The organism is Mycoplana sp. 10N416 (assembly GCF_056394765.1).
The window spans coordinates 56,958-287,643 of record NZ_JBFTIM010000003.1; the positions used below are offsets into that span (position 1 = coordinate 56,958).

Below are 230,686 nucleotides of genomic sequence, written 5' to 3' on the forward strand. Positions count from 1 at the left end.
GCGGGGTGCCGCGAAACACCATGCTGTAATATTTCGCAAAGCCAGACAGGAAGCGGTTCTCCGACAACCGCATCAGCGCCAGCCCAAGCCCCAGGTGGAAGCCGATGAGAACGGAGACAGCCGACAGGAAGGCGGTGACCGACAGCCCTTTAAGCAGGACCGGAACCGCGCGTTGGATGAGTTCGAGTTCCATCGGTTACTTCCTTGAACGGACCTTGAGGAGGCGCTCGGCCCGATCGAAACCCGCCTGGCTGACGAGCGTGATCATCAGATAAACGACTGCCGCGATGAGATAGAAGATGAAGGGGTGCCGTGTGGATCCGGCTCCGATGAAGGCGGCGCGCATCAGTTCCTGCAGCCCGACGACCGAGACGAGCGCGGTATCCTTGATGGTGACCTGCCAGACGTTGTTCATGCCCGGAACCGCGATCCGCAGCATCTGCGGCATGATGATCCGGCGGAAGATGCGCCAACCGGAAAGCCCGAGCGCCCGGGCCGCCTCGATGTGGCCATTGGGAATTGCCGCCAATGCGCCACGAACCACTTCGGTCGAATAGGCGCCTGAGATCGCGCCGATGGCGATCACTGCGATGATGAAGGCATAGCCGCTGTCGGCGAGCCCCGCGTAGCCGAAAGCGGTCGCGACCCTGGTGACGAACTCCACCGAGGAGAAGAACAGCAGATAGATGATCAGCAGTTCCGGCACGCCGCGCACCACCGAGGTATAGGCGTCGACGATAAAGTTGAGCGGGAAGACCCGCCCCCATTTGATGAGGCCGCAGGCGATGCCGACCACCAGGCCGGCCAGCATGGCGGCCGTGCCCACGGCGATCGTGATTGCCGCGCCTCGCAGGATGGCGCCGACCCAGCCGCCTTCCCAAACTTGCCAAAGACCGAATTCCATCAGATCGCCTACGCCTGCTTCATGCCCGGAAAAATCAAGGTGACGGCCCCGCGCGACCCGCCGGCGGCACACCCGGTTGGGCGTGCGCCTTGAACGCGCGGGACCAGTCGCAGTCGCTTACTTGCAGGGACGGGAGATGTCCGTCTTGAACCAGGTCTCGCTGGCCTTGCCGATCGAGCCGTCGTTGACCAGTTCGCACAGCGCCTGGTCGATTTTCGCCTTCAGCTCGGTGTTTTCCTGGGCGATGCCGACGCCGATACCTTCGCCGAGCGTCGCATCGGAGGAACTGGCAATCTTGACGTCGACCAGCTGGAAGTCCTTGCCGTCGGGCTTGGCGAGGAAATCTTCCAGCGCCGAAGCGTCCGAGAACGCGGTTTCGATACGGCCGCTGGCCAGGTCGATCTGCATCTGGTCGAGCGTTTCGTAGGTCTTCAGATCGGCGGTCGGGGCGTTCTTCTCGAGGTAGTGGGCGTGGGTCGTACCGGCCTGGACGCCGACCTTCTTGCCGTCGAGCGCCTTGATCAGCGTGTCGAAATCATGGATGCCGGCGAGGTCGGAATTCTTCGGCGCGACGAACACGTTGGCCAGTTCCGCGTAACCGTTGGAGAAGCTGATCTCCTTCTTGCGGTCCTCGGTGATCGACATGCCCGAGATGATGATGTCGAAGCGCTTGGCCTTCAGCGCCGGGATGAGGCCGTCGAAAGCCTGGACGACGAAGTGGCACTTCATCTCCAGCTTCGCGCAGAGCAGGTTGCCGACATCGGCGTCGAAGCCAGTGACGTTGCCGTTTGCGTCGGCCATGCTCCACGGCGGATAGGCGCCTTCGGTGCCGATCGACAGTTCCCCTTCGGCTGCGTACGCGCTGCCCATGCCTGCGGCAAGGAACGCGACCAGCGACAAGACTTTCAGTTTCATGTACTCACTCCCCTTTTGAAAACTCATGCCTTCACATTAACCGGGCTCCTCACCCGGATGCTTGAAAGCGCGCCGACCTCAGAGCGTACGGGCCAGAAACTGGCGCAGACGCTCCGACCGCGGATTGGCGAACAATTCCGCCGGCGGACCTTCTTCCTCCACCTTTCCCTGGTGGAGAAATAGAATCTTGTGGGACACCTCACGCGCAAACTGCATCTCGTGCGTGACGAGGATCATGGTGTTGCCCTCTTCCGCCAGTTGGCGAATAACGCGCAGCACTTCGCCGACCAGTTCCGGGTCCAGCGCCGAGGTCGGCTCGTCGAGCAGGATGACCTTGGGACGCATGGCGAGCGTGCGGGCGATGGCCGCACGCTGCTGCTGGCCGCCGGACAATTGGCCGGGATACTGGGCGTGCTTGTCGGACAAACCGACCTTCTTCAGCAGCGCGTGGGCATGTTCGATCGCGTCGGCTCGGCTTTCCTTCAGAACATGCAGCGGCGCCTCGATAATATTTTCGACCACGGTCATGTGCGGCCAGAGATTGAAGTTCTGGAACACCATGCCGACGCGGGCGCGGATACGTTCGACCTGCCGCATGTCGGTGGGCACCGCGCCCCCGTCGGCGGTCTTCTTCATCTTGATTTCTTCGCCATCGATGATGATGCGGCCGTCGTTCGGCTGCTCGAGCAGGTTGATGCAGCGCAGGAAGGTGCTCTTGCCGGAGCCGGACGAGCCGATCATCGACACGACCTCACCGGGTTGCGCCGAGACGCTAACGCCGTTCAGAACTGTAAGCGGGCCGAAGCGCTTGCGGATATCGTGCACCTCGACCGCAGGCCTCTCGCCGGCCTTCGGCTCGGCAGGAGCCGGGTGCGCGACGGTGGCGGCAACAGCGGCAACGGCGACGACCAGCTTCTCTTCGCCTGCGCCGCCGACCCGCTTCAGGTCGGCAAAGGCGCGATCGAAATAGCCAAGGCTTGCGCTCAGACAGTTGCGCTGCCAGTCCGGGTCTTCCGGGATGAAGCCCGATCGCAGCGTCGCCTTGATCTTCTGGCCGAGCGGACTGTCGACCTTGCCGAACAGGTGCAACCAGTTGTCGGCCTGCACCGCATCCGACATCACTTTGCCTTCCAGCGTCCCGCATTCGACGACGAGCGGCAGAACCCGGGCCTTCGGCATCGCCTTGCGGACGGCTGCGGAGACATATCCAGTCGCCGTCGCGGCAATGCCGGTATCGGTGGTGGCGTTTTCGCCGGTGACGACGACGGACAGCGCCGGGCCAAAGATGCCACTGCCCCATGCCAGGCCGGCATGATCGTTCTCGGCCACCGACAGCAGCGCCGGATAGCCATAAGGGCCGGCGCCGGTGTGCAGGTCGAAGACCACGACGTCCGACGCCTGCTGGGCGAAGGTCGCCAGAATGTCGTTCAGCGTGCGGTTCGACCAGACCGGGCCGTTGCCACCATAGAACAGGCCGTCAGGGAATTCGTACTGACCGGCCTCGATGATCGGCGCGAGGCCGGCATAGCCGCCATTCGCCTTCATCGCCGCGGCGAGCGCCTCGTCGGCCTTGTTGCGATCCGGCCCTTCCCACTCGTGGCAGACGAGCGCGGAGTGGAGGTCGACATAGCGGGCGTTCTTGGGAGGACCAGCCTGCCAGTCAATGAAATTGCGATTGAGGTCGACATTGTCTTCGTTGACGCGGCGCGACCAGGCCGTACCCCAGGGGTTGATCAGGTGGATGACGAGGACCGCCGTGTCGTCGGGAAGACGCCACGGACAGTTTTCGGCAAGCCAGGTCGACTGGCAGGCCGAGCCGAACTGGCCTTCCACGCCATGAGTACCCGAAATGAGCACCATCAGTTTCGACGCGTCGCGGCGGCCGAGAAAAGCGACGTCGGTGGCCAGATGCTCGCCACCCGGGCCATTCAATGGATGGCAGTACTCGTGAAGCTCAGCACCGGCCTTCTGTGCAGCGGCGAGGAAGCGCGCGCGCAGGGTCGTATAGTCAACCGAGTAAGTCGTCACGGGGGGCATTTGATGCATGCGAAGCTGTCCCAAGTTAAAAAGCTGAACAGGCATTTTTGCCTTGTTTAGGAGTTCCCGTTTTTTTAATGGTTATAGGAGCTCCCCATATATGTCTATACATTTTTGGCGGCGACCCGTAAAATCTATGGGGAGGGCGGTTTCTCCGGGACTACAAGCGATCAACTACCGGGCGCCCCGCAAGCTGCGGCGCTTTTTCCATCCGGAAGGTGTAGGATCGTTCTCCTGTCGTCGACCGGCACCTCACCAGGGTCGGCCAATACGGTGCTGCCGCGGGCGCGTATTCAGTCAATCCTTTTGGACGTCACGGAAGCTTTCGATCTCCTCTGGCTCCTTCTCGTCCATGTGCGTGATTTCATCCCGCGCCTTGCCCTGCGCGAGCAGCAGTTCATCAAGCTTTGCGTGAATGGCCTGTGTGTCTCGGTGCTCAGCGCGCTGGATCAACAGCGTCATCGACCACGTGGCGAGCGTGGCAACGCCATACCACCTCAGCGTCTCAGGGCTGAAGACCAGCCATCCGAACGTATAAATGGTAACGATCACGAAAGCCGATGGACGAGTTGTCCAAGTGCCCAATTGCGTCAAAAGGGATTGCCACTGCATCGCGCCCTCCATCCATTGTGGAGCCGCAATCCGTACCAAGCATTCTAGTTCCACCTGATTGCCTGGAATACGGATAGGCGCGGAGGTCTGCAGGTACGTTCCCTCTGCAGGTCGAAACTTTTCCGCGGATCGGAAGTTTTTCCGGCATTGTCCATGGAGAATGACGATGCAGGGCCTCCGCCACCTATTCACCACCTTCGCAAACCACGTCTCCGAGGTCTGCGGTAGACCCGGCACCTTCATGCTCGCGCTCACGAGCGTCGTGGTGTGGGCGGTCACGGGACCGTTGTTCGGTTACTCGGACACCTGGCAGCTCGTGATAAACACCTCTACCACCATCATCACTTTCCTGATGGTCTTCATTTTGCAGAACTCGCAGAACCGAGATGGCAAGGCGATGCAGGCCAAACTGGACGAATTGATACTCACGAGCAAGGCCGCAGAGAACCGTTTCGTCGGCGTCGAGCGCCTGGAGGAAAACGAGCTCCGCAATCTCAGCCGCGCGCTCGCCGACCGCGCGGAGCGAATGGAAGCGGGTGAGGACGTCGAACCAATCGACATCCCCGAAGCGCTTAAGGATAGGCCAGAGCCGCCGCCTGAAGATGCAGGAAAAGCGAATGCGCGGATAAACGAGGGCTGATGACCAGTTCCCCTAATGCCGCAACATCATGCCGGGCTTTCGTGCCGCCATGCGGTCCCTCGACGGGAGGCCCGAATGTGGGTCGAAATTGAATGCAATTCAACGACCCAGTGGCTTTTGGCAGCGCGGACCGCTGCGACCAATCAGTCAGTCATCGAGGCAATCCACACGATGCGGAAACGACAGGTGAGATACAATTCAGCGCCACCCCTCGCCGAGCGGTTCGCCGTTTGGATACGGGGCTACGCAACGACGCTCTTCATATGCCGCCAATGAGGCTGGCGGCGGCGCGAAGATGCGCTACCAGCGCTTCCCGATTGTTCTGCATGCGGTAAACGGGGCCGGCAACCGCAAGCCCGAAGCGGCGCCCCCCGGTCTCAACGGGGACACCAAGCCCCATCACGTCGGGCGTAGATTCCGCAATATCCTCGCACCAACCGCGAACGATCGACGCATCAAGTTCCGCGGCCAGTTGGCCTTCGTCCTTGGTCAACTGCTGATCGGGAAAATAGCGCAATCCTTGCAGGATCCCGGCCCGTTCCGACGGTCCGTAGCTGATGAGGATAGCCTTACCGCTTGAGGTCATGTGGATCGGCCGTCGCTCGCCGACCTTGGCGAAATAGCGAATCGGGGCGGTGGACTCCACTACGTCGACGTAGACGACGTCATTCTGCTCGCGCGCCGACAGCACGGTCGTCTCGCCCGTCGCCGCTGCGAGCGCCTGCAACTGGCCGTGGATGCGCGCCGTCAGCGGATCTCCGTCCATCGTCGCGCGGGCTAGCGCGAGCAGTCGTTGCGTTGGGTAGTAGCCGCCCCTCGGTTTCGTCTCGTAGAGGAAGCCCCGGCTCACCAGCGTCTCGATGATATTGAAGGTGCTGGACTTTGGTATGCCCAGCGCCTGGGACAATGCCGTGAGCGTCAGCGGCGACCGCTCCCGTGCATAGATCTCGAACAAGTCGAGGACATTGTCGATCTGTCTGACGCGCATGGAACCTCCGCGGGAACGGCGCTCTATGACACTTTTGTTTCGACGGTGCAATAGTTCAAGCATGTGAACTATTGCACCTGATACTGAATTTGTTTGACACCGGCAGCATCGCCCCATAGCGTTGGCATACAAGGGCGCAAGACCCTGGAGGGGAAAATCGGGAGGATGCATGGCCGAAGACATAATCCTGTCTTCCAGTGGTCTGACGAAGGAATTCAAAGGCTTCATCGCAGTAGACGGCGTGGACATAAAAGTCCGGCGGGGCACGATCCATGCCCTGATCGGGCCGAATGGCGCGGGCAAGACCACCTGCTTCAACCTGCTGACCAAGTTTCTAAACCCGACCCGCGGAACGATCACCTACAACGGCCAGGACATAACCCGTCGGAAGCCCGCCGACATCGCCCGGCTCGGCCTGATACGCTCGTTTCAGATTTCGGCCGTCTTCCCCCGCATGAGCGTGCTTGAAAACGTCCGCATCGCCCTGCAGCGGGGACGGCGGGATTCCTTCGCGTTCTGGCGATCTGAACGGGTGCTGGACAGCCTGAACCACCGCGCCAGTGAGTTGGTCGAAACCGTGGGGTTGGCCGATTTCACAGGCACGATGGCCGGCGAACTGTCCTACGGTCGCAAACGCGCGCTGGAGATCGCCACCACATTGGCGCTCGACCCGGAAATGATGCTGCTCGACGAGCCGATGGCCGGCATGGCCGCAGACGATGTCGATCGGATCACTCAGGTGATCCGTCGCGTCTCGCAGGACCGGACCGTGCTGATGGTCGAGCACAACCTGTCGGTCGTCTCGACCCTGTCCGATTTCATCACGGTGCTCGCCCGCGGCAAGGTCCTCGCGGAGGGTACCTACGCGACCGTTTCGAAGGATCCGCGCGTTCTCGAAGCCTATATCGGTGCCGGCCATGCATAGCGCTGCTGCAACCCAACCTGCCTCGGCAGCCACGGACACACTGCTCGCCGTTCGCGACCTCAACGCCTGGTACAGCGAGTCGCATGTGCTCCACGGCATGGCGTTCGACGTACGCGCCGGCGAGGTGGTCACCTTGCTCGGCCGCAACGGCGCGGGAAAGACGACCACGCTCAAGGCGATCATGGGCGTAATCGAGAAACGCCGGGGCTCCATCCGCTTCAGGGACAGCGAGCTCGTCGGCCTCGCATCACGCCACATCGCCAAGAAGGGGATTGCCTGGTGCCCGGAGGAACGCGGCATTTTCTCCACTCTCGATGTCAAGGAGAACCTGATGCTGCCGCCGGTCGTGGCGCCAGGCGGCTTCACGCTCGATCAGATCTTCGAACTCTTTCCGAACCTGAAGGAACGGCTGCACAGCCAGGGTACAAAGCTTTCGGGCGGCGAACAGCAGATGCTGGCGATTGGCCGCATCCTGCGCACCGGCGCACGCCTGCTGCTTCTGGACGAGCCGACAGAGGGCCTTGCGCCCGTCATCGTCCAGCAGATCGGCCGCATGATCCAGAAACTGAAGTCGATGGGCTTCACCATCATCCTGGTCGAGCAGAATTTCCATGCCGCCGCAACCGTTGCCGATCGCCATTACATCGTCGAGCAGGGACGCGTCGTCGACGAGATCGCCAATGCCCAGTTGGAGGCCAACATGGGCAAGCTTCATCGCTATCTTGGCGTCTGAAATCTTCGTTTAACACAGGGAGTGAGGAAAAATGAAGATCGGAAAACTAATCCTGGCCGCAGCCGCGGCGGCTTTGATGTCTGGAAGCGCGCTCGCCCAGGACAAGATCGACGTGAAGCTCGGCGTGCTGAACGACCGCTCCGGCACCTATGCCGACCTTTCGGGCGAGGGCTCGGTCGTCGCCGCGAAGATGGCGGTCGAGGATTTCAAGGCGGCGGACAAGGGCATCAATGTCGAGGTGATCTCCGCCGATCACCAGAACAAGCCGGACATCGGCTCGAGCATCGCCCGCCAGTGGTATGACCAGGATGGCGTCGACGTCATCCTCGACGTCCCGACGTCGTCGGTGGCGCTTGCGGTCGCCGAGATCACCAAGGAAAAGAACAAGATCTTCATGAACTCCGGCGCGGGATCGTCCGACCTCACCGGCAAGGCCTGTTCGCCCAACACCGTCCACTGGACCTATGACACCTGGGCCCTGGCCAACGGCACCGGCAGCGCCATGGTCAAGGCGGGCGGCGATTCCTGGTTCTTCCTGACCGCCGACTATGCCTTCGGTCATGCGCTCGAGCGTGACACCGGCGCAGTGGTCGAGAAATCCGGCGGCAAGGTGCTCGGCAACGTCCGCCACCCATTCCCGGGGCAGGACTTCTCGTCCTTCCTGCTGCAGGCGCAAGGCTCGGGCGCCAAGGTCATCGGCCTGGCAAATGCCGGAGCCGACACCACCAACGCCATCAAGCAGGCGGCCGAATTCGGCATCGTCCAGGGCGGTCAGAAGCTCGCTGGCCTGCTGACCTTCGTCACCGACGTCAAGGCACTCGGGCTGAGCACGGCCCAGGGCCTGGTTCTGACAGAAGCCTTCTATTGGGACCAGAACGACGGCACGCGGGAGTTTTCCAAGCGCTTCGCCGAGCGGCACGGCGGCGCCATGCCGACCATGGTACATGCCGGCGTCTACGCCTCGGTCCTGCACTACCTGAAGGCGGTCGAGGCAACCAAGGGCAAGGATACCGCTGCCGTCATGGCCAAGATGAAGGAGACCCCGTCCGAGGATCCCCTGTTCGGCAAGGGTGAAGTTCGTGCCGACGGCCGCCATGTCCACGACATGTATCTGTTCGAGGTCAAGACGCCAGAAGAATCCACTTCCGACTGGGACCTCTACAAGACGGTCGCTACCATCCCGGCGGCGGAAGCCTTCCGCCCGCTGGCCGACGGCGGCTGCAGCCTCGTCCAGTAACGTCGAGAACCCCTGCCCGGGGGCATCCGCTCCCGGGCCCTACTCTTTCCGGAACACGATCCGATGGCTGAAATTTTCGGTATTCCGTCCGCTGCACTCTACGGTCAGTTGCTGCTCGGCTTCATCAATGGTGCGTTCTACGCAACCCTGAGCCTCGGCCTCGCCGTCATCTTCGGACTTCTCAACATCATCAATTTCACCCACGGCGCCCAATACATGATGGGCGCGTTCGTCGGCTGGATGCTGCTCACCTACCTCGGCATCGGTTACTGGCCGGCCCTGGTCTTGGCGCCGCTGATCGTCGGGGCCATCGGCATGGTCATCGAACGGACAATGATTTCCCGGCTCTACAAGCTCGACCATCTTTATGGGCTGCTTTTGACCTTCGGCCTCGCTCTCATAATCGAGGGCTTGTTCCGCAACGGCTACGGAGTGTCGGGTCTGGCTTACGCCATCCCGCCGCAACTTTCGGGCGGCGTCAATCTCGGCTTCATGTTCCTGCCGCTCTACCGGGGCTGGGTCGTCGTTGCCTCGCTCGTCGTCTGCCTCGCCACCTGGTTCATAATTGAAAAGACCAGACTCGGCGCCTATCTCCGCGCCGCTACGGAAAATCCGACACTCGTGCAGGCGTTCGGCATCAACGTGCCGCTGCTCGTCACGCTCACCTACGGATTCGGCGTCGCACTCGCAGGCTTTGCCGGGGTGCTGGCGGCACCCATCTACGCCGTCAATCCGATGATGGGCTCGAACCTCATCATCGTCGTCTTCGCGGTCGTCGTCATTGGCGGCATGGGCTCCATCCTCGGCGCCATCGTCACCGGCTTTGCGCTCGGCCTCATCGAAGGCCTGACCAAGGTTTTCTATCCGGAGGCCGCCGCAACGGTCATCTTCGTCATCATGGCTATCGTGCTGCTCGTGAAGCCGGCCGGGTTGTTCGGAAAGGAGGCCTGACATGAACGCCAAGGCAGAATCCGTGCGTGCCGACGCCATCCTTGTCGGTCGACCCACCGGCGACAAGCGCCTGCACGTGATGATCTTTCTCGCTCTCGCGGGCCTGCTTCTGGTCGCGCCGAGCCTGCTTTATCCGTTCTTCCTGATGAAGCTTCTCTGCTTTGCGTTGTTTGCTTCCGCCTTCAACCTGCTTTTGGGCTATGGTGGCCTCCTGTCGTTTGGCCACGCCGCCTATTTCGGCATGGCCAGCTATGTCTCGGCCCACGCCGCCAAGGTCTGGGGCCTTTCGCCGGAACTCGCCATCCTGGCGGGAGTGGCGACCGCGGCCGGCCTCGGTCTAGTTTTTGGCGCTCTCGCCATCCGCCGCCAGGGCATCTACTTTGCGATGGTCACGCTGGCCTTCGCCCAGATGACCTATTTCTTCGCGCTGCAGGCTCCCTTCACCGGCGGCGAAGACGGTATCCAGGCGGTGCCGCAGGGATATCTGTTCGGCTTCCTGGATCTATCCGACACGATGACGCTCTATTATGTCGTGGCCGCAATTTTCCTGCTCGGCGTGCTTCTGATCTATCGCATCGTCCACTCGCCCTTCGGGCAGGTGTTGAAGGCTATCCGCGACAACGAGTCCAGGGCCGTGTCGCTCGGTTACCGTGCCGATCACTACAAGCTGGCGGTCTTCGTGCTGTCGGCAACCTTGGCTGGCCTCGCGGGCGCTACCAAGGCAATCGTCGTCCAGTTGGCATCGCTTACGGATGTCTACTGGGGGATGTCGGGCGAGGTCGTGCTCATGACGCTGCTCGGTGGCATGGGCACCATATTCGGGCCGATGGTCGGTGCCGCGATCATAATCACGATGCAGAACTATCTGGCCAGCCTCGGTGCCTGGGTCACGGTGGTGCAAGGTGTCGTCTTTGTCATAGCCGTGCTGCTATTCCGCGAAGGCATTGTCGGTGTCTTGTCCAAATGGATCAAGAAGCCGCTTTAAGGCGGCACTCCAGTCCACCCGGTCCCGCTCGAACGACACGACGCTTCGTCGGTGCCGGCCTCGATCCTTCAGGCATAGGCGCCACGGCGCAAGCCTTCCACCCAGTTGCGGCAAATCTGGACGCCCTCCTCGGGTTTGAAGGAAGAGGGGTTCAAGCACCATGCGAGCCAGAGGCCATCGAGCAGCGCGGTGAAAGCGACGGCCGTCAGCCGGATGTCGCCGATCGCGAAACCTTCGGATGCCGCCAGGTCGCCGAGCAGCCTTTGGATGGCGGCAACATAGTCGGAGTATTCGCCCTGCTGCGAGGCGCTCATCCGCGGCGAATGAAGGATCAGTCCCCAGAAGACCACCCAAACGCCGAGCACGTCGCGGTCGAACAGCATGGGTGAGAACGACGCCTCGATAAACGCGTCCAGCCGCTTCTGCGGGGTTGGTTCCGCCTCGTCGACGGCCGACAGGAGCGCCTGCAGAAGCCCGGCCGACATGATGTCGAAGGCATAAGCGACCAATTCGTTGATCTCGCCGAAATGGTGGGTGATCAGCCCTTGCGTGACGCCTGCCTCGGCGGCGATCTGGCGCACCGAGACGCCGGCATTGCCGTGCTTGACAATGCAGCGAAGGGCCGCCTCGCCGAGCTGCCGGCGGCGGTCCTCGGGCGTTTCCCGACGATAACGCGCCCTGCCCTTCGTCTGTTCGCGGCGTGCCAATCGCGTGTACCTCTGTGCCTGCTGCTCTTGCTTGGTCTGACCGCCCTTTGCCAAGACGTCACCGCCGAATTTTTCGCGTTCGTTTCGCGGCAGGCGCTCATGACGGTTAGATTAAATACATGGAAATGAACGCTTTTCAAGAGATGTTATACGATCTTATAATTTCGGTTGCGAAATCCAATGTTCCATGCCTATCCTTGCCTTCAATGACCTGCTGGAAAAATGGCAGGCGGGGAACGAGGACTGAAACATGGCGCGGGATTCTCGCTACGATGTGCTGTTCGAACCTGTTCGGATCGGCCCGGTAACGGCGCCGAACCGCTTCTACCAAGTGCCGCACGCAAGCGGCATGACCAATGCGCTGCCGAGGGTGCGCGCAGCCTTCCGTGAGACCAAGGCCGAAGGCGGCTGGGGCGTTGTCTGCACCGGCGCCTGTTCCATCGATCCGAGCTCCGACGACGCGCCGCTGCCGATGGCGACGATGTGGGACAGAAACGACATCCGCGCGCATGCGCTGATGACCGAGGCCGTGCATCGACACGGTGCGCTCGCCGGGGTCGAGCTGTGGCACGGCGGCGCATCGGTGATGAACCGGGCCAGCCGCCTGCCGCCATTGTCGCCGTCCGGCATCCCCTGGATGGCGACCCATGTCGGCTTCATGGGCAATCTTCGCCCGCGCAGCATGGACAAGGCCGACATCAGGGCCGTGCTGGATTGGCAGGCAGAAGGCGCCCGAAAGGCGCGCACCGCCGGCTTCGACATCATCTACGTCTACGCCGGCATGGGCTATCTCGGCTACGAGTTCCTGCTGCCGGAGTACAATCATCGCACCGACGAATACGGTGGCAGCATCGAGAACCGCGTCCGCTTCGTCCGCGAAATGCTGGAGGTTACCCGCGATGCCGTCGGCAGGGATTGCGGCGTCGCCCTGCGCGTCAGCCTCGAGGAACTGCGCGGCCGTCCGGGCACCCACGAACAATCCGAGGCGCACGAACTCGTCCGCCTGCTGTCCGACCACACCGATCTCTTCGACGTAAAGATGGATTCGAGCCCAACGGACTGTTCCGCCTCCAGGTTCACCGGCGAGGGCAGCCACGAGCCGGTGATCGACTTCGTCAAGGCGATGACCGACAAGCCGGTGGTCGGCGTCGGCCGCTTCACCTCACCCGACACCATGGTGTCGCAAGTCCGCCGCGGCGTGCTCGATTTCATCGGTGGCGCACGCCCCTCGATCGCCGACCCCTTCCTGCCCGCCAAGATCCGCGAGGGCCGGATCGAGGAAATCCGCGAGTGCATCGGCTGCAATATCTGCATCTCCAGCTGGCACGACGGCGTTCCGGTGCGCTGCACGCAGAACCCCACCGCCGGCGAGGAATGGCGCCGCGGCTGGCATCCGGAACGGGTTGCGCCGGCTCAACGGCACGAGAAGGTACTGATCGTCGGGGGCGGTCCTGCCGGCCTCGAATGCGCCCTGACCGCAGCCCGACAGGGCCACGACGTGACGCTCGCCGATGCCGGCTCCAGCTGGGGCGGCAGGCTCACCTTTGAGAAGACCCTGCCCGGCCTTGCCGCCTGGAACCGCGTCGTCGACTATCGCCTCGGGCGGCTGAACGAGATGCCGAACGTCTCGATGTACCTCGAAAGCCGGCTCGGCGTGGACGAGATCATCGACCTCGCCCCCGATCACCTTGTGCTTGCGACCGGCGCCCGTTGGACCCGGATGCTCTATTCCTCGATGGAGATCCCGGTCGGTCGATTGGAGCACCCGGAGGTCTACACGCCCGACGACATCGCGGCCGGCCGGCGGCCGCAGGGACCGACGCTCGTCTTCGACTTCGACAACTACTACTGTGGCGGTGTCCTGACCGAGCACCTCGCCGCCAGGGGGATCGACGTCGCCTACGTTACGCCGGCGGGCCAGGCCTCGGCCTGGACGATCATGACGAACGAGCTGCCGCTGGTGCACCGGGCACTCTCGCGCCGCAACGTCCCGGTCACGACACTACAGACGCTGAAGGACTTCGACGGCGAGACCGCAACGCTGGTCCACCTCTTCACCGGCGAGGAGACGAGGGTGCAGTGTCGCTCCGTCCTGATCGTCGGACTGCGCACGCCGCGCAACGAGCTGCAGGAAGCAATCGAGGTCCGACGCGCGGATCTGGACGCCGCCGGCATCAGGAGCATCACCATAATCGGCGATGCGCTCGCGCCCGGAGCGATCACCCATGCGGTGCACAGCGGCCACAAGGCCGCGCGCGAACTGGGGCAGAACGGCAGCCGCCGACCCTATCTGCGCGATACGCCGATCACCGATTGCGAACTGGCCGAGGCGGCCGAATAGGAGCATCCATGACCGTGGCCGCCGCCGGCATGTCGAGCTTCTCCATCGCTTCGATGGTCTACGAATGGACGCCGCACGACGAGGCGGAAGCCGACGAGCCTGGGCGTGAGACCGGAAAGGGTGTCCCATGACCAGGATCGTCGACACGTTCCCCCGCCGCGTCCGCACCCTCGATCCGGTCTTCATCACCATGAGGGACGGGACGCGTCTTGCCGCCACCATCTGGCTGCCGCGGGACGCAGAGGAGCGACCGGTTCCGGCGATCCTGGAACTCATCCCCTATCGCCGCCGCGACGGGACCGTGTTCCGCGACATGAAGATGCACCCCTATGTTGCCGGCCACGGCTTCGCCTGCTGTCGCGTTGACATCCGCGGATCTGGAGACTCGGAAGGGGTGCTGACCGACGAATACACCGAACAGGAGCAGGACGACGCCTGCGAGATCATCGCCTGGCTCGCGCGCCAGCCCTGGTGCACCGGCGCGGTCGGCATGACGGGCATATCCTGGGGCGGATTCAATGCATTGCAGGTTGCCGCGCGCCGACCGCCCGCCTTGAAGGCCATCATCGCACTGTGCTGCTCCGACGATCGCTATGCCGACGACGTGCACTACCTCGGCGGCAATCTTCTGACCGAGGATGGCATGTGGTCGTCCTTCATCCTCGGCCTCGGCGCCCTGCCGCCGGACCCGCAAATCGTCGGCGAACGCTGGCGATCGATGTGGCGGGAGCGGCTGGAGGCGACAAGCTGCTGGTCCTCCGTCTGGCTGCGTCACCAGCGCCGCGACGCCTACTGGAAGCGCGGTTCTGTCTGCGAGGACTTTTCCAAGATCGACATCCCCGTCTATGCCATCAGCGGCTGGGACGACACCTATTTCAATGCCGTGCCCCGGCTGATGGAGGGGCTTTCCGGCCCTCGCAAGGGGCTGATCGGGCCCTGGACCCATGCCTATCCCTTCCTTGGGGAGCCCGGCCCGGCGATCGGCTACCTTGGCGAAGCGATCCGCTGGTGGCGGCATTGGCTCGAGGGCGTCGACACCGGCATCATGGACGAGCCCGCCTACACGACCTACCTGAAAGATCCGCACCGGCCTGCACATGTCTATCCCGATCATCCGGGCCGCTGGGTGCGCGATCCGTCCTGGCCCTCGCCCAATGTCACAGCGCAGGTTCTCTTCCTCAACAGCGGCCGGCTCGACGCTGCGCCCGCGGTCGGCGACACGATGCGGCTGCGCTCGCCGGTCACGGCCGGGCGTGACTGCGGCCGCTATGGCGGCTATGGCGGGGAAGTGCCGGATATGGCCGGCGACCAGCGTCGCGAGGACGGACTTGGTCTGTGCTTTGATAGCGCGGCACTTGCCGAGGACCTGGACTTGCTCGGCGCGCCGGTGCTGGAGTTCACGCTTGCCTCCGACCTGCCCTTCGGCACGCTCACCGCCCGACTTTGCGAGGTGCTGCCGGACGGGACATCGACCCTCGTGAGCTGGGGGGCACTCAACCTGGCCCAGCGCGACAACCGCGAGCATCCGCTACCGATCAGGGCGGCGCACCCGGTCACGGCACGTCTCGAGCTTAACCATTGCGGCCGTCGCTTCGGTAAAGGCAACCGCCTGCGCCTTGCCTTGTCGAACCAACATTGGCCGGTACTCTGGCCGCAGCCGGGCCTGCCGACATTTTCGTTCGAGCCCGGCGCCTGTCGGCTCGTCCTTCCGGTGCGTGCGCCACAACCGGGAGACGGCGGCGAGATCTTTGACGAGGCGGAGATCTCGCCGCCCGTGCCGATGGACGTCTTGGAGGGCGAGTCCCATGCGCGGCTGCTTGCGGTTGATGCCGGCAAGCGCAGGGAAACGCTGACGCTCTCCAGCAACCACGGCCGGCAATTGCTGACCGACCGCGCCAACGAAACCTGGGCCAGGGTCGTCGACGAAATGTCGATCACGGAGGACGATCCCCTTTCCGCGCGCCTGGATACCGGCTGGGTGCTGGGCTACCGCAGCGCAGATGCGGACGCGGAAGCAAGGTCGCGGGTCGTCGTTACATCGACGGCCACGCAATTCCGGCTGGAATGGCGGCTCGAGGTGCATGAGCGGGGCCAACTCATCTTCGAACGGGAGGGAGACGAATGGATCGATCGCGACCATTTGTAATGCCTGCCGGCGCAAGTGCGCATGACGCGGGCCAGACCCGACCGCCCGGCCGGCGCCATCGGCTGTTGATGACGGTCGCCAACTGCCGAGGCGGGTCGCGATGATCACCTTCCTGCTCCGCCGCACAGGCCTTGCGTTCGTCATCCTGCTGATCGTTGCGATCCTGTTGTTCTCGATGATGCACATGATCCCGGGCGACCCGACGGTGGTGGCACTGGGGCCGCGCTCGACGCCCGAGATGCGGGAGGCTTTCCGGGAGCTGATGGGCCTCGACCGACCGGTCCTGGAACAGCTCGCCATGTTCCTGGGGCGTCTTGCGCATGGAGATCTTGGACAGGACGTCTGGAGCCGCCGCCCCGTTCTCACCATGATCCTCGAAGTGCTGCCCTATACGGTGATGCTGGCGTTTGCGAGTTTCATCTGGGCGGTAGCATTCGGCATCCTTCTCGGCTGTGTTGCCGTCGTCCATCACGGCAAATGGGGCGACTGGTTGATCGGCCTCGTCTCGATTGCCTTCGTCGCCGTGCCTTCCTTCGTCGTCGCGCTTTATTCGCTTCTGGTCTTTGCCGTCTGGCTCAATTGGCTCCCCGCTATCGGAGCCGGCGAGCCGGGCGACATTGGCGCTCAAGCGCGCTCCCTCATCCTGCCCTCCTTTGCGGTCGGATTGGGATGGGTCGGCTACGTCTCGCGGCTCGTGCGGGCGGCAATGATCGAGGCGATGGGCGAGGACTACGTGCGCACACTGCGCTCCTACGGCGTCCCGGAAACCCGCATCATCTATGCTTATGCGCTGAAACAGGCGCTGCTGGCCATTCTGTCCGTCATCGCCATCGGATTCGGCGGTCTTTTGACCGGCTCCGTCTTCGCCGAGATTGTCTTCACCAGGCCCGGACTCGGCAAGATGACCTACGATGCCGTCATGTCGCGCAACTTTCCGCTTGTGATGGGAACCGTGCTGTTCACTTCGGGTCTCTACGTGACCTGCATGATCCTCGCCGATGCCGTCACCGCATGGCTTGATCCCCGTGTCAGGAGCGGTTTGTGACATGGCGACCGTCGCGAGTGCAACGCCGAACGAGACTGTCTCGCCCGAACCAGGCGCACTGAGGAGCGTCGGGCACACGATCGCGCATGTCATGTCGACGCCGCTTGGCGCGATTGGCGTGATCCTGGTTGTGCTGATCGTGGGCACGGCGATCCTTGCGCCCTACGTCGTCCCCTACAATCCCACGGCGATCAATGTGAAGGCGCGGCTGGCCGACCCGTCGCTGGCCCATCTCCTCGGCACAGACCAACTCGGCCGCGACCTCCTCTCGCGCGTGATCGTCGGCACGCGCACGGCGATGACGGTCGCGCTGACATCGCTTTCGGTGGCAATCGCGCTCGCCCTGCCGCTCGGCATGATCGCTGGTTATGGTCCGCGCTGGCTGGACGGTCTCCTGATCCTCGTCTTCGACAGCATCAGCTCACTGCCAATGATCATGTTGGGGCTCGCCATCGTCGTGTTGCTCGGCCCCGGCGTTTCCACCGTCATTCTCGTCATCGTGCTCTATTCGGTCCCCTCCTATGCGCGGCTCGTGCGTGCGCAGACGCTCAGCCTGAAAACCCGCGACTTCATCAAGGCCGAGCAGGCGATGAACGCCGGGACGCCGCGCATCCTGTTCCGCCACCTGCTGCCTAACGTCATCGGGCCGTTGCTCATCCTTGCCTGTCTCGACATCTCGACGGTCATCACGCTGGAAGCGGGACTTTCCTTCCTCGGCCTTGGCGTGAAGCCGCAGATCCCGAGCTGGGGCAACATTCTGAGCGACGGCTTCGCCGTCATCCGCAACAGCGCCGTGCCGGTAGTTGCCGGCGGCGTCCCGCTTATCCTGGCGACGATCGGCTTCACATTCTTTGGCGAGGCGCTGCGCGACGCGCTCGACCCGAAGCTCAATCCGGAGCGCAAGCCATGAGCGCTCCGGTTCTCGAAATACACAACGTTTCGGTGAGCTATGGGGACATGATTCCGGCCGTGGTCGGTGTCGACCTGACAGTCGGGCCGGGCGAGATCGTCGGTATCATTGGCGAAAGCGGCTCCGGCAAGTCCACGCTGGCGCATTCCATCCTCGGTCTGTTGCCGAAAGCCGCACGTGTGCGCGGCGACCGGTTCGTCCTTGCCGGCAACACCATTCTGGATGCCGACCGCACGACGCTTTCCGCGCTTCGCGGCCCGTCAGCGGCGATGATCTTCCAGAACCCGATGGCAGCGTTCAGCCCGATCCACATGCTCGGAAAGCAACTCGTCGACCTGCTATGGCGCGACCGTGACCAGACAGTCGCCACCAAGCGGGAACGCATCATCGCGGCCTTGAAGCAGGTCGGCATTCCCGACCCGATGGGCAAGCTCGACGCCTATCCCTTTCAGCTTTCCGGCGGCATGCTCCAGCGGGTGGCGATTGCCGCTGCGCTTTTGATGAGGCCGGCGCTCCTGGTTGCCGACGAGCCTACGACCGCTCTCGACGTGACGATGGAAGCCCAGATCCTCCATCTGATGAGCTCGCTCAGAAAGACCGCTGGCGTCTCGATACTGATCATCTCGCATCATCTGGGTGTGATCGCGGAAATCTGCGATCGCGTCGCGGTGATGTATGCGGGCCAGATCGTCGAGGAAGGCGCGGTAGAAACGATCTTCAGTGACCCTCGCCATCCCTACACCCAGGCGCTCTTTGCCTGCGAGCCGGCCCTGATCCCAACCGGTGTCGGCAGACTGCCGGTCATCGCCGGCGAGGTGCCTCGCCCGGGCGGGACAGGCTGCGATTTTGCCGGGCGTTGCCGCTTCACCGAAGAGCGATGCCTGACGCTCTCACCGCCATGGGTCAGCGCGTCAGTTGATCCCCGGCACCATGCCCGCTGCCACAGGAGCACGCCATGAGTGCAACGCCGGCCCTGATCGAAGCCACCAAGCTCTCGGTTGACGTGCCGGCGAAATGGCTGCCGTTCGCACGCGTCAAGCCTCTGTCAATTCTGCTCGACGTATCGCTTGCCATACGGCCGGGCGAGATCGTCTGCATGGTCGGCGAGAGTGGCTCGGGAAAGACGACTTTCGGCCGCGCGCTTCTCGGTCTGGTCAAGCCTTCGTCCGGCAGAATCACGCTCGAAGGCGCCGCGCTTGCGGATTTTTCCGTGCAAAGCTTCCGTGCGGTGCGCCGCCAGGCGGCCCTGCTCTTCCAGGACCCGCTGAGTTCGTTCAATCCGCGGCAACGGATCGGCGCCATGATCGCCGAGCCACGCCGCATCGCCCGCTCGGGCTCCACCCGCATGGAGGACCTTGTCGCGCTTGCGCAGCAGGTGGGTCTGTCCGAACGCTTCCTTTCGCGCTTCCCCCACGCGCTCAGTGGCGGGCAGGCACGCCGTGCCGCGGTGGCGCGCGCACTCTCGGTGATCCCCAAGCTGATCGTCGCGGACGAGCCGACCGCCGGCCTCGACGTCTCGGTCCAGGGCGGGGTGCTCAATCTCTTCCTCGAACTTCGCGAGCAGCACCGCACTGCTTTCCTGGTTATCACCCACAACCTTTCGGTCGCTCGCCATATCGCCGATCGCATCGTCATCCTCTATTTGGGCCGCGTCGTGGAAAGCGGTCCGGCATCCGAAATCTTTCGTGCGCCGAAGCATCCCTACACGAGGGCTCTCCTCGATTCCGAGCCGGTGCCGGATCCGGCGAAGCGGCGGACGGAGCCGCCTGTGCTCGGCGAGGTTCCCGGTATCGCGGCACGGCCGGAAGGCTGCGAGTTCCACACGCGATGCCCCTTCGCCCAGGCGCGTTGCCGCGTGGAGGCACCCACACTCGCCGATCAGCCAGGCCATCGTCAGGTCGCCTGCCATTTTCCGCTGCCAGTGGCGTCCGCAGCGGCAGCACGCGGCCTTCACGCCGTATCCAGGTAGCAGGTCCAAGAACGAGTAAAACAACAAACCAGAGGGAAGACGATCATGAATGGGATTTCGATCAACAGACGGCATTTTCTGGCCGGCGCCGCTGCCGGCGCCGCGGCAATCGCCATGCGCCCGGGCCTTTCCTATGCGGTCGAGGGCGACACGCTCGTCATCCGCGGTGCATCCGACATCGAGGTGTTGGACCCAGCCTTCCAGAATGGCCTTCTCGAGGAGGAAATCGGCCGTTGCCTGTTTGTCTCGCTTAACAGGCTGGACGACGTCCGCGAGGGCGTGAAGTGGCAACCCCATGCAGCGAGCGAGCTGAAGCAGAAATCTCCCACTGAGATCGAATTCAAGCTGCACGACTGGCTCGTGTGGACCGGCGATTACGGTCCGGTCACTGCCGAAGACGTGAAGTACTCATTCGAACGGGTCGCCAATCCGGACAATGCCTCGGCGTGGGCCTATGCGTTCGACGCACTGAAGGAGGTCGAGGTGACGGGCGAGAGGTCGGGCGTCATCCATCTCAAATCGCCCTCTGCTCCCTTCTGGGTGACCACCCTGCCCTATTACATGGGGCACATTGTCTGCAAGAAGGCCGTCGAGGCCGCCGGCGGCAAGTTCACGACCGAAGTCCCTGCCAGTGCAGGCCCTTACCTGATCGACAAGTGGGTGCCTAAGCAAAGCCTGTCGCTGAAGCTCAACCCGGCCTGGAAGGGCGCACCCCCGGCCTTCCCGAAAGTGCAGTTCCAGATCATCACCGACGACGAGGCCGCAGCACTCGCCTATGAATCCAAAGCGATCGACTACTCGAAGACCAGCCTCAACACGCTTGCGACCTACAAGGACAAACTGCCGGAAAAGACGTCACTGATTCAGATGGACGGCAACCGTCTTTCCTGGCTTGCGATCAATGTCAACAATCCGAAATTCGCCGAGGAGAAAGTTCGTCGTGCGATCCAATATGCGATCGATGTCAGCCAGATCATGGAGGGCTCCTATTCCGGGCTCGCCGCACCTGCGACCGGAGTTGTCCCGCCGGCGATGACTGGCCACCGAGAAGCGATCCTCTACCCTGCCGATACCGCCAAGGCGCAGGCCCTGCTCGATGAGGCGGGCGTATCCGGCCTCACCATCGAGCTGGCCGCCCAGAACGACAAAACCAGCCAGTTGACCTGCCAGATCATCCAGGCGTTGCTCGGCGCCGTCGGCATTACCGTCGAAATCAAATCCTACGACGATGGCGTGTACTGGACGCTTGGGGACAAGAGCTCGGGCGACACCTGGAAGACCCTCGAACTGGTCTTGATGAACTTCGCCGGTGGTGTCGATCCCTCTGAAAACCTGACCTGGTTCCGGCCGTCGCAGATCGGGGTCTACAACTGGTCGCAGTTCGATAGCCCGGAATTCGAGACGCTCTATCAGGAAGGCATGGCCGAAACCGACCAGGAAAAACGCGGTGCCATCTATCGCAAGATGCAGGACCTGATGGAGGAATCGGGCGGTTTCGTCTTCATCACGCACGAAACCTTTGCGGCTGTTGCCCGCGATGGGCTGAAGCCCTGCATCCTGGCTGACGGCTATCTCGACGTGACCCGGTTCGCCAAAGCCTGACGATCAGACGCTCTTCCCGCGTCGCGCGTATCTTCGGACGCGGGAAGGGCTATCCAACGTGACGAATGACAAGGAATACGATCATGGCACGCAGTTCGGTGAACAGGCGCGAACGGCGCCTGGCTGCAGGTTCGAGCGTCAGGCAGTTGCCCTTCGCCAACGTGGCAAACCGTTACCCGCCGATCCAGGTGATGAGCGCCGATGAAGTCGAGGCGATCCATCTCGCATCGCTCGCGCTGTTGCGCGATACGGGCATGGAGATCATGCACGACGAAAGCAGGCGGCTCCTGAAGGACGCGGGTGCGGTTGTGGATGAAGCGACCCACCGTGTCCGCTTCGATCCCGCCATGATCGAGGAGACGATCCGAACCGCACCATCAACGTTCACCTTGCAGGCGCGAAATCCCGCGAAAAACCTGAGGGTGGGAGATGGCAGTCTGATCTTCGCGGCCACCGGTGGCCCCGCCTTTGTCAGCGACATCGATCGCGGCCGCCGCGCCGGCAACTACGCCGATATGTGCGACTACATCCGGCTGGTCCATAGCCTCAATGTCATTCACCAGGAGGGGGGCTGCCCCTGCGAGCCGACCGACCTGCCACCGGAGAGCCGCCACCTCGATTTCTATCTCGCCGCAATCCGGCTAACCGACAAGAACTGGCAATGCTGGGCGCTTGGCGGCTACCGTGTCGAGGACGCGATCGACATGCTCTCGATCACGCTTCGGCAATCCCGCGAAGAGCTGAAGAAAAGCCCGGCGGCGCTGACGATCATCAACTCCAACTCGCCACTCAGGCTCGATATTCCGATGGGGGAAGGTCTGGTCGCCATGGCGCGCGCAGGCCAGCCGATCGCGCTGACCCCTTTCACGCTTTCCGGTGCGATGAGCCCGGTGACGATAGCGGGCGCTCTCACTCAGCAAAACGCCGAGGCACTTGCACTGATCGCGCTTGCTCAGATCGTCAATCCAGGCACACCGGTGCTGTATGGCGGTTTCACCTCAAACGTGGACATGCGAACTGGCTCACCAGCTTTCGGAACGCCCGAATATGCCAAGGCGCAGATCGCCTCGGGTCAACTGGCACGCCGCTACGGCGTACCGTTCCGCTCTTCCAACGTGACGGCATCGAATGCGGTCGACGTTCAGGCGGCCTATGAAAGCGGCATGTCTCTGTGGAGTACCATCATGGGCGGCGTTCACCTGATCGAGCATGCGGCGGGCTGGCTTGAAGGTGGATTGACCGCTTCCTTCGAAAAGCTCGTGCTCGATGCGGAGATGTTGCAGATGATGCGCAGCTTTCTTGATCCCATTGCTGTCGATGAGGGCAGTCTCGCGATCGACACCATCAGTGAGGTCGGCCCCGGCGGTCACTTCTTTGGAACCAGCCACACCCTGGCGCGGTTCGAGAATGCCTTTTACGAGCCGATGCTTTCGGATTGGCGCAATTTCGAGAACTGGTCCGAAAGCGGCGCGCGCACCGGCACCGAACGCGCCAACGCGGTCTGGAAAGAACTGCTGCGAACCTACGAGCAGCCGCCGCTCGACCCGGCCATCGACGAGGAGCTGGAGGCGTTCGTTGCCATGCGCAAGGAGCAAATCGAACGTTAGCGCACAGCGGCAGCAAGGCAGGGGCTGCACGCGTTTGCGCCCCTCAGATGGAGCTAAGCCGCGCCTCGCGCTTTCGTATTGCAGGAGCGGGCTCGGAGCCAGCTCCCACATGATGTGAAACGCGGGCCTCGTAGGCCCTACTCAGCGGGACCGATAGCGAGCCTGACTTCGTCAAGCCCGTCGACACCGCCGCGCAGCGTCTGGCCGGCAACGACGGCACCCACCCCGGCCGGCGTACCGGTGTAGATCACATCGCCAGGCTGGAGATGATAGTAGTTGGAGAGGTCGGCAAGAAGCTCAGGCACCTTCCACACCAGATCGGCAAGCGATGCCTTCTGCCGCACCTGGCCATCGACCTCGAGCCAGATCGACTGGTCGCCGATCGCGCCGAACGCGTCCGCGCGGGTGATCGCGGAGAGGACGGCAGAGTTTTCGAAGTCCTTGCCGAAGTCCCATGGGCGCCCCTTCTCGCGCGCCTTCAGCTGCAGATCGCGGCGGGTCATGTCGAGCCCGGTTGCGTAGCCGAAGATAGCGTTCAAGGCCTCTTCCCTGGAGGCCTTGAACAGCGGCTTGCCGATGGCGACCACGAATTCCATCTCGTGATGGTAGTTCCCGGTGCCGGGGGGATAGGGGATCGACGCGCCGTTCGGAACCAGGGAAAGCGGATGCTTGAGGAAGTAGAACGGAGCCTCCCGGTCCACCTCGACACCCATTTCCTTGGCGTGCTCGACGTAATTGCGGCCAACGCAGAAGATGCGGTGCACCGGGTAGAGATTATCTTCACCCACGACCGGAACGGCCGGAAACTGGGGATCGGCAAACAGACGCTGTGACATAGTGTTGGTATCCAATTCTGTATTATTCACTCGACTGGCGACGTTGCCAGAAGACGATTTTGCGTTCCGCCAGCATCACCGCGCCATACATCGTCAGGCCGACGAAGCTGAGATAGATGATCAGCGCGAAGACGCGGGCGGTGTCGAGTTGGGAGGCCGCAACGCGGATCAGCTCGCCAAAGCCCTTGCCGCCGCCTAGGAACTCCGCGGTGATCGCGCCGGCCATGACGCTGAGCGCTGCGATCTTAAGGCCCGTGAAGATCTGCGGCAGGCCGAACGGGAACTTCATCTTCAGCAAGGACTGGAGGCGTGAGGCTCCCATGGTGCGGAAGAGCATATGGGCGTTCTCTTCGGCGGCCTGCAGGCCGGAAGCGGTGCCGACGATGATCGGGAACACCGACACGAAGGTCGCCAAAGCGATCTTGCTCTCCAGCCCGAAACCCAGCCATGCGACGAACAGCGGCGCGAAGGCGATCTTGGGCATGGTGTCGATTGCAACGAGGTACGGCATGACGGCCCGGGCGCCGAATTTGGTCTCACCGACCAGGGTGCCGAGCGCGATGCCCAGAACGGCGGCGATGACGAAGCCGATCAGCACTTCCTGCGCCGTGATCCACAGGGCAGCAAGCATGTAGCCGCCCGTCGCCAGGTTGAGGCCGACAGTCGCAATCTGTGTCCACACCATCGCGGGCGTCGGCAGAATGATGGCGTTGATCACGCCGGACATGGTCACAAAGTGCCAGATGGCGACAATGGCCAGCCCGAGACCGACGATAGCGACCGGCCGCGGGATGCGATCGATGAGAGAATCCTCCTCCCTCCAGACGGTCGAGGGGAACTCTTCTGCCGGCGTGACCGATGCCGGCGCGTGGGTAACCTCAATTGCCATGGTTCACCCCCAGGTCAAGACGGTTGCGGATGTAGGCAACGAGCTCGGCGAAGCGCGGTTCCAGCATCATGTCGAGGGTGCGCGGGCGCGGAAGGTCGATCTTGACCTCCTCGAGGATGCGGCCCGGCCGCGAGCCCATCACAAAGACGGTATCGGAGAGCAGCACCGCCTCGGCGATCGAGTGGGTGATTAGGAACGCTGTCGCTTGCCGTGCCAGGCAGATGCGCTGCAGCTCCATGTTCATGTGCTCGCGCACCAGCTCGTCGAGCGCCGAGAAGGGCTCGTCGAGGAGCAGGATTTCCGGCTCCGTGATGAGCATGCGGCAAATGGAGGCGCGCTGCTGCATGCCGCCGGAAAGTTCCGATGGATAGGCGCCCTCGAACCCCTTGAGACCGACCAGGTCCATGAGAGCTTCGGCATCGGCTCGCTTGGCCTTCGCCGCCGATTTGCCCTGCTGGATTTCGATCGGCATCAGGATGTTTTCGATGGTGGTCTTCCAGGGCAGGAGCACTGCGTGCTGGAACATCATGCCGATATCCGACCGGGTGCCGAGCACCGGTTTGCCCGCGAGCATGACCGAGCCTTCGGATGGCGACACCAAACCCGCCATGATCTTCAGAAGGGTGGACTTGCCGCATCCGGATGCGCCAATCACAGCCGTAAAGCTGCCGCGCGGCAGGTCAAAGCTCGTATTCTCGAGGGCAGTGACGCTGTGGCGGGCGAAGGTCTTGCGGAGATTGCGGACTCTGTAGACTGCGGGGGCCGAAGCCCCCGCACCTTTGTCCAGACTTTCCGCCGGACGGGGATTGATCATTTGCCGTTCCAGAAATTTATGAAGTCGTTGGTGTAGACCGCCGACAGGTCATCAAGCGGTTTTGCGAGTTCGCCGGAGGCGACGAGGCTGTCCTGCCACGCAACCCAGGCTTCATGATCCTGGTAGCCATGCCCCTTTGCCGGATCGAACGGCGTCTGACGAATGATGATCTGGTCGATCAGGGCATTGGCAAACGCCTTGTCTTCGACCTCCTGCGGGTTCTCGGCACCGATATGCGCCAGGAGAGCATCGCGGTTTGCAGGGTCGGCCGCCCACTTGGCGCCTTTCACCACCGCACGCCCGAAGCCTTCGACATCCTTGCGATTCTCCCCAAGGTAGCTGTTCATTGCAGCCAGCGCGTTGCCGAAGAAGGTCTTGTACTTTGCAGGCGTGATATTTTCGAGCTTGACGCCGCGAGCGTTGAGGATCGCCGCGTCGTTGGTCGCGGCCGCATAGGCATCGATGTCGCCGCGCAGGAAGCCCGCGGCAGCCTGACCGCCATCACCAACGACGAGGAAGGTATAGTCGGTGCCTTCCTGCAGGCCGGCCTCGTTCAGGATCGAGCGGGCGAATGCCGTCTCGGAGCCGTCAGCGGTACCAACCCCGATGGTCTTGCCGCGCAAGCCTTCGGCCGACGCGATCCCGGCGCCTTCCGGCACCACGATGGCGAACGAGCTAAGCGGGTTGAGCCGGTAGATGTTGGTGATCTCGACACCGCGGTCACGCGCCAGCAGGAGCGGGCCGGCGCCGGGGTTGCCGATTTGCGCCTGGCCCGAGGCGAGAGCCTGAATGACCGCCCCCGAACCGTTCAGCGCTTCGATCGAGACGTTGACGCCTTCCTCGGCAAAGTATCCCTCACCCTGGGCAGCCACGATCGGCAGCAGCAGGATCGCGGAGGGATTCGGAACCGCGACGACGATATCTCCAGCATAGGCCACATGGCCCGCCATCACGCTGAGCAAAGCTCCTGCCACCCAACGCTTAGAACAATCCATGATTTTTCCTCCTCACCAAATGATGGATTTTTTGTTCGAAGCGGAGTAAAATTCCATATTGCCCGGAATGTCAACCGTGCGCTATGCGTGTCATGGGCTAGGAAACGAGAATGCGGAAATCCAAGGACGACGAGTTCCACAAGCTGACGGCGGCCAGCCAGATCGCGCTCGAACTGCGCAAGGACATCCTGCAAGGCTCGCTACCCCCGGGAAGCAGGCTGCGCATCGAGCAACTGCGGCAGCGGTTCACGACCGCCATCAATCCCGTCCGGGAGGCACTGAACCGCCTGGTGGCCGAGGGGCTGGTCCACCTGGAGGACCACAGGGGGTTTTCGGTCTCGCAGATTTCTCTGGATGTGTGGACCGACCTTCTCGAAGCGCGCTGCATGATCGAAATCGAGGCGCTGCGGCGCTCGATCGCCAATGGCACCGAGGAGTGGCGCGACGAGATCGTCGTTAGCCTGCACAGGCTGCTTCGCATCCCCCGGTTTCACGACGAGGCTCGCACCCTCAGGAACGCGGAATGGGAGGTCTACCACCATCGCTTTCACCGTGCCCTGATCTCGCGTTGCGGCTCGCCGAAGATCCTGGCGATCTGCGACGATCTGCGCGAGCAGTCGGATCGATACCGGGCGGTCGCGGCCACGTCACGCAACGCCCGCACAGACTACAATCGCGAACATGAGGCGATCGCCAAGGCCGCCATGGAGGGTGACGCAGCCGAGGCGACATCCCTCCTCGACGCTCACTACCGAAAGACGATGCGGGTGGTGGAGCAGTACTTCCACGGGCTCGCGGCGTCGCCACACTCCGCCTGAATGGAGTGTCCTCGGTCGCCGCCGAGGTGCATCTTCAAAGGGAGACGGTGGCCGCATTGAGCGGAAGGTGCGCGAAGGAGGCGCCGCCAAGCCGGCCGAAGGAATGGGCTGAGTCCCACGGCTGGGGGCGTCGCTTTTCACCCTGGGGTCCGCCTCCGTCGGGTATCTTTTTCGAGCAGTCGTAGGCTCGCCTCACCCCGGTGAGCCGGGCCTTCCGCGTCGGTGTTTGGCGGGCATATTCGGAGCGGTTCCGGAAAACTGAGGTGTGTAGAATTACAGTTTACCGAATCCGCTCCGAATAGCCGAACAGGCACTGGCAGAAGCCATTCTTCTAGCGGTTCAAATTCCCGGTCATGACTTGTACCGGTAGCCGCCCTTGCCTGAGCGGCGCACCACCAGAGTGGTGACCAATGCGTAGACACCTCCGGCAACAATGGCGGTTGGCAACGACGCGGTCACATACTCATACGGCCAACGGCTGGCATAGGTGATCGGGTTGAGCAGGTAGAGATAGGTCAGGATCCCGGCACCCATCGCGATGATCGAAGCTGGATTGAACCCGCCCCAGAAGCGATAGACACTGTGTGGTCCGCTTTCCATCAGTCCCCGCACGTCGATACTGCGCTTCCTCAGGAAGTAGTAGTCGGTGATCTGGATGCCACAGAGGGGCGCAAAGCCGAGCCCGATAAAGGCCAGAAACGTGCCGAAATTGGCGAAGAACAGGTCCGGGATCAACAGTCCGACGATTCCGACCGGCGCGATCGAGATCAACAGCAGTGCCGGCCAGCGAAGGTTCTGAAGCGCCGGAAAATGCCGAAGCCCGATCGACGACGAGTAGACGCCGGCCACCGCAGTTCCGAGATTGGCCGCAGCCACGAACAGCAGCGCGATCACCCCGTAGACCGGTCCTCCGACCGTCCGCATCCATTCGGCGGGATCCGAAACCTGAAGAACCAGGATCCCTGCAATGCCGATTGCAGAAAGGAGAGGAACCGGTGCACCCATGCCGACCATGATCGGCAGCGCCGCCTTGCGACCATTCGGAACCATTCGTACCATCGCACCGATATAGGGCCACCACGACAGCAGCGAAACGATGCCGATCTCAACCCCGGTGGTGTAGTTCCACAGCGGCTGGTCGGAGGCATAAGCCGGAGTTGCCGCCTGAAGATCGTCCCAGCGTTGGGTCAGCAGGATGTAGAGCATCCAGAACCCGACAAAAACATGCGCCACGAGGATCTTGGCCACTTTCTCGACCCCAGACGAACCCTTGAGCAGGAAGAGGAACACCAGCGCCGAAGCCAGCAGCACCGTCGCCGACACGAGGAAGCTGCCGGAGCCATCGCTGGCCAATCCCAGCGCGAGCAGAAGCTGCTTGGTCGATTTGGCGAAGAAGATCAGCAGGAGTGAATTCCATCCGACGATCGAGACGAATTGCATGGCCGCGGGGATGACCCAGCCGCGCGAACCGAACTGCGGTTTCGACGAGGCGATGGAGTCCACGCCGAACCGGATGCTGACCGGCACGGCGGCCAGCGCCACGATCAGCATGCCGATCATGCTGCCGGCGAAAAGGGTGAAGAAGCCCTCGCGGAATTTCAGGTAGTAGCCGACATACTCGCCAATAATGTAGCACCACGTCGCGGCGGCGGCCGTGGCCAGAGAGATGCCCAGTTGCCAGGCGCTCCAGGTGCGTTCACCCGGCAGCAACGGCCAGGCGCTCTTGTCCGCCTCGATCAGGACGGCTTCGGTCGTGTTGCTCATCGCCCTTACCTCGCCAGCCAGAGCGCGATGATCGGCAGCACGATCCCCAGCCCAATCAGGGCAAGCCAGGCCGAGCCATCATAGTCGTCCCCCTGGTTCTGCTCGCTCTCCAGCAGGGCCAGTCGTCTTTCCACCTCCGGGTGGAGTCTTTCCTGCGCCATTTCCTTCCCTCCCATTTGTCCCTCGTTTTGTTTGCTCCCGATTCAGCAAGCCGGGAGATAGGCGAAAATTGGTCAGCCGCGCAGCCTGTCCCCGCTCGGGTCGTACCAGGGGCGCAGTTGCAGCCGGACCGGGTAGCGCTTCCAGGCGATCTCCACCTGCCAATGACCGGTGTCGAGCCACTCGGCGTCGATGCCGCCCGCTCGGGTGACATATCCCATCCCAAGCGAGGCCCCGATCCGGTGACCATAGGCGCCCGACGTTACCGAGCCGACGATCTCACCATCCCGCAGGATCGGCTCATTGTGGTAGAGATGCGGGGGAATGCCCTCGCTCTCGAGTCGGAGTTGGACCAGTCGCCGCTCCACCGGCCCCCTTTGACGCTGGCGCAGCAGCGCCTCCCGCCCGATAAAACCGCCCGGCTTGTCGAAGGCCACGGCAAAGCCGAGACCGGCCTGCAACGGCGTATCCTCCTCGCCGATGTCGTGGCCCCAGTGGCGATAGCCCTTTTCCATGCGCAGCGAGTTGATGGCAAAGAAGCCGCCCATCTTCAGGCCCAGCCCATCGCCGGCCTCGACCAGCTTCTCGAAGACATGGCCGGCGAATTCGGCGGGCATGTAAAGCTCCCAGCCGAGTTCGCCGACGTAGGTCAATCGGCTCGCCCGGACGCGGGCATAACCGAGGTCGATCTCGCGGCTGGCTCCGAAGGGAAAGACCGCGTCCGACAAGTCGGCGGGCGTCAGCTTCTCCAGCAGTGCCCGTGATTTTGGCCCCATCAGCGCCAGCATCGGCATGCCGGAGGTCACGTCCTGCACGAAAACCTGGGCATCGGCGGGCATTTGTCGCTTCAACCAGGCCATGTCGCGACGCTGGGACACGGCGATGGTGACCACCAGGAACGCGCTTTCCGACAGCCGAGTGACCGTCACGTCGGCCTCGATCCCGCCGACCTCGTTTAGCCACTGGGTATAGACGACGCGGCCCGGCGGAACGTCGATGTCATTGGCGCAGATGCGGTTCAAGGCTCGCTGCGCATCGCGCCCTTCAATCAGATACTTGATGAAGCAGCTGTGATCGAACAGCGTCACGTTCTCTGCCGTGTTGCGGCATTCCTCGCCGCAGGTGTCGAACCAGCTCTGCCGGCCATAGGAATAGCCGATGCTCGGCACCGTGCCCGGCGCGCCGAAGAAACCGGGGCGCTCCCAGCCCGCCGCCTCGGTCATGAAGGCGCCCATCGCGGCGAGCCGATCGTGAAACGGGCTGCGCCGCACGCCCCGCGCCGTCTCGAACTGGCGGTTCGGCCAATGCATGTCGAAGAGCAGGCCGAGGGTCTCGGTCGTCCGGTCTTCCAGATACTTCCGGTTGGACTGGAAGGCCTGCATCCGGCGCACGTCGACATCCATCAGCTCCATCGGCGGTCGACGGTCGCGGATCCAGTCCGCCAGCGCCTTGCCGACCCCGCCCGAGGAAAGGATGCCGATGGAGTTGAAGCCCGTCGCGCAGAACAGGCCCGGCACCTCCGGTGTCTCGCCCAGCAGGTAGCGGTCATCGGGAGTGAAGCTCTCGGGGCCGTTGAAAAACAGCTGGATGCCAGTGCGTTCCAGCACCGGCACACGTCGCGTCGCCGTCTCGAGATAGGGGGCGATGTGCTCGATATCTTCGGGCACGGTGCCGAAGCTGAAATCCTCAGGGATGCCCTTTTGGCCCCACGGCTTGGCGTTCGGCTCGAAGAAGCCGACGAGCAGCTTGCCCGCATCCTCCTTGTAGTAGGTCCACTCGTCGCCCAGGAAGAGCACCGGCAGGTTGCGCGGCAACCCCGCGACGGGCTCGGTGACGATGTAGAAGTGCTCAGCCGCATGCAGGGGAATGGTGACGCCCGCCTCGGCGGCCAGGTCGCGCGACCACATCCCGCCGCACAGGACGACAGTGTTTGCGCGGATCGGCCCCTTGGCGGTCATCACACCCGCAGCCTTGCCGTTCTCGACCAGAATTTTCGTAACGCCGGTGTTTTCGAAGATCCGTGCCCCGCGCATCCGCGCGCCGCGGGCATAGGCCTGGGTGACATCGGCGGGGTTCACTTGCCCGTCATGAGGAAACCAAAAGCCTCCGACGATGCCCTCGGTGCTGATGGGGTCCCAACGTTCCTTGATGTCTCCCGGCGTCACCGCCTCCACCGGCAGGCCGAAATTCCGGCCCATCGATGCGCCGCGGGCCAATTCCTCGTAGCGCGCGGGCGTGTTGGCGACGCGGAGCGAGCCGTTTCGCTTGAACCCGGTCGCCTGCCCCGTTTCGGCTTCCAACTCGCCGAACAGTTCGCCCGTGTACTTGGCGAGTTCCGTCATGCGGCGCGTGGCACGCAGTTGGGTCACAAGACCCGCTGCGTGCCAGGTGGTGCCGCTCGTCAGTTGCTTGCGCTCACAAAGCACCACATCGGTGATGCCGAGCTTTGTCAGGTGGTAGGCGACCGAACAGCCGGCCACCCCTCCGCCGACGATCACCACCTCGGTACGATCCGGGAATTCCGCCGCCATCGCGCGCTCCTTAGCTCAGTGTGCCCGGATAGCTTTCCGCGCGGGCATAGGGAAACCACCAGAAGTCCTGTTTGCTTGCGCTCGGATCGATCATCACGAACTTGGTGTTCTGGAACTGGCTCAGCCCTTCTGGGCCAAGCTGCCGGCCGTTGCCAGAGAGTTTCCGGCCTCCGAAGGGTAGCGCGTCATTGTCGAGGAGTGGTGCATTGATCCAGAGGATGCCCGACTGGATCTCCCGGACCGCCCGGAAGGTCTCGTCGGTATCGCAACTGTAGAGGTTGGCGCCCAGGCCGTAGTCCGAGCGGTTGGCCAGTTCGATCGCCTCGTCGAAGCTCTTCACCCGGCAGATTGGCGCGACCGGGCCGAAGGATTCCTCCTGCAGGATCGACATATCGGGCGTGACCTCGGTCAGCACAGACGGTTCCACGAACCAGCCCTTGTTCTGGCCGGCCGGACGCCCGCCGCCCGTCGCGATTTTCGCCCCCTGTTTGCGGGCATTGGCCATCAGCGCCTCGAAACGCTCCCGCTGGCGACGGGTGGCCATCGGCCCCATGTCGACCTCTTCCAGCCCATTGCCAATGCGCAGTTTCCTCGCCTCCTGCACCAGAAGTTCGACGAACTGATCATGGACCGCCTCATGCACATAGAACCGCTCGGCCGAAGTGCAGACCTGCCCACAATTGAGATAGGCCGCGAACGCCGCTCCCCGCGCCGCGATCTCCAGCGGCGCCGAGGGCATGACGATGAAAGGGTCGTTGCCCGAGGCCTCGATCAGACAGGGCTTGAAGGTTTCCGCGCAGGTCCGTGCCACGGCCTGCCCCACAGAGACGGAACCGGTATAGGCCACGCCATGCGTCTTCCGGCTGGCGACCAGCCGCTGCGCCACGCGCGGACCGCCTGTCACGCATTGCATCAGCCCCGCCGGCAGCGGGCCGAACAGCTCCATGAATTTCAGCGTGGTAATGCTGGTTTGCTCATGCGGCTTCACGATCACCGCATTGCCCGCGGCCAGCGCGGCCGCCGCCTCCCAGCAAAGAAGCACCAGAGGATAGTTGAACGGCAGGATGATGACGACGGTGCCAAGCGGTTCCTTCACCGCAAAATGAAACTGGCCGGGAACCGTCGTGCCTGCGATGCGGCCGGCCTCATGACGCGCGACTTCGGCATAATAGTCCATCGCGGTCGCACACCACGACACTTCGTCTAGGGCTTCCTTGTAGGGCTTCCCCTCTTCCCGTGTCAGGTATTCCGCATAGAGCCCCTTGTCGCGCCTCATCACGGCAGCGATCTCGTGCATGACCACGGCGCGGCTGCGCATGTCGATCGCATTCCAGTCTTTTCCGGCGACCAACGCCGCTTCCATCGCAGCATCCACCTCGGCATCGGTCGCATCCGCAATTTCGGCGATGCGGTCTTCGGTGGCCGGGTCGATCACGTCGAGCCGCTCGCTGGCGGCGCTCGCCACGAACTGGCCGCCGAGGAAAAGCTTGCCTGAAAGCTTGCCTAAGGTTTCAATGGCGCTCAAAGGTCCCTCCCAGATATAGTGTTTGATTTTTTTACAAACATGTCACGAAATTTTGAACAGTCAAGCGCCGACATGCGTGCCGTTGCCATTGACGCGCCCGGTTGCATTGCGCATATCGCCTTCAACACCATTCCGCGGTGGGCGTTGCATGCAGGAGAGTGGCAGGATGGGGCGGAGACCAGCTTTGGCAAAGGATGAGGCGAGCGCTGGCAACGCTGTTGATGCCAGCGATCTTGATATTGGCGCGAGGTTGCGCGCGGTGCGCAAGCGCGCGGGTCTGTCGCAGCGGGAACTGGCAAAGCGGGCGGGCGTCACGAACTCGACGATCTCGCTGATCGAGCAGGAGGCACACTCCCCTTCGCTCGCTTCGCTGCACCGGATTCTCTCGGCCGTGCCGATCTCGATGGCCGATTTCTTTACCCTGCCCTCGTCACAGCAGAACGTGTTGTTCTACGACCATGACGATCTGGCGGTGGTTGCGCGCGGCGAGGCTGACCTGCGGGTGCTGGCCGCCGAGCGGCGCGACAAGAACCTTCAGATGTTCATCGAGCGCTACCAGCCGGGGGCGGGAACCGGTGACGAGCCCATCGCCCATGACGGCGAGACGGCAGCGGTCGTGCTGACCGGAACGATCGAAGTCACGGTTGGCGACGTGACGCGCGTGCTGCGGCGCGGGGGAGGCTATCAGCTGATCGGACGCCAGCCCTACACCCTGCGCAATATCGGCCGCACCGTCGCGGTCGTCGCCTGCGCCTGCACACCACCCATGCTTTGACTGGCAACTTGCTTTCCGGCGACTTCTCGCTTCGGTGTCCACGCATGCATGCCGCTCAATGGCTGTTCATGCGCTCGAACATCGCCTCGCCCTGCTTGCGGGTATTGACCGACGTGCCAACCAGCACTTCGTCCTTGTCTGCTTCCAGTTGGCGGAGGACTTCTGCGGCGAAATCATCAGCGGACATCATATATTGCTGTGCGGCTCGGGCGCTACGCCTGCCGCCACCGAGGTCCGTGTCGACAATGGGAGGGACAATCTCTACGACCTTGATGCCGCTTTCCTTCAATTGATGACGCAGGGAGAGCGTCAAGGAGTGAAGAGCGGCTTTGGTGGCGCTGTAAACGGGTAGTTCAGCGATTGGTACGAATGCCAGCCCCGAGCTGACGCTGGCGATTACGGCGTGTCGCTGTCGGTGTAAGAGCGGCAGAAGCTCGCTGATCAAGTGGATCGGAGCCGTGAAGTTGATGGCAACCTCTTGATCGAGACTGGCGAATGCGCCGCTCTCCCAAAACGAGCGGCGATGCTGAACGCCGGCATTGTTGATCAACACATTAAGGGTGGGCTGATGGCTGTTCAGCCACTTCACCATAGCCTGCCTGCTTCCAGAATCAGCGACGTCGCAGACCTGCGTCACCAATGCAGGCACGGCCGCCTGCGCCTTTGCAAGGGCCGCCTGGCGCCGCCCGCAAATAATGACCCGGTTGCCGCGCTGTGAAAGCCTTTTGGCCAGAGCGAAACCAATTCCGCTCGCGCCACCGGTGATCAGGATGGTGTTGTCCGTCAAGTTCATCGTCGCACATCCTGTATTAGAATAGACGAGCGCGGACGAAAATCCGAGTCCCGGCGCTATTCCATCAGGCTTTTTGAGCACTATGACACAGGGGCGGTGGTGCCGTTCTCCAGTCCTGCCGTTCCTTGTTGCACCGGAAAGCGGCTGTCCTCGGTGATTGCCGCTTGGCGGGAAATCGGTCAGCTGCGATTCGACCGTCGTTTCAAAAACCCTGGCTTGAGCCCTCGCAGCAGATTGTCCGCCGCGCGGATGAAGCTTGTCAGCGATATCAGCTTGTCGACTTCACTGTCGGTGTTGGAGAGCCGTTCCGACAGCACTTCGGACGCGGTGAGTGCAATTTCTGCCGGAGAGATCTCAGGAAATCGCTCGGCGAGCGAGCGATAGGCGTTGACGCCCACACCACCATGGATGGCAATTCGGTCAAGCCGCGCCATCAGGCGAAGAAAGACCTGCTCGAAGGTCCAGTCGTGGACGGACACGACCCGCCACTGCTCGGTCCGTCTGGCCGAAAAGCCGGCCAGTGTGATGATGGAGGCCAGCCTCAGTTCGCTCAACCACACGGTGACAGCAAAGCCGCTCGTCGGCGTCTTGCCCGCGGTATAAAAATCATCGAAGTGCCCGAGCAGGTCCAGATGGCCGGTCGGGGCGTTCTTGAAGTCCGCCGCCGTATTGAGCCTCTCCTCCGCATTGAGCCTGATGTTCATGATGCCGAGAAAATCAGCCGTTTCGAAGAAGGACAGGACCTCCTCCACTTCACCGCGGTAGACGATATTCGCCCCGCGCGGTTGCCCTCGCGAAACAAGCAGGGCGTGTCCGCGGAAAGGCTGATCCAACACCTTGAACACCCGGTTGAAGAACACGAACAGAGCCGTGGGCGGATACTGGGTGCGCAGTGCCGCGACGTCCACAGCAGCGCTGTTGGCGACAAGGACGATATGGGTGTAGGAGGAAAAGAGCTGGCTCCATTCTTCCGGCCGCGTCCGTCCCGCGGCCGCCCCCGGCGGAGGCAGGCCCTGGTCCGCGGGCTGGCCCGGCGTTTCCACGACGGCGATCCCGGCTACTTCTGCTGCACCGAAACGACGCGATCGCGCATCGCAAACCATTCCGGCGCATAGTCGTCGTTACGGTACTCGTCGAAATAGGGGCCGCCATCGGTGAAATGGACGAGGTTGGCGTCCTCGCGGTACTCGTACTCGTTGACCAGATAGTTCCAAACGACCGGGATTGCGCCGATCTGCTCATCGTTTGCGAGCCACTTGAACTGGTGCAACTGGAGCCCGGTGGCGGTGTTGACGTAGTCCCGGGTCAACGCCTCGCATCTGGCGTTGTTGAACAGGATCATGCTCGACCAGTTCTTCTTTTCATATTTCGTTTGCGTCTGGCCGAGAAACTTCGTCTCGACCTTCGGGACGTAGTCATGCTTGACGCACATCGCAGCATATCTGTCATCCCGAAGGGACCAGAGCTTGGCGATATCCGCACGGGCAAGCATGTCGCAATCCATGAAGATGCTCCAGCCCTCGTAGTTGCTAAGGTATGGCACAAGAAACCGGGAAAAGGAAAATTCCGTCGACTGCAACGGATTGCGTTCGCGGTTGAAAATCCCGCCGAGATTGTTGAGGACGATCGGAAAAAACGCCACTGGGGCGCTGGAATGTTCAACTATGCTTTGACAAAGGACGTGATAAGCGACAATTTCTTTGGAATCGAAGCCGATAAAAATGCGTATAAGGTCGTCTTTCATGCCGATACCTTCCGCTTTCTTCCGCCTGTGGCGCTTCACTTAGTTCATCTACTGCCCTTAATTCGAATTCCGATACTGTAGCCGCTTTTAGGTGTGCATGAGGACTGGAGTGATGTCAATGCGAAGCGGCCGCGTGGATGAAGGCGCGGGCGGCACTAGGTCTGGCCCGGAGGTCTGCCGGGCCGTATAGTACCGACCTCGCCCGTGTGCGCGCTGGCCTATGGAGGCAAAATGCGCTGGTTTGGCAGAAACAGAAGCGGCATCAAGGCACTTTCCATTACACCGCCGGCGCCCGATCCCGGACGAAGGGGAATTGCCATTGCCGTCTGCATCAAGAACGAGGGGCACTACATCGAAGAATGGGTCCGCTTCCACAGGGCCGTCGGTGTTTGCCATTTCATTGTCTATGACAATGAATCAACGGATGAGACCTGTGACATTCTCCACCGCATCCTGAAGCCTCAGGAGTTGACCATCGTGCCCTGGGCCGGCCGGATCGTGTCGGGCAAGACGGACCAACTCATCGATGGGCAGGTGCACGCCTTCGCCCATGCCATTCTCAACTTCGGCTGCCGCTTTCGCCGGATGGCGTTTATCGACGCCGACGAGTTCCTGTTGCCGCGAAAGGGGGCGACGATCGAAGACGCTCTCGTCGCGACCGGCGATTTCCCCAACGTCTCGCTCCCCTGGCACATGTTCGGAACCAGCGGGCACAAGACCAGGCCCGCCGGACCTGTCGTCAAAAACTACACGAGACGGTGCGCCGATCCGCTCGCACGTCAGGAACACTCGAGCAACTTCAAATGCATTGTGGATCCCTGCGAGGTCGTGGAGGTGACGATCCATCAGTTCAAGACGCGCCAGTTCGGCGACCTGACGATGAACGATGCAGGCTTTCGGACCAGCCGACGCGGGCGCAAGGAACGGCAGTTTTATTCCAACGCCTACCTCCAGCTCAATCACTACTACAGCAAGTCCGAGGAGGAGTTGGCCGCAAAGATGGCGCGTGGCTCCAATTATGTTGTTTCCGCAGAACGGTTTGCGGAAAAGATCAGGGTCACGATGCAGAACATCCAGCAGTCCGAGGTGGAGGATCGCGCCATGGTCGATTTCATCGCCGCCCATGGTATTAAACTGCACGACGATGAGCTCGCCGGTTGGGAAAGCGCGGTGCAGCAATAAGGAGGACGCCAAGCGATCCGGTGGCCGACTGTCAGCCCTCTCCGTTCCAAAGCGGTATTCCGCTTAATTCGGCGACATCCGGGTCGGCGGTAAAGATGGGGTAGCGGCGGTCACGGAGGGCCTGGAGAGCCTTCTGATCCATATCCTTGTGGAAGCGCGGCAAATTTTCCTGATTATAGACATGGCCGTTCGCTTGCGGGCTGATGCCGGTCAGGATCACCGCCCGCGCGCCGTTATAGAGGGCGAACAGGGCTGCATAGATGCCGTTCGAGCACTTGTCTTCCCGATCCAGTTCGCCGCTCGTCAGACCGCACATGCGATCGAGAAGGGCCATGCGCTGATAGCGGTCGATAAGGCGCAGGTCGTCATACTGGTAGTCGAAGGCTTGCAGTCCCTCCCGCAAGGAAGGCAGCCCCTCGCGCCAGAGCAGGACATAGAGCGCGCCGGTGCGCTGGCCCTTCAGAACGCGCCTGACCTCCAGCGCATTCGTGTTGTCTCCGCGAACCTGGTTGAACATCATGAAGGTGATGTCGGGCTTTTCCATCCCCCACTTTGCCGTCACCATCTGGGATCCATTGACGGTGATCACCCGAAAACGCTCGTCGAAACCGGCCGGTCTGTTCGAAGTGGGCGCGGACCCGACCACGACCACTGGGCCATCGAAGGGCGCAGATGCCAGCGGCGGGCGCGGCCGAAGCAGGTTGTACTTGATCCGGCGATAGAGCCGGGTCTTGATGTCCGTGAACGTCACGCTGATCCACCCATCCGTAATCCGCCCGGCTAAAATTAATCCCGCATTGCGTGCCACTGTCAATGTGCGTGCATGGGGCCGGCGAACACATGTGCCATGGGAATTGCAGCGGGAAAGCCGAAAGCGAACTCGGAAAAGAATCTCTTGACCTTGACATCATGGGAAGGTGCACGATCTGGGCAAAGAAAGGAGCGTGCATCATGCTCACAGTCAACGAGCCGGAGGACCGGCAGACGATCAAGCTCTCCATCGAGGACATGACATGTGCCTCGTGTGTCCGCCGGGTCGAGAAGGCAATCGAAAACGTGCCGGGCGTTGCGGGGGCGGCGGTCAATCTCGCGAACGAGAAGGCCGACGTGACGTTCACCGGCAGGCCGGATGTGTCGGCCGTCGCCGAAGCGGTCCGTGCGGCGGGCTATGGCATTGCCGAGGAGACGCTGGAGTTTCCGGTCGAGGGGATGACCTGCGCGTCCTGCATCGGTCGGGTCGAGAAGGCGTTGAAAGCCGTGCCCGGCGTGATCGACGCCAGCGCAAATCTTGCGAACGAGCACGCCCGGGTTCGCTTCCTTCGCGGTGCCGTAACCTTCGACGATCTGGCGCTGGCAATCGAGAAGACGGGTTATCGGGCCGTGCGCGAGGCCGCCACGACCGATACACCTTCCGACGAGGACCGCCGCGCCGGCGAGATCGCTGCACTCCGCCGCGCGCTGATCGTCGCTGCCGTGCTGACCACCCCCCTCTTCGTCATCGAGATGGGTGCGCATGCGGTGCCGGCCTTCGGGCACTACATCCATGAAACACTCGGCATGCAGACGAGCCGCGTGATCCAGTTCGTCCTGGCGACGCTCGTGCTGGCGGGACCGGGTTTGCGCTTCTTCAAGAAGGGGGTTCCGAGCCTCCTGCGGGGCGCGCCGGACATGAATGCGCTGGTGGTGATCGGCACCGCAGCCGCCTGGAGCTTTTCCACCGTCGCGACCTTCGCGCCCGGCCTGCTTCCGGGCGGCGCGGCCAACGTCTATTTCGAGGCGGCGGCCGTCATCGTCACGCTGATCCTCGCGGGGCGTTACCTGGAAGCGCGCGCCAAGGGGCGCACCGGCGAAGCGATCCGCCACCTGGCCGGCCTTCGCGCCACATCCGCCCGAATCCTGAAGGACGGACAGCCGGTGGACGTTCCGCTCGAGGCCGTCATTCCAGGCGACATCGTGCTGGTGCGTCCGGGCGAGAAGGTCGCGGTCGATGGCGAGGTGACGGAGGGCCGTTCCTACGTCGACGAATCAATGATCACCGGCGAGCCGATGCCGGTCGAGCGCAAGGCGGGCGACCTCGTCACCGGCGGCACGATGAACACGACCGGATCGTTTTCCTTCCGCGCCACCCGCGTCGGCGCCGATACGGTGCTGTCGCAGATCATCCGTATGGTCGAGGACGCGCAAGCGGCGAAATTGCCGATCCAGGCGCTGGTTGACCGTGTCACCGGATGGTTCGTACCGGTGATCATCGTGGTCGCAGTCGCCACCTTCGGTCTCTGGTATGCGTTGGGCCCGAGCCCGGCGCTGGCGCATGCGTTGGTCGCAGCCGTCGCCGTCCTGATCATCGCCTGCCCCTGCGCGATGGGGCTTGCGACGCCGACCTCGATCATCACCGGCACCGGCCGCGCGGCCGAGCTCGGCGTGCTGTTCCGCCAGGGCACGGCGCTGCAGACGCTGGAATCGACCAATGTCGTCGCCGTCGACAAGACTGGCACGCTGACACTGGGTCGGCCTGAACTGACGGAGATCATCCCCAACGGCGGCTTCAATCGCAACGAAGTGCTTTCGCTGGTCGCCGCCGCGGAGGTCCGTTCCGAGCATCCGATTGCGCTCGCGATCCATGAGGCGGCGAAGGCGGAAGGGCTGGACATCCCGGCCGCGGAAGCCTTCGAGGCAAATTCCGGCCGAGGCATCTCGGCAATCGTCGCCGGCCACAAGGTCGACGCCGGCTCGGTTGGGTTCATGGCGATGCTCGGGCTGGACGTCACGCCGTTCGCAAGGGATGCGGAGCGGCTGGCCGCGCAGGGCGCCTCGCCGCTCTATGCGGCCATCGACGGCAACCTTGCCGCCCTCTTCGCCGTCACCGATCCGGTCAAGCCGACGACGAAGGAGGCGATCGCACAATTGAAGGCGCTGGACGTCGAGGTGGCGATGATCACCGGCGACAACCGTCGCACGGCCGAGGCCGTCGCCGCCATGCTCGGCATCGACAAGGTGATGGCCGAGGTTCTGCCGGACGGAAAGGTCGCCGCGGTGAAGTCTCTCTCTGAAGGCGGCAGGAAGAAGGTCGCGTTCGTCGGCGACGGCATCAACGACGCCCCGGCGCTTGCCGCAGCCGACACCGGCATTGCCATCGGCACCGGCACCGACGTCGCGATCGAAAGCGCCGACATCGTGCTGATGGCCGGCGACATGCGCGGGGTTGCCACCGGCATTGCCCTGTCCAGGGCGACGATGCGCAACATCCGCCAGAACCTGTTCTGGGCCTTCGGCTACAACGTTGCGCTAATCCCGGTCGCCGCCGGTGTGCTCTATCCAGCCTTCGGCATCCTGTTGTCGCCGGCGATCGCGGCAGGCGCGATGGCGCTGTCCAGCGTCTTCGTCGTCAGCAATGCACTCCGGTTGAAGCGGTTCCGTCCGGCCGGGAACGCCGGCAAGACCAAGGAGAGTTTGGCATGAACATCGGCGAAGCGGCTGCGGCCACTGGCGTGACCGCAAAGATGATCCGCCACTATGAAGCGATCGGCCTCATCAACGAGGCCGGTCGAACCGGCTCGGGCTATCGCACCTACGGGCCAAAGGATCTCGCTACCCTCACCTTCATCCGCCGCGCCCGCGACCTGGGCTTTTCCATTGCCCAGATCCGCGATCTGCTGGCGCTCTGGCAGGATCGCGGCCGCGCATCGGCGGACGTCAAGCGCATCGCCGCCACGCATATCGACGAGTTGACCGCGAAGATGCGCCAGTTGCAGGAGATGGTGATGACGCTGCAGCATCTTTCAGCCCATTGCCAGGGGGATGACCGGCCGGACTGCCCCATCCTCGATCGATTGGCGACGGGTGAGGACGGCAGGGCCTGCCACTAGACGTCAACATTGATTGACAGTTCATTCAATCCGGATGAGATTTATCTTTGGATTTCAGCTTGTTCGCCATGACATGTCTGCTGGGGAGGTAAACAATGAACGAAATCAGTGGGCTACTGCCCGAGTCCCCTCTCCTTGATCGCTGCCCGCCCTCTCTTCCCGCGCGCGCCTATTTCGATCCGGGCTGGTACGCAGCCGAAGAGAAGGCGATCTGGCGCCGGCACTGGATCTATGTCGGGCGGGACAACGACCTGCCGCCGATGACGATGCGGCGGCTCGCCGTCGGCGGGCAGAACCTCATTCTCGTCAAGGACCGCGACGGCAACCTCACCGCCTTCCACAACACCTGCCGGCATCGTGGCGCCGAGCTTTGTTCGACGGACGAAAAGAGCCTGAAGTCGAAGCTCATCGCCTGCCCCTATCATCAATGGAGCTACAGTTTGTCGGGCGACCTGGTGCGCACGCCCTTCGTGTCCGCCACGTCCGACTTCAGAAAAGAGGATCACGGCCTCTTCCGGGTGCATGTCCGCGAATGGAACGGCTTCCTCTTCCTCTGTCTGGCCGACGACCCGCCGGATTTCGCAGCGGCTCCCGATCTCGGCCCGGACGCGCTCGACAACTGGCCGATGCGGAACCTCGTCACCGGCCACACCTGGATCAAGGAACTTGCCTGCAACTGGAAGATTTTCTGGGAGAATTACAACGAGTGCCTGCACTGCCCGGGCATCCATCCGGAGTTGTCGGAGATGGTGCCGATCTACTCCAAGGGCTACATGGCGCCGAACGAGGCTCCGGACTGGCGACCCGAGACCGATCGGCACGATCCGGTTCTGAAGGCGGGCGCGAAAAGCTGGACGACGGACGGCCGGCCTTGCGGTCCTGAATTTGCAGGTCTCACCGACGCTGAGCGCGACGCCGGGCAGACGTTCGTCACCCTGGTGCCGACGATGTTCATCGTGGCTCACGTCGACTATGTCCGGGTCGTCTCGCTGCGCCCGCTCGGACCGGAACGGACGGAGCTGAAGGCTGAATGGCTCTTCCTGCCCGACACGCTTGCTGCACCGGGGTTCAACCTGGAAAACGTCGTGAACTTTGCCAGCCTGGTCATGCGTCAGGACGGAGAAGCCTGCGAAATGAACCAGCGCGGACTGAAGAGCGAGAAATTCAAGCGCGGCACCCTGATGCCGCAGGAATTCGAGGTCCACCGCTTCCAGCAATGGGTGCAGGGAGCAATGGAAGGGGAGTAGCGGCGCAGTTCCGAGTGTCTCCGCCGATTTCGTCGCGCCGGTCAGGATGGGAGGTCCGCGCCGCAATCAATTTGTATTGAGTTCCGATAGGCCGTCGCCGTCCCTAGACTGATGCGGCATTGGGAGACGAGCGAAAGGAGCCCGGCTTTGCGTTTTCAATCTCTCGTGGCGGTCATCGCCCTGCTTTTTCTTGCCGTCCCCTCACCCCTGCAGGCAAAGGATCGAGGCGACGACCAAAGCCAGGAGCAGGACAGCGGACTCATGAGTCTGCTGCCCGCCGACGCCGTCACTAGGCATGTATTGAAGCTTTCGAGCGGTGAAATTGCCTATACGGCCACCGCGGGGACGCTCGAACTGCGCAATCAGGACGGCAAGACAACCGCCAAGATCTTCTATACTGCCTACCTGGCAGAGGCCGCAGCGGCAGAGCGTCCGATCACCTTTGGCTTCAACGGCGGCCCCGGTGCGGCGTCCGCCTACCTCCATCTCGGGCTGGTCGGTCCGCGGCTCCTCGAGTTCGATGCACACAATCGCGACGGCACGCAGCCGCGGCTGACCGACAATCCGGACAGTTGGCTCGCTTTCACAGACCTCGTGCTGATCGATCCGGTGGGTACGGGCTGGAGCCGCGCAGCCGGAAAGGACGCGGAACCAGCCTATTACGGCGTGCGTCAGGACGCCGAGAGCCTGGCAAAAGCCATAGCGCTCTACATTCAGCAAAACGGCCGTATCGCTTCGCCGAAATTTCTCCTGGGCGAAAGCTATGGCGGCCTCCGCGCGGCCAAGGTGGCAACCGCGCTGAAGGACGAACAGGGGATCGTCGTCTCGGGGATCGTCATGGTCTCGCCGCTGATCGATGGCCGGTTTGTCCTGGGTCCGTCCGACGATCCGTTGGGTGCGGCCCTGCAATTTCCCTCGTTGGTCGCGGCGGAGCTGGAACGCAAGGCTGCGTTCAGTGAACAGGCGATAGCCGAGGCGGAAAGGTTCGCGATGGGCGACTATCTCGTGTCGCTTGCCGGTCCCGCCCCCACGGGAGAGACCGGCGACCGCTTCTACGCACGCATCGCGCAACTGACCGGCATCAAACAGGAGGCCGTCGCCCGGTCCAGGGGATTTGTCGGCGACATCTACACGAAGAACCTCGCCGCAGCGGAGGGCAGGTTCGTGAGCCCCTATGATGCCGGCCTCTTCATTGCCGATCCCTATCCGGAAACGCCGGTCGACCGCGGGGCGGATCCTATTCTGGATGGCTATACGCGAGCGTATGGCGCGGCCTTCGCGAGTTACGCCCATGACGAACTACGCTTTTCGACCGAGCTGTCCTATCGCCTTCTCAACAAGGACGTGAACCGGCGCTGGGACTGGGATGGCGCGCGTTCAGACGTCAGCGCCGTGCGGGATCTACGCAACCTGTTGTCGGTGGTTCCGTCGTTTCGGCTCCTCGTGGCGCACGGCTACAGTGACACGCTAACCCCTTATGGCGCCAGCCGCTATGTCATCGATCACCTGCCGCCTTCGCTCTCCTCCGGACGCGCGGACCTCAAGGTCTATCGCGGCGGCCACATGTTCTACACCGAGCCCGACGAGCGGCAGAAATTCACCGCCGATGTGCGGAACTTCTACGCCGGGTCTGGCAAGGACTGATCGAAAACCCATCACACTTTGAATAATGTGATCAAATTAATTTCCGCCGAGCTATTGCTCTTTGTCGCGGAGAAGTCGACAGTCGCGCGGACTCGCCAACCGGCTCGGTGGGGCGAAATTCGGAATAAATGCGACGGGAGGAAAACATGCTCGACAAGCGCAAGTTCTACATCGACGGCAAGTGGGTCGATCCGCTGAAGGCCAACGATCTTGAGGTCATCAATCCGGCGACGGAGAAGCCGATCGCCTGGATTTCGATGGGCACGGCAGCCGATATCGATCGCGCAGTCGCTGCGGCCAAGAAGGCCTTCGCTACCTACAGCCAGACGAGCGTGGACGATCGCATCGCGCTTCTGGAGAAGCTGCTTTCGATCTACAAGCGCCGCTACGACGAGATGGCCCGCACGATCACGCTTGAGCTTGGCGCACCGATCACCATGAGCACCGAGCAGCAGGCGGACGTCGGCGTCGGTCACCTGCAGGGCTTCATCGATGCGCTGAAGGGACTGAAGAGCCGTGACGTGCTTCCGAACGGCGACGTGGTTCGGCGCGAGCCGATCGGTGTCTGCGGCCTGATCACGCCCTGGAACTGGCCGATCAACCAGATCGCGCTGAAGGTTGTCCCGGCGCTAGCGACCGGCTGCACCTGCGTGCTCAAGCCCTCCGAGTTCACGCCGCTGAATGCCCTGCTCTATGCCGAGATGGTCCATGAAGCCGGATTCCCGGCCGGCACCTTCAACTTGGTCAACGGCGACGGCATCGAATGCGGCGCGGCCCTTTCCAAGCACAAGGACATCGACATGATGTCGTTCACCGGCTCCACCCGCGCCGGCATTGCCGTGAGCAAGGATGCGGCCGAGACCGTCAAGCGCGTGACGCTCGAACTCGGCGGCAAGTCGCCGAACCTGGTGTTCGAGGATGCCGACCTGGAAGATCGCGTCGCCGGCAGCGTGGCCGAGTGCTTCAACAACTCCGGCCAGTCCTGCGACGCGCCGACCCGGATGCTGGTGCAGCGTTCGGTGTACGACAAGGCCGTCGCGATCGCGGAGAAAGCAGGCAAGGCCGCCACGGTCGGCAACCCTGAGAACGAAGGCAGCCACATCGGGCCGCTCGTCTCGCACATCCAGTTCGGCCGCGTTCAGGCGCTGATCGAGGCGGGTGTTGCCGAAGGCGCGCGCGTGCTGGTTGGCGGCCCGGGCAAGCCGCAAGGCTTCGAGACCGGCTACTTCGTCAAGCCGACGATCTTCGCCGACGTCAACAACAACATGCGCATCGCGCGTGAAGAGGTGTTCGGTCCGGTCCTGGCAATCATCCCCTTCGATACCGAAGAGGAAGCGATCGCGATCGCCAACGATACGAACTATGGCCTTGCCGCCTATGTCCAGACAGGCGATCCGGATCGCGCCGAGCGTGTCGCCGCGCGCCTTCGCGCCGGCATGGTCCACATCAATGGCGGGCCGCACCGCTACGGCAGCCCCTTCGGCGGCTTCAAGCAGTCGGGCAACGGCCGCGAAGGCGGCATGTTCGGGCTCGAGGACTTCCTTGAGGTCAAGACGGTGCATCGCCCGGATGCATGATTGACATCGTCCGCCGCTTCGACACCGAGGCGGCGGACACCATTCAGTTCACTCCACGCCTTGACTGCCCCTATGGCGATCGGCGCGGTGGACTACCACGGATCAAGCCGTGGCAAGCCCCTCAATCCTCGTCATCTGCAATCTCCATGGACGGCACGCTGTCGCGGTTGCCGTTCAGGATTTCGCGCTTGCCCACGTGGTTCGCCGCGCCGACCAGACCATCACGCTCCATCCGTTCGACCAGCGAAGCGGCGCGGTTGTAGCCGATCGAGAGGCGGCGCTGGATATAGGAGGTCGAGCACTTGCGGTCGCGCAGCACGACCTTGACGGCCTTGTCGTAGAGGTCGTTGCCGTCCTCCTCGCCCATCGCCGACTTGTCGAACACCGCAGTCTCTTCCGGCTCGGCTGCTTCGTCCTCGTCTGCGTCCTCGGTAACGGTGCCGAGATATTCCGGCCGTCCCTGCGTCTTCAGATGGGCGACCACGGCCTCGACCTCGGCGTCAGAGACGAAAGGGCCGTGCACGCGGGCAATGCGCCCGCCGCCGATCATGTGCAGCATGTCGCCCTGTCCCAGCAGATGCTCGGCGCCCTGCTCTCCAAGAATCGTGCGGCTGTCGATCTTCGACGTGACCTGGAAGGAGATACGGGTCGGGAAGTTGGCCTTGATCGTGCCGGTGATGACGTCGACCGAGGGGCGCTGCGTCGCCATGATCAGGTGAATGCCGGCGGCGCGTGCCATCTGCGCCAGCCGCTGGATCGCACCCTCGATCTCCTTGCCGGCAACCATCATCAGGTCGGCCATCTCGTCGACGATGACGACGATGTAGGGCATCGGCGTTAGATCCATCTCCTCCTGCTCGTAGGTCGGTTCGCCGGTCGAGCGGTCGAAGCCCTTCGGCACGTCGCACATCACCGTTTCGCCATTGGCACGGGCGGTGGCGGCGCGGGCGTTGAAGCCGTCGATGTTGCGCACGCCGAGGCGCGACATCTTGCGATAACGGTCCTCCATCTCGCGCACGGCCCATTTCAGCGCCATCACGGCCTTCTTCGGATCGGTGACGACGGGGGTCAGAAGGTGCGGGATGCCGTCATAGACGGAAAGCTCGAGCATCTTCGGGTCGACCATGATGAGCCGGCATTCCTCCGGCCTCAGCCGGTAGAGCAAGGACAGGATCATCGTGTTGATCGCCACCGACTTGCCCGAACCGGTGGTGCCGGCGACGAGCAGATGCGGCATCTTGGCGAGTTCGGCGATGACCGGCTCGCCGCCGATCGTCTTGCCCAGGCACACCGCCAGCTTGAACTTCGTTTCCCAGTAGCTCTCGCACTCGATCAGTTCACGGAAATAGACGGTTTCGCGCACGGCGTTCGGAAGTTCGATGCCGATGACGTTGCGGCCGGGGACGACGGCGACGCGCGCCGAGAGTGCCGACATCGAGCGGGCGATATCGTCGGACAGTCCGATGACGCGCGAGGATTTGACGCCGGGTGCCGGCTCGAATTCGTAGAGGGTGACGACCGGGCCTGGGCGCACATCGATGATCTCGCCCTTGACGCCGAAGTCCTCGAGGATGCTTTCGAGCAGGCCGGCGCTCTGCTCCAGCGCTTCCTGCGTCATGGTGTGCGCCTGCTCGCCTGCCGGCTGCTGCAAGAGGTCGACGGGCGGGAATTCGTAGTCGGGATTGCTGTCGACCGCAAAGAACAGGCCGGAGCGGGCGAGCGAACGGGAGGGCGTGAGCGCCGGTCTGGCAACCGGAGCCGCAGCAGCCGGCGTGACCGCGCTGCCGTGTTCAGCCGCCGGCGGCTCGACCTCTTCAACAGCAGGTACGGTCGCCGGGACTTCGTCCGGCAAAGCGGCGAAGGCGGACAGCAACGGGGGCATTTGCCACACACCGGCCGTGGTCGTCACGTTGATTGTCGAAGCCTGGAAGGCCGCCAATGACGGCAGCGCCGAGTATGACGCATAGCTTGCGGCAACCTCGATCTGCGTGACTGCCGCAGCCGCCTCGGGCGCCGTCTCGGTCGTGTGCAGACGGGAGCCCGGCTGGACGGAGGCGCGCGAGGCGACCGCTGACGCCGAAGTCTGTGGGGCGGGCGCCTTCGCCGCCGTCAAGCTTGCGAGGAGATTTGGCCGCACGGCATGGCTTGCGACACTCGCGGAGGGACGCGCTGCGGACGCGGCAGCGGGAACTATCGATCGTGGCATCGCGCGAGTGCTGGCAGGTTTGGCCTGAACCGCATCGGCCTGCGTCGCCCGAGTGGCTGGTACAGCATCGATCGGGGCAGCGGCACCTGTCTTGCAATTCCTGAGCACCACCTCGCGATAGAGCGAAGCGGGCGATTCAGGACTTGCACTGAAATGGGGCAGCGTCACGCGATCGGCCGGCGCGAGGTTTGCGAGGTCGACACCCGGGTTCATGATTTCCCAGAGGGCGTAGTCTGAAATGCATAGTCCGAATGCCCCAGCCGGCGGGACCTCGGCGGCGGCTGCGCTGGACTTCGTCGCGTGCGGGTCTTTCGGCGCCGCTTCGCGAACGGCCGGATGCGGTCCCTGGGGAGCAGCCTGCCGCACTTCGCGACTGGCCTCCGTCATCTCGCGCTTGAGGCGCAGGTAGAGAGCCAAGGCGCCGTTGTCGCCTTCGACGCTCTGTGCAGCGGTGGCCTCCGGCAGGGCACTGCGCGGCTCGGTCGACGGCGCGCGCGCATGCCCGCTTTCGATATTGCGCATGACCGTGCTGTCCAGATTTTCGGAAGCCGCATTCGGCACCGGCGCAGGAGTGACTTCCTGCGCGACCGCGAGTTCGTCGACGGCGGCATCGACAGCCTCTTCGGGCTTTGCCGGCTCGATCGCCGGGCCAGGCTTGCGCGCATATGCGCTTTCCGGCGTTCGCGTGAAGCGGACGTTCGGCCCGAGAATGAACGCGCTCTGCCAGGCTGGCAAATCTGCGCCGGCCTTCACTTCCCCGGTGACGGTCATGCCGGGGAGCGTCACTTCGGCTTCTGGCAGGGCTTGGACCGCGCTGACACTACGGGTCGCGGAGACGTCTTGAGCGGTGGACAAACTTGTACGGGAAGGACGCATGGAAACCTGCAACGCTGGAACTACCGGAAGGCATGAAACCCCTTCCCCCGGAATAGAAAATAAAGGTTAACAGCCCCTTTCCAACGGGCCCCTGAAGCCTGCCGGGCAAGGCGCCAAATCGGCCGGGCGCGTGTTAATAAATTTTCAAAATCAGGCACTTGAGCCGACGGCGCATGGAGGCTTGTGAAATTTTCGTGCGCTTCGGGCTGGACCACAGCCGGTTCGGCCGGGTTCACAAAAGTAGCAGTTTCTTGACGAGCGAAAGCACGTCGTCGAAAGGGATCTGGGTGATGCCGACAATGGCAAACGGCAACAGCGCCATGGCCGAAAGCGGCAGGACGGCGCCGCGGGACAGGAGCCCCGGAGAAAGCTTCCGGGCGCTTTCATAGAGCTTGCCCGGATCGGGTATCTCAGCGTCGACCGCAGGTTCCTCCGTGCCGTCTGCGACAATGTTGCGCGACAGCGTCTTGCGCTCGTCCTGGCGCAGACGTTGCGTGGCCTGGGTCGCCGCTACCAGCATTGTCGCCTCGCGCAGCCGCTGCAATGGCGCCCTGAAGGCCGACAGCGGATAGGCAAAGAAACCGAGCACCAGCGCGAGCCAGCCCCCCATGATCGTGGTCAGCGTCCTTATCGAAAGTGCTTCTGCCGCGATGTGCTTGGCGAAGGCGGCTGCTATGGCACAACTGAGACCGAACATGAACGTCCGATAGGCATTCGGATAGTCTGCCAGAAAGGCAAGACCACCTTTGCCGTCGGGATGGTTTGCCACCAGGCGCAGTTCGAGCGAAGCGATTGCGCGCAACAATCGCGACCAGACGTAATGCCGCCAGAATCCGCGCAGCAATAGGAACCAGAAGAGCGGGAGACTTACGAGCAGCGCCCACCAGCCGGCGAGCGTAACGTGGCCGGCAGTCCCCGCCCATGGAAGTCCGCCCCCCTCCAGATGATGCGTGACTGCCCAGAGCGCTGCGAGGTATCCAAGCGCAAGGCAGACGGTTTCGGCAAGACGCGAACTGCGCAGCCGAAGTGCATCGCTTACGGCTGTGGCCGCAGCCGGCATTGCTTCTGGCGCGATCAACGGCGCAGCCGCGAAATGGCGCAGCTTCACCCGCAGACGGTCCTCCACCTGCTGCTCCGCAAGCACAAGTGCGCCGATTGCCAGCACGAACCGCCCCCACGGGCTCACATCGGTGAGGTAGGTTTGGCCAAAAGGCTGAAGGCGCAGGCTGTCGGGCAAGGCAAGGATCAAGGGGACGAGCCAGGCTATGGCGATGTAGATCAGCGCGCGTCGGGGTGCGTTGAGGGCGTCCTTTTTCAGAAGCCCCATCCGTTCCTGCAGCTCGAAGAACGGCCCTCCCTGATAGGCGGGATAGTCGGCAAGCTGGACGCTTTCGCGCGGAGCATGCTTGGCCATCATGTCCTCCCCGTGACAGCGGATTCCGCGGGGCCTCCGGCAGGAGGCGGGCTCAATGCTACCTCATTGCTTTAAAAATCGGAATCGGTATTCAGGACGAGTCGGGAGACCGGGCACAGGTTGACCGCCAGAGAGCGAATGGACCGCGCCCGCACGCCCTTTGTGGTTACAGAGGTCCGAGCCCGTCGTTCACAAGGTCGACGACCAACTGGCGGACGTTGCCTCCGCTCTTCAGTTCGGTACGGTCAAAGTCGCTGTCGCGCTTGCCTTTCGCTTTCGAGATTGGGCCGAGTCGCCGCGTGAGTTCCTTCCTGATCTTTCTGCAATTGGGATCGTCGGCCACGGTCAAGCCAACAGAAACTTCCTCGATCTGGCGCACCATGTCCTTGATGAAGTCGCCGTGCACACGTTCATGGGCCTCAACTCCTGCAAAGAACGTCTCCCATTTGGCCCGAACCGGCGTCGGCAGTTTCTTGGCGGGTTTCGGCAGCATGTAGGTGATGACCAGGTTGGGACGCGCGGAGGCGAGCACGCAGCCGCCGTTCCTCGGTTCATACTTGCGTGACCAGGTCAGCTTGAAATCGGTGAACGCGATGGCCCGACTGCCTCTGACCTCCGGCCCCCGCTCGCCGATCGAGTGGTAGAGTTCCATGCCGGTCGTTCCGTTGATCGCGTAGGTCCGGACTTGTTCGACCGCCTGCCATTCCGCGCGTGCAACCGCAGGCATTGAAAGCAAAAGAGAAATCAGGACGCGCACAACAGCAGAATTCAAGGGGACCCCCAAGGACAAACAATCATTCGCGCGGAAACTACCCACCAGCCGCGCCGCGTTCAAGCACTGCGACAGGGATCATCATGAACGCTGAACTGCCTGCGACTGGGTTTCGTGCTGCCGAGGCGCTGAAGCTGCCTGGCACCGTCTGCCTGCTGACACACGACAGAGGGAAGGCACGAACCGACTGAACCTTGATCGACAACGCCCTCCTGGGGCCAACCCGAGGAAGGCGTTGCAGGTCCCACCGGGGACTCCGACCTTAGACCGAACGTGTCAACCCGCCGTCGACCCGAATGTTCTGTCCGGTGATGTAACCGGCGCCTTCCGAGGCCAGGAATGCGACGGTGGCGGCGATCTCGTCGCTGCGGCCATAGCGCTGCATGGGAACGCCGGCGCGGCGCTCTTCGGTTGCCGGCAGACTGTCGATCCAACCCGGCAGCACGTTGTTCATGCGAATGTTTTCGGCAGCATAGGTGTCGGCGAAAATCTTGCTGTAGGAGGCAAGCCCGGCCCGGAAGACGGCCGAGGTCGGAAACATCGCCGCAGGCTCGAACGCCCAGGCGGTGGAAATGTTGATGATCGCGCCACCCTGCTGGGCCTGCATGATCGGCGTCACGAGGCGCGTGGCCCGGACGACGTTCATGAGATAGACGTCGAGCCCCTTGTGCCAATCCTCATCGGTGATCTCGATGATGGGCGCGCGCGGCCCGTGACCGGCGCTGTTGACCAGGACGTCTATCCGCCCCCAGGCCTGCATCGCCAGATCGACCAGGCGCTTCAGATCGTCGTTCGACTGGTTGGAGCCTGTAACCCCCACGCCGTTCAGTTCCTTTGCGAGCGCTTCGCCCTTGCCCGATGAGGATAGGATCGCAACGCGGAACCCGTCGGCCGCAAGGCGCCGGGCGGTCGCAGCACCCATGCCACTGCCGCCCGCCGTTACAAGAGCCACCTTTTCTACCGCCATAGGCCTCACCTTCCCTGTGATCGGCACGCAGACGCGCGTGCAAGTTCCTGCTTTCCGGCAATGATACCATTCTCGAACCTAAGGTCGAGCCGGGTTCGCAGGCAATTGACATGACAAATGCATTGGATGGCCGCCATCGTTCGCCGTTTGCGTTTGCCTGGTCGTCCAGGCAAACGTCTGGCTGTTCAGCGTCCCCCGTCTTGGGTATTACAACTATCAATTGCAGTTGGTTGTGTTTATCCGCATTGATTGCATTCTAAAGAATTCATGGTAGTCTGAACTACGCCGCATATGCGGCAAGAAACACAGGCGGAAAAGCCGGTCTGTTGTCAGTCCTTCCTGGAAATCATGGAGGCAACTTTGACTACATTCACCATGAAACTCGTTCGTTCCAGAATGACCGTTTATCTGTCCCTGACAGAAGGGACACCCAAGGGAACCTGGAGGAAGACCGACGGTGTATCCCTTCGAGCGGACGCGGGCCTATGGGAGAACTGGACTCTCGGCACCCCGGGCGGATCCGCGAACATCAGACTGTATGACAGCAGCGACAAGGCAGTTCTGCTGAAAAATGTCCTGTCAGGGATTGCCAGCGGTGATGGAGAAATTCTGCTGCGCGGCTTCGGCGGCGCTTTCGGCGACGAGCCGTTTCAGTGGAGCCGCATCTAACGCCTGCTTCTATGCCGCGAGGGAGAAGCGACAATCTGAGTTGAAGGAAGAGCCAGTCGGGTGATCGCGCCGACGGCGCGGACAAGCGCGTCCCGGCGACGGACATTGACGGCCAGGTAGGGGGGCACGATGGCAGACGCGATCAAGCTCGCAATGCGACTCTACACCATCAGCAAGGGCAAAAAGACCCTTGCACTCGAGGTGGGTCAGGACGCCGAAAACAACATCGTGCTGTCGAAGACAATCACGAAACTGTCGTTCAACTATATCGAATTGTATGACGGCAGCGAAGAGAGGCTGCGGCTGAGCCTTCGGGCCCGACCCGGCCGTTTCTTCTACCCGAAGGGAGGTGCGCCAGAGTTGCGTATAGGCCTCCCATTTCCATTGGCGCACTACGCTGATGGTGCTGATCGTCTTGATCTTTCCTCAGTGGTCTTCGCAACTTTCCAGATGAACATGCTTGCCGCCAAGATGTTCGCCAAGGATGGTTCCCTGAAGCTTAACCTGAAATCTGGACCAGCGCACGCTCACGGCGCACCCGGCCCCAGCAAATCGATACCCGGGGTAACGCTCCACGCACTCTCGAACCCGTCCGATCCGCACGAGTTCGAGCGCCGCCTCTTCGCGACGAGTGCGCCGGTCACGATAAAGGAGCGGGACTTTCCGCTGTTGACCCGTCTGCTGCGGAGCCCGGTGGGTGTCGTCGTCAGCGACATAGTCCCAATCCCGGCCGACCCAAAGAACTTCCCAAACTTCCCCCTTCCTCGCTCGATAGTGGTTCGCCCGGTCGGCATCCGGCGCGCGAAACCGAAAACGGAGGCCTGCGATTTTCTTGCGTTCGGCGCCCGTATCAGGGTGGGGCGGGAAAAGGCCGACGTGCCGGGCACGGCAACGCTCGTTCTCGATGAGGCCGACGACTGGCTCGATATTCCTATTCGTGTCGACGAGGATATCTATCTGGACCTCGTCCCGGACGTCTTCCAGCAGCCGGACATAACGAAGGGCGAGACGACGGCGGTCACGGCGTATTTTTCCTACTTGCGCGTCCGCCCGTTGCCGCCACAGCTGTTCGTGAAGCTGTGGAACGAGGCGATCGCCCCGCCCTATCTCGCCGCGTTGCGGACCATTGACGACGCAGCCGACCTGTCCTTCGTGCCGGTGCTCAAGAATATCACTCCGGTTTCGGCTGGAAGCGCAGCTTTCGAGGCGCTTTATGACATCGTGCAGCCGGATGTCGGAAAAGACGATCAGATTGCCGAGATAGCCATTGCCGCGATCCGTCCGGTGCGGCAGAGCGCCACCTTTTTCGCCGACGCAGTCTTCCCCGGCCTGATCACCCACAAGGGCGAGAAGGTCGTCCGCCGCGTCAAGGTAACCGTCGAAAAGCAAAGCATCGAAGACACGTATGAATGGTTCGATGCGTGGCCGATTGGATCGGCGAAGCCCGAGATCAACGTCAGGATCGAGGCGAGAGCGAACGGCGCGGCGGGCGTCGGCGGCCTTGTGCGGATCGGCGCCTTCGACCTTGACGTGCCGAGCGCCGCCACCGCGACGACGGGTGGGCTTCGCCTCCACTACGCAATCACCTTCGACCCGCTCGATCCAAGCCGGGCTCGCTATGCCGCCGCAGGCGACGTGAAGGGCCGAGACGGCCGGGCCAGGCTGCCGCGCGCTGGCGAAGCGGTGCCGCGGATTCGCACCCAGATCGAGCGCTTCGATCTGCACGACGTCCGCCCCGGAGCACAGGACCCCGTTCCCGATTCCGGCCGTGCCTTCGATGCGGTCGTCGAAGACTTCGCCTCGCGGGACGTGGAGGGGAGCGACCCTGACCATTCCCGCGTCGTGCGGGAGAAGCGGATTGCACGCAATCTTTCACGCGCTGCGTCGGTGGTGGTCGTCGACGGTGCCGGCAAGAAAACACCTCAGGCCACGCCGTTCTTTCTCCGCGGCAGGGAGATGACGGCTTCGAAGAAGAACCGACAATTTACCCTCACCTTGCACCGGGTGCCGGAGCCGCAATCCGGCCAGGACCAGCAGCCCGATCCGGCCTTGGAAACCGCTCGTCGCAAGAGGGCCATCGTAGTCGATTGCGAGCCGTTCGCCGTTGCCATGGTCGATGTGCCGCCGCTGGGCGCCGACAGTGCTGCGGCACAGGCGAACGACGGTGAGTTCGCCAACTGGGAGTTATCGGAAGCGGGCGGGGCAAAATGGGAAATCGCGGGGATCACAGAAGGATTCGATCTGTATTTTCCGCCGCAGGCAACTGGGGAGGCTCTCGAGAAGGGCAGCCCCTGGACACCGATTTCGGCAACCGGGGCTGAAACGACGATCGACTACAGGCTCGGCACCGTGGCACGTCTGGAACTGCAGTCATCCTACTACCGGCAGCGTTATGCGGAGGCGCCTTGGAACCTTCGCCGCGTGCTGGGCTTTGCCGGCGATCGGGCTCCGGGCGCCGCCCTGAAGACTGCCCGCTTCGAGTATCTCTATGGCCTCGGCGGACGCCTGAGCGCGCCGGGATTACGGCTCGCCGAACAGGGAGCACGGATCGGTGGCATCCGCGATCCATTGCCGGCGCGCCCCTATGGGCTGACACGTGCGCTTCCCGAGGATGAGACCTCACGCCAGCCGCTCGTCGAGGCGGAACTCTACGACCGGTTCCGGGATGTCTCCGCCTCGTTTGCCAAGGTTTATGGAACAAGGCTTGCGCACTTCGAGCCCTATCGTGAAGGTAGCGACGATCCACTGTCGATCGAGGAGAAGGTGGCATTCGAACTGCGTCTGGGGCCGGAAGCGGGCATGGACATGGAGCCATGGAAGCCGACCGCTTCCCCTGTGGGCTTTGGGGGTGGCGCAACCCGAGGATTTGAATCCAAGGCGATCTACGAGGAGGTCGTCAGCAAACCAACCAGCACGCGCGGACAGATCATCACTCCGGGTTTTTCCGCACTTGGCGGTTCGGGTTTCGTCCGTGCCTTCTTCGCGAATGGCAAGACACGGATCGTTTCCGACACGAGCATCGGCCGCACCCATACCTACGCCATCGAGCGCATCGGGCGCATCGGTGTGTTCTGGAACATCGCCAAGCACGTGATCGTCTACGAACGCACTGTGCTGCCGCACGATCAGTTCCATGACCAGCAGGCCGGCCAGCATTTTGGACGCCCCGTCGTTCGTAAGGCGCGCGAATATGTCGACATCATCGAACCGGAGCGGGCCTATCCTGAAAAGGGCGCCGCTCCGCGGTCGCGCGGCTTCGTGGAGGCCTGCCTGTTTCGCACCCGGCGCATTCCGGTCGACAGCCGATGGGGCCATGACGTCGACGACGGCTGGATCGTGCCGCTGTGGCGCCAGGACGCCGACACCGACCTCTATCCGAAACCAGACGTTCGCCTTCAGCTTGCGAGCGCGCATGCAGACGCCGCTGCAGCGACACTGTCGCGCCTCAAGGACCCCAGCCAGCTGGTATTTTTCACCTCGACACGCGGCGGAGACGGTGACGACCCCAATCTCTGGGCGGCGCGTGAGAATATTGATTTCGTCAATACCCCTTCGCCCATGCCCGTCGGCATGCCGGTGATTGATGCGACCGACCCGGACGGAAAGAGTGCAGATGACCTGATGCGCGACCCGCTGCTCGCATCCTGCACTTTCGATCTCGACAGTGCCGGCGCTGCGGTCAATCTGGTCAATGCCCGTACACCTGCCGATCCGGTTGGCGCAGTGCTGGAAAACGTCACCATGATGCGCTCCGCAGCAACCCGCCAGGCGGGGGGTGCAGCCGGGCGTGCGCTCACGCTACGCCAGGAACTGGAACGCATCCTTGTGGACGCGCGCCGCCTTGAGGCGGTGCTCGACCAGGCGCTGACGACCGCCCGTGCGGCACTCGCGAACCTCGCGCCACTGGCGATCGCACAGACGGAGGCAAAGAGCAAAGCAAAGGTCGATGTCGAACTCGAGGCGAGAATCGCCTCTGCGCTCGTCGCCGAGATCGATCGCCTCGCCGGATTAAAGCCAGTCGTCAGGCGGGAGGCCGCCGCCGCTCGCAATGCGATCGTGGCCGCCGTCGCCGAGGCGCGAAACGCGCTGCAGGATGCGGAATCAGGCTGGACCGACGCGCCGAAGGAGGTCCAGGAGCGTCTATGGGCCGGCGTCGAAACAGCGCTGCTCGCGCGTGTCGACACGGTCTGCAGGCAGGCAGATACGATCATTTCCGGCCTGGACGGGTATCTCGGTCAGGTCGATCCGGCGAAAGCCGAAGTCGTTGCAAGATGGATAGAAGACGCGCTCGCATCTGTCCGTCAGGTCATCGTCGCCGGTGTCGACCAACTTGGCCGACCGCTAGCAGATCTTGAAAGGGCGATCTCTTCGTTCAAGGCGGAGATGCTGGCCGCGCGGCAATCGCTCTTTGACAAGGCCAAAGCTCTGGGCAGGCAGTTTAGAGAGGCCGCGGACAGAGGCGACGTGCGGTCGCTGATCGTTGGCTATGAAACGTATCATGCGGCGGCGCTTGCCACGATCGATGCGGCCGGTACGACTGCGCGCCGCAGGCTGCCGCGCTCGATCAAGTCAGCGCCACTGTTTTCCGGTAAAACAAGGACCCTCGATACCTACCTGACTGGTTTGCATAGGAAGGTCACGTCCGAGCACGACCGGGTGGTTGCCGCGATCCAGACAGAGATGATGGATGCACAGCATGCGCTGAAAGAGATCGGCAACGCCATTGCCGCGACGATTACCGCGGTCGAGGATGCCACGAACGATCTGCAAGATCTGGTCGATCTGGGTCATCAGACCGGCGAAAACGCGGACAAGGCGCTCGGGCAACTGACGAACGGTCTCGACGCCGTTGTCGCGACCAGCATCGACCTGATCCGTGAAGAATGCCTGAAGACAGGGCACACGATCGCAACGCTGAAGGCCGCAGTTCTGAGCCAGCTCAATTGCCTGCGAAAGAACGCCGACGGGTTCAGGGGCAATGCGCACGACGCAGCCAGGGACCTGAGAGCCATCCTCGGCGGCGTTCTTGACGAGGTCGGCAACAATGTCGCCGATGTCGTGGAAGCGCTAAGCAACCAGATCGACAAGGCGAATGTGGCGGCCACCACCACGATCACCGATCTTGAGAACGATCTCGTCGTCGCGATTGACGATGGCATTGCAACGCTGAAGGGCTACAGCGGCGACCTCGCCGCCGCCATCCAGGACGCCGCCGAGAAGCTGAAGACCGGCGCCGATGCTATTGCCAACGGCCTACGGCAACAAATTCCGCCCGCGGTGGCCGATAACATTCGTGTTCTGGAGGAGGGCTATAAGCGCCTGTCGAAGGCCCCGACGTTCCAGAACCCCAGCGACACGCTGGCGCTCGTGCGCGCTGCGGGCGCCTCGCCGATCCTGCCGAATCTCACCTTCAACCGGGAGCGGATCGCCTATTTCTTTGACGATGCGCGCGACGCCATCCGGACATCACCGGTAGTGGCGCTGATGAACAGGCTGGACGACGACCTGAAGGCGCTCGGCATCCGCATTCCCACCGACGAGATTCTGGAGCGCCTGATCCCCAAGGGAATGGAGAACTTCGATTTCGGCAAGCTGTTTCCGGATCTCGGCGGCCTCAAGCTCGATGGCCTTTTCAAGAACCTGCGCATGCCGGCCGCCCTGAACGACAGGGTCAAGGTCACGGATGGTTTCGACAAGGCAAGTCTCTCCGCCTGGGCGAGAGCAGAGGCAAGTTCGGCTTTCCCGGATCGATCCGAGATATTCGAGTTCGGCCCGCTGAAGCTGTCGATGGTCGGTGGTCGCTTTGACGCGACCGCCAATCTCGAGACCACCCCCGATGGCGTGACGAAGCGGGCGGCCAGGGGGGACATCGTCGGCGACTGGGAACTGGCCTTCAGCGGCCGGCCACTCGTGACGCTGGAGCAGACCCGGGTCTTCTTCGAGGACGGCAAGGGGCTGGACGTGGACATCAATCCGGCCCGCGTGCGCCTGGACCGGTCCATCAGGTTCCTGTCCGACCTGATCAAGTCGTATGGCGCACCGGATTCTGGCTTCTTTCTCGAGATGCTGGAAGAGCAGGGCATGCCCGCCGGCGTCGCCGCAAGGGTCGACCTGCCGCTTCCGCCCCTGTCCTTCGGCGCCTTCTCCGCCACCGGCCTGCGCTTCTCCAGCACGTTCGCGTTGCAGACCAGCGGCGACAGCGGCGCCAAGCGTGGCGACTTTGCGCTGTCGACGGCGTTGGCGATTGGCCGCAAAAGCGAGCCCTTCGTGCTGCGCTTCTGGATCCTCGTCGGTGCCGGTTGGCTCGAAACCCGGGCGAAGTATTTCCCAACCTCCGGCAAACTCTCGAGCGCGGTATCGATCGGACTCACGGCCGGCCTCGGACTCGATTTCGCCTTTGGTCCCTGTCGTGGCTTCGCCTATGCCATGTTCGGCGTCTATGCCGAGTTCGAAAATGACGGAGGCAGTGGCAAGAATTTCTCCATCGCCGTCATCTTTGTCGTGCGCGGCGGCATCGTAGTCCTCGGACGGTTCAACATCGGCCTCTCGCTGCTTCTCGAACTGGTCTACCGCGACGACGGAACGGCGGTCGGGCGCGGTACGATCGAGGTCAGCTTTCGAATCTGCTGGTGTTGCGAGATCAAGGTTCGCCAGGGCGTCACCTATCACCTGAGCAAGACATCCGGAAAGGCGAAAGCAGCCGGCAAGCCGCACTATCTCGACAGTTTCGCCTGAGGGGACAACCATGAAATTCGTGCTGCTTTGCGATATCGTCCGGGCGCCCAGCTCTGGAAATCCGATTGTTGGCATGCGTCTTTCCGGCGCAGCGTTGAGCCCGAGCGATGGCGAGAAGGAAGCGGATGTCCTCTTGTCGGCAAAAGCGCTTTTCGCCAGAGTTGCGAATATAGATCTCCCTGCGCCGGATCATTCTGACTTCAGCAAGTATCTGAATAGTCTCGATGGTGGCGCAGGTCCGCTCTTTCCCTGGATAGGCGGCAACGTTCAGTTCGTCCCGCTCTGGGCCTCGGTTGATCCGAACGCACCAGCCGGGCCAGTCACTCCGAGCGCCATTTCCTCAGCCGGGATTGCGATGCAGGCCATTGTCCTGCCCAACGGTGGTGTTGGCGGCCAGCCGAATTTCGAGATGAAGGACACCGTACTCGCCGCGTTGAGACACGCGGCGTTGCAGGATCTCATCGGAACAGATCGAACGAACAAGTTCGCTTTTCTTGAGCCCTTCGTGTTGTCCGGGCTGTACGGTAACAACGAAACGCGACGGATCGATGAAATCTCCGGTAAGGACCGGTCGTTCCGCTACGAAGCCTTCATGGCCGGTCTCGCGTCGGTAGCAGCACCGGTTCCGCACGGGCGCCTCAATCTTGCTCGTTTCGGTGAATTGACGAAAATTGACCCGCCCCCGACAGGCGACCACGCCCTGATGGTCGCCGCACCAAGTCTGAAACTGCGCAATTCAGCGATAATTCTGGAGCCGGATTTAAGTGCATCTGCCCCGATCGTTTGGACGAAGACGGCTTTACACGTGGTCGCAACGATCCCCTATAACGCGAATTTCCATAACTATCCGATCGAGGTCGTCTGTCGCGCGATCGATCTGACGGCCCCCGCGACCAGTGCTTCCAGCTTCATCGACCTCAACACGTACTGGGTGCGGCGCAATCACACCAGGCAAGCCGATGATCCGCGCACCGGCGTCGGTTTCGATGATTGGCTGTCCCAGTTGGCAGGGCGCGCAAGCGAAGGATTCGACCTACCGCGCCTTCTGCTGAACGCGCTCTATGACGACGTGAAGAAGCCCGGCGCGCCATTGAGCGCTGCAATCTCGGCAGGCGATCGTAAGATGGGTGCGCGTTGCCTCACCCATACCCTCCTGGCGGCGTTGCGCGATATCGTCGGGCCGGGCTGCATCGTGGAACCCAACAAAAAACCCGTCGAAGGTCCGAACGGTTCGCCGGCGCACCGCACGATTGTCGAACTGGTCAGGCAAGCCGCTGCGGGAACGGCACTGGACGAGACGAAGGCGAATGACCTGTTGACCGCCATTGAAGCGGATGACAAGGCGTTTCGCGACGCCTTTAGGCGGGGCGGAACCAACGCGGATGCGCGCCTCCTGGAGTGGTTCGACATTCTTGCCGCCGTCATTGGGCCGCGCGTCGGCCTAGCGCGAACCGGCGCCGCCTTCGCGGAGGCTATCGCCGATGCCATTGCCGGCGAAGATGTTACCGCCGGTGCTTACGATCCCACCTGCCTCGGCCGCGTCTTGGATGCTGCTGTCGAGCCGATGAGTGCGGCCGAAATCCAGATCGGACTGTGGCGCAGGGCGGTCGGCGCCGACCGTCACTTTGACGCCTGGTTTTTCGCTGCCACTGATGCCTTTAAGCGCCTTTTCGCCGAAAGCTTCGATCTGGTCGGGACCCTGCGGAAAGCCAATCTCGACCTGCCATGGATCGAAAACGGCGGGATCTGGCGAAAGATGAAGCCTGGCCCGACACGCGACATCGACGTCCTGCGCGGAACTGAGACAGAGAAAGGCAGCATCCGCGAAACGATCAGCGCCTATGTGCTTGGAACGGCCTGTGAGGCAATCGGCGCCGCCACAGACCTCGAGCAGGCCTTTGCGTCGCGACACGGCAGGATGGGAGCACTGCCGGCAAGCGCTCGCTCGACCGTCGTCGAAGCAATCGATGGCGTGATCGGTGGCAGCGTTCGGAGCTGGTTTGACGAACCGCGGGAGGATGGCGACGGCGACACGCTGCTCACCGGCCCGCTCGTCTCGGATGCGCACCCTGTGGCGCTTCAGGTCGATCGAATGGTTCTCAGCGAGGCAGCTGGGCCCGACTTCAACGAAGACCTGGCGGGCTATGGAATTCTGATGCGACGCACCGATTCGCAGGAGAATTGGCGCTGCCTGACGGCTTCGTTCGCTGAAATCGATCCCGAAACGACACTGTCGGGGAAAACAACGCCCGTCGAGTTCGTGGATGCGCCCCGCACCATGGTGGGAACCTTGCCCGTGGGCTACGTCGGGCTCGCACCGCAGGCCAGCCTTTTCTACGACAACCGACCAATCGTCGGCGACGGACAGGCGGACGCCAGCACCGATCCACAAGACGGGCCGCCGGCAGACCCGCGGATTCTTCGGCTGTTGCAGCCGGTGCAACAGCACAATCCGCCCGAGGAGACACTTCTGCCATTTCTGGCCTATGGCGCGACCTTCGAGATCGCGCCGTTCGGGGCAACGAACCACGGGGCGTTGCCAGAGGAGATCCGCCGGTCGGACTATCCCGCCCTGCTTGACCCGGACAAACTGGCGCCGGACCTGTTTCCGCCCGACAGCGAGTACCTGCGTCGCTTCACCTATCTCAGGCGCACCGGGATCGGCGCCTTGAATGTCGCCGCCGACCCCCTGCCCGACGCGACGGCCTATCATCCGATGGTACCGGGAAAGGAGACCAGGCCGATAGTGGAGGAGATCCTTGTTCCGCCACAGGCCGTCGAGCCGTGGCTGCCGATCCAGGCTTCAGAGAAAAGACGGCCGCTGAAGATGAAAACCGCGCTCCTGCTGACGGCGCCGGACAGCGGACATCTCGATGACCGCTGCAGCCGTCTGACGCTCAGCATCGCCCCTCCGGTTACTTCGCTGGAGGACTTTGATCGGTGGATCGCATTCGAGGAACCGCTTCTGTCCGAACCGAATCGCGGGAAGCTGCGGACCTTTCGCAAGGCGATACGTGACCGGTACAACGCCCAGACGCTCGAACTGAACGACCATGAAGCACGGCTTTCAAGAGCGTCAGGCGCGGCGGCGAAAACACTGCAGAGACAGATCGAAGCAATAAACACCTCCCTCCTCCTCCAGGATCCGGCGGTCGATGCCTTGGCCATCTCGGTCAGGCGCGTGCGGCGAAACGGGGCGCTGCCAGACGACGCAGCGAAGCCGTTCGCTCCGGCTTTCATCCCATGGGGATGGCAGTGGAATCCCGGCCGCGACCCCGACGACCCCTTCGCCGATCGCGGACCGATCCAGCTATTTTGCAAAATCGATCCGTCCGCAAACGAGCCCTTCGACCCGAGCCGCCGGACCGTCGCACTCGCGGCGGGAGACGTGGTGGTGGTCCAGCTGTTCGCCGCGGTCAGGAAGGAGCGGTTTAGCGATGCCGTGCCGCCCCTTGGCATACGTCGCTTCGACCGTTCCGTACGCGAAGCCTCGGTCGGAAATCTCGACGACAAGGACTTGCCGAGCGACGGCACTGATACCTACCGGCTTTTCAGCTTGCATGAGATTGCAATCGAAGCGGCATCGCAAGCATTGCCGCTGGCGCAAGAGCTCGCAGCTGCCATCAGCGGCCAGATCGTCGGTCACATGCCTGCTGCCGCAGACGAGCGTGCCGGCGATGTCCGGCTCGACTTCACGCGCACCGCAAATGTAGCAATGGATGCGGTGGGCTCGGTCACCGTGGGAACGCAGGCCTGGCATTGGACGGGCCGCCCCCTGCCGCCGTTCCCCTTCAAGGCGCCCCGCTGCTTCAACGCGTTTCCGCACGACGATCCGTCCGATCCGTACGACGCCAATCCAACCAAGCGCGCACCGCCGCCATCGGCCTCAGAGTATCCGTTCCTTTGGGATATTGCCGGATTTGCAGAGCGCCTGGACGAGACGCTTGGCGATCCCACGGTCGCCGTCCCGATCGCCGAGAGCGTCGACGCGAGTGGCAAGGCATCGCCTGCGCCACGGCGCATCGCCCGTAATTCGCCGCAGCGGATGGAAGTCGCGCGGTATCTGCGGTTCCGGGCAAGCGTGAGGTCGCGCTATGAAGCAGCCTATGCGGCAATCGGCACGCAACTGGCGCCACGCTCGGCGAACTGGGAGAGTTCCAGTGGGCTCTGGACGACCCCCTGGTACCGAATTCTGCGGCCCGCCGCTGCGCCCGCGGACGTCCCGAAGCCGAGCATCAAGGCAATCCTCCCGCTCACGCGCGCATTGAAGGAGGGCGATGAAGCCTTGCCGGTTTCCGGCGTGCTCGCCGTCATGGATGGCGCCTGGTACGAGCACGCAGGGCTCGCCGACTGGATGCTGGCGGGGGTCGAGGTTGCCCATCGCGCCAAGTTGCTAAATCCGGCAACGAGTGCACCGGGGGCGGCCCGGGCGGTGGAGATCGGTCCTGATCCGCTCGTGAGGACCTATGGGTTGTCTAATCAATCGCCACTCGAGAAGCGTTCACCCACAACCGTCGACGAGCTGCGGACAGTCGCGCCGGTCAAGATCAGCGGCCCGCTCGGGCATGGCTTCGACACCGGGACGGCAACTGGGCTCTTCCTCAACAGCTCCTTTGTCGTGCGCCCGCCCGACTTTGCGATGGAGGATCCGGATGCGTGGTGGATGGGCAAGCTGGCTTTCCGCCGCATCGTGCTGGCAGAAGGAGTCACCGGGTATTGGGCGGGCAGTTCCGCCTCTCCCGCCTCCTCGACATCTGGTCAACTGTCCATCACGCAGCACGCAATTGCAGCTCCGCCGAAAGCGTCAACGGCGAGCATCAGTATCGAGGCGCAACTGGCAACCACCGCCGGTGAAACAGCGCATCGTTCGCTGGAGGTCGATGTCCAGTGGGATGGTCACACCTGCACGCTCGTCATCGACGGCGCAACGAGCGAGGCGGTTACACTGAAAAACACCGCTTTCGACTTGCGCATACTGGCGGTACGTCACACCTCCCTCATCGATCCGGCCGGGAGCCTGCGGTTTGCCTGGTTCGATATCTTGCTGCTTGTCCGCGAGCGCGACGGTCATTGGTTCGTCGCCTGGCAAAGCCGATGGTTTGATGCACCAGCAGATCCGATGGAGGACACGTCCGAGGCGGAACTGACGCTTTCGCTCGAAAGCTCGCCGACCGATTCTGCGGTGGGGCCAAAGCAGGTCAGCCGCGCGCTGCAGGTGTCCGAGCCGACGGAGGGACGCTGGACACAGTTCCTTCCAAATATGGACGTGCTTGGGCGCCTGGGCAGGGCGCCGCTCGACAGCCTGTCGATGAGAATCGATCCGGAGAAACCCACCAACCTTCTATTGAACGCCGGGGGCGGTTGGCTATCGACCAACGGTCTTAAGGCCGAAAGGGGGCCTGGCAAGGAAAACCAGGGCCTGTTCAATCTCCTCCTCGTCACGGCGGGCATTGCCAGCGTCTCCGGTGACGACGATGAGATTTTTATCGGCCTGTACCATTCCCCGAATGGCTATGACAATTCCTTGGAGGCGATCCCGCTCGAACCCTTCGAGACCAACGCCGCGCCGTCGTTTCCGTCGACCGGCGCACTGATCGGCCGGATTCTCACGGTTCGGACGGGCAAGCCGCAGGTGGTGAAGGCGGACATTTCGGACTGGCGAGACGATCCCTGGAAGCAGTTCTTTCCTCACGAGGCAAAGAGCGCAAGCGATCCGGAGCGGGTGTTCGCAACGCCTGTGAGCAACGCCGCGCTGCAGATCATCGAGATCTATGCGCCGATCTACCTTCAGGATCGGGGTTGAGCGGGAGCAAGTTGCCCGCCCCCCTTCCGCCTATTTTGTGAGGCGCCCGGACCCGGATCGCTGCGGGGTTCCTGCGGGCTGCATCAGATGACGAGGAAGTCATCGTGGCTCAGCTTTAGATTCTTGTCGACTGTGGCAAACAGCGTTGAACCGCCACGTCCTGAGCCGTCTTTGTCGTAGAAGAGCTTGCCTGTGTCGGTCTCGTAGATGATCCGGTCGCTGCTGTCGGTGGCCTTTCCTGTGGTGTTCTTGGCGAAGGCGCTGCTTGCCAGTGTGCCAAGCTTCGTCAGAGCGGTGAAGATCGCGTTTTCCAGATGGATCACGTCGCTGACAACCGAGAAATCCGTGATCCTGTCGACGTTCGAGGTCGCACTCAACTTCGTATTGAAGACGAATGCATCCTTGCCGCTGCCGCCGGTCAGTACATCATTGCCGAGCTCGCCATAGATCTTGTCGTTGCCGCCGCTGCCGTCGATGGTATCCGCACCGAGACCGCCTTTCAGCACGTTGTTGCCAGTATTGCCAACGATCTGGTTGGCAAGGTCGTTGCCGGTACCGCTAATGTGGCCGGAGCCGAGGAGCGTCAGATTTTCGATGGTCTTGTAGGAAGCGAGCGAGCGGCTGATGGTCGTTGTGATCGTGTCCGTCCCCGAGCTGTCTGAGACCTTGTCGAACCCGGAACCCAGGACGAAGGTGTCGTTGCCCGCGCCGCCGATCAGCGTGTCATTGCCCGCACCACCATCCAGAATGTCGTTTCCGGCGCCGCCGTCGAGGATATCGTTTCCGGAGCCGCCGGTGCTCTTTTCCACCGGATTGGGCAGGACGATACTGAGGATATACTGGAACTTGTCGGGAATTGGCCCGGCCGTCGGGCCGTTACCGACATCGTGATACTTTCCCACCTTGACGTAGTAGCGGCCGGCGGTCTTCACCGTGTAGGCGATAAAACTTTGTTGACTGTGACTCGTGTCGGGATTGTCGCCGACCTGTAGTGCCGAGTCGTCATTGAAGGCCAGCACTTTGCCGTTCGCGTCGACGAGTTCAATAAAGCTGTCCAGGCCGCCATCGATGTCGATGGTGATCTGGCCAGGCGCCTTGACCTCGAAGGAAAACCAGTCGAGGGCTGCATTGCCAGTTCCCAGAACCTTCACGCTCGGGTTCGTGCCGGATCGGTCCAGGGCGACGTCGGCTCGAAACCCAATATGGTCGTCGAGATCGATGGCCGTTGTCCTGGTGTCGTTGTCGCGCACGAGCTCCCTGTAGAGGCCAGAGCCCTTGTAGGTTGCCGAAGGCGTGCGGAAATCGCCGTAGAGGGTGTCGTTGCCATTTCCGCCGTAGAGCGTATCCGAGCCCCCACGGCCGACCAGCACGTCATTGCCGTTGTTGCCCCAGAGCGTGTTTTTTGCCTGGTTGCCGCCGATGTGGTCGTCTTTCGAGCCGCCCTTGGCGTTCTCGATCAGCGAACGCAAGTCACCCTTGTAGTGCAAGGCGTTGTAGACATTGCCGTTGGCGTAGGCGCCCTCGCCGAGATTGGCCTGCTGCTCCTGTGACACGAAGGACCATGCACCAGGCGCCAGGTCGATCAGGGCATTTTCCGTGTAGTTCGAAAAATCGTAGGTGTCGGTGCCGCCGCCGTCCCAGATCGTCAGGAACAACCGGTTGGCACCGGGCTGACCCTGCCCAACGCCGTTCACCGACATTTCGCCGGTCGTCGTCGACCACTTGTAGACGGTGTTGCCCGCGTTCGTTCCGAAATTTGCGCCATAGAGATGCTGGAGTGCCGCGATGTCGTACATCATCAGCGTCTGGGCGTAGCCGTACTCTTCGTTGGTGTAATATGGTGGATATTGATGGCCGATATAGCTCCGGTAGGTCATCACGGAGAATTCTATCGCGTCGCGATCATGCGGGATGGCAAAGTTGAAATCATCCTTTGCGTGGCCCAGGTGTCCGTGGCTCAGGCCCATGGCGTGGCCGAACTCGTGGATATGGGTGAACCAGGAGTAATCGCCGAGTTTCGGGGCGCGATAATCTTCCTTGGCGCCAAAGACGACATCTCCGCCTGTAAGCCCTTGGTCGAGAAGCGGAAAATCCACGACCTGGGCGGTGCCGATAGTCTTGCCACCCAGTGTCACGGCCTGGGAAATCATGATGTCGGCCGCGCCCAAGCCGGGCGCCACCAGGGAAAAGGTCAAGTTGGCGACCTGCGAGAACGAGCCGTAGGTGAAGAATGCCGTGCCGCCCGCAACCTTGCCCAGCAGAATGGACTGGGTTGCGTTTTGCTGATCGATGCCGACCTGCGCCAACCCACCAAATGAATGAGGGTAGCCCACGAAATCCGCGACCGTTGGAAAGCCAAACGTGATCGTCGCACCGACCTGCCATTGAGTGCCATAGAGCAAGCCGTCGAGATAGCTGTCGCCAGACAGCCACGCTTCTACTACTGTTGGCATGAATTTCCCCCAGTGAACTCCAGGGGAGTTCATGCAACCTATCTAATATAAATACGTGTGTTACACCTTTATGGAGAGTTGTATATCGACACAAGTGCGACGTCGAATTTGGCTGGTCCACCGATGCCCGTACTTGCAAAACAGTTAATCCGGCGCCTATCGATCGCAGCCCTTGTTGTGACGTTGCATGCCGAGGGAACGTTGGAGCAGGCGCGGGCAGGTCCGGGTGATGCTACCGGGATCGCGGCTCCTGTACGAGATCCGGATATCGCGGTCATGGAGGAATTCGCCATGGCCCGGTCAAGCGGCACGGCCGAGGCCTGGACGCGCTTCATCGCCCGCCATCCGCAACATCGCCTCGCGCACAGGGCTCGCGCGGAACTCCGCCGATTGTCGATGCAATAGCTCGCGCGTCGGCGGATGTTCCATCGAACACTGGTGTTAGCGGCGTTGCGCGGCGGATTTCGTGCTATTATTCACTTCCGTCCATTCATCGGCATGAAACGATGCAACCGCCCCCCGCTTTCGACCTGTCCCGTTTTCGCGACGCTCAGGCGCCGATCTATCAGCGGGCGCTGGCAGAACTGCGGGCCGGGCGAAAGCAGAGTCACTGGATGTGGTTCGTGTTTCCCCAGATCGACGGGCTCGGAATGTCGGCAATGACGCAGCGCTATGCCATAGGCTCGCTTGGCGAGGCTTCGGCCTATCTGGCCGACCCGGTTCTCGGACGACGTCTTTCGGAATGCGTGGAGGCCGTCCTGGCCGTCCCGGAAAAATCCGCCCACGAAATCTTCGGGTCGCCCGACGACATGAAGTTCCGATCGTCTCTGACGTTGTTTGCCGCTGCGGCAACCGATCGCTCGCTCTTCGAGGCGGCGCTGCAGCGCTTCTATAATGGTGTGCCGGACTCACGCACGCTGGCGCTGCTCGGCGACCAACGTTAGGCCGCGTCGCGCGCAGATTTGCCAAGCGATTTTCGTCAGACGGCGGCGATGGCGCCAATTCACGGCAAAGTGGAAAAATATTCGCCTTCCAGCGCTTTGAAAGCAGTTTCGTTTGCTCCAAACGGGCCGAATATTTGCGATCTAGAGCACACAAGTTCAATGACCAGAAACGGAGAACGACATGTCCTGGTTCAAGTCCATCGCCGCCGCAAGCCTGTTGCAGGCGGCCTTCCTGGTTCCGGCCCTGGCCGGCGAGAACCTGGCGGCGATCCAGTCTGCCGGTGTTTTCAAGGTCGGTACGGAGGGCACCTATGCTCCCTTCACCTATCATGACGAAACCGGCAAGCTGGTCGGCTTCGACGTCGAGATCGGCGAGGCCGTCGCCGCAAAGCTCGGCGTGAAGGCGGAGTTTCTGGAAGGCAAGTGGGACGGTCTGATCGCCGGCCTCGACGCCAACCGCTACGACGCGGTGATAAACCAGGTCGGTATAACCGATGCCCGCAAGCAGAAGTATGACTTCTCCGAGCCCTACATCGCCTCCAAGGCGGTGCTGGTCGTGCGCGGCGACGACGCCAGCATCAAGGACTTCGCAGACCTGAAGGGTAAGAAGTCGGCGCAGTCGCTGACCAGCAATTTCGGCAAGCTCGCCCAGGAAAACGGTGCAGAGCTCGTCGGGACCGACGGCTTCGACCAGTCCATCCAGCTCGTTTTGACGGGCCGCGCCGACGCGACGATCAACGACAGCCTGTCGTTTCTCGATTTCAAGAAGCACAAACCGGACGCCAACGTGAAGATCGCCGCCGAGCAGGCTGATGCCGACTATTCCGGCATCATCGTGCGCAAGGGCGAGCCGGAACTCGTCGAGGCCATCAACAAGGCACTCGCAGAGATCAAGGCTGACGGAACCTATCAGAAGATCGCCGACAAGTACTTCGGTCAGGACGTATCGAAGTAACCGCTGGCATGAGATGGCAGGGTCCCGGGAATCCAAAGGTGCCCGGCCCTGCCGCAACTCTTTCTGCTGCAGGGCGTCCCAAAAGGAACGTGACGCCCTCGCTGCTTCTCCTGTAGATTGACCGTATTTCCGAGTATCCGTGTCGGGGCCGATGCCCGCACGCTTCTTCCGAGGTTTGTCTTGCCGCACTGGCTCCAACTGATGCTCGATTCGCTTGTGCCCCTTCTGTGGGCCGGCCTCGTCTTCACCATTCCGCTGACGCTTCTGTCCTTCGCCTTCGGGCTGTCGCTCGGCCTGCTCGTCGCCATCGTCCGGTTGTTTGCGCCGAAACCCTTCGTGGCGATCGCGCGCTTCTACGTCTGGATCTTTCGCGGCACCCCGCTTCTGGTGCAGTTGTTCGTGATCTTTTACGGTCTGCCGAGCCTCGGCATTCTGCTCGACGCCTTTCCTGCCGCGCTGATCGGCTTCAGCCTCAATGTCGGCGCCTACACCTCCGAGATCATCCGCGCGGTGATCGCCTCGGTTCCGCGCGGCCAGTGGGAGGCGTCCTATTCGATCGGCATGAGCTGGGGCCAGGCGATGCGCCGCACGATCCTGCCGCAGGCCGGCCGCACCGCCGTGCCGCCGCTGTCGAACACCTTCATCTCGCTGGTCAAGGACACCTCGCTCGCAGCCGCCATCACCGTTCCGGAACTGTTCCAGACGGCGCAGCGCATCGTTGCCACCAGTTACGAACCGCTGATCCTCTATATCGAGGCGGCCCTGATCTATCTCGCCATGAGCTCGGTTCTGTCCGCATTGCAGGTGCGGCTGGAGAAGCGCTTCTCCCGTTACGGCGGCTTCCTGGAGGCACGCGCATGATCGAACTCGGACACATCGAGAAGCGCTTTGGCGACAATGTCGTGCTCAACGACGTCAGTGTCGACATGCCGGAAGGCACGGTGACCGCACTGGTCGGCCCCTCCGGCGGGGGCAAGAGCACGCTGCTTCGCTGCGTCAATCTCCTGGAGATCCCGACACGCGGAACCGTGCGTATCGGAGAGGAGATGCTTTCCTTCTCGGACGCGGCGCGGTTCGGCTGGGCCGACATTCAGCGCCTGCGTCGCCAGACCGGCATGGTGTTCCAGAATTTTCAGCTATTTCCGCACCGCACCGCGATCGAAAACGTCATGGAGGGCCTCGTGACGGTGCTGAAATGGCCGGCTGAGCGTGCGCGGACACGAGCGATGGAACTGCTGGAGAAGGTGGGCATGGCGCACAAGACAGACGCGTGGCCTGCGACGCTTTCCGGCGGACAGCAGCAGCGCGTCGCAATCGCACGGGCCCTCGCCCCCTCCCCGCGCGTGCTTCTCTGCGACGAGCCGACGTCCGCCCTCGATCCGGAACTGGCCGAGGAGGTCGTCGACGTCCTTGGCCGGCTGGCGCGCGAGGGCACGACAATGATGATGGCGACGCACGACCTGAGGCTCGCCTCGCGCGTGGCCGACAAGGTCGTGTTTCTGGATGGCGGCGTCATTGTCGAGAGCGGGTCTCCGGCGCAGATCTTTTCCCGGCCCGAACGAGAGCGCACCAGGCGCTTCATCGCTTCCCTGAATGTGACCGCCGACTACGAAATCTGAGGCGGTCGCATCAAAGCGGGCGTCTCGTCGGCTGGTGCATCCCCAACTTAACAGATTAACGGATTTTTGATCTTTCACAGGCCGCACCGACACGATATATCGCGTTCTGGTCGCAGCGGTTCTGCTTGAGCGCATTAGTTGTTTATTATATAAATTTTCTCTTCGGGGGAACCAATGCCGGGTCATTTCTCGCTGATGGTCGTTTCGGCTGCCTCGTTGATTTTATCTACGACCATTGGTGCAGTCGCTGCCGATCAATCGACGGCAGGCTCGGCGTCGTGGTCCGGTTGCTATCTGGGTGCCAATGCCGGCTATGGGCGCGCTGATGCGGACGCGACCGACACGCCCTATCGCCAGGGCCCCTATGCCGGCATGGACGTGTTTTGGAACGACGGCTTCTACGACCGGATCTCCACCGATGATGGCGGGCTGGCCGGCGGCGTCGAAGCGGGCTGCGACCGGCAGGTCGATTTCGGCGGCACGACCTTCGTGCTCGGCGGCGCCATCGATTTCTCGCTGATGAACCTCGGGGCCACTGGCACCTCGGCGATCAACGGCAACACCCATGCGACATTCGACATGGACTGGGCGGCAAGCGCGCGCCTGCGTGCCGGCGTCGCTGCCTCGGACGTACTCTTCTACGTCACCGGCGGCTATGCGCTCGCCAATGTCGACGTGCGCGCCTTCTCCACCCCAACCCCGCCGGCCAACGTGGAGATGGACGTCTCCGGTGGCGGCACCGAGGGCGGTTGGGTGGCCGGCGGCGGCGTCGAATGGCGTTACCAGCCGAACTGGTCGGTCGGGCTCGAGTACCTGCACTACGACTTCGGCACCGTCACCGCCACCGGCGCTGCGGCCTTCCCGCCCGACGCATTCCCGCGCTTCGAGAACGACGTGACGTTCGACACCGTCCGAATCGGCCTGAAGTGGCGGATGTAGCGAGCAGTGCTGCACGGTTTGGAAATTGAGGCTAAGACGTGAGCGAGATCCCAACCAACACCAACGGCGACGAGGGGCCCTTGATGCTGTTGTCCTCGGGCTTCTCGGATTGGCTTGCCTCGGCTGATACGTCGATTTCACTTACGACCTACCAGGCTGGTCGGCTGTTCTTCATTGGCCGCAAGGCGGACGGCGGGGTACGCGCGCACGAGCGCCTGATCGAGCAGTGCCAGGGCCTCTGGACAGACGGCCAGTCGCTCTGGACCAGCGGCCTCTACATGCTGTGGCGCTTCGAAAACGTGTTGCGCAAGGGCGAGACCACATCGGCCGGCGCGAACCGCAAGTTTGTACCGGTCGAAGGCCGCGTCGTCGGACGGACCGATGTGCACGACATCGGCCTCGGCGAGATCGACGGCGCGCGGCGGCCGATCTTCGTCAACACGTTGTTCAACTGCCTCGCAACGGTCAGCGATACCGCGAGCTTTCGCCCATTGTGGCGGCCGAAGTTCATCAGCGCACTCGCGGCGGAAGACCGGTGCCATCTCAACGGACTGGCGATGGACGGCACGCAACCGGCCTACGTCACCGCGGTAAGCCGGTCGGACGTTGTCGACGGCTGGCGCGACCGGCGGCATGACGGCGGCGTCGTGATCGACGTGGCCAGCAGCGAGATCGTGGCGAGCGGCTTCTCTATGCCGCATTCGCCGCGACTCTATGACGGGAAGCTGTGGCTGCTGAATTCCGGCACCGGCGAGTTCGGCACTCTCGATACGGCCGACGGCAGGTTCACGCCGGTGTGTTTCTGCCCCGGCTATGCCCGCGGGCTCGCCTTCATAGGTCGGCATGCCGTGATCGGCCTTTCGCGCCCCCGTCACGGAGGGACCTTCTCGGGGCTTGCGCTTGACGAGCGCCTCGCAGAAAAGGACACGGTTGCTCGCTGTGGGCTGGTGATCGTCGACATCGACAGCGGCAACGTACTTGAATGGCTGCGGTTCGAGCACACGATCGGCGAGCTCTACGATGTGGCCGTCCTGCCGGGCGTCCGGTCTGCCGAAGCAATCGGATTCAAGTCCGACGATATCCAGCGGGAAATCACGGTCGAACAGCGTTGAAGAGCGTTTGGCGCACTGGCGCTCGAAATGACTCATCGTGACAATTTTAGCACGAGATCCACTGGCCGGACGCCAAGTGTTTGCAGAAAATTAGGTCTCTTCGGGCAAAATGGACGAGGTTGAATCTTCAACCTAGATTTGAGTTGCGTGTACACCATGATGTGGTTATCCGAGCGACGTGGGGGGCAAACTTCGTTCACATGGAGAGAGTGCTCTGACCTTGAACGGAGGAAGCCACCATGTCGCTGTTTCGCATCAATACGCCGATTTCGACTGGCGCAAACCCCGTGTCCAACGCCACGGCCGATCTGAACGGCGACGGCTACCTCGACCTTCTCTTCACCAACTACTCTAGCGACAACGTCTCGGTGCTGTTTGGCGACGGCCAAGGTAATTTTACGTCGGGTGCAGCTGTAGCGGTGACCAACGGTCCGCGTCAGATCATGGTCGGCGACCTCGACGGTGATGGCGACATCGACTTCCTTGCCACCAATTACAGCGGCAACAACGTCACAGTAGCGTTTAATAATGGCGATGGGACTTTCACGAGCGCGTCAGTTCCCGTTGGAACTATTCCTCGCGGTCTCGGTGTGGGCGACCTCGACGGAGACGGTGATCTCGACTTCGTGTCCGTCAACTACCGCTCCAACACACTCTCTGTCATGCTCAATGACGGTTTCGGCACCTTTGCGCCGTTGCTGGGCTCGCCGCTAAGCACCGGAGGAACCCATCCGGTCCAATTAGCTGTGACGGATTTGAACGGTGATGGCAAACTTGACCTCGCGGTCACCAACAACAACGATAACAAAGTCGCGATCCTGTTCAACAACGGCGACGGTACCTTTGCGGCGCCGGCGCTTGTGGCGACCGGGCGCGGTCCCCGCGGCCTGACCGCCGGTGACGTGGACGGCGACGGCTACTCCGATCTCGTGGTTGCGGACTTCAGCAGCAACACAGTCTCGATCCTGCTCAACGACGGCAAAGGTGGTTTCGCTGCCTCGTCCACTCTGGCAACAGGAAATAACCCCTATGACGTGAAGCTGGGTGATCTCGATGGGGATGGCGACCTCGACATGGTGGTCAGCAATTCCGGATCTGGTTCGCTGAGCGTTTTCCTAAACAACGGCTCGGGCGTCTTCTCGCCCGTGACCATTTCGCCTATCGCGGTCGGCGTTTCCCCAGGCGGCCTCACATTGGCCGACTTCGACTGTGATGGCGACCTCGACATTGCCAGCACGAACTTCGGCTCGAACACCACGAGCATTCTGATCAACACGATGTCACGCTATTCGGTGACGACCTCCGCGGTTCCCGTGCTGGAAGGTACGGCGCCCGGCACCGGCGGTGACCTCGTCTTTACCGTCACCCGCACCGCAACGTCCGAAGCCGAAATCGTTACCTATACGCTCGGCGGAACGGCGACATCCGGCATCGACTACGTGGCTCCGAGCGGCACTGTCAGCTTCGCCGCCGGCCAGAAGACTGCCGAGATCCGCATTCCGATCACCCCTGACTCCAAGTGGGAGGTCGACGAGAGCGTGATCGTCAAGCTGACAGGCGTGAGTGGAAACGGCTCCATCAACCCGGCTGCCGCCACTGCAACAGGCACGATCCTAAATGACGACAACCAGGCGCCCATCCTCACAGGCGACCTGAAGGCGGACGTGAAGGAAGGCGGTCAGTACAAGCTGACCACCGCCGACCTGAACTTCACGGATCCTGACGACAGCGCCTCCGGAGTCCGCTTTTCCATATTCGGCCAGGTGGCCGGCAAGATTCTTGTAAGTGGCAAGGCGGCGGCGAGTTTCACCGGCGCCGAGCTTGCCGCCGGCAAGGTCAGCTTCGTCCATGATGGTTCAGAGACGACGAAGGCCTCGTTCAAGGTCTTTGTCGAGGACGGCAATGAGGACGGCTCGACACCGGTTGCCTCCACCTTCACCTTCACCGTCACTCCGGTCAACGACGCGCCGACGCTGTCGACGACGCAGGTGCTGACCTCGATTGCCGAGGACGCCTCGACGGCATCGGCGCGCAAGGTCGCCGACCTTTCGATCGTCGATCCCGACGGCGGCGACAATCGGCTGTCGCTTGCCGGCGCCGATGCCAAGCTGTTCGAGATCAAGAACGGCGCGCTGTGGCTGAAGAAGGGTGCGAAGCTCGATTTCGGGACCAACCCGTCGCTCGACGTCACGGTGCGGCTCGACGATCCGTCGATCGGTAAAAGCTATGAGGCGTCGCAGGCGTTCAAGATCATCGTCAAGGATGTGAAGGAGGCGGTTTCCGGCACGTCCGACAGCGACAAGCTGACCGGCACGAGCGGCAACGACGTGCTCGACGGCAAGAGCGGCAACGACATCCTCAAGGGCGGCGCCGGCAATGACACGCTGATCGGCGGCACCGGCGTCGACATTCTCACCGGTGGGGCCGGGCGCGACGTCTTCGTCTTCGCCTCGGTGAAGGATTCGGCGCCGGGCCATTCTGGCTTCGTCAACAACGGTGGCTTCAGCCCGCTGTCCGGTGGCGGCAAGCGCGACATCGTCACCGACTTCGTCCGCGGCGAGGACAGGCTCGACGTCTCGAAGATCGATGCGGACACCAAGATCGCCGGCGACCAGGCATTTGCCTGGCGCGGCAAGGGCGAGTTTTCTGGCAAGGCGGGTGACCTGATCTTCCGCACCTTCGATGTCAAGGGCACGGCCAACGACCGGACGATCGTCTACGGCGACCTCAACCGCGACGGTCGCGCCGACTTCCAGATCGAACTTGCAGGCATCATCAACCTGACCAAGGGCGATTTCATATTGTAGGGGGCGGTGCTCACACGGGTGCCGCCTTACCGCCTCGTCGCGAACGTGTGCGAGGCGCAGCAGGATTCGCGAACAGCCATATGGTGTACATCGGTGTAACCCCACCGAACAAATGGCGGCGGTACGATCCGTTGACCATTTACTTATGATAGAAATACGCGGAAGATTAGCGGAGCGGGAGGAAGCATTCGGCCCTCTCATCCAAGCGCCCGAACGGCTTTCGCCCCTTTTCAAGGGAGGACCAGTCATGAGGCGTACTATGTTGCACGCGGCAGCATCCGTCGCGGCGCTCTCGCTTGGCGTTTCGTATGCATTCGCACAATCCGGCAGTGTCGAAAAGGCGGTCGGCGGCTACAATTTCGAGGAGGCCGCAAAGGAAGCCCCCGGCACGAAGGATTTCCATTCGGCCGATGGCCATCTGACCTTTGCTATCGTCACGCACACAGCTGGCAACGGCTTCTTCGACCCGGTCTATGTCGGTGCAACGGTTGCCGCCAATCTGATCGGCGCCAAGGTCCTGTTGCTTGGCTCCGAATCCCCGGTGGACGACCCAGCCCGGGCGATCGAAATCCTCAACCAGATCGTTCAGGATCCGACGGTTGACGGCATCATCATGACGACGCCACAAGTCGGCGCCTACAACGACATCGTCAAGGCCGCCGAAGCGAAGGGCATTCCGATCGCAACGACGAACTCCTTTGACGGCACGCTGCTGAACCGCAGCAGCATCAGTCACACCGGGCAGGATGCGTCCGCGGCCGCCATCGGCGGCGAGGCGTTGGCCAAATGCGTGCTCGACAGCGGCGCAGAAAAAGGTTCGATCGTGCTGCCGTCCTCCACCGCGATGGGCAACATCGAGGTGAACAATCGGGTGACCTCCGCCTTCAACGCCATCGTCAAGACGCTGAAGGACGCTGGCAAGCTTGAGAACTTCAAGGTCGACGCCGGTCCGGAGAATGTCGGTATCGACACGAACCCGAACGACCCCGTCAACGCGCTCGTCTCGTTGTTCGAGTCGCGCGGGGATGTTGTCGGCGTCTTCACCGCCAACAACGTCTTTACCCCGCCGCTCGTCAAGGCGGTCGCCCAGACCGGCAAAACCAACAAGATCTGCGCCTTTGGCTTCGACCTGGGCCCGGCACAACAGGAGGGCATTGCGGCCGGCAACCTGACGGGCTCGCTGGGCCAACAACCGTTCCTGCAGGGCTTCTGGCCGGTCATGCAGCTTTACCTGCAAATCGACCGCGGCATTTCCGCTGCCAATCTCGACACGCGGGCTCAGTTGGTGACGAAGGAGACGGTTGCCAACGTCGGCAAGCGCTTCGAGAACTGAACGTGCAAGCCGCCAAATGCGGAAAGAGGGGCGTTCGGCGCCCCTCGCCCGTATAAGCGGAGATCGGCCGGACAAATCCATGGCGCATGCAACGTCGACATCGCTCGGCCGCGCGCCTCCACAGCTCGCCGGCGGCTGGGAGGTGGGGCTGCTTCTATTCCTGATCCTGCTTTACATTGTCGGCGCACTCGTCAATCCGGCCTTCTTCGCGTCAACCGAAGCACTTCACGCCCTTTTGCGCGACACGTCCCGCGTCGGCATCATCGCCGTGGGGATGACCTTCGTCATCGTCAACAAGGACCTCGACCTGTCGGTCGGGTCGACCTATGGCCTCGTGGCGGTCATGTTCGCCCGCCTCTTCGCACCGAGTTTCCTCGATCTTAGCATTTTCACCTCGGTGGTTCTGTGCCTGCTGCTGGGAACCGCGATCGGACTCGTCAACGGCGTGCTCGTGACCGTGCTGAGGGTGCCGGCGTTCATCGCGACGCTGACGATCCTCTTCATCGGCCGCGGTTTCGTGCTGGCGCTGACCCATGGCCAGGCGATCTACTACTCCGACAAGGCGGCGGAGTATCCATTCCTCTTCCACCTCGGCGAAACGAACGTTCTCGGCTTCAACAATCAGATCCTCATCTTCGCTGTCGTTGCCGCGGTCGGAGCCCTCGTGCTGGCCAAGACACGCTGGGGCTACGAGACCTTCGCCACCGGAGGCAACGAACAGGCGGCGGTCTATGCCGGTATTCCCACGCGTTGGGTGCGCATTCGCGCCTACGTGATCTCAGCGCTCTGCGCGACCCTTGCAGCCCTTCTGTCGGCGGCTCAGGACAAGGGCGTGACGCCGCTCTATGGCGTCAGCTGGGAACTGACCGTGATCGCATCGGTCGTCATCGGCGGTGCATCCATCCTCGGCGGCCGTGGTCGCGTGCTCGGGTCGTGCCTCGGAGCCGCGGTCGTCGTCCTGATCGACAAGGTGTTGCGGGAAGGCTGGCCGATTACCCGTACCGTCGTCATCGATGGCGAGAGCATTGCGGTCAATGCCCGGTTCACTCTGCCGGCGGGGGCGGTTTTGGTGTTCCTTGGTCTCCTGCTTATCGCTGCCGTGCTCATCGAGCCCTACCTCATTCGCCGGCAGATTCCGGCACGAATCTGGGCTCGGTTGCGCAAGCGTCCTCCGCCGCCCGCCTATGAAATGGGCGGCGTCGCCCTCGAGGGCGTCCAGACCAAGGGAGCGGTGGCTAGCGACATGGCGTTCGACGCTGCCGGGTTCGGCAGGTTCCTCGCCCGTCGCGATGCCCTCGCCATCATCCTGACAGTCCTGCTGTGGCTGACGGGGTTGGTCCTCCGGCCCGACTACTGGTGGAACCTGTCCAACACGTTCGCGATCCTGCTCAACTATACCGAACTCGCGCTGATTGCGGTGGGACTGACCTATGTCATCGCGGCCGGCGATATCGATCTGTCGGTGGGCGCCGTGCTCGCGCTTGCCGGCAGCACCGCCGCTTACTTCCTCAAGGTCCTGGGCGCCGATCCGATGACCGCCGTGGCGATGGGCCTTACCGCCGGAATGGCCGCCGGACTTGTCAACGCCACCATCACGGTCGGCTTCAAGCTGCCGGCCTTCATCGCCACGCTCGGCATGTTCTATATCGCCCGCGGCCTGGCTGCCTGGTTCGTCGCCGGCCAGCAACTGACCGGCTGGCCCGAGAGCTACAACCTGCTCGGCCGCAAGGCGAATGACATCTTCCTGCATTTCGGCGTTTCGCTGCCGCAAGGGTTCATCCGCGCCGTCGCCGAGGTGGTCAGCGTGCAGACGATCTGGATGTTTCTCGTCGCTCTGCTTGCCGGTCTCGTGCTCGCCTATACGCCCTTCGGCCTGAAGGTCCTGTCGACCGGTGGCAATCTGCGGGCCGCAGCCTATGCCGGCATCAACACAAACCGTGTGCGCTTTGTCGCGCTTCTTCTGTCGGCGCTCTGCGCATCGATGGCCGGCATCATCAACATCGCCTATTTTCGCAGCTTCAACCCGGTTGCCGGGCAGTTCCGCGAACTCGACGCCATCGCCGCGGTGATCATCGGCGGCGGGTCGATCTTCGGCGGCTATGGCACGATCATCGGTTCGCTCGCAGGGGCTGCCGCGATCACCCTGGTTCGGGCGCTGCTGCAACTGAACGTCCAGGGGTTCACCATGCCGCAGCACTGGATCAACGTCTTCATCGGCGTCATCCTGATCGTCGCCGTTCTCGTCGACATCTGGGTACGGCAGGCCAACATATTTGGGCGCTTGCGATCCTACTGGGGACAGCGCCGGCTGGCGTCGGAGGGCACTCATGCAGGGTGACAGCCAAAGTACGCCGATCGTGGAGATGCGCGGCATCGAGAAGGCCTTCGGGGCGGTGCAAGCGCTCCGGTCGGTCGATCTCGTGCTCTATCCGGGCGAGATCCTCGGCCTCGTCGGCGACAATTCCGCCGGCAAGTCGACGCTGATGAAGATCCTCACCGGCGCCTATCAGCGCGATGCCGGCGAGATCTTCGTCGCCGGCCAGCCGGTGCACTTCAAGAGCCCGCACGAGAGCCGCGATGCCGGCATCGAGATGATCTACCAGGATTTTGCGCTGTGCGGGAACATGGACGTCGGCCAGAACATCTTCCTGGGTCGCTGGCCGGTCACCGGACCGTTCGTCAATCGCCGGCAGATGTATGCCGAGGCCGACAAGGTGCTCAAGCGGCTCAAGGTCGACGTCAACTCGGTTTATCAGAAGGTCGAAAGCCTGTCGGGCGGCCGCCAGCAATCGGTGGCGATCGCCCGCGCCATCTCGTTCGAGCCACGGGTGGTCATCCTTGATGAGCCGACGGCCAACCTTTCGGTGATGGCGACCCAGCGTCTGCTGGAAACCATGCTGGAGTTGAAGAAGCAGGGCGTCGCCCAGATCATCATATCGCACCGGCTTGTCGATATCTTTGCCGTCGGGGACCGCGTCATGGTGCTCAAGCGCGGCGAATACGTCGGCGACCGCTACATCCAGCACTCCGACGAGCAGGAAGTGTTGGAGATCATCGTCTCCGGGACCCGCGAGCGGGCGCTCTCGGCCGAACAGTCAAGGAAGGCCTGACCGACGGCGGAGCAGATCATTCGTCCTCCTCCGCCCCTACGTCAGCCTGGTCGAGGGCAACTTCAATGTGCGCGTTCCGGTTCAGCAAGCCCGCATCCTCGAGCGCCTCGATGTCCGGCAGGTCGCGCAGCGTCTCAAAACCGAAGGCGGAGAGAAACAGCTTGGTCGTCACATAGGTGTAGGGCGCGCCCGGCGTCGGGCTCCGGGGCCCAGGCCCGAGGAAGCCGTCGGCGCGCAGGCTGGCGATCGTGTCGCGCGATATTTCCTTGCCGAAGATCTTCGACAGGTCGCTGCGGGTGACGGGCTGAAAATAGGCCACCGCCATCAGCACTGCCGCCTCGTGCTCGGCGAGCGTCGCCGGCACCGAACGCGTCGACGCATCCGAGGCAAGGATGCTGGGGGCATAGGCGGAGCGTGTCCGGTGCTGCCAACCGCCGGAGACGGAGACGATGTCATAGGGACGATTGCCCAGTTCTTCCCGCAGATCGTCAATAATGAGGTCGATGCTGCAGTTCACTCCCACGACGCGCGCGAGCGTTTCGCGCCGCACTGGCTCGACGGAGGCAAAGATCACGGCCTCCACCCGCATCATCCATTCCCGCCAGCGCAGGCCGACCGGCAGGTGCTCGAGTTCGCGGTCAAGATCCGTCTCCTCCAGCGGCCTCGCCCTCTTGCCCGATTGCGCGGCCCTGCCCTCGCCTCCCGCCGCCATCGTCACAACCCATAGATCCGGAATGTCGGCCGGCCGGAAAGCTCCCGCACCGCACCGAAACCCTCCAACCGTTCGAACAACCGCCGGGTCGCCCAGCGCGAGAGGCCGGCGCCGGGGGCCGAGGCGGACATGGCATCGTCGTCGAGCAGCGTCCGGATCACCCGGTCGGCTCCCTTGGTCCGCACCTTCGGCACCACGACCAACAGCCGGTCAGCACGGCGACCGATCTCGTTTGCACTCCGCAAGGCTTCGCCTACGCCTTCGACGAGCGCCAGACAGACCGCTCGGGCGAAGCCGTCGTCACCGGGACGAACGCGTCCCCTGCCGCCCGAAACGCGGAAAGCCGGCCCGTGGCGCGCGCTCGCCAGCAACGGCACTGGCCGCTCCCATTTCAGTCTGTGTGCGATCACCCAGTCGGCCAGCCACCCGGCCAATGCCTCCGCATCCGGCCGCGCGGAGCAGAGTGCCGAGACGAGCCCTGCCGCTGCGAACGGCACGGCCCGGCCGGATTGCAGGGCTTCGTCGACCTGTTCTGCGGCCTCCGCAAGCCGATCGTCCCATTTCAAGGCCAGCAGGTCGGCGAGCTCGGCCAAAAAGCCCGTATCGATCGCCCTTCTGCGTCCAGCGAGCGCTCTGTGGGCGAGATATATCCGGCCCGCCGGACCCGGATCGCCGCCAGCAACCGCCAACAGGACGGCGTCGCGGAGCCCCGCCTCGTCCTCGGTCCGACCCGCCATCCGGACCTCCGCAGAGGCGGACTTGAGCGCCAGCCGCATACGCCAGCAGCCGCCCCAGACGGGTTCCGTCCGAATGAGATTGTCGAGGGTGTTCAACGCCGAGCCCGCGGCGAAGGCGGCGTCCGCCTCGCTCGCCGCGGCGCCGCGCGACAGCGCCCAGCCGGGCACGACGCGGGGCGCAGGGTTTGGAAGCGGAACGGACGCGGGCGAATCCATCTGTCGAGCATAGATCAGACGAGCGCTTTCGACCAACTGCTAAGAATAAAACCGCACCTGCCTGGTGGCCCGGCACCCAACCCAGCAAGTCATCCGAGGATGGAGCCTGTCTGCAACGGCAGAGAAATCCACCTGCCCGAACACCTCGCGTGCGAGGGCGCCGGTGTTTGATTTTGCACAAATTGATGGGACCGGACCATGCTAGTGTCCTCGCAAGCTAAGGATACTACCCTTGAAGCACAGGCTCTCATCCTTGTCGCCGGTGATACGGCTGGTCTGCGCGTTGGCGCTGATCCTCGTGGGATTCGCCCACAAGGTACCAGCCGCGGCCGCTGCGGCATCGCAGATAGAGTTTGCTGACTACGTTCTTCCCGATGGCTCGTTTCCGGTGCTCTGCCTGTCAGGGCACGACGAGGACGGCGGCGGCAGCGACCAGTTGCTGAACGCCTGCGAGGCCTGCCTCATTTCGTCGGCAGTGCTCTTGCCTGCTCCTCCGCTCGATTCTGCCGGCAGCCCGAACCTCGTTCGGCTCGACACGCTGACGCCTCCGCGCGCCCCATTCTGTCCGCGCCACGTCTTCCCGCCGAATGCAGCGCCACGAGCGCCTCCCGCTCCCGCCCTCATCTAGGCGGTCGTCCGTCGATTTTCCCGAACGACCGTCCGATGCAAGCCCGCGGGCGCGGGTCGGCCATCGGCAACCAGCATGACGTTCTGGGTCTGATCAAGGTACGACTTCCACCCAGACCCCATGGCGCGACCGGGCCTTCGGCCTGACCGTACGCCAGCGCCCGCCGTCATGCCAGCCGATTCCCGACCTCTCCAGGGCAGCCGACCGTCAACGATCGCGCAAGCTCCGCAGGCTTCCCGCTTGCCGCAAATCGCTGCGCATTCGGAACAAAACCAGTCAAGCAAGAGAGAATTCCATGATCAAGTTCGCAATCCCACTCATTGCCGCCTTCGTCGCCTTTGCAGCGCCGGCTTCCGCAGAGATCAAAGTCATCGACGTCAAGGGGCGCGAAGTGACGCTGCCCAAGCCTGCCGAACGTGTCGTGCTCGGCTTCTACTACGAGGACTACCTGGCCGTTGCCGGTCCCGACGCCATCGACAAGGTGGTGGCGCTGTCGCTGTCCACCTGGAAGGATTGGCGGCCTAACCAGTTCGCCGCCTACGAAAAGGCGCTCCCGCAGCTCCGTTCAATTCCCGATATCGGCAACACCGAGGACGGAACCTTCTCGGTCGAGAAAGTTATCGCCGCAAAACCAGACCTGGTGATCCTGGCCGCGTGGGCCTACGACGCGCTTGGCGAGGGCATCAAGCAGATCGAAAGCGCCGGCATCCCGATCGTCACACTCGACTACAATGCGCAGACGGTCGAGAAGCATGTCCTGTCCACCCGGGTCCTTGGCCAGGTGATGGGCTCGGAAGAGCGCGCCGAGAAGCTGGCGGAAAACTACCAAAGCGCGATGGCCGACATCGAGGCCCGCATCGCCAAGGCCGGGAAGACGGACACGAAGGTCTATGTCGAACTCGCCCAGAAGGGCCCTTCGGAAGTGGGCAACTCCTACGGCGGCAGCATGTGGGGCGCGTTGATCCACAGGCTCGGCGGCATCAACATCGCCAAGGACCAGGTCGGTAACTGGGGTCCGCTCAGCCCGGAATACGTGCTCGCCCAAAAGCCCGACCTGATCTTTCTCGCCGGTTCGGAGTGGGTCGACAAGCCGCAGGCCGTGACCGTCGGCTTCGGAGCAGACCCGGCGATAGCGCGCGATCGCATGGCCGCCTATCTCGGCCGGCCGGGCTGGGCCGATCTCCCGGCGGTCAAGAACGGCGCTGTCCATGCCATCTATCATGGCGGGGCACGCACGCTGTCCGACTATGTCTACGCCCAGTATATCGCCAAGCAGCTCTATCCGGACGCCTTCAAGGACGTGCACCCCGCCAAGAACGTCCGCGACTACTACAACACCTGGCTGCCGATCGAAGCCGAAGGCGTATTCGTCCTGCCCTACCAGGCGGCCGGCCAATGACAGCCACGGCCCTGAGCCTGCATGAAAGCTATCGCCGCGCCGGCCGCCTGCGGATGGCGGCCCTCGCGGCGAGTGTCGGCCTGCTGCTCGTTCTGACGCTGACCGACCTCGTGCTCGGCCCCTCCGGCATGACGGTCGGCGATGTCTGGGCGACGCTCCTCGCCGGTCCGAACGGCGCGGACCGGATGAACGCGACGATCCTGTGGCAACTTCGGTTGCCGCAGACGCTGACGGGCATTCTGGTCGGTGCGTCGCTCGGGCTCGCCGGGCTGACCATGCAGACGATCCTCAACAATCCGCTCGCCAGCCCCTTTACGCTGGGCTTTTCCGCCGCGGCCGGTTTCGGCGCGGCGCTCGCCATAACCTTCGGCGGCCTGCTGCCGATCGCATCCTACCTGTTGACGCCGCTGGCGGCGTTCGGAATGACGCTGCTCGCCTGCGGACTGGTCTATCTGATCGCCATGTCGCGAGGGGCGCGCGCCGAAATCCTGGTGCTCGCCGGCATCGCCGTGATGTTCTTCTTCCAGTCGCTGCAGGCGCTTTTGCAGTTCCTTGCAACTCCAGAGGTGCTGCAGCAGATCGTCTTCTGGCTGTTCGGCAGCCTGCTGAAGGCGAGCTGGACGAGTGCGGCCGTCGTCGGCGCGGTGCTCGCCCTTTCGTTACCGTTGCTGGCGCGCGACTGCTGGCAGCTCACAGCGCTGAGAATGGGTGACGAGAATGCCGAGAGCCTCGGGATCGCCATCGAGCGTTTGCGGCGCCGCAGCTTCGTCCTCATTGCCCTCCTGACCGCCGCCGCGGTCAGCTTTGTCGGCACGATCGGCTTCATCGGGCTGATCGCTCCGCATGCCGCGCGCGCACTGGTTGGCGACGACCACCGCCTGTCGCTTCCGCTCGCGGGCGTAACGGGTGCCGCGCTGCTGATATCGGCTTCCGTCATCGGCAAGCTGATCTCGCCCGCCGGCGCGCTGCCGGTCGGCATCGTCACGGCGATCGCCGGCGTGCCGCTGCTCATCTTCATCATCATTGGAACCGCTCGGAGATATCCGTCATGACCGAACGACTTGTCCTGCGCACGGTGACTGTTCGCCGCGCAAATGCCACTCTGCTGGACGACGTTACTATCCAGCTTCACGCCGGGCAGCTCGTTGCCCTTGTCGGGCCGAACGGGGCCGGGAAGTCCACGCTGCTCAAGGCAATTGCCGGATGGACGACACACTCCGGACGCATCCTCTGGTGCGGCAAGGCCGTTGATCACCGGCAGGTCGGCTTCATGCCGCAGCAATGCCAGGTGAGCGCCAATCTGACGGTGCTGGAGACGTTGCTCCTCGGCCGCCACGAGTTGCTCGGCTGGCGCGTGAAGGACGTCGATATCGGCGCCGCTTCCGATATCCTCGCAGACCTGGGTCTCTCCCAGCTTGCGGATCGCGCCATGACGACCCTGTCGGGTGGGCAGCAGCAGGCCGTGCTCCTTGGGCAAAGGCTGATGCGGCAACCCACGCTGCTCCTGCTCGACGAAGTGACGTCCGCTCTCGACCTTCGCCACCAGGTGATGGTGCTCGACCTCCTGAAGCGATATGTCGCCCGGTCGGGTGCGCTCGTCATATCGGCGATGCACGACCTGAATCTGGCGGCGCGAAACGCCGACACGGTGCTGATGATGCGCAAGGCAAGAGTGGTTGCGTTTGGGCGTGCTCAGGAGGTCTTCACCCCGGATTGCCTGCGCTCCACCTACGATATCAACATCGAGCGAATGCAGCTTCCCGACGGCACGCCGATCGTCGTGCCGGTCTGACATTCACGGTGCCGGAAGGTGCGTTGGCTATCCGCCTTCGCATTCTCTACACTTGGCGTCTTCTCAAGTGGCGGCCTCGTTACGCAGGTGCGCGACCAACACGGGATCGATCTCGTGCATTTCCGGATCGTAGCTGTCGCGCGTCAGTCTCGCGTATTTCCAGTTGCTGCTGATCTCCCGAAAATGGCGGTGCGAGAATTCCCTGGAGATGCGGTGCGCGGCGAGCCAGCCGGTGATGCGATGCACCGCCCATTGCGCCGAAGGCGGGCAGCGTTTCGGCACGACGGTCCATTTCGGTGCGGACGCCATCGTGTCATACGGGAAGATGCCAAAGCGCCGGGCGGGGCGCTCACGCATCACGGTGTCGTAGTCGCGGTGACGCATCAGCGTGCCGGTCTCGAGCGGAGGCGTCCGGTCCGTCGCAACAACCCAGCGTCCCCGGTAGCGCACGACGCCAAACCGGTCGTCCTCGGCCGCCGCAAAGACGCTTCTGCCCCGCCGCGACAGAACGAGTTCATCCACATCGCCGGCTTGTACGCTGCGCGCGTCGGCCAGAAAGCGCCAGCGGGCATGTTCCCATGCTCCCATCTGGCAGAAATCGGAGTCCCAGAAGCGGGTCGCATCGAGACCCTGTGGCCCGAACTTGAAGGGCCATGACAAAACCTGGATCGCCTTGATGCCGTCGACCCGGCGGAGTTCGTCTTCCACCTCTTCCGTACTGTAGCGATCGGATGCGTTGTCGTAGAGCAGAACCGCGTCCGCGCCGTGAAAACGCTGGGCAAATGCAGCCCAGTCCCGGATCCAGGTCAGCTCATTGTTCTTCGACTCGGTCAGCAGCACACGACGCCCGGAAAACAGTGCGGCCATATTGGGTCGGATTTCGACCACGATGGACGCACCGTCGAGGCTGATCTCGAGTGCTTTGCACGTGTCCGGGACGTTGGCGATCAACTGCACTTGCCTGTCCATATGGCGAACGCGGAACGGACACGGCTGCCGGGAAGGCATGGCGCGGATGCTGTCGGGGCGGATTAACTGCGCGAGGTTGAACAGCGGCGGCCCGAGCAGCGTCACCAGGCCATCGGTACGGCGGAACACGTCATAGAACAGGACATCGTCGTCGAACTTCTCGTCAAAGCCGTCCGTTCGAAAGGCGACCGGCCTTGTGGGTTCCCGACGAAGGCTCGTGAACGCCGAAAGCAATACGGGCGACAACGCCGTGCTCGAAGAAGTGTCCGTCATGCTATCCTCTTGAACCTTTGGCTCGCGCTACACAGGACTGGATTGACTACCTGGCCACGCGGGACCCGGGCGATGATCGGCAAGGAAATCCTGTCAGGGGATGCCAAGGTCGATCGCCTCTTCGACAATGCGGAAGAGTTCGGCCCGCGCGGCCTTGTCAGTCACGTTGTGATCCGTCGCTTCGATCCGGTAGCGCTGCGCACCAAGATAGCGGCGCAGGCCGGAACCGTCCTTGCCGAAATGGAAGGCGAAGCTCTCTTCGCCTTCGTCGTGCTCCGAATAGACGAGGACGATCCTTTTCCCACTCGCGGACATGCGGCGAAAATCCTCGTGCACGAGCCTGTTGAAGCGGCCGACGGCGAGAAGCGAGCCTGTGAACCGCATCAGCTTCAGTTCGAGCCGCTCGTGGATCTTCCGGGCAATGTTCGTCGCGGCCTTGCGCACATCAATCTCACCGGCGATCAATCGCCGTGCAGTGGCGATGGAAACGGCCTTGCGGGCGTAGGTGTCGAGAGAACGTGGAGCCTGCGAAATCTGTTCGTCGGTCGGCTCGGTACGCCAACGGAAAAGTCGAAGATTGACCGAGATACAACCTCCTAGCCGCTCGTCGGCCAACAGACCGTGATAGGCGAGGTAGGCGCCGCTGCAGCGCCCGAAGACCGTCAGGTTGCGGTGAAGGCCGCGCTGTTCAAGCAGGTCGATTGCCGCGCACATGTCCTCGATCTGGGCGTGATCGTAGAGGATCTGGCGCTGCCGGCCGGGAACGGGCAGGCTGTCGCCGACACCGGCGCTGTCGAAGCGAAACGAGGCAATGCCGCGGCGCGCAAGTCGCCGGGCGAGATCCGTGGAAAAGCGCCCCCAGCCGGAAGTAGGATCGTGCGCTGTCGTCAGGATGATGACGGTCGCCTTTGCCGGGCCGGAGCGTGGTTCGCAAACAATCCCGTATAATCGTCCGCCGGGGCCTAAACGCGTCGCCTGCTCGGAAAATTCAGTGTCTTCCAACGCGCCGGGATCGCACCGGGCAATTGCAGCTTCAGCGAGGCGGACGGGCCGCAAGGGCTCATCGAGCGAGACGAGCCAGTCCCGCAACTGGTAGACCAGGGCTTCGGGAATGGTTTGCGACATCGGGCTTTGCAGCAGATCCTGGTAGCCTTCGAAGGTGATCACCTGCGCGTTGCTGCCCTTTGTCGCGAAATGGTCGGCAAGCGGCGCCAGCGTAGAATCCCCCAGCCGCGCGGCGACCAGCAGATTGGCGATCTCGGGCAGCCCATCATGGGGCAGCTTGAGCGTCTTCAATGCCTCGGCGATGCCCGGAGGCGGCTCCAAGCCGGCGATCGCGCCGGGCGGTGGCAAATCATCGCCGCGTCTGATCGACAGGGCTGCATCGGCCATCTTGCTCCAGGCAGACAGTTCCCGCAGGTAGCCGCGGCCGTTTACGACTGGCGCCAGCGCGGCGACGGCGGCGACGCACTGCCGGTCGAATGGGCTCGTAAGAGCGAGGGTGGCGCCGATCCCTTGTCCGACCAGCACGACCGGCTTGTTTCCCGTCAACGATTGCAGGCGCGTGACGGCTTCGGCGACCGCTGCCTGCCAAGGCGCAAGACCCGACTGGTCCGGAAGGAAATCGCGTGCGTTGGCCGTGCCCGGCAAATCGAAGCGCAGGCTGGCAATGCCTGCCTCGGCGAAGGCTTCCGCCAGCACCCGGTAGAAGCGGCGGGTCGACAGTTCTTCCAGTCCCCACGGACTGATGAACAGAACTGAAAGGTTGCGCGCATCGCGGGCGGTTGCTGGCGTGAAGAGGGCATGGCTGACGCTCAGCGTAACCGGCACCGCAACGGCGGGGTGATGTTCCCCATCAGATCGCGGGGCCGCGACGGCTTCGGCAATCGGGCTTCCGGCCGCGTCCGCAGTCCTCTGTGTCGCCTCTTTGCTCACTTCGCTCCCGGTATGATTGCTTCAACCTGTCGAATTTTCGTCATCCGATCAACGATGACGCGCGTGCATCCGCATCGGCGCGTCATAGCAGCGGACATTTAAGAAAGGCTTGAGTCTTGTCGGCGAAGGCGCAGCGCCGGCGGCCTATCGGTCAATTGCTGCAGCATTTTTCCGGAGATCTGTGCTGATCAGCCAGACATAGGCAATCACCAGGGGCCAGACCGCGGAGGCCGCGAGCCCGATAAAACGGTGGAAGTCCCATGCGGGGACGCGCCTCATGCCTTCAAGATAGGTGCAGGCAAAGAAGAAGACCGCTCCGACAAGGTAAACGGCGGCGGCGACGGGCAACCAAGACATCCTGTCTTCCTTGTTTCCCTGCCAGCCGGGCTGCGGATAAGCGCGCCCGAACCGGCATTGTCAGTTCGAGTTCAAAAGGATCTGCCGCAGCGCTACCGGATTGGTCGTCAGATATCGCAACGCCAGCCTGCGCGGTTCCAGAATGGTCCGGTAGGCCCATTCCAGACCGACCCTCTGCATCCATTTTGGCGCGCGACTGTTCTTGCCCGCAAGAAAATCGAACAACCCGCCGGCCGTCTTGATTACGCCGACACCGCGCAACTTTTCGCGATTGCGCGCCACAAACTGCTGTTCGTAGGGAACACCCATGCCGATCCAGAGAATGTCGGGCTTGAGGCGGGCGATCTCGTCCACGACGTCCACTTCCTGTTGGCCGGACAGATAGCCATGGGAGGCGCCGGCAAACTTCAGTTTCGGGTATTTTTCGCGCATTTTTGCCACAGCGCGCTTGTTGATCTCGGCGTCTGCACCAAGGAAATAGAAGCTGAGACCTTGCTTTTCGGCGGTCTCGGCCACCGCGTGCACGAGATCGGTCGTGGCGATACGCTCGCTCAGCGGGTTGCGCGTCAGCATCCGTGACAACAGCACCATCGGCATGCCGTCCGCATGAATCTGGTCGGCGGTGAGCAAAAGGTCCCTGAACTCGGGATCGCGCGACGCCATGGCGATGACCTGACCATTGGCCGAGGTCGAATAATAGGGGAGTTGGTCGCGGCCTCTGGCCTCAAGGGCAATTCGAACGAACTCGTCCGCCGACTCCTGCATGTCGATGACCGTTATCGGAAGCCCGCCAAGCACTGTGGTCGCCCAAACGGGACCATCCTCCGCTTCAGAGGACTCGTCGATCTGCACAGACATGACGGAACGCTCAAGACACGCAATACTCATAGGAGCGCTATGCACTTTATAGGGGAACTATGTCAAACTAGGATTGGTGTCGTCGTTAAAAAACTGCAGCCATTTCAATAACAATGGAAAGTTTTAGCTAATTTTTAACAATCATTGCTTGTAGCGCGACGGGGCAGCTTCACCGGCATGAACCGCATCGAGCCGATCGATGATCGTTTTCCAGAGCATATCCAGCTCACGCTCGAAATCGAGTGTTCCGGGGAGGCATTGAAACGCCCGGCCGACTTCGCCCGCCATGGCGGACGAATCCGCGTCGGTTGCAGCCAGCCTGATGTTGCCATTTGCGATCATGGTATTGAACAGGCCATGATGAGAGAGCGAGGACGCGTCGCGCGGGGCATTCGTCACCACGCACCGGCCGGACAGGGCAGCGGCCAGCACGCTGCCGCGCCGGGATGTCAGCCCTTCGGTGAATTTGTAGCAGACGACATCGAGTTCGCGCAGTGCCGCGAAGACGTGGCTGTCTTCGGCGATGTAGCCAGTGACCAGCACCCGGTCTTCCAAGCCGTGTGCCCTCACCTGCGCATGAAATTCCTCCTCGACGTTGTCCGTCGCCCTGATGAACGATCCGATGAACGCGACGGCGACGTCCTGCCCCGCCTTGCGAAGCTCGGCCGCGATCGACAGCAATTCGGCGCAGTTCTTCTTCGGATAGATGGAGCCGAACTGGCCGATGATCTTCCGCCCATCCTGCCGCAGCCCGCGGATTGCGGTGGCGGCCGGGACGTCCGACTCGATGGGCGATGGGAGGAGGTTTGGGGGGATTGGGATCAGGGCGACTTTCTTGGAGCGGCTTGCCGCGTGGCTTCCAGACCATTCGTCGCGGATCTCAGGGGCCGAAAACAGGATCGCATCGGCCAGCTTGACGACCGGAAGGAGCACAAGCCGCCGCTTCCAGTCGAGGCTAGCCCACTCATGAAGAACGACGGTCAGCCGCTTGCGCCTGAGCTTCGCGAGCAGTGCCACGATGACGGGTTCGACAAGCCGCTTTTTCCAGGCGACAATGGGAAAGTTCAGTACGACACCGTCGCATTTCTCAAGGGCCTTGTTCAGACGTCCTACATTCGCGGTCATGGCGAGCGTATCAGCCCGTTTGCCCAGATGCGCTGCCATGTGCCGGGTGAAGGCCTCGACCCCGCACAGGTTGGCGGCTTCGGACGTCAGGACCAGATAGCGTTCCATAGGCACCGGTTTCGACGCGCCGGCGACATCCGACCCGCTGCGGAGGTTCGTGGTGTCCATCAGGCGAGCCGCTCCTTGAGCCTTTGGAGGAAACCAAGCGCTTCCCCGCGCAGCGAAAGGACATTCAACAACACGGCGGCCGCGGCATAGGACGCAACACCGACGAGGATGCTGGCGATCAGGGTCGGGAACGAGCCTTCGGGGCCGAGATGCAGGCAGATCGTGGTGGACAGGGCCATCACGGCCGTTGCCGCTCCGCTCTTCATGAAATCCGACACTTTGAAGAAGAGGCGCTGCGCACGGAAGGACAGGGCGTAGCCGATCACCATGCCGAACAGCTCCGCAATGACGAGAGCCCAGGCCGCCCCCTGGAGGCCATAGCGCGGAACGAGTGCAAACATCGCGCCCGCGTTCACCGCAAGCATGGCCAATGCCTGGACCAGCAGCAGGACCGGTTTTTGACCAAGATGAAAACTCGCATGGATGTATTGCTGCGTGACCGCCTGGAACAGCCAGGAAAAGGCGAGGATCGGGATCAGTGCTTTCCCCGCCTCGCGGAATTCCGGCCCCAGCATGAGGTCGGAAAGAGGACCGGAGACCAGCGCGAGGCCGACGACAGCGGGCAGCAGGACCGCGACGATAAGCTCGGCGCTTCGTTCCAGATGGCGGTGGGTGGCTTCCGGTCCCGAATCGGCAAGCAGGCGTGCAGCGACCGGTATGATGGCAGATCCGATGGCAATCGCGGGAAACAGGATGATCTGCCGCACCAGGTCTGCCGCCGCGCCGTAAGCCCCCGCCCCCGCCTCGCCGATATAGGCGAGAATGATCAGCCGGTCGAACAGGGCGTGCAGGGCGAACACGCTTCCAGACACCGTCATCGGTATCCCGAAAACGGCGAGCTTGCGGAGAATTTCCCGATCAAAGCCCCTTAAAGGCATACGCCAGACCTTCGGGGCGAAGAGAAGTGCGGCTAATCCATATCCAAGGCAAATGCCGATCAGCATGCCTTCGCCTTCGTAACCGGCCAGCACGAGCGCCATCGAAAAGGCGAACGACGTGGCCGCACGCACGATGAGGGCACCGGCATAGGCTCCCGGCGTCTGCCGTGACCGGAAGATATCCTGTCCGAACTCGAAAAATCCAAGGCTGAAGGCGACCAGCACCGCGAACGCGCCCTGCCAGAGCGGGATATTCGACACCCAGGCGACGATGGCGGCGACCGCCGGACTGACGAGCATCAGCGCGAGATAGCAGACCAGCGCGGTGCCGCGCATGTCGGTTTCTCGTGTCCCCTGATTGAAGCGGACGATGGACAATCGGATCCAGGAAAAGAGCACAGCGGAGACGACGCCCGCAAGGCTCATCGTCACCACATAGAGACCATACTCTGCCGGGCTCAGGAGATGCGTGAAAACGGCGATCGAGGCAAAGCCGAACAGGGCCGAGACCGCGTGTGCGGCAAGATAGGTCGATGCCTGGCGAAGCATGGCCTAGCCTCCCACCACGGCTTGGATGGCCTGCATCATCGGCTTGGGCTCGAAGGTGTCGGTGAGCGGCAGCGGTCGGTTGGCATGGCCATCGTTTCGCTTGTACCAGATCGGCACCCAGGTGTAGCGGTCGGTCAATCCCCAGGTCAGGATTGCCGTCGGCTGCGTGACCGACAAGATGGCCGCAAGCAGGTCCCGAACTCGCCTTGCAACGATCGCGTCGCGCTCTGCGGTCTCGGCCGGAAGCGCGTCGTCGATGACGTCGAGTTCGGTAACCAGGACATCGACATCCATGGATTTCAAGTCGGCGACGAACTGCGACACGCCATCCGTGTCGATGTCGAGATCTCCGGGCAGATGCGCCTGGAAGCCGACGGCATCGAGCGGTGCGCCGCGGTCGCGCAGCCGTCGAACGAGGTCGAGCAGCGCACGGCGCCGCGCCCTCGCCTTCTCCGTCGCAGCCTCAAGGCCGTAGTCGTTGATGACCAGCTGGACCTGCGGATCGACGGCGCGTGCGGTGCGAAGGGCGATGTCGATATACCTTTCGCCCAGAGCCGCGGCCCATACCGAGTCCCGGAGGCCAACGCTTGCGTTCGCATCATCCGAAAGCGTCTCGTTGACGACGTCCCAGCTCGGAATCTCGCCGCGATAGCGACCGACGACGGTTTCGATGTGCGTTGTCAGTTCTCGTTCCGCCTCGGCTGCACCGGTGATCGCGTTCGCCCAATCCGGCATGGCGGCATACCAGGCCAGCGTGTGACCGCGCATTTTCATGCCGTTCTGGCGAGCGAAGGCCAGCAGGCGGTCGGGTTGGTGAAAATTGAAGGTCGACGGGTCAGGACGCAGATCGACCCATTTCAGGCCGCCTTCCCCGACGACGAGCTGGCAGTATTTCACGAGCGCTTGCCGGTAGGCCTCGTCTTCCTGCAGGGGACCGTCGCGAACCGCTGCACCAAAGGGTATTTTCGCTTGACCAGCCGCGGCAGCGCCATCGGTCGCACCGCGATGCAAAAGCGCCAGGGTGGCAGCCGCTGTCGCCGCGACGAATTCTCTTCTGCGCATGAAACAATTCTCTCAGTTGGCGTGCGCCAGCGTCTCGCGTCGCCAAGTCCGGAGCGCTGACAGCACGTCTGATATGCATCCAGGATAGCGCGCAGATGTGATCGGAGCGTTAAAGTCCACCGTTAACCCGTCTTTCAGGTTGCAGCCCTAGTGTGCGCAGGGCTCTGTCTGGCCGGCTCCGGCCCAACCCGAGGAATTGCCCGATTGCGCAAGCGATCGCTAAAGTTGCGGTAGAATCCGATGAACCAGCCCACTTCTGGCGCAGCGATCGAAGCGGTCGTCTGCATACCGACCTTCCGCCGGCCGGAATGGCTACGAGGGACGCTTTTGTCCCTGCTGGCGCAGAAGACCGATTTCCCGTTCGCCGTCGTGGTGATCGACAACGACGGCGCCAATCCCGCCGGTGCGGCGTTCGCAGGTCAACTGTTGAGCGAGCATGGCATTGCCCACGCGGTCGACGTGGAGCACCAACAGGGGAACTGCCACGCCATCAATTCCGCGTTCCGGCTTGCGCTCGAACTCTATCCGAGCGCCCGTTACCTGCTGATGATCGACGACGACGAGACAGCCGGCGACGCATGGCTGCAGAACATGGTGGACGCCGCCCGCACGAATAAAGCCGATATCGTCGGCGGCCCGGTCATCCGCACCTTCGAAACGGCAGCACCTGCGGCCATTCGCAATCACAGCCTGTTCGGCTCCATAGATGGCGAAAGCCGCGCCGTGTCCATGATCCACGGCTCGGGCAACTGCCTGATCGGTCGCCATGTCTTCGAGCGGATGCCGTTTCCCTTTTTCGACCTTCGCTTCAACTTCCTTGGCGGGGGCGACATGGAGTTCTTCACCCGCTGCCGCCTCGCGGGCTATCGCTTCTGGTGGTGCGCCGAGGCCGTGATCCACGAGACCGTGCCGGCGAACCGCGCCAATGCCAGATGGCTGATGACGCGCTCCATCCGGACCGGCAGCATCAACTGCGTCATCGACCGCCTGCATATGGGCGTGTTTGCAACACCGAAGGTATTCGTCAAGAATCTCGTCAGCCTCGGGCTCGGCATGGTGCGCTCGCTCTTGATTTTGGTGAGCACGGGCCAACTGGTGCCGGCGACGCATCCCCTGCTGATGTCGGTTGGACGCATGGCGCCGCTGCTCGGGCTTCTGCCCAAGCCGTACGAGGCGAAGAGCTAACCAGCGCCGCGGCTGATCCGGATAACCGGCGATCCCGTCATCTTCGACCCGATCCGTATGGCCGGCTGGACAACGGGATGGGCGGGCTGTGGCGCGGCCGATCCGGGAGTCACGGGGCGCATCGGCGCCGCTGGGTGGCCGGCGGTTTCGCCGTCCAGCGCAAGGGTCGAGCGTGCCTGCAAGCCGAGGCCGAGGACGCCGATCAGGATCGCGAACCAAACCGGCCCGGTGTTGACGTAGAATGCGCTTTCCAGGCAGGCGAGAAAGATACCGAACAGCCAGATCCGCAGAAACAGCCGGGTCAGGTGGATATTATTGCCGCCGTCCAGGGCGTCGGCAGCACTGCGCATCGGCGAGCGCACCAGCCAGAGCAGCGTCAGGATTAGCCCGGGAACCCCCGCATTGATCACGGCCTCGATATAGCCGTTATGCGCATTTGCCGCGGTCACGGCCCAGGTTTCCGTCGCCGCCTGGCCGGTGAACAACTTGTCGGTTTGCCAGAAGGACTGGAAGCCGTGGCCGAGAAGCGGCCGCTCTGCGATTGCCGACATCGCCAGCCGCCAGATCGAGCTGCGTTCCGTGAAGGTGGCGTCGATGCCAAGGCTCGACAGCGCGCCGCCAATCTGGTCGGAAACGGCAGCGCCGATCATGATCGTATTGGCAACGATCAGCGTCCCCCACACCAACAGCGCGCGAAGGCTCCTGCAGCGCTCGAAGAGCCAGGCGACCAGCAGCGTGAACGGCACCATGATCGTGGATGTCTTTCCCCCGGAGAAGAGCACGAACAGCAAGGCGCCGGCTGCCAGGAACCACCCAAGCCTCCTGGAGCCGGTCGCGGCGAGATAGAGACCGAAGAAAACCGACATCGCCATGGCGGCGGCGGTGATGTTCTTGTGGCTGTAGATTCCGCGCCAGTCGCCTGCAAGCGAGCTTTCGAGGCCGTCAGTCGCCTGATGGATCGCCCGTCCCGGCATCGCCGCGACACCGAAATAGGACAGCAGTACGACGACGCAGAGGACAGCGGCGATCACCGCGTTGAACTGGGTCTGATTGCGCGGCAGCAGCAGGAAGGCGTTGGCGCAGAAAATCACGATGACGCCGAAGATCACGCGGCGCAGAGCCGAACCCGGATCGTCCCCGAGAATGGCGGTAATGAGAAACCAGAACAACAGGGCCGCAAGCAGCAGCCGCTGCTGGAACAGCAGCCCCCAAGCGCCCCGCGTCCCCACGCAGGAAAGGAGGACGCCGAACATGGCAAGGACGACAATCTGGTTGATGACGTTGGACGTCCCGCCCCACGGCGTATCCGACGTCAGTCCGGACATGTCCGGCAGCGGCGAAAGCGTGACCCAGAAATAGCCCATGACCGCCAGCAAAAGAACGGTGAGGCGCCTGCCCCCCGCTGCAGACGCGGCGCTGACGCCACTCATGCCGCGTTGGCTCGGAACGGTCTCTTCCACCACCGTTCTCCGAACACTTCCCGCAGGAAACCCAACAGCAGTGCGAGAAACGCACCCACGACGGCGCCCATAACCAGGCCGGCAGCCAGGACGATCGCGCTTCGCGGCGGAAAGCTGCGGGAGACCGGCGGCAGCGGCTGGCTCACCACCCGCACGTTGGTCGCATCGATCTGCTGTCGTTGGGCGGCCTCGCTCGCACGCGTCATGAAGGCCTCGTACACCGAGGCCTTGGCCTGCGCTTCGCGTTCGAGCTGACGCAGTTGGACCTGCGCGGCGGTATCGGTAAAGACGGAGCCCTTCGCGGCATCCGCTTCCTTGGCCAGCCGATTGACCGCACCCTGCGCCTGTTCCAGTTCGGCGCGGGCCAATTGGACGAGGCGTCCGGTCTCGGACTGAATCTGCGCCTCGAGCGCCTTGGCCTTCGGTTGAAGGGCGATGAGCTCGGGATGGCGTGGACCAAGGACGGCCGACTGCGAGGTGATCTGCTGGCGGATCAACGAATACTGCGTGCGCAGCGCCGTCATGGTGTCCGATTGCAGGCTCGCGGCATTCAGCCGGCTTTCCTCCGAATCGGACGTGAGTTCCTTGTAGCGGGACTGCGCCCGGATGAGGCGCTCCCTGGCATCGACCATCTGTGCATTGACCTGGTTAGCCGTGGTCGAACTCGCCAGTTCGCCCGCGCTTGATCGCAAGCCGTTGCTGCGCTTGAATTCCTCGACCTTCTCCTCGGCCTGCCGCACATCGTGCTTGAGCGCCTCCAATCGCGAGGCCAAAGCACCGGCGGCGCGCCCGGCACCTTCCGCCTGCGCACTGACGAGTTCGTCCTGGAAGGATGCGATCACCTTGTCGAGAATCTCGACGGACTTTTCCGGTTGGCGGCTCCATGCGCTGAGACTCACAAGGAAAGAGCGCGTGTCGCGGCTCGCGGCGACCCGCTTCTCCAGCGCGCCCAGCGCATCCCGGGTCGGGTTCTTGCTTCCCTGCCCGGCAAACTCCGGGTCATTGACGAGATCGAGATCCTTGACCACCCGCGCCAGGACATTGCCCGAGGTCAGCAGCCGCAACTTGCTTTCGACGGCAAGCAACTGTGAATCTCTCTGAAGGCTTTGAACGAAAATGTCGTCGGCGACCAGGTTGAGATCGGTGGGCTCCACCAACAGCTCCGCGCTGGAGCTGTAGCGCGGCGGCACGGTCACGACGAATGCCAATCCCGCAAGTATGCCCGCCGCGGCCGCGGCGATGATCAGGAGCTTGTAGGACAACAGCCAGCGAAAGGCATTGCCGATCGTCACAACGTCAAGCCATGCTGCAACGGTCGTTCCGAACTCGTTTGGCGCCACAATCGCCGCGGCGGCCGTCTCCTGTCCGACAGACTGGACGGGTTCATCCTGCGCCGACTGTGTCGCACGCCATTCCCCCGCGCGCGTGCTGACCCGCACGATCGGTGGCGATGGGCCCGTCACCGCTGCGGTACGGGCGGGGATCCGGATCTTCGGACCGCGGTTGTTACTGCTGGCGGTATACATTGGCCTGCTGGGTTGCGCCGATTGGCTCGTAGCGCCCAGAAGATCAAAACAGGCTTAATAATTGGTTATTTTCGCCGCGATTGTGCGGTTCGATTGAGTTCGCAACGGCGAAATTCGACATCGCGAGGCGGCTCAGGCAAATCGCTTCGCCTGAGCATTTTTCAACCCGCCGATTCAAAGCCTTACCGAATTTCCCGTGCCAGCGCCTGAAGCTTCTTGAAAGCCTCGTATCGCTGCGCATGTGCCGCCGCGATCTCGGCACCGGCGGGCGCGTATGTGCGATCCGTCCGCGACAGTTTTGCCATCGCCGTTCCGACATCCGGGAACGATCCCGACGCGACGCTTCCGAGGATGGCCGCGCCCAGCAGCACCGGCTCTTCCGATTGCGTGGCGAGCACCGGCTTTCCCGTCGCATCGGCAAGAAGCTGGCGAACGAGATCGAACTGGCCTGCGCCGCCGCTGATCACGACCGTGTCGATCGGTGCACCCGACGAGGCCTGAACGTCGATGATCTGCCGCAGTCCGTAACCGATGCCGCATAGGCCGGCGATATAGAGCGAGACGAGATTGTCGATGTCGCGCTCCATGCCGAGCCCCACGACGACGGCCCGGGCATTCGGATCGGCGAAGGGCGCGCGGTTGCCAAGAAACTCCGGAACGACGTGCAGTCCGTCCGCCAGGCGGACCGCGGCCGAGAGCGACCCCGCCTTTTGCGCGGCCAGTTCCGTCAGCAGGACGGGGAGCGACGAACCTTGGCTCCTCGCCAGTTCCGTTGCCTCGCCCGCTGCCGGGTGGAACGACAGCAACTGCTCGATCGCAGCACCGGCAGCCGACTGGCCGCCCTCGTTGAGCCACATCCCCGGTACCATCGCCGAATAGTACGGTCCCCACACGCCCGGCACGAAAACGGGCTCCTTGGTGGACGTCATCGTGCAGGAAGACGTGCCAAAAACGTAACCGAGATTGCTTTCGGGCGGGCCGTCGACACCGACGGTGCCGATCCCGCCCGCATGGGCGTCGATCATCCCCGCGCCGACCGGAGTGCCCGCCGGCAGGCCGAGTTCCTCGGCGGCGCGCTCGGTCAGGCCGTTTCCGACCGGGGTCCCCGGCTCGACGATGTGCTGGCCGATGCGGGCAAAGCCTTCATCCGCGAGAACCCCGAGGCCGATCTGGTGGAAGTAGCTCGGATCCCAGCGCTTTTCGTGTGCCAGGTAGGTCCACTTGCACGTCACCGTGCAGGTCGAGCGCGCAAGGTCCCCCGTCGACCGCCAGGTCAGGAAGTCGGCAAGATCGAAGAACTGCCAGGCGGCGTCGAAGATCTGTGGCCGATTCTCGCGCAGCCAGAGAAGCTTCGGCGTTTCCATTTCGGGCGAGATGCGGCCGCCGACATAGCGCAGCACCTCGTGCCCCCGGGCGTTGATGCGCTCGGCCTGCTCGACCGCACGGTGGTCCATCCAGACGATGATGTCGCGCTGCGGGTCTTCCGACGGCCCAACGGGCAACGGCGTGCCGTTCTCGCCCAGGACGACGAGCGAGCAGGTCGCGTCGAAGCCGAGGCTTGCCACATTCTGCGGATCGATGCCCGCTGTTGCGACCGCTTCGCGCACGGCCGCGCAGACGGCCGACCAGATCTCCGTGCTCGACTGTTCGACAATGGATCCGGCTTCGCGAAAGAGCGTGATATCACGCTTGGCCGACGCCAACATCCGGCCGCTCAGATCGAAAACACCCGCTCTGGCGCTTCCGGTGCCGACATCGACGCCGATGAGATACCGTTCGCCGCCCTTGGGGCGTGCGGAGGAAGTGTTGGTCATGGTCTTACCGCCTGCAAACAGGAGCTTGGATAGGCGCAAGGCCGCAGCCTTGCGCCGGTTCACATCACAGATCGACGCTGTTGGGGAGGATAACCAGGTCGCGGATCGTAACGTTGCGGGGACGCGTCAGCATGAAGAGCACCGCGTCGGCCACTTCCTTCGGCTGCATGAGGCTGCCATTGGCGAGCGCCTCGTCCATCTTTTCCTTCGGCCAGTCATCGAGCAGTGCGGTGACGACCGGTCCGGGCAAGACCGCACCAACGCGCACGCCATGCGGGGCGAGCTGGCGGCGGGTGCTGTGCACGAAGGCCTGCACCGCGAATTTCGAGGCCGTGTAGATCGGCTCCCAGATGACCGGGACGACACCGGCGATCGAGCTCGTGAAAAGGATGTCGCCCGACTTCTGCTCGATCATGTGCGGCAGGACCGCATGAACCGAGCGGAACGCGGCATTGATATTGAGATTGAGCATCCGGTCCCAGGCATCGGGGTCGCCCTCGGCAACCGGGCCGCCGATATAGGCGCCGGCATTGGCGTGGAAGACGTCGAGCTTACCGGCGATCTCGATGATGCGCGGCAGCATGCCCGAGACTTCGGCCGGGTTCAGCAGGTCGACGACGAGCGGCAGCGCGTTCGGTCCCAGTTCCTTGCAAAGCTGCTCCAGCTTGTCCTTGGCGCGGTCGATGAGCACGACCCTGGCGCCTTCGGCCAGAAGCGTGCGGGCGCATTCGAGCCCTATCCCGGAGGCGGCGCCGGTTATGGCGGCAACTTTACCCTTCATCAGGTCTGCCATCTTGAAACTCCATTCCAAACTGTTGGATCACGCGCGACCGTGGCTGACGCGCGAGCGTCGGGCCAGCGAGTCGACGATGACCGCGATTGCGAGAACGCCGCCGGTGATCATGTAGCGAAGCGACGAGCTGAGGTTCAGGAGCGTCAGGCCGTTCGAGATCGCCTGGATGACGATGATGCCAAGCAGGGCCGAGTAGGCGCTTCCGCGTCCGCCGAAGAGGCTGGTGCCGCCGATGACGGCTGCCGCGATGGCATTCAGGTTGACGTCGCCGGTACCGGCCTGCTGGCTCGAGGAGGCAAGGCGCGAGGCCGAGAGGATGCCGCCGAGGGCTGCGAGCGTCGAGCAGAGCACGAAGGCGCTCATGTAGATCCGCTTCACGTTGATGCCCGAGCGGCGCGCCGCTTCCTTGTTGCCGCCGACGGCGAACATGGAGCGGCCCCACTTGGTGCGCGTCAGCGCATAGTTCAGGATTACCGCGAGCGCGACGAACAGGGCGAACATCCACGGCACGCCACGACCGAGATTGAGATAGAAAACGGCCAGCTCGAGCGCCACGGTCAGCACCACGGCCTTGAGGACCAGCGCGCGAAGCGGCTGCGCGGACAGGTTTGCGGCCTGGCGCTGGCGCATGGTCCGCAGGCCCTTGCCGATCATCACGAGCCCCGGCGCCAGCGCCAGTGCATGCGACAGCCAGTTCGGCATGATCAGGACCTGGCCGAACCGGACGAGCGGGGAGGCATAGGGAAGATTGATCGAACCGGTCGCGCCGAGAATGTAGAGCTGCAGGCCAAGGAGTGCGAGAAGACCGGCAAGCGTCGCAATGAAGCTCGGCATGCCAAGACGGTTGTAGAGGGTTGCATAGAGCAGCCCGACTGCGGCGCCGACCAGAAGCGCGACGATGATCGCTCCAGCGACCGGCCAGCCCATATTGACCCACAGCACACCGACGGTAGCTGATGCAAGCCCACTCATCGAACCGACCGAGAGGTCGATTTCGCCGAGCACCAGCACGCAGATGACCCCAAGCGAGATCACCCCGACGGTGGCGCAGTCGAAGAGCAGGTTCACCAGATTGTTGGGCGCGAGGAAGACCGGGTTTAGGGTCGAGAAGACGACCGAAATGACGATGAGGCCGACGGCGACCGGGAGCATGCCGAGATCGCCGGAACGAACGCGATCGATGAACCCGCGCGCCATGCCGAGGATGCCCTCGTCATGGCGCACGCGTTCATCGCTGCGGTCCAGCTTCTGCTGGCCTTGGGAGGGGTTGGGCGAAAGGTTCTGGCTCATGCGGCTCCCCCGCTTGTTTCGTTGACGAGGCCGGCCTTGCGGTCGAGGCGACGAGAAACGGAGTTATCCGTGGCACCGGTGATCGCGGAAACGAGCTCCTGGTTGGACGAATCCGGCGCAAAGACGCCGTTGTTCCGACCGAGGCGCAGCACGACGATCCGGTCCGCCACCGCGCGCACGTCTTCCATGTTGTGGCTGATGATGATGACGCCGAGCCCGCGGTCACGGACGCGTTCGATCAGGTTCAGCACTTCGGCGGTCTGGGCCACGCCAAGCGCCGCAGTCGGCTCGTCGAGCATGATGACCTTGGGGTCGAGCAGCAGCGAACGGGCGATCGCGACCGTCTGGCGCTGACCGCCCGACAGGGAGGCAATGGGTTCGCGGACGGATGGGATCCGGGCGGCCAGCTCGCGCAACAGCGTCCAGGCCCGCACTTCCATGGCAACCTCGTCCAGATGCCATGGCGACATTTCGTGGCCGAGGAAGAGATTGGCGACGACATCGAGGTTTTCGCACAGGGCGAGATCCTGGAACACGGTCGCAATACCCAGGTCGAGCGCCGTGGCCGGATTGTCGAGGGTCACGCTCTTTCCGCAGAATTCGATGGTCCCCTCGGACGGCTGGTGCACACCGGCGAGGACCTTGACGAGCGTCGACTTGCCGGCGCCGTTGTCGCCCACAAGGGCCACGACCTCGCCGGCGTTGACGTCGAGCTCGATGTCGGTGAGTGCGGAGACGGCACCGAAATTCTTGGAGATGCCGCGAAGGCGCAGCACGGGCTCGCCCTTCGCCGGAATGCTCTGGATATTAGCTGTCATGGCCTTATGACCTCTCGACCGAAAGGGGCACTCGGCCGCAGGGTCTGCGGCCGGGCACATTAGTGGGCAGCGTCAGTTGATGATGCCAAGTTTACGGCAACCTTCAACATACTCTCCGGTGCAAATTTCTTCCGGCTTGTTGATTCCCTTGTCAAAGATCTCGGCCTTGATGTTTTCCGCCGTGACGACGGCCGGGACGAACAGCTGCGAGGGCGTGTTGTAGAGCGAGTTCGGGGCTTCCGGCGTCTCGCCCTTCAGCAGCTTGACGGCAACGTTTGCCGCTGCGGCCGCAACGATTTCGGAAGGCTTCGAGATCGTGTTGTACTGGTCGCCCGAAATGATCAGCTGAAGGGCTGCGATCGTCGCGTCGTTGCCGGTCACCGGCGGAACCGGCTTGACGCCGGCGGCCTTCAGGGCCGCGATGGCGCCGCCGCCCGTGCCGTCATTGGCGGCGACGATGCCCTTGATCTGGTCCCCGAAGCGGGTGATCTGGCCGGCAGCCCATTCCTGTGCCTTCGGCGGCGCCCAGTCCGGCGTATCGAATTCGGCGAGCGTCTTGTAGACGGATGCGTCGAGCGCGGAATCGATACCGTCGCGGATCAGGCCGGCGGCGGCGTCGGTCGGCGAGCCGTTGATCTGAAGCACGCCCGCGCCGTCGGCGACGCCTGAAGCCTTCAGGTGATCGACGAGCGATTGGGCGATCGCGCGGCCGATGCCCTCATTGTCGAAGGAAACGTAGTAGTCCGCCGGCTTGTCCGGGATCGGGCGGTCATAGGCGATGACCTTGACGTCCTGGGACTGGGCGATCTCGACCAGTGCTGCGGCAGCGGCCGAATCGACCGGATCGAGGACGATGACCTTGGCGCCCTGGGCGATCACGGAATTGAACTGCTGCTGCTGGAGCGCCACGTCCGCATTCGCGTTCTGATAGATGACCGTGCAGCTCGGGCAAAGCTTTTCCATCTCCGCCTTGAAGCCCGGATAGTCGTGCTGCTCGTAGCGGGTCGAAGCCTGGTCTGGCATGAGAAAGGCAACGGTTGCTGCTTCCTGCGCCATCGCAGCGCTGCCGAGAGACACGGCCAGACCGGTCGTGGCAAGCAAGTAAGTGAGCGTCTTCATATGTTTCCTCCACAAATGATTTGGGCCGGCGAGCAGAAGCTTCCGGGGGAGGCAATCAGACTTCGGATCTCGCCCCGCCACGCGCTCTCGCGTCGCGCGTGATCGTTCGTTGCAGCCGCGCTGCCGCGTCGATCACATCGGTTCCTGGATCCGACTCCTCCCTGAGTCAGCTTTCGCTTTGCTGAGGCACTTCATCGATTGAGCACGCTTGCTCAATCGATGAAGCAGAATTGCCACCTATGGACATTGATGTCAAGGTGACCGAAAGGGGAGACCATATTCGTGAAGCGTGGAATGCAGACCAAAAGGACGACGATCTACGATCTGGCGGAGCTGGCCGGGACGTCGGCAAGCGCGGTGAGTGCCGTATTGAACGGCAACTGGAAGAAGCGTCGCATCAGCAGCCAGCTTGCGGAAAGGATCACCCGGCTCGCCGAGGAGCAGGGCTATGCGCTGAACATGCAAGCGAGCGTGCTGCGCAGCGACCGATCGAAGATCATCGGCATGATCGTCCCCAAATACGACAACCGCTACTTCGGCTCCATTGTGGAGCAATTCGAAGCCATGGCCCGCGAGAGGGGATTGTTCCCGATCGTGACCTGCACGCGCCGCGACCCGGCTCTGGAGTTGGATGCGGCGCGCGCGATGCTTTCCTATCGGGTCGATTGTCTGATCGCGACTGGTGCGACCGATCCGGATCGCATCGTTGAGCTATGTGCGGCGGCCGGCGTTCGCACCGTGAACCTCGACCTGCCGGGGTCACAAGCCCCCTCCGTGATTTCCGATAACTTCGGCGGCGCCCTCGAACTGACGCGACGCGTCTTGGCAAACTGCCAGAAGGAGTATGGGGAAATGACGCCGCTCCTGTTCATCGGCGGGCGGGGAACGGACCACAATACATCAGAGCGCGTCAGGGGGTTTCGCGCCGCCCATGCCGAAGCGGGCGTGGCCGTCGATGAATCGCTCGTCCTGACCTGCGGCTACGCCCCTGAAAAGGCCGAAATAGCCATGCGGCAGCTTGCGGAGAAGACCGGGACCCTACCGAAAGGCATGTTCGTCAACTCGACGATTTCCCTTGAAGGTGTCATGCGCTGGATCCGCCGCTCGGGCGAGTATACCGACGGCATGCCAATGCTCGGCTGCTTCGACTGGGATCCCTTCGTCGCCATGCTTGGCGACCATATCGAAATGGTTCGGCAGGATGTCCCGGGGATGCTCGACGCGGTCTTCGAGATCATCGATTCCGGCAACTCGGACCTGAAAGTGGTGCAAATTCCGCCGGTCGTCGAAAAAATCGGATAAGCGTCACGGAAAGGCGCCCTTGCGAAAGTCATCCGGGCTGGGGTCGAACTTCGCCTCGAATCCACCCGTCTGCCCCGGCAGCGGCGAGGTGAGTGTCAGTGCGCCGCCAACACCGGAGGCAATCGCTTTTGCGATCGCAAGCCCGAGCCCGGAACCGTTCGCGCGCGTATCGCCGCGCTCGAAGGGGCGGGTGAGGCGCGCGAGCGTCTCCGGCGCGACTACAGAACCGGCATTGGTGACGACAAGGACGCCCTCTTCCGACAGGTCGACATGGATCGCATCGTCATGTGACCCATGTTTCAGGGCATTCTCGATCAGGTTTCGCGACAGGATGGCGAAGGCATCCGGATCGATCCTCGACGGGACCTGCCCAGGCGGGAGGCACAGTTCGATGCGGTCGGCGCCGTCCTTTGCCATCTCCTTCGTGACCATCCGGAGAACCGGCGCAATGTCGGCCGCCTGCTCCACCTGAAGACGCCCGCCCTCCGCCCTTGCCAAGTGCATCAGTTTCTCCGATAGCCGCGCAAGTCTGCGCAAGGCCATCTCGACCTGTGTTGCCCGCTCGAGGGTCGAGGGATCCGTCGCTTCGGAAATCAGCCGCTGTGTCTGCGCCAGCGCCGCTGCCACAGGCGTGCGCAACTCGTGGGCGGAGCTCGCGGTGAAGCTGCGCTCGGCCTCGAGCACGCGCCGCAGCCGATCCAGCAGGTTGTTCAGCGCTTCCGCAACCGGCGCGATTTCCGAGGGCAATTCCACGGCGGGAAGGGGTGTAAGGTCGCCGCCGCCACGCTGCTCGATGCCGGTGCGGAACGCTCGAATGGGCGCCACCGAGACCCGCACGATGAGCCAGACGCCGACAAGGCTGAGCACCACGAGGGGACCGAAGGCTAGCATAAGCCCGAAGAACGTCTGGTTCCCCACCGCGCGGCGGTGCGCCCGCGGCTCGGCAACCGCAATCGTCACCGTCCCCTGCAACGCGGCATCGAAATAGATGCGATGGGTCGGCGAATTCACAAATCCCATCCCGCTATAGGGCGGGAATACCGCATCATCGGCGCCGTGTGAGCGCAGGAGAACGTTGCCCTTGTCGTCTCTAACAACATAGGTGAAGTATTCGTCGTGTGTGCGAAGGGTGGCGATTTTCTGGCTGGTGACGCCCTCATCCTCACGACCGATGACGTCGAGGACGGCAAGGGGCAGGATTCGCTGCGCCGTCTCCTCCAGGGCACTGTCGAAGACCATGTCCAGCTCATGGCGCAGGTTGCGGATCGTGACCAGCGCCGTTGCCAGCCACAGCAATGCCATGCCGATTCCCAGCCAGAGGGAAAGGCGCCATTGCAGGCTGCGAGGTGCCCTCATGGGGTGGTCCCGAGGCGATAGCCCACACCGCGCACCGTATCGATGGCGCCGTGGCCGAGCTTCTTGCGCAATCGGCTGACATGCACCTCGATGGTGTTGCTGTCCACGTCGGTGCTGAAGGAATAGAGGCGCTCCTCCAGTTGCGCCTTGGACATCAGTTGTCCTGGTCGCTGCAGGAAAGCCTCGTAGAGGACCCACTCTCGGGCCGTCAGGCCGATGTCCTTGCCGTTACGCCTGATCGACCGGGACGCCAGATCGATCTGCAGGTCGCCGACTTCAATCAGGGGGTTGGGATTGCCGGCGTAGCGCCGCGCAACCGCCTTGAGGCGGGCGGACAGTTCCGACAGGTCAAAGGGCTTGATCATGTAGTCGTCGGCGCCGGCATCCAGTCCCTCGATGCGGTCGGAGACCTGATCGAGCGCGCTCAGGATGATCACCGGCGTGACATCCCCCTTTGCGCGGAGGTTTCGCAGGAAGCCGATACCGCGTCCGTCCGGCAGCATCAGATCGAGCAGAACGAGGTCATAGGCGGCGTTGCTGGCATAGTCGGCGGCAATATCGAGCCGCTTGACCCAGTCAACGCAATGGCCGTCGGCGTTGATCTGGTCGCGCACCGCAGCTCCCAGAATTGTGTCGTCTTCGATCAGCAAGATCCGCATCGGACAGTTCCATTTCGACTTTGCGATGTTCCCTACAGCGCGAAACTGACGGCTCGCTTAAGCTGAAAATCGGTCAACTTCAGCTGCCGGTAAGGATGTGGCCGCAAAACAAGCCTACGACAAGCCTGATGCGGAGCACGATCATGAAGAAGACCATCCTGTTTGCGGCCATTGTCCTCTGTGGACTGGGTGTCGGCGCGGTAATGGCGCATGATGACGATGACGACGACTGCAATGTGCCGATGGCCAACTGGCAGCCCCGCGAGGCGGTGCAGAAAATGGCGCAAGCCCGGGGCTGGACCATCCAAAGGATCAAGACCGATGACGGTTGCTACAAGATCCGGGCACAGGACAAGGACGGCCGAAACCTGCGGGCGAAGGTCAATCCCGGTACGCTCGAGATCGTGGGCATGAAGTATGCGGGCGACCGCGGTCGAAAGCAGCGTCGCGAACACGAGGACGAACACGGAGGCCACCGCGACCGCAACGACGGCAACAAGACGACCCCTTCGGGAGCGGCAACGCCCCCCAACAACGGGCTTTTCGGCAGCGGCACCCCGCCAAAGGTCGACGTCCAGTAACGCCCCGTCAGCCTGCCCGAAACAACGCGCGCCCCGCCCCGTCGGGGCGTTTTGTTTTCGAGCGGCGGAAAGCTGACGGCAAGCTGAAGCAGAATTGCGCGAAGCTTCAGGGGGTGGTCAGTCGGCAGCCGCAATCTCCGGGCCATAACAACCTATGGAGATACCCATGCTGAAGTCGCTGATCGCCGGTCTGGTCCTCACCACCGCGCTGACCCTGCCCGGGCTGGCCCTGGCCCGGCCCGTCACCTTGACGACGACGCTCGACAACTACAGCGGTGACGGAGCCTACCTAACGCTCTACGTCACCGACGCGGCCGGCGCCTACAAAGGGACCCTTTGGATGGCGGGAGGCAAATCCAAGTACTACAGCCACCTCAGCGACTGGGCACGCCTTTCAGGCGGAGACACCGCCGAGATCAGCGGCATCACCGGCGCGAGTGTCGGGGCCGGTCGAACGCTGAAGATTAGCCTGGACCTCGCCGACGCCCTGTTCGACGCGGGCTATGAACTGCACATCGATGCGGCAGTCGAAGACATGCGCGACAGCCCGTCCGATGTCGTCGCGCCCCTGACCGCCGGCGGTTTCGGCCAGGCGACATCGGGACGCCGTTATGTCCGTTCCTTCACCTACAGCATGTAACGCACGCATCGAGGATTGATCCCATGCTGCGTCAGCTGCACAAGTTTTCCGGCCTCCTCGCCGCTCTTCTGGTCAGCGTCCTCGCCGTCAGCGGCGCGATGTTGTCGGTGGTCCCAGCCATGGAAAGGGCCGGGGCGATCAGCGTTGCCGAAGGCCAAGTCACCATCGCGGCGCTGGCGGGACGGATCGCGACCACCTACCAGGGCGTCGAAGAAATCGAGCGAACCCCTTCAGGCACGATCATCGTCCATCATCTCGAAAACGACCGTCCAACGGCGATTGTCGTCGATCCCGTCACCGGGCAGTCCCTTGGCGCCTATGAGCGATCATCCTTCGTACGCTGGACGAAGAATCTGCACCGTTCGCTCTTTCTCGGCGATGGCGGCCGGATTGCTGCAGCATTGGGCGCCGCGGCCATGCTTGTGCTGGTCCTGACCGGGCTGCAGATGACGGCGCGGCGCATGGGTGGCTGGCGCCATCTTTTCGGCCGCGCACGGGGCAGCCGCTCCCAACGCCTGCATGTCGAGATGGGACGGCTGGCGACTGCCGGTCTTCTGCTGTCAGCGCTCACCGCGCTCTATATGTCAGCAGCGACATTCGGGCTCGTCCCCAGCAAGGGCGCGCAGGCCTTTGACACCCCCATCGAAGTCAGCGGCGGGCCGCACCTGCCGGTTGAGCAGAACCAGGCATTGCAGGGCTTCGACCTGTCCGAGTTGCGCGAACTGACCTTTCCCGATGTAAACGATCCCAACGGCATCCTCGAGCTCAAGACAATCGGCGGCGCAGGTTTGATCGATCCGGCGACCGGCGAGATGGCGGCATGGCTGGATCGGCCGTTGCCGCAGCAGATCTACGGGTTCATTCGGATGCTGCATACCGGACAAGGGCTGTGGTGGCTGGGCCTGATCCTCGGCATGACCTCGCTCAGCGTCCCGCTCTTCAGCGCGACGGGCGCCATCGTCTGGTGGTCCGGCCGACAGGGACGTCCGCGGATCGCCGCAAACGCCGCCGCTGCGTCCGCCGATACGATCATTCTGGTCGGCAGCGAGGGCGGAAGCACCTGGGGGTTTGCCGCAACGCTGCACAAGGCGTTGGCAGACGCCGGGCACAAGGTGCATACCGGCCCGATGGACAAGCTGGCGCAGTCGTATCCTGCGTGCCGTCAAATGTTCATCCTTGCGGCCACATACGGCAACGGCGAAGCCCCCGCCAACGCCCGCTCGTTTCTCGATCGGCTCGAAACAATGGAAACCCCGCCGGCCTCGGTGGCCGTGCTCGGCTTCGGTGATCGACAGTTCCCGAAATTCTGCCAGTTCTCCCGCGACGTCGAGGCGGCACTTGCCCGCAACGGCTGGCGCTTTCTGATGCCGGCAGAGACGATCAACCGGCAGTGCCCGCAGGAGTTTGCCCGCTGGGGACAAGCGCTGTCGGCCGCCCTTGGCAAAAACCTCGTGCTCGACCACAGGCCGGCGATGCCGCGCACCCATGGGCTGACGCTGGTTTCGCGTCGCGACTATGGGGCCGAGGTGCAGGCGCCGACCGCCGTCCTGCGCTTTGCACCCGGGAAACGGAGCCTGCTGGAGCGCCTATCCGGACGCGGATGGCCGAGCTTCGAGGCCGGCGATCTCATCGGTATCGTCCCGCCCGGCAGCACGACCCCGCGCTACTATTCGCTCGCCTCGTCGTCGCGCGACGGCTTCCTGGAGATCTGCGTGCGCAAGCATCCCGGCGGATTATGCTCGGGTTACCTTCACGCCCTGCGGCCGGGCGACGCCGTCGCGGGCTTCATCAAGCCAAACCCAACTTTCCGAGCTGTGCGCGGCAAGGCGCCCGTCATCCTCATCGGTGCAGGCACCGGGATCGGACCACTTGCCGGCACGATCCGTGCCAATAGCGATGCCAGGCCGATGCATCTTTATTTCGGCGCCCGCGATCCGGGGTCGGATTTCCTCTACCAGCGCGAGATCGAACACTGGCTTGGCGAAAACCGGCTGACGAGCCTGCGGACGACCTTCTCGCGCGTGGCGGACAGCGGTTACGTGCAGGACCGCCTCCGCGAGGACGCCGGCCGCCTCCGTGCGCTGATCGCCGGCGGCGCGCAGATCATGGTGTGCGGCGGACGCGACATGGCCGCGGGCGTCATGGCCGCACTCACCGATATTCTGGCCCCAACCAACCTCGACCCGATCGTGCTGAAGGCGCAAGGGAGGTATGTCGAAGATGTCTTCTGATTTGAGCCGCCACGCCCTGAGCGGCGCCACCATGGGAACACGGTGGTCGGCGCTGGTCCACACGCCGCCCGCGACCGACATCGACGCGCTGAAGATGGCACTCAGCCGCTCCGTCGACCGCGTCGACCTGCAGATGTCCACATGGAAGCCGGAAAGCGACCTGATGCGCTTCAATGCGGCTCCGCCCGGCACCTGGGTTGCCCTGCCCGCCGAACTGATGCAGGTGCTGGAGCGGGGGCTGGAGATCGGCCGTGCCTCCAGCGGCGCCTTTGACATCGGCGTCGGCCCCCTGGTCAACGCCTGGGGCTTTGGGCCGAACAGCTCCGGACCCGATGCAGAACTGATCCGGCAATCGCTTCGGGTGCGGCTGCCGCCAACCCATGACGTCCTGGAACTGGACCGGTCGGCCGGCCGGGCGCGCAAGCACGCACCCGTCGCGCTCGATCTCTCCGGGATCGCCAAAGGCTTCGCGGTCGACGAAATGATGCGGACGGTTGAGGCGTTCGATATCCCCGGCGCGCTCGTCAGCCTCGACGGCGAAGTGAAGGCGCGCGGCACTCGGGCCGATGGCACGCCATGGCTGGTGGCGGTGGAAAAGCCCGACTTCGAGGCGCGTATCCCGCTCGGCCTGATCGCATTGCGCGACGCCGCCGTCGCCACCTCGGGCGACTATCGCCATTGGGTCGACGTCAGCGGAAGGCGTCTGTCTCACACCATGGACCGGACGCGCGGAGGACCCGCCGACAATGGAACCGCATCCGTCTCCGTCGTAACCGGAAGCTGCATGGACGCCGACGCCTGGGCGACGGCGTTCATGGTGCTGGGACCCGCGGAAGGACAAGCCCTGGCGCGGAGACAGGGCCTTGACGCGCTGTTCGTGCAACGGCGCGGCGAAGAGCTGACCCTGGTCCCGGTCGGTGACGTCTTCCGAGCCGACCAGCCCCGTGCGGCAGGGCTCGCCACCATGCCGGCGATCTGACATAAGAGCGGGTGCAACTCATCCAAAAGCACTGATCCGCACCACATGACCGCACCAAACGACGACACCATTGCCAGCCGCATCAGCCGCAGCCTCGCCGACCGGATCGTCACCGGCGAACTGGCCCCGGGAACGAAGCTGAGGCAGGACCATTTCGCCGAGGAATTCGGCGCGAGCCACGTGCCGGTCCGCGAGGCGTTTCGCCGCCTTGAGGCGCAGGGTTTGGTGGTCAGCGAGCCGCGGCGCGGCGTGCGCGTCGCCTCGTTCGACCTCAAGGAGGTCCGCGAGGTGGCACAGATGCGAGCGGCCCTTGAGGTGCTGGCGCTGCGGCACGCCGCGCCGCACCTGACGCCCGCCATTCTCGACGAGGCCGAGCAGGCAACCGTCGCCGGCGACAATTCGCGGGATGTCCGCTCCTGGGAAGACGCCAACCGCCGCTTTCACCGGCTGATCCTCACGCCCTGCGGCATGCCGCGCCTGCTCGCCGCCATCGACGACCTGCACGCGGCGAGCGCCCGTTTCCTGTTCGCGACCTGGCGCTCCGAATGGGAGGTGCGGACCGACCATGACCACCGGGCGATCCTCGCATTTCTGCGGCAGGGCAAGATCGACAATGCCGCGGCGGTCCTGGAACGGCACGTCCAATGGATCGGCCAACGGCCGGTCAAGAGCGCCTCCGGTGCCACGCGCGATATCTTTGCCATCGTTGGCTGACCGCTCCCACATCTCTGCAAACACTTCCATTGGTTGAAGAATCGGCGCCCCTCGCCGTCTGGGCGCTTGTGTTTCCTCATGCCGTCGCAAATTATAGATAAAATCTAATTCTATCTATTTTGAAATCGAGGCGAAGGGAACAAGAATGCCGGAACTGCTGGGCGAAAGCGCCGACACCGATCACGAATCAATCAATGCGCTGGAACCTCGAACACTTCTGGCCGCTGAAAAAATCTATAATCTGCCATTCAACGATCTTCTCTTCCGTGCGCACAGCGTCCATCGGGCGAATTTCGATCCGAATGCCGTGCAGATGAGCCGGCTGCTTTCGATCAAGACCGGCGGCTGCGCCGAGGACTGCGGCTATTGCAGCCAGTCGGCGCACTACCCGACCGGGCTCAAGGCTTCCAAGCTGATGGAGGTCGAAAGGGTGATCTCCGAGGCTCGAAAGGCCAAGGAGGGCGGCGCGACACGCTACTGCATGGGCGCCGCCTGGCGCAGTCCCAAAGACCGCGACATGGAGGCGGTCGTCGCGATGGTTCGCGGCGTCAGGGCGCTCGGCATGGAGACGTGCATGACGCTCGGCATGCTTTCGCCGGCGCAGAGCGCCGCCCTCGCCGATGCCGGCCTCGACTACTACAATCACAACATCGACACCTCGGAGCGCTTCTACGGCGAGGTCATCACCACCCGGACCTTTGCCGACCGGCTGGAGACGCTGTCGAATGTGCGCGACGCCGGAATCAAGGTTTGCGCGGGCGGTATTCTCGGCATGGGCGAAACGGCGGAAGACCGCATCTCGATGCTGGTGACCCTCGCGAACCTGCCCTCCCCGCCCGAGAGCGTGCCGATCAACATGCTGATCCCGATCCCGGGGTCGAAACTGGCCGACGCCGCACCGGTCGATCCGATCGACTTTGTTCGCACGATTGCGCTTGCTCGCATCCTGATGCCGAAATCCCATGTCCGCCTGTCGGCCGGGCGGACCGAGATGAGCGACGAGATGCAGGCGCTCTGCTTCTTTGCCGGCGCCAATTCGATCTTCGTCGGTGAAACGCTGCTGACCGCTGACAACCCGGGAGAGGACCATGATGCGGGCCTCTTCCGCCGTCTCGGCTTGAAGCCGATGGAACTGAGCGCATGATCGGCGATGGCCTCGTCCGCTACGAGCGGACACTGGCGGGGCTGGAGCGCAGAGGACGGCGGCGGGCGCTGCTGCCGCCGGGCGACATCGACTTCACCTCCAACGATTATCTCGCTCTCGCCGACGCGCCGCGCCTCAAGGCCGCGTTCACGTCTGCCATCGAGCGCGGCGTGCCGGCCGGTGCCGGTGGCTCGCGGCTGTTGCGCGGCAATCATCCGGAACATGAGGCCCTGGAGGCCGAGGCCGCCGCCTATTTCGGCTCGGAACGCGCACTCTATTTCGGCAGCGGCTATGCCGCCAACACCGCGCTCTTTTCCACCCTGCCGCAACGCGACGATCTCATCGTTTACGATGCGCTCGTGCATGCGAGCGTGCATGACGGCATTGCGGCGTGCAAGGCGCCGGCGGTGGGCGTGCCGCACAACGATGTCGACGCCTTCGCCGATGCCATCCGCAATTGGCGAAAGGCCGGCGGCACCGGCCATCCATGGATTGCCGTCGAAAGCCTCTATTCGATGGACGGAGACCGTGCCCCGCTGGTCGAGCTTGCGGAGCTGGCCGCGCGACACGACGGCTTCCTGGTGATCGACGAGGCGCATGCGACCGGTGTTTTCGGACCCGGCGGGCGCGGCTTCGCCGCCGGGCTGGAACCGCGGGAAAACATCATCGTCGTCCACACCTGCGGCAAGGCGCTCGGGCTTGCGGGCGCACTCGTCGGCGCGAGCGGGACACTCTGCGACTACCTGGTCAATCGGGCGCGCGGCTTCATCTATTCGACGGCGCCGTCACCGCTGATGGCGGCAGGCGTGCGCGAAGCCTTGAGGGTGCTCGCCGATGAGCCAGGGCGGCGGGAAACCTTGAAAGCGCTGCAGCGCTTCGCCAACGCCGAGATGGCCCGGGTTCTGGATATGGAAGGCAGCGGATCGCAGATCCTGCCCGTCCGGATCGGCGACAACGCGCTGTCCGTGCGGATCGCGGCGCACATGCGCGAAAAGGGCTTCGACATCCGCGCGGTCCGGCCGCCAACCGTGCCAGAGGGAACGGCGCGCCTGAGGATCGCCATCACGCTCAATGTCGACAGGCCGACGATCTCGCGCATGTTCGAAGCGCTCGCGGCAATCCTGGATGAGGAGAAGCCATGAACACCCGCTTCGTCATCACCGGCACCGATACGGGAATCGGCAAGACGGTTTTTTCCGCCGCGCTGACCGATGCGCTCGACGCTTGCTATTGGAAGCCGGTGCAGTCCGGGTTGGAAGAGGAGACGGACAGCGATACCGTCCGGCGGCTTGGCCGAATTCCGCCTGCGCGCCTCCTGCCCGAAGCCTATCGGCTGCGCACGCCGGCCTCGCCGCATCTTGCTGCCCGGCTCGACGGCGTGCAGATCGACGTCGAGGCGCTCGTGCCGCCGACGGTGGACGCGCCGCTGGTCATCGAGGGCGCCGGCGGGCTGCTCGTGCCGCTCACCGAGCGGGTCGTCTTTGCCGACGTTTTTGCCCGCTGGCAGATTCCCGTGATCCTCTGCGCTCGCACGGGCCTTGGAACGATCAACCACACACTGCTGTCGCTGGAGGCGCTGCGCGCACGCTCCATCCCCGTCTTCGGCATCGCCTTCATCGGCGCGCCGCACGAGGACACGCAAGCCATCATTGCCGAACTGGGAGGCGTTCCATCGCTCGGCCGCCTGCCGTTATTAGACCCCGTGACCGCGCCGATCCTGCGGCAGGCCTTCCGGGAGAATTTCGACATCGACCTGTTTCGAACGGAGCCGACATGACGCGCTCGCCAGTATGGCACCCCTTCACCCAGCACGCGCTGGAACCGCCGATGAAACAGATCGCAAGGACGGAGGGTGCTTATCTCATCGACGAGGATGGCGCCGCCATTCTCGACGCAATTTCCTCCTGGTGGGTGATCACCCACGGACACCGCCATCCGGCCATCATGGACGCAATCCAAAGAGCGTGTGAAACCTACGACCAGATCATCTTTGCGGAATACACGCATGAACCGGCGGAAGAACTGGCCCGCGGCCTGATCGAGCTTGCTCCTGCCGGCCTAAGCCATGTCTTCTACTCCGACAGCGGATCGACCGCGGTCGAAGTCGCGTTGAAGATGGCGCTCGGCTTCTTCCACAATAGTGGCGGGCCTCGCAACCGTATCGCGGTGATGGAGCACGGCTACCACGGCGATACGATCGGCACGATGTCGACCGGCGAACGCGGCGTATTCAACGCGGCCTATGAGCCGCTGCTGTTCGAGGTCGACAGGCTCCCCTTTCCCGAAGCCGGCCAGGAGCAGGCCACGCTCGATGCCTTCGAGGCCGTCTGCAGATCAGGACAGGTGGCCGCGCTGCTGATCGAGCCGTTGGTCCTCGGTGCCGGCGGAATGAAGATGTACGGGGCGGCGCTGCTGCGGGAACTGAAGCGCATCGCCGAACGGCACGGTACGCTGATGATTGCCGACGAGGTGATGACGGGTTGGGGCCGGACCGGCAGTCTCTTCGCCTGTACGCAGGCGCAGATCACCCCCGATATCCTCTGCACGTCCAAGGGGCTGACGGGGGGCGCGCTGCCGCTGGCGGCGACGCTCTGCACCGCTGAGATTTTCGAGGCGCATCGCTCGCCGGACCGGAGCAAGACCTTCTTCCATTCCAGTTCCTATACGGCCAACCCGATCGCCTGCGCTGCCGCCGTTGCCAACCTGAACGTCTGGCGGAACGAACCGGTCGGCGACCGGGTTGCGGCCCTTGCGGACCTCCAGCGGACGAGGCTTGCCCGCTTCGAGGCCGATCCGCGCTTCGCCAATGTTCGCCAGGCCGGAACCATCGCCGCGCTCGACCTCGTCGTGCCACGGGGCGGCTACCTGTCGGAGGTCGGACCGCGGCTGCGGGCCCATTTCCGGGCGCGAAAGCTGTTGATCCGCCCGCTCGGCAACGTCATCTACCTGATGCCCCCCTACTGCGTCACCGCAGCCGATCTCGACCGGGCCTATGACGCGATCGACGAGGCGGCGTGTCTCTTCGAGAAGGGACAACTATGAGCGGCGCCCGGTCGTCGTATCTGGCGGGACTGGGCCATGCCGTCCCATCGCGCCGCGTTGAGAATGCCGAGATCGAACAGGGGCTCGGACTGGAGCCGGGCTGGATCGAGCGGCGGACAGGGATCCGGGCGCGGCACTGGGTCGAGGACTCCGACACGCTGAGCGGGCTTGCCGCGCGGGCGGCGGAGGCGGCGCTCGACGATGCCGGCCTTGCCAGAAACGACATCGCGCTGACCCTGCTGGCCACGTCGACCCCCGATCATCTGCTGCCGCCCTCGGCCCCGCTGCTCGCCCATCGGCTGCGTCTGACGAACAGCGGAGCAATCGATCTTGCCGGAGCCTGCGCTGGCTTTCTCTACGCCTTGACGCTTGCCGACGGCTTCGTCCGCACCCAGGCAAAGCCGGTCCTGATCGTGGCGGCCAATATCCTCAGCCGGCGGATCAACCCGGCGGAGCGGGCAAGTGCGGTTCTCTTTGCCGATGCCGCCGGTGCTATCGTCCTTGCTCCGACAAATGAGACGGGAAAAGGCATCCTTGGCGTGGATCTCGCCTCCGACGGAAGCCGCTACGACCTGATCTCCATTGCGGCCGGCGGCAGCAACAAACCCTTCGCGGCCGGTCTTGCGCCGGAGGATTTCCTGATGACGATGCGGGATGGCCGCGAGGTGTTCGCCCGAGCCGTGGAGATGATGGCGGGGTGTGGCGCCCGGGCGCTCAGCGATGCCGGCCTGGACGCGGCAGGAATCGGCCGCTTCGTGCCGCACCAGGCAAATGCCCGGATCTTCGATGCCGTCGCGGGAAGACTTGGCGTAGATCCGCAAACGACTGTCCGCACGATCGAGGATTATGGAAACTCCTCGGCGGCGACGATCGCGCTGTCCCTGTCGATGGCGCATCGAGACCGGCCGCTGATGCCTGGAGAGAAACTGCTGCTGACGGCAGCAGGCGCGGGATTGACGGCGGGCGCGATCGTGTTCGGCGTGTGAGTGTCCATGTGGGCGAACATCTCGCTCCGCCCACTCCCCGCAATCCACCACGCCAAGCGGTGTGCGATGCTTCCGGTCAGCCAACACGTCCTGATCCAACTGCTGGCTGCTGCAGGGCCCGACCTTCCGCAGAAACCAACGCTTTACTAGGGGAGAACCCTCAGTCCGCTGCCGGATTCGACCTTTCCGACAATCGCCGCGGCAGGATATCCCGCCGCCTGTATGTCTCGCAGCAACTCTTCGGCTCGGCCATGGTCACAGGCAACCAGCAATCCGCCCGATGTCTGCGGATCGGTCAGCAACTGCCGCTTCCACGACGGCAGATCGTCCGGCATGCGGACGCCGTCACCATAACTGGCCCAGTTGCGGTTCGACGCGCCGGTGACGAACCCCTGTTCGGCGAGCGCTTCCGCCTCCTTAAGGAAAGGAAGAGCGTTGTAATGCAGCGTCATGCCGACACCCGAACCGCGCGCCATTTCCAATCCATGACCAAGAATGCCGAAACCGGTCACATCGGTGATCGCATGGACGGCCGAATCCCTGCCGAGTTCCGCACCGATCTTGTTCAGCAGCGTCACCGAAGCGATCAACTCTTCATAGGCGTCGGAACCGAGCTTCTCCTTCTTGAAGGCTGCTGAATAGACGCCGACGCCGAGCGGTTTCGTCAGGATGAGCGCGTCGCCGGGCACCGCACCGCTGTTCTTGCGCAAGTTTGCACGCTTGCAAATGCCGATCACCGCCAGGCCGTAGATCGGTTCCGGTGCGTCGATGGAATGACCACCGGCCACCGGAATACCGGCTTCGGCGCAGATACTCGCCCCGCCCTTGAGGATGGCGCAGATCATCTCAGCGGGAAGCTTGTCGATCGGCATGCCGAGGATCGCCAGCGCCATGATCGGCGTGCCGCCCATGGCATAGACATCGGAAATGGCGTTGGTGGCGGCGATGCGCCCGAAATCGAACGGATCGTCGACCATCGGCATGAAGAAGTCGGTCGTGGCGATCACGCAATTCTCGTCGTCGAGCTGCCAGACGGCGGCATCGTCGCCGGTCTCGGTACCGACGAGCAATTGCTTGAAGGGCTGCATTGCCGGTTGGTCGGCGAGAAGCTCCTGCAGGACCGCAGGAGCGAGCTTGCAGCCGCAGCCACCGCCGTGGGCAAGCGTGCTGAGACGGATCGGCGCGTTGATGTCCATGGTGGCCTCCGGCAAAGGGTCAGTCGCATGGTCGGCGCGCCGCGGACTTTTTGGCGCCGCGGAGCCCGGGAGCTGGCAGAGAAGTCACCTTTACAATCTGAGTTGTTTGGCTCGTCACGTCAATGCGCGTCGACACAACCCTTCCTGAATCAGGTCGCATCGACACGCATCATAGATTGCGAAAGAGCAATGTTGACAGTTCGGTCTTATTGCGGTGAACTGCTTAATGCACCGGGTTAATTGATTGCCTGAACTTGCCGAAATGCCGTTCGGGACAGCAACAGCGGAGGTGTGATGCCATGAACGTGGAACTCTCTCGCCGGCAGTTTCTCGGCGGGGTCGGGGCGACGGCAGCCGCGACGGCGATGGGTTCATTCGGCTTCGGCGCAGTGGAAAGCGCTTATGCTGCAGCGATCCGTCCCTTCAAGCTGACCAACACGGCCGAAACCCGCAACACCTGTCCCTATTGCTCGGTCGCCTGCGGCATCATCCTCTACTCCAGGGGTGACGTGCGCAAGGGCGAGAAAGCCGAACTCATCCACGTCGAAGGCGACACGGATCATCCGACCAACCGCGGCACGCTCTGTCCCAAGGGCGCGGCGCTGAAGGACTTCGTCACGGCGAAGACCCGGCTGCAATATCCGATGGTGCGCAAGCCCGGTTCCGACAAGTTCGAACAGGTTTCCTGGGACGATGCGCTGAACCGGATCGCCCGGCATCTGAAGGACGATCGCGACGCGAACTTCATTGCGAAGAACGAAGCCGGCGTCACGGTGAACCGCTGGACGTCGACCGGTTTCCTGGCCGCTTCCGCCACCACCAACGAAACGGCGTTTCTCACCTACAAGGTGGTGCGCAGCACAGGGATAGTCGCATTCGATAACCAGGCACGCGTCTGACACGGCCCGACGGTGGCGAGTCTCGCCCCATCATTTGGCCGCGGAGCAATGACCAACTCCTGGACCGACATCAAGAACACCGATCTCGTCGTCGTCATGGGCGGCAATGCGGCGGAAGCCCACCCGTGCGGGTTCAAATGGGTGACGGAGGCCAAGGCCAACCGCGGCGCGCGGCTGATCGTCGTCGATCCGCGCTTCACGCGCACCGCATCGGTCGCCGATTTCTACGCCCCGATCCGACAGGGTTCGGATATCGCCTTCCTGCTTGGCGTCATCAACTACTGCATCGAGAACAACAAGGTGCAGTGGGACTACGTCAAGCCCTTCACCAATGCCAGCTACATCGTCAAGGACGGGTTCGACTACAAGGACGGCCTGTTCACCGGCTATGACGAAGCCCGGCGAGACTACGACCGCTCGAGTTGGGACTATGTGATCGGCCCCGACGGTTTTGCGATGGTGGACGACACGCTCCAGAACCCGCGTTGCGTCTGGAACCTGCTGAAGAAACACGTCTCCGTCTTTACGCCGGACATGGTCGAGCGGATCTGCGGCACGCCGAAGGAGAAATTCCTGAAGGTGGCCGAGATGATCTCGGAATGCTCGTCGCCGACCAAGACGATGACGTCGATGTACGCGCTGGGCTGGACGCAGCATTCGAAGGGCTCGCAGAACATCCGCTGCATGGCGATGCTGCAACTGATCCTCGGCAACATCGGCGTGCGCGGCGGCGGCATGAACGCCCTGCGCGGCCACTCCAACATCCAGGGACTGACCGATGTCGGGCTGATGTCGAACCTCCTGCCCGGCTACATGAACATCCCCTTGGAGAAGGAAGTCGACCTGGAAACCTACATGTCGACGCGCGCCTACAAGCCGCTGCGGCCGAACCAGACGAGCTACTGGCAGAACTACAAGAAGTTCTTCGTCAGCTTCCAGAAGGCGATGTGGGGTCCGGCGGCGACGCCGGAAAACGACTTCGCCTATGACTGGCTGCCCAAGCTCGACGTGTCGGGCTACGACATGCTGCGCATCTTCGACATGATGTATGCGGGCAAGGTCAACGGCTATGTCTGCCAGGGTTTCAATCCCCTGCTGGCGTCGCCGAACCGCAAGAAAATGACGGACGCGCTGTCGAAGCTGAAGTTCCTCGTGACGATCGATCCGCTGGAAACGGAAACCTCCCGCTTCTGGGAGAACCACGGCGACTACAACAACGTCGACACGGCCTCGATCCAGACCGAGGTGTTCCAGCTGCCCTCGACCTGCTTTGCCGAGGACGAAGGCGCACTCACCAATTCCGGCCGCTGGCTGCAATGGCACTGGCCGGGGGCCACGCCTCCAGGTGAAGCGAAGAACGACAACTGGATCATGGGGCAGCTCTACCTGCGGCTAAGGGATCTCTACCGCAACGAGGGCGGCGCGTTCCCCGACGCGATCCTCAATCTCGAATGGCCTTACGAGGACCCGGGCGAGCCGCGGGCCGACGAACTGGCCCGGGAACTGAACGGCCGGGCGCTGGCGCCGCTGATGGACCCGACCGACCCGACGAAGGTCGTCTTGGAAGCCGGCAAGCAGGTGCCGGGCTTTGCGGTGCTGCGCGACGACGGCTCGACGGCGAGCGGCTGCTGGATCTATGCCGGCTGCTTCACGGAAGCCGGCAACAACATGGCCCGCCGCGACAATCACGACCCCGACGAGACCGGGGTCTTCGGCAGCTGGGCCTGGTCGTGGCCGGCCAACCGGCGCATTCTCTATAATCGCGCCTCCGCCGATCTCAACGGCAAGGCTTGGGATCCGAGCCGCAAGCTGATCGAGTGGAGCGGCGAGAAATGGAGCGGCTACGACGTTCCGGACATCGCCCCGACCGCCAAGCCGAACGAGGTCGGGCCGTTCATCATGAACGCGGAAGGGGTCTCGCGCCTTTTCTCGCGGGGGCTGATGCGCGACGGACCGTTCCCGGCGCACTACGAGCCGTTCGAATCGCCGGTGGCCAATGTCATTGCGCCCAACGTTCGCGGCAATCCGGTGGCGCGCGTCTTCGACGACGACTTCAAGCAGTTCGCCGAGACCGCGTCGGAGGAGTTCCCCTATGCAGCGACGTCGTATCGCCTGACCGAACATTTCCACTACTGGACCAAGCACGTCACCGTGAATGCGGTGTTGCAGCCGGAGTTCTTCGTGGAGATCTCGGAGGAGCTGGCGGGAGAGAAGGGCATTGCCAAGGGCGACTGGGTGCGGGTCTGGTCGAAGCGCGGCGAGGTCAGGGCGAAGGCGGTGGTGACCAAGCGCATCAAGCCGCTGACCTGCGACGGCAAGACGATCCATGTGGTCGGCATCCCGCTGCATTGGGGCTTCACCGGTGCGGCCCGGAAGGGCTTCGGGCCGAACTCGCTCACCCCCTTCGTTGGCGATGCCAACATCGAGACGCCGGAGTTCAAGGCGTTCCTCGTCAACATCGAGCGCAGCACGGCGCCGGTGGCGTAGGGAGGGATGAAGATGTTTGCACCTGTTCCCAACCCCGACACCGCACCGCAGGAACCTCGCTTCGGCGAGAAGGATCTGATCAGGCGGTCGGCATCGACGGTAACGCCGCCCTCTGAACGCCAGACACAGGTCGCCAAGCTCATCGACGTCACGAAGTGCATTGGCTGCAAGGCGTGCCAGGCGGCCTGTGCCGAATGGAACGACACTCATGAGGAGGTCGGCATCAACGTCGGTGTCTACGACAACCCGCACGATCTGACACCCAACACCTTCACGCTGATGCGCTTCACGGAGTGGGACAACCCGGATACCGGCAACCTCGAATGGCTGATCCGCAAGGACGGCTGCATGCATTGCGAGGATCCGGGCTGCCTCAAAGCCTGTCCCGCCCCCGGCGCGATCGTGCAATATTCCAACGGCATCGTCGACTTCGTCCACGAGAACTGCATCGGCTGTGGCTATTGCGTCAAGGGCTGCCCCTTCAACATCCCGCGCATCTCCGAAGTCACGCACACCGCCTACAAGTGCACGCTCTGTTCCGACCGCATCGCCGTCGGCCAGGGCCCGGCCTGCGCCAAGGCCTGCCCGACGCAAGCCATTGTCTACGGCACGAAGGACGAGATGAAAGAGTGGGCCAACGGCCGCATCGAGGATCTGAAGTCGCGCGGCTTTGCCAATGCCGGGCTCTATGACCCGCCCGGCGTCGGCGGCACGCATGTCATGTATGTGCTGCACCACGCCGACAAGCCGGAAATCTATGCGGGCCTGCCGAACGATCCGCACATCAGCCGGGTGGTCGAGGTCTGGAAGGGCGCCACCAAATACGCCGGCATGGCGGTCATGGGTCTCGCCGCCGCAGGCGGCCTGCTGCACTACCTGTTCCGTGGTCCGAACGTCGTAACCGAGCAGGATGAGGAACAGGCCGAACGGCTCACCGGAGATGAACGCTCATGAGCAAGGTGGACTACGACGTCGAGCGGGGCGACAGCATCATACCCGGCAGACCGGTGAGGGTGCACCGGTATTCGGGCGGAGCGCGCGTCAATCACTGGATCACCGCCATCAGCCTCGTGCTGCTCGGACTCTCCGGACTGGCAATGTTCCATCCGGCGCTGTTTTTCCTCTCCGGCCTGTTCGGTGGCGGACAGTGGACCCGCACGATCCATCCATGGATCGGCGTCGTCCTTTTCTTCAGCTTCCTCGGATTGTTCCTGCGATTCTGGAGCGCCAACCTGTGGCAGCGCGTCGACACCCAGTGGGTGGCACAGGCCAATGACGTGTTGGCTGGAAACGAAGAGAAGCTGCCGGAGGTCGGCAAGTACAATGCCGGCCAGAAGGTTGTCTTCTGGTCCATGTCGATTCTGATCGTCGTGCTGATCGCCTCCGGAATGATCATCTGGCAGCAGTATTTCGGTGCCTACACCACCATCGAGCAACAGCGTTGGGGGCTGCTGGTCCATTCGATCGCAGCCATTGTCGCGATCTGCGTCTGGATCGTGCACGTCTATGCGGCAATCTGGGTTCGCGGCACGATCAGCGCGATGACGCGCGGCACCGTCACCGGCGGCTGGGCGTGGCGGCATCACCGCAAATGGCTGCGCGAACTGGTTTCCCGGAACAGGCACGGGCCCTCGGGAACGACGCCGGCGGAATGAATAAAGAAACTGCCGGTCTTCCCGGATGAACGGTTTCCGGGCATGATGCGGCAATGTCGATGGAATTCCACGTGGCCCGGCGGGTCCGTAAGGGAGCGATATGACAGGCAAGCCAGATCTGGCACCGGATCCAACGGCAATCGGTGACGTGTCCTCGCCCCCCTTCGTGCGATTGCCTGAACCTTCCACGCTTTTTGCCGATCGCGCAGCGCGCTTGCGCCAGTTCGCGGAACTCAGTCCGCTCAAGCCCTATCTCACTTTCGTTGCGGCGCTCACCGAGGCGCAAGCCCTCGTCCTGGCGAATCCGGTCCCGACCCAGCCGCCGGATCCGGAGGCGATCGGCCGTGCGCAGGAGTTCGGCATGCCCCTGATCGACCGCGACAAGGCCGCGGCCGACGACAGCCTCGGCCTCGTTTTCGACCGGCTTTTTGCCGAGGCCGCCGGGGTCGAAATGCCCGAGAACGCGGCTGCGGCGCTCGCGAAAGTCACCAACGCCAGCCGGCAGGAGCGGCGGGCAATGGTCGATAGGGTCTTCACCGGCAGGTTGCCGGACGACGCGATCGCCGAGCACATCTATGTGTGGTCCGGGCTTCAGGTGTATTTCTCGGCCCTGGCATCGGCTTTGGATCCCAGGGCCGCAAGGCCCGTTGCCGATGGTCTCTGTCCGATCTGCGGAAGCCTCCCCTGCTCGTCCATGGTCGTCGGCTGGACCGGTGCGCATGGCGCGCGCTTCTGCGCCTGTTCGCTGTGCAATGCGATGTGGCACTACGTGCGCATCAAATGCACCTGCTGCGGCTCCACCAAAGGCGTCGGCTACAAGGAGGTCGAGGGCGGCGACGGAGTCGTCAAGGCCGAGACCTGCGAGGAATGCCAGAGCTGGACGAAGATCATCTTCCAGCAGAAATCCTCCGGTGCCGAGCCTATTGCAGACGACGTCGGCAGCCTCGGCATCGACCTGTTGATGCGGTCGGAACCTTATCGGCGTGGGGGCTTCTCGCCGCTGCTCGCCGGGCTGTGAGGCGTACTATGGAGCAGAGAAATAACGAGTTCCTGGATGACGGCACGCAGGCAAGCCTGCGCCGGCTTCCGGCGGTCGATCAGGTGCTGCAGACGGAACAGGCCCGCGGATCGATCGAGCGGTTCGGTCGCCTGGCCATGGCCGATGCCGTGCGGCGTACGCTTGTGGCTGTGCGCGAGGAGGTGAAGGCTGGCACGTCGCCACCGTCGATGACCGTCATCGCCGAGCAGGCGGCGGTTCTGCTCGAAACCGCCGCGCGCTCCAGCCTCAGGCCGCTGTTCAATCTGACCGGCACGGTGCTCCACACCAATCTCGGCCGCGCGGTGCTGGCAGACGCGGCGATCGAGGCCGCGGCCATGGCGATGCGCGAGGCTGTGGCGCTGGAATTCGACCTCGGCACGGGCAAGCGCGGGGAACGTGATGATCACCTGCGCGCGCTCGTCTGCGAACTGACAGGCGCCGAAGACGCCACCATCGTCAACAACAACGCCGCCGCCGTCCTTCTGATGCTGAACAGCCTCGCCGCCGGCAGGGACGCGATCGTCTCGCGCGGCGAACTCATCGAAATTGGTGGCGCGTTTCGCATGCCCGACATCATGACCCGCGCCGGTGCGCGGCTGGTCGAGGTCGGAACCACCAACCGCACCCATCCGCGCGACTATGCCGACGCCATCAACGATGAAACCGGGCTGGTGTTGAAGGTCCACACCTCCAACTACCGGATCGAGGGCTTTACCCGCGAGGTCGCGGCCGCGGAACTTGCGGCGATTGCGAAGGAAAAAGGCGTCCCGCTCGTCAATGATCTGGGGTCCGGCACGCTCGCCGATCTCGAGGCCTTTGGCCTGGCGCACGAGCCGACGGTACGCGAGGCGGTGGCCGAGGGCGCCGATATCGTCACCTTTTCCGGCGACAAGCTTCTGGGCGGACCGCAGGCGGGTTTTATCGTCGGGCGCCGCGACCTGATTGCGCGGATCAACAACAACCCGATGAAGCGGGCTTTGCGGGTCGACAAGATCAGGCTCGCCGCCCTCGAAGCGACGCTGAAGCTCTATCGTGATCCAGGCCGGCTTGCCGAGCGCCTGCCGACGATGCGCTTTCTGTCACGACCGGCCGACGAAATCAGGGCGCTCGCGACGCGCCTGGCCCCTGCCCTGCAACCGGCGCTGGGGGCGGCTTTCGATGTGAGCGTTATCGACTGCCAAAGCCAAATCGGCTCCGGCGCCCTGCCGCTGTCGACCATCGCCAGCGCCGGGCTTGCGGTCACGCCGACGGACGGAAGCGGCATGAGGCTTACCGGCCTCTCGGCCGCGCTGCGACGGCTGCCAATGCCGGTGATCGGCCGGGTCGAGCGCGGCGCGCTCATCCTCGATCTGCGCTGTCTGGAGGACGAGGAGCGCTTCCTCACCAATCTCTCCGGCCTCCCCGCGGAAATGGGCAGGTCCACCGAAGATGCGGATCGCTGATCTCTTCACCCGCAAGCCGAAGACGGACAAGGTCGCAGACGCGATGCAGAGCGCTCTCGATGCCGCAAAGGCCGGAGACTACGCGACAGCGCTCTCCATCTGGGAGCCGCTTGCGCGGGACGGCTACGCCCGCGCGCAGAACAATATCGGCGCCTGCTTTGCCGGCGGGCTCGGCGTCGAGCGTGACGCCGGCCTTGCACTGCGCTGGTTGACGCTGTCGGCAGAGGCTGGCGATCCGTCCGGCCAGCGCAACCTGGCATCGCTGCTCTTCAATGGCCAGGGCGCCGAACCGGACTATGCGGAAGCCGCACGGCTCTACCGCCTTGCCGCCGAGCAGGGCGATGCGCAGGCACAGGACATGCTGAGCTGGATGCTGCTCGAAGGTGAAGTCGTCGCCGCCGATCCGGTCGAGGCACGGCTTTGGGCTTTGAAGGCAGCGGAAGGCGGCGTCCCGGCCGCAATGACGCGGCTCGGCATGATTTTTCACAATGCGCTCGGCATTTCGCGCGACGCGGAGGCGGCCGCCTCCTGGTGGAGAAAGGGCGCAGAGGCGGGAGACGCCGACGGTCAGGCCATGCTGGGCGCGGCCCTGCACCTCGGCACCGGCATCGAACGCGATCCGGTTTCGGCCTACCTCTGGCTGCTACGCGCTGAAAGAGGCGGCAGCAAGCTTGCCGCGCCGTTCATGAAGGCGGCGCGCGACGCGCTGACCGATGACGAGCGGCTGATCGTCGAAGCGGACGCCGGAAGGCCTGACCCGCCATGATTATCGGAACGGCAGGTCATATCGACCACGGCAAGACATCGCTGGTGAAGGCGCTGACGCAGGTCGACACCGATCGCCTCAAGGAGGAGAAAGCCCGCGGCATCTCGATCGACCTCGGCTTCGCCTACCTGCCGCTGCCTGAAAACCCAGAGGCGATCCTCGGGTTCGTCGATGTTCCGGGGCATGAGAAATTCATCCACACGATGCTGGCGGGTGCGGCCAGCATCGATTTCGTCATGCTGGTGGTCGCCGCCGACGACGGCGTGATGCCGCAGACGCGCGAACATCTGGCGATCGTCGATCTGCTCGGCATTCGCCAGGGCGTGGCGGTGATCACCAAGAGCGATCTCGTGGCGCCCGAGCGCATCGCCGAGGTTGAGGTGGCGATCCGCAACGAACTGAGCGCAACGGGATTGGACGCCATTCCGATCATGGCGGTGTCGACCCGCACGGGCGAAGGCGTGCCGCAATTGCAGGTGGCGCTGGCGCAGGCCGCGCGCGGCTTCGAGCATCGCCGCGCCGCCGGACGCTTCCGCCTCGCCGTCGACCGCTCCTTCACCATCCAGGGTGTCGGCACGGTGGTCACCGGCTCGGTGCTTTCCGGCAGGGTCAGGGTAGGCGACCATATGATCGTCAGTCCTTCAGGAAAAGCGGTGCGGGTCCGCTCGTTGCACGCGCAGAACCGCCAAACCGAAACGGGCCAGGCCGGTGACCGCTGCGCGCTCAATCTCGCAGGCGACGGCATCTCGAAGGCGGAGATCGGTCGTGGCGATATGGTGGTCTCCCCCACCCTCCATGCTCCTACCGGCCGCATCGACGCGACATTGCGGCTCCTGCCGTCGGAACGAAAGTCGCTTGGCCAGTGGTTTCCAGCGCGCCTGCACCATGCCTCGACGGAGGTCGGCGCGCGCATTGTGCTTCTGGGAGACAAGGATCTGCGGCCCGGGACCGAGAGCCGCGTTCAACTGGTTCTGGATCGCCTCATCGCCGCGGCCGCCGGCGACCGCTACGTCATCCGCGACGTCTCGGCCCGGCGCACCATCGGCGGCGGGCGCTTCCTCGACCTGCGCGCTCCGCAGCGCAAACGGCGACGCCCGGAGCGTGTGGCGCAGCTTTCAGCCCATGCGATCGACGACCCGGTTGCAGCGGCACGGGCGCTGCTTTCAATCGAACCATACCACCTGGATGCTTCGACTTTCCTGCGGGACCGTGCCCTGCCCGAGGATACCGCGGCCTTTGCGCAGACGCTCGGTACCGTCGTGCTACCGTGCGGCTCATCGGCGCTCCTGATGCTGCCGGAGCCGTGGCGAGAATTCCGTGCAGCGCTCCTGGAGCGGCTTGCCTTGTTCCACGCCGCCAATCCCGACCTTGCCGGCATGGGGCTGGAGCGCTTGCGGCTGGTGCTGCAGCCGCGCTTGCCCGCCCCTGCCTTCCGCGCCGCGGTTTCCGTGCTGCTCGCCGAAGGGCCGGTCGCGCTCGACGGCGTCTGGCTGCGGCTCAGCAGTCATGAGGCGACGATGAGCGCTGCCGATGAGTTGCTCTGGCACCGATTGCTGCCGCTCATCGGTGAAGAGACGCGTTTCCGGCCACAGCGCGTGCGTGATATCGCCGGGCTGCTGGGTGAACGCGAAGCCGACATCCGCCGCCTGCTGAAACTGGCAAGCCGCATGGGCCGGGTGCACGAGGTGGCGCAGGATCGCTTCTTCCTGCGGGACACGATCGCGGAAATGATCGGCATCGTCGCGGAAATGGACGCGAGCATCGACAGCGGCTGGTTCACGGCCGCCGGCTTTCGCGATCATGTCGACAGCGGGCGAAAGGTGGCGATCCAGATCCTCGAGTTTTTCGACCGCAGCGGCGTAACGGTACGGCGCGGCGACCGGCGAAGGCTCAATCGCCAGAAACTGGACTTGTTCGGCGATCTGACGCAGGTTGGCGGGATTGGAAGAGACTCGTTCCCGGTGGGGCGTCCGGACTTCAAATCCGGGAGGGGCTGTTAGACGGTCTTTGGTGGGTTCGACTCCCATTCTCTTCCGCCAGACCTCCAGACCTGAATCGGAATCCCTTCCACGCGCAAAATTGAATACCTTGAGCTCGGCGCCGTGGCGGCCGCCGCGCAACGATCCGGCGCGCCGCCCGCTTTCGGCATTGCGGAGCATCGACAAGTCAGTGCGGATCGCACCGGCCGTTGCCTCCGCCATCGTCTGACGTGACCCGCTTAAATCATCTATCGCCCGGCGCGGCTGCAGCTGGACCTTCGTGCCTTGATGCGCAGGGCGGTCGGCGTCGAGCCGAAGTTCGCACGGAACTTTCTGCAGAAGTGCGAACTGCTCTCGAAACCGACCTCGAGCGCGATCTCGATCAGGGATTTGGACGTGCGCTCGACCAGCAGCAACGCCTTCTTCATGCGGATCTTCTCATAGGCAGTCGCAGGAGAGATCCCGGTCTTGTTGTGGAAGACCCGTTCCAGCTGGCGCCGTGAAAGTCCGACTTTCTCCGCAATCGTTTCGATGCCGACCTTCTCTTCGATGTGTTGTTCCATGCACAACAAGGCGGCCTTGATCCGAGCATCGTCATGCGTCGGCAGCAAGATCGGCATCCGGCTCTGCAATTCGCTGCCCTCGCGCCGGCGCTCGACCTGAAGGATTTCGAGAGCGTTTCGCTCCGGACCTTCTCCGACGTGGCGGCGAACCAGCAGCGCGGCCAGGTCGGCGACCGCACTGCCGCCTGCACAGGTGATGGTGCCCCTATCCTCGACAAACAACCGTTGAGAGGTCAATCGGATTGCCGGATGGCGTGCCTTGAACTCGGCGTGGTGGAGCCAGCTCACGCAAGCGAGACGGTCCTTCAGCAGCCCCGCGCCGGCAAGAATGAAGCTGCCGGTGCAGACCCCGACGATCCTGACCTTCTTCCGGGACGCTTGATGCAGAAAGGCGACCGTTTCGCGATCGAGCGGCTCCTCGACATCAAGCAGGCCGCCGATGACGGCGATGTAGTCGAAGCGTTCCGGATTTCCGAGCCTGGTGGTCGGCGACACCTGAACCCCGCTACTCGACTTGATCATGTGCGGCGTGGCGCTGATAACCTCCCAATCGCACAGCACGCGGCCGGAGCGATCGTCAACGTCGCTGGCAAGCCTGAGGGTGTCGATGAACAGGGAGAAGGCGCTCAATGTAAAATGCCGAGCAAGGACGAACCCGACCCTGAGCGTTGCCCCCCTGGACTTCTGTTCGTCCCTGTCGGACGCCCGCTGGTTAGCCACGACCTGTCCGATGCCGCGTTCAAACATCTCAGCTCCCTTTCCCAACCCGCCCGGCAGGATCGCACGATATGGCCCGACCTCCGCTTTCCCGGAAAACAGGTCACCAAGGCCTGCCGCCAACGCCAATTCCGGCTCAATCCTGTCCCGGCAGGATATGGGCGGCCTCGGGGCGCCAGGAGACCCACACCTGTGCTCCCGGAGAATGGTCAATCTTCTCCAGTTCATCATGGCTTTTCTGCGCCTTCAGTTCCAGAGCGCCTGCGGCATTCTCCAAGTGAATGATCGCGGTCGCGCCGACGAACTCCTCGCCCACCACTGATGCCCGCACCGAATTGTAGTCATTCGTCGGCTTTTCGCTGCTGAGGTGGACCCGATCGTCCGACACCACAAAGGTCGCCCGGTCCCCCTTGCTGAGCGGCGTCGTGGCATTGGACGAGACGACGAAGTCACCGGCGGGTGTAGCGATCTTCACGGACGCGCCATCGACGCCCGAGACGGTGCCGCTGAAGATATTGTTCGACCCCAGGAATTCCGCAACGAACCGCGTGCGCGGCGCGCGGTAGATTTCCTGCGGGTTGCCGATCTGCTCGATCCGCCCGCGGCTCATGATCACGACGCGATCGGCCATCGAGAATGCCTCGGATTGGCTGTGCGTGACGTAGACGAAGGTGATGCCAAGTTCGCGCTGCAGATTGGACAGCACCGTCTGCATGCGCACCTTCAGATGGGCGTCGAGCGCCGACAACGGCTCGTCCAGCAGCAGGATCTCCGGTTCCGTCACCAGCGAACGGGCGAGCGCGACGCGCTGGCGCTGACCACCGGAAAGATGCGCGACGTTGCGGTCGGCGAACTCGGTGATCTGCATTCGCTCCAGCCAGGTGTCGACCCGCTTGCGGCGCTTGGATTTCTCCAGCCCGCGCATGCGCAGAGCAAACTCCACATTCTCCCGTACCGTCAGGAAGGGGAAGAGCGCGAGGCTTTGCCACACCATCGGCGTATCGCGCCGCCAGGTCGGCAGGTCGTTGATGCGCTTGCCGGCAAGGCGGATCTCGCCTTCGCTCGGGGCCTCCAGCCCCGCCAGCATGCGCAGCGTCGTGGTCTTGCCGCAACCGCTGGAGCCCATGATGGCAAGGAACTCACCCTTGTGGATTTCGAAGTCCGTCCGTTCGACCGCGAGGAATGCGCCGAACCGCTTGACGACGCCGTCGAAGACAACGAGAGCCTTGTCGTTCATGATATCTGTACTCCGGCAGTTTCGGCGGTCACTTTAGGCGCACCGCTGCGTTTCATGAGAAGAACCTGGGCAAGGATCACCAGCGTCATCGAGACGATGAAGACGAAGGTGCCGATGACGTTGATGCGGGGACTGACCTGGCCCTGCAGGAAGCCGAGCACCTTGACCGGCAACGTCTCGTTGAGGCCCGAGACGAACCAGGCAACGGCGAACTCGTCGAAGGACACCGCCATCGTGATGAACAGTGCCGCGAAGATCGCCGGCTTGCAGAACGGGATGATGACATGCCGCATCGCCATCCATTCCGACGCACCGAGGTTCCATGCCGCAGACTCCAGCGACGGATCCATCTGCGACAGGCGCAACCGCACGATTGCCATGGCGAAGGGCGCACACATCACCACATGGGCGATGATGACCGAATGGATGGCGCCGGAGAGGCTGACGTTCGACAGGAAGGCCAGCATGGCAAGGCCGAGGATAACCACCGGAATGGTGGGCGGCAGGAGCGCCAGCGCGACATAGAGCGACTTACCGAAGAACCTGTAGCGGAAGTCGGTATAGGCGGCGCCGAAGCCGATCGCCGTGGCCAGGACCGACACCACCGCGCCTGCTATCAGCGTGTTACGCAGTCCTTCCCAGACCAACGGATCGTTGGCCACCGCTTCGTACCAGATGGTCGAGAAGCCACCGAGCGGAAGCGAGGGGAACCGGTCGACATTGAACGAGAAGACGAAACTTGCGCCGATCGGTGCAAAGACGAAAGCGAAGGCCAGCAACAGGTAAAGCTTCAATGCCCAGTCGATCAGGCGGTTGCGGTTGAAGGTCATCGTCCGCGCTCCTTGTAGGCGTAGTTGACCAATGCGAAGGCGACGGCCAGCAGCGTTGCGATCATGATCAGGGCAATCACCGCCGCCCGCGGCCACTGCTGGCCCGACTTGGTCGTGTCCGTGATCAGGATGGAAAGGGTCGGCGGGTCGCCGCCGCCCAAATAGAGCGGGCTGACGAAATCGCCGAAGGTCAGGATGAAGCAGAACAGCGCAGCGATCACGAGACCGACCCGTGCCGCGGGGACGATGACCTCGAAAACGGTGCGCAGCCGGCCGCAGCGCAAGTTGTGCGCCGCCTCGATCAAGGTTCTGTCGACGAAGATCAGGCTGAAAAGCTGCAGCAGCACAACCAGCGGCAGGCTCAGCGTCAGGTAGCCGACCATGACTCCGAAGGTGGAGTTGAGCATCCCGAACGGCCCGAGCCCGACCTTGGCAAACAGCGCGTTGAAGATGCCGTTGTCGGACAGGAAGATCTGCCAGGAGTAGATACGCACCAGGTAGCTGGTGAAGAAGGGTATCACCATCAGAAACACGGCCCAGCGCCGTGCGGTGTCCGAAAGTTTGTAGGCGATCGCATAGGCGCAGGGAAAGGCAACCGCGCTGGTGATGATGGCAGCCGCCGTAGCGAGCGCGAAGGTCCGCAGATAGGCATCCCAGAAGACGCCGCGCGAGAGCATCCAGACCCAGTTGACGGTGTCGAAGTTCGGCTCCATGCGGAAGTTCCGGACCGTCCAGAAACTGAGAGCGATCAGGAACAACAATGGCGCGAGAAAGAACATGACCTGCCAGACGAGCATCGGCAGTGAGAAGGTCAGACCATAGAGAGTTATTGATTTCCGCATCGTGTAGTCCCACGTCCATGCGACTGCACGGCCAGCACCGCGCAGGATTGCCGGAAAGAACGGGCGGGCCCCGAGGCCCGCCCTGACGAGTGTCGGCAGTTATGCAGGTCTGGTGGCGCTACGCGCTCTTGTACTCGGACCAGAAGTCGTTCCAGGTCTCGAGGCTCTGCTGCACGGGCAACTGCCGGTACTTGATGCGGCCGTTGCGGATCAGGTCCATCGCGTTGCTCTCATTGAGCAGCATTCCCTGGCGCTTGGCCTCTTCCGGCGTTTCCACGGCCAGCAGTTCCCAGCCCTTCTTGTTCGGGATCAGGCAAGGATAGGCGGCCATGTTGGCCGACTTCACCTGGCCCTTGGCCGAGGTGATGTACTGGATCCACTTCTTGGCAAGATCGGCCTTCTGCGAGCCCTTGCCGATGGAGAAGGATTCGGTGAACTGGAGACCGCCTTCCTCCGGGATGACGCTGCGTACCTTGGCGCCGCCCTTTTCAAGGGCACCGGTGATCCAGTCGCCGATGCCGGCCATGACCAGCATCTGTCCGTTCTGCAGCGACGAGAAGGTGCCGCCGTAGTCGAAGAAACCGCCGATCTGCGGGCGCAGCGTCTTGGTTACTTCCTGCACCTTTTCCCAGGCGGCTTCGTCGATGTCATAGGGAGAGGCGTTGCCGTTGAGCAGGCTGATCTGGCCGAGGTTGGGCAGGTGCCAGTCGAAATGGCCGACCTTGCCCTTCAGCTTCTCGTCCCAGTAGACCTTGTAGGTCGAGGCCTCCTTCTCGGTGATCGCCTCGGTGTTGTAGGCAACCCCGAGGAAGCCGAAGCGGGTGATCACCGAATAGAGCTTGCCATCCTGCCAGTGGCCGGGGAATTGCTGGAACTCCGGAAAGAATTCGTCGAAGGCGTAGTCCTTCGGGTCGAGTTCCTCGATGTAGCCGGCAGCGTTGAGCTGCTGGACGTACTCGGCATCGGAGAGGATGATGTCGAAGGTGCCGGGAGGCGACTGGGCGATCAGGCCCAGCATGTTGTCGCCGCCGGTATAGTATTTGGGCTTGAACTTGACGTTGTTCTCCGCCTCGAATTCCGCGACGACGTCGGGTTCGGCATGGCCGTACCAGGCCAGCATCGTCAGTTCGGTCGGCGCCGCGAAAGCAAGGCGGCTCAGGTAGGGTGTAGCCAAAATCCCGCCGCCCACGACGGCGGTAGTCTTCAGAAATTCACGCCGGGTACGGCGCTCCGACGGTATAACCTTGACGCTCATTCCATTCCCCTCCCGTTTGTTATGGAGAGAAGCGTATCAGCGTCCATGCATTTGAAAAATTAATTCTCATAATTTTTGCATTTGCTTTTCTTATCGACGATCGAGCTCCGAATGACGGCTCCGCGGGGACGAGGAAACGCCTGCTTCGTCAAGCCGCGAGATGATGTGGTTGACCAGCCCGATACCGGCGTCGGACAGACGCGGGTGTTTGTAGAAAAGACCAACACGAATCTCGGCGAGCGGCGGGAGGCCGTCGCGCTCATCGAGGGCGCGCATGCCCGGAAGCATCGTATACTGCGTCAGCGCGCTGACACCCAGGCCGTTCACCACGGCATTCTGAAGGCCGGCGATGCCAGAGCCGGTATAGGCGACGCGCCAGCGGATCTGCGCGTCGTCCAGCGCCTGGATCATCCTTGCACGATAGGCGCAGCCTTCGGGATGTGCTGCAAGGCAAATGCCGATGGCCGGATCGAAACTGACATCTGCCGCCGCCGCCCAGATCGGTCGCTCGATCCACGACCGCGACAGATATTGCGCGCGCTCTCCGTTGACCATGGCCACCGCTATGTCGAGTTCATCGGCGTGCAGCCGGTCGAGGATCTCGGCGCTCCACCCGCAATGCAGTTCGAGCGATATGTCCGTATGCTGGCGGGTGTACTCCGTGATCACGCCCTGCAGGAAGGCCACCGCATAGTCGTTGGGAAGGCCGACGCGGATGACCCCGGCGATTTTTGACCGGTCGAAATAGGAGGCGACCTCGTCGTTCAGCCGCAAGATCTCGCGCGCATAGCTCAAGAGCATCTCCCCCTCGCTGGTCAGGAGCAGCGTGCGGCCGACCTGCTTGATGATCGGGGAACCCACAAGCTCCTCAAGCCGCCTGATCTGCAGCGAGATGGCCGGTTGCGTTCGCCCAAGCGCTTCGCCCGCCTTGGTGAAGGCGCCGAGGTCGATGACCGAGACGAAGGTTCGCAGAAGGTCTGTCTGGAAGTTGACGATGTTGCGCACGGATTTGAATTTCTCATGTAACGATGACGATTATAAATTTCCCATATTCTCCGGCAAGCAGCAATTATTCCTCTCCAACTTAGATGAGGAGATATTAATGCCAGCCGATTCCGTTTTCGCCGCCGAACTGCCCTGGCCGGATTACGACGCCAAGGTGCGGGACGGCTCCGTTCCGATCCTGATCCCGATCGGTTCGATGGAACAGCACGGCCATCACATGCCGATGCATGTCGACGTGCTGCTGCCGGTCGAGTTCGCCCGGCGTGTCGCAGGCCAGGTTGGCGCGCTGGTGGCCCCGCCGTTCACCTATGGCTACAAGTCTCATCAGAAGTCCGGCGGTGGCAATCACCTGCCGGGAACGACGAGCCTCGATGGCGCCACGCTGGTTGCTGCGCTGCGCGACGTCATCAAGGAATTCGCACGCCACGGCGTCCGGAAAATATGCCTGGTCAACGGCCACTTCGAGAACTCCTGGTTCATCATCGAGGGAATCGATCTGGCACTGCGTGAACTGCGCTGGAGTGGCATCGACGACATGAAGATCGTGGTGCTTTCCTATTGGGACTTCGTCGACAAGGCGACGATTGCAAAGCTCTATCCGGACGGCTTTCCCGGCTGGGACATTGAACACGGCGGCGTGCTGGAGACGTCGCTGATGCTGGCGCTGCATCCGCACATGGTGCATCTCGAGCGCGCCATCGACCATCCGCCCGCCAGTTTCCCCCCCTACGACGTCTATCCGCCGAAGCCCGAATGGACGCCAAAGTGCGGCACGCTCTCCTCGCCCAAGCAGGCCTCCGAGGAAAAGGGCCGGATCCTTCTCGACGTCTGCGTAGACGGTATCGTCAAGGCGCTGCGGACTGAGTTCCAGGGCTGACGGGTTCCGTCTGAATGCCACAGAGCGGGCCAGCAGTTGTCTCTGCTGGCCCGCTCTGTTTCGAGGCGCTTAGTTGCGGATGATGTTGTGCTCCGGGCCGAACGGGAAGCCGGTGATGTTCTCGGCGCCGTCCTCCTGGACGATCAGGATGTCGTGCTCGCGATAACCGCCAGCACCGGGCATGCCTTCCGGCAGCATCACCATCGGCTCCATCGAGACCACCATGCCGGGTTCCAGAACCGTGTCGATGTCCTCGCGCAGTTCCACGCCCGCCTCGCGACCATAGTAATGAGAGAGCACGCCGAAGGAGTGGCCATAGCCGAACGAGCGGTACTTCAAGAGGTCCCACTCGCGGTACATCTCGTTGAGCTCGATGGCGATGTCCTTGCAGCGCGCACCCGGCTTGATCAGCTCGAGGCCGCGGCGATGGACGGCGACGTTCTTCTCCCAGATGTCGAGACTGGCGTCGTCGACGTGGTCGCAGAACAGCGTCCGCTCCAGCGCCGTGTAGTAGCCGAAGATCATCGGGAAGGTGTTGAGCGACAGGATATCGCCCGACTGCACGATGCGGTTGGTCACCGGGTTGTGGGCGCCGTCGGTGTTCATGCCGGACTGGAACCAGGTCCAGGTGTCCATCAGCTCGACGAAGGGGAACGACTTGGCGATCTCGCGGATCATCGCGTTGGTCGTGGCGATCGCGACCTCGTGCTCCGGCACGCCGGCCTTGACGGCGGCCACGCAGGCCGCACCGCCGATGTCGCAGACGCGGGTGCCCTCGCGGATCAGCTTCTGCTCTTCAGCTGACTTGATCGTCCGCATCCACATCGACGGCTGACTGACGTCAACAAACTCGACGCCCGGCAGCGCCGCTTCGAGCGTGCGGCGGAAATCGAGCGTGACGTGGTCGAACTCGATGCCGATGCGCTTGGCACCCGGAGTAAGCTGCCGCACGGCCTGATAGAAATTGTCCCGGCGCCAGTCCGAGTAGGTGATGTTGTCGCCGAAGCTGCGGCGCCAGGGCTGGCCGCCGTCAATGCCTGCCGAGATCGTAGTGGCGTTGTTGTGGTCGATGACCATCCCGTATTTGCGGCCGAAATAGCAATAGAGCCAACCGGAATAGTAGTTGATGCAGTGATAGGAGGTGAACAGTGCCGCATCGACATTGTTTTCGGCCATCCAGCGACGCACGTCGTCCTGTCGGCGTTTCATTTCACCATCAGAGAACGGCGAATACTCCTTTTCGCCGTTGTGCCATTTCATCACGTGCAGCATGTCGTCCATCATTGCATTCCTCCATCGCTCAGGACCGAATGATGTCAACGTTACAGAGGAAGGCTACATCAGCAAAATTTATTCATATCATGACGTCATTTGGAAAGTTTATATTCAAGCGTCAGTCTGCCCTTCGCGCGCGAGAGGCTGGAAGGCGCCAACGTAAAAGGCTGCGAAATACCACCATTTAAGAAACAAATTAGGTTTGGCCCTCAACGGCCTGTACCGTGGCAGCGGAAAACAGCTCGGGAGAGCGGAAATGACTGGCGATGTGCTCGGCAAAATGGCGCTCCACTTTGGCAGCCGGTTGTCGTTCGGCGCGGCCCGGCGGACGTCATTCGAGTGGCTTGGGTTGTTTTTCCATCGGAAGGCCGACGAACAGGAGGAGACCGGCGCCGAGATCGACAGTTCGCCGATCTTCATCTGCGGAATCGGCAGACCGGTCTATGTTTACCCTGGGCGGCGAAATCCGTCCTTGCACGCCAAACCCGAAGAGCAGCGAATCGAGGCGCATTTGCTCTGAACGACGCGGCGGGGACTATCTTGCAAACGTGTCCGACTTGATGTTGGCGCGGTTCGCAAGATAGCCACCTGATGTGACCATGGTGCTGTGCCGCAGGCTGGGCGGATGCGCGACGGCGGGTTGGTGCTTCAGCAGGCCAGGTCCGCCACCACCGCGTCGAGGATCAGCATGCCGGCGGGCGTGCAGCGCAGGCGGGAATTGCCCAGGCGCTCGATGAAGCCGTGGTCGATCAGGAACTGTTCGCGGTCGGGGTCCGGGCCTTGGCCCGACAGCATCTGCCAGCGGGCGAGATCGACGCCCTCGGTGAGCCGCAGCCCCATCAGCAGCAGTTCGTCGGCCTGTTCCGACAGCTCAAGCACCTCCTGGTCGACCATGCCGTGGCCGTTTTCCTCAACCCGCGAGAGCCAGGTCTCGGGGTGGCGCTCGGTCGCGGTGGCGATTTTTGCGCCGCCCGTGGACACGCGACCATGGGCGCCGGGACCGATGCCGACATAGTCACCATAGCGCCAGTAGGTGAGATTGTGCCGGCTTTCGGCGCCGGGGCGCGCATGGTTGGAGACCTCGTAGGCCGGCAGGCCCTCGCGCGCTGTAATCTCCTGCGTTGCCTCGTAGAGGATCGCCGACTGCTCGCCATCGGGAAGAACAAGCTTGCCGGCCTTGTGCAGACCGAAGAAGGGCGTGCCTTCCTCGAGCGTCAGCTGGTACAGCGACAGGTGGTCGACCGCATAGGAGACAGCCTGCTTCAGCTCCGCATCCCAGTCGGCGACTGTCTGGTTTGGTCTGGCATAGATCAGGTCGAACGACATGCGCGGGAAGATCTCGCGGGCAAGCCGGATCGCCTTGAGCGCATCGTCGACGTCGTGCAGGCGACCGAGGAACTTCAGGTCCCGGTCGTTCAGCGCCTGGACGCCGAGCGAGACGCGATTGACGCCGGCTGCGCGATAGCCGCGGAAGCGCTCCGCCTCGACGCTGGAGGGGTTCGCCTCCATGGTGATCTCGATGCCGTCAGGAGTGTGCCAGTGGCGGGCGATGCCGGACAGGATTGCGTCGACGGTCGACGGCGCCATCAAGGACGGCGTGCCCCCGCCCATGAAGATGCTGGTGACCGTGCGCGGGCCGGAAAGCCGCCGCATCGTCTCCATCTCCTTCAGGAAGGCGGCAACGAAGCGCTCCTGGTCGACCGGCTGATGGCGCACATGGCTGTTGAAGTCGCAGTACGGGCATTTGGCGGCACAGAAGGGCCAGTGCACATAGATGCCGAAACCCGGATCCAGGGGATCCGCGGTGATCGGCTGCTTCGGTGCGAACGGGGTGACCGCCGTCATGGATGGCTCAAGCCTCCAGGCAGGTTTCGACGAAGCGCTTGAACGCGCGGGCGCGATGGGAAAGCGCCTGCGTGTCGCCGGGTTTCCAGCCGTGCTTTTCTTCCGCGCTCATCTCGCCGAAGGTGGTCTCGAAGCCTTCCGGCTGGAAGACCGGATCATAGCCGAAGCCCTGCGTGCCGCGCGGTGGCCAGATGACGGTGCCCTCGATCTCGCCGCGGAACAACTCGGTGTGCCCATCCGGCCAGGCGAGGCAGAGGACGGAGACGAAGCGGGCGGTTCGGTCAGCGGGTGTGTCCGCACCCTTCTCCACGAGCGCTGTTTCCACCTTCTCCATGGCCATGGAAAAATCGCGGCTGCCATCTTCCTTCTCCGCCCAGTTGGCGGTGTAGACGCCGGGGGCGCCACCGAGCGCGTCGATCACCAGCCCGGAATCGTCGGAAAGTGCCGGCAGGCCGGCGGCCTTCGCCGAGGCGAGCGCCTTGATCGCGGCATTTTCCTCGAAGGTGGTGCCGGTCTCGTCCGGCTCGATGAAGTTCAGATCGGCGGCCGACTTGGCTTCGAACCCGAGCGGGCCGATCAGGTCGCGGATCTCCCGGATCTTGCCGGCATTGTGGCTGGCGACGATGATCGTCCGGGTGTCGAGCTTGCGCATATCGTTTCCTGTCAGGTCAGGCCCCAGAGGCCGGGTTCGGCGCATTCGAGGCTGTTTCCGGCGGGATCGCGGAAATAGATGGAGCGGGCGCCGGTCGGCCAGCGGAAATCGGCCTCGATGGCGATTCCTGCTTCTTTGAGCTTTTCCGCCCAGAAATCAAGATCGCTGGCGGGAGCGCGAAAGCAGACATGCCCCTGCCCGGTCGTGCCGTGGACGGGTACCGGCAAGGATTGCGGCGGCGGTGGGACGACCGTTTCCCTCGGGTTGAAGATCAAAAGCACGCCGGGGCCGCAGCGGAAGAAGACGTGGCGGTTCGCATGCCGGCTGATCTTCTCCAGTCCGAGCAGGCCCCCGTAGAAAGCCTCCGCCGCATCGAGGTTTTCGGCGTAGAGGGCCGTTTCGAGGATGCCCTGAAGGGCTGGTTTCGTGTCAGGCATTGCGTTCGCCTCTCACTCTCCCCGTCCCTGCAAACGCAGGCCCTTCTCCCGCTCGCGGGGAGAAGGTGCCCGAAGGGCGGATGAGGGGCAAGGGCGAAATGCAACGTCTCTCACGCCGGCGCGCGAAGCCGTCAGGCGATCGCCTGTTTTTGCAGCTCGACCAGTTCGGCGATGCCGCTCTTGGCCAGCGCCATAAGGCTTGCGAATTCCTCCTCGGTGAACGGTTTGCCCTCAGCCGTGCCCTGGATCTCGACGATGCCGCCTGTGCCGGTGATGACGAAATTGGCGTCCGTCTCGGCCGCAGAGTCTTCGAGATAGTCGAGGTCGATCACCGACTGGCTGGCGAAAATGCCGCAGGAGATCGCGGCGACGTGGTCCTTCAGAACCTTGTCGACCTTGATCATCCCGCGCGTTTCCATCCATTTCAGGCAGTCGTACAACGCGATCCAGGCGCCGGTGATGGAGGCGGTGCGCGTGCCGCCATCGGCCTGGATGACGTCACAGTCGATGGTGATCTGTTTTTCGCCGAGCGCGGTCAGGTCGACCACGGCGCGCAGCGACCGGCCGATCAGGCGCTGGATTTCCTGGGTGCGGCCGCCCTGCTTGCCGGCCGCCGCCTCCCGCCGCATGCGCTCGCCAGTGGCGCGCGGCAGCATGCCGTATTCGGCCGTGACCCAGCCCTTGCCGCTGTTGCGCAGCCACGGCGGCGTCTTTTCTTCAAGGCTCGCCGTGCACAGCACATGCGTATCGCCGAACTTCACCAGACAGGAGCCCTCCGCGTGCTTGGAATAATTGCGCTCGAAGGAAACCTTGCGCATCTGGTCGGTTTTTCTGCCTGACGGCCGCATCGCGAACTCCGTGTCGTGTCCTTGTCTGGCGATGCTTCTAAACGACTTCGCCGGGAGAGGAAATCGTCGAGTTGGCCGATTTCCGGGAATTTCGTTCACGCGGCGCGTCCCCGGGCGGTCGCATTTGCCCTTGTCTGCAAGTGGACCGGGTCATTATAGTTCAATGGGCAAAGGGAAACGTTGACCGGCATGGTATTGAGACACTCTGCGGAGACTGACATTCACAAAAAGCTGGACGAGCGTTCCGGCGAGATTTTCCGCCGGATCGTCGAGAGCTATCTGGAGCATGGCGAGCCGCTCGGGTCTCGGAATCTTTCCCGCATCCTGCCGATGTCACTGTCGCCGGCTTCCGTGCGCAACGTCATGAGCGACCTGGAGACGCTCGGGCTGATCTATTCGCCCCACGTCAGTGCCGGGCGGCTTCCCACCCAGCTGGGCCTTCGATTTTTCGTCGACGCCTTCATGCAGGTGGGCAACATCTCAGACGAGGATCGCGCCTCGATCGCCCGGCACGTTCATCGACCGGTGCACGGACAGAGCATCGAGACGATGATGGGTGAGGCAAGCCAGGTGCTTTCCGGCATGTCGCGCGGCGCCGGGATCGTGATCACCGCGAAGAACGATTCGGTGCTCAAGCACGTCGAGTTCATCCGGCTGGAGCCGACCAAGGCGCTGGTCGTGCTGGTCGGCGAGCATGACCAGGTCGAAAACCGCATCATCGAGCTGCCGGCCGGCACGACCAATTCACAGCTGAACGAAGCGGCGAACTTTCTCAATGCGCACCTCGCCGGCAGTACGATCCACGAGGCTCGCACCCAGCTCGAACGGTTGCGCCGCGAGGTGCGCCAGGAATTGGACCTTCTGTCACAGGACCTGGTCGAACGCGGGCTTGCAGTCTGGTCGGGTGGGATCGACGAGAGCAAGCCGACGCGGTTGATCGTGCGCGGCCGCGCCAACCTGCTCGAAGGGCTGGCCGGCATCGAAGATGTCGATCGGTTGAGGATGCTGTTCGATGACCTGGAGAAGAAGGACAGTCTGATAGAGCTCCTGAACCTCGCCGAGGCCGGGTCGGGTGTGCGCATCTTCATCGGCTCCGAGAACAAGCTGTTCTCGCTGTCCGGCTCTTCATTGATTGTGGCGCCATACCGCGACAGCGACGAGCGCATCATCGGCGCGGTCGGGGTGATCGGGCCAACGCGACTGAACTATTCCCGGATCGTGCCGATGGTCGACTACACGGCACAACTGATGTCGCGGTTGTCGCGTTGACACAAAGGCCGGTTCTGCAAGTTTGTCGAACAAGCCTTGATTTTTTCGATCCGAAGCTCGATATCCGCCTCAACTCCCTCTCATTGTCCGCGCAACTTGAAAGGCGCGCGGACGGCTGGGAGGGAACATGAGCGCCGCGCATCCGCCGGATGGGCAGGGTCGCTTTGGCCGATCAACCTGTGCATGGCCTGGGGTATTGCAATCCCGCGCGATGCACGCGATTTCTCAATCCGGAGAAACCAATGACCGACGATACCAGCAAACACGGCCCCGAAGCCGCAAATGACGAGGCCGAGACCGCCGCTGTGTCGCCCGAGAACAACGAAGCCGGCGCGCAGGCGGCAGAGGCCGATCCGATCGCGTTGCTACGGGCGGAAAACACCGACCTTCGCGACAAGTATCTGCGCCTTGCCGCCGAGATGGACAATCTTCGCCGTCGCACCGAGCGCGACGTCAAGGACGCTAAGTCCTACGCCATCGCAGGCTTTGCCCGCGATATGCTGGGCGTTTCCGACAATCTGCGCCGCGGTCTGGAGGCAGTTCCCGCCGAGGCGCTGGAAGCCGATGAGACCGGACTGAAGGCGCTGATCGAAGGGGTGGAAATGACCGAGCGGTCGATGCTGGCGGCGCTCGAGCGCCACGGCGTGCGCAAGCTGGAGCCGATCGGCGAGAAGTTTGACCCGCATTTCCACCAGGCGATGTTCGAGGTGCCCAACACCGAGGTGCCGAACGGCACCGTCGTCCAAGTCATTCAGGACGGCTACACCATCGGTGAGCGCGTGCTTCGCCCGGCCATGGTCGGCGTCTCCAAGGGTGGCCCGAAGGCGCCGGCAAACGGTGGCGACAGCCCCGAGCAAGGCTGAACGATCAAGCCTCCGGCATGAACAGGATGAAAGCCCGGCGCTTCGGCGCCGGGCTTTTTTTGTTAGCCGTGTCGCAATGAGTTCCGAAAGGATGCGTCTCGCGAGGCTCCGCGAGGTCTCCTTTCATCGATCCCACAGGCAGGATGAAAGGCCTGTTCCGACCGAGCGTGGAGCGTTACTCTCAGATCTGGTGCACCCCCGTGCCGTCGAATGGCCGCGGAAAAGGGAGGCTTGGAATGAAACAGCCGCTCACCGGGATTTCGCCCATCTCCTTCTACGGCTCGGCCATCATCTCGCTCGGGCTCATCCTCTTCGCCTCCATTTTCCCCAAGGTGGCCGCAGCCCTCTTCAAGCGCGCCAATGACTGGATCATCGCCGAGCTCGGCTGGTTCTACATGCTGGCCGTCGGCGGCTTCGTGATCTTCCTGCTGTTCCTTGCCATCAGCCCGCTCGGCCGGGTCAAGCTCGGCCCTGACGAAGCCGAGCCCGACTACAGCTACAGCACCTGGGTGGCGATGCTGTTCAGCGCGGGCATGGGCATCGGCATCGTCTTTTACGGCGTTGCCGAGCCGATCATGCATTTCAGCGCCCCTCCGGATGCAGAGCCCCGCACGGCGCAGGCGGCGCGGGACGCGATGGAAGTGACCTTCTTCCACTGGGGCGTACACGCCTGGGCGATCTACGCCGTCATGGGGCTGGCGCTTGCCTATTTCGGCTACCGCAAGGATGAGCCGCTGGTCATTCGCTCGGCCTTCCGTCCGTTGCTGGGCGACCGGATCAACGGCCCGCTCGGCGACGTCATCGATATTTTTGCCGTGGTCGGCACACTGGCGGGCCTTGCCACGTCACTCGGCCTCGGCGTCGCCCAGCTCAACGCCACGGGCACCTACCTCTTCGGTCTGGCGCAGAACCTGCAGACGCAGCTCGTGCTGATCGGAATCGTTACCGGGCTCGCCACCGTCACGGTCGCGACCGGCCTCGACAACGGCATTCGCCGCCTCAGCGAGATGATCATCATCGTCTCGTTCATCCTGATGTTCCTGGTCCTGGCGCTGGGGCCGACGCGCTTCCTGCTACAGGCCTTCGTCGAGAATATCGGTCTCTACCTGAACGGCTTCGTCGCGCGCACCTTCCACATCTATGCCTACGAGCCGACCGAATGGCTGGGCAACTGGACGCTGTTCTACTGGGGCTGGTGGATGTCCTGGTCGCCGTTCGTCGGGCTGTTCATCGCCCGCATCTCACGCGGTCGCACCATCCGCCAGTTCCTTCTCGGCGTGCTCTTCGCGCCGGCGGGCTTCAGCTTCATCTGGTTCACCGTCTTCGGCGACGTCGCCATCTGGCTCGACAGGAATGTGGCGGATGGGCAGATCACCAGGACCGTCACGGAGAACATGCCGATCGCGCTGTTCACCGTCTTCGAGTACCTGCCCTGGTCCACCTTCCTCGCCTGGCTGACGGGCCTGCTGGTGGCGGTCTACTTCGTCACCGCCTCGGACGCCGGTGCTCTGGTGATCGCCATGATCACTTCGCAGGGTGACGAAGAGCCGGTGCTGTGGCTGCGGGTGTTCTGGTCGCTCGTTTGCGGCGGCGTCGCCGCCTGCCTGCTCCTGGCCGGCGGATTGGATGCGGTGCAGATGGCGGCGGTGATCGCAGCGCTGCCTCTGTCGGTCCTCATGGTCCTGATGTGCTACGGAATCTGGAAGGCGCTGAGCGACGAGGTGGCGTTGACGACCAGCGCCAGCCTGCCCGCCGCGCCGATGGTGCCGCACGAGGCAGCCAAGTTCTGGCGCCGGCGCATCAGCGCCATCATCGACCACCCCGGCCGCCCGCAGGTGGAGCGGTTCATCGCCTCGACCGTAGCGAAGGCATTCGAGACGGTGGCGCGCGAACTGGAAAAACCCGAGGACATCGAAGCCGACGTTGAAAAGACCGAGGACGGCCTGCGCTTTGTGATCAGCCATGGCGAGACGGTGCCGCCCTTCGTCTATGAGGTCCGTCCCGTCAGCAAGCCGATCCCGGCCTTTGTCGTCATTGACGCCGCGCGCAATGAAGGCGGGCGCAACCGCTACTATCGCGCCGAGGTCATCCTCGCCCAAGGCAGCCGCGGCTATGACATCTACGGCTATGATCTCGACCAAGTGATCGCCGATGTCGTCAACCACTACGGCCGCTACCGCCACTACCTGGCGATCACCGGCTGAGAGTAACGAAGGCGGAAAAGGGGCTCCGCGGAGAGCCGACGTACACAATCATCGGCGCGCGATCGATCGCGCAACGATCGGCGAAGGATGCGACACGCGTTCCCCTGGCGCTTGCGGGCCCGGCCGGCTCAGGCGGCGTTGGCTTGCTCCTCGCTCAGGCAGGCAAAGATCGCCGTCGCCGAATCCGAGGCGCGCAGCTTGGCCACCATGGCCGGATCGCGCAGCACGCGGGCGATGCGTGAAAGGGCCTTCAGATGATCGGCGCCCGCGCCCTCCGGCGCCAGCAGGAGGAAGACGAGGTCGACCGGCTGGTCGTCGAGCGCCTCAAAGTCCACCGCCGTCTCCAAGCGAGCGAAAAGGCCCGTGATCTGGGTGAGATCCTTCAGCTTCCCGTGCGGGATGGCGATTCCGTTGCCGACTCCCGTCGACCCGAGACGCTCGCGCTGCAGGATCACATCGAAGATTTCGCGTTCCTGAAGCCCGGTGACCTTTGCCGCCTTTATCGCCAGTTCCTGAAGCAATTGCTTTTTCGAACTGGCCTTCAGCGCCGGAATAATCGCACTCTGCTGCAGCAAACCTGCCAATGCCATGCCTTTGTCCTCGTGAGCCGCAGTGAAGGGAGTAAGGCGGGATGCGCCCAGCCCCAGGGCGCACCCCCCTGCCACTTTAGCCTTTGATATTGGCTGCATCTATCCAGCCAATATTTCCATCGTTACGTCTATAGACGATATTGAGATCCTCCTGGCCAACGCTGCGGAACAGAAGCACCGGCTCGTCCGTCATGTCGAGCGCCATCACGGCGCTGGCAACGGACATGGTCTTGAGCGTCTTGGTGCTTTCCGCGACGATGGTCGGGGCGTAGTCCGCCGGCAGTTCGTCCGCATCCTCCGGAATCGAATCCATGACCGTGTATGCGACTTCCGCATAGGCCTGGCCATTTCCGTTATGGTGATCCTTGAGCTTGCGCTTGTAGCGGCGAAGGCGCTTCTCAATCCGACCCGACGCGGCGTCGAAAGCGAGAACCGGATCGTTCGCTTCGCCATTGGCCTGCAGGGCGGCACCGGTGTCGAGGTGAACCTTGCAGTCGGCACTGAATCGCGGACCGGACTTTGCCACTATGACGTGGCTCGAATAGCCTCCATCGAAATATTTTGTTACGGCCGCTCCGATCTGTTCTTCAATGCGCAAGCGGAACGCGTCGCCGATGTCCATATGTTTGCCGGATACACGCACACTCATGGAGCTTCCTCTCTCATTGTGATTTGCGCGTAACAGTCTATTCCAACCGGACCCGTCATCCAAGCACTTCGCGCTCACAACGCCCCTTTCGCCAGCGGTACCGGGGGAAAATGGGGATATGGCGAGCCGGTTTGTCTTCCCTTCGGAATTGCGGCGGGCATCTATCTGTTCCTGATGAAAGTGTCAACTGCTCCCACGGTGGCAACCCTCCCGGGACACCGCTCTACGCCTTTGGCAGACGGTCAAAAACCGGAGGCTTTGGCAAGCGCACGCTTCTCCCGGCGGCGCTGCACCGAGGAGGGAATGTTCATCGCCTCGCGATATTTCGCCACGGTTCGCCGCGCAATGTCGATGCCGCCCTTCTTGAGGACGTCGACGATATCGTCGTCGGAAAGCACGGCCTCCGGCGTCTCCCCGGCGATCAAGGTGCGGATGCGTTGACGCACGGATTCGGCCGAGTGGCTGTCGCCGCCGTCGGTGGAGCCGATCGACACGGTGAAGAAGTATTTCAGCTCGAACAGCCCGCGCGGCGTCAGCATGTACTTGTTCGAGGTGACGCGGCTGACGGTCGATTCATGCATCTTGATGGCGTCGGCAACCGCTTTCAGATTAAGCGGCCGCAGATGGTCGACGCCGTTGAGAAGGAAGGCGTCCTGCTGCCGCACGATCTCGGTCGCCACCTTCATGATCGTCTTTGCCCGCTGATCCAGGCTGCGGGTCAGCCAATTGGCGTTCTGCAGACATTCGCTCAGGAAGGACTGATCTTCGCTCGCCCGCTCGGTGCGGCGGGAGACGGAGGCATAGTAGTCGTTGTTGACCAGCACGCGCGGCAGCGTCTCGGCATTCAATTCGACCAACCAGGTCCCGTCCGGGGCCGCACGAACGATGATGTCGGGGACGACGGAATCGGAGACCCCAGGCTGGAAACGCGCGCCCGGCTTGGGGTCGAGCTTGCGAATTTCCGCCAGCATGTCGACCAGGTCTTCCTCGTCGACGCCGCAAAGCTTTTTCAGCGTGGCGAAATCACGGCGCGCCAACAGCTCAAGATTGCCGACCAGCTCAGCCATCGCAGGATCGAAGCGGTCATGGGCGCGAAGCTGGATCGCCAGGCACTCGGACAGGGTGCGAGCGAAGACACCGGGCGGGTCGAGTTGCTGCAGAGCGTCGAGTACACGCGCGACATCGGTGATCGGCTTGCCGAGTTTGAGTGCCGCCTCTGACAGGTCCGCCAGAAGATAGCCGGACTCGTCGAGCTGGTCGATCAGGTATCCAGCGATGATCCGATCGACCGGCGAGACAAGCAGAAACGGAACCTGGGCGACAAGATGGTCGCGCAGCGTCGTCTGGGCCGCGACGAACTCATCGAGTTCATAGCCTTCGCCGTAGCTCGCGCCCGGCATCGATTTCCACTGGCCCAGGAGTTCAGGCGCATCCGCCGTGCGCGGGCCGGCATCATCGGGAAAGACGTTTTCGAGATTGGAATCGAAGGACTCGGCGATCGCGCCGGTGTTGCCGCCTGTGGCGGTCTCATAAAGGTCCCCGGAAGGTCCGGCCTCCGTGTCTGCGATATCCCGAGCCGGCAGTTCTTCGTTGACGGAATAATAGGCGCCATCCGCGGGGTAAACTTCGTCCGTGCCGCGCGAGCTCTCGTCACCCGAGACGAGCTCAAGCAGCGGGTTCTTCTCCACCTCGGTCTCGATGAACCGAACCAGTTCGAGATGCGTCATCTGCAGCAGCTGGATCGACTGCATCAGTTGCGGCGTCATGACCAGTGACTGGCTCTGGCGCAGAAAAAGGCTGGCTGCGAGTGCCATGCGGACGCTTGAACTCCTTACGCCGCCACACGTCTTTAACGACGCGTCATGGACGCCGTACCCGATGAATTGCCTGGCAATGTCCTCACCGATCGGATCGTGGAGCAGTGCCGACGCCGGAACACCGGGTGGCAACTGCCGATCCGGAATTCGGACTGGCCCAAAAATTGCTTTTTTGGCGGAACTGGTCAAGCGGCCGGGAGGAGATGCCGACGAATTCCTCCGATCGAGGCGAAGAATAGTCCGGCGTCATGGACGTCGGACGCTCAGAGGCTGAAATTGTCGCCGAGATAAAGACGCCGCACGTCGGGATTGGCAACGATGTCGTTGGCGCGACCGTGGGTCAGGACCTCGCCGGCGTGGATGATGTAGGCGCGGTCGATCAGGCCGAGCGTCTCGCGGACGTTGTGATCGGTAATCAACACGCCGATACCACGCGACGTCAAATGGCGAACGAGTGCCTGGATGTCGGCCACCGAAATCGGATCGACGCCCGCGAAGGGTTCGTCGAGAAGCATGAAGGTCGGATCCGTCGCAAGCGCGCGGGCGATTTCCAGTCGCCGGCGCTCACCGCCGGATAGCGCGATGGCCGCAGCCTTGCGCAAGTGCGAGATCGAGAATTCGGCCAGCAGGCTGTCGAGCTTGTGCTCGCGACGCGCCTTGTTCTTGTCGTGCACCTCGAGCACGGCGCGGATGTTCTGCTCAACCGTCAGGCCGCGGAAGATCGAGGCCTCCTGCGGCAGGTAGCCGACGCCCAGCCGCGCCCGCCGATACATCGGCATCGTCGTGACGTCGTTGCCGTTCAGTTCGATCGCCCCTTCATCGACCGGAACCAGGCCGGTGATCATGTAGAAGCAAGTCGTCTTGCCGGCGCCGTTCGGGCCGAGCAGCCCGACGGCTTCGCCCCGCCGCACGACGAGTGAGACGCCGTTGACCACCCGCCTGCCCCCATAGGTCTTGGTCAGGTTGCGGGCGATCAACGTGCCTTCGTAGCGCGATGCGTCGAGGCTGCGCTGGACCGCCGGCGCAGGCTTCTTGGCATGACGCGTCATGCGGGAAAGGGATAGAAGTGACACGGGCGTACGTCAGTTCGTGGTTTTACGGGACTTCGGATCGAGCTGGATCATGACCCGGCCGCCGCAGGCGTCGAGCTTGGCCTCGCCGGTCCGCATCAGCACCGTCAGCTGGCAGCCGACAAAGACGTTCTTGCCCTCCGACAGCACGACCTTGTCACCCTTCAGCACGAAGACCTCGTCGATGAGGTTGAAAGTTCCGGTATCGGCGGTCGCCTGCTGCACTCCGGACTGCAGGAAGACCTTGTCGGCAACGTCGATTTTCTCGATATCGGCATCGCCGCTCGAAATCGATCCGCCGCCATCGGCCTTGTAATGGACGACCATGCTGCCGGCCTGCAGCGTCGTCGTGCCCTGGACGACCTTGACGTTGCCGGTGAATTGGGCGGTGTTGGCCTGCTGCTGGATTTCCAGCTTGTCGCTCTGGATCTGGATCGGCTTGTCGTTGGACAGCTGAAGCCCCTTCAGCTGACTCTTCGTTTCCTGCGCTCCGGCGGTCGTTGCGACCAGCACGAAGCCGGCGGCAAGCAGCGGGAGAATGGCATGTCTTTGCGCGGGTTCAGAAAATGCGGACATCGTGGCCCTACTTCTCTCTGTTGCGGATGGCGGCGGGATCTACATTGACAACGACGTCCCCCTCGAAGACGACGGTTCGCCCTTTATCCGTCATTCGCAGCGACTGCGCAACAATCGAAGCTTCCTTGGCCTGGATGGAGACGGCTTGCTGCGTCGACATGCGGCCGCCGTTGATGTCGAGGTGTGCGTCGCGGAAGGCGGCTTCGAGGCCGGTGTTCAGACGGATGGTGAACGGCGCGGTCATGTCGAGAATGTTGCGGCCGCGGTCGTAGATGCCGGTAACGGCGTCGACCTGCGCGATCAGCTTCTCGTTGACCGGCATTTTCGCTCGGATGTTCTCAAGCTGGATGATGTCCGGGTTCTTCATGTCCTGCAGCGCCCGGTCCGCCTTCATCGAATAGCTGATGCCGTCGCGGTTGCGACCGGAGATCGCCGGGTTTTTCATCACCACCTTGCCGTCTTCGATCGTGGCGCTCTCGACCGCCAGCTCTTCGGGCAGGTAGGTGCTGACGATGGAGACCACGGCGAAGATGGCGGCAATAACAAGCCCAATCGCCGGCAAGGCGATCTTCAGAAATCGCACGCGCGCGGAGTGCCGGGCCGCGCGACGGTAGGCTTCCATCGGCGAGACCGTCCGGTAGTCGACGGATTGAATGTCAGCGGCAGTGGTCAGCATGTGCCTTGTTCGTTGTTTTCTGGTCTGTTGTCTAGGGCCGACAGTGCCGGTTGAACCGCCTCCGTCCTGAATCAGGATAACGGCCCCCATATGGAGTTTATTCCTGAACAAACAATGGATGCCCGAAAAAGCGGCTCAGATGATTTGCTATTTGCCCGGCTAATGCCATATCGATGAGGCATTTGGCAAATGGCGCAACCGTCGTTTGTCGCAAGAAACCATCGAACGGGAACCTTTCGAGATGGACCAGTCTGCTATAGCCGACCGTCGGCAGTTGCGCCGCAAGCTCACGTTCTGGCGGGTTGCGGCCATCCTCGTCGCCGCCATTGCCGTTTTCGCAGCCATAACGTGGAACTGGCAGGCGGCCTCCATCGAGGACCATGTCGCACACGTTTCGATCACCGGTATCATTAAGGACGATGAGGAACTTCTGCAACGGTTGGACCGCATCGCCAAGAACGATCGGGCGAAGGCGCTGGTCGTGTCCATCACCTCGCCGGGCGGCACGACCTATGGCGGAGAGGTGATCTACAAGGCACTGCGCAAGGTGGCCGAGAAGAAGCCGGTCGTCTCCGACGTGCGCACGCTCGCCGCCTCAGCGGGCTATATGATTGCCACGGCTGGCGACACGATCATCGCCGGGGATAGTTCGATCACCGGCTCGATCGGCGTCATTTTCCAGTATCCGCAGTTGAGCGAGTTGATGGACAAGCTCGGCGTTTCTCTCGAAGAGATCAAGTCTGCCCCGTTGAAGGCAGAGCCTTCACCGTTCCATCCCGCAAGCGAGGACGCCAAGGCGATGATACGCCGCATGGTCGATGACAGCTTTGCCTGGTTCGTCGATCTTGTCGCAGAGCGTCGCAAGCTACCGCGCGAGGAGGCACTGCGACTGGCCGACGGCAGCATCTACACGGGCCGGCAGGCCTTGCAGGCGAAACTCGTCGACAGACTTGGCGGGACGGACGAGATCCGCGACTACCTCGAGACGCGCAAGGTCGGCCGCAGCCTGCCGATGGTCGACTACGAGCCGCCACGTCGTTCCGGCCTGTTCGGTTTTGGTCTGGACTCCGCTGACTGGCTGAAGGGACTCGTCGGCCTTGGTTTCGGTCCGTCGGAGGCTCTCGAAAAGCTTGGCGGCGAGAAGTTGTTCCTTGACGGTCTTGTCTCCGTTTGGCAGGTTGGACGTGATTGAAAAGACAAGCGTTTTGAGGGGACAACCGTGATCAAGTCAGAATTGGTACAGATCGTCGCCGCACGCAATCCACATCTTTATCATCGTGACGTCGAAAACATCGTCAACGCGGTCCTGGACGAGATCACCGATGCACTTGCCGCCGGCAACCGGGTGGAGCTTCGCGGCTTCGGTGCTTTCTCGGTGAAGAACCGTCCTTCGCGCTCCGGGCGCAACCCGCGTACCGGTGATGCGGTGTTCGTCGAAGAGAAGTGGGTCCCCTTCTTCAAGACCGGCAAGGAGCTGCGCGAGCGGCTGAACCCCAATCACGCGGACGACGACGCCGATTGACGTCTGCGGTACCGCAACCCTCAACCAGCCCGATTGCTGGAGGTGGTTTCATGTTCAAGAAGATCATCAATATCGTCATCCTGGCGCCGGTTGCCATCGTGCTGATCGTGCTGTCGGTCGCCAATCGCCAGCCCGTGCGCCTGGCGCTCAATCCGTTCCGGCCGGAAGACTCGGTGCTGTCGATGACGGCTCCGTTTTTCGTCTATCTGTTCCTGGCGCTGATCCTCGGCGCGATCCTCGGAGCGGCCGCGACCTGGATCGGCCAGCACAAATACCGCAAGCGTGCTCGGATCGAGGCGAGCGAGGCGGTGAAGTGGCACACTGAGGCCGACAAGCACAAGGCCCGCGCCGAGACGCTGCATGCCCAGTCGCTTCTGTCCGCGCCGAAATAGGGTTCGCTGCTCAGGGGAACTCGCTATCCTTGCCCCTCATCCGCCTACCCACGCTTAGAAGCGGGGAAGCGGCCGCACCGCGCCCGCTTCCGTCCCGGGAGCGGCTATTCAATCGCAAAACTCAGGCATTCGGCCCACCGTTGAGCCGCTGGCCGAGGCCGGCGAAGAACTGGGCTGCGAGCTTCTTCGAGGTCGAATCGATCAGGCGCGAACCGAGTTGCGCGAGCTTGCCGCCGATCTGCGCATTGACCGTATAGGTCAGGACCGTCTCGTTGCCGTCCTCGGCGAGCTTTACGTCGGCGCCGCCCTTGGCGAAGCCGGCAATCCCGCCTTTTCCTTCGCCGGAGATCGTGTAGCTTTCCGGCGGGTTGAGGTCGGACAGCGTGACCTCGCCGTTGAACGTGGCGGAGACCGGGCCGATCTTGATCTTGACGGTGGCTTCGAGCTCGGTCGGCGACTTCATCGTCAGCGACTGGCAGCCCGGGATGCAGGCTTTCAAGGTCTCGGGATCGTTGAGTGCCGCCCAGACGGCCTCACGAGGGGCGGCGATGCGCTCTTCACCTGACATGTCCATGGCGTTCCTCCTCTTGGCCCGGGTGCTTGCCGATTTATCGCAGATGGGAAAGCGCTTTGCCAAGTGGGACTTTGCCAACCGGAGCAGCGGTGCTATTTGGTCTGGCTTTCCCGCGGACCAGCGTCCGTCATCTGATCAATCGAAAACGGACCGCGACGTGAAGGACAAGAACCGCCGGCAGAAGAAGGGCCCCGCCATGACGGGTGCCGCGCGATCTGGCGAACGCGTTCGCCAGCCATCGCCGATGCGCAACACTGGCTCCAAGCCGCAGGCCGGGGTGGCTGCCAAGCACGCAGGCGCCCCACGCATCGAACCGGCGGTCATGCGGAAGGATTTTGGCGCAGGCGCGACCAAGACGGCACCTGAAAGGACCGCCCGCACGGCGTCCCAGACCGCCGAACCTCAGCGCAAGCTGATCGCCCGCACCGGCGACAAACCTTCCGAGCGGGTGCCGGTGATCCTCGAGACGGCCGGCACCGACGACTACCGCCTCATTGACAGCGGCGCCGGCGAGAAGCTGGAGCAATACGGTCCCTATCGGATCGTGCGCCCGGAAGCACAGGCGCTCTGGCCGCGTAGCCTGCCGGCGCACGTGTGGGAGAAAGCGGACGCCTTGTTCACCGGCGATACCGACGAAGACGGCATGGGCCGTTGGCGCTTTCCGAAGGCCGCACTTAGCGAGACCTGGCCGATGCGTCTGCTCGATACCGATTTCCATGGCCGCTTCACCGCCTTCCGCCACGTCGGGGTCTTTCCAGAGCAACTGGCGCACTGGAGCTGGATGAAGGCGCGGATCGAGGCCGCAGGCCGGCCGCTGAAGGTCCTGAACCTGTTCGGCTATACCGGTGTCGCCTCGCTCGTCGCCGCCCGCGCCGGCGCAGAAGTGACCCACGTCGACGCCTCGAAGAAAGCGATCGGCTGGGCGCGGGAAAACCAGGCGCTCGGGCGCGGTGAAGCCCTGCCGATCCGCTGGATCTGCGAGGATGCGATGAAGTTCATCCTGCGCGAGGAGCGTCGCGGCAGCCGCTACGACATCATTCTCGCCGATCCGCCAAAATTCGGCCGCGGTCCGAACGGCGAGGTTTGGCAGCTGTTCGACAGCCTGCCGTTGATGCTCGACGTCTGCCGCGAGATCCTCTCGCCACGCGATGCAGCCTTCGTGCTGACCGCCTATTCGATCCGAGCCAGCTTCTACTCGATCCACGAACTGATGCGTGAAACGATGCGCGGCCGCGGTGGGCTGGTCGAGTCCGGCGAACTTGTCATCCGGGAGGGCGGAACCGACGGCAGGACGACCGGCCGCGCCCTTTCCACTTCCCTCTTCAGCCGTTGGACTTCCGCATGAGCGAACATCACCACCGCGATCAGGGTCCCCACCGCGTGGGGCAGGTGAAGGAGGTCACGAGCCTCGCCAACCCGATCGTCAAGGACATCAAGGCGCTGGCGCAGAAGAAGGCGCGCGACGAAACGAAATCCTTCATCGCCGAGGGACTGAAGCTCGTGATCGACGCGCTCGAGCTCGGCTGGACGATCCGCACGCTGGTCTATGCGAAGGCGGCCAAGGGCAAGCCGCAGGTCGAGCAGGTCGCGGCAAAGACCTTTGCCAAAGGCGGGCTCGTGCTGGAAGTCAGCGAGAAGGTGATGTCGGCGATAACCCGGCGTGACAATCCGCAGATGGTGATCGGCGTGTTCGAGCAGCGCTATACCCCCTTGAAGGACTTTCGCCCGAAGGCGGGCGAGACCTATGTGGCGCTCGACCGGGTGCGCGATCCGGGCAATCTGGGCACGATCATCCGCACGGCCGACGCGGCAGGCGCCTCCGGCTTGATCCTTGTCGGCGAGACGACCGATCCGTTCTCGCTGGAGACGGTTCGCGCGACCATGGGGTCGGTGTTTGCCATGCCCGTCGCCAAAACCTCGGTCGCCGAGTTTCTGCGCTGGAAGAAGGAGACGCACGTCAAGGTGGTCGCAACGCATCTTGCCGGTGCGGTCGACTACCGCACGATCGACTACAGGAAACAGCCGATCGTGCTCCTGATGGGCAACGAACAGGCCGGGATTCCGGAGGAACTGGCCCGCGAGGCCGATGCGCTGGCGCGCATTCCCCAGGCAGGCCGCGCCGATTCCCTCAACCTCGCGATCGCCACCGGCATCATGCTGTTCGAGGCGCGTCGCCACATCCTGTCGCTGGACGAACAGAAATGACCGAGCGCGCGCCGTTCTTCTCCCGACCCGTCCCGGTCGTCTCGTTCATCGTCATTGCCGTCCTCGTCGACCAGCTCATCAAGCTGGCCGTGGAGACGTGGTTGCCGCTTGAGCAGCCGGTGCATGTCCTGCCGATGCTGGCCCTGTACCGCACCTACAATTTCGGCGTCGCCTTTTCGATGCTGTCGGGCATGGAGGGCTGGTTCATCGTGGCCTTGAGGCTCGTCGTCGTCGCCTTCGTCACCTGGCTGTGGCGGCAGACGCCCAAGGAGCGGGGGCTGGCCCATGCGGGCTATGCGCTGATCATCGCCGGCGCGATCGGTAACCTCGTCGATCGCCTCCTGTTTGGTTACGTGATCGACTACGTGCTGTTCTACACCGCCACCTGGTCATTTGCCGTGTTCAACCTTGCCGACAGCTTCATCACCATCGGCGCGGGTATCATCCTGCTCGACGAGGTGCTGCAGTCGCGCGGGCGCCGGCACAAGGCCTGATCGTTAAAATCCGATCGGTTTGCTGAAGCGGATTTGAACGCCTGTCGTGCTATCCGGGCACGCATGAGCGAACCGGCGAAGCTTCAAGACCGGCTCAAGGCGGAATTCGCGGACGAGCCGAGTGACGCAAGGCAGCCACCACGCGATGGCGGGGTGGAGACCGCCGCGCGTTGGTCGTCGATCATGTCCTCGCGTGCAGCGGGCCAGGCATCTCCCTCAGACCATGCGATGCTCAGCGGCATCGTCGGCTGCCTCGTCGTTCTGTCAGCCGGCCTCGTCCTGGTGACCGGATTCCTGCAGGGGTTTCACGTCGCGGCGCTCAGTCTTGGCGTGGCCGGCCTAGCGGGCGCGCTACTGCTCTTTCGCAGCGGTGTCATTGCCGACCGGCGGTTGAACCGGCATGTCGAGCATCACCACGACCGCACCTGGGAGCACAGCGAGACGTCGGCGGCGTCTGCCGCCATCCACGACATTTTGCGCGACATTGTGCTCGTGCGCTCGCTTGACGGACGGATCATCCGCGCCAACGCGGTCCTCAGCGATCTTGTCGGTATCGCCGAGCTGACTGGCCTGACCTGCACCCAGATCGGTCTCGACATCCACACGCAGCCCCTGCCGCATCACTATGACGTAAAGATTGCGGCACCGGGCGGTACGCGCGTCTATGCGTGGCATGATGTAACCATCCGGGAACCGGCGACGGGTGAACTGGTGATCCACACCATCGCCCGCGACGTCACCGAGGAACGCAGGGCCGAGCACCTGCGGGAACTCGCCCTCAGCAAGGCCGAGGATGAAAGCGAGGCGAAGTCGCGGCTGCTGGCGACGGTCAGCCACGAGATCCGCACGCCGCTGTCGGGCATCCTTGGCATGTCGCACCTGATCGGACAGACGCGGCTGACCGCGGAGCAGAAGAACTATCTGGCAGGAATCCGCCAGTCCGGGCACGCGCTTGTCCAACTCGTCGACGACCTGCTCGACTTTTCCACGATCGAGGCAGGCCGGTTTCAGTTGCGCCCGAGCGAGGAGCCTGTCCGCCCATTGATCGAGGGCGTCGTCGAGATGATGTCGCCGCGGGCGCATGAGAAAGGGATCGAGATCGGCTCCTTCGTCTCGGCCGAGGTGCCGGCCGTGATGTCGTTTGACGGATCGCGGCTGCGGCAGGTGCTCTACAACGTGATCGGCAATGCGGTGAAATTCACGGTGAGCGGCGGGGTCTATCTCGAGACGACAGTCGAGCCCGACCACATCGTTGTGAAAGTTACCGATACCGGCCTGGGCATGACGGCGGACGAGCAGAGGCGGGTCTTCGAGGCGTTCGAGCAGGCCGGAGGCGCATCCCAGCGCCGTGGCGGCACCGGTCTCGGCCTTGCCATCTCCGCCCGCATCCTAAGCGAAGCTGGCGGCGCGCTGACGCTGGAAAGCCGTCCTGGACACGGCTCCACGTTCACGATTCGAATGCCCGCCGCGCTGACGCTCGCGGCCGTCTGCGGAAGGGCGGGCCCGCTGCGGGGGTCGTCGGTCTTTCTCTACGCACCCGATGGCCCGGTGGCGCGCGCGCTGCAACGCACGATCGAGACCCTCGGTGGCACCTGCGCGCACACGGCCACCGCCACCGACGCGCTGCAATTCGCGCAGGGAACGACCGCCGCGTTAACGGACATCATCGTCGACAACCGGCTTTCCGGAGAATACCGGCGCGAACTCTCCGGCCTGGCCACCTTCAACGCCCGGCACATCCGCCGCACCTATCTCGTCAACCCCGAGGAACGAACCGGCCGGGCGATCAGCAACGGCGAGGGTTACGATGCCTGGCTGATCCGTCCCTTGCGCGAGCGATCACTGGTCGAAGTGCTGTGCGGCCGGATGAAGGGCATCGAGGTTCGCGACGCAATCAACGACAACCGGCCGACGCTGTGCGCGCCCGTGGCGGAATGGCCAGGCAAGGCGGCGCGAATCCTTCTGGCCGAAGACGACCCCGTCAATGCCATGCTCGTGCGTTCGATGCTGACGAAGGCGGGTTTCGAGGTGAGCGTCGTCGACACCTTTCCTTCGCTGGTTTCCGCTGTCGGCGACCCGGCGGGCGGGCCGGATCTTGTCATAACGGACCTGAACATGCCGGGCGGCGACGGGCCCGAGGTGGTGCGTCGCCTGACCGGCGAAGCGGCCGCCGTGCCGGTCGTCGTCCTGACGGCCGAGGGGCGCCGAGGCCTCTACGACGATTTGATCGCCTGCGGCGCGGCCGCGGTCCTGGTCAAGCCGGGCGAACCAAAGGCTTTGCTCGCCGAGGTCGCCCGCCTGATCGCAGTGACGGCAAAAGGACGCTGACCGTCTTATCCGCGCCGCCACAGTCTTCTTGTCTGCTGAACACCGGAGGGCTATCTACAGGCAGTCCGATGTCACGGTCCTGTTGCAGATTCGTGCTTAAAGAGAGACAGGAAATCTTGAGCAGGAAGTCGCCGATGAGTGTCGAATTTGCAGATCCACAGGTGATGGCCGAGACCGTCCCGTCGACATGCCAGGTTCCGGTCCACAAGACGACCGACGTGTTCGGCCGCATCGGCAATCTGGAAACCAGGCTTGCACGGACGAATGCCGAGATCGATGCGGCGCAGGCAGTGCGCTACCGCGTCTTTGTCGAGGAAATGAATGCGCAGGTGGCCCCCGACGCGATGCGCCGCGCGCGCGACATCGACGCCTGGGACATGGTCTGCGATCACTTGCTCGTGCTCGACACCTCGATCGAGGGCGACGCTGAGGAGCAGATCGTCGGGACATACCGGCTCTTGCGGCAGGATGTCGCCAGGAATTCGGGGGGCTTCTATTCGCAGTCCGAATTCGACATCGAGCCGCTCTTGGCCCGCCATCCGGAAAAGCGCTTCATGGAACTCGGCCGCTCCTGCGTGCTGCCGGAATACCGGACGAAGCGGACCGTGGAACTGCTTTGGCAGGGGGCCTGGGCCTATGCGCTGAAACACCGTGTCGACGTCCTGTTTGGATGCGGTTCCTTCGGCGGCGTCGTGCCGGAGGAGCATGCGCTGGCGCTTTCCTACCTGCACCAGAACCTGCTGGCACGCGATGAGTGGAGCGTTCACGCCCATGCCGACCAGTATCGGACGATGGATCTGATGCCGAGCGAGGCGGTAAATGCGCGCCGGGCGCTTGCCGCCATGCCGCCGCTGATCAAGGGTTATTTGCGGCTCGGCGCGATGATCGGCAATGGCGCCGTCGTCGACCACGCCTTCCGCACGACGGACGTGCTGATCGTGCTGCCGATCGGCAGCATTTCAGGCCGTTACATCAACTACTACGGCGCCGATGCCGGTCGGTTTGCGAGCTGACGGATGCGATTTGACCACCTGGCTGCGCAAGCGGCCAGGTGCCGGTTGCTACCGCCATCCTGGTATGCGTCGCGCGTCAGTGAATTGGTTTCGGCTCGCTGAAGACACCGCGCTTCTTCAGACGGCTGATCGCACCGGTGGCAAGTCCGATCAGGGCCAGCAGTCCGGCGAGCACGGCGAGATAAGGCAGGCTCTGCGTCAGGCCTTCATTGAGGGCGGCGCGGTAGAACTCGATGACAAGCAGTGTGATCAGGGTTGCCGACATCGTCGAATAATCCTTGGCGATCACGCGCCGGACATTGAAGGACATGCCCTCAGTGGCGCTGCGAAAACGGCCCAGCCGCAGCGCCCAGCGCGGCACGTCGCGGCAGTATGCCCGGTAGGCATCTCCGAATTTCTTCTCAAGGAACTCCTCCTCGGCCAGTACGATACACTGATAGAGGAAGGCGAAGAGACCGATCCCGAGCACGACCGCCAGCGGATTGCCACTGAACAGGAACACGCCGGAATAGATCAGCATGTTGCCGACGTAGAGCGGATTGCGGCAGACGCCGAACATGCCCTCGGTGACGAGATCCTTGGCATAGACCCGTTTGTTCAACCCGCCACGCTGGATGTAGGCGTAGCCGATCACGGTCGCCCGCAAGCCTAGTCCGGCGAGAACCAGCAGGATCGCGACGATAGCGCTGACCTGCTCGACCGCCGTACTCCCATGCGCCACGGGCGGCGCCAGCAGGAATAGCGCGACGATGATCGCAGGGAAGAGCTGGTTGCGATACTTGAAAAAGAAGTTGCCGATAACGGTCATGGCTGCGGTCATGGGTGTCCTTCCTACTTCACCGCGACGATGCCGCAGAAGTTATACCAACGGAAGAAGACCTCGACAGTGCGGAAGCCGGCTTCCTTCAGAAGCTGGACATTCTCGTCCAGCCGGTAGGGGATCAGCACGTTTTCCAGCGCCTCGCGCTTCTTCGAGATCTCGATGTCGGAATAGCCGTTGCGGCGCTTGAAGTCGTAGTAGTGCTCGATGAACAGGCGGTTGAACGTGGTGTCCTCGCTCGTCAGCTTCTCGATGAGCAGGAGGCAGCCTTGGTCGTTGAGGCCGGCATAGATCGCCTTCATCACGCGCTCGCGATAGAGCGGCCGGACGAACTGCAGCGTCAGCAGCATGGTCGCGACGCTGGAGTTCTCCATCTGGAAGCCATGGTTCAGGTCGGCCACCTTGAGTTCGATCGGCCGGTTCGTGTTGGCGGCCCGGATCTTCTGCGCGGCCTTTTCGAGCATGTCCGGCGCGTTGTCGATGCCGATGAAATGGACGTCCGGGTGGATAGCTCCGTCGAGTGCCAAAAGCGTCGTCGCGGTCGAACAGCCGATATCAACGAGATTGGTTTGGGGCTGGGCAAAGTCGGCCGCCAGCTCGCAGACCATCCGCTGCATCTCTTCATAGTATGGAACGGAGCGGCTGACCATGTCGTCGAAGACGTTGGCGACGGTGGCGTTGAAGGCGAAGTCGCCCACCGGCAAGTCTTCGCGGGCGAAGACCTGGTCCTTGCGCTCGATGCGCAGCGGCAGGGGCATTGACATGGAAGTTGCTGTTTCGGCCATCTGCATTTCTCCCAGACTGATAGGCAAGGCGAGAGGCATCGAGACCGCCCCCAGTTCAACTCGGCTGCAGATCAACCATCGGATACTGACAGCCACCTGAACGCACTGAGTCGGGGTTGGAGAGGTGACTATATCGCAACCTGTAGGTCTAGGCACCGAAAATTAGCGAGCGGGGCGTTGATGTCGCTCGCAGGCGCCGCATTGAGCCAGTGCCTCGATCACCTTGCACTCGGCGATCGTGCCGTGGGTGCAACTCGAAAGCGTGCGCTCCAGTTCGGCTTCCAGAAGCTTCAACCGCGCGATCCTCTGGCGCACGTCCTCCAACTGGCGCCGGGCGATCTCGTCGGCTTCGGCACAGGGCAGGTCGGGATGCTTAGACAGGTCAATGAGTTGCCGGATTGCGTCGATCGAAAGGCCGAGATCGCGGGCGTGCAGGATGAAAACCAGTCTGTCGTAATGACGCGCGGTGTAGCGGCGCTGGTTGCCGGCGTTTCGCTCCGGTTCCGGCAGGAGGCCGATCGATTCGTAGTAGCGGATCGTCTCGACCTTGGAGCCGCTGGCCTCGGCGAGCCTGCCGATCGAAAAAGTGCGTTCCATCGCGATTTTCCCGCTTGAAGCTGTAGTGACTACAGGTTTTATAGGTGGTGCAGATCAAGGAGATTTGCAATGGACGAGCAATTCCGCGGCGACAAGCCAGCCGGCACGAAAGGCACCAAGCCCGCACTGGCCGAGCACGGGCCTGCAGGAGGCGCCGGCCATGATGACGGATGTGGATGCTGCCACGACCGCCACGAACATGCCCCCGCCGCGGCGCATGAAGCCGACCAAGACCACCTTGAAAGCCACCCGGCAGCGGGTGCTGCCAGCCACGATCACGCGCATGCGGAGGGCGCTGTCTGCGAGGTCGGTCACAGCAAGGGGGAAGACCCGATTGCCCCCGGTGACGGCTATCGCCGCTTCCGCGTTTCCGGCATGGACTGCGCCAGTTGCGCCAACACGATCCGCACCGCCATTGGCGGCATGCCGGGTGTCGCCGACGTGCGCGTCTCGATCCCACGTGAAATGATGTTCGTTGACGTCGACGAAGGCAGGACGCCGCTCTCCGCCGTGCGCGAGCGGGTGCAGAGCCTCGGCTATGGTGCGGATATCATTGAAGATGACGCTCCGTCTGCGCGGCCGGCCCGCATCGCCTGGTGGCGGACGGCCAAGGGGCTGCATGCGATCGTCGGTGGTGCCGTCACCGCCATTGCTTTTGCGGTCAGCCAGTTGGCGCCGGAAACCGGACACGTCATGTTCGTCGCGGCGGCGATCCTGCTGGCGTTGCCGATTGCACGCCGGGCCGTGGCTGCCGCAATCGCCGGTGCCCCCTTCACCATCGAAATGCTGATGACGGTTGCGGTGATCGGCGCCGTCATCATCGGTGAGCCGGCAGAGGCGACGGTGGTCGTCTTCCTGTTTGCGACCGGCGAGGTGCTGGAGGGGTACGCGGCCGGCCGCGCCCGCGCCGGCATCGAAGCACTCGCCTCTCTGGTGCCCGACCGCGCCTTCATCGAGGAAAATGGGGTCGTGCGTGAGATTCCCGCCGGTGAGATCCGGCCGGGACACATCGTGCTGGCACGTCCGGGAGACCACGTCGCTGCCGATGGCACGGTGATCGAGGGGCGCGCCCATCTCGACGAGGCGGCGATCACCGGCGAAAGCGTTCCGGTTTCGCGCGGACCGGGCGAGAAGGTTTTCGCCGGTTCCGTCGCGATCGATGCAGCGCTGAAAATCCGCGCCGAGAAGACCGCGGCGGACAACACGATCGCCCGGATTGTTGCATTGGTCGAGGAGGCGCAGGACGCCAAGGCGCCGGCCGAGCGGTTCATCGACAGCTTTTCGCGGGTCTATACGCCACTGGTCGCGGCGCTGGGCCTGCTTGTTGCGATTACCCCGCCTCTCTTCTTCGATGGGGACTGGGAGACCTGGATCTACCGCGGCCTGGCGCTGCTTCTGATCGGCTGCCCCTGCGCACTGGTCATTTCCGTGCCGGCGGCAATCGCATCCGCGCTGTCGTCCTCGGCGCGCGCCGGCATTCTCGTCAAGGGAGGCGTAATCCTGGAGACGCTGGCAAAGACCGACGTCGTTGCCTTCGACAAGACCGGAACGCTGACCAAGGGTCGGCCCGCGGTGACCGGCGTGCATGCAACCGAGGGCACGGAGGACGGACTGCTGGCGCTGGCCGCGGCGATCGAGGCGAGCTCGAGCCATCCCCTCGCCGAAGCAATCATCGCCGAGGCAAAGCAACGCGATCTTGCGCCGACCTCCGCATCCGGCGTGAAGGCGCTTGCCGGCCGTGGCGTGACCGGATCGGCGCAGGGGCGGATCGTCTTCATCGGCGCTCCACGATTTGCGGCGGAAGAGGGTACGATCGGACCCGCGCTGGCCGCGAAAATCGAAGCCTTCGAGCAGGCGGGCAACACGATCGCGGTCGTCGTCGCCGACGGGATCGGCGTGGGGGCTATCGCTTTGCGCGACGAGCCGCGCGACGACGCGTTGGAGGGCATCGCCGCGCTGAAGGCGCTTGGCGTGGAGACGATGATGCTCTCCGGTGACAACCCGGTCACTGCTTCGGCGATCGGTCGTTCGATATCGATCGATGACGCGCGCGGCGGCCTGCTGCCAGCCGAGAAGGTCGAGGCGCTGCGGGCGATTTCGCAACAGCGCGGCACGGTGATGGTCGGCGACGGCATCAACGATGCGGCCGCGCTTGCCGCGGCCAGCGTCGGCATGGCGATGGGATCGGGCACCGGCCTGGCGCGCGAGACCGCGGGCGTCGCGCTGATGGGCAACCGCGTGCTGGATGTCGCGCGGGCCATCGCGCTTGGCCGGGCGACCATGGCGAACATTCGCCAGAACGTCACGATCGCGATCGGCCTGAAGGCCGTTTTCCTCGTCACCACCATTTTCGGCGTGACCGGCCTGTGGATCGCCGTCTTCGCCGATACCGGCGCCACCGTGCTCGTGACCCTCAACGCAATGCGGCTCCTGTTGCCGTCGGTGGGCGCCGTCTCAACGCGCGGGTAGCCGACGCCCCCCAATCGGCAGGAGCGTCAGGCTTGTCCGTTTTTGCCGGCCCGCTCGAAGAAGGCGAGGTTCTGCGTCATGGCGCGGCCGGCGGAGCGCAACAGCTCCCCCTCCCCGCACCCCTCGGCATCGATCCGGTCGGCAGCACGCAACAGGGCGGCCGGTACGGTACGGGGCCGGTCGGCGATATGCGCCATCCGGCCGAGGGCAAGGCGCAGCGCGCGCCGTAAGCCCGGCGGCAGGGCGGGATCCTGTATCCGCTCGTGCATGGAAAGGGCTGCCGCGCCCAGTGCGTAGACCGCCAGCCCTCCGTCGGCAGGCGAAATCCGGCTTTCGCCGGATGCCTGGGCAAGCCGCACGAACCGCAACAGGCGATGATAGAGACGGGCGCGCCAGACCAGGCCGTGTGCTGCGGCATCCGGCGCTGCTGCGATCCGCTGGAGTTCCCGGACCATCATCGTGATCAGCGTGTCGAGGCGGCGCCGCGCATCGGTCGGAAAGATCAGTCCATAGGCGAGGAGTGCGATCGCGGGCGCTGCGACGACGGCAGCCGCGGTCGAAAGCGAGGCGTCGAAACTGCCCGACAATGGATAGGCGGGTTGCGACAGCAAGAGCAGGATCAGCACATAATCCGTTCCGCCGAGCGTGGTACGGCGGTGCGACAGCGGCAGAACGCCGCTCAGGATGAACAGCATGAGCAGGAAGATAAGATCGAGCGCGGACGTCCCGAGCGGCCAGACCACCCAGCGGCAGACAAGGGCTGCGATCGCGCCGAAGAACTGCCCGGCCAGCACGTTGCGCATCATGAAAGCCGGGTTCTCGAACGTGGAGAACAGCGAGATCATCACCGAGGTGCCGAGCAGCACATAGGGGCCGGCGTGCCAGCCTGTCACGACCCAGAGGAGGCCAACCAGCAGCATGACGAACCCGGCGCGGAGCGCTGCGTGCCGCGCGCCGATCCAGTCGCGATGGAGCACGACCGGGTGAAGCAGCTGACCACGATCTTCGGCGACTGCCCTGATATCTGCGGACGGATGTTCCGGTCCGATCCAGTCGCGCAAGGCCGCAGCCTGCCGCTGCAGAATATCGCGGAGCGGCGTATTTTGCTGCGCGAGGCGAATGGCTTCGTGCAGTGAGTCGATCGTCTGCCCGGCGGTATCCGGATCCTCCAGCGTCCGCGCCGAACGGGTGAGCGCGTCCGCCACACCGGGAGCAAGAGGCAGTGAGCGCTCGGTCTTCAGCCACAAGAGCGAGGATACCTGGGCTGCGACCACTGCGCGAAGCTTCCGTGCCGAGCGGCGGGAAGCAAGGGAGCCGGCGCCGTGCGGATCGAGTCCGTCATCGATCGCCGCCATTTCGGCAAGCAGCTGCTGCTGGTCTCGTTCGGAGATGGATGGGCCGCCACGGGCGAAAGTAGCCATTTCGGCGAGCATGCGCGCGGCCAGCCGCCGGGTGCGACCGGCAATTTCGGCTTCGGACGCCGCAGGAGTGAAAATCAGTCCGACGACGAGGCCGACAGCGACGCCCGTCAGGACCGTCAGCGCGCGGTCGGCGCCGAGCGACAGGAGATGGCCGGGATGGGCCGTTTCCAGAAGCGCGACCATGGCCGCGGAGTAACCGGCGAGGATTGTGCCATAGGCGACGAAACCGCGAAGCACATTGCCGAAGCCGGCGCAGAGGCTGATCCACGCTGCCAGCCCGACGACCAGAAATACCGGGTGCCCCTCGGCGGTAAGGACCAGCAACATGCCGACGAGCGTGCCGGCAATCGTGCCGACCGCGCGGAACAGGCTCTTTTCCACCAGCATGTTGCGAACGGGCTGGGCGGCTGCGAACACGGTCATGGCAGACCATTGCGGATGCTCCAGGCCGATCATCCAGGCGATCAGCAGCGCCAGGCAGGCGCCGATCGCCGTCCTGAGGACAAAGGGAAAGCGCGACGGGATGAAACCCCATTTTGCGGCGAGCGCGCTCATTCCTTGCGCTCCGGTTCTTCCTGAAGCTGTTCCAGGCGGGCAGCAATCCGCGTCAGCACATCCAGAACGGTAGCGATTTCCTCATCGCCGATCTCGTTCAAGAGTTCGGCCTCGGCACCCTCCAGTTGCGAGCGGATGTCCGCTACTGCGGCGCGACCCGCGCTGGTGAGGAAGAGTTGTTTGGCGCGGCGGTCAGTCTTGTCGGTCCGCCTCTCGATCATCCCCTTGTCGGAGAGGATGTCGAGCAGGCGTACCAGCGTCGAACCGTCGACGCCGACAAGCGATGCCAGATCCTTCTGGGTAATGCCGTCGCCGGCGGCGGCCAGGTGGACCAACGGTTTCCAGGTGGCGTCCGTCAGTCCGGCTTCCTCGAGCCGCTTTTCGATCGCACCCCGCCATTGGCGGGCGAGAAGAGAAAATTGCAGGCCGAAACGAAAGCGGGGCAGTTGTGGTTTCCTGTTCATGTAAGTTTGTACATTAAAATCATTTGCATATCAAATTATTTTAAATACCACCTAAATTGCCGCTGCCCACGTGGATCGGCTCGAAACGGTAGGGGTGCCGCCAACTATCGGTGTTGTCGCTCTTTGGACGGTGCTAAACTGAAATTTCAGTTGTCCAGCCGGGACGGAGGGGACGACAATGGCACGAAGGTGGAAAGCGACCTTTCTCGCCGCGCCGGCATCGGCGCTTATCCTGCTGACATCAAACTCGTTGGCTTGCGCCGCATCGACGGCCGAGCTTCTGACCGCGGCCAGAGAAGAGGGCCAGCTTACCGTAATGGCCCTTCCCCGCGATTGGTGCCAGTACGGGCGCGTCATCGACGGCTTCAAGGCAAAATACGGGTTGACGGTTGAGGAACTGAGCCCCGAGGCCACTTCGGAAGAGGAACTCGACGCAATCCGGGCCGCCCGTGACAGCGGCGATCCGCAAGCGCCCGATGTGGTCGACATCGGTCTGTCCTTCGCGACATCAGCAAGGAGCGAGGGCCTGCTCCAGCCCTACAAAGTCTCGACATGGGAAACGATCCCGGACGCGGCCAAGGATGCGGAGGGGTACTGGTACGGCAACTATTACGGGTTGCTCGCCTTTGAGGTCAATCTCGACCGCGTTTCCAGGCTGCCGACCGACTGGGCCGACCTGGCTTCGCCAGAATACAAGGAATCGGTCGGCCTTGCCGGCTCGCTGGGATCGAACCATGCCGTTCAAAGCGTGATCGGCGCCGGCCTGTCGGCCACAAGCGGAAGGATCGATGGGGCCGCCGACCGAGGCCTGGAGTTCTTTGCCGAACTGAACAGGCGCGGCAATTTCGTGCCGATCGTCGGCAACACCAAAAGCGTTCTCGACGGTCGCACGCCGATCCTCATCCGCTGGGACTATCTCGCACTTGCCGATCGCGAAGCGCACGGGGACAAGGCACGGATCGAGGTCGTCTGGCCGCGGACGGGCCTCGTCGCCGGCATCTATGTGCAGGCCATCAGCGCGCATGCCCGCCATCCGAGCGCCGCCCGGCTCTGGATGGAATATCTCTATTCGGACGAAGGACAGCTCACTTTGCTGGGCGGTCATTGCAATCCGATCCGGTTCGACAGCCTTGTTCGCGACGGGAAGATCCCCGCGAGCCTGCAGGAGCGGCTGCCCAATCCAGGGGACGAGAAGGGTCGCGTCCAACCGGTCTTCCCGACGGCGAAGCAGCAGGATCGGGCAAGAGAGACCATCCTCAATGGCTGGGACGGCATTGTCGGCGTCACCATCGAGTGCACCCCGCCCGAAGAGGCCGAGCCGGTGCCGATGTCGCTCAACGAGCCGTCGACGCTCGTCTGTGCCGCCGTTCAATAGCCGAAATAGTCGGCAGGCTGCGGCAATGCCCGCGCGGCTCAAAATGTCGGCGGGGTGTTGATCCAGATGAGCACGGTCTCGCCGTCGTGGCGGTTGCGCCAGGAATGGTGGCGGCGGCTGTCGAAATAGAGGGAATCGCCGGGGCCGAGATCATGGAACTCGTCGCCGTCGAGCACGATCTCGACGTGGCCGGACAGCACGTGAATGAACTCCTCGCCCTCGTGCCGGTAGGCGCCGTCGCTGCAGGCGCCGGGCGAGAGCACGAAGCGATGGCAGTCCATCATGTTGCGGCCGTCGGCGAGCACCTGCACGGTGACACCGGGCGAGGTCTCCGGCCAGAATTTCCACTCCCCTGCCCGCACGACGCTCCGCCGCTCCGCCTCATCCTCGCCGGAGAGCTTCGAGACGGTGGTGCCGTAGTATGCGGCAAGATCGTGCATGACGCGGAAGGTCACGCCTTGCGAGGTGCGCTCGAAGGTGGACAACACGGAGGTGGCGATGCCGATGTCGCCCGCCACCTGCTCCAGCGTCTTGCCGGCGGCGTGCCGCAGCGCCCGGAACTTGCGGCCGACGCCCGGCGGTGCGTCGCCCTCGCTCGCCGCCGTCCCGTGGTGCGCTTCGGACTGGCCGTCCTCTGCCTCCAGCGCTTCGCGGATCGCGGCCGGATTCAACCCCCGCTCGGCGCGAAACCAGGCGATCCGCTTCAGCCGGGCGACGTCAACGCCGCTGTACTGCCGGTGCCCGGTGTCCGAGCGTTCGGGAACAACGAGACCCTGGCTTTCCCACAGGCGTAGCGTGGACGCGGAGACGCCGGCGAGGCGCGCAGCCTCGGCCACCTTGTAATACACCGTTTCCGGCCCGTTCATGCCAATGAACCCTGATTCTTGTGTTATCCTGCCTTTATAGCAGCTTGCGGGTTGCAGCGACGGCAAGCCTTCCGGGACAGTGGAAAATTGCATCGACGGCCGCAAAAATACCCGTTGCAATCTTACAGAAAAAATGTAGCTATTCCATCCGCATCTTGCAGAAAAAATGCAAGATATGACAATTCTTCCAGAGTTAGGACGCCGTATCATGACCGCCACATCCCTTGCCGACCGTAGAAACGCCGCCATCTCCCGTGGGGTTGGCGTAACCACGCAGATCTACGCAGATCGCGCTGAGAATTCGGAAATCTGGGACAAGGAAGGCAAGCGCTACATCGACTTTGCCGCCGGCATCGCCGTCGTCAATACGGGTCATCGCCATCCCCGCGTCATCGAGGCGGTGAAGAAGCAGCTCGACCGCTTCACCCACACCTGCCACCAGGTCGTTCCCTACGAGAACTACGTCGAGCTCGCCGAGCGACTGAACGAGGTCGTTCCCGGCAACTTCGCCAAGAAGACGATCTTCGTCACCACCGGCGCCGAGGCCGTCGAGAACGCGGTCAAGATCGCCCGCGCCGCGACCGGCCGCCAGGCAGTCGTCGCCTTCGGCGGCGGCTTCCATGGCCGCACTTTCATGGGCATGGCGCTGACCGGCAAGGTCGTTCCCTACAAGGTCGGCTTCGGTGCGATGCCGGGCGACGTGTTCCACGTCCCCTTCCCGGTCGAGCTGCACGGCCAGACGGCCGAACAGTCGATCGGCGCGCTGAAGAAGCTGTTTGCCGCTGACGTCGACCCGAACCGCGTTGCTGCAATCATCATCGAGCCGGTGCAGGGTGAAGGCGGCTTCTATCCGGTTACGACCGCCTTCCTGAAGCAGCTGCGCGAGATCTGCGACCAGCACGGCATCCTGCTCATCGCCGATGAGGTCCAGACCGGCTTTGCCCGCACCGGCAAGCTGTTTGCCATGGAGCATCACGGCGTTGTCGCCGACCTGACGACGATGGCCAAGGGCCTTGGCGGCGGCTTCCCGATCGCAGCCGTGACCGGCCGCGCCGAAATCATGGACGCCCCCGGCCCCGGCGGCCTCGGCGGCACCTATGCCGGCAACCCGCTCGGCGTCGCGGCCGCCCATGCTGTCCTCGACGTCATCAAGGACGAGGATCTCTGCAACCGCGCCACCAGCCTCGGCAACCGCCTCAAGCAGCGCCTGGAATCGCTGCGCGAGAAGGCCCCGGAAATTGTCGACGTCCGCGGCCCCGGCTTCATGAACGCGATCGAGTTCAACGACGCGACGACGAAGCTGCCGAGCGCCGACTTTGCCAATAAGGTGCGGCTGAAGGCGCTGGAGAAGGGCCTGATCCTCCTCACCTGCGGCGTGCACGGCAACGTCATCCGTTTCCTCGCACCGCTGACGGTTCAGGACAACATCTTCGCCGAGGCGCTCGACATCCTCGAGGCTTCGATCCTGGAAGCACGCTCCGCCTGAAAAGGCGAAGCGCAACCCGACCCAATCTTCAAGGTGGCGGCAACGCCCGGACAATCTGTCCGGGCGACCCCCGTTTCATGCCCAACAACGGGCCCTAGAGGTAAGTGAAATGGCCTTCTACGACGCACTGACCAAACACCTGAAGTCCGCCGACTTGCTGCGCGATCTTGGCTATGTCGACGGCAACTGGACCGGCGGAAAGGCCGCTGCGAGCTTCGACGTGCTGAACCCGGCGACCGGCGAAAAGCTGGCCACGCTGCCGGAAATGGGGGCGGCCGAAACATCCGCCGCCATCGACGCCGCCTACAAGGCGCAAGGCGCCTGGGCAGCGCGTCCGGCCAAGGAGCGCAGCGCGCTGTTGCGCAAGTGGCATGACCTGATGATCGCCAATGCCGACGAACTCGCTGCAATCCTGACCGCCGAGATGGGCAAGCCGCTGGCCGACGCCAGGGGCGAGATCCTTTACGCCGCCTCCTATGTCGAATGGTATGCGGAAGAGGCCAAGCGTATCAACGGCGAGACGATCCCTGCCCCGTCGGCCGACAAGCGGATGCTCGTCATCAAGCAGCCGGTCGGCGTCGTCGGCACGATCACGCCGTGGAACTTCCCCGCCGCGATGATCGCCCGCAAGGTGGCGCCGGCGCTCGCCGTCGGCTGCACCGTCGTCTCCAAACCGGCCGAGCAGACGCCGCTGTCGGCGATTGCGCTGGCCGTGCTTGCCGACAAGGCTGGCATTCCCGCCGGCGTCTTCAACGTCGTCGTCGGCACCGACGGTCCGGCGATCGGCAAGGAGCTCTGCTTCAACCCCAAGGTGCGCAAGATCTCCTTTACCGGCTCCACCGAGGTCGGCCGCATCCTGATGCGCCAGTGCGCCGACCAGATCAAGAAGGTCAGCCTCGAACTCGGCGGCAACGCGCCGTTCATCGTCTTCGACGACGCCGATATCGATGCCGCCGTCGAGGGTGCGCTCGTTTCGAAGTACCGCAACGCCGGCCAGACCTGCGTGTGCGCCAACCGCATCTACGTGCAGTCGAACGTCTATGACGCCTTCGCCGAGAAGCTGGCCGTCAAGGTGAGAGAACTTTCAGTCGGCAACGGCTTTGACAAGGGCGTCACGATCGGTCCGTTGATCGAGGAAGCGGCGATCACGAAAGTCGAGACGCACATTGCCGACGCCGTCGCCAAGGGCGCGAAGGTTGCTGCCGGCGGCAAGCGCTTTGCCGACGAAGGCACCTTCTTCCAGCCGACGATCCTGACCGGCGTCGATCGCACGATGAAGGTAGCGCGCGAGGAAACGTTCGGTCCCGTCGCGCCGCTCTTCCGCTTCGACACCGTCGACGACGTGATCGCCCAGGCCAACGACACCGAGTTCGGCTTGGCAGCCTACTTCTTCGCCAGCGATCTGAAGAAGGTATGGAAGGTAGCCGAAGCGCTGGAATACGGCATGGTCGGTATCAACACCGGCCTGATCTCGTCGGAAGCCGCTCCCTTCGGCGGCATCAAGCAGTCCGGCCTCGGCCGCGAAGGCTCCACGCACGGCGTCGACGACTATCTGGAGATGAAGTATCTCTGCATGGGCAACCTGGCCTGATGGCATAAAAACGGAGCCTCCCGGGGGAGGCAAAACGGTCGGCAGTGAGGATTGCCGACCGTCGGCAAAGCCAACGCCAGTGGCTTTGCTCGTGCCTATCGGTTGTCGTCGTCGTTTACCGTCGCCAGTTCGTTGAGCAGATCGATCAGATGCTCGACCCGTTCGCGGCCATAGCGGGCTTCGATGTTGTCATAGATCGCTCGGCTGTCCGGCGCGACGGTGTTAATTAGCTCCAGCCCGGCCGGTTCGATCTGCAGAAGGACGCGGCGCCCGTCCCCCTTGTCCTTGTGCTTCGTGATGTAGCCTCGCTCCTCGAGCGACTTGATCATGCGGGTAAGGCTTGGCGCCAGGATGAACGCTTTTTCTGCCACGTCCGACGCGTCGAGTGTGCCGGCTTCGGCCAGAACGCGGATCACGCGCCATTGCTGCTCCGTCACGTCAAGCTTGGCCAGCATCGGCCGGAAATGGCTCATCACCGCCTCACGTGCACGCAGCAACGCGATCGGCAGGGACCGCCGGGTGTTGCGCGGCAGCAGACGGTCGTCGGCCACAGTCGGGATTGGCAGATGGTTCGGTTCGCTCATTGGTCGTGTATCCGGTATTTTGTGCCAAGGACAATCTGTCACGCCCCCGCTGAGGGGCAGATCGCTGCGCAGCGATAGCTAACTTGCGAAATACACGAGTAAGGAAAGGGTCTGCCACACCCTGGCGATGACACCAGGAAAAATTTTGGCTCACTCTGCCCCACTCTGTTGATGACGGTCGGGGACAGCCGTCTATTCGGCGGCCCGAGGATTACCATACGCACACATTCCGCTACTACGTAGGCTTCACCGTGTCCGGATGCGCCGCCATGAACGCCGGAAGGCGCGAACAGGCGTCAGCGATGCGGCGGATGCGGGCGAGGCCGGTGACGTCGACGCCCCAGCGCCCGGCATTGTATAGCTGCGGCACAAGACAGAGGTCGGCCATCGTCGGCGCATCGCCGTGGCAGTAGTGACCAGTCTGCGGGTCGTCCAGCATCTTCTCTACCGCTGCAAGCCCTTCGCCGATGAACTTCTTCATCCAGGCCGAGCGCACCGCGTTACCGCCGCCGGTGAGTTCCATCACATGGCCGACGACTCCGAGGTTGCAGATCGGGTGGATGTCCATGGCAACGGCATAGGACAACGCACGGACGCGCTGGCGACCGGGCGGGTCGGCAGGAAGAAGTCCGGCAGCTCGGCGCGTTTCGGCAAGATACTCGATGATGGACAGTGATTGCGTCATCATCAGCCCGTCGATTTCGAGTACCGGCACCAGGCCCTGCGGATTGCGGACCTGGTGTTCCGGCAGCTTGTGCGCACCTTCCAGCAGGTTGACCGGCACGGTGCGATAGTCGAGGCCGAGCATGTTCAGTGCAATGCGCACGCGATAGCTGGCCGAGGAGCGCCAGTAGTCATAGAGGATGGTTTCACTCATCGGCGCCCTTCCTTTGTGAGCCAGCGCGGAGCGCTTGCTTCCCGGGCCGCCCGCCGTGCGGCATGGGTCCCAGGTTCCACACCCTCACGCCCGTGTCGTCCGGCACAGGAGCGGACCTCACGTCCTTTCGGAGTGCTTCACCGTCTGCTCGATCGCGCCGAAGATCGAGTGCCCGGCCTCGTCCTTCATCTCGATGCGCACCGTGTCGCCGAACTTCATAAACGGCGTTCTCGGCGTGCCTGTCTCGAGCGTCTCAATGGTGCGGATCTCGGCAATGCAGGAATAACCGGCGCCACCTTCCGCGATTGGCTTGCCGGGACCACCGTCGAGCTTGTTGGAGACCGTGCCGGAGCCGATGATCGAGCCGGCGACGAGCGGGCGGGTCTTGGCCGCATGCGCAACCAGCTGGCCGAAGTCGAAGGTCATGTCGACCCCAGCATTGGCGCGGCCGAAGGGCTTGCCGTTCAGCGACACCAGCAGCGGCAGATGCAGCTTGCCGCCGTCCCAGGCGTCACCCAGTTCGTCCGGGGTCACGGCCACTGGCGAGAAGGCCGACGACGGCTTCGACTGGAAGAAGCCAAAACCCTTGGCGAGTTCGGCCGGGATCAGCCCGCGCAGCGACACGTCGTTGACGAGCATGACGAGCTTGATCGCGCGCCTTGCCTCTTCGCCGCTGGCGCCCATCCGAACGTCGTCGACGACGACGGCGATCTCGCCCTCCATGTCGATACCGTAGGCCTCATCGGCCATGACGATCGGATCGCGCGGCCCGAGGAAGCTGTCGGAGCCACCCTGATACATCAGCGGATCGGTCCAGAAGCTCGCCGGCATCTCGGCGTTGCGGGCCTTGCGCACCAGTTCGACGTGGTTGACGTAGGCAGAGCCGTCGGCCCACTGGTAGGCGCGCGGCAGCGGCGAGGCCGCCTCGTGCTCGTGGAAGCGCATGGCCGGCTGTGAGCCGGTCTCGATACCTTCGGCGACGCGGGCAAGCCGCGGTCCGGCATGGGCCCAGTCGTCGAGGGCCGCCTGCAGCGTGCGGGCGATATGGCCGACCTCCGAGCAGCGCGTCAGATCCCTCGAAACGACCACCAGCTTGCCGTCGCGGGTGCTATCCTTGAGTGTGGCGAGTTTCATGCTCTCTCCCCGATCTTGTGTTTTCCCGCGCCAGTATGGCATCTTCGTCGCGACCCGTCCCTCCCCTTCGGTGCGCCCGCACCCTGCCAAGGAAATCATCCGCGTGAACCGCACCCTGCCGAAATCGCTTGGCGTTGCCGCAGCCGCCATCGCCGTTACAGCTGTAATCCTGCACCTGATGGGGCGCATCTGGATCTGCAAGTGCGGCTACGTGAAGCTGTGGCACGGCGTCGTCGTCTCCTCGGAGAACTCGCAGCACCTGTCCGACTGGTACACGCCGAGCCATATCATCCATGGCATCCTGTTCTACGCGCTGTTCACCTGGCTGTTTCCGAAGGCGAGCATCGTCACCCGCCTGGCGCTGGCGCTTGTCGTCGAATGCGGTTGGGAGATCCTTGAAAACACCGATCTCATCATCAACCGTTACCGTGAGGCGACGATCTCGCTCGATTATTATGGCGACAGCATCATCAATTCGGTGGCCGATATCGCGGCCATGGTGCTCGGCTTCTTCCTCGCCGCACGCCTGCCGGTCTGGGTGAGTGTGGCAATCATCATCTTCTTCGAGGCGCTGACGATCTACCTGATCCGCGATGGCCTGGCGCTGAATATCCTCATGCTCGTCTCGCCGCTGGAGGTGGTGAAGACCTGGCAGGCGGGCGGCTGAGGCTGGAGACGCTGGTGACACTTCCGCAACGCCAGTTGCTTGGAAGCGCCGCTTCCCCTCCCCCGTCATGCCGGACTTGATCCGGCATCCACCGCGCTCAAGGACTTGAGCGCTATAGAGTCTTTCGCGCCGCCGACGCGGCGCTGTCGGACCCCGGATCAAGTCCGGGGTGACGGAGCAAAAGAGTGCCTGCAGGTAAACAGCCCGGTTAGGCTTTGCCGCAGCGCTTTCCATCACCTGAGGCCCGGCGTGCCGTCGAACCTGCGCTCAAGCCCGTCCCAGCAGTCGATGTAGTTGTCCTGCAGTGTCTCCAGTTCGGCGGCGAACTTCGTCAGTTGCTGGGGAAAGCGGGTCTCAAACATGAAGGCCATGGTGTTGTCGAGCTTGACGGGCCTCAGTTCCGTGTTCGAGGCCTTCTCGAAACCCATGGCGTCCGGACCGTGCGGCAGCATCATGTTGTGCAGGCTCATGCCGCCGGGTACGAACCCCTCCTCCTTGGCGTCGTACTGGCCGTGGATCAGCCCCATGAACTCGCTCATGATGTTGCGGTGGTACCAGGGCGGACGGAAGGTGTGCTCGGCGACCAGCCAGCGCGGCGGGAAGATGACGAAGTCGACGTTCGCCGTCCCCTCCTCGCCTGACGGCGCCGTCAGCACCGTGAAGATCGACGGGTCGGGGTGATCGAACAGGATGGCGCCGACCGGCGAGAAGGTTCTGAGGTCGTATTTGAACGGCGCGTAGTTGCCGTGCCAGGCGACGACGTCGAGCGGCGAATGGCCGATCTCGGTGACGTAGAACTTGCCGCACCACTTCACATGCACCCGGCAGGGCGTCTCCTTGTCCTCGAAGGCGGCGACCGGCGTCTTGAAGTCTCGCGGGTTGGCCAGGCAGTTGGCGCCGATCGGACCGCGGTCGGGCATGGTGAACTTGGCGCCGTAGTTCTCGCAGATATAACCGCGCCACGCCTCCCCTTCTCCCAGTCGCGAGACCTTGAACATCATGCCGCGCGGAATCAGGCAGATCTCCAGCGGCTCGACATCCATGATGCCCATTTCGGTGAAGACCCGCAGCGCCCCGATTTGCGGAACGACCAGCAACTCGCCGTCGGCGTTGAAGAAGTAGTCGTCCACCATGTCGGCGTTGAAGGTGTAGGCATGGGCGGCCATGCCGACCTGTGTCATGACGTCACCGGCGGCCGTCATGGTGCGGATGCCTTCAAGGAAGTTCAGCGTTTCCACCGGCGCTGGAAGCGGGTTCCAGCGTAACTGCCCGAGCGGCAGCGAATGGTCGTCCAGGCAGGGAGCCGACTTCCAATAGGGATAGCTCGCATGGGCAAAACGCTTGGTGTGGCGGACGCTCGGACGGATGCGGTAGAGCCAGGAGCGCTCGTTGGTACCGCGTGGCGCGGTAAACGGTGAGCCCGAAAGCTGCTCGGCATAAAGACCGTAGTTGCACTTCTGCGGGCTGTTCTGGCCCTGCGGCAAGGCACCCGGGAGCGCTTCAGTTTCGAAGTCATTGCCGAAGCCCGGCATGTAGTTGACGCTGTTGGACGTGGTCGTGCCTCCAGCGACCGTCTTGTCGGTCTTCTCCAGCATGCTTGCACCTCCTCTGCAAAACTGCCATATCGCAGGAATTAGTTACAGTCGTAACTGTCTATTTTGTAACTATCAAGGCGGACCTATGAACCGGAGTTCCAATGGCGATATGTCGAAATATGGCGCAGGCGACGAGGATTTCGACCTCGACGCGTTCCTGCCCTATCGGCTGAACCGGGCGGCAGAGATGGTCAGCCTGCGCTTTGCCGCGCAATACAAGGCGCGCTACGACATGACCCGCCCGGAATGGCGGGCGCTCGCCGCTCTCGGCTCCTACGGGCGGATGACGGCGACCGCGATCGGCGCGAACTCGACGATGCACAAGACGAAGGTTTCCCGCGCGGTGAAGGCACTGGAGGACCGCCGCTGGCTGAAGCGAAGCCTCGATGAGAACGACCGGCGCGTCGAGCATCTGGAGCTGACCGCCCTTGGAACTCGGATCTATCGGGAGATGGTGGTTTTGGCGCACGCCTATGAGCGCGAACTTGTCGCCGTGCTCGGTGCGGGCGGATTGAAACAGCTGGAGGCAGGCCTTGGCGCAGTGGAGAGCGCGATGTCGCCAAGGCCTGAACGAGAACGAGCCAGCTCGAAGTAGCGTCAGGGACCATCGGCGGGCGACGGCATCGGGGCTAACCGACTCTCCGCTTGCGGCCGGACATCGCCCATACCCTGGTCAATCTTGGTATGGGCGGTACCTGGCAAGGAGAGCCTTGCGCCGTCAGGTTAACGGGACGATCGAGCGCTTTCAACCGACAGCTCGCAGGGCGGAAAACCAACGTTGGATACCTTCAAGGAAGCGCCGATTCCGTTTTCACGATGCCTTTTATTTCAGGCGTTAAATGACGCAGCAAATACATTCGCCTCCGTTGTCTTAAGCGGACGATCCTGCTGAAGCATTCTTCGCAACATTGTTGACTGGTACGCGGCCGGAACGGCTGCGACTGCCAGCGGCCTTGAGATCAGGTAGCCCTGAATCCGATCGCAGCCCATCTCTTTGAGCAGTGCCATCTGCTCTTCGCTCTCGATACCTTCCGCGGTGACGATAAGGCCGAGACTGTGGGCGAGATCGATGATGCCCCGCACGATTTTTCGATCGCTTTCGTCCACCGCGAGGCCCGTTATGAAGCTGCGATCGATCTTGATGCGTCGAGCGGCAATTCCTTCAAATGTGTGAGCGAGGCATAGCCTGTACCAAAATCATCAAAGGCGATCTCAAAACCGGCGTGATGAAGCCGGTCTATTTCTTCCCGCACCCGAACGGCCTGCTTGCCGAGAAACATGCCCTCGGTCACCTCGATCGCAATCGTGTCCGCGCCAAGCCCGCGGACGCGCAAATCTTCCAACAGGCGTTCCGTGTATCCGGGTCTCGCGAAATCTGCGGCCGTCGTGTTGATGGCGATCTTGCCGAACGGAATTCCGCGTCTCTGCCATTCGGCCGCTTGCGCGACAACCGCCTGGCGAACGAAGCTGCCGATCGAAGCGGTGATGCGATGATCGTCAAAGACTTCCATAAACCGGCCAGGCGCAACAAGGCCGTGCTCGGGGTGCTGCCACCGCAACAGCGCTTCCATGCTTTCCGGGGCCCCGGTCGATAGGGAAACGATCGGTTGATAGTGGAGCAGGAACTCGCCGTTCGCCAGACCGTTGCGCGCCTGTTCCTGGAGTGTCAGCCGCCGGGTCGTGGCGATTTCGAGCCCTTCCTGGAAGAACTCATAGCGATTGCGGCCAAGCCTTTTTGCACTGTAAAGGGCGATGTCGGCATTCTTGATCAGGTCGGTCGAATTGCTGCCATCGCACGGGAAGCGCGCAATCCCGATGCTTGCGCAAACGATCGTCTTGGCGATGTCGAGATCGAGCGGGAGCTGTATCGTTTTCTGGATATTGTCCAGCAGCTCCCGCAGTTCACCGTCACTGGAAATCGACGTGAGAACGATCACAATTTCGTCGCCACCGAATCGAGCAACGATATCGGTCGGCCTTACCGCCTGCCTTATGCGGTGTGCGATGATTTTCAGGAGCGCGTCACCCGTCTGATGGCCGTATATATCATTGATATCCTTGAAGTTATCCAGGTCTAACATCGCAACGGCAGCTTGGCCGGATGTGCTGGAAGCCTGCTTGATCTCATGTGCAAGCGCCTTTTGAAGTGCGAAGCGGTTCAGAAGGCCGGTCAGGGGGTCAACGCTTGCGGCTTGCGCCAGACGATGTTGGGCCTGCTTCTGCGCGGTGATATCGAAGCGGCAGGCGACATAGTGGGTCACTTTGCCATCGCCATCGAGCCTGGGAATAATTGTGGTGGCGACCCAATAGAGCGAGCCGTTTTTCGCCTTGTTGCAGATCTCCCCTCGCCAAGTCTTCCCGCTCCGGATGGTGCGGAACATCTCTCCAAAAAACTTCCTGTCATGGGTTCCGGAGTTGAGCAGGCGATGGTTGGCCCCGATCAGTTCCTGCTGGGTGTATCCGCTGATGTCGCAGAACTTATGATTGGCAAAGAGGATCGTGCCATGGGGGTCGGTGACGGCGACGATAAGCACAGCATCGACCGCATCGATCCAAAAATCATCGTCATGCCCGGCCGGCCCGCGATGCCGGTTCAAGGAATGGGCCAGGCTGTGTTCGGCCTGAGGCTGCGAATGACGGGGTCCATCTACGGACTGGAAAGGTGGTGCAGATTGGCGCACGGTATTTCGTTTCTTTTGTTATTGCATTCAATTGTGAGGTCGCAGCCTCATCCGCCACCACGATTGGATTTCCCCGCTGACGGTCCGTTGAGGCTGGAGCGGGGGGTCTTCCTCCGTATCCATTCACAAACGGTAAACTTCGACCAACGAATGTTGCTGCGAGCCGGCCGTTTCCCCTCCCCTCGCCTGCCAAAGCGCGAAAAAAGTGTCAGGCTTCGCAGCGGCGGAGATATACGTGGCTGTGGGCGTTAAGCTCTTGTTAATGATAAAGGGTTTGACCAAGCGCGCAAATCAGTTGAAAAACAGTCGCGACGGATTTTTTCCGCTTTTTCTCCACTAACCGTCGGACATCATGGACAATACACTCAGACGCCTCCAGGACCTTCCCTCCTCTGCCGACCGGATCATGCGCCATTCGCAGCTGCTGTCGGCCCAGTTGCAGAACCTTCGCCAGCAGATGTACCCGCCGGAAGCGATGAAGTCGCTGAAGACCTTCTCCTCGAAGGATGCGGCGGCACTTCTCGGCGTCGCCGAGTCGACGCTGCGGCAGATGTCGCTCGATGGTGCGGCCGTGGTCCCCGATCGCCAGGACAATGGCCGGCGCGTCTACACGCTGGCGCAAATCAACGAGATCCGCACCTATCTGGCCAATCGCCGCCCGGCAGACGCGCTCGATTTCCTGCCGCGCCGCCGCCCGGGCGACAAGCTGCAGGTGCTGGCGATCGCCAACTTCAAGGGCGGCTCCGCCAAGACGACGACGACGGTGCACCTGGCGCATTATCTCGCGCTCCAGGGCCTGCGCGTGCTGGCGATCGACCTCGATCCGCAGGCCTCGCTGTCCACCATGTTCGGCTATCAGCCCGAATTCGACGTCGACGCAAACCAGACGCTCTATGCGGCGATCCGCTACGACGACAACGAGCGCCTTCCCCTGTCCGCGGTCATCCGCAAGACCTATTTCGACGGCGTCGACATCGTGCCTGGCAATCTCGAGTTGATGGAATACGAACACGAGACGCCACAGGCGATCGCCAAGGGACTGTCGCGCGGCGATGGCATGTTCTTCCGCCGCCTGAAAACGGTGCTTGGCGAGGTCGAGGACGATTACGATGTCGTGCTGATCGATGCCCCGCCCCAGCTCGGATACCTGACGCTCGGCGCGCTCTATGCGGCGACCGGTCTACTGATCACGGTCCATCCGGCCATGCTTGACGTGGCCTCGATGAACCAGTTCCTCGCCATGACGAGCGACCTGCTCGGCGTCATCGAGGATGCCGGCGGCGTGTTGGAGCATGACTTCATTCGCTACGTGCTGACGCGCCACAATCCGCACGACGTGCCGCAGGTGAACGTCGTCGCGCTGCTGCGATCCTTGTTCGGCGAGGACGTGCTGGCCGCATCCGTGGTCGATACCACGGCCATTGCCAGCGCGGGGCTGGAGAAGAAAAGCCTCTACGAGATGACCCGGGGCAGTGTCGGCCGCGACACGCTCAACAGGGCCCTTGAATCCGTCGATGCGGTCAACGCTGAGATTTTCCGCCACATCAAGACCGTCTGGGGACGCAAATGAACAACGCCAGTGACCGCTCCAAGAGAATGAAGGCCATGTTTGGCGGCATCAATCCGGAAGAGCTTGCTGCCGCCGTCGCCCCCTCGCCGCTTTCGCAATCGGGCCGCCGCGTCTCCTCCGGCGCGGTGCGTTCGATGCAGGATTCCTTCTCGGCGATCGAGGACGAGAATGTACGGTTGCGCGAGCAGATCGCAGGTTCCGAGGCGGTGATCGAGATTGCGCCAGAACAGCTCTCACCCTCCTTCGTGCGCGACCGGATGGACGAGCAGGCCGATCCCAGCCTCGATGAACTGGTCCGCAGCCTGCGCGAGCACGGGCAGCAGGTGCCGATCCTCGTTCGTCCGCACCCGGACCGGACCGGCCACTACCAGATCGCCTATGGTCATCGCCGCTGGCGCGCAGCGAGCACGCTGAACCGGCCGATCAAGGCGATCGTGCGCGACCTCTCCGATGACGCGCTTGTCATCGCCCAGGGCAAGGAGAACAGCGAGCGCAAGGATCTCTCCTTCATCGAGCAGGCGTTGTTCGCCCAGGAATTGAAAGAACGCAGCTTCGACCGGCAGACGATTGCCGCCGCCCTCGGCCGCAGCGAGGACAAGGGGCTCGCCTACATCTCGATCCTCACGTCGCTGGCCGCCACGCTGGCGCCCGAGATCGTGCGCAAGATCGGGCCGGCGCCGAAGACCGGGCGGCCGAAGTGGGAAAAGCTTGCCGCACATTTCTCCGAGCGCAAATTGCCGGCCGGGCGCTCGTCGGCGGCAAACGGCCTGATGTCCTCCGACAAGTGGCTGAGCGCCGACAGCGACGCGCGCTTTGCCATGCTGCTTTCACTGTTGGAAGCAAAGGAGAAGCCCGCGTCGACCAAAAGCGCGATCAAGGACGAGGCAGGGCAGGACGCCGTCGTAATCGAACGGGCCGGAACCATGACGCGGTTTGCGATCGACGATCGACGGTCGCCGGGGCTTGCCGAGTGGCTGGCGGCGGAGTTGCCGGCGCTGATGGCTCGCTTCGAGCGGGATCGGACGTAACCAACAAGAGCGGGCGAGGGCGGCGCATCCAGCCGCCCTTGCGCTTTTCGGCCGGCGGCCGAACTAGACCCAATGCGGCCATTCCGACTTCAAGGTCCCGGGAAACGCTGCGCCGGTCGCGGCAGACGCAATTAAGCCGTAACACCGAGGGCTGAACGGTCAAACCCAGCCTAGCACACTGAAAATGCAGCATAAATTCCCCGAGCGTTCCAGCTGTAACTCTCTCCTATCCCAAGGCAGTGGATTTTGACCGCACACGGACCTAGCCACGATGTTGCAAGCGGCATCATGACCCGCTATGTGGATACCAACATGTTGAAATTTATTGCTAATCGATTTGAATCTGTTTCAATCGATTTGGTGATATTTTCATGCGCCGCGGGCTGTTGCCAGGCTCGGCGCATCTGTGATTAGTGCCGTCGACGAAGGCTACTCGAAAAGGGAGAAACGGAATGGCGTTGATTACCATGCGGCAGTTGCTCGATCATGCTGCTGAGAACGACTACGCGCTGCCCGCGTTCAACGTGAACAATCTGGAATACATTCAGGCCGTCATGCGCGCCGCTGACGCCACGGATTCGCCGGTGATCCTGCAGGCGAGCCGCGGCGCGCGCGCCTATGCGGGGGATGCCTTTCTGCGGCACCTGATCCTGGGCGCGGCGGAAGAGTATCCGCATATCCCGATCTGCCTTCATCTCGACCATGGCGACCAACCCTCAACCTGCATCTCGGCCATCACCAACGGCTTCACCTCGGTGATGATGGACGGTTCGCTGATGGCGGACGGCAAGACAGTGGCAAGCTACGAGTACAACGTCGACGTCACGGCAGAAGTCGTGAAGATCGCGCACGCAGCCGGCGTATCGGTCGAGGGCGAGCTCGGCTGTCTCGGCAATCTCGAGACCGGCGCGGGCGACAAGGAAGACGGCCACGGCTTTGAAGGCAAGCTGTCGCGCGAGGAACTTTTGACCGATCCGGACCAGGCGCTCGACTTCGTCTCCAAGACCGGCGTCGACGCGTTGGCCGTCGCCATCGGCACCAGCCACGGCGCCTACAAGTTCACCCGCGAGCCCGACGGCGAGATCCTGTCGATCGAGACGATCGCCAAGATCAACAAGAAGCTGCCGAACACGCACCTCGTCATGCACGGCTCCTCCTCGGTCCCGAAGGACCTGCAGGACCTGTTCAACGCCTATGGCGGCAAGATGAAGCCAACCTGGGGCGTGCCGGTCTCGGAGATCCAGAAGGCGATCCCGCTCGGCGTGCGCAAGGTCAACATCGACACCGACCTGCGTCTGGCGATGACCGGCACGATCCGCAAGAACTTCACCGAAAATCAGGAAAACTTCGACCCGCGCAACTACCTCAAGCCGGCCACGGCGCTGATGACTGAGGTCTGCAAGGAGCGTTTCGAGGCGTTCCGCACCGCCGGCAAAGCCTCAAAGATCCGGGCGAAGCGCCTGTCGGAGATGGCGAAGTTCTACGCTTCCGCCAAGTAGCATCAGATCGGGGCGGGAAGGCGACTTCCTGCCCCGAGCGCTTAGACCTTCTGGTCGACAAGCGTCCGACATGCCGGTGCGGGGGTCGATCGGTTGCCGGCGATGGTCACAGCCCATCGCCCTGGCCATTGGGTGGACACTTACCTCGACATCGCTAACGTAATTGCTTCGCGAGCAATGATGGTGCGGCCGAAAGCGGCTTGCCAAACAGTCGGAGCCGATTTCCGCGAAAGGGCATGCGCAGAGCAGAGAGCTGCCGCGAGGCGATCAGAATTCCGCGCCCCGCCTCAAAGACCGGCTGCCTTCGTCAGATTGACACGAAAGCGATCGCGGCGGCGCTGGTAGCGCCGCGTCATCTCGGCCGACGCATGGCCAAGCTGCTTCTGCACGTGCCGCTCGTCGACCTCGGCGGCGGAGGCGAGGCCGGCGCGCAGCGAATGCCCGGCAAATTTTAGCGCCCGTTCAGACTCGGAAAGGTCGCCGCGCACGCCGGCGGCCAGCGCCGTCTTCTTGACGAGGCGCGCCACCTCCTGGTCGTGCAGCCGTTCGGCGCCGACATTCTTGCCCCGACCGGTGACACGACGGAAGAGGGGGCCTTTGGCGAGTTTCGCAAACGTGATCCAGGTTTCGACAGCGACGACCGGGCAGGTGGCCTCCGACGAGCCGCGGCCGATCTCGACCTCGCGCCAGCCGGTCTTGCCGCGCAGCGTCACGAGCAGGCCCTTGTCGAACAGCTCGATCCAGCCGCGGCCATCGTCGCTCTGGTCGCGGCCAAGGTCGAGGCCGACGATTTCCGAGCGGCGCAGGCCGCCGGCAAAACCGACCAGCAGCATGGCGCGGTCGCGCAAACCCCGAAGCGTGCCGCGGTCGAGCGTCTCTAGCATGGCGATCAGCTCGTCCGGCAGGATCGCCTCCTTCTGGCGCGGCGGAGCGCCATGGCGGTTGCGGATGCCGGCGAGCACGGTGGCGATGGCGCGATCCTGGCGATCGAGATTGTGACCGCGTTGCGTGCAGTTCCAGCCGATGGCGGCAAGGCGCCGCTCGATCGTCGCAACGCTGGTCGGCCTTCCGCCACGCCCGGCCGGGCCGGAAGTCGTGCCACCGCCGCCGCCAGCGGCGCAGGCAGTGATGTAGAGGCCGACGACCTGCGGATCCGGGGGGAGGGGGGAGAGCCCGGATCGGCGGCACCAGGCGGCAAAATGCTTCCAGTCGGACGCGTAGGCGCGGCGCGTGTTGGCAGAATTCGCGGCCTCGACGTAGCCGCGGGCGCGGTCGGCGAGCTCTTGCAATTGCGCCGACGGGGGAGGGGAGGGGGCGATGTCGGCAGCGGCCAGCGCCTCGGCCGCCGACGGACCATGCGGCGGCGCGGCGCGCTGCCGAGCGTGAATTTCGGGGTTTTGATCGCTGAGTCGGGACATTTCTTTATAGTGACCAGAACGAACGATAATGCAAGATTATCACTCGTTCTGTCGTTGCGGCAGGCCGTGCGGTTTTGTCTACCGTTTTGACATAAACTGCACGCACGGTGCATCTTCCCCGCATGACTTCACCTGCAGGACAAGACGCTGCTGACGGGTGCACCAGTCGCCCCGCGGCGATTCAAGGCGGATCATCGTGCGACTGTGGGGGATGTCGTAAAGGCGGTTTTAAGTCGCTCCGGTCCGGCTGCGCGTCAACGTTGGACCGTCGGCGTGGCGGCTCGAGGCGCTTGCCGATGGTAGAGGCTGACTGCGTGCGTGCGAGTTGCTCCCCTGTGACGTTGCTGCAGAGATTCCTCAGTGCTCTTGGCTTCCGCGATTTGCCAATAGCAACCTCCAAGCACAGACCACCTGCGGATCGCGAGAACGCCGGTGGGTTTTATGTCCCTCCGGTCACAAGTTCCCAGGGATGTGCACAGGTGTCGATATTGACAAATCGGATTTAGGCCTATTTGATACGTACATCGATTACTAGATATCGCAGAGCGATAACAGGCGGCACGGATGTATGATCCTCTTGTTCACCCCTTTCCCGACAAAAGCCAGCCGGACCCGGATTCCTATTGGTTGAAGGTGAGTGGGGCGGCGGCGCCTGACGACGACGGGCCGGTGGCCGGAGATGCTGACGTCGATGTCGCGATCATCGGCGGCGGTTATACAGGTCTATCGGCGGCGCTCGCACTCGCCCGTGACCACGGCATCAAGGCAACTGTCTTGGAGGCGCGATCGTCCGCCTGGGGTTGCAGCGGGCGGAACGGGAGCTTTGCCCGGATCTCCGGCGGCCGCGTTCCGTGGTCGCGGCTCGTCAAGACCTATGGGCCGGATGTCGCCCGCGCGTATTTTCAGGAGCTCAGGCAGGGTCTGGATACCGTGCGCGCCCTGATCGCGGACGGAGGCATTGCCTGCGACAAGCAGCCCGACGGGGTCTACAAGGTGGCCACCTTCGGCACCCATGCCGACGCGCTTCGCCGAGAGGAGGCGCTGTATAACGAGGTTCTCGGCTATCCGGCCCGTTACATCGACGCGAGCGGGCTGCGCGGCATCCACGAAGGCTCCGAAAGCCACGGGGCATTGTACCTGCCGGATGGGTTCTCGCTGAACCCATTGGAACTGGCGCGCGGTCTGCACCGCATGGCTCGCGACCATGGCGCCCGGATCCATACGAATTCGCCCGTGACCCGCTGGATCAGTGAAGGTGGGGCACATCGGCTCGTGACGCCCACGGGCACGATCCGCGCCAGGCGCGTCATCGTGGCGACGAACGGCTACACGTCGTCGCGATTGCACCCTTCGCTTGCCGCGCGGGTTCTGCCCGTTCATTCGCAGATCATCGTGACGGCGCCGATGACCGCCGCACAGGTGGAGGCGAGCCTTCCGTCCGGAAACTGCATGTTCGATACCCGCGAACTGCTCTTCTACTATCGCCGGCTGCCGGACAACCGGATGCTGTTCGGCGGACGCAGCGCCATCTCCGGCGACGATGCCGCCGCCCCGCGTCACCGTCAGTACCTCTACGACGCGATGGTGCGGAAGTTTCCTGCCCTTGCCGGAATCGATCTCGAGCATTGGTGGGGCGGTTGGGTCGCCGTCTCCCGGAATTCCCTGCCGTACTGCTACAGGGTGCCGGGAGCGAATGACGTGTTCACGGCGGGTGGATACGCGGGCAGCGGCGTTTCGTTCTCGATTCACCTGGGCACGAAACTGGCGATGCTGGCCGCAGGCCGCCCGTTCGAGACGTCCGCGACATTTCTCACCCGTGAGCCCGAACGCTACCCGTTCGCCTCCTTCATAAGGCTGGGCCAGTGGATGGCGTATCGCTGGCTGCACGCCAAGGACGCCCGCGAAGCGCGCAGGGCAGGATGACGTCCATGCGGAAGCTTTCGCAAGTGCTATCGAAGGACACCCGATCAGCCATTGGCGGTTGGCCGAAAGTGCCGGCGGGCGGTCCTCCCGGCGTATTCGCAGAAGAGGAAATGCGATGACCGCAACTCCGTCCAAACTCATGGGGTCAACTGCGATGGCAGATGCCGAAGAGTCGCCTCTCTACGTTACCGCGCTTGCCAAGGGTCTGTCCGTATTGACGGCATTCGGCCCTTCGCGACCCGCCATGAACCTGCTTGAACTGGCTGAAGCCACCGGCCTGAACAAGAGCACAATCCAGCGCTCGGTGTTCACGCTCGAGGCGATGGGCTATCTGGCGCGTGAGGGCGGCTCCAAACGATACCGGCTGACGGTCAAGTCGCTGGAAATCGGCACCGGATACCTTCAGACGGCCGAGTTGATCGAGAGGGCCAATCCCTTCGTCCAGCAACTGAACCGCCAGACCGGCGAGAGCTGCAACCTGCTCGAGCCCTGGGGCACGGACATGGTCTACGTGGCTCGCTTCACGAGCCACAAGGAAATGCCGATCCATGTCCCGATCGGGCAGCGCCTGCCGATGTACTGCACTGCGGCCGGGCGCGCCTACCTTTCCGCCCTGCCGACCGAAGCCGCGACATCTTATATCGAGCGGTCTAATCGGGTTGCGTACACGGCGCATACGGTAACGGCTCCCGAAGAGCTGCTGGGACTGCTGCGGCGCGCGCGTACCGACGGATTTTCTCTGATCACCGAGGAAATCTACGTCGGAGACATCGCCGTCGGCGCATGTGTCGTCAATGCCGAAGGGCAGCCCCTGGCGTCGATCAACATTTCCGTGCCCTCCAGCCGCTGGCGACGAGAGGACGTGATTTCGGAGCTTGCTCCACAGGTCGTCAATGCGGCCCGAGCGGTATCGAGCGCGGCAAAGGGACTGAAACCCCAGGCGCGGTGAAGAACAAACCACAGCAATAGCCAATTCTCAGGAGGAAACATGCCGATCCAACGTTTCGAACCCAATGGAAAACGTCTCAGCCACGTGCTCGTCCATAATGGGATCGCCTATGTCACCGGCCAGGTGCCGGCGGACCGCAGCCAGGACGTCGCCGGCCAGACGGCCCAGGTTCTGGCGCGGATCGACGAACTTCTCGCCAAGGCCGGCACGGACAAGTCGAAGATCCTTTTCGCGCAGGTCTGGCTGAAGCATGCCGTCGCGGATTTCGCGGCCATGAACCAGGTCTGGGAAGACTGGATCCCCGAGGACGCGCTGCCTGCGAGGGCGACGGTAGAAGCCAATCTCGCCGCCGAGAACATCCTCGTCGAAATCGCGCTGCAAGCTGCAGTCGAATCCTGAAACCAACACCAAACCAATCAACTCGAAAGTACAAGGGTGGGAACCAAAATGCGTAAGACCTTTGCAATCACGGCCCTGGCAGCGCTTGTTGCTGGCACGGCGGCCAGTGCCGCTGACACGACCCTGACGATCTCCAGCTACGGCGGCGGCTACCAGGAGGCACAGTCGAAGTCGTACTTCCAGCCTTTCATGGCGCAGAATCCGGGCATCAAGATCGTCGAGGACAGCGCGTCGAGCAACGCCAAGCTCAAGGCCATGGTCGAAACGGGCAACGTCACGCTCGACCTGATGCTGACCGACGACAGCTTCGGCCTCGACGCCGATGCGCAGTGGCTCGAACCAATCGACTACTCGATCATCGATAAGTCGAAGTTTATCGAAGGGGCAGCTGGCACATATCGCGTCGCTTCGGACATCGAGGCTACGGTTCTGGCCTACAACGCCCAGGAGTTTGGCGGAGCGGCGCCGAACGGGTTTGCCGACTTCTTCGACACCGAAAAGTTTCCGGGACTGCGCGCCGTCTGGAAGTACTCGGCCTCGGGCATTTTCGAGGCCGCCCTTATCGCCGACGGCGTGAAGCCGGAAGACCTCTACCCGATCGACGTGGAGCGGGCGCTCAAGAAGCTCGACACGATCAAGGATGATCTCGTGTGGTGGGAAAGCGGCTCGCAGTCCGAGCAGTTGCTGGCGAGCGGCGAGGCGAACATGGCGCTCGTCTGGGTCTCACGCGCGCTCAGCGTCGGCGAAAAAGGCGTAAAGATCGACTGGACGAACTGGACGTCGCAGACCGGGTACTGGGTCGTCCCGAAGGGGACGAAGAACAAGGAAGCCGCGATGCAGGCGATCAACTTCTTCACCGAGCCCACCCAGCAGATCGAATTCACGAAGTACATGCCCTACGGTCCGTCGAACAAGAATGCCCTCGATTCGGTCGACGGCAAGTTCAAGGGCAACCTGCCGACCGACCACCTCGACACGCGCGTGCTCATGGACGCTGAGTGGTGGGCGGCAAACGGTGCGAAGGTTGATCTCCGCTTCCAGGAGTGGCTTCTCCAGTAAGCCATTACGAGAAGAGCCCCGCCTGCATCGCCAGGCGGGCTCCATCCCAACTTTTCCTTCGGAATTACGATGACCGCAACAACAAACGATCGCAGCGTGCCCGTGAAGGCGGGATCATCGCGGGGCTTCCGGTTACCGCCGGCGTTCTGGCTGATCGTCCCGTCTGTCCTGTTCCTCGCCCTTTTCTTCGTGTTTCCGCTGCTGAAGCTGGTGGCGATCTCGCTGCCCGATGGCAGCGTGGAGTACTACCAACAGATCTTCACGACTCCGGTCTTCCTGCGGGTCATCGGCGAGACGTTCAGGGTGTCGCTCATCGTAACCGTCGTCACGGTCGCAGTCGCCTATCCTTACGCCTACGCCATGGCGCATGGGGGTCGGGCGATGCTGCTCGTCCTCACGATCGCCTTGCTCATTCCATTCTGGGTGAGCCTTCTCTTGCGGAGTTTCTCGTGGATCGTGCTGCTCCAGAACAGCGGTTTGGTCAACGACTTCCTGATCGCTACCGGATTGATCGACAGACCGCTTCGCCTCATCCGGACCCCGATGGGGGTGATCATCGGCATGGTCCATATCCTTTTGCCCTATGCGGTGCTCCCGCTGTACACGGTCATGAAGAAGATCGATCTCCGTCTCATGGAGGCCTCGTCCATCTGCGGTGCAAGCTGGCTCAGAGGGTTTGCGCGCATCTATTTCCCGCTGTCTCTGCCGGGTGTCATGGCCTCCGCCATCCTCGCCTTCACCCTGGCGCTCGGCTTCTACATAACCCCGGCTCTGCTTGGCAGCCCGCGGGACATGATGATCGCCCAGATGATCGCTGGTCAGTTCAACGAGCAACTGAACTTCGGTCTCGGAGCCGCGCTCGCCGTCGTCCTCATGGTGCTGACCGCCGTTGCCTTCGGGCTGTTCGGGGCCGTGCGGGCCGCGCTGCAGATGCGTGGCCGCCGGAAGGAGGAAGCCTGACATGGACAAGCTGAGACGCATCCTCTTCTGGCTCGTTGTCACCCTTACGGCGCTGTTCCTGCTGTTGCCGACGCTGATCATCGTTCCGATGTCGTTCACGACGACGACCACGCTCGAGTTTCCTCCGGTCGGTTTCACCTTCGAGTGGTACGGAAAGGTCATCGGCGCTTCGGACTGGCAGGGAGCACTCCTAAACAGTCTGGTCATTGCCTTCGCCGCATCGGTTCTCGCCACCGTCATCGGTACCGCGGCCGCGCTCGCATTGCACACCCATCGCTTCCCCGGAAAGACAATCGTCATGGGGCTGCTTCTCAGCCCGATGGTCACGCCCGTGATCGTGCTCGCGGTGGGAATGTACATGGTCTTCTCCGGATGGGGGCTGGTCGCGACCCGGCTCGGGCTTGTCCTCGCCCACACGGTGCTTGCGATACCCTTCGTCGTCGTCTCGGTGCTAGCAAGTTCGCGAATGGTGAACCCCTCGCTGGCGCCTGCCAGCCTCGGCCTTGGGGCGGGGCACTGGTTCACCTTCCGGCGAGTCACGTTGCCGCTGATCATGCCCGGCGTGCTGTCGGGCGCGGTGTTCGCCTTCATCACGTCCTGGGATGAGGTGGTGATCGCGCTGTTTCTCGCCGATGCCCAGACCCGCACGGTTCCGATCATGATCTGGAACCAGGTGCGGACCAATCTCGACCCGGCCACGGCCGCCGTCGCAGCGATCCTCATCGTGTTGTCGGCGCTTGGCGTCCTCCTCTCGTACAAATTCAGGGAATCCAGATGATGAATGCCGCTCATCAGAACACCGCGGGAACGGCAATGAAGCTCGAGGGGGTTTCGAAGCATTACGGGGCCGTCCGTGCGCTCGACAACGTGTCGTTCGAACTTCGGAAAGGGGAGTTTTTGACCATGCTCGGCCCCTCCGGGTCCGGCAAGACGACTTCGCTGCGGGCGATTGCCGGCTTCATTCAGCCGACGTCCGGAAGACTTTCCATCGACGGCCGGGACATGACCGCGGTGCCGCCGCAAAAGCGCAACATCGGCATGATGTTCCAGGACTACGCTCTCTTCCCGCACATGACCGTCCTGGAGAACATCGGGTATCCGCTGGAGACGCGTGGCATCAAACGGGCCGAGCGCGAAAAGCGCAGCATGGAGATGCTTGAGATCGTCGGTCTGGCGCATTGCGCGAAGCGCTATCCGAAGGAGATGTCCGGCGGCCAGCAGCAACGAGTCGCACTGGCCCGCGCCCTCGTCTTCAAGCCGGATATCGTCCTTCTGGACGAGCCGATGGCCGCCCTCGACAAGAAGCTGCGCGGCCAGATGCAGATCGAGATCATGCATATCACCCGGCAGGTCGGCGCGACCGTGGTTTCGGTCACGCACGACCAGGAGGAGGCGCTGGTCATGAGCGACCGCATCGCCATCTTCAAGGACGGTCGGCTTGAGCAGATCGGCACGCCGCACGAGCTTTATCTGCAGCCCCGGTCCGAATTCGTCGCCGACTTCATCGGCGAGGCTAACCTGATGCGTGGCAACGTCCGATCGACAGCGGACGGGGTTGTCGTGGAAGGCGAGGGCTGGAAGGCCAGCCTTCCCAAGGGCGATCCCCGGTCCGAGGCTCTGAAATCCGGCCAGAAGGCCTGCGTGGTGCTGCGCCCCGAGCGCATCCATGCCGTCGCGGCGGGTTCTGCGACGGAAAACGCCGGCGAGGGGGTGATCGAGGACAAGATCTACCTTGGCGTCGAGTACAGGCTCGTCGTCCGGATGGGTGACGGCAGCAAGATCAATCTTCGCAGCCGGGATGTGGCTTCCATCGCGTCGATGCACGCCGGCGACAGGATCGGCCTGGCCTGGAGCGCGGACGACCTCGTGGTCATCGGCGGGTAAGCAGGCGGGAAGGGACACCGAGTATGAGCCAAGACAACCAACAGGCGGAGGTGTCGTTCCTCTGGAACGGCTCCAGGATCAAGGCGCGGCAGGGCGATAGCGTCGCCGCCGCCCTGTGGCGCGCCGGCGTCACCACGCTTGCCCGCTCGCGCAAGCTGCACCGTCCGCTCGGTTACAGCGGATCGTATCCGACCGGCGTGCTCGCCCGCGTGAACGGCCGCCCGAACGTCCGCCTCGATCAGGTCCACGTGCAAGAGGGCCTTGCCGTCGAGATGCAGAATACCTGGCCATCGCCGCGTTTCGATCTGCTCAGGTTTGCCCAACTCTTGCCGTCGAAGGCCGTCTACGGTGGCTTCGAACATGGCGACTGGATGCCGAAGGCGGGGCTCGGCTATCGCCTGGCCGAACGCGCAATGGCGAATCTCGCGGGCGTGGCCCGTCCGGCCGACATCGCCGCTCAGCTTCTGGCAATCCCCGGCGAGCGCGTTTCAGTGGATTGCCTCGTCGTGGGAGGCGGTCCCGCCGGAATCGCCGAAGCCAACCGGCGGGTCCAGTTGGGCGAGACGGTCGCGCTTGTCACGAGAGGTGATCGTGTCGCCCGTTTCGCAGATTCCCTGGGAGCCGTGGTCGATCCGCTCAGCCCGCAGGTCCGGCTGTTCACCGGCATGGAGCTTTTCGGGGTCTACCGCGAGGGCACGCTCCTGGTCGGCGCGCCGCATGACAACACGCGCGGCGCTGTCGCGTTTGATCCCCGTGCCGTCGTGCTGGCCACCGGACGTCGGTCCATACCGCCGCTGGTCAAGGGCAATCAGCTGCCGGGCGTATTGGATGCTCATTCCGCACTTCAGCTTGCGGCCGTTCACCGCGTCCTGCCGGGACGCCGCGTCGCGGTGGTGGGGACGGGAGCCGAAGACGCCATCGCGGAAAGGCTCGGCTCTCTCGGCGTGGAAGTGGTTCACCGCGGGCCAGTTGAGGAACTCATCGAAATAACGGGCCGGGCCCGTGTCGCGGCGATCCGCGCCGCCACCGAAATTCGATGCGATGCCGTGGTTCATGCCGGGCCGTGGCGGATCGACCCGAGCCTTGGCTTCCAGGCCTCGGGCGAGGGGATGTTCCAGGTGCAGGCGCATCCCTTGCCGGAAACGATGTCCGTCGTCGGAGGCGCGGCGTTGGGCGACGAGCGCATTTCCGCCCGGAGACATCTTCACCCCGACACGCTGATCTGCCCCTGCATGGACGTGACGGCGGGTGAACTCTACTGCCACATCGATGATGGCGAGACGGATCCGGAAGTCCTCAAGCGACTGACGTCCTGCGGCATGGGAACCTGCCAGGGTTTTCCGTGCTGGGAGCATATGCTGGCGATGCTGGCGGCGCGCATAGGCGTCGAGCCGGAAGCGTTCGCCCGTCCCACCCATCGGCCACCGCGACGTTCGATAACGGTCGCGCAGGCGGCCGGACTTGCCGGACTCGTGGAGCCTGACCGATGAGCAAACCTCTTCCCAAACGGGCCTCCGTCGTCATCATCGGCGGCGGCGTGCAGGGCCTCTCCGTCGCGTTCAATCTGGTGGAGCAGGGCCAGCGTGACATCCTCGTTCTCGACGCCGGCTACTGGCAGGGCGGGGCGTCCGGCCGCAACGGCACGCTGATCCGGCCCGGCTTCGCATCCGTGGCCTGGACGGAACTCTTCGTCCTGACCGTCAACGAATGGCAGACCTGGTCGAAGCGTCTCGGCGAGAACGTCATGTTCACGCGGCGCGGATACTCCGTGGTGTCCGAGGCGGAAAAGAGCGAGGCCATGCTTCTCGAGGGCCTGAAGGTCCAGAAGAGCCTCGGCGTCAACAGCTGGATGTTGTCGCGTCGGGAGATCGACGAACTCCTGCCGGCGATCAACAAGTCGCGCGTCAGGGCCGTGCAACACCAGCCGGACGGCGGCGTTGCCCCGCATCACGCGGTGATGAAGGGGCTTCTGGCGTTCTGCCAGCGCAACGGTGTCGATGTTCGTTATCGGACCGCGATCACCGGGCTGGAGCGGACGGCCTCGCGGGTTAGCGCCGTGCTGGTCGGAGACCACCGCATCGAGGCGGATTGCGTCGTCTCCTGCGCCGGACCGAACAACCCGGATATCGCCGCCATGGCCGGTGTGCCGCTGAACGGCTTCGGCATGCGCATCGAGGCCATGGCGCTCGAACCCACCCGGCCGCTCATCAAGCCGGCCATCGCCCTGATCGACAGCCTCGCCTATTTCCACCAGACCTCGCGCGGAGAAGTGGTCGGCGGGACCGAGGTGCCCGAGAGACCGCGGATGTCGTTGAAGGTCGATGTTCCGGTGATGGCGAACATGGCGAAGGTCTATCTCGAAATGTTCCCGCAGCTCGGCGAGGTCCGTATCCTGCGCCACTGGGCGGGTCAGCTTCATGCGTCATCCGACTATGCCCCGCTGCTGGGCGAACATCCGGACTTGAAGGACTTCTGGTTCTCGGCCGGATGGTCCTACGGATTCGCGGGCGCTCCGGCTGCCGGAAAGCTTTTGGCGGAAGCGATCGCAAAGGGCCGCATCGACCACCGGATGAAGCCGTTCGCACTCGACCGCTTCGAGAAGACCGGGCCGATCGTCGAGGGTGGCATCGTGCTCGCGTGACGTCCGGCTACCGGTCGCAATCTTCACATAGACAGAGAAAGGACAGCTCTGATGAGCAATCACGAGAATTTCTACATCAATGGTGAGTGGGTTTCCCCGGTCAAGCCGCAGACCCTCGACGTCATCAATCCGGCCACAGAAGAGGCGTTCACGCGGATCTCCGTCGGTTCGGCGGCCGACGTGGACAAGGCAGTCGCTGCGGCAAAGGCCGCGTTCGAGACGTTCTCGCGCACGAGCCCCGCCGAACGGCTCGCCCTGCTCAAGCGCGTCCACGAGGTCTATCTCGACCGCTTCGAGGACATCGCACAGGCCGTCTCCGCGGAGATGGGCGCTCCGCTTTCCTTCGCTCGCGATGCACAGGCATGGGCAGGACGGGGCCATCTCGAATCGACGATCAAGGCGTTCGAGACCTATTCATTCAGCGAAAAGCGCGGCACGACGATGGTCGTCAAGGAACCGATCGGCGTCTGCGCCCTGATCACGCCGTGGAACTGGCCGCTGAACCAGATCGTCTGCAAGGTCGCGCCGGCGATTGCGGCCGGGTGCACTGTCGTGCTCAAGCCATCGGAAATCGCGCCGATCTCGGGCATCGTCTTTGCCGAGGTGATGCATGCCGCAGGCGTGCCGAAGGGCGTGTTCAATCTCGTCAACGGCACCGGCCCGGACGTCGGACAGGTCATGGCCTCCCATCCCGATGTCGACATGGTCTCCTTCACCGGATCGACGAGAGCCGGGGTCATCGTTGCCAAGGCGGCGGCCGACACCGTCAAGCGGGTGGCGCAGGAGCTCGGCGGCAAGTCGGCGAACATCATCCTCCCCGACGCCGATTTCGAGACCGCAGTAACGAAGGGCGTTCGTGGCTGCTTCAGCAACACCGGGCAGTCCTGTGACGCGCCCACGCGCATGCTGGTCCCGAAGGAGCGTCACGACGAGGCGCTTGCCATCGCCAAGGCTGCCGCCGAGGCGTTTCGCACGGGCGATCCGAACGCCGAGGAGACGGACCTCGGCCCCGTCGTCAGCGAGCTCCAGTTCGACAAGATCCAGCGGCTGATCGAAGCGGGCATCAGCGAGGGCGCGACGCTCGTAACGGGTGGTCCCGGGCGGCCCGAGGGTCTCAACCGCGGTTATTACATCCGGCCGACCGTGTTCGGGAACGTAACCCCCGACATGACGATCGCGCGGGAGGAAATCTTCGGCCCCGTTCTTTCCATCATTTCCTATGAGGATGAGGAAGATGCGATCCGGATCGCCAACGACACCGTCTACGGGCTGGCCGCCTATGTCCAGTCGCAGGACATCGACCGGGCCCGCCGGGTTGCGGCGCGGATGCGGGCCGGCTCCGTCTACCTGAACTATCCGGCATGGGACACGATGGCGTCCTTCGGCGGCTACAAGCAGTCGGGCAACGGCCGCGAATACGCCGATTTCGGCATCCACGATTTCCTCGAGATCAAGAGCGTCGTCGGCTACGGCGGCTAAGTGACGACGTGGCGCGGCGCCAGTGCGCCGCGCCTTCCTTCAGAGTGCACGCCAGCTAGTGCAGCATCAATGTTGTTCCATTGACCCCAAAGGCAGGCCGGACTGACGCGGGAACGCCAAACAGCGCTGGCGCTTAGGCGGCCAATTCGAGCAGATAGTTCCGACCCTCTCCCTCTCAGCCAGCGCCCGTCGCGGTCGGTTCGGCACAGCCATCGAGATGCGCCATAATGGTCTCAAACGCGGAACGCTCACCGAAGCCGATGAGCACGAGGATATTGTCCACGTCGAGGCCTTCCGGCGCATTTGCCACCGGTTCGAAGGAAAGGCGTGTGCCGACCAGATGCACGGCGAAACGCCGGCCATCGTTCGCGCGCAGGAAACCCTTGGCGCGGTAGATCGCTGTCGGCAGGCCGGTCAGAGCCTTCTGCAGGCACCTCAGATCAACTGCGCCCTCACGTCGCCAGATCGCACTGACCGCCGGTTCATGAACGGGTTCAGCGCTGAATGTCGAGGCGATGCCGGACGGCAAAACCTGGCCGGCAAAGAGGATGTCGAAGGGCACGCGCGAACTGGTGGTTTCGACGATTCGGGTGTCCGGAAAGGTCCAGCGTGCGTGCCAGACGTCGAGTTTTTCGCGGTCGACCAGATCGGTCTTGTTGAGAACCAGAAGGTCGGCCGAACCGATCTGCGCTTCGGCGAGGCCGGGCGCAGCGGCAATCGCATCGTCGAAGCCGGCAGCGTCCACCACCACCACGATGGCGTCCGCGCGAAGGCGCGCGGCAAAGCGCGCATAGCGCACCGTGTCCATGATGCGGGCGGGATCGGCGACGCCACTCGCCTCGATCACGATGTGGTCGATGTCGGTGCGGTTAGCCAGAAGCTCCTCGAGCTGCTCGACAAAGCCCTGGTTCAGGCCACAGCAGACGCAGCCATTGGACAGGCTGTAAAGGCCGCCCTCGGTCGAGGTGATCAGTGCGGCGTCGATGTTGATCGCGCCGAAATCGTTGACCAGCACCGCGACCTTCAGCCCATGGTCGCCGCTGAGGATGTGGTTGACGAGTGTCGTCTTGCCCGCGCCCAGGAAGCCGCCGATGACGGTGACCGGTATGGGCGCGCCCTTCACTACCATAGCTGCGGCGCCTCGCCGTGCCAGACGGCGTCGGAGTTATCGTCCAGCCGGTCGTGCACCAACTGGCCTTGCAGGAAGGTGAGATCCACCTTGGTGGAGTGGATGTTGCCCTGCGGCTCGACCTCGAACAGGTTGCGGTCGAGCACGATGATGTCGGCCGACTTGCCGACTTCGAGCGAACCCGCTTCGTGCTCGATGCCCATCGACCAGGCGCCGTTCTTGGTCATCACGTCGATCGCTTGCTTGAGCGAGATCGGCTCGCCGAAGCGGCCTTCCCCTTCGCCCCACGGATTGGCGCGGGTGACCATGGTTTCGAGCGCGATCCACGGATCGAGCGGGCTGACCGGCCAGTCGGTACCAATGACGGCGACGCCGCCGGCTTCCAGCACGCCCTTGATGTTGTAGGCGCGCGACAGGCGCTCCGGACCGTAGCCGGAGCGGGCCCCGGAGACGAACTTCGAGGGATACCACGACACCGGCGAGAATTCGGCCGTGACGTTGAGATCGCGGAAGCGCTTGAGGTTGCCGCCGTGCAGGATGGTCGAGTGTGCGCACTGATGGCGCACATTGAGCCCGCCGGGCCGCCGGCGCACTTCTTCCACCGCGTCGAGGAAGGTGTCGGAGGCAGCGTCCCCGGTACAGTGGGCGATGACACGGATGCCTTGCCGGTCCATGTCCCAGATCATGTCGGCAAGATGCTCCGGAGTCAGGTTGAGCTTGCCGCTCCAGCCGGCATTGCCACCGTCCCACGGTGTGATGAGATAGGACGAGCGCGGCTCGACCGTGCCGTCGAAGTGGAACTTTACCGCATTGGCGTTGAGTCGGGCCGAGCGGTAGTAGTGGCGCTCGCCGGCGAGCAACTCCCAGCGCCGACGCACCGGAAAGATGTCGTCCTGCCAACTGATGGCGGCCTCGACACGCAGGGTGAGCTCGCCGGCCTGGTCGAGCGACTGCAGGGCATTCAGCCGGTTTTCGCAGACGTGAACATATTTCGTCGACACCACGCCGCGCGCGGATTGATAGCGCACCCCGTCGCGATAGGCAGCGCGCAGCACCGGCACCGGCGTCGGCGGCATGGCCGCATGGATCAGTGCGTAGGCGCCGTCGATCAGAAGGCCCGTCGGCTCGCCGCTGACCGGATCGCGCTCGAGATAGCCATTGGCCGGATCGGGCGTGTCGGCAGCGATGCCGGCACGGCGCAGCGCTTCGGAATTGACCATCATGGTGCCCCACATGCGGTCGAGCAGCGCCACCGGGCGATCGGGCATCACCGTGTCCAGCCAGTCCTTGCCGGGAACGAGCCCGGCCTGCCGGAACGTGTAGCGGACGAAGTACTGGCCGTAGATCCAGTCGCGATCCGGGTGCCTGGCCGCATAGGCCAGGATGGCATCGCGCACCTGATCTGGCGTCGGGTCGACGATGCCAATGTCGAGATCCTCGGCATAGCGCGGCGCCAGCGCGAGGTCGGGATGGGTGTGCATGTCGTAGAGGCCCGGCATGGCGAAGCGCCCGCCGAGATCCACCACTTTGGTCTGCGCGCCGATCAGATGCTCGACATCCGCCCGCTCGCCGCGGGCGACGATGTGCCCGCGCGCCACCGCCAGCGCCTGGCACCAGGGCAGGCCTGGATCACCGGTGTAGACGCGGCCGTTGACGAGCACGAGGTCCGCATAAGCGCTGCGGGCCGAGTGGCTCGGGCGGTGGTCGTAGAGAACGCGCATGATCGGCTACCTGTCAGAAGAAGAGCGTGAGTGCCGGCCTCAATAGCCGGCGCTCGGGATCCACCATTCGCGGCCGCGCACGGTGGTGACGTATTCGGGCCAGCGCAAGCCGATCGGCGCCTCGTAGTCGGCAAGCGGCGGGATCCACTTGGTGCCGCCGACGCCGCCGCCGGTGCGCTCCTCGAACTCCTTGCGGGCCGCGGTACGCAGCTCGGCGTTCTGCATCAGCTCGAGCATCGAGTGGGCGATGGTCTTCGACGCGCAGACCACCATCGGGTCGATGGTTTCGGGGATGCCGCCCAGTGCGTTCATCACCCAATCCGGATAGGCAAAGCCGGCGGGACCGGTGAGCATCGGGCGGGCGATGTAAAGGCGCGCGGTGGGCGCGTGCCAGCACATGTCGGTGTAGTCGTCCGAGGTGTAGTTGATCTGCGAGGGCGGCAGGTCCTGGCGCAGGATGCGCTCGGCCTCCTGCGGGCTCACCAGCTTCTCGCAATCGGGCAGGAAGGGCTCCGCCATCGGCTCCAGCCCAAGATTGGACTGGATCTCGCGGGCGATCTCCTTGGCGCTCTCGCCCCATGTCGGCGCGCCGACGGCGGCAAGCTTGCCATAAACCAGATCGGCCATGACGTGGTTGGCAAGGCCGGGGCGCGACTTCGACACCCAGATCTTTTCGACGCGGCAGTGCGCAAGCTTGGCGGCGGCCTCGGCGTTGCGGTCGAGGATCAGCGTCGCCTGCTCGGCCATCTCCACCGTCGCCACGCGGATGATGTACTGGATTTCGGAGAGCCGCGCCGGCAGGTTGTCTGCCGTTGCCTGCCCCGCCGTCAGGATCGCCTCGCTGATCGACCAGCCGCCCATGTGCGGCAGCATGGAATCGCGCAACGCCTTGGAGGCGTTGTACATGTAGAACAGCGCGTCATTGGCGCCCGGCGCCCGCACGGCGCTGTGTGCCTGCGGGATCGGCAGGCCGTCGGCACGCTTCAGCCATGTTTCCGGTTCGTCGCAAACGAAGCGGTAGACCATCGCGTAGGCTGCGCCGCAGTGGGTGTCCCAGTTGACCGTGTTGCACAGCGGCAGCATGTAGCAGGGGTGGAAGCTGATCATCGCGTCGAGGCCGTCGTAATAGCCCTTGGCGGCATGGATCGGCTTGGAACCGCGCACCTTCTCAGCCGGTTCGCCGAAGAACTTCAGCGTACCCGGAATGCCGTGGGCCTGCATGGCCGCCTTGGTGGCGAGCAGGCCGCCGAAGGCGCTCATGCCGAGCGCGGAATGCGGATCGGTGTGGCCGCCGGCGTGCTCGTTCAAGCCCTCGCGCGGTGCCTTGACAGTGCTGGCCGCCTGGCAGTTGCCGGGCACGGCGTCGTACTCGGCATAGGAAGCAATGACCGGACCACCTTCGCCATTCGTCCAGCAGGCGGCGAAGGCTGTCGGCATGCCGCCCGAGCCTTCCTCGACCTCGAAGCCCTCGGCGCGCAGGCGTTCCACGTACCAGGCAGCCGATTCGTATTCGCGCCAGGCGGTCTCGGCCTTGTGCCAGATCTCGCTGGTCCACTTGGATAGCTCGGCCGTGTTCTCATCGACCCAGCGTGTGGCGGTGTCCTCTGCGAAGCTCTTGCTCATGTCCCTGCCAAATTTGATGTTGTGCCTGGATGCAGAGCAAAGCAGTGAATTGCTTGCGCAAAAAGTGATATGTTTTATCGTTTCGCGCAAATTTGGTTCACCAGACGGGGGGAGTCCTTGCGGATACCATCGACACAGGCGCTGCGCGCGCTCGAAAGTTTTGCCCGGCACGGCAGCGTATGGCGGGCGGCGGACGAGTTGCATCTGACGCGCAGTGCCGTCAGCCACCAGTTGAGGCTCCTGGAGCGCGACCTCGGCTTTGATCTGCTGGAGCGCGTCGGCAAGGGCGTGGCGCTCACCGCGCGCGGCCGGCGCTATGCCCATGACGTGCACAAGGCGCTGACGATGCTGGGCGATGCCGGCGCGCAATACCGGGACGGCGGCATCGGGGGATCCTTCCGGATCTGCTGTACACCGGGGTTCGCTTCGCTCTGGCTCTGCACCCATATCGCTGCATTCCAGGAAATGTACCCCGACGTTTCACTGTCCATCCTGACGCCGCGCCGTCTGGACGACGTGAGCATCCCCGACGTGGATGCGTTTATCGCCTTTGGCGACGGCAACTGGCCAAACCGAAGCGTCGAACTTCTTTGCGATGTGCGCTTCACGCCGCTCTGCAGTCCGAGCCTGCTCAACAGGATCGGCGGCATGTCCAAGCCGGCCGATGTGTTGCGCACAAATCTGCTTCACCTCAACGACTTCGAGGATTGGGCGCGCTGGCTGTCGCTCACCAAGGTGGAAAACGCGGATCCGGCGAGCGGCATAATCTTTTCCGACATGAACCTGGTTTTTTCGGCGGCCATCGCGGGACAGGGAATCGCGATGGGCGACGAGCTCACCGGGCAGAAGGCGTTGAGCGAGGGTCGGCTGGTGCGCCCCTTCGATATGGCGATCCGTGCATCACGATCCTATTACCTGGTCGTTGACCTGGCCAAGTCGGATCATCCAGTCCTCCCGGCCTTCCGTGACTGGCTACGGACCAGCCTCGCGGATGAGGCGGCTGATGCCCAAGGCCGCTCGGGGAGCTATATAGGTGAATAGAATTTCCCAATAAGGCGAAAATAATTCGGTTGCCGTGAGCTGATTGCGTGGCTTAGGCTTCTGAAAAAGGTGAGGGGAAGCCTATGCAGCAAGCCGGACAGGCAGCAGAACTCAAGGCTGTCGGTATTGGAAAAAGCTTCGGTGCTTTCCACGCGCTGAAGGACATTTCGCTGGATATCGGCCGGGGCGAGTTCCTGACCCTGCTCGGTCCTTCCGGCTCCGGCAAGACGACATTCCTGATGATCCTGGCCGGGTTCGAACGTGCCAGCCGGGGACGGCTGTTCAACGACGGCGTCGACATCACCGACCAGCCGGCTGAACGACGCTCATCGGGCATGGTCTTTCAGGGCTATGCGCTGTTCCCGCATATGAGCGTGGCCGCCAATATCGCCTTTCCGCTGCGGGTGCGGCGCAAGTCCGAGCAGGAGATCAAGCGCCGCGTCGCCGAAATGGTCGAGCGCGTGGGCCTGCAAGGCCACGAGCACAAGCTGCCCTCCAAACTGTCCGGTGGCCAGCAGCAGCGCGTCGCGCTGGCCCGCGCGCTCGCTTTCGAGCCGGGCGTGCTGTTGCTCGATGAGCCCTTTTCCGCACTCGACAAGAGCCTGCGCGGCCAGATGCAGACCGAGATGAAGCGCCTGCACGAGGAAACCGGCACGACATTCGTCTTCGTCACCCACGATCAGAGCGAAGCGCTGGCCCTGTCGTCGCGCGTGGCCATCTTCAACCATGGCGAACTCCTTCAAGTGGGAACGCCGCAGGATGTCTACGAGCGCCCGGGCAACCGCTTCGTTGCCGAGTTTCTCGGCGAGATCAACATGCTGCCGCTACGCGAAATCCGCGCTGACGGGGAGGGCGCCAGAGGGCTGCACGAGGACCGTGAGATCGCATTGCGGTTTGCCCAAAGCGCGGTTGATGGCAATGCCATCCTGGCCGTACGTCCCGAACACATGTCGATCGCACACGAGCCGGCCCCGCAGGAAAACGGGGTCGCCGTCGCCGTGACGTCCTCCACCTATCTCGGCGCGGCGACGCGCCTGGAATTGGCGACCCGCAGTGGCTGCAAGCTGAGTGTTTGCGTGCCGACGGAAACCGCGCAGCGCGCGCTGCAGGCAGGCAAGAGCGTCTGGCTGACATGGCCTGCCAATGCGGGCTTCCTGCTGCCGGCGACGAGTTGAAGGGGCGAACAGGCATAAAGCTGCAAGTCGCGTCCCAGCAGATTATCGAAGACAACAAAGGGGGGAATGACCATGAATGAAGCTTTTCAGAAAGACTGCCTCGAAATCCTCGCAGAGAAGGTGAAACGCGGCCAGATCACCCGCAGGCGCTTTGCCCAGCTCGCCGCAATGCTTATCGCCGGCGCGCCGATGGCGTTCAGGGCCACGGGCGCCTCAGCGGACGCCAAGCAGCTCGTGTTCGTGAACTGGGGCGGCGATGCCGTGACCGCCTATGACAAGGCCTATGGCCAGCCGTTCCAGCAGGAAACCGGCATCGTGGTGAAGCAGGACGGTTCCGGTCCGACGGAAGGCGCCATCACCGCCCAGTTCAAGAGCGGTGCGCCGAGCTGGGATATCGTCGATGCCGATCCGTTCTCGGCGCTCACGCTCGGCAAGCAGGGCATGGTGGAAGAGATCGACTACGCGGTCGTCGACAAGAACAAGATGCGCCAGGGCTTCGGCTGGGACTACGCCGCGTCGAGCTACTTCTTCTCCTACGTCATCGCCTACGATTCGGAGAAGTATGGTGACCAGGCGCCGAAGAGCATGGCCGACTTCTTCGACGTGAAAACGTTCCCCGGCAAGCGCTCGCTCTACAAATGGGGCAGCGGCATGTGGGAAGCCGCCCTTCTCGGCGACGGCGTGGCGCCGGAAGAGCTCTATCCGCTCGATCTCAAGCGCGCGCATGACAAGATCGCGGCTTTCAAGGAGAACGTCGTCGCTTATTGGGGTGGCGGCTCGGAAAGCCAATCGCTGCTGCTGGATGGCGAAGCCTCGATGGCGCTCGTCTGGTCGACCCGCGCCTCACTGATCGAGCAGGACTCGGGCGGCCGCATCAAGTTCATCTGGGACCAGGGCCTGCTGTCGCCCGGCGCGATGGCCGTCATCAAGGGCAACCCCGGCGGCCGCGACGCGGCGATGAAGTTCATCGCCAGCGCGCAGGATCCGCAGAAGCAGCTCGTCATGTTCGATATCCTCGGCCAAGGCCCCGCCAACCCGGCGACCGACGCTCTGGTCCCCGAAGACAAGAAGCGTTTCAACCCGGTCGATCCCGCCAATATGAGCAAGCAGATCGCGCTCAACATGGAATGGTACGCCGAGCACTACGGACCGGCGCTCGATGAGTTCACCAAGATCATCTCCGCCTGAGCCGGCAGATGCTTGGTCGCTCCAACCCGATCGGCGCGGCGCTCTTTCTGGCGCCGCTGCTTCTTCTCCTCGGGCTCGCCTACGGCATCCCGTTTGTCGGCGTCCTGAAATGGAGCTTCACCCTGCCCGAGCCGGGGCTCGGGCAGTATCGGGCGCTGCTCACCGATCCTCTGGTGCAATCGGTGTTCGTGCGCACCTTTCGCATTTGCGCGTTTGTGACGATCGCAGCGGTGGCCGCCGCCTATGCCATCGCCTACATCTGGGTACGCGGCACGCCAGGCCAGCGGCTGGTGGCCGAGTATTGTATCCTGGTGCCCTTCTGGATTTCGGTGCTGACGCGCGCGTTCGGCTGGGTGGCGCTCCTCTCCAACCAGGGGCTGATCAATACGTGGCTCCGCTCCATCGGTTTTCTCAGCGAACCGCTCGCGCTGGTGCGCAACGAATTCGGCGTCGTCGTCGGCATGATGCATTTCCTGATTCCGTTTGCGGTATTCCCCATCGCATCGGCCATGCGCGCTCTGGACGAGCGGGTGCTGCTGGCCGCGCGTGGCATGGGTGCCAGCCGCACGCGCATCTTCTGGTCGGTGTTCGTCCCCATGACCATGTCCGGCATCATCGGTTCGGCGCTGATCGTCTTCGTCTTCGCCCTCGGTTTCTTTGTCACGCCGGCCATCCTCGGCGGCGGCCGCAGCGTCATGGTGGCGGAACTCGTCTACCTGCGCATTTTCCAAAGTCCGGACTGGGGTCTCGGTGCTGCCATCAGCATCACCCTGGTCGTGATCGTCGGCCTGCTGACGGCGGCGTTGTTCCGCTACCTGCGGCCCTCACAGATGGCAGGCTGACATGAGCGGTTATCGTCCGGGTCCCGTTACGTTGTTCATTGCCCTTCTGGTGGCGATCTTCCTGCTGATGCCGCTGTTGGCGGTGGTGCCGGTGTCGCTGACGCCGTCGCGCATGCTGTCCATGCCGACGGGCGCGCTGTCGCTCCGGCATTACCGTGCGCTGATCGAAGACCCGCGCTGGTTGGACAGCATCCTGCTCAGCCTGCGCGTCGGCATCGTCTCCAGCACGCTGGCGACGCTGTTCGCGCTGACCTTCAGCCTCGGCATCTGGATGTTCCGGCCGCGCTTCGCCGCGCTGCTGGTCGGTTTCGTGCTCCTGCCGATGATCGTGCCGCCGGTTGTTTCGGCGATCACACTCTATTTCCTGCTCACGTCGATGTCGGGCATCGGCAGCGCCATCGGCTATGACAGTTGGCTGGGCGTCGTGCTTGCGCACGTCGTCGTAACCGTGCCCTTCGCCGTGGTGCTAATCCTCGTGTCGCTGAGCCAGGTCGACCGGCGCATCGACCTCGCCGCGCGCGGTCTCGGCGCGTCCACATGGGAGCGGGCGACAAAGATCATCATCCCCAACATCAAGTTCGGGATAGCGACGGCATGGCTCCTGTCCTTCGTGCTTTCTTGGGAGGAGATCGGCGTCACGCTGTTCATCACCAGCGTCAATGCCATCACGCTGCCGCGCCTGATGTGGATGGGACTGCGCGACAACATCGACCCGGCGATTGCGGCGATCTCGGTCATCCTGACCCTGATCACAGTGACGGCCATAACGGCCCGCATTGCCTATCGCCAGGCAGAGAGCAAGGACTGATCCCAGGTCATGAGGCCCCCGGGCAGGCGACGTTTTGTTGGCGCTGCCGGAGGTTCTCGATCGCAACGGCGGATGATTGAAGTCGTTCGGGTTGGACGATGTCGACGGACATCATGAAATCGTAGCAAAGCACAGTTAAATTGGTTCGCAGTCGAGGATCAGGCACTCGACGAGATCGCTTCACTGCGGTGAGGACCGGTCAGGCGCTCCAAGCCATAGAATAGTCTATTCAGCGCCTATCATGTCCAGTGCGGGCGATGTACCGGAATTGCCGTTGTTGGCTGATCATCGATCAAATGTCTCGCCCGACTGCCAGTTGCAAGCTTCCTCGTCTCAACGAACCTCGGACGAGCAGTGTAGGGCAAGCCCTTCAGGTCAGCATCGTAGAAGCGGGTTGTTCCCATCGGTTGTGTCATGGGCCACTGTCTCCAGCATCCGCATGTTCGCATGGCGACTCGCAGGTGGATGATATTACTGCATTTTTTCATCCGCTCGTGGCATTCCGCGCAGCCTGATGCATCGGGGCATTGACCGGCCCAGCTCCGTTCTAAATTAGATTTCCAAGACACCAATACTCCCCAAAATACCGAAGCTACACATTTTCCTTTGAGGTTGTTCGCGTTAATTGCCGATTAACGGTGCATATATACGGTTCCGTACATAGAAGATCACGATTAGACCCGGACGGTCCGGCGTGGGTTCGAGGAAGGGGTCGGGAGCCGATATATGAGGACCCGTCCACGAACCGCTGCTGCGACGGTCCTGTAGCTTGCGCGAACAACGAGCGAGAATGAAGTCCGCCGTTGTTTTGCCCTTTCGGTTCCGCGGGAGAGTGCCCCCCAGAGGAGCCTGACTGACATACTCCCGCCGAACCGCACACCACGATCCCGCTCACTGAAGGAAGTCGAATGAATACCCTCGGTGTATCCACGATCTACAAGGCAGACGACGCCGAGCCGGCGCAGGACCGCAGAACCTCGCTGGCGATCCGCACCTTGCTTCTGTCGATCATGGCGGTCTTTGTGGTCGGTCTGCTGTTTGCCACTTCGGCCAACTTGCTTTCGGCGTGGGATACGATGCGCAGCGCGCGCGCCATGCAGCACAATGCCGAGATTGGTGCTCTCTTCCTGACCAGCGCCGGGTCGCTCGCGACGGAACGCGGCGTGACCAATACCGCGCTGGCCGGCGCATCTCCTGCCGACGCGGGCACGCTTATGCGGATCACCACCGTACGTCGGCGCGGCGACGTGGCGCTCGCCTCGGCACTCGCACGCCTGCGCGACGGCCCCGATTTTGCCAGGAAAGACGAGTTGCTTGCCACTGTACTCCAGAACCGGGACGCGCTGGTCGCGCTTCGGCGCGCCATCGATCGGCAGCTGCCGCTTCCCGCGTCGGCCCGCGATAGCGTTCTGGTTGGCCGTTGGGTGCCGGCGGTCACCGCACTCATCATGTCATCACAGGACCTGCGCATCGCCGCGCAGGAAGTGCCGGCCACTGGGCTCGCCCGCACCCAGGTCATGCTCGATCTCCGGCAGGCGATGTGGGTGGTCAGCGAATATGCCGGCCGTGAGCGGGCGATGATCGGCGCCATGATCGCCCGCCAGGAGCGGCTCAACGACCAAAACCTCGCCACGCTCGCCGAATATCGCGGCCGGCTCGAACAGTCCTGGGCTACGATCGAGGCCTATGCGGGCCGTTCCTTCGCCGATCCGGCAGTGGTTACGGCTATCGAAACCGCCAAGGCAGAGTTCTTCGGCGCCTTCGGCGCACTGCGCCAGAGCGTTTACAAAGCGAGCGCCGCGGGCCGCCCCTATGCGCTCCGGGGCGATGAATGGGTGACGGCGGCGACCCGTGCCATCGACAGCCTGCTCGCTCTGTCGCACGTCATTGGCGAGACGACCGGCAACTATGCCAGGGAAGTGGAGGCCAGCGGCCTCAATAGTTTCGTCGTAAGCTCCACCGCGCTGGCGATCACCGTCGCGCTTGGAGCCTTCGCCTTCTTCATCGTTGTCACCCGGGTCACGCGGCCGATCCAGGCGCTGACCGGTGTGCTCGAAGCCTACAAGACAGCGCTCGACCAGCATGCGATCGTGGCGATCACCGACCGCCAGGGCAGGATCACCCATGTCAACGAACCCTTCTGCCGCATCAGCCGCTATGGGCGCGACGAACTGATTGGCAGCCGCCACAACATCGTCAATTCCGGCCATCACCCGAAGGAATTCTTTACCGCCATGTGGCGTGATATCGCTGGTGGCAGGAGCTGGCGCGGCGAGATCCAAAACTGCGCAAAGGATGGCACGCTCTACTGGGTCGATACCACCATCGTCCCCTATCTCGACGACGCCGGCCACACCGGCGGCTATGTCTCCATCCGCTACGACATCACCGAACGCAAGCGGGCCGAAGTGCGCCTGAGCGCCGAGAACAAACGCCGCGAACGCGTCGAGACCCTGCTCCGCGACATCATCGAAACCATTCCCGACGGCGTCGCCGCCTTTGACAGCAAGGAGCGTCTGATCCTCTGGAATAGGGCCTACCGAGAACTGCATGACACCATCGCGCAGGATATCGACACGGGCGCGCGGTTCGAGGACCTGATGAAGCTCGCCCTTGAGCGCGGGCAGTTCGCGCTTCCGGACGACTCCGAGGAGGGTGCTGCCGGTTGGCTTGCCGACCGCCTCGCCGCATTCCGCAAGCCAACCGGCCCAATCGTCCAGCACCTGCGCGACGATCGCTGGCTGCAGGTGCGCGAGCGGCGTTCGAACTCGGGCAACACGGTAGGGGTGCGCACCGACATCACCGATCTCAAGCGGGCGGAACTCACCATCAAGCAGCAGGCCGAGCGCGATCCGCTCACCGGGCTCTACAACCGCTCCGTGCTCACGGGTGGCCTGCAGCGGGCCTGCGCCCGCGCCCTGCGCGGCGGCTACATGGGCGCGCTGGTCGTCGCCGATCTGGACAATTTCAAGTCGATCAACGACACGCTCGGTCATGATGCCGGCGATGCCCTTCTCCGGGAACTGGCCGACCGCTTCATTGCGGCGCTGCGCACCAACGACATCGTCGTGCGCCTCGGCGGCGACGAATTCGCCATCATCCTGCCGAAGATCGCCGGCCGCGCGTCGCTCGAGCGGCTATTGGGCCGGGTGCGCAAGGAGGTCGCGCAGCCCTTCGCCATCGGCTCGCATCGGGTCGTGCCCAATTGCAGCCTCGGAGTCAGCCTGTTTCCCGATCAGGCCATCACGCCCAACGACCTGATGAAGAACGCCGATATCGCGCTCTACGAAGCGAAGGGCAACAATCGCGGCGGTTGGCGCATCTTCGACACGGCCATGCGCTCGGCACTGGAGCGGCGCGAACGGCTCGCCGCAGCGCTGCAGGGCGATCTTTCGACCAGGCGTCTGGCCATCGCGTTGCAGCCGCAGGTCTCGCTCACCGATGGACGGCATGTCGGCTTCGAGGCGTTGGCACGGTGGACGCTCAACGGCCGACCGGTTTCTCCGGAAGAATTCATCCCCGTGGCGGAGGAGACCGGCGCGATCGTCCCGCTCGGCACCTTCGTGCTGGAAACGGCGCTCGCCTCGGTGAGAGCCATGGAGAAAGCGGGTTTCGCCTACGGCACGATCGGGATCAACGTGGCAGCCGCACAACTAAAGCTCGACGGTTTCGTCGGGCAGGTTGCCGCGATGCTGGAGCGTTTCCAGATCGCACCTTCCAGCCTCGAACTGGAGATCACAGAAAATGTCCTGCTCGATCGCTCCGTCGACACGATCGCCCCGGCTCTCGACCACCTCGTCCGGCTCGGCGTCAGGATCGCGCTCGACGATTTCGGCACCGGCTATGCCTCGCTCATCCACCTGAAACGGTTTCCGGTGCATCGGCTTAAAATTGACCGGTCTTTCGTCGGCGACATCGAAACGAGCCCGGACAGCGCCGCGATCTCGAGGGCGATCATTGGCCTCGCCCATAGTCTCGGCTTGCGGGTCGTAGGAGAAGGCGTGGAGAACGAGCGCCAGCGCGCCTATCTGCGCGCCCATGGGTGCGACTATGGCCAAGGCTACCTGTTTGGAAAGCCGCTGCAGGGCGCTGAACTGGACGATTATGTAGCGGCCCGCATTCGTGCTGCCGCCCCACTCATCCTCGACGCCAATCTCACAAGACCCTTTGCTCATGCCGGCTAAGGGGCGAGTGAGGCCCGCGGCGGCGTTTTACTGCTGCATAGGGAGATTTGGGCTGGTTTTCGAGGACATTCGCTTCCATCGCGCCAGCGTCTGCCGTCAGAACAGGGCCATGCCAGCGACCGCGGCAGCCATCGCAACCGTCGCCATCCACCCTCCGATTCTCAGCATCGGAGGTGCTGTGAATTCTTTCATTACCGACCGTTTGCCAACGACGGACATCATCGCCACCATAATCGGAACCGCGACGCACCCGTTGATGACCGCGCTCCAGAAAAGCGCCGAAATCGGGTCGATGTTCGTAAACTCGATTGCCAGGCCAAGGAGGACCGCGGCGCAGATCACGCCGTAGAAGCCCAGTGCTTCCCACGGCTTGTTTTCCAGGCCGCATTTCCACTTGATTGGAGCGGTCGGCGCTGCGACCCGCGAGGCAGACGTGTTTGTCATTTGCGGCAGCAACGCGGAAGGGTTTCTCAGTGTTCCGTGACCCCGGCCCATACCGATTGCGCGGCCGCTATTGCTGCAACGAAGCGAGGTTTCCGCTTCATCGTCGGGAACTTTTCGATGGATCCCGCATTGCTGACCAACGAAACGAGGTTGGGGAATGCTGAATCACCTCATGGCCATCCCGGTTCCGGTGTACGGTACCGACACCGAGGGACGGATCACTTTTTTCAATGAAGCTGCCGCCGCTCTATGGGGCAGACGTCCTGTCGTGGGAACCGAGCGATGGTGCGGCTCCTGGAAGCTTTTTCATGGCGACGGTCGCCCGATGCAGCGCGACGATTGTCCAATGGCCAGGGTTGTCAAAGGAGAGGTCGTTGCGGATGAGGAAATGATCGCACAACGCCCTGATGGCAGCAAAGTTGCGTTCGAATCCCACCCCAATATCGTCAAGAATGACACCGGCAAAGTCATTGGTGCGGTAAATCTCCTTCTTGAACTGGCGGACTCCAACGGCGCCGAAGCCGCCGACGCAAGGCTGGCTGCGATCGTCTCTTCTTCAGACGATGCGATCATTGGCAAGACCTTGGAGGGCGTCATCACCTCCTGGAACACTGCCGCGACCAGAATTCTGGGCTACGACGCCGAGGAAATGATCGGCCAGTCGATCCGCAAAATCATACCGGCCGACCTTCAGAGCGAAGAAGACGAGATCCTGTTCCGCCTGAAACGAGGAGAACACATTCGACATTTCGAGACAGTCCGCATTGCAAAGGACGGTCGGTTGGTAGAATTGTCGATCACGGTTTCGCCGACGCGGGACAAGCGTGGACGATTGGTTGGTGCCTCGAAAGTGGCTCGCGACATTACCGAGCGAAATCGGGCCGCGCTGACCTCCGCGCGTCTCGCCGCGATCGTGGAAACGTCGGATGATGCGATCATCAGCAAGGGCTTGGACAGCATCGTGACGTCCTGGAATGCCAGTGCGACGCGGATGTTCGGCTACCGTCCTGAGGAAATGATTGGAACCTCCATAACGAGGTTGATCCCGCCGGAGCTACGGGACGAGGAAGGCAATATCCTGGCGAAGCTGCGCCGCGGCGAGCGGATTGACCACTATGACACGGTTCGCATCACCAAGGACGGCACCCGGATCGATGTGTCGCTGACGATTTCCCCGATCCATGATTGCAAGGGCCGGGTCGTAGGAGCGTCAAAGATCGCGAGGGATATCGGCGAACGGAAGCAACACGAACGATTGCAGCGCCTGCTCTTCGACGAGTTGAACCATCGCGTAAAGAACACACTGGCCATCATCCAGTCTCTGGCAAGGCAGTCGCTGCGGAAGTCCCCCAGTCCGGATCGCTTCGTCGAAAGTTTTGTCGGGCGGATTGACGCCCTTGGGCGAGCCCACAATCTGCTTGTCGACCGGAAGATGTCCGGCACGACCGTTGAGGAACTCGTCAAAAACCAGGTCGCCCTTGGCGAAAGGGAAACGCAGATTGCATACCGAGGACCGGACGTAAGACTGGAAGCGCGCATTGCGGTGCAGCTTGGATTGGTCCTGCACGAACTTGCAACGAACGCTCGCAAGTATGGGGCGCTTTCGACGGGCACCGGCCACTTGGACATCAGCTGGACGGTCTCGGACATGGCCGCCCGTGTATTGCGGCTCCGATGGTGTGAATCCGGCGCATCTCAGGTGGCAGCACCGAAAACCTCAGGCTTTGGCACGACCATCATCGAACGAAGCCTTCTGCCCTATGGCGGCAGCGCACAACTATCCTATGCCGGCGAGGGCCTTTCCTGCGAAATCGAGTTCCCGTTACCGGAGGAACGGTCTTCAGCTTCCGACGCGGCACATGCACCCGCGCAAGATCAGTTGACGCCCACCGACCTTGCCTTCCATCGCCAGCCGCGGGTTCTTATCGTCGAGGATGAACCATTGATTGCAATGGAGATGGAAGAGGTATTGCGGACCAACAATTTTCAAGTGGCCGCGACGGCTTTCCACTTGAAGCGCGCGCTTCAGCTGGTTGCCGGGGAAGAATTTGATGCGGTCCTGCTGGATGCCAATCTGGGCGGTGCGCGGGTGGATGAGGTGGCGGAGCTGCTCGCGGCCAAGCGGATACCGTTTGTTTTCGTCAGCGGTTACGGGCGCGAGGGCTTGCCTGCGAGGTTTCGAGATTTTCCGCTCGTCTCCAAGCCCTTTGACACCAAGCGCCTGGTAGCAGAATTGACAACGGCGCTCCTTGCTCGCGCTCCGGCCTCAAGCCTTGGCCAAGCCGGCAAGATGCCGGATGCCGCAATTCCAGCGCCGCCCATCCCAGATTCTTAGTCCACCGTCTTTCCCAGGTGGTCGGCCATGGACGCGCCCCGCGCGCCCATCGGCAATGGCGCACCCGTCGTCGAGTCGCGAGCGGTCTGGTGCTCGAGTTCGGCGTTTAATTCGGCCCCGACGATCAGGATCGCTACCGAGAGCCATGTCCAGACCAGAAATCCGACAAGCCCACCAAGAGTGCCGTAGGTCGCATTGTAGTTGGCGAAGTTGCTGACATACCACGAGAAGGCCAAGGTCATCAGGAACCAGGCCACGGTCGACAGTGCCGCACCCCAGGTGATCCATCGGAATCTGGCTGGCTGTCGGCTCGGCCCGAAACGGTAGACCGCCGTCGACGCCGCGAACATCATCGCCAGAAGCAATGGCCAGCGAACAACGAGTGCCAGGGTTTCCTGCAAGGAGCTGGACAAGCGGGACACGATCGCCGGCATCAAAGCGATAGCGCCGATCACTATGACCGCAGCCAGCATGGCACCGATCGTGAAAACGAGCGCGATGAGGTTAAGCCGGAGCAGCCCACGTTTTTCGTCCTCGTCGTAGGCCACGTTCATTGCGTCGAAGACTGCGAGAGTGCCGTTGTGCGCACTCCAGAGCGCCACACCTAATCCGACGAAGAACGCGATGCCGAGCGTGGTGTCCCGTCGTTCCACAAGGGACTGAAGTTGGTTCGAGACGATCTCGAAAGCTCCCTGCGGCAGAACGCTCGCCATCTCCCGGAGATGATCCTGGATGGCGACAGGGTCGGCAAGCAGGCCATATAGAGACACGAGGGCTGCAAGAGCGGGAAACAGGGCGAGCAGCAGATAGAAGGTGACGCCCGCGGCAATCAGCGTAACGCGATCATCAGCGACTTCGCCGACGAGCCGCCAAAAAACATCGCGCAGACCCGGCGGTGGAATTTCCTTCGGTGCCCGAGCGCGCCGTCCGTGGCCGTCGCCCTGTGTTTCGCCCTGGGTGGATCCCGTGGCGGAACGGTAGGCGCGGCGCTCGCCCTTGCCGCTTTTTGTCGGCAACAGCGCGCCGGCCGCAAGTGCCAACGCCGCAAATACCAGAGCTTTTCGTGCGCCGTTAAATACCAGAGCCTTTCGCGCGCCGTTTCGGTGCTGAGACATCGGTTCCTCCGATTGCCGTCGTTGGCCCTAAACGTCCGAGGCTCGCAAATGATGCATTTCAACAGCGAAAAAGTGCCCTACAGCCGATCCTGCCGGGCAGGTGGTTGCGCATGTCTGCAAGCGTGGCCGGACCCCGCTGCTCCACTCAGCCGAGGAACTTTTGCGGTGCCCATCAACCCAGGCCGACCGCGAAAGGACCGGCGCCGCCAGCGCAAGGCCGACCGTGATTACCGGATCGGAAGACGTGACCGGACATCGCACACCCCCCCGGTGAGGAAGAGCCCGAACGGGACTGGGACATAAATTTTGACGAGACTGAGCCGGATCGGTCACGCTAGGCGGACTAGTCAGGGCCGACCAGCGTCTCCTTTGGGTCAACCGAGCCGCCCGGTCCGGTGACCGGGAGGCTGGCGAGGTACACTGCTGCCACGATCATGGCCGAGACAATCAAGATCGCCACGATCGCCTGCCTGCCATTGCGAACGGTCAAAAATTTCATGGCATCCCTGTTCGTGGCGCCGCCAATTCCAAAAGCCGCTCGGCTTAATATTTCTTCATGACATCCGGATCGTCGTCTCGTTGACGACCGCCGAGGGCTCCGCTGACGGCGGCGATGAAGGCGCCGACCATGAGCGAAAGCGCACCGAGGAGCGCGACTGTGGCAGCTGCCTTGCGGGCGTCATCCGCCACTTTCTGCGCTTTGGCTTTTGCATCGTCGGCCTGCTTCAGCACCGCATCGATGCGCGCCTTTGCTTCTGCCTCGCTCGAGCCGGTGCGCGCCGCAATCAGCCTCTCCAAGTAGGTTCTGTCGTCGGCCGGCAGGGCGCCGGCAACGGCGGCATTTGAAAGAATCCGGGCGACTTCTCCCAAAGCGCCAGATGGAACCTGGCCCTGGGGCGGATTTGCCGGGTTTGCGGGCCGCAGCAGCGCATCCGAGAAATACTGAGTGATGTTGTTTGTATTTTCCCCCGTTGCAACCGCAGCGGCACCCGCCGCCCCGGCAACTGCGCCCGCCGCGCCGGTCACGCCGCGTGCGACGGATGTAGCTGCAGAGCTGAGGAGCGCTGCAACCAGAAGCGTTGCCACCGCCCACGCCAGCAGACCATGGGCTGTGTCGCGAAAATAGATCTCATCCGTATGAACCCCGACCCACTTTGTCCGCAAGCGTCCCGCCAGGTACCCTCCAAGGGCCGCGGACAGCCACTGCACGACGACCAGCCAGATGGCTCCGGTCGTAGAGATCGTTTCAGCCGATGCGCTCTCCGCCTTCCAGGGAGAAACCATCGTCAAGCCCAGGCCCGAACCAACCAGGAGCAAAATAAGGGTCACGGCAGCGGCCGTAACCGCTCCGCCAAATACCGCTGCCCAGCTCACCGCCGAACTGGACGATTCGACAGGCGTCACATCGTCTTTCGCCGCAAAGGTCGCCATTTGCTTCCCCCTATCGCATGAACAAAAGAAGCAGGATGACGATCGGCAGTGGAATACCGAGCAGCCACAGCAAGATACCTCGGCCCATTTCATACCTCCTGCCAGAACTCTCTGGTCGTCTTGAGCCCAAGATGAACCGCAATAACTGTGGCGGTGAATGCTTTGTTCCCAGTCGACGGGCCGGAATTCACCGCAACGTCGCTCAAACGTGCGGAGACACGTCAGTCAAAGCCCGACCAGTCCGGCGGTGCTGGTGCGTTCATCGCTCGTCGTTGAGAAGTCAGAAGCGGCCGGGGCCGAGGGTCGTACGCCAACTTGTTCCTGATCTGCCTCGCGCACGGTTCTGCACCAATGCCGAGAGACCCAGCGTCGGTGACCGTGGCGCACATCCAGAAATAGGCGGGTATAGCGCAGGGCGGCCACCCGGCGTCTGCCTGGGTCTGAAAACCGCTCCCTAGAGGCTCTTCAGCAACTCGAGGACGCTCTCGGGATCATGGTAGCCGGCCTTGTACAGCCGCATGACGCGGCGCGCCAAGGTCCTCGCCTCAATGCTGTCTTTCGGCACTGTTGGATTTCGGTTGGCGAGACCAAAGATCGCCCCCATCAGCTTGATATCCTCGGGTCCATAAGCACCCGCCGCCGTTCTTTCCCGCCCGGTGTCGTCGTAACGGAACCGATGTTTGGCGGCTGCCAGTCCACAGAGCGCCAGCTCGTCTCGAAGCACCAGTCCCCGACCATAAAGGCCTAGGAGATAAGTGCGCAGCCAGGTGCGGTGGCGATCCTCGTCTTCGAACCAGCCGTACCGGCTGATCGCGGCGACGATGCGTTCGATCTCTTCGAGTTTCTGGTCGTTTTGGATGAATGCCTTCTGCAGGACTTTAGAGCCCATGACTCCCTCCCATACGGGGGCGGAAGAAGCCAACTCCCTGCCGTCGGCGCCCTAGCCATTTGCCAACGATGGCGGAGTATGGGCGTGATCGCCAACGAAAGATAGCAACCATGGGCCGAACAAGATCTTATTTCCCCACGCAGCGGGGATGCAAAAGTTGGCCTAGCGGCGCTTGAACAGCGCGCTCAGAACGACGACGGCGGTGATCGTGCCCGTTACCCAAAGCCAAGGAACGCCTGGGTCAGCCGACGCGACGGCGCTTCTCCGTTCGGCAAGCCTGATGCGCAGTTGGGCAACTTCCCAGCGGAGTTTGGAAAGCTGCCGTTCAACCTCGCCGGCCTTCATCGCATCGAATGCCTCGTCCTCCAACTCGGCCCAATGCTCGCGGAGTTGAGCAGGACTGTCAAAACCATGCGTGCGTATGTTGGTCATTGTCTATCACCCGCTCAGACGGTCGCCGTTCGACGACCGTCTGGAGAAACCGCGGTCAGGCCGCCGCCTTCGCATTGACCGAGGCCTCCGCAAGTTTCGTGAGATTTTTGTCGGTGGCTTCTTCCTCGGCGAGCGTCTCGGACAGAAGATCCGCGATCTCCTTCTGACCCAATGTTTTTGCCCAGGTGATCAACGTTCCGTACCGGCTGATTTCATAGTGCTCGACCGCCTGCGCGCTGGCAACGAGTCCGGCATCGAGCGCGGGCGATCCTTTGAAGTTGTCAATGATCTCCTTGCCTTCGTCGACGATGCCGATGATCGCTTCACAGGTCTTGCCGCGGGCGGGCTTGTCCAGCAGCTCGAACACCTTCTGTAGCCGCTCGACCTGCATTTCGGTCTCGTCCAGATGCTTTTCAAATGCCGCCGTTAGCTCGTTGGACTGGGCGGCGCGAGCCATCTTCGGCAAGGCCTTCAGAATCTGCTTCTCAGCGTAGAAAATGTCCTTGAGCGTGTCGTGGAACAGGTCATGGAGGTCTTTTGACCGCATAGCCATTTTTCCTTCTCCTCTTTCGTTGTTGAGGATCGCAGTGCAAACTCAACGCTGGCTGCTAACGTGCTCGCAGGAGCAAGGTTCCTGGGAGCGCGAACCGTTCTGAAAGATTCCCGGGTCAGAGGTGCCCCGCCGACCCGTGCGCCAGAAACTGGTCCGTAGAGACAGTCTCCAACTGGGTGCTGAAACGGCGCTGGAACAATTTCGGAAATTGTTCCAGCCGTTTGCAAGGGCGGGTCCCGGCAACGGAACTATTCCTTTGAGCCCCAGTTAATCCCCGCAGCCGAGGGTCCGGAGGACAGAAGATGAGCGACGACAAAAACAGAAGAAGGGAGCGTGCCGCTCAAAGCGGTGCCATCTTGCAGCAGGTAGGCGCGCTCCCGTACCGAACCAACAAAGACGGCAGCCTCGAGGTCATGCTGATTACGTCGCGTGAGACCAAGCGGTTTACACTACCCAAGGGATGGCGAATGAAAGGAAAGAGCGACCACAAGGCGGCACGCATCGAGGCGATGGAAGAGGCAGGTGTCGAGGGCAAGATCGCGCGCAAATCTATTGGCAGCTATTTCTACTGGAAAAGGATCGACCGCTGCTTCATCCCGGTTCGGGTAACCGTCTACCCGTTGCAGGCGAAACGGACCCGTTCGCGTTGGAAAGAACGGCATCAACGGCTGAGGAAGTGGCTCCAGCCAAATGATGCCGCCTTGCTGGTGGATGAGCCTGAGCTCATGACGCTTCTGCACCAGGCCGGATCGGACAGCGGACATCCGTCGCTCGCGGCGCGACCATAAAATTCGCGCTGTTTCTTCCGTCGACTGTCCGACGGGAAAGAGGACATGTCGCTGATCGAGAGAACCAAGATCGCCTTTGATGAAGTGCGCATGCTGATGCTTGGGGCGCAAATTTTGCTTGGGTTCCAGCTCCACGCGCCATTTCAAGATGCATTCTCGCGTCTGACCCGCATGCAGCGCATAAACATGGCGATTGCGCTCTACTTGATGGTGATTGTCATTGGGCTTCTGATCGCACCGGCCGCCCGCCACAGGATCGTCGACAAGGGGGAAGCGACAGTCGGCGTGAACCGGTTCGTCACCGCAGTGGCCGATGTGATTCTCGCTCCATTCGCAATTGCTCTTACGATCGATCTGACAATCGCGGCTCAACGCAGCCTTGGAACGCATGTCGGCATTAGCGTTGGTCTCTTCGGCGGCCTGATCGCGGTGCTGCTATGGTACGGACCGCTGGCGTTGAGGCGGAAAGCGCAGGAGGACCGCATGGCCCCGTTGGAGAAAACGTCCGTCAATGCCAAGATCGACTTTGTGCTGACCGAAGCCCGGGTCGTCCTGCCCGGTGCCCAAGCATTGCTGGGGTTCCAGTTCGCTATCGTCCTGACGTCGGCTTTTGGCGACCTGCCCTATCCGGAGCAGGCTGTGCATGGGGCAGCACTCGCATCGGTCGCGCTCGCGACCATGCTGTTGATGGCGCCGGCCGCCTACCATCGGATCGTATACGATGGAGCGGCCGTTCCACGTTTTCACGTGATCGCCAGCCGCTTTCTGCTGGCCGCAACGATATTCCTCGCCCTGGGCCTGGCTGCCGATATCCATGTTGTTACGGTCAAACTGTTAGGGGATTATCGCTTTGCGGCAGTGACCGCGGCAGGGACAGCGGTGCTTCTGATGGGTCTCTGGTATGTCTGGCCATGGTCGGTGCGGATGCAATCCACGCTGTCCAGGAAAGATCACAACGCGCTTTAGACGGCTGTAGACAACAACAATATCGCCCCGACGGCGGCCATGCACAGGCCGACCCAGTTCCTCGTCAAGCCGAGAAATCTGAGCTTCTCTCCGCGCGGCTCAAGCGTCCCCGTTGGTCTCGGCTTGGATGGATCCGTGAGGTTCGCTGAGGGGGCGTCGCGTGATCGCCTCCCAAAAAAGAAGAGAACGCCGCCTAGTACCAGTGCAGCACCCAAGAGAATTGAAAACATGCTCGCCATCGCGGTGCGCTCTGTTGTCCCTCAAGAAAACCGAGCGCACGGCGGAAAGTTCCACTGAATCGATACCCCATGGAACATCTTCTACCGCTGTTTGTTACCCACAGTAGCGTGGCGACAAGGAGAATGGACATATGACTAAGTTGCTTGTGACGATTGCACTCTTGGGGCTCGCCGGAGCTGGGTGCACGGCAACAGAGCAAGGTGCCGGCATTGGCGCAGCCAGCGGAGCCGTAATCGGCGGCGCGGTCACCAATGACGTGCGCGGTGCGGCGGTCGGGGCTGCGATAGGGGGGGTGTCCGGAGCTGCAATCGGCAGCGTCGCTGGCCAGTCCGGGCGCTGCTATTATCGGGACGCATATGGTCGTCGCTACATCGCTGCCTGCTGAGGCAGCCGCTGCTTTCTTTCGAGCGACCATAGGTAATTGTAGCGCCACCAGGAAAGGGGCACCGGGCGTCACAAGTTATGTTCGCTTCAGCGTGTCGAGGAGGTTTAGCATTGCCGACGGATCGCGGTATCCGGCTCTGTACAAGCGCACCACCCGACGCCCGAGGGCGCTCGCCTCGGCACTACCCGCCGGAACAACTTTGCTGGCAAAATCGAAAATTGCCCGAAGGAGGGTGAGGTCTTCCGGCGCGAAAACGCCCTCTTTGGCCAAGTATTGCCCGGCGCTCAATTCCGGCCTGCAATAGCGCCTCCTGGCGAGGGCGAGCGCAAACAGAGCAAGCTCGTCCCGCAAGACCAGGCCGCGATCATAAAGGTCGGACAGTGCGAACCGTAATCCCTCCCGCTGCGGCGGTCTGTCTTCAAACCACGGTTCGGTGGCAACCGCAGCGACGATCCGTTCGATGGCGTTATACTTGTCGTGCTTTGGAACTATCGTCTTCCGTCCAGACTTGGAACTCATCGCTTTCCCCATCCGAACCGGTGGAAAAGAGAATGCCGTCGGGGCTCAACTCATCATTTGCGACGGTGACTATATTGTGCCCTCGAACCTCACCGAACGAAAGTAACCCTTGGACGCACCATACAGCCCTGTCATCTACAGTTGCGTCGAGGCTGGTCCGCTGATCGAAGCGGGCGCGCTCATTTGATCGCCGTCGAGCCGTTGCGGATTGCTACAGCACGATCGTCAACAAGAGCACGAACAGCAGGGCGATCGCCAAGACTGAAAGCTCGACAAATCCGTCATACATCGTGGCAACCTCCATCCAGAACAGCCAATAACGCGCACGTCGCGGACTAGTTCCGGCTGCATTGGAGATCAGGCGCAAGGCCTAAGTCACGTCGAGCATTGCTCGCAGTTTGTCAGGGTCGTGAATGCCTGTTTGGAACAGTGCAAAAATACGTCGGGCCAATCCGGCCGCTTCCTCTCCGCCAGGATCGATCTTCCGACGCTGGCAAATCTCGTCAAATACCGACTGGAGCTTGGAAATTTCATCAGGCCCGATGATGTGGTTGTGCAACAGGTGACGTTGGATCACGGTTATGTCCTCCCCACTCTGGCGCGGCCCCTTTCTGGCCGCTACTTCCCAACAGCAGAAAATATCTGATCTCCGGGCGGTTCCTTCAAGAGCCGCCGAGGGGTGAAATCTTTGCGCAAGTCACCCTTCTGCCTTGAGGCTTTTCAGCGAGGCAGGCGCGCATCGCTCCGCGAACCACCGGGGCGAGATGACGATGAACGGGTCGCCAATATCCGCAAGCATAGGGGTTGCCCTGATCGAAACGGCTCTTTCTGTTCAGATCGCGGCACTTCTCAATCATTTGTACGTATAACGTGGCAGATAGTAACGCTGCCTTCTTGGCGGACATAGCGGCGTAATATGCGAAGGTGTTGGTGTCGGCCGTACACCCTATGCCCAGGTACATTACGCCATAAGCAATTTGGTCGTGTTTACATCCAGTAAAAAAGTAATCACGTTTTGTTGATGGCGATACTTAACCTCAACCAGATCGACATCGCAAAGTCATCCTTGTCGGCTGAACTTTGCGTTGTTGGGGCCGGTGTCGCAGGTCTGCTATTGGCCACGCGCCTCGCGAAAAATGGAAGAAAAGTTGTCGTCCTTGAAAGCGGCAATGAGTATTTTGACGAAGAGATACACCAGCTCAACGGGATGGACTTTTCCTCCGGAAACTATTCAAGGGCATTATCTGGGCGCTACCGCGGTTTGGGCGGCACGTCGTCGCGGTGGGGCGGACGGATAATCCCCCTGAGCGACTGCGACACCGGCAGCCGCGAGCATGTCGAACTGCCAGCCTGGCCGATCGATATTTCTCGGCTAGATCGGTACGGGGACGAAATTGAACAAGCCCTTGGAGTGGCGAGGGGCGCATACGATGGCGTCTCCGGCATACCGGTATGGAAGCCGTATGAGCCTCAGAGCCGATTTCGGATGCGGTGGGCCAAATGCCCTAGTTTCAGAAAATGCAATATTGCAACCTTGTTGCGACGCCAATTGGAGAGCAATCCGAATATTGAAATCTGGCTCGGCGCCACTGCCTGCGAATTCGAGCTGAACCGGGAAGTTGGCCTGTTGCGCGGGATAGTCGCACGCAATTTCAGTGGCAAATCTATCGTCATACGGGCGGATCACTTCGTAATCGCAGCCGGAACGATCGAGACAACAAGGCTATTGCTATTGATCAATCGGGCTTCCGATGACCGGATATTTCATCCATCCAGCGGGTTGGGACATTACTTCCAGGATCATCTGAAGCTTGAAATCGCAACTGTTGACCGTAGCGACGTAGCTTCGACCAATCAGTTGTTTGGATACCGATACATCAATTCGACCCGACGGGACTTGCATCTGGAACTCGGACACCAGGCACAGGTGACGGCCGGCGTCGGCAGTTCCTTCGCATACCTGGCGATGGAATTCGGCAACAGCCAGCTCGCCGGTCTGAAGAAGGTCATGGAAGGCGTGCAGCTTGGAAAGGTTGACTTCGAAGAACTGCTGAGACTGTCGCGCAATATCGGTTTGCTCGCCAAGGGCGCTTACTGGCGACTGTCCCATAAGCAGCTATTCGTTCCAAGCGGCGTCGATTTCAAGATCATGCTCTGTGCTGAACAGTTGCCGAATTGGAACAACCGTATTTCGTTGTCCTGCGAGCGGGACCGCCTCGGTGTCCCGAAGGCCTTGTTGCGATGGCAGGCTATGCCCAGCGAAGAGCGAACCCTCCGTGCCACGATATCGCACCTCTCGGAGTACTGGAGATCTGTGGGGCTCGCGCATCTTTGCCCGCTGCATTGGACCGCCGAGGTACTGAATGAAAGTGCCAGTTTGGGTGAGAGCGCAGAGCCATGCGCCCATCCTTCAGGGACGACGCGAATGGGTATGGATCCCCACACCTCGGTCGTGTCGCCAAGCCTGCGCTGCCACGCCATTTCGAATGTATCCGTCGTCAGCGCATCGGTTTTCCCGACGGCGGGCAGCGCCAATCCTACCTTCACTATCATGAAATTGGCTTACTATTTTGCCGACATGTACGCCGCGACGAGGCGTTTTGGCGCGGTGAAAGCGCTGCCCTAATCGCCGCGATTCCAATTGTCGACCAATGCAGCCTGGCGGCGTGTTTGCAGTAGGCGAACCATCAACCACGCCCGATACAGCCGAATACGGGTGAGGCAGGCCATCGCCCCGACACGACTGCCGACGCCGGAAATGCGATCGGACGCGAGGACTTTCGCCAACTCGCCGATCGGTGAGGCAGCGACAACAGCGCATGACAGCAGCCAGCGGAGGGTTCCAAGCCGGCGCCCTTCAATGTGGCGAAACTCGTGGGCGACATGCCGATCCCACCGCCGCGACAACTCCGCAAACGATTTGCAGGAGGGCGTCAAGACCTTGGCTTCTGGGACAAAGGCAATGCGGTACCCCATGGAAGTTGCTTTCTGACCCCACTCGGTATCTTCCATCGTCGAGATGCCGCCGAAAGGCCCGACGGCTTCAAAAACCGTGCGCCGGACTGCCATGTTTCCGGTCGCCGCGAAACCGTATCGCTCGACATAGCTGCGCGCGCGGTAACTGTAGATGCTCTCATAGGCTTCGATACTGGTGGGCTTTTCTGGATCGGTCATGCGAATTCCGATGTCGCCACCGACAAGATCCACCTCGGGCCGACCGTTCAGAAAACCGACCAGGCTCTTGATCCAGCCGGGCTGGGCCACGCAATCGGCATCGATGAAGGCCAACAGTTCGCCCGAGCTTTCGGCCGCGCCAAGATTGCGCGCAGGACCTGGGCCGGGCGTCGGTTGGCTGACCAGGCGTACATCCGGAAAGCTCGCGCAGACAGCAGCTGGCAAGTCGACCGAACCGTTGTCAACGACGATGACCTCAAACGAAATTCCGTCGGAGCGCTGCGCCTGAAGCGCCAGCAGGCATTGACGGAGATTGTCGCTAGGTTCGTTGAGGTGCGGTATGACAACACTTAGCGCCGGCAATGTCCCCATGAAAAGCAATCCCACCCGGTGGTTTAACCACATGGTGCAGGGCGCCGCCGGGCAATGAAAGGGGTGACACGCCCAACCTTTGAGCAAAAAACGTCATCATTTAGTTTGAACCGCTTTGGCCGACGCCGTACCCGGCAAGGACGTTGCTGCTGGGCACGGCCCGCAGCCATCACATTAAGGCTGTCGCGTCTTTCTCTACGGTTTTCAGAAGCTGCTTCAGTTGCGGTTCGTCGACCAGTTCGCTCGCCTCGGCCAATGTGCACCAGCGGCGCTGCCGTTGCCCCTTCTCCGGCCAGTTGATCAACGTACCGCGGACGCGCAGACCGAACAGCGACACGTCGCACAGATCGCTCGACCCGTCATCGTGTTCTTTCATGTAGCTGTACTGTCCCAACGGCGTTCCGTGGATCTTGCCGATCACCCCTGCCTCTTCGTAGGCTTCCCGAGCGGCGGACTGGGTCGGCGAGGCCCCGCGCACGAGCCAGCCTTTTGGCACGATCCAACGCCCCCGTCCCCGCGAGGTAATCAGAAGGGTTCTTACGTTTCCACAACGCCCGACACGCCACGGCAGCGCCCCATATTGAAGCAGGCGAGCCGGTGCTTCGGCCTCACGGGCCGAAGCGCGAAGCGAAGAGCGGTCGGTCGTCGCATCCTTTTGTTCGCCGCGGCCGTTGCTGGAATCGGCAGACGAGCGACCCATTGAACGGGCGGGACGATAAGACGGAGATACGGCCGGCGACGCACACCAGGGGCAGCGTGAAGCCGCGCGTGGAAGGTAGCGGTGGCATGAACTACAGGTTCGGCTGGAGGACGAAATTCTCATTGATAGGTCCAATCGGTGCGGCACCTGGAGGGTGCGACAAGGGAGTGAACCGCAAGTTGGCGTTGAGAATGTCCCGGAGCGGACGAGGCGTGCGGTATTCAGGGTTCAAGAAGACCGCTCCGGGAAAACCCACGAGAGGTCCCGGCCAGCCTTGATGTCCTGATAAAGGTTTCCATGCACATGTTAAGATATATAGGGGGCAATCAAGGCCGTTCAATGACAGGTGCGCGAAAATGACCGGATCGCCCATCGGGCGCTGCTTTCGGCCAGCGCCGACGGCTCCGATGACAAATCTATGCCATGAGGCTGTTGTCCGCATTTGGCCATGAGGCGGCTAGCGCTGAAGCGACGAGCACCCGTCTCCCCCGCCAGGGCTCAGGCCAATGTGACCGGCGTATAACCTTCAGCTGCAATGACGCCAGCGATGGCACCTGCATCCTGAACGCCCGCGACGGTTACTCGATGGGTCGCTGCGTCGGCGGTAACTTTCGCGCCAGGGAAGGCCGCCTCAACGGCTGCCGTGATGGTCCGCACGCAATGGCCGCAGGTCATATCTTCGACGGAGAATGCAAGGGTGGTCTCGTTCGTCATTTCGCAATTTTCCTGTTGAACGAGCGGATCCTGAACCTTTCCCCCGTGGCAAGGTCAAGCGCTTTCTTGGGCTTTGAGCTCCGGTGCGTCGGCCGCACGGAAGCCTGCCAGTTGGCCGTGGATAATCTGCTTGAAATCGACCAGCATCATCTCCGCTTCATCCGCGGGAAGCGTGATCGCCAGCCTGACGACGCCGCCCGCCAGCTGAAAGAGCAGAAATACGAGCCGGCCGAAGCGCTCACGGTCGGTTGTCTCGAGCAGGTGAGACGACATCGCGCAGAAAAGTTCGGCCTGCCGCCGCGTCTCCACGATGTCCATGTTCTGGAGTTCCTTGTCGGCCTGAATGGCGTTCAGCAGGTCCTGGATCGCCGGATCGCCGGCAACTTGCAGATAGTACCCATTCAGGATTGCGTCGGCTGCATCGCGGATGCCAGCCATGTCCTGAACTCCGGAAAGGCTGACCTCGATGCCTGCGCGCGTTTCGGCACTGTGCTGCTCGTAGAGCATGGCGATGATTGCCGACTTGTTTGGAAAATACTGGTAGACGGAGGCAATCGGGCCGCCGGTGAGCAACGCGACCTCCCGCATCGTCATGCCGTCGATACCCTTCTCACCGATCAGCTCTTTTGCGACCCGCAATATTTCCTCGACGCGCCCGCGGCTGCGTTCCTGTTTCGGTCTGCGCCTGAGGCGCTGTTCCAGATCCCCGGCTTTCGCCGTCATGCCCGTGCTTCCTGCGTGAATCACCACGTTATTCTCTCACCAAATCAGCTGCAGCTTAAGGAATTATTCCCCGTCGTCGTACGCTTTCTCCTTTCTTTCGGTGCCGCGCCGATCACTTTGGGTTATCGCCGGCACGGCGCCGCCGGTTCCGGCTACTCCTTCACCCAACGCGTCGAACTTTGGAATCGCGGTCATTCCAGCGCCTTGATCATCGGCAGTACCGAGAATTTTCCCGCCTCGGCCTTGCGCGTCAGTTCGCGCAGGTAGCCACCGGGCGAGCGGATCTGGTCGGAACGCTCCAGGATGGCGGCGACCACCACCGCAGCGGCCCCGTCCCCCATCGCCGCCCTGGCTTTTGCGTAGGCGTCAGGCGAAATGCCGAGCATCGAGCGGACCAACGCGGCCGCCTTGATGAGATCGGCCCAGGTCGCCAACCCGTCTTTCGCATAGGATCCGATTTCCGGGCATGCCGCCAGGACTCGCTTCAGGCTAACCGCCACCCCCTTGCGCGTCGGGCTGCTTTCCTGCGCCGCCGGCTCCGCCCGCATTGACTCTTTGCCGTTTATTTCAAAAGCGGGGTCTGCATTTGAATTCTGAATATGCCGCTCATCTTGAAGGTCATTGGCGCTCATTTCTTCGTTTGAGAGGGAGTTCAGGTAGTCCTCTTCCACCTGTCGCCGCAACGTCACCAGGGCCGCCTTGCGCTCGCCCAGCGCCTCGGACGAGGCCTTGCGGCTGAGCCTCCCTGACACCGCGGCCAAGGCGATCTGGTGCTCCACCCACGCGCCCAGACGCCCCTCGGCGAGCGCCGCCTCGATGATCTTCGCCACGTCGCGCAGGTGCAGGGTCACCTCGGCACGGAGAGCCTGACGGCGCTTGGCCTCTGCACGCGCGCGCTCAGCCTGTTGATGGATATCACTCGCCATCAGGGCCAGCGGCGCCAGGTCGAACCCGAAGGCCTCCTCCACCACGCCGCGCTCGTCGCGGCGGCAATAGCGCTTGCCGTTCGGACTGTCGCGGCGCAGCAACATGCCGGCCGCCATCAGCAGCGCCAAATGCCGCCGAAGCGTTGCCGGCGCCATGCCGCGCGAGCGGACCGACAGTTCCGCATTTGACGGAAACACGACGATCGGTGCGCGACCGTCGAGGATTTTTTCCGGATGGAACGTCAGCAGCGCCTCAAGCACGGCGATCGTCCGGTCCGAGAGTCCGTAGTGCACGCGCGCTTCCGTCAACGCACGAAGGAGCTGCCATTTCTCGGCGGTCCCCGTCTCGTTGCCGCCCGCCTCGGCCGCAAGCCTGGCCTGCGTCTCGAAAACCCGCTTCTGCATCGCAAAGACGCGCGCAGTCATCCTGCCGCCGCCGAAAGGCGTCGTCGCCAGTCTCTCCGTCATGGTCGTCCCTCTCAAGGAGGCAAGAGGCCGGGCCCGAACGTCATAGCAAAGCCGTCACGCATTCGGACGAATGCGCGGGAAGGCTCTAATTCATTGAAATCAGAGCGTTTTTTGTTGCGTCGCGGATGGCGACAGACAATAAATATCCGTTCCGCAACCGGCAAAAACGATGGCGGACTCTTGACTTTGACTGTCGGAAGTGATTCTCTTGAACTGCTACATTGAAGAGGGCTTCCGGAATGGCGACGTTTTGGAGGCCTTTTTTCTTGCTTCGATCCTTTCCCGTTTCGTTTCCATCATTCCCGGCAGGGCGGCTCGCCCGACCGGAATCCTTGCGCTAGCCGAAACGCCCCCAGGCGGAGAGCATCAGCCCCTCGATCTCGGCGTTGACGGCATTCATGCTTTCCATCGCCCGGTCGTAGGTGGTGCGGGTGAAATTCTCCCGGCCAACCTCGTAGAGCGTTTCCTTCGTCAGGCCGGCATCCGAGACCGCCGTCGACTTGACCATGGGCGCCGTCAGCACCCGGTCGCCGAAGAGCGAACGCATCAGCCCGACGATCTGCGCCTGTGGTGCGTCGTTCGGCTCGAAGCGCGTGACGAGATAGCGTAGAAAATCGAAATTGAGCCGGCCGCCCGCCTCGCGCACGACCGCCAGCAGGTCCGAGGTCATGAACAGGAACTGGTTCATCGAGGCGACGTCGAGCATCTGCGGATGAACGGTGACGATCACCGATGTCGAGGCGCAAAGCGCTGAAAGGGTCAGGTAACCGAGCTGCGGCGGGCAATCGAGCACAACGACGTCGTACTTGTCCTCGACGGTGCGTAGCGCCGCGTGGACGCGAGCGAAGAACAGCGGCTGGCCGGACGCGCCCGCCTGTCGCATCGCCAATGCGCGCGGCGTTGCGTGCTCGAACTCCTGCAGTTCGAGGTTACCGGGCACCAGATCGAGTCCATCGAAATAGGTCTTGCGGATGATGTCCTTCAGCGGCCGCGCTTCGTCGTCATAGCGGATCGTCCCGTAGAGCGTGTCGTTGCCATCGAGATCAAGCTCGGGCTGGTAGCCGAACAGGGCCGAGAGCGAGGCCTGCGGGTCGAGATCGACCGCCAGCACCCGGTAGCCGGCAAGCGCGAGATACTGGGCCAGATGGGCGGCCGAGGTGGTCTTACCCGAACCGCCCTTGAAGTTGGTCACGGCAATGACCTGCAGGTGTTCGCCGCCGCCGTGGTCGCGCCACTTGCGATAGCCGCGTGCCTTGGCCAGGTTGCCCTTGGCGAGCGCCTGGTCGGCCAGATGGGCTCGCAGCGCGTTTATATCGGTCAGTGAATAGAATCGCCGTCCGCCCGGGCCGGTTTCCGGCCGCGGCCCTTCGCCTGCAAGCGAGAGCTGTCGGAGGTAGCCGTCCGAAACACCGATCAGACGCGCCGCCTCGCCAGAGGTGAAGCTGCGCAGCACCTTCTTCGCGGTGGGAGGAAAGAACCGCTCGCGCATCGCCTTGAGCTGCGCCGACAGGATGCGCGCATCCGCCGCAATCGCCTCGTCGGCGGCGGGCTGCGCGTCGTCCGTTCTGTTGGGCGCTACCATCATACTCGTCCTCGGGGCATCAACTGCCCAACCAAAATCGCGCTGCTGCGCGGTTACGTCAGATGACCGATCTAACAGGAGAGTCGCTCGGTAACGGCGAAATGCCGATCGGCCATCAATTTCCGTTAGAGACGGTGTGCCGATTCCCGTTCCGCGTCAAGGCGGAATTGGTTAACGAGTTATAAACAGGGGGGCGGGGAAACAGAATCATTTCCACCACTTACAGGGAAGCCGCACGATTATGGGCTGGTGGCTGCCGTGCCTGCCACGACCCGCGACAACAGCGCGAGGAAAGCCTCCCGCGCCTTCACGCCGCCAAGACGGGCGGTGCATTCGGCCTCGAACGCTGCTTCGACCTGGCAGATCTTCTGCACAAAGCTCTCTCCAATCGGCGTCAGGTAGAGCGCATTGGAACGGCGGTCCTGCAGCGACGGCCGACGTTCGGTCAACTGCCGGCGCTCCAGCGCATTGATGAGCGGTACGAAATTGGCACGCTGAACACCGAGCGCGTCGGCGATCTCGGTCTGTTTGCGGCCCGGATTCGTGGCTATCAGGAGAAGGATCCCGTACTCGCCGGGGCGCAGATCGAAGCCGGCAAACCGTGAGTGGAAGCGGCGCGTCAGCAGCGTCTGCGTGCGCTTCATCTGGAAGATGACGCTGTGTTCGATCGACGAGACATCGAGCGCGCCGGCCTCACCAAGCTCCTCATTTTCAACAGTGTTCGTCATGGCGTCCCACATCGCCGTCTCTGAAATGAGGCTCCTCTGAAATGTGGCAATTGGCAACACGCAAATGCCGGGCGACCGACACGACCTGGGGATAAATAGTATGACTTACATATGTCGTTCGGCTGAGGCGCCTCACACATTTGCGCGGCGGCGAAGTGTGCGACGCCCCGACCGGATGCGTCCCATTAGGAAGCGTCGCCGAA

The 230,686-nt window shown here is 63.0% G+C and carries 193 protein-coding genes, 1 tRNA gene and 2 pseudogenes (2 of these 196 only partly in view); 103 read left to right on the top strand and 93 right to left on the bottom strand.

Features of this window, described 5'->3' with window-relative positions:
• The 5 genes from AC1DDS_RS07460 to AC1DDS_RS07480 all read right to left on the bottom strand — a co-directional run.
• Nucleotides 1-193, bottom strand: the 5' portion of a protein-coding gene (locus tag AC1DDS_RS07460) for an ABC transporter permease (RefSeq protein WP_310416862.1). The gene continues 500 nt to the left of window position 1, outside the view; 193 of the gene's 693 nt are visible here — the first part of the coding sequence; its start codon is at nt 191-193; its stop codon lies beyond the left edge, outside the window.
• Nucleotides 194-196: 3 nt separating this feature from the next.
• Entirely contained in the window at nt 197-904 is a 708-nt protein-coding gene (locus AC1DDS_RS07465; RefSeq protein ID WP_310416864.1) for an ABC transporter permease, read from the bottom strand.
• Nucleotides 905-1,021: 117 nt separating this feature from the next.
• Nucleotides 1,022-1,819 carry a transporter substrate-binding domain-containing protein gene (locus AC1DDS_RS07470; protein WP_477478300.1) on the bottom strand — a complete coding sequence of 266 codons (798 nt, stop codon included), beginning with the start codon at nt 1,817-1,819 and terminating at the stop codon, nt 1,022-1,024.
• A 78-nt stretch (nt 1,820-1,897) separates the two neighbouring features.
• Nucleotides 1,898-3,865, bottom strand: coding sequence for a DUF2817 domain-containing protein (locus AC1DDS_RS07475; protein WP_477478301.1), 1,968 nt, complete (start codon nt 3,863-3,865; stop codon nt 1,898-1,900).
• A gap of 288 nt (nt 3,866-4,153) precedes the next feature.
• Entirely contained in the window at nt 4,154-4,468 is a 315-nt protein-coding gene (locus tag AC1DDS_RS07480) for a low affinity iron permease family protein (RefSeq protein ID WP_477478302.1), read from the bottom strand.
• Nucleotides 4,469-4,634: 166 nt separating this feature from the next.
• Between AC1DDS_RS07480 and AC1DDS_RS07485 the strand changes: the two genes are divergently transcribed.
• Nucleotides 4,635-5,108, top strand: coding sequence for a low affinity iron permease family protein (locus AC1DDS_RS07485; protein WP_477478303.1), 474 nt, complete (start codon nt 4,635-4,637; stop codon nt 5,106-5,108).
• 259 nt (nt 5,109-5,367) lie between these two features.
• Here the strand turns inward: AC1DDS_RS07485 and AC1DDS_RS07490 are convergent, their stop codons facing one another.
• On the bottom strand, nt 5,368-6,096 hold the full coding sequence (locus AC1DDS_RS07490; RefSeq protein WP_310416876.1) for an IclR family transcriptional regulator: 729 nt from the start codon (nt 6,094-6,096) through the stop codon (nt 5,368-5,370).
• 169 nt (nt 6,097-6,265) lie between these two features.
• Between AC1DDS_RS07490 and AC1DDS_RS07495 the strand changes: the two genes are divergently transcribed.
• The 5 genes from AC1DDS_RS07495 (at nt 6,266) to AC1DDS_RS07515 (ending at nt 10,927) form a co-directional block, all read left to right on the top strand.
• Nucleotides 6,266-7,021, top strand: a complete 756-nt coding sequence (locus AC1DDS_RS07495) for an ABC transporter ATP-binding protein (RefSeq protein ID WP_477478304.1) — start codon at nt 6,266-6,268, stop codon at nt 7,019-7,021.
• Nucleotides 7,014-7,754, top strand: a complete 741-nt coding sequence (locus tag AC1DDS_RS07500) for an ABC transporter ATP-binding protein (protein ID WP_477478305.1) — start codon at nt 7,014-7,016, stop codon at nt 7,752-7,754. Before AC1DDS_RS07495 ends, AC1DDS_RS07500 begins: the two co-directional genes overlap by 8 nt.
• 31 nt (nt 7,755-7,785) lie before the next feature.
• Nucleotides 7,786-8,991 carry an ABC transporter substrate-binding protein gene (locus tag AC1DDS_RS07505; RefSeq protein ID WP_477478306.1) on the top strand — a complete coding sequence of 402 codons (1,206 nt, stop codon included), beginning with the start codon at nt 7,786-7,788 and terminating at the stop codon, nt 8,989-8,991.
• A 63-nt stretch (nt 8,992-9,054) separates the two neighbouring features.
• Nucleotides 9,055-9,942 carry a branched-chain amino acid ABC transporter permease gene (locus tag AC1DDS_RS07510; RefSeq protein ID WP_477478307.1) on the top strand — a complete coding sequence of 296 codons (888 nt, stop codon included), beginning with the start codon at nt 9,055-9,057 and terminating at the stop codon, nt 9,940-9,942.
• A gap of 1 nt (nt 9,943) precedes the next feature.
• A complete protein-coding gene (locus tag AC1DDS_RS07515) occupies nt 9,944-10,927 on the top strand; it encodes a branched-chain amino acid ABC transporter permease (protein ID WP_477478308.1) in 984 nt (327 codons plus the stop codon).
• A 68-nt stretch (nt 10,928-10,995) separates the two neighbouring features.
• On the opposite strand, the gene AC1DDS_RS07520 is transcribed toward AC1DDS_RS07515, so the two are convergent.
• Nucleotides 10,996-11,634: a TetR/AcrR family transcriptional regulator gene (locus tag AC1DDS_RS07520; protein WP_477478309.1), complete on the bottom strand. Its 639-nt coding sequence runs from the start codon at nt 11,632-11,634 to the stop codon at nt 10,996-10,998.
• Between the two features lie 250 nt (nt 11,635-11,884).
• On the opposite strand from AC1DDS_RS07520, the gene AC1DDS_RS07525 reads away from it, so the two are divergent.
• From AC1DDS_RS07525 to AC1DDS_RS07565, 9 genes are all read left to right on the top strand, one after another.
• A complete protein-coding gene (locus tag AC1DDS_RS07525; protein WP_477478310.1) occupies nt 11,885-13,975 on the top strand; it encodes an oxidoreductase in 2,091 nt (696 codons plus the stop codon).
• An 8-nt stretch (nt 13,976-13,983) separates the two neighbouring features.
• Complete coding sequence (locus AC1DDS_RS07530; protein ID WP_477478311.1) at nt 13,984-14,106, top strand: hypothetical protein; 123 nt, start codon at nt 13,984-13,986, stop codon at nt 14,104-14,106.
• Nucleotides 14,103-16,121, top strand: coding sequence for a CocE/NonD family hydrolase (locus AC1DDS_RS07535; protein ID WP_477478312.1), 2,019 nt, complete (start codon nt 14,103-14,105; stop codon nt 16,119-16,121). The genes AC1DDS_RS07530 and AC1DDS_RS07535 overlap by 4 nt, the downstream gene beginning before the upstream one ends.
• 100 nt (nt 16,122-16,221) lie before the next feature.
• Complete coding sequence (locus AC1DDS_RS07540) at nt 16,222-17,166, top strand: ABC transporter permease (RefSeq protein ID WP_477478313.1); 945 nt, start codon at nt 16,222-16,224, stop codon at nt 17,164-17,166.
• Between the two features lies 1 nt (nt 17,167).
• Nucleotides 17,168-18,076 carry an ABC transporter permease gene (locus AC1DDS_RS07545; protein WP_477478314.1) on the top strand — a complete coding sequence of 303 codons (909 nt, stop codon included), beginning with the start codon at nt 17,168-17,170 and terminating at the stop codon, nt 18,074-18,076.
• Entirely contained in the window at nt 18,073-19,035 is a 963-nt protein-coding gene (locus AC1DDS_RS07550; RefSeq protein ID WP_477478315.1) for an ABC transporter ATP-binding protein, read from the top strand. Before AC1DDS_RS07545 ends, AC1DDS_RS07550 begins: the two co-directional genes overlap by 4 nt.
• Nucleotides 19,032-20,045, top strand: coding sequence for an oligopeptide/dipeptide ABC transporter ATP-binding protein (locus AC1DDS_RS07555; protein ID WP_477478316.1), 1,014 nt, complete (start codon nt 19,032-19,034; stop codon nt 20,043-20,045). The genes AC1DDS_RS07550 and AC1DDS_RS07555 overlap by 4 nt, the downstream gene beginning before the upstream one ends.
• A gap of 45 nt (nt 20,046-20,090) precedes the next feature.
• Nucleotides 20,091-21,647 (top strand): ABC transporter substrate-binding protein, encoded by a 1,557-nt coding sequence (locus AC1DDS_RS07560; RefSeq protein WP_477478317.1) that lies wholly within the window; start codon nt 20,091-20,093, stop codon nt 21,645-21,647.
• Nucleotides 21,648-21,730: 83 nt separating this feature from the next.
• Nucleotides 21,731-23,254 carry a trimethylamine methyltransferase family protein gene (locus AC1DDS_RS07565; RefSeq protein ID WP_477478318.1) on the top strand — a complete coding sequence of 508 codons (1,524 nt, stop codon included), beginning with the start codon at nt 21,731-21,733 and terminating at the stop codon, nt 23,252-23,254.
• A 137-nt stretch (nt 23,255-23,391) separates the two neighbouring features.
• Here the strand turns inward: AC1DDS_RS07565 and AC1DDS_RS07570 are convergent, their stop codons facing one another.
• Genes AC1DDS_RS07570 through AC1DDS_RS07585 form a run of 4 tightly spaced genes read right to left on the bottom strand, consistent with a single transcriptional unit; the run spans nt 23,392 to nt 26,788 of the window.
• A complete protein-coding gene (locus AC1DDS_RS07570; RefSeq protein WP_477478319.1) occupies nt 23,392-24,090 on the bottom strand; it encodes a fumarylacetoacetate hydrolase family protein in 699 nt (232 codons plus the stop codon).
• Nucleotides 24,091-24,112: 22 nt separating this feature from the next.
• Nucleotides 24,113-24,979 carry an ABC transporter permease gene (locus AC1DDS_RS07575; RefSeq protein WP_477478320.1) on the bottom strand — a complete coding sequence of 289 codons (867 nt, stop codon included), beginning with the start codon at nt 24,977-24,979 and terminating at the stop codon, nt 24,113-24,115.
• Nucleotides 24,969-25,793 (bottom strand): ABC transporter ATP-binding protein, encoded by an 825-nt coding sequence (locus AC1DDS_RS07580; protein ID WP_477478321.1) that lies wholly within the window; start codon nt 25,791-25,793, stop codon nt 24,969-24,971. The genes AC1DDS_RS07575 and AC1DDS_RS07580 overlap by 11 nt, the downstream gene beginning before the upstream one ends.
• Entirely contained in the window at nt 25,790-26,788 is a 999-nt protein-coding gene (locus AC1DDS_RS07585) for an ABC transporter substrate-binding protein (RefSeq protein WP_477478322.1), read from the bottom strand. Before AC1DDS_RS07585 ends, AC1DDS_RS07580 begins: the two co-directional genes overlap by 4 nt.
• 110 nt (nt 26,789-26,898) lie before the next feature.
• On the opposite strand from AC1DDS_RS07585, the gene AC1DDS_RS07590 reads away from it, so the two are divergent.
• Nucleotides 26,899-27,606 carry a GntR family transcriptional regulator gene (locus AC1DDS_RS07590; RefSeq protein WP_477478323.1) on the top strand — a complete coding sequence of 236 codons (708 nt, stop codon included), beginning with the start codon at nt 26,899-26,901 and terminating at the stop codon, nt 27,604-27,606.
• 351 nt (nt 27,607-27,957) lie between these two features.
• Here the strand turns inward: AC1DDS_RS07590 and AC1DDS_RS07595 are convergent, their stop codons facing one another.
• The 4 genes from AC1DDS_RS07595 to AC1DDS_RS07610 all read right to left on the bottom strand — a co-directional run bounded on the left by AC1DDS_RS07595 (nt 27,958) and on the right by AC1DDS_RS07610 (nt 33,585).
• Complete coding sequence (locus AC1DDS_RS07595) at nt 27,958-29,370, bottom strand: purine-cytosine permease family protein (RefSeq protein ID WP_477478324.1); 1,413 nt, start codon at nt 29,368-29,370, stop codon at nt 27,958-27,960.
• 5 nt (nt 29,371-29,375) lie between these two features.
• Nucleotides 29,376-29,531 (bottom strand): hypothetical protein, encoded by a 156-nt coding sequence (locus AC1DDS_RS07600; protein ID WP_310416934.1) that lies wholly within the window; start codon nt 29,529-29,531, stop codon nt 29,376-29,378.
• A gap of 72 nt (nt 29,532-29,603) precedes the next feature.
• Complete coding sequence (locus AC1DDS_RS07605) at nt 29,604-32,060, bottom strand: GcvT family protein (protein WP_477478325.1); 2,457 nt, start codon at nt 32,058-32,060, stop codon at nt 29,604-29,606.
• Nucleotides 32,061-32,070: 10 nt separating this feature from the next.
• Complete coding sequence (locus AC1DDS_RS07610) at nt 32,071-33,585, bottom strand: aldehyde dehydrogenase family protein (RefSeq protein WP_477478326.1); 1,515 nt, start codon at nt 33,583-33,585, stop codon at nt 32,071-32,073.
• Between the two features lie 184 nt (nt 33,586-33,769).
• Between AC1DDS_RS07610 and AC1DDS_RS07615 the strand changes: the two genes are divergently transcribed.
• Nucleotides 33,770-34,360, top strand: a complete 591-nt coding sequence (locus AC1DDS_RS07615; RefSeq protein ID WP_477478327.1) for a helix-turn-helix domain-containing protein — start codon at nt 33,770-33,772, stop codon at nt 34,358-34,360.
• Nucleotides 34,361-34,415: 55 nt separating this feature from the next.
• On the opposite strand, the gene AC1DDS_RS07620 is transcribed toward AC1DDS_RS07615, so the two are convergent.
• The 3 genes from AC1DDS_RS07620 to AC1DDS_RS07630 form a co-directional block, all read right to left on the bottom strand.
• The gene (locus tag AC1DDS_RS07620; RefSeq protein ID WP_477478328.1) at nt 34,416-35,153 is read right to left on the bottom strand and encodes an SDR family oxidoreductase; all 738 of its coding nucleotides are present in this window, start codon (nt 35,151-35,153) and stop codon (nt 34,416-34,418) included.
• A 179-nt stretch (nt 35,154-35,332) separates the two neighbouring features.
• The gene (locus AC1DDS_RS07625; RefSeq protein ID WP_477478329.1) at nt 35,333-36,196 is read right to left on the bottom strand and encodes a 3-deoxy-manno-octulosonate cytidylyltransferase; all 864 of its coding nucleotides are present in this window, start codon (nt 36,194-36,196) and stop codon (nt 35,333-35,335) included.
• A 14-nt stretch (nt 36,197-36,210) separates the two neighbouring features.
• On the bottom strand, nt 36,211-36,897 hold the full coding sequence (locus AC1DDS_RS07630; protein ID WP_310416949.1) for a glycosyltransferase: 687 nt from the start codon (nt 36,895-36,897) through the stop codon (nt 36,211-36,213).
• Nucleotides 36,898-37,128: 231 nt separating this feature from the next.
• Between AC1DDS_RS07630 and AC1DDS_RS07635 the strand changes: the two genes are divergently transcribed.
• Nucleotides 37,129-38,079 (top strand): glycosyltransferase family 92 protein, encoded by a 951-nt coding sequence (locus AC1DDS_RS07635; RefSeq protein WP_477478330.1) that lies wholly within the window; start codon nt 37,129-37,131, stop codon nt 38,077-38,079.
• 31 nt (nt 38,080-38,110) lie between these two features.
• On the opposite strand, the gene AC1DDS_RS07640 is transcribed toward AC1DDS_RS07635, so the two are convergent.
• Nucleotides 38,111-38,836 (bottom strand): membrane-anchored protein, encoded by a 726-nt coding sequence (locus AC1DDS_RS07640; protein WP_477478626.1) that lies wholly within the window; start codon nt 38,834-38,836, stop codon nt 38,111-38,113.
• A gap of 194 nt (nt 38,837-39,030) precedes the next feature.
• On the opposite strand from AC1DDS_RS07640, the gene AC1DDS_RS07645 reads away from it, so the two are divergent.
• The 5 genes from AC1DDS_RS07645 (at nt 39,031) to AC1DDS_RS07665 (ending at nt 46,413) form a co-directional block, all read left to right on the top strand.
• Complete coding sequence (locus AC1DDS_RS07645; protein WP_477478331.1) at nt 39,031-41,538, top strand: heavy metal translocating P-type ATPase; 2,508 nt, start codon at nt 39,031-39,033, stop codon at nt 41,536-41,538.
• Nucleotides 41,535-41,945: a Cu(I)-responsive transcriptional regulator gene (cueR, locus tag AC1DDS_RS07650; protein ID WP_477478332.1), complete on the top strand. Its 411-nt coding sequence runs from the start codon at nt 41,535-41,537 to the stop codon at nt 41,943-41,945. Before AC1DDS_RS07645 ends, cueR begins: the two co-directional genes overlap by 4 nt.
• A 95-nt stretch (nt 41,946-42,040) precedes the next feature.
• Nucleotides 42,041-43,192 carry an aromatic ring-hydroxylating oxygenase subunit alpha gene (locus AC1DDS_RS07655; protein ID WP_477478333.1) on the top strand — a complete coding sequence of 384 codons (1,152 nt, stop codon included), beginning with the start codon at nt 42,041-42,043 and terminating at the stop codon, nt 43,190-43,192.
• A 147-nt stretch (nt 43,193-43,339) separates the two neighbouring features.
• Nucleotides 43,340-44,836 carry a S10 family peptidase gene (locus AC1DDS_RS07660; protein WP_477478334.1) on the top strand — a complete coding sequence of 499 codons (1,497 nt, stop codon included), beginning with the start codon at nt 43,340-43,342 and terminating at the stop codon, nt 44,834-44,836.
• 146 nt (nt 44,837-44,982) lie between these two features.
• Nucleotides 44,983-46,413 (top strand): aldehyde dehydrogenase family protein, encoded by a 1,431-nt coding sequence (locus tag AC1DDS_RS07665; protein WP_477478335.1) that lies wholly within the window; start codon nt 44,983-44,985, stop codon nt 46,411-46,413.
• A 121-nt stretch (nt 46,414-46,534) separates the two neighbouring features.
• Here AC1DDS_RS07665 and AC1DDS_RS07670 read toward each other — a convergent pair whose 3' ends face one another.
• From AC1DDS_RS07670 to AC1DDS_RS07685, 4 genes are all read right to left on the bottom strand, one after another.
• A complete protein-coding gene (locus tag AC1DDS_RS07670; protein WP_477478336.1) occupies nt 46,535-49,405 on the bottom strand; it encodes a DNA translocase FtsK in 2,871 nt (956 codons plus the stop codon).
• Between the two features lie 322 nt (nt 49,406-49,727).
• On the bottom strand, nt 49,728-50,909 hold the full coding sequence (locus AC1DDS_RS07675) for a hypothetical protein (protein ID WP_477478337.1): 1,182 nt from the start codon (nt 50,907-50,909) through the stop codon (nt 49,728-49,730).
• 166 nt (nt 50,910-51,075) lie between these two features.
• The gene (locus AC1DDS_RS07680) at nt 51,076-51,636 is read right to left on the bottom strand and encodes a DUF922 domain-containing Zn-dependent protease (RefSeq protein WP_477478627.1); all 561 of its coding nucleotides are present in this window, start codon (nt 51,634-51,636) and stop codon (nt 51,076-51,078) included.
• Nucleotides 51,637-51,943: 307 nt separating this feature from the next.
• Nucleotides 51,944-52,648, bottom strand: a complete 705-nt coding sequence (locus tag AC1DDS_RS07685) for an SDR family oxidoreductase (RefSeq protein ID WP_477478338.1) — start codon at nt 52,646-52,648, stop codon at nt 51,944-51,946.
• 360 nt (nt 52,649-53,008) lie between these two features.
• Here AC1DDS_RS07685 and AC1DDS_RS07690 point away from each other — a divergent pair, with 360 nt between their 5' ends.
• The 3 genes from AC1DDS_RS07690 (at nt 53,009) to AC1DDS_RS07700 (ending at nt 65,855) form a co-directional block, all read left to right on the top strand.
• A complete protein-coding gene (locus AC1DDS_RS07690) occupies nt 53,009-53,317 on the top strand; it encodes a hypothetical protein (protein WP_477478339.1) in 309 nt (102 codons plus the stop codon).
• Between the two features lie 129 nt (nt 53,318-53,446).
• Nucleotides 53,447-60,052: a hypothetical protein gene (locus AC1DDS_RS07695; protein ID WP_477478340.1), complete on the top strand. Its 6,606-nt coding sequence runs from the start codon at nt 53,447-53,449 to the stop codon at nt 60,050-60,052.
• Nucleotides 60,053-60,062: 10 nt separating this feature from the next.
• Nucleotides 60,063-65,855 carry a hypothetical protein gene (locus AC1DDS_RS07700; RefSeq protein WP_477478341.1) on the top strand — a complete coding sequence of 1,931 codons (5,793 nt, stop codon included), beginning with the start codon at nt 60,063-60,065 and terminating at the stop codon, nt 65,853-65,855.
• An 83-nt stretch (nt 65,856-65,938) separates the two neighbouring features.
• Here AC1DDS_RS07700 and AC1DDS_RS07705 read toward each other — a convergent pair whose 3' ends face one another.
• Entirely contained in the window at nt 65,939-68,308 is a 2,370-nt protein-coding gene (locus AC1DDS_RS07705; protein ID WP_477478342.1) for a M10 family metallopeptidase C-terminal domain-containing protein, read from the bottom strand.
• A 506-nt stretch (nt 68,309-68,814) separates the two neighbouring features.
• Here AC1DDS_RS07705 and AC1DDS_RS07710 point away from each other — a divergent pair.
• The 10 genes from AC1DDS_RS07710 (at nt 68,815) to AC1DDS_RS07755 (ending at nt 81,127) form a co-directional block, all read left to right on the top strand.
• The gene (locus tag AC1DDS_RS07710; RefSeq protein WP_477478343.1) at nt 68,815-69,252 is read left to right on the top strand and encodes a DUF1810 domain-containing protein; all 438 of its coding nucleotides are present in this window, start codon (nt 68,815-68,817) and stop codon (nt 69,250-69,252) included.
• Nucleotides 69,253-69,433: 181 nt separating this feature from the next.
• Nucleotides 69,434-70,207 (top strand): amino acid ABC transporter substrate-binding protein, encoded by a 774-nt coding sequence (locus tag AC1DDS_RS07715; protein ID WP_477478344.1) that lies wholly within the window; start codon nt 69,434-69,436, stop codon nt 70,205-70,207.
• A gap of 180 nt (nt 70,208-70,387) precedes the next feature.
• Entirely contained in the window at nt 70,388-71,068 is a 681-nt protein-coding gene (locus AC1DDS_RS07720; protein ID WP_477478345.1) for an ABC transporter permease subunit, read from the top strand.
• A complete protein-coding gene (locus AC1DDS_RS07725; RefSeq protein WP_477478346.1) occupies nt 71,065-71,826 on the top strand; it encodes an amino acid ABC transporter ATP-binding protein in 762 nt (253 codons plus the stop codon). Before AC1DDS_RS07720 ends, AC1DDS_RS07725 begins: the two co-directional genes overlap by 4 nt.
• 174 nt (nt 71,827-72,000) lie before the next feature.
• Nucleotides 72,001-72,765, top strand: coding sequence for an outer membrane protein (locus tag AC1DDS_RS07730; RefSeq protein WP_477478347.1), 765 nt, complete (start codon nt 72,001-72,003; stop codon nt 72,763-72,765).
• A gap of 38 nt (nt 72,766-72,803) precedes the next feature.
• Nucleotides 72,804-73,877, top strand: a complete 1,074-nt coding sequence (locus AC1DDS_RS07735; protein WP_477478348.1) for a TIGR03032 family protein — start codon at nt 72,804-72,806, stop codon at nt 73,875-73,877.
• Between the two features lie 239 nt (nt 73,878-74,116).
• Nucleotides 74,117-76,684, top strand: a complete 2,568-nt coding sequence (locus tag AC1DDS_RS07740; protein WP_477478349.1) for an FG-GAP-like repeat-containing protein — start codon at nt 74,117-74,119, stop codon at nt 76,682-76,684.
• A gap of 247 nt (nt 76,685-76,931) precedes the next feature.
• Entirely contained in the window at nt 76,932-78,017 is a 1,086-nt protein-coding gene (locus tag AC1DDS_RS07745; RefSeq protein ID WP_477478350.1) for a substrate-binding domain-containing protein, read from the top strand.
• Between the two features lie 79 nt (nt 78,018-78,096).
• The gene (locus tag AC1DDS_RS07750) at nt 78,097-80,355 is read left to right on the top strand and encodes an ABC transporter permease (RefSeq protein WP_477478351.1); all 2,259 of its coding nucleotides are present in this window, start codon (nt 78,097-78,099) and stop codon (nt 80,353-80,355) included.
• The gene (locus tag AC1DDS_RS07755) at nt 80,345-81,127 is read left to right on the top strand and encodes an ATP-binding cassette domain-containing protein (RefSeq protein WP_477478352.1); all 783 of its coding nucleotides are present in this window, start codon (nt 80,345-80,347) and stop codon (nt 81,125-81,127) included. The genes AC1DDS_RS07750 and AC1DDS_RS07755 overlap by 11 nt, the downstream gene beginning before the upstream one ends.
• Nucleotides 81,128-81,143: 16 nt before the next feature.
• On the opposite strand, the gene scpB is transcribed toward AC1DDS_RS07755, so the two are convergent.
• On the bottom strand, nt 81,144-81,839 hold the full coding sequence (scpB, locus tag AC1DDS_RS07760; protein ID WP_477478628.1) for an SMC-Scp complex subunit ScpB: 696 nt from the start codon (nt 81,837-81,839) through the stop codon (nt 81,144-81,146).
• Between the two features lie 2 nt (nt 81,840-81,841).
• Nucleotides 81,842-82,792 (bottom strand): DUF1403 family protein, encoded by a 951-nt coding sequence (locus AC1DDS_RS07765; RefSeq protein WP_477478353.1) that lies wholly within the window; start codon nt 82,790-82,792, stop codon nt 81,842-81,844.
• 232 nt (nt 82,793-83,024) lie between these two features.
• On the opposite strand from AC1DDS_RS07765, the gene AC1DDS_RS07770 reads away from it, so the two are divergent.
• The 4 genes from AC1DDS_RS07770 (at nt 83,025) to AC1DDS_RS07785 (ending at nt 86,611) form a co-directional block, all read left to right on the top strand.
• Nucleotides 83,025-83,420, top strand: coding sequence for a hypothetical protein (locus tag AC1DDS_RS07770; protein ID WP_477478354.1), 396 nt, complete (start codon nt 83,025-83,027; stop codon nt 83,418-83,420).
• Between the two features lie 295 nt (nt 83,421-83,715).
• Nucleotides 83,716-84,819 (top strand): ABC transporter substrate-binding protein, encoded by a 1,104-nt coding sequence (locus AC1DDS_RS07775; RefSeq protein WP_477478355.1) that lies wholly within the window; start codon nt 83,716-83,718, stop codon nt 84,817-84,819.
• On the top strand, nt 84,816-85,871 hold the full coding sequence (locus tag AC1DDS_RS07780) for a FecCD family ABC transporter permease (protein WP_477478356.1): 1,056 nt from the start codon (nt 84,816-84,818) through the stop codon (nt 85,869-85,871). The genes AC1DDS_RS07775 and AC1DDS_RS07780 overlap by 4 nt, the downstream gene beginning before the upstream one ends.
• Nucleotides 85,868-86,611: an ABC transporter ATP-binding protein gene (locus tag AC1DDS_RS07785; RefSeq protein ID WP_477478357.1), complete on the top strand. Its 744-nt coding sequence runs from the start codon at nt 85,868-85,870 to the stop codon at nt 86,609-86,611. Before AC1DDS_RS07780 ends, AC1DDS_RS07785 begins: the two co-directional genes overlap by 4 nt.
• A gap of 63 nt (nt 86,612-86,674) precedes the next feature.
• Here AC1DDS_RS07785 and AC1DDS_RS07790 read toward each other — a convergent pair whose 3' ends face one another.
• The 7 genes from AC1DDS_RS07790 to AC1DDS_RS07820 form a co-directional block, all read right to left on the bottom strand.
• Nucleotides 86,675-87,709: a hypothetical protein gene (locus AC1DDS_RS07790; protein ID WP_477478358.1), complete on the bottom strand. Its 1,035-nt coding sequence runs from the start codon at nt 87,707-87,709 to the stop codon at nt 86,675-86,677.
• 237 nt (nt 87,710-87,946) lie between these two features.
• Nucleotides 87,947-89,788: an alpha/beta hydrolase gene (locus AC1DDS_RS07795; protein ID WP_477478359.1), complete on the bottom strand. Its 1,842-nt coding sequence runs from the start codon at nt 89,786-89,788 to the stop codon at nt 87,947-87,949.
• A 144-nt stretch (nt 89,789-89,932) separates the two neighbouring features.
• On the bottom strand, nt 89,933-90,145 hold the full coding sequence (locus tag AC1DDS_RS07800; RefSeq protein ID WP_477478360.1) for a hypothetical protein: 213 nt from the start codon (nt 90,143-90,145) through the stop codon (nt 89,933-89,935).
• A gap of 60 nt (nt 90,146-90,205) precedes the next feature.
• Entirely contained in the window at nt 90,206-91,003 is a 798-nt protein-coding gene (locus AC1DDS_RS07805) for a WecB/TagA/CpsF family glycosyltransferase (RefSeq protein ID WP_477478361.1), read from the bottom strand.
• A gap of 141 nt (nt 91,004-91,144) precedes the next feature.
• Complete coding sequence (locus AC1DDS_RS07810; RefSeq protein WP_477478362.1) at nt 91,145-92,296, bottom strand: glycosyltransferase; 1,152 nt, start codon at nt 92,294-92,296, stop codon at nt 91,145-91,147.
• Complete coding sequence (locus AC1DDS_RS07815) at nt 92,296-93,723, bottom strand: oligosaccharide flippase family protein (RefSeq protein ID WP_477478363.1); 1,428 nt, start codon at nt 93,721-93,723, stop codon at nt 92,296-92,298. The genes AC1DDS_RS07810 and AC1DDS_RS07815 overlap by 1 nt, the downstream gene beginning before the upstream one ends.
• Before the next feature lie 3 nt (nt 93,724-93,726).
• Nucleotides 93,727-94,785, bottom strand: coding sequence for an endo-1,4-beta-xylanase (locus tag AC1DDS_RS07820; protein ID WP_477478364.1), 1,059 nt, complete (start codon nt 94,783-94,785; stop codon nt 93,727-93,729).
• Nucleotides 94,786-95,025: 240 nt separating this feature from the next.
• Here AC1DDS_RS07820 and AC1DDS_RS07825 point away from each other — a divergent pair, with 240 nt between their 5' ends.
• Nucleotides 95,026-95,970: a glycosyltransferase family 2 protein gene (locus AC1DDS_RS07825; RefSeq protein WP_477478365.1), complete on the top strand. Its 945-nt coding sequence runs from the start codon at nt 95,026-95,028 to the stop codon at nt 95,968-95,970.
• Here AC1DDS_RS07825 and AC1DDS_RS07830 read toward each other — a convergent pair.
• From AC1DDS_RS07830 to AC1DDS_RS07860, 7 genes are all read right to left on the bottom strand, one after another.
• Nucleotides 95,967-97,430 carry an O-antigen ligase family protein gene (locus AC1DDS_RS07830; protein WP_477478366.1) on the bottom strand — a complete coding sequence of 488 codons (1,464 nt, stop codon included), beginning with the start codon at nt 97,428-97,430 and terminating at the stop codon, nt 95,967-95,969. The genes AC1DDS_RS07825 and AC1DDS_RS07830 overlap by 4 nt on opposite strands.
• Nucleotides 97,397-98,956: a GumC family protein gene (locus AC1DDS_RS07835; RefSeq protein ID WP_477478367.1), complete on the bottom strand. Its 1,560-nt coding sequence runs from the start codon at nt 98,954-98,956 to the stop codon at nt 97,397-97,399. The genes AC1DDS_RS07830 and AC1DDS_RS07835 overlap by 34 nt, the downstream gene beginning before the upstream one ends.
• Before the next feature lie 182 nt (nt 98,957-99,138).
• A complete protein-coding gene (locus tag AC1DDS_RS07840) occupies nt 99,139-100,770 on the bottom strand; it encodes an FGGY-family carbohydrate kinase (protein WP_477478368.1) in 1,632 nt (543 codons plus the stop codon).
• 64 nt (nt 100,771-100,834) lie between these two features.
• Nucleotides 100,835-101,563 (bottom strand): SDR family oxidoreductase, encoded by a 729-nt coding sequence (locus tag AC1DDS_RS07845; RefSeq protein ID WP_477478369.1) that lies wholly within the window; start codon nt 101,561-101,563, stop codon nt 100,835-100,837.
• Between the two features lie 27 nt (nt 101,564-101,590).
• Complete coding sequence (locus AC1DDS_RS07850; protein ID WP_477478370.1) at nt 101,591-102,853, bottom strand: sugar ABC transporter permease; 1,263 nt, start codon at nt 102,851-102,853, stop codon at nt 101,591-101,593.
• Nucleotides 102,850-103,671 carry an ATP-binding cassette domain-containing protein gene (locus AC1DDS_RS07855; protein ID WP_477478371.1) on the bottom strand — a complete coding sequence of 274 codons (822 nt, stop codon included), beginning with the start codon at nt 103,669-103,671 and terminating at the stop codon, nt 102,850-102,852. The genes AC1DDS_RS07850 and AC1DDS_RS07855 overlap by 4 nt, the downstream gene beginning before the upstream one ends.
• Before the next feature lie 72 nt (nt 103,672-103,743).
• Entirely contained in the window at nt 103,744-104,790 is a 1,047-nt protein-coding gene (locus tag AC1DDS_RS07860; protein WP_477478372.1) for an ABC transporter substrate-binding protein, read from the bottom strand.
• Nucleotides 104,791-105,084: 294 nt separating this feature from the next.
• Between AC1DDS_RS07860 and AC1DDS_RS07865 the strand changes: the two genes are divergently transcribed.
• Nucleotides 105,085-106,092, top strand: a complete 1,008-nt coding sequence (locus AC1DDS_RS07865) for a LacI family DNA-binding transcriptional regulator (protein ID WP_477478373.1) — start codon at nt 105,085-105,087, stop codon at nt 106,090-106,092.
• A gap of 3 nt (nt 106,093-106,095) precedes the next feature.
• Here AC1DDS_RS07865 and AC1DDS_RS07870 read toward each other — a convergent pair whose 3' ends face one another.
• Together AC1DDS_RS07870 and AC1DDS_RS07875 are read right to left on the bottom strand one after the other, a co-directional pair.
• The gene (locus AC1DDS_RS07870; protein WP_477478374.1) at nt 106,096-107,448 is read right to left on the bottom strand and encodes a sensor histidine kinase; all 1,353 of its coding nucleotides are present in this window, start codon (nt 107,446-107,448) and stop codon (nt 106,096-106,098) included.
• The gene (locus AC1DDS_RS07875; RefSeq protein ID WP_477478375.1) at nt 107,445-108,107 is read right to left on the bottom strand and encodes a response regulator transcription factor; all 663 of its coding nucleotides are present in this window, start codon (nt 108,105-108,107) and stop codon (nt 107,445-107,447) included. The genes AC1DDS_RS07870 and AC1DDS_RS07875 overlap by 4 nt, the downstream gene beginning before the upstream one ends.
• 143 nt (nt 108,108-108,250) lie before the next feature.
• On the opposite strand from AC1DDS_RS07875, the gene AC1DDS_RS07880 reads away from it, so the two are divergent.
• The 10 genes from AC1DDS_RS07880 to AC1DDS_RS07925 all read left to right on the top strand — a co-directional run bounded on the left by AC1DDS_RS07880 (nt 108,251) and on the right by AC1DDS_RS07925 (nt 118,424).
• Nucleotides 108,251-108,688, top strand: coding sequence for a PepSY domain-containing protein (locus AC1DDS_RS07880; RefSeq protein ID WP_477478376.1), 438 nt, complete (start codon nt 108,251-108,253; stop codon nt 108,686-108,688).
• Between the two features lie 169 nt (nt 108,689-108,857).
• Nucleotides 108,858-109,328, top strand: a complete 471-nt coding sequence (locus AC1DDS_RS07885; protein WP_477478629.1) for a DUF2271 domain-containing protein — start codon at nt 108,858-108,860, stop codon at nt 109,326-109,328.
• 23 nt (nt 109,329-109,351) lie between these two features.
• Nucleotides 109,352-111,559: a PepSY domain-containing protein gene (locus AC1DDS_RS07890; RefSeq protein ID WP_477478377.1), complete on the top strand. Its 2,208-nt coding sequence runs from the start codon at nt 109,352-109,354 to the stop codon at nt 111,557-111,559.
• On the top strand, nt 111,540-112,538 hold the full coding sequence (locus AC1DDS_RS07895) for an FAD:protein FMN transferase (RefSeq protein ID WP_477478378.1): 999 nt from the start codon (nt 111,540-111,542) through the stop codon (nt 112,536-112,538). The genes AC1DDS_RS07890 and AC1DDS_RS07895 overlap by 20 nt, the downstream gene beginning before the upstream one ends.
• A gap of 45 nt (nt 112,539-112,583) precedes the next feature.
• Nucleotides 112,584-113,252: a GntR family transcriptional regulator gene (locus AC1DDS_RS07900; RefSeq protein ID WP_477478379.1), complete on the top strand. Its 669-nt coding sequence runs from the start codon at nt 112,584-112,586 to the stop codon at nt 113,250-113,252.
• Between the two features lie 145 nt (nt 113,253-113,397).
• Nucleotides 113,398-114,396 carry a biotin synthase BioB gene (gene bioB, locus AC1DDS_RS07905; RefSeq protein WP_477478380.1) on the top strand — a complete coding sequence of 333 codons (999 nt, stop codon included), beginning with the start codon at nt 113,398-113,400 and terminating at the stop codon, nt 114,394-114,396.
• Complete coding sequence (locus AC1DDS_RS07910) at nt 114,393-115,538, top strand: 8-amino-7-oxononanoate synthase (RefSeq protein ID WP_477478381.1); 1,146 nt, start codon at nt 114,393-114,395, stop codon at nt 115,536-115,538. Before bioB ends, AC1DDS_RS07910 begins: the two co-directional genes overlap by 4 nt.
• Nucleotides 115,535-116,173: a dethiobiotin synthase gene (gene bioD, locus AC1DDS_RS07915; protein WP_477478382.1), complete on the top strand. Its 639-nt coding sequence runs from the start codon at nt 115,535-115,537 to the stop codon at nt 116,171-116,173. Before AC1DDS_RS07910 ends, bioD begins: the two co-directional genes overlap by 4 nt.
• Nucleotides 116,170-117,438 (top strand): adenosylmethionine--8-amino-7-oxononanoate transaminase, encoded by a 1,269-nt coding sequence (locus tag AC1DDS_RS07920; RefSeq protein WP_477478383.1) that lies wholly within the window; start codon nt 116,170-116,172, stop codon nt 117,436-117,438. Before bioD ends, AC1DDS_RS07920 begins: the two co-directional genes overlap by 4 nt.
• Nucleotides 117,435-118,424, top strand: coding sequence for a beta-ketoacyl-ACP synthase III (locus AC1DDS_RS07925; RefSeq protein ID WP_477478384.1), 990 nt, complete (start codon nt 117,435-117,437; stop codon nt 118,422-118,424). The genes AC1DDS_RS07920 and AC1DDS_RS07925 overlap by 4 nt, the downstream gene beginning before the upstream one ends.
• A 146-nt stretch (nt 118,425-118,570) precedes the next feature.
• Here AC1DDS_RS07925 and selD read toward each other — a convergent pair whose 3' ends face one another.
• Nucleotides 118,571-119,620: a selenide, water dikinase SelD gene (gene selD, locus AC1DDS_RS07930; protein WP_477478385.1), complete on the bottom strand. Its 1,050-nt coding sequence runs from the start codon at nt 119,618-119,620 to the stop codon at nt 118,571-118,573.
• A 299-nt stretch (nt 119,621-119,919) separates the two neighbouring features.
• Here selD and fdnG point away from each other — a divergent pair, with 299 nt between their 5' ends.
• The 8 genes and pseudogenes from fdnG to AC1DDS_RS07970 all read left to right on the top strand — a co-directional run bounded on the left by fdnG (nt 119,920) and on the right by AC1DDS_RS07970 (nt 129,947).
• Nucleotides 119,920-123,006, top strand: coding sequence for a formate dehydrogenase-N subunit alpha (gene fdnG / locus AC1DDS_RS07935; RefSeq protein ID WP_477478386.1), 3,087 nt, complete (start codon nt 119,920-119,922; stop codon nt 123,004-123,006).
• A gap of 12 nt (nt 123,007-123,018) precedes the next feature.
• Nucleotides 123,019-123,960 carry a formate dehydrogenase subunit beta gene (gene fdxH / locus AC1DDS_RS07940; RefSeq protein ID WP_477478387.1) on the top strand — a complete coding sequence of 314 codons (942 nt, stop codon included), beginning with the start codon at nt 123,019-123,021 and terminating at the stop codon, nt 123,958-123,960.
• The gene (locus AC1DDS_RS07945) at nt 123,957-124,661 is read left to right on the top strand and encodes a formate dehydrogenase subunit gamma (protein WP_477478388.1); all 705 of its coding nucleotides are present in this window, start codon (nt 123,957-123,959) and stop codon (nt 124,659-124,661) included. Before fdxH ends, AC1DDS_RS07945 begins: the two co-directional genes overlap by 4 nt.
• A 100-nt stretch (nt 124,662-124,761) precedes the next feature.
• Nucleotides 124,762-125,679: a formate dehydrogenase accessory protein FdhE gene (gene fdhE / locus AC1DDS_RS07950; RefSeq protein WP_477478389.1), complete on the top strand. Its 918-nt coding sequence runs from the start codon at nt 124,762-124,764 to the stop codon at nt 125,677-125,679.
• 8 nt (nt 125,680-125,687) lie between these two features.
• Nucleotides 125,688-127,142, top strand: a complete 1,455-nt coding sequence (gene selA, locus AC1DDS_RS07955; RefSeq protein WP_477478390.1) for an L-seryl-tRNA(Sec) selenium transferase — start codon at nt 125,688-125,690, stop codon at nt 127,140-127,142.
• Nucleotides 127,129-127,908 carry a tetratricopeptide repeat protein gene (locus tag AC1DDS_RS07960; RefSeq protein ID WP_477478391.1) on the top strand — a complete coding sequence of 260 codons (780 nt, stop codon included), beginning with the start codon at nt 127,129-127,131 and terminating at the stop codon, nt 127,906-127,908. The genes selA and AC1DDS_RS07960 overlap by 14 nt, the downstream gene beginning before the upstream one ends.
• Nucleotides 127,905-129,743, top strand: a pseudogene (gene selB / locus AC1DDS_RS07965) (selenocysteine-specific translation elongation factor); the annotation flags it as partial. The gene AC1DDS_RS07960 and the pseudogene selB, both read left to right, overlap by 4 nt.
• A gap of 108 nt (nt 129,744-129,851) precedes the next feature.
• Nucleotides 129,852-129,947 (top strand) — tRNA-Sec (locus tag AC1DDS_RS07970).
• Nucleotides 129,948-130,135: 188 nt separating this feature from the next.
• Here AC1DDS_RS07970 and AC1DDS_RS07975 read toward each other — a convergent pair.
• The 6 genes from AC1DDS_RS07975 to AC1DDS_RS08000 form a co-directional block, all read right to left on the bottom strand.
• The gene (locus tag AC1DDS_RS07975; RefSeq protein ID WP_477478392.1) at nt 130,136-131,197 is read right to left on the bottom strand and encodes a GlxA family transcriptional regulator; all 1,062 of its coding nucleotides are present in this window, start codon (nt 131,195-131,197) and stop codon (nt 130,136-130,138) included.
• A gap of 106 nt (nt 131,198-131,303) precedes the next feature.
• A complete protein-coding gene (locus AC1DDS_RS07980) occupies nt 131,304-132,404 on the bottom strand; it encodes an ABC transporter ATP-binding protein (RefSeq protein ID WP_477478393.1) in 1,101 nt (366 codons plus the stop codon).
• Nucleotides 132,401-133,234 (bottom strand): ABC transporter permease, encoded by an 834-nt coding sequence (locus AC1DDS_RS07985; RefSeq protein ID WP_477478394.1) that lies wholly within the window; start codon nt 133,232-133,234, stop codon nt 132,401-132,403. Before AC1DDS_RS07985 ends, AC1DDS_RS07980 begins: the two co-directional genes overlap by 4 nt.
• Nucleotides 133,231-134,076 carry an ABC transporter permease gene (locus AC1DDS_RS07990; protein ID WP_477478395.1) on the bottom strand — a complete coding sequence of 282 codons (846 nt, stop codon included), beginning with the start codon at nt 134,074-134,076 and terminating at the stop codon, nt 133,231-133,233. The genes AC1DDS_RS07985 and AC1DDS_RS07990 overlap by 4 nt, the downstream gene beginning before the upstream one ends.
• Before the next feature lie 118 nt (nt 134,077-134,194).
• Nucleotides 134,195-135,331: an extracellular solute-binding protein gene (locus AC1DDS_RS07995; protein WP_477478396.1), complete on the bottom strand. Its 1,137-nt coding sequence runs from the start codon at nt 135,329-135,331 to the stop codon at nt 134,195-134,197.
• 90 nt (nt 135,332-135,421) lie between these two features.
• Entirely contained in the window at nt 135,422-136,336 is a 915-nt protein-coding gene (locus AC1DDS_RS08000) for a LysR substrate-binding domain-containing protein (RefSeq protein ID WP_477478397.1), read from the bottom strand.
• A 97-nt stretch (nt 136,337-136,433) separates the two neighbouring features.
• On the opposite strand from AC1DDS_RS08000, the gene AC1DDS_RS08005 reads away from it, so the two are divergent.
• Entirely contained in the window at nt 136,434-137,213 is a 780-nt protein-coding gene (locus AC1DDS_RS08005; RefSeq protein ID WP_477478398.1) for a creatininase, read from the top strand.
• A gap of 69 nt (nt 137,214-137,282) precedes the next feature.
• Here the strand turns inward: AC1DDS_RS08005 and AC1DDS_RS08010 are convergent, their stop codons facing one another.
• Nucleotides 137,283-138,497 carry a M24 family metallopeptidase gene (locus tag AC1DDS_RS08010; RefSeq protein ID WP_477478399.1) on the bottom strand — a complete coding sequence of 405 codons (1,215 nt, stop codon included), beginning with the start codon at nt 138,495-138,497 and terminating at the stop codon, nt 137,283-137,285.
• A 247-nt stretch (nt 138,498-138,744) separates the two neighbouring features.
• Here AC1DDS_RS08010 and AC1DDS_RS08015 point away from each other — a divergent pair, with 247 nt between their 5' ends.
• The gene (locus AC1DDS_RS08015) at nt 138,745-139,008 is read left to right on the top strand and encodes a hypothetical protein (RefSeq protein WP_477478400.1); all 264 of its coding nucleotides are present in this window, start codon (nt 138,745-138,747) and stop codon (nt 139,006-139,008) included.
• A 128-nt stretch (nt 139,009-139,136) separates the two neighbouring features.
• Here AC1DDS_RS08015 and hemW read toward each other — a convergent pair whose 3' ends face one another.
• From hemW to rph, 4 genes are all read right to left on the bottom strand, one after another.
• Nucleotides 139,137-140,333: a radical SAM family heme chaperone HemW gene (gene hemW, locus AC1DDS_RS08020; RefSeq protein ID WP_477478401.1), complete on the bottom strand. Its 1,197-nt coding sequence runs from the start codon at nt 140,331-140,333 to the stop codon at nt 139,137-139,139.
• A 7-nt stretch (nt 140,334-140,340) separates the two neighbouring features.
• Complete coding sequence (rdgB, locus tag AC1DDS_RS08025) at nt 140,341-140,985, bottom strand: RdgB/HAM1 family non-canonical purine NTP pyrophosphatase (RefSeq protein ID WP_477478402.1); 645 nt, start codon at nt 140,983-140,985, stop codon at nt 140,341-140,343.
• 11 nt (nt 140,986-140,996) lie between these two features.
• Entirely contained in the window at nt 140,997-141,422 is a 426-nt protein-coding gene (locus tag AC1DDS_RS08030) for a VOC family protein (protein ID WP_477478403.1), read from the bottom strand.
• A 131-nt stretch (nt 141,423-141,553) separates the two neighbouring features.
• A complete protein-coding gene (rph, locus tag AC1DDS_RS08035) occupies nt 141,554-142,270 on the bottom strand; it encodes a ribonuclease PH (protein WP_477478404.1) in 717 nt (238 codons plus the stop codon).
• A gap of 189 nt (nt 142,271-142,459) precedes the next feature.
• On the opposite strand from rph, the gene hrcA reads away from it, so the two are divergent.
• The 3 genes from hrcA (at nt 142,460) to AC1DDS_RS08050 (ending at nt 146,606) form a co-directional block, all read left to right on the top strand.
• Complete coding sequence (gene hrcA / locus AC1DDS_RS08040; RefSeq protein WP_477478405.1) at nt 142,460-143,539, top strand: heat-inducible transcriptional repressor HrcA; 1,080 nt, start codon at nt 142,460-142,462, stop codon at nt 143,537-143,539.
• A 242-nt stretch (nt 143,540-143,781) separates the two neighbouring features.
• Nucleotides 143,782-144,402: a nucleotide exchange factor GrpE gene (grpE, locus tag AC1DDS_RS08045; protein WP_477478406.1), complete on the top strand. Its 621-nt coding sequence runs from the start codon at nt 143,782-143,784 to the stop codon at nt 144,400-144,402.
• Nucleotides 144,403-144,638: 236 nt separating this feature from the next.
• The gene (locus AC1DDS_RS08050; protein WP_477478407.1) at nt 144,639-146,606 is read left to right on the top strand and encodes a BCCT family transporter; all 1,968 of its coding nucleotides are present in this window, start codon (nt 144,639-144,641) and stop codon (nt 146,604-146,606) included.
• 128 nt (nt 146,607-146,734) lie between these two features.
• Here AC1DDS_RS08050 and ptsN read toward each other — a convergent pair whose 3' ends face one another.
• From ptsN to lptC, 6 genes are all read right to left on the bottom strand, one after another.
• Nucleotides 146,735-147,196: a PTS IIA-like nitrogen regulatory protein PtsN gene (ptsN, locus tag AC1DDS_RS08055; RefSeq protein WP_477478408.1), complete on the bottom strand. Its 462-nt coding sequence runs from the start codon at nt 147,194-147,196 to the stop codon at nt 146,735-146,737.
• A gap of 76 nt (nt 147,197-147,272) precedes the next feature.
• Nucleotides 147,273-147,845 (bottom strand): ribosome hibernation-promoting factor, HPF/YfiA family, encoded by a 573-nt coding sequence (gene hpf, locus AC1DDS_RS08060; protein WP_310417179.1) that lies wholly within the window; start codon nt 147,843-147,845, stop codon nt 147,273-147,275.
• Between the two features lie 242 nt (nt 147,846-148,087).
• Nucleotides 148,088-149,659, bottom strand: a complete 1,572-nt coding sequence (rpoN, locus tag AC1DDS_RS08065; protein ID WP_477478409.1) for an RNA polymerase factor sigma-54 — start codon at nt 149,657-149,659, stop codon at nt 148,088-148,090.
• A gap of 266 nt (nt 149,660-149,925) precedes the next feature.
• Nucleotides 149,926-150,711 (bottom strand): LPS export ABC transporter ATP-binding protein, encoded by a 786-nt coding sequence (lptB, locus tag AC1DDS_RS08070; RefSeq protein ID WP_477478630.1) that lies wholly within the window; start codon nt 150,709-150,711, stop codon nt 149,926-149,928.
• A 33-nt stretch (nt 150,712-150,744) separates the two neighbouring features.
• On the bottom strand, nt 150,745-151,308 hold the full coding sequence (locus tag AC1DDS_RS08075; RefSeq protein WP_310417184.1) for an LptA/OstA family protein: 564 nt from the start codon (nt 151,306-151,308) through the stop codon (nt 150,745-150,747).
• Nucleotides 151,309-151,315: 7 nt separating this feature from the next.
• A complete protein-coding gene (gene lptC, locus AC1DDS_RS08080) occupies nt 151,316-151,984 on the bottom strand; it encodes an LPS export ABC transporter periplasmic protein LptC (protein ID WP_310417187.1) in 669 nt (222 codons plus the stop codon).
• A gap of 241 nt (nt 151,985-152,225) precedes the next feature.
• On the opposite strand from lptC, the gene sppA reads away from it, so the two are divergent.
• From sppA to AC1DDS_RS08095, 3 genes are read left to right on the top strand one after another with little or no spacing between them, the layout of a single operon-like run.
• Nucleotides 152,226-153,176: a signal peptide peptidase SppA gene (sppA, locus tag AC1DDS_RS08085; protein ID WP_477478410.1), complete on the top strand. Its 951-nt coding sequence runs from the start codon at nt 152,226-152,228 to the stop codon at nt 153,174-153,176.
• 27 nt (nt 153,177-153,203) lie between these two features.
• Nucleotides 153,204-153,506 carry an integration host factor subunit beta gene (locus AC1DDS_RS08090; protein WP_192248690.1) on the top strand — a complete coding sequence of 101 codons (303 nt, stop codon included), beginning with the start codon at nt 153,204-153,206 and terminating at the stop codon, nt 153,504-153,506.
• 50 nt (nt 153,507-153,556) lie between these two features.
• Complete coding sequence (locus AC1DDS_RS08095) at nt 153,557-153,898, top strand: DUF1049 domain-containing protein (RefSeq protein ID WP_477478411.1); 342 nt, start codon at nt 153,557-153,559, stop codon at nt 153,896-153,898.
• A 121-nt stretch (nt 153,899-154,019) separates the two neighbouring features.
• Here the strand turns inward: AC1DDS_RS08095 and AC1DDS_RS08100 are convergent, their stop codons facing one another.
• Complete coding sequence (locus tag AC1DDS_RS08100) at nt 154,020-154,472, bottom strand: SRPBCC family protein (RefSeq protein ID WP_477478412.1); 453 nt, start codon at nt 154,470-154,472, stop codon at nt 154,020-154,022.
• Nucleotides 154,473-154,668: 196 nt separating this feature from the next.
• Between AC1DDS_RS08100 and AC1DDS_RS08105 the strand changes: the two genes are divergently transcribed.
• The 5 genes from AC1DDS_RS08105 (at nt 154,669) to olsB (ending at nt 160,512) form a co-directional block, all read left to right on the top strand.
• The gene (locus AC1DDS_RS08105) at nt 154,669-155,817 is read left to right on the top strand and encodes an RsmD family RNA methyltransferase (RefSeq protein ID WP_477478631.1); all 1,149 of its coding nucleotides are present in this window, start codon (nt 154,669-154,671) and stop codon (nt 155,815-155,817) included.
• Nucleotides 155,814-156,677, top strand: a complete 864-nt coding sequence (locus AC1DDS_RS08110) for a TrmH family RNA methyltransferase (RefSeq protein WP_477478413.1) — start codon at nt 155,814-155,816, stop codon at nt 156,675-156,677. Before AC1DDS_RS08105 ends, AC1DDS_RS08110 begins: the two co-directional genes overlap by 4 nt.
• Entirely contained in the window at nt 156,674-157,171 is a 498-nt protein-coding gene (gene lspA, locus AC1DDS_RS08115; RefSeq protein ID WP_477478414.1) for a signal peptidase II, read from the top strand. The genes AC1DDS_RS08110 and lspA overlap by 4 nt, the downstream gene beginning before the upstream one ends.
• Before the next feature lie 63 nt (nt 157,172-157,234).
• Nucleotides 157,235-159,499, top strand: coding sequence for a hybrid sensor histidine kinase/response regulator (locus tag AC1DDS_RS08120; protein WP_477478415.1), 2,265 nt, complete (start codon nt 157,235-157,237; stop codon nt 159,497-159,499).
• Between the two features lie 164 nt (nt 159,500-159,663).
• Nucleotides 159,664-160,512 carry a l-ornithine N(alpha)-acyltransferase gene (gene olsB / locus AC1DDS_RS08125; protein ID WP_477478632.1) on the top strand — a complete coding sequence of 283 codons (849 nt, stop codon included), beginning with the start codon at nt 159,664-159,666 and terminating at the stop codon, nt 160,510-160,512.
• 76 nt (nt 160,513-160,588) lie between these two features.
• Here the strand turns inward: olsB and AC1DDS_RS08130 are convergent, their stop codons facing one another.
• From AC1DDS_RS08130 to AC1DDS_RS08140, 3 genes are all read right to left on the bottom strand, one after another.
• Nucleotides 160,589-161,332, bottom strand: coding sequence for a methyltransferase family protein (locus AC1DDS_RS08130; RefSeq protein WP_477478416.1), 744 nt, complete (start codon nt 161,330-161,332; stop codon nt 160,589-160,591).
• A gap of 11 nt (nt 161,333-161,343) precedes the next feature.
• Nucleotides 161,344-162,117, bottom strand: coding sequence for a carboxy-S-adenosyl-L-methionine synthase CmoA (cmoA, locus tag AC1DDS_RS08135; protein WP_477478417.1), 774 nt, complete (start codon nt 162,115-162,117; stop codon nt 161,344-161,346).
• Nucleotides 162,118-162,279: 162 nt separating this feature from the next.
• A complete protein-coding gene (locus AC1DDS_RS08140; RefSeq protein ID WP_477478418.1) occupies nt 162,280-162,714 on the bottom strand; it encodes a MerR family transcriptional regulator in 435 nt (144 codons plus the stop codon).
• A 69-nt stretch (nt 162,715-162,783) separates the two neighbouring features.
• Here AC1DDS_RS08140 and AC1DDS_RS08145 point away from each other — a divergent pair, with 69 nt between their 5' ends.
• The gene (locus AC1DDS_RS08145; protein WP_477478419.1) at nt 162,784-165,183 is read left to right on the top strand and encodes a heavy metal translocating P-type ATPase; all 2,400 of its coding nucleotides are present in this window, start codon (nt 162,784-162,786) and stop codon (nt 165,181-165,183) included.
• Between the two features lie 26 nt (nt 165,184-165,209).
• Here the strand turns inward: AC1DDS_RS08145 and AC1DDS_RS08150 are convergent, their stop codons facing one another.
• Together AC1DDS_RS08150 and AC1DDS_RS08155 are read right to left on the bottom strand one after the other, a co-directional pair.
• Nucleotides 165,210-167,159 (bottom strand): FUSC family protein, encoded by a 1,950-nt coding sequence (locus AC1DDS_RS08150; protein ID WP_477478420.1) that lies wholly within the window; start codon nt 167,157-167,159, stop codon nt 165,210-165,212.
• Nucleotides 167,156-167,623 (bottom strand): MarR family winged helix-turn-helix transcriptional regulator, encoded by a 468-nt coding sequence (locus tag AC1DDS_RS08155; protein ID WP_477478421.1) that lies wholly within the window; start codon nt 167,621-167,623, stop codon nt 167,156-167,158. Before AC1DDS_RS08155 ends, AC1DDS_RS08150 begins: the two co-directional genes overlap by 4 nt.
• A gap of 178 nt (nt 167,624-167,801) precedes the next feature.
• Here AC1DDS_RS08155 and AC1DDS_RS08160 point away from each other — a divergent pair, with 178 nt between their 5' ends.
• Nucleotides 167,802-168,998 (top strand): ABC transporter substrate-binding protein, encoded by a 1,197-nt coding sequence (locus AC1DDS_RS08160; protein ID WP_477478422.1) that lies wholly within the window; start codon nt 167,802-167,804, stop codon nt 168,996-168,998.
• Nucleotides 168,999-169,036: 38 nt separating this feature from the next.
• Here the strand turns inward: AC1DDS_RS08160 and AC1DDS_RS08165 are convergent, their stop codons facing one another.
• The gene (locus AC1DDS_RS08165) at nt 169,037-169,864 is read right to left on the bottom strand and encodes a MerR family transcriptional regulator (protein ID WP_477478423.1); all 828 of its coding nucleotides are present in this window, start codon (nt 169,862-169,864) and stop codon (nt 169,037-169,039) included.
• Between the two features lie 208 nt (nt 169,865-170,072).
• Between AC1DDS_RS08165 and AC1DDS_RS08170 the strand changes: the two genes are divergently transcribed.
• Nucleotides 170,073-171,350, top strand: coding sequence for a 4-aminobutyrate--2-oxoglutarate transaminase (locus AC1DDS_RS08170; RefSeq protein WP_477478424.1), 1,278 nt, complete (start codon nt 170,073-170,075; stop codon nt 171,348-171,350).
• A 109-nt stretch (nt 171,351-171,459) separates the two neighbouring features.
• The gene (locus tag AC1DDS_RS08175) at nt 171,460-172,941 is read left to right on the top strand and encodes an NAD-dependent succinate-semialdehyde dehydrogenase (protein ID WP_477478425.1); all 1,482 of its coding nucleotides are present in this window, start codon (nt 171,460-171,462) and stop codon (nt 172,939-172,941) included.
• A gap of 95 nt (nt 172,942-173,036) precedes the next feature.
• Here AC1DDS_RS08175 and hpaR read toward each other — a convergent pair whose 3' ends face one another.
• The 3 genes from hpaR to AC1DDS_RS08190 form a co-directional block, all read right to left on the bottom strand.
• A complete protein-coding gene (hpaR, locus tag AC1DDS_RS08180) occupies nt 173,037-173,525 on the bottom strand; it encodes a homoprotocatechuate degradation operon regulator HpaR (RefSeq protein WP_310417242.1) in 489 nt (162 codons plus the stop codon).
• A gap of 235 nt (nt 173,526-173,760) precedes the next feature.
• Nucleotides 173,761-174,402, bottom strand: a complete 642-nt coding sequence (gene maiA, locus AC1DDS_RS08185; protein ID WP_477478426.1) for a maleylacetoacetate isomerase — start codon at nt 174,400-174,402, stop codon at nt 173,761-173,763.
• Nucleotides 174,403-174,519: 117 nt separating this feature from the next.
• Nucleotides 174,520-175,536, bottom strand: coding sequence for a fumarylacetoacetate hydrolase family protein (locus tag AC1DDS_RS08190; RefSeq protein ID WP_477478427.1), 1,017 nt, complete (start codon nt 175,534-175,536; stop codon nt 174,520-174,522).
• Between the two features lie 103 nt (nt 175,537-175,639).
• On the opposite strand from AC1DDS_RS08190, the gene AC1DDS_RS08195 reads away from it, so the two are divergent.
• Entirely contained in the window at nt 175,640-176,203 is a 564-nt protein-coding gene (locus AC1DDS_RS08195) for a DUF2585 domain-containing protein (protein ID WP_477478428.1), read from the top strand.
• A 233-nt stretch (nt 176,204-176,436) separates the two neighbouring features.
• Here the strand turns inward: AC1DDS_RS08195 and hmgA are convergent, their stop codons facing one another.
• A complete protein-coding gene (gene hmgA, locus AC1DDS_RS08200; RefSeq protein WP_477478429.1) occupies nt 176,437-177,798 on the bottom strand; it encodes a homogentisate 1,2-dioxygenase in 1,362 nt (453 codons plus the stop codon).
• Between the two features lie 85 nt (nt 177,799-177,883).
• On the opposite strand from hmgA, the gene AC1DDS_RS08205 reads away from it, so the two are divergent.
• Complete coding sequence (locus tag AC1DDS_RS08205) at nt 177,884-178,393, top strand: MarR family winged helix-turn-helix transcriptional regulator (RefSeq protein ID WP_477478430.1); 510 nt, start codon at nt 177,884-177,886, stop codon at nt 178,391-178,393.
• Between the two features lie 233 nt (nt 178,394-178,626).
• Here the strand turns inward: AC1DDS_RS08205 and AC1DDS_RS08210 are convergent.
• Nucleotides 178,627-180,479 (bottom strand): annotated as a pseudogene (locus AC1DDS_RS08210) (putative bifunctional diguanylate cyclase/phosphodiesterase).
• 352 nt (nt 180,480-180,831) lie between these two features.
• Between AC1DDS_RS08210 and repA (AC1DDS_RS08215) the strand changes: the two are divergent.
• The 3 genes from repA (AC1DDS_RS08215) to fba all read left to right on the top strand — a co-directional run bounded on the left by repA (AC1DDS_RS08215) (nt 180,832) and on the right by fba (nt 184,576).
• Entirely contained in the window at nt 180,832-182,049 is a 1,218-nt protein-coding gene (gene repA, locus AC1DDS_RS08215; protein WP_477478431.1) for a plasmid partitioning protein RepA, read from the top strand.
• On the top strand, nt 182,046-183,077 hold the full coding sequence (gene repB / locus AC1DDS_RS08220; protein ID WP_477478432.1) for a plasmid partitioning protein RepB: 1,032 nt from the start codon (nt 182,046-182,048) through the stop codon (nt 183,075-183,077). Before repA (AC1DDS_RS08215) ends, repB begins: the two co-directional genes overlap by 4 nt.
• Before the next feature lie 452 nt (nt 183,078-183,529).
• On the top strand, nt 183,530-184,576 hold the full coding sequence (fba, locus tag AC1DDS_RS08225; protein WP_310417269.1) for a class II fructose-bisphosphate aldolase: 1,047 nt from the start codon (nt 183,530-183,532) through the stop codon (nt 184,574-184,576).
• Between the two features lie 287 nt (nt 184,577-184,863).
• Here fba and AC1DDS_RS08230 read toward each other — a convergent pair whose 3' ends face one another.
• A complete protein-coding gene (locus AC1DDS_RS08230) occupies nt 184,864-185,994 on the bottom strand; it encodes a tyrosine-type recombinase/integrase (protein WP_477478433.1) in 1,131 nt (376 codons plus the stop codon).
• A 564-nt stretch (nt 185,995-186,558) separates the two neighbouring features.
• Here AC1DDS_RS08230 and AC1DDS_RS08235 point away from each other — a divergent pair.
• The 10 genes from AC1DDS_RS08235 (at nt 186,559) to AC1DDS_RS08280 (ending at nt 197,288) form a co-directional block, all read left to right on the top strand.
• Nucleotides 186,559-187,917: an NAD(P)/FAD-dependent oxidoreductase gene (locus tag AC1DDS_RS08235; RefSeq protein ID WP_477478434.1), complete on the top strand. Its 1,359-nt coding sequence runs from the start codon at nt 186,559-186,561 to the stop codon at nt 187,915-187,917.
• Nucleotides 187,918-188,032: 115 nt separating this feature from the next.
• Nucleotides 188,033-188,866, top strand: coding sequence for an IclR family transcriptional regulator (locus AC1DDS_RS08240; RefSeq protein WP_477478435.1), 834 nt, complete (start codon nt 188,033-188,035; stop codon nt 188,864-188,866).
• A gap of 39 nt (nt 188,867-188,905) precedes the next feature.
• Nucleotides 188,906-189,265 (top strand): RidA family protein, encoded by a 360-nt coding sequence (locus AC1DDS_RS08245; RefSeq protein ID WP_477478436.1) that lies wholly within the window; start codon nt 188,906-188,908, stop codon nt 189,263-189,265.
• A 48-nt stretch (nt 189,266-189,313) separates the two neighbouring features.
• Nucleotides 189,314-190,324: an ABC transporter substrate-binding protein gene (locus AC1DDS_RS08250; RefSeq protein ID WP_477478437.1), complete on the top strand. Its 1,011-nt coding sequence runs from the start codon at nt 189,314-189,316 to the stop codon at nt 190,322-190,324.
• Between the two features lie 69 nt (nt 190,325-190,393).
• A complete protein-coding gene (locus tag AC1DDS_RS08255) occupies nt 190,394-191,284 on the top strand; it encodes an ABC transporter permease (RefSeq protein ID WP_477478438.1) in 891 nt (296 codons plus the stop codon).
• Nucleotide 191,285: 1 nt separating this feature from the next.
• On the top strand, nt 191,286-192,062 hold the full coding sequence (locus AC1DDS_RS08260) for an ABC transporter permease (protein ID WP_477478439.1): 777 nt from the start codon (nt 191,286-191,288) through the stop codon (nt 192,060-192,062).
• Nucleotides 192,062-193,168 (top strand): ABC transporter ATP-binding protein, encoded by a 1,107-nt coding sequence (locus AC1DDS_RS08265; RefSeq protein ID WP_477478440.1) that lies wholly within the window; start codon nt 192,062-192,064, stop codon nt 193,166-193,168. The genes AC1DDS_RS08260 and AC1DDS_RS08265 overlap by 1 nt, the downstream gene beginning before the upstream one ends.
• Before the next feature lie 23 nt (nt 193,169-193,191).
• Nucleotides 193,192-194,658, top strand: a complete 1,467-nt coding sequence (locus tag AC1DDS_RS08270; RefSeq protein ID WP_477478441.1) for a 2Fe-2S iron-sulfur cluster-binding protein — start codon at nt 193,192-193,194, stop codon at nt 194,656-194,658.
• Complete coding sequence (locus tag AC1DDS_RS08275; protein WP_477478442.1) at nt 194,655-195,809, top strand: NAD(P)/FAD-dependent oxidoreductase; 1,155 nt, start codon at nt 194,655-194,657, stop codon at nt 195,807-195,809. The genes AC1DDS_RS08270 and AC1DDS_RS08275 overlap by 4 nt, the downstream gene beginning before the upstream one ends.
• 51 nt (nt 195,810-195,860) lie before the next feature.
• Entirely contained in the window at nt 195,861-197,288 is a 1,428-nt protein-coding gene (locus tag AC1DDS_RS08280; RefSeq protein ID WP_477478443.1) for an aldehyde dehydrogenase family protein, read from the top strand.
• 175 nt (nt 197,289-197,463) lie between these two features.
• Here the strand turns inward: AC1DDS_RS08280 and AC1DDS_RS08285 are convergent, their stop codons facing one another.
• From AC1DDS_RS08285 to AC1DDS_RS08295, 3 genes are read right to left on the bottom strand one after another with little or no spacing between them, the layout of a single operon-like run.
• Nucleotides 197,464-198,417, bottom strand: a complete 954-nt coding sequence (locus tag AC1DDS_RS08285) for a CobW family GTP-binding protein (RefSeq protein ID WP_477478444.1) — start codon at nt 198,415-198,417, stop codon at nt 197,464-197,466.
• Nucleotides 198,411-200,138: an amidohydrolase gene (locus AC1DDS_RS08290; RefSeq protein WP_477478445.1), complete on the bottom strand. Its 1,728-nt coding sequence runs from the start codon at nt 200,136-200,138 to the stop codon at nt 198,411-198,413. Before AC1DDS_RS08290 ends, AC1DDS_RS08285 begins: the two co-directional genes overlap by 7 nt.
• Before the next feature lie 39 nt (nt 200,139-200,177).
• Nucleotides 200,178-201,761 carry a zinc-binding metallopeptidase family protein gene (locus tag AC1DDS_RS08295; RefSeq protein ID WP_477478446.1) on the bottom strand — a complete coding sequence of 528 codons (1,584 nt, stop codon included), beginning with the start codon at nt 201,759-201,761 and terminating at the stop codon, nt 200,178-200,180.
• A gap of 117 nt (nt 201,762-201,878) precedes the next feature.
• Between AC1DDS_RS08295 and AC1DDS_RS08300 the strand changes: the two genes are divergently transcribed.
• The 6 genes from AC1DDS_RS08300 (at nt 201,879) to AC1DDS_RS08325 (ending at nt 210,999) form a co-directional block, all read left to right on the top strand.
• Nucleotides 201,879-202,802: a LysR substrate-binding domain-containing protein gene (locus AC1DDS_RS08300; protein WP_477478447.1), complete on the top strand. Its 924-nt coding sequence runs from the start codon at nt 201,879-201,881 to the stop codon at nt 202,800-202,802.
• Nucleotides 202,803-202,885: 83 nt separating this feature from the next.
• Nucleotides 202,886-203,977, top strand: a complete 1,092-nt coding sequence (locus AC1DDS_RS08305) for an ABC transporter ATP-binding protein (RefSeq protein WP_477478448.1) — start codon at nt 202,886-202,888, stop codon at nt 203,975-203,977.
• A 72-nt stretch (nt 203,978-204,049) separates the two neighbouring features.
• Nucleotides 204,050-205,165, top strand: a complete 1,116-nt coding sequence (locus AC1DDS_RS08310; protein WP_477478449.1) for an ABC transporter substrate-binding protein — start codon at nt 204,050-204,052, stop codon at nt 205,163-205,165.
• 8 nt (nt 205,166-205,173) lie between these two features.
• Nucleotides 205,174-206,007 carry an ABC transporter permease gene (locus AC1DDS_RS08315; protein WP_477478450.1) on the top strand — a complete coding sequence of 278 codons (834 nt, stop codon included), beginning with the start codon at nt 205,174-205,176 and terminating at the stop codon, nt 206,005-206,007.
• A 1-nt stretch (nt 206,008) separates the two neighbouring features.
• Nucleotides 206,009-206,815, top strand: a complete 807-nt coding sequence (locus AC1DDS_RS08320; protein ID WP_477478451.1) for an ABC transporter permease — start codon at nt 206,009-206,011, stop codon at nt 206,813-206,815.
• A 908-nt stretch (nt 206,816-207,723) separates the two neighbouring features.
• Nucleotides 207,724-210,999 carry an EAL domain-containing protein gene (locus tag AC1DDS_RS08325; protein WP_477478452.1) on the top strand — a complete coding sequence of 1,092 codons (3,276 nt, stop codon included), beginning with the start codon at nt 207,724-207,726 and terminating at the stop codon, nt 210,997-210,999.
• 96 nt (nt 211,000-211,095) lie between these two features.
• Here AC1DDS_RS08325 and AC1DDS_RS08330 read toward each other — a convergent pair whose 3' ends face one another.
• Nucleotides 211,096-211,443: a hypothetical protein gene (locus AC1DDS_RS08330; RefSeq protein ID WP_477478453.1), complete on the bottom strand. Its 348-nt coding sequence runs from the start codon at nt 211,441-211,443 to the stop codon at nt 211,096-211,098.
• 157 nt (nt 211,444-211,600) lie between these two features.
• Between AC1DDS_RS08330 and AC1DDS_RS08335 the strand changes: the two genes are divergently transcribed.
• On the top strand, nt 211,601-213,778 hold the full coding sequence (locus tag AC1DDS_RS08335) for a PAS domain S-box protein (RefSeq protein ID WP_477478454.1): 2,178 nt from the start codon (nt 211,601-211,603) through the stop codon (nt 213,776-213,778).
• On the opposite strand, the gene AC1DDS_RS08340 is transcribed toward AC1DDS_RS08335, so the two are convergent.
• The 6 genes from AC1DDS_RS08340 to AC1DDS_RS08365 form a co-directional block, all read right to left on the bottom strand.
• The gene (locus AC1DDS_RS08340) at nt 213,775-214,893 is read right to left on the bottom strand and encodes a YihY/virulence factor BrkB family protein (RefSeq protein ID WP_477478455.1); all 1,119 of its coding nucleotides are present in this window, start codon (nt 214,891-214,893) and stop codon (nt 213,775-213,777) included. The two genes, AC1DDS_RS08335 and AC1DDS_RS08340, sit on opposite strands and share 4 nt — an antisense overlap.
• A 343-nt stretch (nt 214,894-215,236) precedes the next feature.
• The gene (locus tag AC1DDS_RS08345; protein ID WP_477478456.1) at nt 215,237-215,392 is read right to left on the bottom strand and encodes a hypothetical protein; all 156 of its coding nucleotides are present in this window, start codon (nt 215,390-215,392) and stop codon (nt 215,237-215,239) included.
• Nucleotides 215,393-215,436: 44 nt separating this feature from the next.
• The gene (locus AC1DDS_RS08350) at nt 215,437-216,324 is read right to left on the bottom strand and encodes a hypothetical protein (protein ID WP_477478457.1); all 888 of its coding nucleotides are present in this window, start codon (nt 216,322-216,324) and stop codon (nt 215,437-215,439) included.
• 454 nt (nt 216,325-216,778) lie between these two features.
• A complete protein-coding gene (locus tag AC1DDS_RS08355; RefSeq protein ID WP_477478458.1) occupies nt 216,779-217,213 on the bottom strand; it encodes a hypothetical protein in 435 nt (144 codons plus the stop codon).
• A 162-nt stretch (nt 217,214-217,375) separates the two neighbouring features.
• Nucleotides 217,376-217,645: a hypothetical protein gene (locus tag AC1DDS_RS08360; RefSeq protein ID WP_477478459.1), complete on the bottom strand. Its 270-nt coding sequence runs from the start codon at nt 217,643-217,645 to the stop codon at nt 217,376-217,378.
• 55 nt (nt 217,646-217,700) lie between these two features.
• Nucleotides 217,701-218,192 (bottom strand): YciE/YciF ferroxidase family protein, encoded by a 492-nt coding sequence (locus AC1DDS_RS08365; RefSeq protein ID WP_477478633.1) that lies wholly within the window; start codon nt 218,190-218,192, stop codon nt 217,701-217,703.
• A gap of 308 nt (nt 218,193-218,500) precedes the next feature.
• Here AC1DDS_RS08365 and AC1DDS_RS08370 point away from each other — a divergent pair, with 308 nt between their 5' ends.
• From AC1DDS_RS08370 to AC1DDS_RS08380, 3 genes are all read left to right on the top strand, one after another.
• A complete protein-coding gene (locus AC1DDS_RS08370) occupies nt 218,501-218,986 on the top strand; it encodes an NUDIX hydrolase (RefSeq protein WP_477478460.1) in 486 nt (161 codons plus the stop codon).
• Between the two features lie 45 nt (nt 218,987-219,031).
• Nucleotides 219,032-219,952: a DUF6328 family protein gene (locus tag AC1DDS_RS08375; RefSeq protein WP_477478461.1), complete on the top strand. Its 921-nt coding sequence runs from the start codon at nt 219,032-219,034 to the stop codon at nt 219,950-219,952.
• Nucleotides 219,953-220,322: 370 nt separating this feature from the next.
• The gene (locus AC1DDS_RS08380; protein WP_310417360.1) at nt 220,323-220,577 is read left to right on the top strand and encodes a YMGG-like glycine zipper-containing protein; all 255 of its coding nucleotides are present in this window, start codon (nt 220,323-220,325) and stop codon (nt 220,575-220,577) included.
• 75 nt (nt 220,578-220,652) lie between these two features.
• Here AC1DDS_RS08380 and AC1DDS_RS08385 read toward each other — a convergent pair whose 3' ends face one another.
• Nucleotides 220,653-221,096 carry a hypothetical protein gene (locus AC1DDS_RS08385; protein WP_477478462.1) on the bottom strand — a complete coding sequence of 148 codons (444 nt, stop codon included), beginning with the start codon at nt 221,094-221,096 and terminating at the stop codon, nt 220,653-220,655.
• A gap of 370 nt (nt 221,097-221,466) precedes the next feature.
• Nucleotides 221,467-221,673, bottom strand: a complete 207-nt coding sequence (locus AC1DDS_RS08390) for a hypothetical protein (protein ID WP_477478463.1) — start codon at nt 221,671-221,673, stop codon at nt 221,467-221,469.
• Between the two features lie 444 nt (nt 221,674-222,117).
• Here AC1DDS_RS08390 and AC1DDS_RS08395 point away from each other — a divergent pair, with 444 nt between their 5' ends.
• Nucleotides 222,118-223,722: a GMC oxidoreductase gene (locus AC1DDS_RS08395; protein ID WP_477478464.1), complete on the top strand. Its 1,605-nt coding sequence runs from the start codon at nt 222,118-222,120 to the stop codon at nt 223,720-223,722.
• Here the strand turns inward: AC1DDS_RS08395 and AC1DDS_RS08400 are convergent.
• The 8 genes from AC1DDS_RS08400 to AC1DDS_RS08435 form a co-directional block, all read right to left on the bottom strand.
• Nucleotides 223,719-224,642 carry a glycosyltransferase family 2 protein gene (locus tag AC1DDS_RS08400; RefSeq protein ID WP_477478465.1) on the bottom strand — a complete coding sequence of 308 codons (924 nt, stop codon included), beginning with the start codon at nt 224,640-224,642 and terminating at the stop codon, nt 223,719-223,721. The genes AC1DDS_RS08395 and AC1DDS_RS08400 overlap by 4 nt on opposite strands.
• 169 nt (nt 224,643-224,811) lie before the next feature.
• Nucleotides 224,812-225,465, bottom strand: a complete 654-nt coding sequence (locus AC1DDS_RS08405; RefSeq protein ID WP_477478466.1) for an NUDIX hydrolase — start codon at nt 225,463-225,465, stop codon at nt 224,812-224,814.
• A 375-nt stretch (nt 225,466-225,840) separates the two neighbouring features.
• Nucleotides 225,841-226,056 carry a heavy-metal-associated domain-containing protein gene (locus AC1DDS_RS08410; RefSeq protein WP_477478467.1) on the bottom strand — a complete coding sequence of 72 codons (216 nt, stop codon included), beginning with the start codon at nt 226,054-226,056 and terminating at the stop codon, nt 225,841-225,843.
• Between the two features lie 54 nt (nt 226,057-226,110).
• The gene (locus tag AC1DDS_RS08415; protein ID WP_310417385.1) at nt 226,111-226,779 is read right to left on the bottom strand and encodes a TetR/AcrR family transcriptional regulator; all 669 of its coding nucleotides are present in this window, start codon (nt 226,777-226,779) and stop codon (nt 226,111-226,113) included.
• A gap of 191 nt (nt 226,780-226,970) precedes the next feature.
• A complete protein-coding gene (repC, locus tag AC1DDS_RS08420; RefSeq protein WP_477478468.1) occupies nt 226,971-228,173 on the bottom strand; it encodes a plasmid replication protein RepC in 1,203 nt (400 codons plus the stop codon).
• Nucleotides 228,174-228,510: 337 nt separating this feature from the next.
• Nucleotides 228,511-229,755: a plasmid partitioning protein RepA gene (gene repA, locus AC1DDS_RS08425; RefSeq protein ID WP_477478469.1), complete on the bottom strand. Its 1,245-nt coding sequence runs from the start codon at nt 229,753-229,755 to the stop codon at nt 228,511-228,513.
• Nucleotides 229,756-229,994: 239 nt separating this feature from the next.
• The gene (locus tag AC1DDS_RS08430) at nt 229,995-230,483 is read right to left on the bottom strand and encodes a MarR family winged helix-turn-helix transcriptional regulator (RefSeq protein ID WP_310417397.1); all 489 of its coding nucleotides are present in this window, start codon (nt 230,481-230,483) and stop codon (nt 229,995-229,997) included.
• A gap of 185 nt (nt 230,484-230,668) precedes the next feature.
• Nucleotides 230,669-230,686, bottom strand: the end of a protein-coding gene (locus AC1DDS_RS08435; RefSeq protein WP_477478470.1) for an aminotransferase. Its footprint extends 1,158 nt past the window's final position; the window shows 18 of its 1,176 coding nt (coding positions 1,159-1,176); its start codon lies beyond the right edge, outside the window; it ends in the stop codon at nt 230,669-230,671.

Excerpts from the sequence above, each read along its gene's own strand:
- AC1DDS_RS07465 (WP_310416864.1), bottom strand. The coding sequence starts at position 904 with ATGGAATTCGGTCTTTGGCAAGTTTGGGAAGGCGGCTGGGTCGGCGCC.
- AC1DDS_RS07470 (WP_477478300.1), bottom strand. The coding sequence starts at position 1,819 with ATGAAACTGAAAGTCTTGTCGCTGGTCGCGTTCCTTGCCGCAGGCATG.
- AC1DDS_RS07475 (WP_477478301.1), bottom strand. The coding sequence starts at position 3,865 with ATGCATCAAATGCCCCCCGTGACGACTTACTCGGTTGACTATACGACC.
- AC1DDS_RS07480 (WP_477478302.1), bottom strand. The coding sequence starts at position 4,468 with ATGCAGTGGCAATCCCTTTTGACGCAATTGGGCACTTGGACAACTCGT.
- AC1DDS_RS07485 (WP_477478303.1), top strand. The coding sequence starts at position 4,635 with ATGCAGGGCCTCCGCCACCTATTCACCACCTTCGCAAACCACGTCTCC.
- AC1DDS_RS07490 (WP_310416876.1), bottom strand. The coding sequence starts at position 6,096 with ATGCGCGTCAGACAGATCGACAATGTCCTCGACTTGTTCGAGATCTAT.
- AC1DDS_RS07495 (WP_477478304.1), top strand. The coding sequence starts at position 6,266 with ATGGCCGAAGACATAATCCTGTCTTCCAGTGGTCTGACGAAGGAATTC.
- AC1DDS_RS07500 (WP_477478305.1), top strand. The coding sequence starts at position 7,014 with ATGCATAGCGCTGCTGCAACCCAACCTGCCTCGGCAGCCACGGACACA.
- AC1DDS_RS07505 (WP_477478306.1), top strand. The coding sequence starts at position 7,786 with ATGAAGATCGGAAAACTAATCCTGGCCGCAGCCGCGGCGGCTTTGATG.
- AC1DDS_RS07510 (WP_477478307.1), top strand. The coding sequence starts at position 9,055 with ATGGCTGAAATTTTCGGTATTCCGTCCGCTGCACTCTACGGTCAGTTG.
- AC1DDS_RS07515 (WP_477478308.1), top strand. The coding sequence starts at position 9,944 with ATGAACGCCAAGGCAGAATCCGTGCGTGCCGACGCCATCCTTGTCGGT.
- AC1DDS_RS07525 (WP_477478310.1), top strand. The coding sequence starts at position 11,885 with ATGGCGCGGGATTCTCGCTACGATGTGCTGTTCGAACCTGTTCGGATC.
- AC1DDS_RS07530 (WP_477478311.1), top strand. The coding sequence starts at position 13,984 with ATGACCGTGGCCGCCGCCGGCATGTCGAGCTTCTCCATCGCTTCGATG.
- AC1DDS_RS07535 (WP_477478312.1), top strand. The coding sequence starts at position 14,103 with ATGACCAGGATCGTCGACACGTTCCCCCGCCGCGTCCGCACCCTCGAT.
- AC1DDS_RS07540 (WP_477478313.1), top strand. The coding sequence starts at position 16,222 with ATGATCACCTTCCTGCTCCGCCGCACAGGCCTTGCGTTCGTCATCCTG.
- AC1DDS_RS07545 (WP_477478314.1), top strand. The coding sequence starts at position 17,168 with ATGGCGACCGTCGCGAGTGCAACGCCGAACGAGACTGTCTCGCCCGAA.
- AC1DDS_RS07550 (WP_477478315.1), top strand. The coding sequence starts at position 18,073 with ATGAGCGCTCCGGTTCTCGAAATACACAACGTTTCGGTGAGCTATGGG.
- AC1DDS_RS07555 (WP_477478316.1), top strand. The coding sequence starts at position 19,032 with ATGAGTGCAACGCCGGCCCTGATCGAAGCCACCAAGCTCTCGGTTGAC.
- AC1DDS_RS07560 (WP_477478317.1), top strand. The coding sequence starts at position 20,091 with ATGAATGGGATTTCGATCAACAGACGGCATTTTCTGGCCGGCGCCGCT.
- AC1DDS_RS07565 (WP_477478318.1), top strand. The coding sequence starts at position 21,731 with ATGGCACGCAGTTCGGTGAACAGGCGCGAACGGCGCCTGGCTGCAGGT.
- AC1DDS_RS07570 (WP_477478319.1), bottom strand. The coding sequence starts at position 24,090 with ATGTCACAGCGTCTGTTTGCCGATCCCCAGTTTCCGGCCGTTCCGGTC.
- AC1DDS_RS07575 (WP_477478320.1), bottom strand. The coding sequence starts at position 24,979 with ATGGCAATTGAGGTTACCCACGCGCCGGCATCGGTCACGCCGGCAGAA.
- AC1DDS_RS07580 (WP_477478321.1), bottom strand. The coding sequence starts at position 25,793 with ATGATCAATCCCCGTCCGGCGGAAAGTCTGGACAAAGGTGCGGGGGCT.
- AC1DDS_RS07585 (WP_477478322.1), bottom strand. The coding sequence starts at position 26,788 with ATGGATTGTTCTAAGCGTTGGGTGGCAGGAGCTTTGCTCAGCGTGATG.
- AC1DDS_RS07590 (WP_477478323.1), top strand. The coding sequence starts at position 26,899 with ATGCGGAAATCCAAGGACGACGAGTTCCACAAGCTGACGGCGGCCAGC.
- AC1DDS_RS07595 (WP_477478324.1), bottom strand. The coding sequence starts at position 29,370 with ATGAGCAACACGACCGAAGCCGTCCTGATCGAGGCGGACAAGAGCGCC.
- AC1DDS_RS07600 (WP_310416934.1), bottom strand. The coding sequence starts at position 29,531 with ATGGCGCAGGAAAGACTCCACCCGGAGGTGGAAAGACGACTGGCCCTG.
- AC1DDS_RS07605 (WP_477478325.1), bottom strand. The coding sequence starts at position 32,060 with ATGGCGGCGGAATTCCCGGATCGTACCGAGGTGGTGATCGTCGGCGGA.
- AC1DDS_RS07620 (WP_477478328.1), bottom strand. The coding sequence starts at position 35,153 with ATGAACTTGACGGACAACACCATCCTGATCACCGGTGGCGCGAGCGGA.
- AC1DDS_RS07630 (WP_310416949.1), bottom strand. The coding sequence starts at position 36,897 with ATGAAAGACGACCTTATACGCATTTTTATCGGCTTCGATTCCAAAGAA.
- AC1DDS_RS07635 (WP_477478330.1), top strand. The coding sequence starts at position 37,129 with ATGCGCTGGTTTGGCAGAAACAGAAGCGGCATCAAGGCACTTTCCATT.
- AC1DDS_RS07645 (WP_477478331.1), top strand. The coding sequence starts at position 39,031 with ATGCTCACAGTCAACGAGCCGGAGGACCGGCAGACGATCAAGCTCTCC.
- cueR (WP_477478332.1), top strand. The coding sequence starts at position 41,535 with ATGAACATCGGCGAAGCGGCTGCGGCCACTGGCGTGACCGCAAAGATG.
- AC1DDS_RS07655 (WP_477478333.1), top strand. The coding sequence starts at position 42,041 with ATGAACGAAATCAGTGGGCTACTGCCCGAGTCCCCTCTCCTTGATCGC.
- AC1DDS_RS07665 (WP_477478335.1), top strand. The coding sequence starts at position 44,983 with ATGCTCGACAAGCGCAAGTTCTACATCGACGGCAAGTGGGTCGATCCG.
- AC1DDS_RS07675 (WP_477478337.1), bottom strand. The coding sequence starts at position 50,909 with ATGGCCAAGCATGCTCCGCGCGAAAGCGTCCAGCTTGCCGACTATCCC.
- AC1DDS_RS07680 (WP_477478627.1), bottom strand. The coding sequence starts at position 51,636 with ATGCCTGCGGTTGCACGCGCGGAATGGCAGGCGGTCGAACAAGTCCGG.
- AC1DDS_RS07685 (WP_477478338.1), bottom strand. The coding sequence starts at position 52,648 with ATGGCGGTAGAAAAGGTGGCTCTTGTAACGGCGGGCGGCAGTGGCATG.
- AC1DDS_RS07695 (WP_477478340.1), top strand. The coding sequence starts at position 53,447 with ATGGCAGACGCGATCAAGCTCGCAATGCGACTCTACACCATCAGCAAG.
- AC1DDS_RS07700 (WP_477478341.1), top strand. The coding sequence starts at position 60,063 with ATGAAATTCGTGCTGCTTTGCGATATCGTCCGGGCGCCCAGCTCTGGA.
- AC1DDS_RS07705 (WP_477478342.1), bottom strand. The coding sequence starts at position 68,308 with ATGCCAACAGTAGTAGAAGCGTGGCTGTCTGGCGACAGCTATCTCGAC.
- AC1DDS_RS07710 (WP_477478343.1), top strand. The coding sequence starts at position 68,815 with ATGCAACCGCCCCCCGCTTTCGACCTGTCCCGTTTTCGCGACGCTCAG.
- AC1DDS_RS07715 (WP_477478344.1), top strand. The coding sequence starts at position 69,434 with ATGTCCTGGTTCAAGTCCATCGCCGCCGCAAGCCTGTTGCAGGCGGCC.
- AC1DDS_RS07725 (WP_477478346.1), top strand. The coding sequence starts at position 71,065 with ATGATCGAACTCGGACACATCGAGAAGCGCTTTGGCGACAATGTCGTG.
- AC1DDS_RS07730 (WP_477478347.1), top strand. The coding sequence starts at position 72,001 with ATGCCGGGTCATTTCTCGCTGATGGTCGTTTCGGCTGCCTCGTTGATT.
- AC1DDS_RS07740 (WP_477478349.1), top strand. The coding sequence starts at position 74,117 with ATGTCGCTGTTTCGCATCAATACGCCGATTTCGACTGGCGCAAACCCC.
- AC1DDS_RS07745 (WP_477478350.1), top strand. The coding sequence starts at position 76,932 with ATGAGGCGTACTATGTTGCACGCGGCAGCATCCGTCGCGGCGCTCTCG.
- AC1DDS_RS07750 (WP_477478351.1), top strand. The coding sequence starts at position 78,097 with ATGGCGCATGCAACGTCGACATCGCTCGGCCGCGCGCCTCCACAGCTC.
- AC1DDS_RS07755 (WP_477478352.1), top strand. The coding sequence starts at position 80,345 with ATGCAGGGTGACAGCCAAAGTACGCCGATCGTGGAGATGCGCGGCATC.
- scpB (WP_477478628.1), bottom strand. The coding sequence starts at position 81,839 with ATGGCGGCGGGAGGCGAGGGCAGGGCCGCGCAATCGGGCAAGAGGGCG.
- AC1DDS_RS07765 (WP_477478353.1), bottom strand. The coding sequence starts at position 82,792 with ATGGATTCGCCCGCGTCCGTTCCGCTTCCAAACCCTGCGCCCCGCGTC.
- AC1DDS_RS07775 (WP_477478355.1), top strand. The coding sequence starts at position 83,716 with ATGATCAAGTTCGCAATCCCACTCATTGCCGCCTTCGTCGCCTTTGCA.
- AC1DDS_RS07780 (WP_477478356.1), top strand. The coding sequence starts at position 84,816 with ATGACAGCCACGGCCCTGAGCCTGCATGAAAGCTATCGCCGCGCCGGC.
- AC1DDS_RS07785 (WP_477478357.1), top strand. The coding sequence starts at position 85,868 with ATGACCGAACGACTTGTCCTGCGCACGGTGACTGTTCGCCGCGCAAAT.
- AC1DDS_RS07800 (WP_477478360.1), bottom strand. The coding sequence starts at position 90,145 with ATGTCTTGGTTGCCCGTCGCCGCCGCCGTTTACCTTGTCGGAGCGGTC.
- AC1DDS_RS07805 (WP_477478361.1), bottom strand. The coding sequence starts at position 91,003 with ATGTCTGTGCAGATCGACGAGTCCTCTGAAGCGGAGGATGGTCCCGTT.
- AC1DDS_RS07810 (WP_477478362.1), bottom strand. The coding sequence starts at position 92,296 with ATGGACACCACGAACCTCCGCAGCGGGTCGGATGTCGCCGGCGCGTCG.
- AC1DDS_RS07815 (WP_477478363.1), bottom strand. The coding sequence starts at position 93,723 with ATGCTTCGCCAGGCATCGACCTATCTTGCCGCACACGCGGTCTCGGCC.
- AC1DDS_RS07820 (WP_477478364.1), bottom strand. The coding sequence starts at position 94,785 with ATGCGCAGAAGAGAATTCGTCGCGGCGACAGCGGCTGCCACCCTGGCG.
- AC1DDS_RS07825 (WP_477478365.1), top strand. The coding sequence starts at position 95,026 with ATGAACCAGCCCACTTCTGGCGCAGCGATCGAAGCGGTCGTCTGCATA.
- AC1DDS_RS07835 (WP_477478367.1), bottom strand. The coding sequence starts at position 98,956 with ATGTATACCGCCAGCAGTAACAACCGCGGTCCGAAGATCCGGATCCCC.
- AC1DDS_RS07840 (WP_477478368.1), bottom strand. The coding sequence starts at position 100,770 with ATGACCAACACTTCCTCCGCACGCCCCAAGGGCGGCGAACGGTATCTC.
- AC1DDS_RS07845 (WP_477478369.1), bottom strand. The coding sequence starts at position 101,563 with ATGGCAGACCTGATGAAGGGTAAAGTTGCCGCCATAACCGGCGCCGCC.
- AC1DDS_RS07850 (WP_477478370.1), bottom strand. The coding sequence starts at position 102,853 with ATGAGCCAGAACCTTTCGCCCAACCCCTCCCAAGGCCAGCAGAAGCTG.
- AC1DDS_RS07855 (WP_477478371.1), bottom strand. The coding sequence starts at position 103,671 with ATGACAGCTAATATCCAGAGCATTCCGGCGAAGGGCGAGCCCGTGCTG.
- AC1DDS_RS07860 (WP_477478372.1), bottom strand. The coding sequence starts at position 104,790 with ATGAAGACGCTCACTTACTTGCTTGCCACGACCGGTCTGGCCGTGTCT.
- AC1DDS_RS07865 (WP_477478373.1), top strand. The coding sequence starts at position 105,085 with ATGCAGACCAAAAGGACGACGATCTACGATCTGGCGGAGCTGGCCGGG.
- AC1DDS_RS07870 (WP_477478374.1), bottom strand. The coding sequence starts at position 107,448 with ATGAGGGCACCTCGCAGCCTGCAATGGCGCCTTTCCCTCTGGCTGGGA.
- AC1DDS_RS07875 (WP_477478375.1), bottom strand. The coding sequence starts at position 108,107 with ATGCGGATCTTGCTGATCGAAGACGACACAATTCTGGGAGCTGCGGTG.
- AC1DDS_RS07880 (WP_477478376.1), top strand. The coding sequence starts at position 108,251 with ATGAAGAAGACCATCCTGTTTGCGGCCATTGTCCTCTGTGGACTGGGT.
- AC1DDS_RS07890 (WP_477478377.1), top strand. The coding sequence starts at position 109,352 with ATGCTGCGTCAGCTGCACAAGTTTTCCGGCCTCCTCGCCGCTCTTCTG.
- AC1DDS_RS07895 (WP_477478378.1), top strand. The coding sequence starts at position 111,540 with ATGTCGAAGATGTCTTCTGATTTGAGCCGCCACGCCCTGAGCGGCGCC.
- AC1DDS_RS07900 (WP_477478379.1), top strand. The coding sequence starts at position 112,584 with ATGACCGCACCAAACGACGACACCATTGCCAGCCGCATCAGCCGCAGC.
- bioB (WP_477478380.1), top strand. The coding sequence starts at position 113,398 with ATGCCGGAACTGCTGGGCGAAAGCGCCGACACCGATCACGAATCAATC.
- AC1DDS_RS07910 (WP_477478381.1), top strand. The coding sequence starts at position 114,393 with ATGATCGGCGATGGCCTCGTCCGCTACGAGCGGACACTGGCGGGGCTG.
- bioD (WP_477478382.1), top strand. The coding sequence starts at position 115,535 with ATGAACACCCGCTTCGTCATCACCGGCACCGATACGGGAATCGGCAAG.
- AC1DDS_RS07920 (WP_477478383.1), top strand. The coding sequence starts at position 116,170 with ATGACGCGCTCGCCAGTATGGCACCCCTTCACCCAGCACGCGCTGGAA.
- AC1DDS_RS07925 (WP_477478384.1), top strand. The coding sequence starts at position 117,435 with ATGAGCGGCGCCCGGTCGTCGTATCTGGCGGGACTGGGCCATGCCGTC.
- selD (WP_477478385.1), bottom strand. The coding sequence starts at position 119,620 with ATGGACATCAACGCGCCGATCCGTCTCAGCACGCTTGCCCACGGCGGT.
- fdxH (WP_477478387.1), top strand. The coding sequence starts at position 123,019 with ATGTTTGCACCTGTTCCCAACCCCGACACCGCACCGCAGGAACCTCGC.
- AC1DDS_RS07945 (WP_477478388.1), top strand. The coding sequence starts at position 123,957 with ATGAGCAAGGTGGACTACGACGTCGAGCGGGGCGACAGCATCATACCC.
- fdhE (WP_477478389.1), top strand. The coding sequence starts at position 124,762 with ATGACAGGCAAGCCAGATCTGGCACCGGATCCAACGGCAATCGGTGAC.
- selA (WP_477478390.1), top strand. The coding sequence starts at position 125,688 with ATGGAGCAGAGAAATAACGAGTTCCTGGATGACGGCACGCAGGCAAGC.
- AC1DDS_RS07960 (WP_477478391.1), top strand. The coding sequence starts at position 127,129 with ATGCGGATCGCTGATCTCTTCACCCGCAAGCCGAAGACGGACAAGGTC.
- AC1DDS_RS07975 (WP_477478392.1), bottom strand. The coding sequence starts at position 131,197 with ATGTTTGAACGCGGCATCGGACAGGTCGTGGCTAACCAGCGGGCGTCC.
- AC1DDS_RS07980 (WP_477478393.1), bottom strand. The coding sequence starts at position 132,404 with ATGAACGACAAGGCTCTCGTTGTCTTCGACGGCGTCGTCAAGCGGTTC.
- AC1DDS_RS07985 (WP_477478394.1), bottom strand. The coding sequence starts at position 133,234 with ATGACCTTCAACCGCAACCGCCTGATCGACTGGGCATTGAAGCTTTAC.
- AC1DDS_RS07990 (WP_477478395.1), bottom strand. The coding sequence starts at position 134,076 with ATGCGGAAATCAATAACTCTCTATGGTCTGACCTTCTCACTGCCGATG.
- AC1DDS_RS07995 (WP_477478396.1), bottom strand. The coding sequence starts at position 135,331 with ATGAGCGTCAAGGTTATACCGTCGGAGCGCCGTACCCGGCGTGAATTT.
- AC1DDS_RS08005 (WP_477478398.1), top strand. The coding sequence starts at position 136,434 with ATGCCAGCCGATTCCGTTTTCGCCGCCGAACTGCCCTGGCCGGATTAC.
- AC1DDS_RS08010 (WP_477478399.1), bottom strand. The coding sequence starts at position 138,497 with ATGATGGACGACATGCTGCACGTGATGAAATGGCACAACGGCGAAAAG.
- AC1DDS_RS08015 (WP_477478400.1), top strand. The coding sequence starts at position 138,745 with ATGACTGGCGATGTGCTCGGCAAAATGGCGCTCCACTTTGGCAGCCGG.
- hemW (WP_477478401.1), bottom strand. The coding sequence starts at position 140,333 with ATGACGGCGGTCACCCCGTTCGCACCGAAGCAGCCGATCACCGCGGAT.
- rdgB (WP_477478402.1), bottom strand. The coding sequence starts at position 140,985 with ATGCGCAAGCTCGACACCCGGACGATCATCGTCGCCAGCCACAATGCC.
- AC1DDS_RS08030 (WP_477478403.1), bottom strand. The coding sequence starts at position 141,422 with ATGCCTGACACGAAACCAGCCCTTCAGGGCATCCTCGAAACGGCCCTC.
- rph (WP_477478404.1), bottom strand. The coding sequence starts at position 142,270 with ATGCGGCCGTCAGGCAGAAAAACCGACCAGATGCGCAAGGTTTCCTTC.
- hrcA (WP_477478405.1), top strand. The coding sequence starts at position 142,460 with ATGGTATTGAGACACTCTGCGGAGACTGACATTCACAAAAAGCTGGAC.
- grpE (WP_477478406.1), top strand. The coding sequence starts at position 143,782 with ATGACCGACGATACCAGCAAACACGGCCCCGAAGCCGCAAATGACGAG.
- AC1DDS_RS08050 (WP_477478407.1), top strand. The coding sequence starts at position 144,639 with ATGAAACAGCCGCTCACCGGGATTTCGCCCATCTCCTTCTACGGCTCG.
- ptsN (WP_477478408.1), bottom strand. The coding sequence starts at position 147,196 with ATGGCATTGGCAGGTTTGCTGCAGCAGAGTGCGATTATTCCGGCGCTG.
- hpf (WP_310417179.1), bottom strand. The coding sequence starts at position 147,845 with ATGAGTGTGCGTGTATCCGGCAAACATATGGACATCGGCGACGCGTTC.
- rpoN (WP_477478409.1), bottom strand. The coding sequence starts at position 149,659 with ATGGCACTCGCAGCCAGCCTTTTTCTGCGCCAGAGCCAGTCACTGGTC.
- lptB (WP_477478630.1), bottom strand. The coding sequence starts at position 150,711 with ATGACGCGTCATGCCAAGAAGCCTGCGCCGGCGGTCCAGCGCAGCCTC.
- AC1DDS_RS08075 (WP_310417184.1), bottom strand. The coding sequence starts at position 151,308 with ATGTCCGCATTTTCTGAACCCGCGCAAAGACATGCCATTCTCCCGCTG.
- lptC (WP_310417187.1), bottom strand. The coding sequence starts at position 151,984 with ATGCTGACCACTGCCGCTGACATTCAATCCGTCGACTACCGGACGGTC.
- sppA (WP_477478410.1), top strand. The coding sequence starts at position 152,226 with ATGGACCAGTCTGCTATAGCCGACCGTCGGCAGTTGCGCCGCAAGCTC.
- AC1DDS_RS08095 (WP_477478411.1), top strand. The coding sequence starts at position 153,557 with ATGTTCAAGAAGATCATCAATATCGTCATCCTGGCGCCGGTTGCCATC.
- AC1DDS_RS08100 (WP_477478412.1), bottom strand. The coding sequence starts at position 154,472 with ATGGACATGTCAGGTGAAGAGCGCATCGCCGCCCCTCGTGAGGCCGTC.
- AC1DDS_RS08105 (WP_477478631.1), top strand. The coding sequence starts at position 154,669 with ATGACGGGTGCCGCGCGATCTGGCGAACGCGTTCGCCAGCCATCGCCG.
- AC1DDS_RS08110 (WP_477478413.1), top strand. The coding sequence starts at position 155,814 with ATGAGCGAACATCACCACCGCGATCAGGGTCCCCACCGCGTGGGGCAG.
- lspA (WP_477478414.1), top strand. The coding sequence starts at position 156,674 with ATGACCGAGCGCGCGCCGTTCTTCTCCCGACCCGTCCCGGTCGTCTCG.
- AC1DDS_RS08120 (WP_477478415.1), top strand. The coding sequence starts at position 157,235 with ATGAGCGAACCGGCGAAGCTTCAAGACCGGCTCAAGGCGGAATTCGCG.
- olsB (WP_477478632.1), top strand. The coding sequence starts at position 159,664 with ATGGCCGAGACCGTCCCGTCGACATGCCAGGTTCCGGTCCACAAGACG.
- AC1DDS_RS08130 (WP_477478416.1), bottom strand. The coding sequence starts at position 161,332 with ATGACCGCAGCCATGACCGTTATCGGCAACTTCTTTTTCAAGTATCGC.
- cmoA (WP_477478417.1), bottom strand. The coding sequence starts at position 162,117 with ATGGCCGAAACAGCAACTTCCATGTCAATGCCCCTGCCGCTGCGCATC.
- AC1DDS_RS08140 (WP_477478418.1), bottom strand. The coding sequence starts at position 162,714 with ATGGAACGCACTTTTTCGATCGGCAGGCTCGCCGAGGCCAGCGGCTCC.
- AC1DDS_RS08145 (WP_477478419.1), top strand. The coding sequence starts at position 162,784 with ATGGACGAGCAATTCCGCGGCGACAAGCCAGCCGGCACGAAAGGCACC.
- AC1DDS_RS08150 (WP_477478420.1), bottom strand. The coding sequence starts at position 167,159 with ATGAGCGCGCTCGCCGCAAAATGGGGTTTCATCCCGTCGCGCTTTCCC.
- AC1DDS_RS08155 (WP_477478421.1), bottom strand. The coding sequence starts at position 167,623 with ATGAACAGGAAACCACAACTGCCCCGCTTTCGTTTCGGCCTGCAATTT.
- AC1DDS_RS08160 (WP_477478422.1), top strand. The coding sequence starts at position 167,802 with ATGGCACGAAGGTGGAAAGCGACCTTTCTCGCCGCGCCGGCATCGGCG.
- AC1DDS_RS08165 (WP_477478423.1), bottom strand. The coding sequence starts at position 169,864 with ATGAACGGGCCGGAAACGGTGTATTACAAGGTGGCCGAGGCTGCGCGC.
- AC1DDS_RS08170 (WP_477478424.1), top strand. The coding sequence starts at position 170,073 with ATGACCGCCACATCCCTTGCCGACCGTAGAAACGCCGCCATCTCCCGT.
- AC1DDS_RS08175 (WP_477478425.1), top strand. The coding sequence starts at position 171,460 with ATGGCCTTCTACGACGCACTGACCAAACACCTGAAGTCCGCCGACTTG.
- hpaR (WP_310417242.1), bottom strand. The coding sequence starts at position 173,525 with ATGAGCGAACCGAACCATCTGCCAATCCCGACTGTGGCCGACGACCGT.
- maiA (WP_477478426.1), bottom strand. The coding sequence starts at position 174,402 with ATGAGTGAAACCATCCTCTATGACTACTGGCGCTCCTCGGCCAGCTAT.
- AC1DDS_RS08190 (WP_477478427.1), bottom strand. The coding sequence starts at position 175,536 with ATGAAACTCGCCACACTCAAGGATAGCACCCGCGACGGCAAGCTGGTG.
- hmgA (WP_477478429.1), bottom strand. The coding sequence starts at position 177,798 with ATGCTGGAGAAGACCGACAAGACGGTCGCTGGAGGCACGACCACGTCC.
- AC1DDS_RS08205 (WP_477478430.1), top strand. The coding sequence starts at position 177,884 with ATGAACCGGAGTTCCAATGGCGATATGTCGAAATATGGCGCAGGCGAC.
- repA (WP_477478431.1), top strand. The coding sequence starts at position 180,832 with ATGGACAATACACTCAGACGCCTCCAGGACCTTCCCTCCTCTGCCGAC.
- repB (WP_477478432.1), top strand. The coding sequence starts at position 182,046 with ATGAACAACGCCAGTGACCGCTCCAAGAGAATGAAGGCCATGTTTGGC.
- fba (WP_310417269.1), top strand. The coding sequence starts at position 183,530 with ATGGCGTTGATTACCATGCGGCAGTTGCTCGATCATGCTGCTGAGAAC.
- AC1DDS_RS08230 (WP_477478433.1), bottom strand. The coding sequence starts at position 185,994 with ATGTCCCGACTCAGCGATCAAAACCCCGAAATTCACGCTCGGCAGCGC.
- AC1DDS_RS08235 (WP_477478434.1), top strand. The coding sequence starts at position 186,559 with ATGTATGATCCTCTTGTTCACCCCTTTCCCGACAAAAGCCAGCCGGAC.
- AC1DDS_RS08240 (WP_477478435.1), top strand. The coding sequence starts at position 188,033 with ATGACCGCAACTCCGTCCAAACTCATGGGGTCAACTGCGATGGCAGAT.
- AC1DDS_RS08245 (WP_477478436.1), top strand. The coding sequence starts at position 188,906 with ATGCCGATCCAACGTTTCGAACCCAATGGAAAACGTCTCAGCCACGTG.
- AC1DDS_RS08250 (WP_477478437.1), top strand. The coding sequence starts at position 189,314 with ATGCGTAAGACCTTTGCAATCACGGCCCTGGCAGCGCTTGTTGCTGGC.
- AC1DDS_RS08255 (WP_477478438.1), top strand. The coding sequence starts at position 190,394 with ATGACCGCAACAACAAACGATCGCAGCGTGCCCGTGAAGGCGGGATCA.
- AC1DDS_RS08260 (WP_477478439.1), top strand. The coding sequence starts at position 191,286 with ATGGACAAGCTGAGACGCATCCTCTTCTGGCTCGTTGTCACCCTTACG.
- AC1DDS_RS08265 (WP_477478440.1), top strand. The coding sequence starts at position 192,062 with ATGAATGCCGCTCATCAGAACACCGCGGGAACGGCAATGAAGCTCGAG.
- AC1DDS_RS08270 (WP_477478441.1), top strand. The coding sequence starts at position 193,192 with ATGAGCCAAGACAACCAACAGGCGGAGGTGTCGTTCCTCTGGAACGGC.
- AC1DDS_RS08275 (WP_477478442.1), top strand. The coding sequence starts at position 194,655 with ATGAGCAAACCTCTTCCCAAACGGGCCTCCGTCGTCATCATCGGCGGC.
- AC1DDS_RS08280 (WP_477478443.1), top strand. The coding sequence starts at position 195,861 with ATGAGCAATCACGAGAATTTCTACATCAATGGTGAGTGGGTTTCCCCG.
- AC1DDS_RS08285 (WP_477478444.1), bottom strand. The coding sequence starts at position 198,417 with ATGGTAGTGAAGGGCGCGCCCATACCGGTCACCGTCATCGGCGGCTTC.
- AC1DDS_RS08290 (WP_477478445.1), bottom strand. The coding sequence starts at position 200,138 with ATGCGCGTTCTCTACGACCACCGCCCGAGCCACTCGGCCCGCAGCGCT.
- AC1DDS_RS08295 (WP_477478446.1), bottom strand. The coding sequence starts at position 201,761 with ATGAGCAAGAGCTTCGCAGAGGACACCGCCACACGCTGGGTCGATGAG.
- AC1DDS_RS08305 (WP_477478448.1), top strand. The coding sequence starts at position 202,886 with ATGCAGCAAGCCGGACAGGCAGCAGAACTCAAGGCTGTCGGTATTGGA.
- AC1DDS_RS08310 (WP_477478449.1), top strand. The coding sequence starts at position 204,050 with ATGAATGAAGCTTTTCAGAAAGACTGCCTCGAAATCCTCGCAGAGAAG.
- AC1DDS_RS08315 (WP_477478450.1), top strand. The coding sequence starts at position 205,174 with ATGCTTGGTCGCTCCAACCCGATCGGCGCGGCGCTCTTTCTGGCGCCG.
- AC1DDS_RS08320 (WP_477478451.1), top strand. The coding sequence starts at position 206,009 with ATGAGCGGTTATCGTCCGGGTCCCGTTACGTTGTTCATTGCCCTTCTG.
- AC1DDS_RS08325 (WP_477478452.1), top strand. The coding sequence starts at position 207,724 with ATGAATACCCTCGGTGTATCCACGATCTACAAGGCAGACGACGCCGAG.
- AC1DDS_RS08330 (WP_477478453.1), bottom strand. The coding sequence starts at position 211,443 with ATGACAAACACGTCTGCCTCGCGGGTCGCAGCGCCGACCGCTCCAATC.
- AC1DDS_RS08335 (WP_477478454.1), top strand. The coding sequence starts at position 211,601 with ATGCTGAATCACCTCATGGCCATCCCGGTTCCGGTGTACGGTACCGAC.
- AC1DDS_RS08340 (WP_477478455.1), bottom strand. The coding sequence starts at position 214,893 with ATGTCTCAGCACCGAAACGGCGCGCGAAAGGCTCTGGTATTTAACGGC.
- AC1DDS_RS08345 (WP_477478456.1), bottom strand. The coding sequence starts at position 215,392 with ATGAAATTTTTGACCGTTCGCAATGGCAGGCAGGCGATCGTGGCGATC.
- AC1DDS_RS08350 (WP_477478457.1), bottom strand. The coding sequence starts at position 216,324 with ATGGCGACCTTTGCGGCGAAAGACGATGTGACGCCTGTCGAATCGTCC.
- AC1DDS_RS08355 (WP_477478458.1), bottom strand. The coding sequence starts at position 217,213 with ATGGGCTCTAAAGTCCTGCAGAAGGCATTCATCCAAAACGACCAGAAA.
- AC1DDS_RS08360 (WP_477478459.1), bottom strand. The coding sequence starts at position 217,645 with ATGACCAACATACGCACGCATGGTTTTGACAGTCCTGCTCAACTCCGC.
- AC1DDS_RS08365 (WP_477478633.1), bottom strand. The coding sequence starts at position 218,192 with ATGCGGTCAAAAGACCTCCATGACCTGTTCCACGACACGCTCAAGGAC.
- AC1DDS_RS08370 (WP_477478460.1), top strand. The coding sequence starts at position 218,501 with ATGAGCGACGACAAAAACAGAAGAAGGGAGCGTGCCGCTCAAAGCGGT.
- AC1DDS_RS08375 (WP_477478461.1), top strand. The coding sequence starts at position 219,032 with ATGTCGCTGATCGAGAGAACCAAGATCGCCTTTGATGAAGTGCGCATG.
- AC1DDS_RS08380 (WP_310417360.1), top strand. The coding sequence starts at position 220,323 with ATGACTAAGTTGCTTGTGACGATTGCACTCTTGGGGCTCGCCGGAGCT.
- AC1DDS_RS08385 (WP_477478462.1), bottom strand. The coding sequence starts at position 221,096 with ATGAGTTCCAAGTCTGGACGGAAGACGATAGTTCCAAAGCACGACAAG.
- AC1DDS_RS08395 (WP_477478464.1), top strand. The coding sequence starts at position 222,118 with ATGGCGATACTTAACCTCAACCAGATCGACATCGCAAAGTCATCCTTG.
- AC1DDS_RS08400 (WP_477478465.1), bottom strand. The coding sequence starts at position 224,642 with ATGGGGACATTGCCGGCGCTAAGTGTTGTCATACCGCACCTCAACGAA.
- AC1DDS_RS08405 (WP_477478466.1), bottom strand. The coding sequence starts at position 225,465 with ATGAGAATTTCGTCCTCCAGCCGAACCTGTAGTTCATGCCACCGCTAC.
- AC1DDS_RS08410 (WP_477478467.1), bottom strand. The coding sequence starts at position 226,056 with ATGACGAACGAGACCACCCTTGCATTCTCCGTCGAAGATATGACCTGC.
- AC1DDS_RS08415 (WP_310417385.1), bottom strand. The coding sequence starts at position 226,779 with ATGACGGCGAAAGCCGGGGATCTGGAACAGCGCCTCAGGCGCAGACCG.
- repC (WP_477478468.1), bottom strand. The coding sequence starts at position 228,173 with ATGACGGAGAGACTGGCGACGACGCCTTTCGGCGGCGGCAGGATGACT.
- repA (WP_477478469.1), bottom strand. The coding sequence starts at position 229,755 with ATGGTAGCGCCCAACAGAACGGACGACGCGCAGCCCGCCGCCGACGAG.
- AC1DDS_RS08430 (WP_310417397.1), bottom strand. The coding sequence starts at position 230,483 with ATGACGAACACTGTTGAAAATGAGGAGCTTGGTGAGGCCGGCGCGCTC.